This window comes from Serratia sp. OLAL2 (genome assembly GCF_002752475.1).
GTDB lineage: Bacteria > Pseudomonadota > Gammaproteobacteria > Enterobacterales > Enterobacteriaceae > Serratia > Serratia bockelmannii.
Map to the genome: position 1 here is coordinate 56,102 of NZ_MSTL01000016.1, position 229,265 is coordinate 285,366.

Annotated in this window: 202 protein-coding genes, 3 tRNA genes, 1 riboswitch and 1 other annotated feature (1 of these 207 cut by a window edge); of the genes, 71 read left to right on the forward strand and 134 right to left on the reverse strand. The window is 60.8% G+C overall.

Annotation, left to right across the window (positions count from 1 at the left end):
- A protein-coding gene (gene cysG, locus BVU99_RS09170; protein ID WP_043135853.1) for a siroheme synthase CysG crosses the window boundary here: on the reverse strand, positions 1 to 1,003 show its 5' portion. The gene continues 428 nt to the left of window position 1, outside the view; only the first 1,003 of its 1,431 coding nucleotides appear in the window; it begins with the start codon at positions 1,001 to 1,003; the stop codon falls past the left edge of the window.
- A 261-nt stretch (positions 1,004 to 1,264) separates the two neighbouring features.
- On the opposite strand from cysG, the gene BVU99_RS09175 reads away from it, so the two are divergent.
- Positions 1,265 to 2,335, forward strand: a complete 1,071-nt coding sequence (locus tag BVU99_RS09175; protein ID WP_025301612.1) for an aminopeptidase — start codon at positions 1,265 to 1,267, stop codon at positions 2,333 to 2,335.
- A gap of 55 nt (positions 2,336 to 2,390) precedes the next feature.
- Here BVU99_RS09175 and BVU99_RS09180 read toward each other — a convergent pair whose 3' ends face one another.
- The 3 genes from BVU99_RS09180 to cysJ form a co-directional block, all read right to left on the reverse strand.
- Positions 2,391 to 3,125 (reverse strand): phosphoadenylyl-sulfate reductase, encoded by a 735-nt coding sequence (locus tag BVU99_RS09180; protein ID WP_016929052.1) that lies wholly within the window; start codon positions 3,123 to 3,125, stop codon positions 2,391 to 2,393.
- 61 nt (positions 3,126 to 3,186) lie between these two features.
- On the reverse strand, positions 3,187 to 4,902 hold the full coding sequence (cysI, locus tag BVU99_RS09185) for an assimilatory sulfite reductase (NADPH) hemoprotein subunit (protein ID WP_099816572.1): 1,716 nt from the start codon (positions 4,900 to 4,902) through the stop codon (positions 3,187 to 3,189).
- Entirely contained in the window at positions 4,902 to 6,704 is a 1,803-nt protein-coding gene (gene cysJ, locus BVU99_RS09190; protein ID WP_099816573.1) for an NADPH-dependent assimilatory sulfite reductase flavoprotein subunit, read from the reverse strand. Before cysJ ends, cysI begins: the two co-directional genes overlap by 1 nt.
- 436 nt (positions 6,705 to 7,140) lie before the next feature.
- Between cysJ and queD the strand changes: the two genes are divergently transcribed.
- Entirely contained in the window at positions 7,141 to 7,500 is a 360-nt protein-coding gene (gene queD, locus BVU99_RS09195) for a 6-carboxytetrahydropterin synthase QueD (RefSeq protein ID WP_025301608.1), read from the forward strand.
- A 26-nt stretch (positions 7,501 to 7,526) separates the two neighbouring features.
- Here queD and BVU99_RS09200 read toward each other — a convergent pair whose 3' ends face one another.
- Together BVU99_RS09200 and queE are read right to left on the reverse strand one after the other, a co-directional pair.
- Entirely contained in the window at positions 7,527 to 8,036 is a 510-nt protein-coding gene (locus BVU99_RS09200; protein WP_168186780.1) for a GNAT family N-acetyltransferase, read from the reverse strand.
- A 43-nt stretch (positions 8,037 to 8,079) separates the two neighbouring features.
- A complete protein-coding gene (gene queE / locus BVU99_RS09205; RefSeq protein WP_004932641.1) occupies positions 8,080 to 8,751 on the reverse strand; it encodes a 7-carboxy-7-deazaguanine synthase QueE in 672 nt (223 codons plus the stop codon).
- A 323-nt stretch (positions 8,752 to 9,074) separates the two neighbouring features.
- On the opposite strand from queE, the gene BVU99_RS09210 reads away from it, so the two are divergent.
- The 4 genes from BVU99_RS09210 to BVU99_RS09225 all read left to right on the forward strand — a co-directional run bounded on the left by BVU99_RS09210 (position 9,075) and on the right by BVU99_RS09225 (position 15,511).
- Complete coding sequence (locus BVU99_RS09210) at positions 9,075 to 10,415, forward strand: aromatic acid/H+ symport family MFS transporter (RefSeq protein ID WP_025301605.1); 1,341 nt, start codon at positions 9,075 to 9,077, stop codon at positions 10,413 to 10,415.
- Between the two features lie 375 nt (positions 10,416 to 10,790).
- Entirely contained in the window at positions 10,791 to 12,482 is a 1,692-nt protein-coding gene (hutU, locus tag BVU99_RS09215; RefSeq protein WP_025159649.1) for a urocanate hydratase, read from the forward strand.
- Positions 12,479 to 14,014, forward strand: a complete 1,536-nt coding sequence (gene hutH, locus BVU99_RS09220; protein WP_049204764.1) for a histidine ammonia-lyase — start codon at positions 12,479 to 12,481, stop codon at positions 14,012 to 14,014. The genes hutU and hutH overlap by 4 nt, the downstream gene beginning before the upstream one ends.
- A 102-nt stretch (positions 14,015 to 14,116) precedes the next feature.
- Entirely contained in the window at positions 14,117 to 15,511 is a 1,395-nt protein-coding gene (locus tag BVU99_RS09225) for an amino acid permease (protein WP_025301603.1), read from the forward strand.
- A 37-nt stretch (positions 15,512 to 15,548) separates the two neighbouring features.
- On the opposite strand, the gene BVU99_RS09230 is transcribed toward BVU99_RS09225, so the two are convergent.
- From BVU99_RS09230 to rlmD, 8 genes are all read right to left on the reverse strand, one after another.
- Positions 15,549 to 16,745, reverse strand: coding sequence for a methionine gamma-lyase (locus tag BVU99_RS09230; protein WP_099816575.1), 1,197 nt, complete (start codon positions 16,743 to 16,745; stop codon positions 15,549 to 15,551).
- 30 nt (positions 16,746 to 16,775) lie between these two features.
- Positions 16,776 to 17,180: a hypothetical protein gene (locus BVU99_RS09235; protein ID WP_080271238.1), complete on the reverse strand. Its 405-nt coding sequence runs from the start codon at positions 17,178 to 17,180 to the stop codon at positions 16,776 to 16,778.
- A complete protein-coding gene (locus BVU99_RS09240) occupies positions 17,177 to 18,367 on the reverse strand; it encodes an FAD/NAD(P)-binding oxidoreductase (protein ID WP_099816576.1) in 1,191 nt (396 codons plus the stop codon). Before BVU99_RS09240 ends, BVU99_RS09235 begins: the two co-directional genes overlap by 4 nt.
- A gap of 286 nt (positions 18,368 to 18,653) precedes the next feature.
- Positions 18,654 to 19,949, reverse strand: a complete 1,296-nt coding sequence (gene eno / locus BVU99_RS09245) for a phosphopyruvate hydratase (RefSeq protein ID WP_025301599.1) — start codon at positions 19,947 to 19,949, stop codon at positions 18,654 to 18,656.
- Positions 19,950 to 20,030: 81 nt separating this feature from the next.
- On the reverse strand, positions 20,031 to 21,668 hold the full coding sequence (gene pyrG, locus BVU99_RS09250) for a CTP synthase (glutamine hydrolyzing) (RefSeq protein WP_004932674.1): 1,638 nt from the start codon (positions 21,666 to 21,668) through the stop codon (positions 20,031 to 20,033).
- 351 nt (positions 21,669 to 22,019) lie between these two features.
- Positions 22,020 to 22,814, reverse strand: coding sequence for a nucleoside triphosphate pyrophosphohydrolase (mazG, locus tag BVU99_RS09255; protein ID WP_089180568.1), 795 nt, complete (start codon positions 22,812 to 22,814; stop codon positions 22,020 to 22,022).
- A 102-nt stretch (positions 22,815 to 22,916) separates the two neighbouring features.
- Positions 22,917 to 25,148 carry a GTP diphosphokinase gene (relA, locus tag BVU99_RS09260; RefSeq protein WP_025301597.1) on the reverse strand — a complete coding sequence of 744 codons (2,232 nt, stop codon included), beginning with the start codon at positions 25,146 to 25,148 and terminating at the stop codon, positions 22,917 to 22,919.
- A gap of 9 nt (positions 25,149 to 25,157) precedes the next feature.
- Entirely contained in the window at positions 25,158 to 26,507 is a 1,350-nt protein-coding gene (rlmD, locus tag BVU99_RS09265; protein WP_025301596.1) for a 23S rRNA (uracil(1939)-C(5))-methyltransferase RlmD, read from the reverse strand.
- A gap of 66 nt (positions 26,508 to 26,573) precedes the next feature.
- On the opposite strand from rlmD, the gene barA reads away from it, so the two are divergent.
- Entirely contained in the window at positions 26,574 to 29,300 is a 2,727-nt protein-coding gene (gene barA / locus BVU99_RS09270) for a two-component sensor histidine kinase BarA (protein ID WP_049204768.1), read from the forward strand.
- A gap of 68 nt (positions 29,301 to 29,368) precedes the next feature.
- On the opposite strand, the gene degP is transcribed toward barA, so the two are convergent.
- The gene (gene degP / locus BVU99_RS09275; RefSeq protein WP_049294833.1) at positions 29,369 to 30,808 is read right to left on the reverse strand and encodes a serine endoprotease DegP; all 1,440 of its coding nucleotides are present in this window, start codon (positions 30,806 to 30,808) and stop codon (positions 29,369 to 29,371) included.
- A 180-nt stretch (positions 30,809 to 30,988) separates the two neighbouring features.
- Positions 30,989 to 32,506, reverse strand: a complete 1,518-nt coding sequence (dgt, locus tag BVU99_RS09280) for a dGTPase (RefSeq protein ID WP_049204771.1) — start codon at positions 32,504 to 32,506, stop codon at positions 30,989 to 30,991.
- 129 nt (positions 32,507 to 32,635) lie between these two features.
- On the opposite strand from dgt, the gene mtnN reads away from it, so the two are divergent.
- From mtnN to BVU99_RS09300, 4 genes are all read left to right on the forward strand, one after another.
- Positions 32,636 to 33,337: a 5'-methylthioadenosine/S-adenosylhomocysteine nucleosidase gene (gene mtnN, locus BVU99_RS09285; RefSeq protein ID WP_025301592.1), complete on the forward strand. Its 702-nt coding sequence runs from the start codon at positions 32,636 to 32,638 to the stop codon at positions 33,335 to 33,337.
- 22 nt (positions 33,338 to 33,359) lie between these two features.
- A complete protein-coding gene (gene btuF, locus BVU99_RS09290) occupies positions 33,360 to 34,145 on the forward strand; it encodes a vitamin B12 ABC transporter substrate-binding protein BtuF (RefSeq protein WP_099816622.1) in 786 nt (261 codons plus the stop codon).
- On the forward strand, positions 34,145 to 34,759 hold the full coding sequence (locus BVU99_RS09295) for a TRIC cation channel family protein (RefSeq protein WP_099816577.1): 615 nt from the start codon (positions 34,145 to 34,147) through the stop codon (positions 34,757 to 34,759). The genes btuF and BVU99_RS09295 overlap by 1 nt, the downstream gene beginning before the upstream one ends.
- Positions 34,760 to 34,959: 200 nt before the next feature.
- A complete protein-coding gene (locus BVU99_RS09300) occupies positions 34,960 to 35,208 on the forward strand; it encodes a hypothetical protein (protein WP_065424607.1) in 249 nt (82 codons plus the stop codon).
- 61 nt (positions 35,209 to 35,269) lie between these two features.
- Here the strand turns inward: BVU99_RS09300 and erpA are convergent, their stop codons facing one another.
- Together erpA and clcA are read right to left on the reverse strand one after the other, a co-directional pair.
- Positions 35,270 to 35,614 (reverse strand): iron-sulfur cluster insertion protein ErpA, encoded by a 345-nt coding sequence (gene erpA / locus BVU99_RS09305; protein ID WP_004932708.1) that lies wholly within the window; start codon positions 35,612 to 35,614, stop codon positions 35,270 to 35,272.
- 89 nt (positions 35,615 to 35,703) lie between these two features.
- Positions 35,704 to 37,143, reverse strand: a complete 1,440-nt coding sequence (clcA, locus tag BVU99_RS09310; RefSeq protein ID WP_099816578.1) for a H(+)/Cl(-) exchange transporter ClcA — start codon at positions 37,141 to 37,143, stop codon at positions 35,704 to 35,706.
- Positions 37,144 to 37,317: 174 nt separating this feature from the next.
- On the opposite strand from clcA, the gene hemL reads away from it, so the two are divergent.
- The gene (hemL, locus tag BVU99_RS09315) at positions 37,318 to 38,607 is read left to right on the forward strand and encodes a glutamate-1-semialdehyde 2,1-aminomutase (RefSeq protein ID WP_025301587.1); all 1,290 of its coding nucleotides are present in this window, start codon (positions 37,318 to 37,320) and stop codon (positions 38,605 to 38,607) included.
- 60 nt (positions 38,608 to 38,667) lie between these two features.
- Here hemL and ampE read toward each other — a convergent pair whose 3' ends face one another.
- Together ampE and ampD are read right to left on the reverse strand one after the other, a co-directional pair.
- Positions 38,668 to 39,522: a beta-lactamase regulator AmpE gene (gene ampE, locus BVU99_RS09320; protein WP_025301586.1), complete on the reverse strand. Its 855-nt coding sequence runs from the start codon at positions 39,520 to 39,522 to the stop codon at positions 38,668 to 38,670.
- The gene (gene ampD, locus BVU99_RS09325) at positions 39,522 to 40,118 is read right to left on the reverse strand and encodes a 1,6-anhydro-N-acetylmuramyl-L-alanine amidase AmpD (protein ID WP_025301585.1); all 597 of its coding nucleotides are present in this window, start codon (positions 40,116 to 40,118) and stop codon (positions 39,522 to 39,524) included. The genes ampE and ampD overlap by 1 nt, the downstream gene beginning before the upstream one ends.
- 84 nt (positions 40,119 to 40,202) lie before the next feature.
- On the opposite strand from ampD, the gene nadC reads away from it, so the two are divergent.
- The 4 genes from nadC to hofC all read left to right on the forward strand — a co-directional run bounded on the left by nadC (position 40,203) and on the right by hofC (position 44,364).
- Entirely contained in the window at positions 40,203 to 41,093 is an 891-nt protein-coding gene (gene nadC, locus BVU99_RS09330; RefSeq protein ID WP_025301584.1) for a carboxylating nicotinate-nucleotide diphosphorylase, read from the forward strand.
- Positions 41,094 to 41,282: 189 nt separating this feature from the next.
- On the forward strand, positions 41,283 to 41,720 hold the full coding sequence (gene ppdD / locus BVU99_RS09335; RefSeq protein WP_099816579.1) for a prepilin peptidase-dependent pilin: 438 nt from the start codon (positions 41,283 to 41,285) through the stop codon (positions 41,718 to 41,720).
- A gap of 5 nt (positions 41,721 to 41,725) precedes the next feature.
- Complete coding sequence (gene gspE, locus BVU99_RS09340) at positions 41,726 to 43,168, forward strand: type II secretion system protein GspE (protein ID WP_025301582.1); 1,443 nt, start codon at positions 41,726 to 41,728, stop codon at positions 43,166 to 43,168.
- Positions 43,165 to 44,364, forward strand: a complete 1,200-nt coding sequence (gene hofC, locus BVU99_RS09345) for a protein transport protein HofC (RefSeq protein WP_043135909.1) — start codon at positions 43,165 to 43,167, stop codon at positions 44,362 to 44,364. Before gspE ends, hofC begins: the two co-directional genes overlap by 4 nt.
- Before the next feature lie 54 nt (positions 44,365 to 44,418).
- On the opposite strand, the gene BVU99_RS09350 is transcribed toward hofC, so the two are convergent.
- Positions 44,419 to 45,462, reverse strand: coding sequence for a GMP reductase (locus BVU99_RS09350; protein WP_043135912.1), 1,044 nt, complete (start codon positions 45,460 to 45,462; stop codon positions 44,419 to 44,421).
- A 362-nt stretch (positions 45,463 to 45,824) separates the two neighbouring features.
- Here BVU99_RS09350 and coaE point away from each other — a divergent pair, with 362 nt between their 5' ends.
- The 3 genes from coaE to yacG are packed head-to-tail and all read left to right on the forward strand — an operon-like array spanning position 45,825 to position 47,440.
- Positions 45,825 to 46,439, forward strand: a complete 615-nt coding sequence (gene coaE / locus BVU99_RS09355; protein WP_043135914.1) for a dephospho-CoA kinase — start codon at positions 45,825 to 45,827, stop codon at positions 46,437 to 46,439.
- Between the two features lie 5 nt (positions 46,440 to 46,444).
- Positions 46,445 to 47,197: a cell division protein ZapD gene (gene zapD / locus BVU99_RS09360; RefSeq protein WP_099816580.1), complete on the forward strand. Its 753-nt coding sequence runs from the start codon at positions 46,445 to 46,447 to the stop codon at positions 47,195 to 47,197.
- A gap of 51 nt (positions 47,198 to 47,248) precedes the next feature.
- Positions 47,249 to 47,440 carry a DNA gyrase inhibitor YacG gene (gene yacG / locus BVU99_RS09365; protein WP_025301578.1) on the forward strand — a complete coding sequence of 64 codons (192 nt, stop codon included), beginning with the start codon at positions 47,249 to 47,251 and terminating at the stop codon, positions 47,438 to 47,440.
- A 39-nt stretch (positions 47,441 to 47,479) separates the two neighbouring features.
- Here the strand turns inward: yacG and mutT are convergent, their stop codons facing one another.
- The 3 genes from mutT to secM all read right to left on the reverse strand — a co-directional run bounded on the left by mutT (position 47,480) and on the right by secM (position 51,286).
- Positions 47,480 to 47,884, reverse strand: a complete 405-nt coding sequence (gene mutT / locus BVU99_RS09370; RefSeq protein WP_025301577.1) for an 8-oxo-dGTP diphosphatase MutT — start codon at positions 47,882 to 47,884, stop codon at positions 47,480 to 47,482.
- Between the two features lie 80 nt (positions 47,885 to 47,964).
- Positions 47,965 to 50,673, reverse strand: coding sequence for a preprotein translocase subunit SecA (secA, locus tag BVU99_RS09375; RefSeq protein WP_025301576.1), 2,709 nt, complete (start codon positions 50,671 to 50,673; stop codon positions 47,965 to 47,967).
- Positions 50,674 to 50,755: 82 nt separating this feature from the next.
- Entirely contained in the window at positions 50,756 to 51,286 is a 531-nt protein-coding gene (gene secM, locus BVU99_RS09380) for a secA translation cis-regulator SecM (protein WP_049204789.1), read from the reverse strand.
- A gap of 26 nt (positions 51,287 to 51,312) precedes the next feature.
- On the opposite strand from secM, the gene BVU99_RS09385 reads away from it, so the two are divergent.
- Positions 51,313 to 51,828, forward strand: a complete 516-nt coding sequence (locus BVU99_RS09385; protein WP_025301574.1) for a DUF721 domain-containing protein — start codon at positions 51,313 to 51,315, stop codon at positions 51,826 to 51,828.
- Positions 51,829 to 51,942: 114 nt separating this feature from the next.
- On the opposite strand, the gene lpxC is transcribed toward BVU99_RS09385, so the two are convergent.
- From lpxC to mraZ, 16 genes are all read right to left on the reverse strand, one after another.
- Positions 51,943 to 52,860: a UDP-3-O-acyl-N-acetylglucosamine deacetylase gene (gene lpxC, locus BVU99_RS09390; RefSeq protein ID WP_004932754.1), complete on the reverse strand. Its 918-nt coding sequence runs from the start codon at positions 52,858 to 52,860 to the stop codon at positions 51,943 to 51,945.
- A 103-nt stretch (positions 52,861 to 52,963) separates the two neighbouring features.
- Complete coding sequence (gene ftsZ / locus BVU99_RS09395; RefSeq protein WP_004932757.1) at positions 52,964 to 54,118, reverse strand: cell division protein FtsZ; 1,155 nt, start codon at positions 54,116 to 54,118, stop codon at positions 52,964 to 52,966.
- Positions 54,119 to 54,192: 74 nt separating this feature from the next.
- The gene (gene ftsA, locus BVU99_RS09400; protein WP_004932758.1) at positions 54,193 to 55,449 is read right to left on the reverse strand and encodes a cell division protein FtsA; all 1,257 of its coding nucleotides are present in this window, start codon (positions 55,447 to 55,449) and stop codon (positions 54,193 to 54,195) included.
- Entirely contained in the window at positions 55,446 to 56,297 is an 852-nt protein-coding gene (gene ftsQ, locus BVU99_RS09405; RefSeq protein ID WP_004932761.1) for a cell division protein FtsQ, read from the reverse strand. The genes ftsA and ftsQ overlap by 4 nt, the downstream gene beginning before the upstream one ends.
- A gap of 1 nt (position 56,298) precedes the next feature.
- Positions 56,299 to 57,219, reverse strand: coding sequence for a D-alanine--D-alanine ligase (locus BVU99_RS09410; RefSeq protein WP_025301572.1), 921 nt, complete (start codon positions 57,217 to 57,219; stop codon positions 56,299 to 56,301).
- Positions 57,212 to 58,687, reverse strand: coding sequence for a UDP-N-acetylmuramate--L-alanine ligase (gene murC / locus BVU99_RS09415; RefSeq protein WP_025301571.1), 1,476 nt, complete (start codon positions 58,685 to 58,687; stop codon positions 57,212 to 57,214). Before murC ends, BVU99_RS09410 begins: the two co-directional genes overlap by 8 nt.
- An 84-nt stretch (positions 58,688 to 58,771) precedes the next feature.
- Positions 58,772 to 59,836 (reverse strand): undecaprenyldiphospho-muramoylpentapeptide beta-N-acetylglucosaminyltransferase, encoded by a 1,065-nt coding sequence (gene murG / locus BVU99_RS09420; RefSeq protein WP_004932773.1) that lies wholly within the window; start codon positions 59,834 to 59,836, stop codon positions 58,772 to 58,774.
- 3 nt (positions 59,837 to 59,839) lie between these two features.
- The gene (gene ftsW / locus BVU99_RS09425; RefSeq protein WP_025301570.1) at positions 59,840 to 61,042 is read right to left on the reverse strand and encodes a cell division protein FtsW; all 1,203 of its coding nucleotides are present in this window, start codon (positions 61,040 to 61,042) and stop codon (positions 59,840 to 59,842) included.
- Complete coding sequence (murD, locus tag BVU99_RS09430; protein ID WP_025301569.1) at positions 61,039 to 62,358, reverse strand: UDP-N-acetylmuramoyl-L-alanine--D-glutamate ligase; 1,320 nt, start codon at positions 62,356 to 62,358, stop codon at positions 61,039 to 61,041. Before murD ends, ftsW begins: the two co-directional genes overlap by 4 nt.
- Before the next feature lie 2 nt (positions 62,359 to 62,360).
- Positions 62,361 to 63,443 carry a phospho-N-acetylmuramoyl-pentapeptide-transferase gene (gene mraY, locus BVU99_RS09435; RefSeq protein WP_004932782.1) on the reverse strand — a complete coding sequence of 361 codons (1,083 nt, stop codon included), beginning with the start codon at positions 63,441 to 63,443 and terminating at the stop codon, positions 62,361 to 62,363.
- Entirely contained in the window at positions 63,437 to 64,798 is a 1,362-nt protein-coding gene (gene murF, locus BVU99_RS09440; RefSeq protein WP_025301568.1) for a UDP-N-acetylmuramoyl-tripeptide--D-alanyl-D-alanine ligase, read from the reverse strand. Before murF ends, mraY begins: the two co-directional genes overlap by 7 nt.
- Positions 64,795 to 66,282, reverse strand: coding sequence for a UDP-N-acetylmuramoyl-L-alanyl-D-glutamate--2,6-diaminopimelate ligase (gene murE, locus BVU99_RS09445; RefSeq protein ID WP_099816581.1), 1,488 nt, complete (start codon positions 66,280 to 66,282; stop codon positions 64,795 to 64,797). Before murE ends, murF begins: the two co-directional genes overlap by 4 nt.
- Entirely contained in the window at positions 66,269 to 68,032 is a 1,764-nt protein-coding gene (locus tag BVU99_RS09450) for a peptidoglycan glycosyltransferase FtsI (RefSeq protein WP_004932790.1), read from the reverse strand. Before BVU99_RS09450 ends, murE begins: the two co-directional genes overlap by 14 nt.
- 42 nt (positions 68,033 to 68,074) lie before the next feature.
- Positions 68,075 to 68,395, reverse strand: a complete 321-nt coding sequence (gene ftsL / locus BVU99_RS09455) for a cell division protein FtsL (RefSeq protein ID WP_025301566.1) — start codon at positions 68,393 to 68,395, stop codon at positions 68,075 to 68,077.
- Positions 68,392 to 69,333, reverse strand: coding sequence for a 16S rRNA (cytosine(1402)-N(4))-methyltransferase RsmH (rsmH, locus tag BVU99_RS09460; protein WP_025301565.1), 942 nt, complete (start codon positions 69,331 to 69,333; stop codon positions 68,392 to 68,394). Before rsmH ends, ftsL begins: the two co-directional genes overlap by 4 nt.
- A gap of 2 nt (positions 69,334 to 69,335) precedes the next feature.
- Complete coding sequence (gene mraZ, locus BVU99_RS09465; RefSeq protein ID WP_025159638.1) at positions 69,336 to 69,794, reverse strand: division/cell wall cluster transcriptional repressor MraZ; 459 nt, start codon at positions 69,792 to 69,794, stop codon at positions 69,336 to 69,338.
- 865 nt (positions 69,795 to 70,659) lie between these two features.
- Between mraZ and BVU99_RS09470 the strand changes: the two genes are divergently transcribed.
- A complete protein-coding gene (locus BVU99_RS09470; RefSeq protein WP_025301564.1) occupies positions 70,660 to 71,100 on the forward strand; it encodes an L-alanine exporter AlaE in 441 nt (146 codons plus the stop codon).
- A gap of 37 nt (positions 71,101 to 71,137) precedes the next feature.
- On the opposite strand, the gene cra is transcribed toward BVU99_RS09470, so the two are convergent.
- The 5 genes from cra to leuO all read right to left on the reverse strand — a co-directional run bounded on the left by cra (position 71,138) and on the right by leuO (position 78,111).
- Complete coding sequence (gene cra / locus BVU99_RS09475; protein ID WP_025301563.1) at positions 71,138 to 72,142, reverse strand: catabolite repressor/activator; 1,005 nt, start codon at positions 72,140 to 72,142, stop codon at positions 71,138 to 71,140.
- 218 nt (positions 72,143 to 72,360) lie between these two features.
- Complete coding sequence (ilvN, locus tag BVU99_RS09480; RefSeq protein WP_004932806.1) at positions 72,361 to 72,852, reverse strand: acetolactate synthase small subunit; 492 nt, start codon at positions 72,850 to 72,852, stop codon at positions 72,361 to 72,363.
- Positions 72,853 to 72,854: 2 nt separating this feature from the next.
- A complete protein-coding gene (ilvI, locus tag BVU99_RS09485) occupies positions 72,855 to 74,573 on the reverse strand; it encodes an acetolactate synthase 3 large subunit (protein ID WP_043135936.1) in 1,719 nt (572 codons plus the stop codon).
- 316 nt (positions 74,574 to 74,889) lie between these two features.
- Positions 74,890 to 76,698, reverse strand: a complete 1,809-nt coding sequence (locus BVU99_RS09490) for a long-chain fatty acid--CoA ligase (RefSeq protein ID WP_025301561.1) — start codon at positions 76,696 to 76,698, stop codon at positions 74,890 to 74,892.
- A 465-nt stretch (positions 76,699 to 77,163) separates the two neighbouring features.
- The gene (leuO, locus tag BVU99_RS09495; RefSeq protein ID WP_025301560.1) at positions 77,164 to 78,111 is read right to left on the reverse strand and encodes a transcriptional regulator LeuO; all 948 of its coding nucleotides are present in this window, start codon (positions 78,109 to 78,111) and stop codon (positions 77,164 to 77,166) included.
- Between the two features lie 872 nt (positions 78,112 to 78,983).
- On the opposite strand from leuO, the gene leuA reads away from it, so the two are divergent.
- From leuA to leuD, 4 genes are read left to right on the forward strand one after another with little or no spacing between them, the layout of a single operon-like run.
- On the forward strand, positions 78,984 to 80,558 hold the full coding sequence (gene leuA / locus BVU99_RS09500) for a 2-isopropylmalate synthase (RefSeq protein ID WP_033641848.1): 1,575 nt from the start codon (positions 78,984 to 78,986) through the stop codon (positions 80,556 to 80,558).
- Between the two features lie 2 nt (positions 80,559 to 80,560).
- A complete protein-coding gene (gene leuB, locus BVU99_RS09505) occupies positions 80,561 to 81,652 on the forward strand; it encodes a 3-isopropylmalate dehydrogenase (protein WP_025159635.1) in 1,092 nt (363 codons plus the stop codon).
- Position 81,653: 1 nt separating this feature from the next.
- Positions 81,654 to 83,054: a 3-isopropylmalate dehydratase large subunit gene (gene leuC / locus BVU99_RS09510; RefSeq protein WP_025301558.1), complete on the forward strand. Its 1,401-nt coding sequence runs from the start codon at positions 81,654 to 81,656 to the stop codon at positions 83,052 to 83,054.
- A 9-nt stretch (positions 83,055 to 83,063) separates the two neighbouring features.
- Positions 83,064 to 83,666 carry a 3-isopropylmalate dehydratase small subunit gene (gene leuD / locus BVU99_RS09515; protein WP_043135950.1) on the forward strand — a complete coding sequence of 201 codons (603 nt, stop codon included), beginning with the start codon at positions 83,064 to 83,066 and terminating at the stop codon, positions 83,664 to 83,666.
- A gap of 37 nt (positions 83,667 to 83,703) precedes the next feature.
- Here leuD and BVU99_RS09520 read toward each other — a convergent pair whose 3' ends face one another.
- The 3 genes from BVU99_RS09520 to sgrT all read right to left on the reverse strand — a co-directional run bounded on the left by BVU99_RS09520 (position 83,704) and on the right by sgrT (position 86,845).
- Entirely contained in the window at positions 83,704 to 85,176 is a 1,473-nt protein-coding gene (locus tag BVU99_RS09520; protein WP_099816582.1) for a DASS family sodium-coupled anion symporter, read from the reverse strand.
- 144 nt (positions 85,177 to 85,320) lie between these two features.
- Positions 85,321 to 86,517 carry a sugar efflux transporter gene (locus BVU99_RS09525; protein ID WP_060434222.1) on the reverse strand — a complete coding sequence of 399 codons (1,197 nt, stop codon included), beginning with the start codon at positions 86,515 to 86,517 and terminating at the stop codon, positions 85,321 to 85,323.
- 154 nt (positions 86,518 to 86,671) lie between these two features.
- Complete coding sequence (sgrT, locus tag BVU99_RS09530) at positions 86,672 to 86,845, reverse strand: glucose uptake inhibitor SgrT (protein ID WP_071826098.1); 174 nt, start codon at positions 86,843 to 86,845, stop codon at positions 86,672 to 86,674.
- A gap of 90 nt (positions 86,846 to 86,935) precedes the next feature.
- Between sgrT and sgrR the strand changes: the two genes are divergently transcribed.
- The 7 genes from sgrR (at position 86,936) to ilvN (BVU99_RS09565) (ending at position 94,377) form a co-directional block, all read left to right on the forward strand.
- Positions 86,936 to 88,597, forward strand: coding sequence for an HTH-type transcriptional regulator SgrR (sgrR, locus tag BVU99_RS09535; RefSeq protein ID WP_099816583.1), 1,662 nt, complete (start codon positions 86,936 to 86,938; stop codon positions 88,595 to 88,597).
- A gap of 37 nt (positions 88,598 to 88,634) precedes the next feature.
- Positions 88,635 to 88,754: riboswitch (TPP riboswitch) on the forward strand.
- A 57-nt stretch (positions 88,755 to 88,811) separates the two neighbouring features.
- Positions 88,812 to 89,798: a thiamine ABC transporter substrate binding subunit gene (gene thiB, locus BVU99_RS09540; protein ID WP_025301554.1), complete on the forward strand. Its 987-nt coding sequence runs from the start codon at positions 88,812 to 88,814 to the stop codon at positions 89,796 to 89,798.
- Complete coding sequence (gene thiP, locus BVU99_RS09545; RefSeq protein WP_099816585.1) at positions 89,774 to 91,381, forward strand: thiamine/thiamine pyrophosphate ABC transporter permease ThiP; 1,608 nt, start codon at positions 89,774 to 89,776, stop codon at positions 91,379 to 91,381. The genes thiB and thiP overlap by 25 nt, the downstream gene beginning before the upstream one ends.
- Positions 91,368 to 92,072: a thiamine ABC transporter ATP-binding protein ThiQ gene (thiQ, locus tag BVU99_RS09550; protein ID WP_025301552.1), complete on the forward strand. Its 705-nt coding sequence runs from the start codon at positions 91,368 to 91,370 to the stop codon at positions 92,070 to 92,072. The genes thiP and thiQ overlap by 14 nt, the downstream gene beginning before the upstream one ends.
- Positions 92,073 to 92,175: 103 nt before the next feature.
- Positions 92,176 to 92,274: an ilvB operon leader peptide IvbL gene (ivbL, locus tag BVU99_RS09555; protein ID WP_099785722.1), complete on the forward strand. Its 99-nt coding sequence runs from the start codon at positions 92,176 to 92,178 to the stop codon at positions 92,272 to 92,274.
- Positions 92,275 to 92,385: 111 nt separating this feature from the next.
- The gene (gene ilvB / locus BVU99_RS09560; protein ID WP_033651682.1) at positions 92,386 to 94,080 is read left to right on the forward strand and encodes an acetolactate synthase large subunit; all 1,695 of its coding nucleotides are present in this window, start codon (positions 92,386 to 92,388) and stop codon (positions 94,078 to 94,080) included.
- Positions 94,081 to 94,083: 3 nt separating this feature from the next.
- Positions 94,084 to 94,377, forward strand: a complete 294-nt coding sequence (ilvN, locus tag BVU99_RS09565; protein ID WP_016929110.1) for an acetolactate synthase small subunit — start codon at positions 94,084 to 94,086, stop codon at positions 94,375 to 94,377.
- Positions 94,378 to 94,403: 26 nt separating this feature from the next.
- On the opposite strand, the gene BVU99_RS09570 is transcribed toward ilvN (BVU99_RS09565), so the two are convergent.
- Positions 94,404 to 95,174 (reverse strand): DedA family protein, encoded by a 771-nt coding sequence (locus tag BVU99_RS09570; RefSeq protein WP_043135969.1) that lies wholly within the window; start codon positions 95,172 to 95,174, stop codon positions 94,404 to 94,406.
- Positions 95,175 to 95,388: 214 nt separating this feature from the next.
- Between BVU99_RS09570 and BVU99_RS09575 the strand changes: the two genes are divergently transcribed.
- The 3 genes from BVU99_RS09575 to rluA all read left to right on the forward strand — a co-directional run bounded on the left by BVU99_RS09575 (position 95,389) and on the right by rluA (position 101,617).
- Positions 95,389 to 97,755 carry a DNA polymerase II gene (locus BVU99_RS09575; protein WP_099816586.1) on the forward strand — a complete coding sequence of 789 codons (2,367 nt, stop codon included), beginning with the start codon at positions 95,389 to 95,391 and terminating at the stop codon, positions 97,753 to 97,755.
- Positions 97,756 to 98,002: 247 nt separating this feature from the next.
- Positions 98,003 to 100,909: an RNA polymerase-associated protein RapA gene (gene rapA, locus BVU99_RS09580; RefSeq protein WP_099816587.1), complete on the forward strand. Its 2,907-nt coding sequence runs from the start codon at positions 98,003 to 98,005 to the stop codon at positions 100,907 to 100,909.
- A gap of 57 nt (positions 100,910 to 100,966) precedes the next feature.
- Complete coding sequence (rluA, locus tag BVU99_RS09585) at positions 100,967 to 101,617, forward strand: bifunctional tRNA pseudouridine(32) synthase/23S rRNA pseudouridine(746) synthase RluA (RefSeq protein WP_043135978.1); 651 nt, start codon at positions 100,967 to 100,969, stop codon at positions 101,615 to 101,617.
- 45 nt (positions 101,618 to 101,662) lie between these two features.
- On the opposite strand, the gene djlA is transcribed toward rluA, so the two are convergent.
- Positions 101,663 to 102,484 carry a co-chaperone DjlA gene (gene djlA / locus BVU99_RS09590; protein WP_025301546.1) on the reverse strand — a complete coding sequence of 274 codons (822 nt, stop codon included), beginning with the start codon at positions 102,482 to 102,484 and terminating at the stop codon, positions 101,663 to 101,665.
- A gap of 228 nt (positions 102,485 to 102,712) precedes the next feature.
- Here djlA and lptD point away from each other — a divergent pair, with 228 nt between their 5' ends.
- The 6 genes from lptD to apaH all read left to right on the forward strand — a co-directional run bounded on the left by lptD (position 102,713) and on the right by apaH (position 109,474).
- On the forward strand, positions 102,713 to 105,073 hold the full coding sequence (gene lptD, locus BVU99_RS09595; RefSeq protein ID WP_043135981.1) for an LPS assembly protein LptD: 2,361 nt from the start codon (positions 102,713 to 102,715) through the stop codon (positions 105,071 to 105,073).
- A 65-nt stretch (positions 105,074 to 105,138) separates the two neighbouring features.
- Positions 105,139 to 106,440, forward strand: coding sequence for a peptidylprolyl isomerase SurA (gene surA / locus BVU99_RS09600; protein ID WP_025301544.1), 1,302 nt, complete (start codon positions 105,139 to 105,141; stop codon positions 106,438 to 106,440).
- The gene (pdxA, locus tag BVU99_RS09605) at positions 106,427 to 107,419 is read left to right on the forward strand and encodes a 4-hydroxythreonine-4-phosphate dehydrogenase PdxA (protein WP_060448277.1); all 993 of its coding nucleotides are present in this window, start codon (positions 106,427 to 106,429) and stop codon (positions 107,417 to 107,419) included. The genes surA and pdxA overlap by 14 nt, the downstream gene beginning before the upstream one ends.
- Complete coding sequence (gene rsmA / locus BVU99_RS09610; RefSeq protein ID WP_025301542.1) at positions 107,412 to 108,230, forward strand: 16S rRNA (adenine(1518)-N(6)/adenine(1519)-N(6))-dimethyltransferase RsmA; 819 nt, start codon at positions 107,412 to 107,414, stop codon at positions 108,228 to 108,230. The genes pdxA and rsmA overlap by 8 nt, the downstream gene beginning before the upstream one ends.
- A 12-nt stretch (positions 108,231 to 108,242) precedes the next feature.
- Entirely contained in the window at positions 108,243 to 108,620 is a 378-nt protein-coding gene (gene apaG, locus BVU99_RS09615; RefSeq protein WP_016929119.1) for a Co2+/Mg2+ efflux protein ApaG, read from the forward strand.
- Positions 108,621 to 108,622: 2 nt separating this feature from the next.
- Positions 108,623 to 109,474 carry a bis(5'-nucleosyl)-tetraphosphatase (symmetrical) ApaH gene (gene apaH / locus BVU99_RS09620; protein WP_043135986.1) on the forward strand — a complete coding sequence of 284 codons (852 nt, stop codon included), beginning with the start codon at positions 108,623 to 108,625 and terminating at the stop codon, positions 109,472 to 109,474.
- Between the two features lie 50 nt (positions 109,475 to 109,524).
- On the opposite strand, the gene BVU99_RS09625 is transcribed toward apaH, so the two are convergent.
- The 4 genes from BVU99_RS09625 to BVU99_RS09640 form a co-directional block, all read right to left on the reverse strand.
- A complete protein-coding gene (locus BVU99_RS09625; RefSeq protein ID WP_043135988.1) occupies positions 109,525 to 111,414 on the reverse strand; it encodes a PhoX family phosphatase in 1,890 nt (629 codons plus the stop codon).
- 180 nt (positions 111,415 to 111,594) lie between these two features.
- Positions 111,595 to 112,077 carry a type 3 dihydrofolate reductase gene (gene folA, locus BVU99_RS09630; protein WP_025301539.1) on the reverse strand — a complete coding sequence of 161 codons (483 nt, stop codon included), beginning with the start codon at positions 112,075 to 112,077 and terminating at the stop codon, positions 111,595 to 111,597.
- A 143-nt stretch (positions 112,078 to 112,220) separates the two neighbouring features.
- Positions 112,221 to 112,685: a threonine/serine exporter gene (locus BVU99_RS09635; RefSeq protein WP_015376621.1), complete on the reverse strand. Its 465-nt coding sequence runs from the start codon at positions 112,683 to 112,685 to the stop codon at positions 112,221 to 112,223.
- The gene (locus BVU99_RS09640) at positions 112,682 to 113,482 is read right to left on the reverse strand and encodes a threonine/serine exporter ThrE family protein (RefSeq protein ID WP_025301537.1); all 801 of its coding nucleotides are present in this window, start codon (positions 113,480 to 113,482) and stop codon (positions 112,682 to 112,684) included. The genes BVU99_RS09635 and BVU99_RS09640 overlap by 4 nt, the downstream gene beginning before the upstream one ends.
- A 127-nt stretch (positions 113,483 to 113,609) precedes the next feature.
- On the opposite strand from BVU99_RS09640, the gene BVU99_RS09645 reads away from it, so the two are divergent.
- Positions 113,610 to 114,224: a LysE family translocator gene (locus BVU99_RS09645; protein WP_025301536.1), complete on the forward strand. Its 615-nt coding sequence runs from the start codon at positions 113,610 to 113,612 to the stop codon at positions 114,222 to 114,224.
- 36 nt (positions 114,225 to 114,260) lie between these two features.
- Here BVU99_RS09645 and kefC read toward each other — a convergent pair whose 3' ends face one another.
- From kefC to pvcA, 8 genes are all read right to left on the reverse strand, one after another.
- Complete coding sequence (kefC, locus tag BVU99_RS09650; protein WP_025301535.1) at positions 114,261 to 116,114, reverse strand: glutathione-regulated potassium-efflux system protein KefC; 1,854 nt, start codon at positions 116,112 to 116,114, stop codon at positions 114,261 to 114,263.
- Positions 116,107 to 116,664, reverse strand: a complete 558-nt coding sequence (gene kefF, locus BVU99_RS09655) for a glutathione-regulated potassium-efflux system oxidoreductase KefF (RefSeq protein WP_025301534.1) — start codon at positions 116,662 to 116,664, stop codon at positions 116,107 to 116,109. The genes kefC and kefF overlap by 8 nt, the downstream gene beginning before the upstream one ends.
- Before the next feature lie 171 nt (positions 116,665 to 116,835).
- Positions 116,836 to 120,060 carry a carbamoyl-phosphate synthase large subunit gene (carB, locus tag BVU99_RS09660; RefSeq protein ID WP_025301533.1) on the reverse strand — a complete coding sequence of 1,075 codons (3,225 nt, stop codon included), beginning with the start codon at positions 120,058 to 120,060 and terminating at the stop codon, positions 116,836 to 116,838.
- Positions 120,061 to 120,076: 16 nt separating this feature from the next.
- Positions 120,077 to 121,225, reverse strand: coding sequence for a glutamine-hydrolyzing carbamoyl-phosphate synthase small subunit (carA, locus tag BVU99_RS09665; protein ID WP_071826157.1), 1,149 nt, complete (start codon positions 121,223 to 121,225; stop codon positions 120,077 to 120,079).
- Positions 121,226 to 121,695: 470 nt separating this feature from the next.
- Positions 121,696 to 122,517: a 4-hydroxy-tetrahydrodipicolinate reductase gene (dapB, locus tag BVU99_RS09670; RefSeq protein WP_099816588.1), complete on the reverse strand. Its 822-nt coding sequence runs from the start codon at positions 122,515 to 122,517 to the stop codon at positions 121,696 to 121,698.
- A gap of 263 nt (positions 122,518 to 122,780) precedes the next feature.
- Complete coding sequence (locus BVU99_RS09675) at positions 122,781 to 124,040, reverse strand: nucleotide disphospho-sugar-binding domain-containing protein (RefSeq protein ID WP_099816589.1); 1,260 nt, start codon at positions 124,038 to 124,040, stop codon at positions 122,781 to 122,783.
- Positions 124,041 to 124,064: 24 nt separating this feature from the next.
- Positions 124,065 to 124,928 carry a TauD/TfdA family dioxygenase gene (locus BVU99_RS09680; protein ID WP_049207249.1) on the reverse strand — a complete coding sequence of 288 codons (864 nt, stop codon included), beginning with the start codon at positions 124,926 to 124,928 and terminating at the stop codon, positions 124,065 to 124,067.
- A 95-nt stretch (positions 124,929 to 125,023) separates the two neighbouring features.
- Complete coding sequence (pvcA, locus tag BVU99_RS09685; protein WP_025301528.1) at positions 125,024 to 125,989, reverse strand: L-tyrosine isonitrile synthase; 966 nt, start codon at positions 125,987 to 125,989, stop codon at positions 125,024 to 125,026.
- A 212-nt stretch (positions 125,990 to 126,201) separates the two neighbouring features.
- On the opposite strand from pvcA, the gene BVU99_RS09690 reads away from it, so the two are divergent.
- On the forward strand, positions 126,202 to 127,107 hold the full coding sequence (locus BVU99_RS09690) for a LysR family transcriptional regulator (RefSeq protein ID WP_225735560.1): 906 nt from the start codon (positions 126,202 to 126,204) through the stop codon (positions 127,105 to 127,107).
- Between the two features lie 272 nt (positions 127,108 to 127,379).
- Here BVU99_RS09690 and ispH read toward each other — a convergent pair whose 3' ends face one another.
- Genes ispH through ribF form a run of 5 tightly spaced genes read right to left on the reverse strand, consistent with a single transcriptional unit; the run spans position 127,380 to position 133,096 of the window.
- Positions 127,380 to 128,333 (reverse strand): 4-hydroxy-3-methylbut-2-enyl diphosphate reductase, encoded by a 954-nt coding sequence (gene ispH / locus BVU99_RS09695; RefSeq protein WP_025301526.1) that lies wholly within the window; start codon positions 128,331 to 128,333, stop codon positions 127,380 to 127,382.
- Complete coding sequence (fkpB, locus tag BVU99_RS09700; protein ID WP_049272801.1) at positions 128,314 to 128,784, reverse strand: FKBP-type peptidyl-prolyl cis-trans isomerase; 471 nt, start codon at positions 128,782 to 128,784, stop codon at positions 128,314 to 128,316. The genes ispH and fkpB overlap by 20 nt, the downstream gene beginning before the upstream one ends.
- A 1-nt stretch (position 128,785) precedes the next feature.
- Positions 128,786 to 129,295, reverse strand: coding sequence for a signal peptidase II (gene lspA, locus BVU99_RS09705; protein ID WP_025301524.1), 510 nt, complete (start codon positions 129,293 to 129,295; stop codon positions 128,786 to 128,788).
- A gap of 13 nt (positions 129,296 to 129,308) precedes the next feature.
- Complete coding sequence (gene ileS / locus BVU99_RS09710; protein ID WP_099816590.1) at positions 129,309 to 132,125, reverse strand: isoleucine--tRNA ligase; 2,817 nt, start codon at positions 132,123 to 132,125, stop codon at positions 129,309 to 129,311.
- Between the two features lie 32 nt (positions 132,126 to 132,157).
- Positions 132,158 to 133,096: a bifunctional riboflavin kinase/FAD synthetase gene (gene ribF / locus BVU99_RS09715; protein ID WP_025301522.1), complete on the reverse strand. Its 939-nt coding sequence runs from the start codon at positions 133,094 to 133,096 to the stop codon at positions 132,158 to 132,160.
- A gap of 390 nt (positions 133,097 to 133,486) precedes the next feature.
- Here ribF and rpsT point away from each other — a divergent pair, with 390 nt between their 5' ends.
- Entirely contained in the window at positions 133,487 to 133,750 is a 264-nt protein-coding gene (gene rpsT, locus BVU99_RS09720; protein WP_004932960.1) for a 30S ribosomal protein S20, read from the forward strand.
- A 71-nt stretch (positions 133,751 to 133,821) separates the two neighbouring features.
- Here the strand turns inward: rpsT and nhaR are convergent, their stop codons facing one another.
- The 4 genes from nhaR to dnaK form a co-directional block, all read right to left on the reverse strand.
- The gene (gene nhaR / locus BVU99_RS09725) at positions 133,822 to 134,721 is read right to left on the reverse strand and encodes a transcriptional activator NhaR (protein WP_004932962.1); all 900 of its coding nucleotides are present in this window, start codon (positions 134,719 to 134,721) and stop codon (positions 133,822 to 133,824) included.
- Between the two features lie 192 nt (positions 134,722 to 134,913).
- Complete coding sequence (gene nhaA / locus BVU99_RS09730) at positions 134,914 to 136,080, reverse strand: Na+/H+ antiporter NhaA (protein WP_025301521.1); 1,167 nt, start codon at positions 136,078 to 136,080, stop codon at positions 134,914 to 134,916.
- A gap of 235 nt (positions 136,081 to 136,315) precedes the next feature.
- The gene (dnaJ, locus tag BVU99_RS09735; protein ID WP_004932969.1) at positions 136,316 to 137,440 is read right to left on the reverse strand and encodes a molecular chaperone DnaJ; all 1,125 of its coding nucleotides are present in this window, start codon (positions 137,438 to 137,440) and stop codon (positions 136,316 to 136,318) included.
- A gap of 106 nt (positions 137,441 to 137,546) precedes the next feature.
- On the reverse strand, positions 137,547 to 139,460 hold the full coding sequence (gene dnaK / locus BVU99_RS09740; protein ID WP_004932972.1) for a molecular chaperone DnaK: 1,914 nt from the start codon (positions 139,458 to 139,460) through the stop codon (positions 137,547 to 137,549).
- Positions 139,461 to 139,784: 324 nt separating this feature from the next.
- Here dnaK and satP point away from each other — a divergent pair, with 324 nt between their 5' ends.
- Positions 139,785 to 140,384, forward strand: coding sequence for an acetate uptake transporter (satP, locus tag BVU99_RS09745; RefSeq protein WP_143557846.1), 600 nt, complete (start codon positions 139,785 to 139,787; stop codon positions 140,382 to 140,384).
- A 44-nt stretch (positions 140,385 to 140,428) separates the two neighbouring features.
- Here the strand turns inward: satP and BVU99_RS09750 are convergent, their stop codons facing one another.
- The 3 genes from BVU99_RS09750 to tal form a co-directional block, all read right to left on the reverse strand.
- Positions 140,429 to 141,736 carry an MFS transporter gene (locus BVU99_RS09750; protein ID WP_049205425.1) on the reverse strand — a complete coding sequence of 436 codons (1,308 nt, stop codon included), beginning with the start codon at positions 141,734 to 141,736 and terminating at the stop codon, positions 140,429 to 140,431.
- Between the two features lie 124 nt (positions 141,737 to 141,860).
- Positions 141,861 to 142,448 (reverse strand): molybdopterin adenylyltransferase, encoded by a 588-nt coding sequence (mog, locus tag BVU99_RS09755; protein WP_015376607.1) that lies wholly within the window; start codon positions 142,446 to 142,448, stop codon positions 141,861 to 141,863.
- Positions 142,449 to 142,599: 151 nt separating this feature from the next.
- Positions 142,600 to 143,553, reverse strand: a complete 954-nt coding sequence (tal, locus tag BVU99_RS09760) for a transaldolase (protein ID WP_004932982.1) — start codon at positions 143,551 to 143,553, stop codon at positions 142,600 to 142,602.
- Positions 143,554 to 143,936: 383 nt separating this feature from the next.
- Between tal and BVU99_RS09765 the strand changes: the two genes are divergently transcribed.
- Together BVU99_RS09765 and yaaA are read left to right on the forward strand one after the other, a co-directional pair.
- Positions 143,937 to 145,373 carry a sodium:alanine symporter family protein gene (locus BVU99_RS09765; protein ID WP_025301518.1) on the forward strand — a complete coding sequence of 479 codons (1,437 nt, stop codon included), beginning with the start codon at positions 143,937 to 143,939 and terminating at the stop codon, positions 145,371 to 145,373.
- A 106-nt stretch (positions 145,374 to 145,479) separates the two neighbouring features.
- Positions 145,480 to 146,256 (forward strand): peroxide stress protein YaaA, encoded by a 777-nt coding sequence (gene yaaA, locus BVU99_RS09770; protein ID WP_099816592.1) that lies wholly within the window; start codon positions 145,480 to 145,482, stop codon positions 146,254 to 146,256.
- Between the two features lie 46 nt (positions 146,257 to 146,302).
- Here yaaA and thrC read toward each other — a convergent pair whose 3' ends face one another.
- The 5 genes from thrC to BVU99_RS09795 form a co-directional block, all read right to left on the reverse strand.
- On the reverse strand, positions 146,303 to 147,592 hold the full coding sequence (gene thrC / locus BVU99_RS09775) for a threonine synthase (protein ID WP_043136010.1): 1,290 nt from the start codon (positions 147,590 to 147,592) through the stop codon (positions 146,303 to 146,305).
- A gap of 3 nt (positions 147,593 to 147,595) precedes the next feature.
- Positions 147,596 to 148,525: a homoserine kinase gene (thrB, locus tag BVU99_RS09780; RefSeq protein WP_016929148.1), complete on the reverse strand. Its 930-nt coding sequence runs from the start codon at positions 148,523 to 148,525 to the stop codon at positions 147,596 to 147,598.
- A 1-nt stretch (position 148,526) separates the two neighbouring features.
- Positions 148,527 to 150,986: a bifunctional aspartate kinase/homoserine dehydrogenase I gene (gene thrA, locus BVU99_RS09785; RefSeq protein WP_049205431.1), complete on the reverse strand. Its 2,460-nt coding sequence runs from the start codon at positions 150,984 to 150,986 to the stop codon at positions 148,527 to 148,529.
- A gap of 24 nt (positions 150,987 to 151,010) precedes the next feature.
- Positions 151,011 to 151,128: a sequence feature (Thr leader region), on the reverse strand.
- Positions 151,067 to 151,153 (reverse strand): thr operon leader peptide, encoded by an 87-nt coding sequence (gene thrL, locus BVU99_RS09790; RefSeq protein WP_071525951.1) that lies wholly within the window; start codon positions 151,151 to 151,153, stop codon positions 151,067 to 151,069. It overlaps the preceding feature by 62 nt.
- A gap of 194 nt (positions 151,154 to 151,347) precedes the next feature.
- A complete protein-coding gene (locus BVU99_RS09795) occupies positions 151,348 to 152,034 on the reverse strand; it encodes a tRNA/rRNA methyltransferase (RefSeq protein ID WP_025305230.1) in 687 nt (228 codons plus the stop codon).
- A gap of 629 nt (positions 152,035 to 152,663) precedes the next feature.
- On the opposite strand from BVU99_RS09795, the gene arcA reads away from it, so the two are divergent.
- Positions 152,664 to 153,380: a two-component system response regulator ArcA gene (gene arcA, locus BVU99_RS09800; RefSeq protein ID WP_025305229.1), complete on the forward strand. Its 717-nt coding sequence runs from the start codon at positions 152,664 to 152,666 to the stop codon at positions 153,378 to 153,380.
- 51 nt (positions 153,381 to 153,431) lie between these two features.
- On the opposite strand, the gene creA is transcribed toward arcA, so the two are convergent.
- Entirely contained in the window at positions 153,432 to 153,911 is a 480-nt protein-coding gene (creA, locus tag BVU99_RS09805; protein ID WP_004933005.1) for a protein CreA, read from the reverse strand.
- Positions 153,912 to 154,253: 342 nt separating this feature from the next.
- Between creA and robA the strand changes: the two genes are divergently transcribed.
- The gene (gene robA, locus BVU99_RS09810) at positions 154,254 to 155,123 is read left to right on the forward strand and encodes an MDR efflux pump AcrAB transcriptional activator RobA (protein WP_025305228.1); all 870 of its coding nucleotides are present in this window, start codon (positions 154,254 to 154,256) and stop codon (positions 155,121 to 155,123) included.
- On the opposite strand, the gene gpmB is transcribed toward robA, so the two are convergent.
- A complete protein-coding gene (gene gpmB / locus BVU99_RS09815; protein ID WP_025305227.1) occupies positions 155,120 to 155,767 on the reverse strand; it encodes a 2,3-diphosphoglycerate-dependent phosphoglycerate mutase GpmB in 648 nt (215 codons plus the stop codon). The two genes, robA and gpmB, sit on opposite strands and share 4 nt — an antisense overlap.
- A 101-nt stretch (positions 155,768 to 155,868) precedes the next feature.
- Between gpmB and yjjX the strand changes: the two genes are divergently transcribed.
- Entirely contained in the window at positions 155,869 to 156,387 is a 519-nt protein-coding gene (gene yjjX, locus BVU99_RS09820) for an inosine/xanthosine triphosphatase (protein WP_004933015.1), read from the forward strand.
- An 11-nt stretch (positions 156,388 to 156,398) separates the two neighbouring features.
- On the opposite strand, the gene trpR is transcribed toward yjjX, so the two are convergent.
- Together trpR and sltY are read right to left on the reverse strand one after the other, a co-directional pair.
- Positions 156,399 to 156,728: a trp operon repressor gene (trpR, locus tag BVU99_RS09825; RefSeq protein WP_016929152.1), complete on the reverse strand. Its 330-nt coding sequence runs from the start codon at positions 156,726 to 156,728 to the stop codon at positions 156,399 to 156,401.
- A gap of 54 nt (positions 156,729 to 156,782) precedes the next feature.
- Complete coding sequence (sltY, locus tag BVU99_RS09830) at positions 156,783 to 158,711, reverse strand: murein transglycosylase (protein ID WP_168189562.1); 1,929 nt, start codon at positions 158,709 to 158,711, stop codon at positions 156,783 to 156,785.
- Positions 158,712 to 159,350: 639 nt separating this feature from the next.
- On the opposite strand from sltY, the gene BVU99_RS09835 reads away from it, so the two are divergent.
- The 4 genes from BVU99_RS09835 to ettA all read left to right on the forward strand — a co-directional run bounded on the left by BVU99_RS09835 (position 159,351) and on the right by ettA (position 163,546).
- On the forward strand, positions 159,351 to 159,956 hold the full coding sequence (locus BVU99_RS09835; RefSeq protein WP_038630191.1) for a YfiR family protein: 606 nt from the start codon (positions 159,351 to 159,353) through the stop codon (positions 159,954 to 159,956).
- Positions 159,953 to 161,200, forward strand: coding sequence for a diguanylate cyclase (locus BVU99_RS09840; RefSeq protein WP_025305223.1), 1,248 nt, complete (start codon positions 159,953 to 159,955; stop codon positions 161,198 to 161,200). Before BVU99_RS09835 ends, BVU99_RS09840 begins: the two co-directional genes overlap by 4 nt.
- 38 nt (positions 161,201 to 161,238) lie before the next feature.
- Positions 161,239 to 161,736 carry an OmpA family protein gene (locus BVU99_RS09845; protein WP_016929155.1) on the forward strand — a complete coding sequence of 166 codons (498 nt, stop codon included), beginning with the start codon at positions 161,239 to 161,241 and terminating at the stop codon, positions 161,734 to 161,736.
- A 142-nt stretch (positions 161,737 to 161,878) separates the two neighbouring features.
- A complete protein-coding gene (gene ettA / locus BVU99_RS09850; RefSeq protein ID WP_099816593.1) occupies positions 161,879 to 163,546 on the forward strand; it encodes an energy-dependent translational throttle protein EttA in 1,668 nt (555 codons plus the stop codon).
- A gap of 31 nt (positions 163,547 to 163,577) precedes the next feature.
- Here the strand turns inward: ettA and BVU99_RS09855 are convergent, their stop codons facing one another.
- On the reverse strand, positions 163,578 to 164,489 hold the full coding sequence (locus BVU99_RS09855; protein WP_025305222.1) for a LysR family transcriptional regulator: 912 nt from the start codon (positions 164,487 to 164,489) through the stop codon (positions 163,578 to 163,580).
- A 97-nt stretch (positions 164,490 to 164,586) separates the two neighbouring features.
- Here BVU99_RS09855 and BVU99_RS09860 point away from each other — a divergent pair, with 97 nt between their 5' ends.
- Positions 164,587 to 165,588 (forward strand): zinc-binding alcohol dehydrogenase family protein, encoded by a 1,002-nt coding sequence (locus BVU99_RS09860; RefSeq protein ID WP_049205434.1) that lies wholly within the window; start codon positions 164,587 to 164,589, stop codon positions 165,586 to 165,588.
- 31 nt (positions 165,589 to 165,619) lie between these two features.
- On the opposite strand, the gene BVU99_RS09865 is transcribed toward BVU99_RS09860, so the two are convergent.
- The 4 genes from BVU99_RS09865 to serB all read right to left on the reverse strand — a co-directional run bounded on the left by BVU99_RS09865 (position 165,620) and on the right by serB (position 170,903).
- Positions 165,620 to 167,053: a glycosyltransferase family 39 protein gene (locus tag BVU99_RS09865; protein WP_025305220.1), complete on the reverse strand. Its 1,434-nt coding sequence runs from the start codon at positions 167,051 to 167,053 to the stop codon at positions 165,620 to 165,622.
- Between the two features lie 134 nt (positions 167,054 to 167,187).
- Positions 167,188 to 168,462, reverse strand: coding sequence for a multifunctional transcriptional regulator/nicotinamide-nucleotide adenylyltransferase/ribosylnicotinamide kinase NadR (gene nadR / locus BVU99_RS09870; protein ID WP_025305219.1), 1,275 nt, complete (start codon positions 168,460 to 168,462; stop codon positions 167,188 to 167,190).
- A 58-nt stretch (positions 168,463 to 168,520) separates the two neighbouring features.
- Positions 168,521 to 169,906: a DNA repair protein RadA gene (radA, locus tag BVU99_RS09875; RefSeq protein WP_025159617.1), complete on the reverse strand. Its 1,386-nt coding sequence runs from the start codon at positions 169,904 to 169,906 to the stop codon at positions 168,521 to 168,523.
- A gap of 19 nt (positions 169,907 to 169,925) precedes the next feature.
- Positions 169,926 to 170,903 (reverse strand): phosphoserine phosphatase, encoded by a 978-nt coding sequence (serB, locus tag BVU99_RS09880; RefSeq protein WP_016929162.1) that lies wholly within the window; start codon positions 170,901 to 170,903, stop codon positions 169,926 to 169,928.
- A gap of 110 nt (positions 170,904 to 171,013) precedes the next feature.
- Here serB and BVU99_RS09885 point away from each other — a divergent pair, with 110 nt between their 5' ends.
- Entirely contained in the window at positions 171,014 to 171,697 is a 684-nt protein-coding gene (locus BVU99_RS09885; protein WP_025305217.1) for a YtjB family periplasmic protein, read from the forward strand.
- A gap of 169 nt (positions 171,698 to 171,866) precedes the next feature.
- Here BVU99_RS09885 and deoD read toward each other — a convergent pair whose 3' ends face one another.
- The 15 genes from deoD to BVU99_RS09960 all read right to left on the reverse strand — a co-directional run bounded on the left by deoD (position 171,867) and on the right by BVU99_RS09960 (position 185,966).
- Positions 171,867 to 172,598 (reverse strand): purine-nucleoside phosphorylase, encoded by a 732-nt coding sequence (gene deoD, locus BVU99_RS09890; protein ID WP_004933059.1) that lies wholly within the window; start codon positions 172,596 to 172,598, stop codon positions 171,867 to 171,869.
- A gap of 166 nt (positions 172,599 to 172,764) precedes the next feature.
- Entirely contained in the window at positions 172,765 to 173,988 is a 1,224-nt protein-coding gene (gene deoB, locus BVU99_RS09895) for a phosphopentomutase (RefSeq protein ID WP_043136044.1), read from the reverse strand.
- Positions 173,989 to 174,058: 70 nt separating this feature from the next.
- Positions 174,059 to 175,381: a thymidine phosphorylase gene (gene deoA, locus BVU99_RS09900; RefSeq protein WP_043136047.1), complete on the reverse strand. Its 1,323-nt coding sequence runs from the start codon at positions 175,379 to 175,381 to the stop codon at positions 174,059 to 174,061.
- 66 nt (positions 175,382 to 175,447) lie between these two features.
- Entirely contained in the window at positions 175,448 to 176,227 is a 780-nt protein-coding gene (gene deoC, locus BVU99_RS09905; protein ID WP_025305214.1) for a deoxyribose-phosphate aldolase, read from the reverse strand.
- Between the two features lie 370 nt (positions 176,228 to 176,597).
- Positions 176,598 to 177,875, reverse strand: a complete 1,278-nt coding sequence (locus tag BVU99_RS09910; protein WP_038630188.1) for a NupC/NupG family nucleoside CNT transporter — start codon at positions 177,873 to 177,875, stop codon at positions 176,598 to 176,600.
- 183 nt (positions 177,876 to 178,058) lie between these two features.
- Positions 178,059 to 178,841 (reverse strand): TatD family hydrolase, encoded by a 783-nt coding sequence (locus BVU99_RS09915; RefSeq protein ID WP_099816594.1) that lies wholly within the window; start codon positions 178,839 to 178,841, stop codon positions 178,059 to 178,061.
- The gene (locus tag BVU99_RS09920) at positions 178,838 to 179,956 is read right to left on the reverse strand and encodes a patatin family protein (protein ID WP_025305211.1); all 1,119 of its coding nucleotides are present in this window, start codon (positions 179,954 to 179,956) and stop codon (positions 178,838 to 178,840) included. Before BVU99_RS09920 ends, BVU99_RS09915 begins: the two co-directional genes overlap by 4 nt.
- 10 nt (positions 179,957 to 179,966) lie before the next feature.
- Positions 179,967 to 180,152, reverse strand: coding sequence for a stress response protein (locus BVU99_RS09925; RefSeq protein ID WP_025305210.1), 186 nt, complete (start codon positions 180,150 to 180,152; stop codon positions 179,967 to 179,969).
- A 68-nt stretch (positions 180,153 to 180,220) separates the two neighbouring features.
- On the reverse strand, positions 180,221 to 180,382 hold the full coding sequence (locus BVU99_RS09930; protein WP_004857650.1) for a DUF1328 domain-containing protein: 162 nt from the start codon (positions 180,380 to 180,382) through the stop codon (positions 180,221 to 180,223).
- A gap of 161 nt (positions 180,383 to 180,543) precedes the next feature.
- Positions 180,544 to 181,158 carry a molecular chaperone OsmY gene (gene osmY / locus BVU99_RS09935; RefSeq protein ID WP_060448185.1) on the reverse strand — a complete coding sequence of 205 codons (615 nt, stop codon included), beginning with the start codon at positions 181,156 to 181,158 and terminating at the stop codon, positions 180,544 to 180,546.
- Positions 181,159 to 181,675: 517 nt separating this feature from the next.
- A complete protein-coding gene (gene prfC, locus BVU99_RS09940) occupies positions 181,676 to 183,265 on the reverse strand; it encodes a peptide chain release factor 3 (protein WP_025305208.1) in 1,590 nt (529 codons plus the stop codon).
- A 146-nt stretch (positions 183,266 to 183,411) separates the two neighbouring features.
- Complete coding sequence (locus BVU99_RS09945; RefSeq protein WP_099816595.1) at positions 183,412 to 184,677, reverse strand: type II toxin-antitoxin system HipA family toxin; 1,266 nt, start codon at positions 184,675 to 184,677, stop codon at positions 183,412 to 183,414.
- Positions 184,678 to 184,680: 3 nt separating this feature from the next.
- Entirely contained in the window at positions 184,681 to 184,986 is a 306-nt protein-coding gene (locus BVU99_RS09950; protein ID WP_043136062.1) for a helix-turn-helix transcriptional regulator, read from the reverse strand.
- 154 nt (positions 184,987 to 185,140) lie between these two features.
- On the reverse strand, positions 185,141 to 185,584 hold the full coding sequence (gene rimI, locus BVU99_RS09955; RefSeq protein WP_049294806.1) for a ribosomal protein S18-alanine N-acetyltransferase: 444 nt from the start codon (positions 185,582 to 185,584) through the stop codon (positions 185,141 to 185,143).
- The gene (locus tag BVU99_RS09960; RefSeq protein WP_060434175.1) at positions 185,529 to 185,966 is read right to left on the reverse strand and encodes a DNA polymerase III subunit psi; all 438 of its coding nucleotides are present in this window, start codon (positions 185,964 to 185,966) and stop codon (positions 185,529 to 185,531) included. Before BVU99_RS09960 ends, rimI begins: the two co-directional genes overlap by 56 nt.
- Before the next feature lie 146 nt (positions 185,967 to 186,112).
- Between BVU99_RS09960 and rsmC the strand changes: the two genes are divergently transcribed.
- The gene (rsmC, locus tag BVU99_RS09965) at positions 186,113 to 187,153 is read left to right on the forward strand and encodes a 16S rRNA (guanine(1207)-N(2))-methyltransferase RsmC (protein WP_099816596.1); all 1,041 of its coding nucleotides are present in this window, start codon (positions 186,113 to 186,115) and stop codon (positions 187,151 to 187,153) included.
- Between the two features lie 50 nt (positions 187,154 to 187,203).
- Here rsmC and BVU99_RS09970 read toward each other — a convergent pair whose 3' ends face one another.
- On the reverse strand, positions 187,204 to 188,196 hold the full coding sequence (locus BVU99_RS09970; protein ID WP_099816597.1) for an aldo/keto reductase: 993 nt from the start codon (positions 188,194 to 188,196) through the stop codon (positions 187,204 to 187,206).
- A gap of 118 nt (positions 188,197 to 188,314) precedes the next feature.
- On the opposite strand from BVU99_RS09970, the gene BVU99_RS09975 reads away from it, so the two are divergent.
- The 4 genes from BVU99_RS09975 (at position 188,315) to BVU99_RS09990 (ending at position 189,670) form a co-directional block, all read left to right on the forward strand.
- Positions 188,315 to 189,259, forward strand: coding sequence for a LysR family transcriptional regulator (locus tag BVU99_RS09975; RefSeq protein ID WP_043136071.1), 945 nt, complete (start codon positions 188,315 to 188,317; stop codon positions 189,257 to 189,259).
- A gap of 72 nt (positions 189,260 to 189,331) precedes the next feature.
- Positions 189,332 to 189,418, forward strand: a tRNA-Leu gene (locus BVU99_RS09980).
- 36 nt (positions 189,419 to 189,454) lie between these two features.
- Positions 189,455 to 189,541, forward strand: a tRNA-Leu gene (locus BVU99_RS09985).
- A gap of 42 nt (positions 189,542 to 189,583) precedes the next feature.
- Positions 189,584 to 189,670, forward strand: a tRNA-Leu gene (locus BVU99_RS09990).
- An 89-nt stretch (positions 189,671 to 189,759) separates the two neighbouring features.
- On the opposite strand, the gene BVU99_RS09995 is transcribed toward BVU99_RS09990, so the two are convergent.
- On the reverse strand, positions 189,760 to 190,044 hold the full coding sequence (locus BVU99_RS09995) for a DUF1435 domain-containing protein (RefSeq protein WP_004933115.1): 285 nt from the start codon (positions 190,042 to 190,044) through the stop codon (positions 189,760 to 189,762).
- A 259-nt stretch (positions 190,045 to 190,303) separates the two neighbouring features.
- Here BVU99_RS09995 and BVU99_RS10000 point away from each other — a divergent pair, with 259 nt between their 5' ends.
- Positions 190,304 to 191,383 carry a GGDEF domain-containing protein gene (locus BVU99_RS10000; protein ID WP_025305202.1) on the forward strand — a complete coding sequence of 360 codons (1,080 nt, stop codon included), beginning with the start codon at positions 190,304 to 190,306 and terminating at the stop codon, positions 191,381 to 191,383.
- A 45-nt stretch (positions 191,384 to 191,428) separates the two neighbouring features.
- Here BVU99_RS10000 and BVU99_RS10005 read toward each other — a convergent pair whose 3' ends face one another.
- A complete protein-coding gene (locus BVU99_RS10005) occupies positions 191,429 to 192,025 on the reverse strand; it encodes a TetR/AcrR family transcriptional regulator (protein ID WP_025305201.1) in 597 nt (198 codons plus the stop codon).
- 136 nt (positions 192,026 to 192,161) lie between these two features.
- Between BVU99_RS10005 and BVU99_RS10010 the strand changes: the two genes are divergently transcribed.
- Entirely contained in the window at positions 192,162 to 193,358 is a 1,197-nt protein-coding gene (locus BVU99_RS10010) for an MFS transporter (protein ID WP_099816598.1), read from the forward strand.
- 10 nt (positions 193,359 to 193,368) lie between these two features.
- Here the strand turns inward: BVU99_RS10010 and BVU99_RS10015 are convergent, their stop codons facing one another.
- Complete coding sequence (locus tag BVU99_RS10015) at positions 193,369 to 194,280, reverse strand: LysR family transcriptional regulator (RefSeq protein ID WP_025305199.1); 912 nt, start codon at positions 194,278 to 194,280, stop codon at positions 193,369 to 193,371.
- 108 nt (positions 194,281 to 194,388) lie between these two features.
- Between BVU99_RS10015 and BVU99_RS10020 the strand changes: the two genes are divergently transcribed.
- The gene (locus BVU99_RS10020) at positions 194,389 to 195,591 is read left to right on the forward strand and encodes an MFS transporter (RefSeq protein ID WP_089196495.1); all 1,203 of its coding nucleotides are present in this window, start codon (positions 194,389 to 194,391) and stop codon (positions 195,589 to 195,591) included.
- A 1-nt stretch (position 195,592) separates the two neighbouring features.
- Here BVU99_RS10020 and fucP read toward each other — a convergent pair whose 3' ends face one another.
- Genes fucP through BVU99_RS10055 form a run of 7 tightly spaced genes read right to left on the reverse strand, consistent with a single transcriptional unit; the run spans position 195,593 to position 201,754 of the window.
- Entirely contained in the window at positions 195,593 to 196,822 is a 1,230-nt protein-coding gene (gene fucP / locus BVU99_RS10025) for an L-fucose:H+ symporter permease (protein ID WP_049207862.1), read from the reverse strand.
- Between the two features lie 40 nt (positions 196,823 to 196,862).
- A complete protein-coding gene (locus BVU99_RS10030) occupies positions 196,863 to 197,222 on the reverse strand; it encodes an L-rhamnose mutarotase (RefSeq protein WP_043136092.1) in 360 nt (119 codons plus the stop codon).
- On the reverse strand, positions 197,219 to 197,995 hold the full coding sequence (locus BVU99_RS10035; RefSeq protein WP_043136096.1) for an SDR family oxidoreductase: 777 nt from the start codon (positions 197,993 to 197,995) through the stop codon (positions 197,219 to 197,221). The genes BVU99_RS10030 and BVU99_RS10035 overlap by 4 nt, the downstream gene beginning before the upstream one ends.
- Positions 197,973 to 198,836, reverse strand: a complete 864-nt coding sequence (locus BVU99_RS10040; RefSeq protein ID WP_089196494.1) for an amidohydrolase family protein — start codon at positions 198,834 to 198,836, stop codon at positions 197,973 to 197,975. Before BVU99_RS10040 ends, BVU99_RS10035 begins: the two co-directional genes overlap by 23 nt.
- A 14-nt stretch (positions 198,837 to 198,850) precedes the next feature.
- Positions 198,851 to 200,128: an L-fuconate dehydratase gene (locus BVU99_RS10045; protein ID WP_099816599.1), complete on the reverse strand. Its 1,278-nt coding sequence runs from the start codon at positions 200,126 to 200,128 to the stop codon at positions 198,851 to 198,853.
- Between the two features lie 14 nt (positions 200,129 to 200,142).
- Complete coding sequence (locus BVU99_RS10050; protein ID WP_043136103.1) at positions 200,143 to 200,988, reverse strand: fumarylacetoacetate hydrolase family protein; 846 nt, start codon at positions 200,986 to 200,988, stop codon at positions 200,143 to 200,145.
- A gap of 25 nt (positions 200,989 to 201,013) precedes the next feature.
- Positions 201,014 to 201,754, reverse strand: coding sequence for an SDR family oxidoreductase (locus BVU99_RS10055; protein ID WP_043136107.1), 741 nt, complete (start codon positions 201,752 to 201,754; stop codon positions 201,014 to 201,016).
- Between the two features lie 236 nt (positions 201,755 to 201,990).
- Here BVU99_RS10055 and BVU99_RS10060 point away from each other — a divergent pair, with 236 nt between their 5' ends.
- Both BVU99_RS10060 and ampH read left to right on the forward strand, forming a co-directional pair.
- Positions 201,991 to 202,749 (forward strand): FadR/GntR family transcriptional regulator, encoded by a 759-nt coding sequence (locus BVU99_RS10060; protein WP_025305190.1) that lies wholly within the window; start codon positions 201,991 to 201,993, stop codon positions 202,747 to 202,749.
- Positions 202,750 to 202,875: 126 nt separating this feature from the next.
- On the forward strand, positions 202,876 to 204,018 hold the full coding sequence (gene ampH / locus BVU99_RS10065) for a D-alanyl-D-alanine-carboxypeptidase/endopeptidase AmpH (RefSeq protein WP_025305189.1): 1,143 nt from the start codon (positions 202,876 to 202,878) through the stop codon (positions 204,016 to 204,018).
- 33 nt (positions 204,019 to 204,051) lie between these two features.
- On the opposite strand, the gene hpaC is transcribed toward ampH, so the two are convergent.
- From hpaC to BVU99_RS10120, 11 genes are all read right to left on the reverse strand, one after another.
- Entirely contained in the window at positions 204,052 to 204,567 is a 516-nt protein-coding gene (gene hpaC, locus BVU99_RS10070) for a 4-hydroxyphenylacetate 3-monooxygenase, reductase component (protein ID WP_025305188.1), read from the reverse strand.
- A 16-nt stretch (positions 204,568 to 204,583) separates the two neighbouring features.
- Positions 204,584 to 206,146 carry a 4-hydroxyphenylacetate 3-monooxygenase, oxygenase component gene (gene hpaB, locus BVU99_RS10075; protein ID WP_043136111.1) on the reverse strand — a complete coding sequence of 521 codons (1,563 nt, stop codon included), beginning with the start codon at positions 206,144 to 206,146 and terminating at the stop codon, positions 204,584 to 204,586.
- Positions 206,147 to 206,324: 178 nt separating this feature from the next.
- Positions 206,325 to 207,221, reverse strand: coding sequence for a 4-hydroxyphenylacetate catabolism regulatory protein HpaA (hpaA, locus tag BVU99_RS10080; RefSeq protein WP_004933161.1), 897 nt, complete (start codon positions 207,219 to 207,221; stop codon positions 206,325 to 206,327).
- Between the two features lie 34 nt (positions 207,222 to 207,255).
- Positions 207,256 to 208,626, reverse strand: a complete 1,371-nt coding sequence (gene hpaX / locus BVU99_RS10085) for a 4-hydroxyphenylacetate permease (protein ID WP_089181649.1) — start codon at positions 208,624 to 208,626, stop codon at positions 207,256 to 207,258.
- A 3-nt stretch (positions 208,627 to 208,629) separates the two neighbouring features.
- Positions 208,630 to 209,424: a 4-hydroxy-2-oxoheptanedioate aldolase gene (gene hpaI / locus BVU99_RS10090; RefSeq protein ID WP_099816600.1), complete on the reverse strand. Its 795-nt coding sequence runs from the start codon at positions 209,422 to 209,424 to the stop codon at positions 208,630 to 208,632.
- 76 nt (positions 209,425 to 209,500) lie between these two features.
- Positions 209,501 to 210,304: a 2-oxo-hept-4-ene-1,7-dioate hydratase gene (gene hpaH, locus BVU99_RS10095; protein WP_033641768.1), complete on the reverse strand. Its 804-nt coding sequence runs from the start codon at positions 210,302 to 210,304 to the stop codon at positions 209,501 to 209,503.
- Between the two features lie 14 nt (positions 210,305 to 210,318).
- Entirely contained in the window at positions 210,319 to 210,705 is a 387-nt protein-coding gene (locus BVU99_RS10100) for a 5-carboxymethyl-2-hydroxymuconate Delta-isomerase (protein WP_004933172.1), read from the reverse strand.
- Between the two features lie 50 nt (positions 210,706 to 210,755).
- Entirely contained in the window at positions 210,756 to 211,829 is a 1,074-nt protein-coding gene (gene hpaD, locus BVU99_RS10105; RefSeq protein ID WP_089180517.1) for a 3,4-dihydroxyphenylacetate 2,3-dioxygenase, read from the reverse strand.
- A gap of 37 nt (positions 211,830 to 211,866) precedes the next feature.
- The gene (gene hpaE / locus BVU99_RS10110) at positions 211,867 to 213,321 is read right to left on the reverse strand and encodes a 5-carboxymethyl-2-hydroxymuconate semialdehyde dehydrogenase (protein WP_033636981.1); all 1,455 of its coding nucleotides are present in this window, start codon (positions 213,319 to 213,321) and stop codon (positions 211,867 to 211,869) included.
- Positions 213,318 to 214,082 (reverse strand): fumarylacetoacetate hydrolase family protein, encoded by a 765-nt coding sequence (locus BVU99_RS10115; RefSeq protein ID WP_043136132.1) that lies wholly within the window; start codon positions 214,080 to 214,082, stop codon positions 213,318 to 213,320. Before BVU99_RS10115 ends, hpaE begins: the two co-directional genes overlap by 4 nt.
- Positions 214,079 to 214,711, reverse strand: coding sequence for a fumarylacetoacetate hydrolase family protein (locus tag BVU99_RS10120; RefSeq protein ID WP_049207851.1), 633 nt, complete (start codon positions 214,709 to 214,711; stop codon positions 214,079 to 214,081). Before BVU99_RS10120 ends, BVU99_RS10115 begins: the two co-directional genes overlap by 4 nt.
- Before the next feature lie 326 nt (positions 214,712 to 215,037).
- On the opposite strand from BVU99_RS10120, the gene hpaR reads away from it, so the two are divergent.
- On the forward strand, positions 215,038 to 215,490 hold the full coding sequence (gene hpaR / locus BVU99_RS10125; protein ID WP_004933183.1) for a homoprotocatechuate degradation operon regulator HpaR: 453 nt from the start codon (positions 215,038 to 215,040) through the stop codon (positions 215,488 to 215,490).
- A 56-nt stretch (positions 215,491 to 215,546) separates the two neighbouring features.
- Here the strand turns inward: hpaR and BVU99_RS10130 are convergent, their stop codons facing one another.
- From BVU99_RS10130 to BVU99_RS10160, 7 genes are all read right to left on the reverse strand, one after another.
- Positions 215,547 to 216,338, reverse strand: a complete 792-nt coding sequence (locus BVU99_RS10130; RefSeq protein WP_099816601.1) for an SDR family oxidoreductase — start codon at positions 216,336 to 216,338, stop codon at positions 215,547 to 215,549.
- Between the two features lie 4 nt (positions 216,339 to 216,342).
- Positions 216,343 to 217,140: a molybdenum cofactor biosynthesis F family protein gene (locus BVU99_RS10135; RefSeq protein WP_099816602.1), complete on the reverse strand. Its 798-nt coding sequence runs from the start codon at positions 217,138 to 217,140 to the stop codon at positions 216,343 to 216,345.
- A gap of 11 nt (positions 217,141 to 217,151) precedes the next feature.
- A complete protein-coding gene (locus BVU99_RS10140) occupies positions 217,152 to 217,934 on the reverse strand; it encodes an SDR family oxidoreductase (protein ID WP_099817746.1) in 783 nt (260 codons plus the stop codon).
- A complete protein-coding gene (locus BVU99_RS10145; protein WP_043136151.1) occupies positions 217,927 to 218,517 on the reverse strand; it encodes a DUF3156 family protein in 591 nt (196 codons plus the stop codon). The genes BVU99_RS10140 and BVU99_RS10145 overlap by 8 nt, the downstream gene beginning before the upstream one ends.
- Positions 218,492 to 219,985: an APC family permease gene (locus tag BVU99_RS10150; protein WP_049207838.1), complete on the reverse strand. Its 1,494-nt coding sequence runs from the start codon at positions 219,983 to 219,985 to the stop codon at positions 218,492 to 218,494. Before BVU99_RS10150 ends, BVU99_RS10145 begins: the two co-directional genes overlap by 26 nt.
- Positions 219,986 to 220,114: 129 nt before the next feature.
- Positions 220,115 to 221,299 carry an anaerobic sulfatase maturase gene (locus BVU99_RS10155; RefSeq protein WP_049294796.1) on the reverse strand — a complete coding sequence of 395 codons (1,185 nt, stop codon included), beginning with the start codon at positions 221,297 to 221,299 and terminating at the stop codon, positions 220,115 to 220,117.
- Positions 221,296 to 223,008, reverse strand: coding sequence for an arylsulfatase (locus BVU99_RS10160; protein ID WP_049204609.1), 1,713 nt, complete (start codon positions 223,006 to 223,008; stop codon positions 221,296 to 221,298). The genes BVU99_RS10155 and BVU99_RS10160 overlap by 4 nt, the downstream gene beginning before the upstream one ends.
- A gap of 481 nt (positions 223,009 to 223,489) precedes the next feature.
- Between BVU99_RS10160 and BVU99_RS10165 the strand changes: the two genes are divergently transcribed.
- The 4 genes from BVU99_RS10165 to BVU99_RS10180 all read left to right on the forward strand — a co-directional run bounded on the left by BVU99_RS10165 (position 223,490) and on the right by BVU99_RS10180 (position 227,474).
- Positions 223,490 to 224,137, forward strand: a complete 648-nt coding sequence (locus BVU99_RS10165) for a LuxR family transcriptional regulator (RefSeq protein WP_043136164.1) — start codon at positions 223,490 to 223,492, stop codon at positions 224,135 to 224,137.
- Between the two features lie 139 nt (positions 224,138 to 224,276).
- Complete coding sequence (locus BVU99_RS10170; RefSeq protein ID WP_043136167.1) at positions 224,277 to 225,464, forward strand: MFS transporter; 1,188 nt, start codon at positions 224,277 to 224,279, stop codon at positions 225,462 to 225,464.
- Positions 225,461 to 226,573 (forward strand): class II histone deacetylase, encoded by a 1,113-nt coding sequence (locus BVU99_RS10175; protein WP_099816603.1) that lies wholly within the window; start codon positions 225,461 to 225,463, stop codon positions 226,571 to 226,573. The genes BVU99_RS10170 and BVU99_RS10175 overlap by 4 nt, the downstream gene beginning before the upstream one ends.
- A gap of 94 nt (positions 226,574 to 226,667) precedes the next feature.
- The gene (locus BVU99_RS10180) at positions 226,668 to 227,474 is read left to right on the forward strand and encodes an alpha/beta hydrolase (protein ID WP_043136174.1); all 807 of its coding nucleotides are present in this window, start codon (positions 226,668 to 226,670) and stop codon (positions 227,472 to 227,474) included.
- A 46-nt stretch (positions 227,475 to 227,520) separates the two neighbouring features.
- Here BVU99_RS10180 and BVU99_RS10185 read toward each other — a convergent pair whose 3' ends face one another.
- Positions 227,521 to 227,886: a cupin domain-containing protein gene (locus BVU99_RS10185; RefSeq protein WP_015376517.1), complete on the reverse strand. Its 366-nt coding sequence runs from the start codon at positions 227,884 to 227,886 to the stop codon at positions 227,521 to 227,523.
- An 18-nt stretch (positions 227,887 to 227,904) separates the two neighbouring features.
- Positions 227,905 to 229,206: an FAD-binding oxidoreductase gene (locus BVU99_RS10190; protein ID WP_033636959.1), complete on the reverse strand. Its 1,302-nt coding sequence runs from the start codon at positions 229,204 to 229,206 to the stop codon at positions 227,905 to 227,907.
- Between the last annotated feature and the right edge of the window lie 59 nt (positions 229,207 to 229,265).

Genomic DNA, 229,265 nt, shown 5'->3' on the forward strand with positions numbered 1-229,265 from the left:
CCGTGACGCCCGGCACCACCTGGAAAGGAATGCCGGCGGCGGCGGCCACCTGCAGCTCTTCGCCGCCGCGGCCAAAGATGAACGGATCGCCACCCTTGAGGCGCACCACGCGTTTGCCCTGCTGCGCCAGTTCCACCAGCAGCCGATTGGTCTCCTCCTGGATCACCGAGTGCGCGCCGGCGCGCTTGCCCACGCAGATGCGTTCGGCGTCACGGCGCACCAGATCGAGGATTTCGCCGCTGACCAGATGGTCATACAGCACCACGTCCGCCTGCTGCATCACCTGCAGCCCACGCAGGGTCAACAGCCCCACGTCGCCCGGCCCGGCGCCCACCAGAGCGATCTCGCCCTGGGCGCCCTCATCGCCTGCGGCGAAGCGGTGCAAATCCTGCTCCAGCTGCCGTTCCGCCTGCGCCGTCTGGCCGTTGGCCACCAGCGTGGCGAAACGACCGCCAAAGGTTTTCTCCCAGAAACGGCGGCGTTCGCCGATCGAAGCCAACCGCTGTTTGACCTGGCCGCGCCAGCGGCCCGCCACCTGCGCCATCTGCCCCAAACTGGCGGGTAGCAACGCCTCCAGCTTTTCGCGCAGCAACCGCGCCAGCACCGGCGCCTGGCCGCTGGACGATACGGCCACCACCAGCGGCGAGCGATCGATGATCGACGGGAAGATGAACGAACAACGCGGCTGATCGTCCACCACGTTGGCCAGCACCCGGCGTTTATCCGCCTCGGCGAACACCGCGGCGTTCAGCGCGTTGTCGTCCGTGGCGGCGATCGCCAGAAACACGTCGTCCAGCTGCTGCGGATCAAAGCTTTTCCCCAGCCAGAGCACCTGCCCTTGCTGACGTTGTTGTTCCAGTTCCGGTGAGAGCGACTGCGCAACTATCCGTATTTCAGCCCCGGCGCGCTGAAGCAGATCGACTTTGCGCGCCGCCACGTCACCGCCGCCAACGACCAGCACCGGACGTTGTTTCAGGTCGGCGAATATTGGTAGATAGTCCACAACAGCCTTTTCATATAACAGAAAGATAGTGTGACTATACGGGCTGAGATTTAGCCTCTGAAATGACGAAAAGGAATGATTAGTTCCTTTATGGAATATAGGCCGCAACGCCGATGGCAAACGGTGATACTCACGACAGCAGTTTGCGCGTTGGCGCGAAAATTAAGAGACAGGGAAATTGTGTAATGCCGCCCGGCGTCTCATACTGGGTGCCGAAGAAAAATGATCGGCAGCGCCGATAGCAAAGAAGGATTTTTCGGTATGTTTTCCCGTTTTTACCTGAAGACCAGCCTGCTGGCCCTCGCACTCGGCGGCGTCTTCAGCGTGTGTGCCGCACAGCCCGTAAAAGACGCGCCAATGGGCCGTTTCGCCGCCGAACAGACCCGCCACATCGCCACTTACTTCCCCGGCCGCATGGCGGGCAGCCCGGCCGAATTGCTCACCGCCGACTACCTGAAGCAGCAGTTCAGCAAGATGGGTTACCAAAGCGATATTCGCAGCGTCAATACGCGCTATCTCTACACCAGCAAAGATGGCAAGAAGAACTGGAACAACGTCACCGCCAGCTCGGTGATCGCCGCCCGCAACGGCGACAGCCCGAAACAAATCGTGGTCGTCGCCCACTTCGACACCTATACGCCGCAGAGCGACGAGGATCTGGATAACAACCTCGGTGGCTTGACGCTGCAGGGCGTCGACGACAACGCCTCCGGCATCGGCGTAATGCTGGAACTGGCGGAACGCCTGAAGAACATCCCCACCGCCTACGGCCTGCGCTTCGTCGCCACCAGCGCCGAAGAGCTCGGTTCGCTGGGGGCGCAGAACTACCTGCAGCGAATGAGTGCGGAAGAGAAAAGCAACACCGTGCTGGTGATCAATCTCGACAGCCTGATCACTGGCGATCGGCTGTACTTCAACGCCGGGCGCAACACGCCGCCGCAGATGGCGAAGCGCTCCCGCGATCGCGCGCTGGATATCGCCCATCGCTACGGCATCGCCGCCGCCACCAATCCAGGCAGCGCACAGCATCCGCAGGGCACCGGCTGCTGCTCCGATCAAGAGGTGTTCGATGCCGCAGGCATCCCGGTATTGTCGGTAGAGGCCACCAACTGGTCGTTGGGGGAGAAGGACGGCTATCAGCAGCGCGCCGTCAGCCCGCACTTCCCGCAGGGCATCACCTGGCACCGCCCGCAATACGACAACCTGCAGTATCTGGATCGCTATCTGCCGGGGCGGATCGACAAACGCAGCCGCGACAGCGTGCAGATCCTGCTGCCGCTGATCAAAGAGTTGGCGCAGGCACACCCGCCGAAAGCACAAAAGAAAAAGTAGCCTACAAAAAAGCAGGGCCCAGCATTGCTGAGCCCTGTCGGGTGATTCGCCTCTTTTAGCCTTCGTGCAGACCGCACTCGCGCTTCAGGCCGAAGAAACGCGTCTCTTCCTCACTCATGCCCGGCTCCCATTTCTGGGTGGTGTGGGTATCGCCTACCGACAGGTAGCCCTGTTCCCACAGCGGGTGATAACTCAGCCCGTGTTCGGTCAGATACTGGTAAATCTTGCGGTTGTCCCAGTCGATGATCGGCAGGATCTTGAACACCCCACGCTGCACCGCCAGCACCGGCAGATTGGCGCGGCTACCGGACTGCTCGCGCCGCAGACCGGCGAACCAGCTCTGCGCCCCCAGCGTCTCCAGCGCGCGGTTCATCGGCTCAACCTTGTTGATCTGGTTGTACTTTTCAATCCCTTCCACGCCCTGTTCCCACAGCTTGCCATAGCGCGCCTCTTGCCAGGCGGGAGACTGTTCGGCGCGGAACACCTGCAGATTCAGCTTCAGCTGGTCGGTCAGTTGATCGATAAAGCGATAGGTTTCCGGGAACAGGTAACCGGTGTCGGTCAGGATCACCGGGATATCCGGCCGGATGCGCGTCACCAGGTGCAGACATACCGCCGCCTGAATGCCGAAACTGGACGAGAGTACGAACTCGCCGGGCAGATGCTCCAGCGCCCATGCAACGCGCTGTTCGGCGCTGAGGGTCTCCAGTTGGCCGTTGACTACCGCCAATGCCAGCGCCTGCCCGGATTTGGGCAACGCGTTCAGCGCCGCCAGATCGAATTCAGCCATGTTGTCTCTCCTGATGCTTGAAATTACCTGCGCGGCCCCTCTGCCCAGAGGCCGCCCGGCCTCACTCCCAGAAATCTCGCGCCGGATCCAGCACCGGTTTGACGATCCCCGCACGCACGGTGAAGTCGCCGAAGCCTTCGCCGCCGTTGCGCTCCTCCGCCCAGCGCCCCACCAACAGGTCGATCTCGTTCAGGATCTCGTCTTCGTTGATGTTCTCGCGGTACATGCGCGGAATGCGCGTGCCTTCGCGGTTGCCGCCCAAATGCAGGTTATAACGGCCGACCGCCTTGCCCACCAGCCCCAGCTCCGCCAGCAGCGCGCGGCCGCAGCCGTTCGGGCAGCCGGTAATGCGCAGCACGATATGCTCGTCGCCCACCCCGTGCCGATGCATGATCCCCTCCACCTTGGTGACGAACTGCGGCAGGAAGCGCTCGGCCTCCGCCATCGCCAGCGGACAGGTCGGGAACGACACGCAGGCCATCGAATTCTTGCGTTGCTCGCTGATCTCGTCGTCGATCAGGCCATGATCGCGCGCTAGGGCTTCGATCTTCGCCTTCTCGCTTTCCGGCACGCCGGCGATGATCACGTTTTGGTTCGCCGTCAGACGGAAGTCACCTTTATGGATCTTGGCGATCTCCGCCATGCCGGTCTTCAGCGGGCGCCCCGGATAGTCCAGCAGGCGGCCGTTCTCGATAAACAGCGTCAGGTGCCATTGATCGTCGATGCCCTTCACCCAACCGATGCGATCGCCGCGGCCGGTGAATTCATACGGCCGGATCGGCGCGAAAGTAATGCCGGCGCGCTTTTCCACTTCGGCGCGGAAAGCATCTACCCCGACGCGCTCCAGCGTGTATTTGGTCTTGGCGTTCTTGCGATCGGTGCGGTTGCCCCAGTCGCGCTGCGTGGTCACCACCGCTTCCGCTACCGCCAGCGTATGTTCAAGCGGAATGTAGCCGAACTCGCTGGCCTGGCGCGCGTAGGTTTTCTTGTTGCCGTGTTCGATGGACAGCCCGCCGCCCACCAGCAGGTTGAAGCCTACCAGCTTGCCGTTTTCGGCGATCGCCACAAAGTTCATGTCGTTGGCGTGCAGATCGACGTCGTTCTGTGGCGGGATCACCACCGTGGTTTTAAATTTGCGCGGCAGGTAGGTCGGCCCCAGAATCGGTTCTTCGTCGGTGGTGGCCACCTTTTCCTGATCCAGCCACACCTCGGCGTAGGCGCGGGTGCGCGGCAGCAGGTGTTCGGAGATCTTCTTCGCCCACTCGTAGGCTTCCTGATGCAGCTCGGACTCCACCGGGTTGGAGGTGCACAGCACGTTGCGGTTCACGTCGTTGGCGGTCGCCAGCGCGTCCAACCCCAGGCGATTCAGCAACTGGTGCACCGGTTTGACGTTGCCTTTCAGAATGCCGTGAAACTGGAACGTTTGGCGGTTGGTGATGCGAATGCTGCCGTACAGCGTGCTCTCCTGCGCGAACTTGTCGATGCCCAGCCACTGCTGCGGGCTGATGACGCCGCCCGGCAGGCGACAGCGCAGCATCATGGCGTGGCGCGGCTCCAGCTTCTGCTCGGCGCGTTCGGCACGAATGTCACGGTCATCCTGCTGGTACATGCCGTGAAAACGGATCAGCAGGAAGTTGTCGCCGTTGAAGCCGCCGGTCAGGCCGTCGTTCAAATCTTCGGCGATGGTGCCACGCAGGAAGTTGCTTTCCTTCTTCATGCGCTCCGCATCGGCCAGTTTGCCTTCGACTACCAAAGGCCCGGGGTGTTTATCACTCATCAGTAAACATCTCGCTGATAACGGCGCTCAAGGCGCAGCTCACTTAAAAATTCATCCGCCTGCTCGGTATCCATGCCACCGTGCTCGGCCACCAGTTCCAGTAATGTGTTTTCCACGTCTTTCGCCATGCGATTGGCATCGCCGCAGACGTAAATGTGCGCGCCTTCCTGAATCCAGCGCCACACTTCTGCGCCCTGTTCGCGCAGTTTGTCTTGTACGTATATTTTATGTTGCTGGTCACGGGACCAGGCCAGATCGATGCGGGTCAGCAGGCCGTCTTTCACGTAGCGCTGCCATTCGACCTGGTACAGGAAATCTTCGGTAAAGTGCGGGTTGCCGAAGAACAGCCAGTTCTTGCCGCCGGCGCCGTCGGCGTCGCGCTGCTGCATAAAGGCGCGGAACGGCGCGATGCCGGTGCCCGGGCCGATCATGATCACCGGCGCTTCCGGATTGGCCGGCAGGCGGAAGTTGTCGTTGTGCTCGATAAACACCCGCACGTCACCGTCTTCCTCCAGGCGATCTGCCAGGAAGCCGGAGGCGCCGCCGCTGCGGGCGCGCCCGTCGATGTCGTAACGCACCACGCCCACGGTGATGTGCACTTCGCTTTCGTTCTCCGCCTGCGAAGAGGCGATGGAGTACAGGCGCGGCGTCAGCGGACGCAGCAGCCCGACCAGCTGTTCGGCGCTCAGATCCGCCGGCGCCTGGCGCACCATGTCGACGATCGGCGTGTTGTGCGCATACTGCTGTAGCGCAGCCTTATCCGCCAACAGACCGATCAGCGTTTCGTCGCGCGACAGCGCGGCGTATTTATCGACGATCGGCGTGGTGTTCTGCGTCAGTTCGAAATGGCTGCGCAGCGCCTGCGCCAGCGGAAGGGTCTGCCCTTCCACCTCGACCGGCTCGTCGCCTTTCAGCCACAACAGCTGCACCAGTTCGTCCACCAGCGCCGGATCGTTGTCGAACCATACGCCGAGCGCATCGCCCGGCTGATAGCGCAGGCCGGAGTCGCCCAGATCGATCTCGATATGGCGCACGTCTTTATCCGACGCGCGGCCGGTAATTTTCTGCTTGACCGCCAGTTGGGCGGTGAGCGGTTGTTCCTTGCTGTACGGACTGCTGTCGATCAGGTTAACCGCGCCGCTGGCCAACACGCCCGGCGCAGCGCTTTCCGCCGGCGCGCGCGCCTTCAGCACCGACACCACCTGTTTGCGCCAGGCGGCGGCCAGCTCCTGGTACTCCACGTCGGCATCTACGCGCTCCACCAGGCGCTCGGCACCCAGCTCGGCCAGCTTGCCGTCGAAATCTTTACCTGACTGGCAGAAATTCTCATAAGAGGTGTCGCCTAACCCGAACACCGCAAACGCGGTGTCATTGAGCTTCGGCGCCTTCTTCGAGAACAGGAATTTATGCAGCGCCACCGCTTCTTCCGCCGGTTCGCCTTCCCCTTGTGTGGAGGCGACGATCACCAACAGGCGCTCTTGCGCTATCTGTTTGAACTTGTAGTCGCCGGCGCTGACCAACGTGGCGCTCAGATTGGCGGCCAACAGATCGTCGCGCAACTGCTCCGCCAGGCGGCGCGCATTGCCGGTCTGCGAAGCGGAAATGATGGTGATGGCGGCCGCAGCCGCAGGGGCGGCAGGCGCAATGGCCACAGCTCCGGGCTGTTGATTGACCATGCCCCAAAAATAACCGGACAGCCACGCCAGCTGCGTCGGCGAATAGTCGCCGATCGTCGCCTGTAAGCGCGCCAGCTGTTCGGGCGTCAGCGGGAGCAAAGATGTTGGAGGAGCCTGAGTCGTCATTGCTGTACTTATTTCCTATACTTAGCGCCTTTCCTGCCAGGCGCGCGCCAGTGCCAGTCGCTGTCTCTTCGCTGCGTCGGGTGTGCGGAAAAGATCAGGAGAGTTTGTAAGGTTACCGAGCAGAATAGCAACGATTAAATAAGGGATAGCAATAAATCATAACCAAAATGACTAAGCTGTTTTTCTGGTAAGGGATAACGCTTAAACCGTTAAACAAAGTTTTTTATCCAGATGAAAATAAAGCACTTTTTTTCATCATTTTTTCACCGTTCAACATTTCGGCTCATAACCCCAGCCGATAGGTGCCGCAGACACCAAACAAAAAAAGTGTTAACCGGGTGCGTTTGCCGTGGCGGTAGACCATAACGGTATAAATGGCAAGCAGGCGCGCTTTCCGGTACTATGCGGCGGTTTTTGAGTCAATGAGGCCGTAATAATGGCAACCACGCTGTTTAAAGATTTTCAGTTTGAAGCCGCACACCGTTTGCCGCATGTACCGGAGGGCCACAAATGCGGCCGTCTGCATGGGCATTCGTTTATGGTGCGTCTGGAAGTGACCGGTGACGTGGATCCCCACACCGGTTGGGTGATGGATTTCGCCGAGCTCAAGGCTGTGTTTTCCCCGATCTGGGAGCGGCTGGATCACCATTATCTGAACGATATTCCAGGATTGGAAAATCCCACCAGCGAAGTGCTCGCCGCCTGGATTTGGCAGCAGCTCAAGCCTCAGTTACCGGAACTGACTGCGGTGATGGTGAAAGAGACCTGTACGGCGGGATGCGTATATAAAGGTTGATGCCGTGAGGGTATGTGCAGATACCCTCACACTACCTCGCCTTGCAGATCCAGGCGCCGCGCCACCCAGGGCCTTTCCGACAGGCTCAGCACCATTCCCCCGCGATAGACAAACGTTTTGCTCTCGCCATCCTCAATGAACGCCGTCTCGTTTTCCATCGCCCGATAGCCGGCGCCGGTATAGTACTTTTCGCTTACCGCAAACAGTATGGAATACGCGATCCCTTTACTGCGCAAATAGTCATGCGCCTTCACCAGCATGTTTGCGGCCACGCCGCGGCGCCGATGCGTGTGTGCCACGGCCACCAGCCCGATGATGCCGATCACCTCGGTCTCACCGTCAATCAACACCGGCCGCTTATGCACCGCCAATTGGCCGACGATCACCTCGCCTTCCGCGGCGGTCACCAGGCAAACCGGCACCTGCCGCCGATAAAATCCGTCGGTTATCTCGGGGAAAGCTTCGGACAACAGCGAGCGAATCGACCGCAATTCCGCTTCCGTCACCGCCTCGAATGCACGCGATACAATTTTCACCGTAACTCCCGTCCCGTTCGAAGGCCTGCGGCCAATAAAAAACTCAGGCGATATTCAGATATTTGTGGGTCTGCATCGACAGCCGCCAATTGCGCGCAATGCAGGTTTCGATGCACAGGCGGGTCGCCTCTTCTTTCTGGCTGATCGGTTGCAGCGCGATAATCCGCGCCTTGTCATCCTGCAACGTCGCCAGCAGCGCATCCAGCGCCTCGATGTCGCGCTCGCGCGCCACCGGATGCTTCACCTCGTCAGCGCGCCGCAGCGCCTGATCCAGCACCTTCATGCCGCCGCGCATATTCACCTTGGGCGAAACCGTCACCCAGGTGTTGGCGGAGCAGCGAATTTCGTGGGTGCCGCTGGTCTCAATCTGGCAACGGTAGCCGTGCTGTTCGAACAGCTCGGTCAGCGGCGCCAGATCGTAAATGCAGGGTTCGCCGCCGGTGATCACCACATGACGCGCGGTGTAGCCTTGTTGGCGCATCACCGCCAACAGCTGCTCGGCGCTGGCATTGCCCCAGGCGTCGCTCTCTTCTGTTTTGACCAGGATCCGTTGCAGGTCGACTTCCCGATGGGCTTCCTTTTCCCAGGTATGTTTGGTATCGCACCAACTGCACCCTACCGGGCAGCCCTGCAGGCGGATGAAAATGGCCGGCACGCCGGTGAAAAAGCCTTCGCCCTGCAAGGTTTGGAACATCTCGTTGATCGGGTACTGCATCGGTTTCTCAATCTGGAAAAGTAAAAAGCGATTATCGCAGATTCCGGCCCGGCGACCAAACGGCCAAAATTGTATTAAATTTTATCCTCCGCGCCGCCATCAGCATATCTCACCGCCAATGGCGTTCATTTAATTTGTTAACCGGTCTTTGGCCTTTCATCGGCGGTGCAACCTGCTCCACAGAAAACAACACGCAGTTAACAAATAAGATAATTATATTTGACATAAAGCGCTGACGCGCAGATGTATATACAAGCAAACACAAGCCGAGCGCCAGTTTCGGCCACGTTCCATCACGACTACATCTGCGTTTAGAGGGTGCCATGACTCATTCCACCAGCGAGTTAAACATTCAACAGGCCATCGACGACAGCAAGTTTTCGCTGTTTCACTGGACCCTGATCATTCTCGGATTCCTGATCCTCGCCATCGACGGTTTCGATACCGCCGCCATGGGCTATATCGCCCCCTCGGTCGCCAAAGACTGGGGCATCGTCAAACAGGATCTGGGGCCGGTGCTGAGCGCCGCGCTACTGGGGCTGTCGCTCGGCGCGCTGATCGCCGGGCCGATCTCCGACCGCATCGGCCGCAAGCGCGTGCTGGTGTTTTCCTGCCTGTTCTTCGGCCTGTCGAGTTTGGCCACCGCCTACGCCGGTTCGCTCAACAGCCTGACGCTGTGGCGCTTCCTCACCGGCCTCGGGCTGGGGGCGGCGATGCCCAACGCCATTACCTTGATCTCCGAATACGCGCCGCAGCGCTGCCGTTCGCTGGCGATCAACACCATGTACTGCGGCTTTCCGCTGGGCGCGGCCGGCGGCGGCGCCATTTCATCGTGGCTGATCCCGAGCTACGGCTGGCACAGTGTGCTGCTGCTCGGCGCCATTGCGCCGCTGGTATTGACGGTTCTGCTGATCCTGCTGCTGCCGGAGTCGGTTAAATATATGGTTAACCGCGGCCAGGATGCGGCGAAGATCAAGCGCATCGCGCAGCGCTTCGTTAGCCGGAGCCTCGACGGCGTGACGCGTTTTTATCTGTACGAAGAGAAGCTGGCGCAGACCAAGACCAGCGTCGGCCTGCTGTTCAGCCGCCCTTACCTGCTCGGCACGCTGATGCTGTGGCTGACCTACTTTATGGGGCTGGTGATCTACTACGTGTTGCTGAGCTGGATGCCAATCCTGATGCAGGGATTGGGCTATCAGTTGGAGCAATCGGCGATGCTCACCTCGCTGTTCACCTTCGGCGGCACGCTGGGCATCCTGGTGGCCGGCTGGTTGATGGACCGCTGGAATGCGCACAAAGTGGTCTCGAGCGGCTTTGTCGTCACCGCCCTGCTGATCGTGGCGATGGCCACCGAGGATAAACAGATCGTGCTGCTAGGCGCCTTCATCTTCCTGATGGGCGTCACCATGAACGGCGCGCAGTCCGGGCTGCAAACGCTGGCGGCGACATTCTACCCGACCCACAGCCGCGCCACCGGCATCGCCTGGATGCAGGGCATCGGCCGCTTCGGCGGCGTCGCCGGCACCATGATGGGCGCCCAACTGCTGGCCATGCAGTGGGAAGTGCAGAGCATCCTGATGTTCCTGTGCGTGCCGGCGCTGATCGCCGCCATCGCCACGGTGTGCAAGATGAGCCGCAAACCGACGCTGCAGCCGGCCGCCTGACCCTTGCAAGCCCGCCCACGGCGGGCTTTCTTCCTGCGGTGATAGGGCTTTTTTATTCTCCGCCGTCAACTGTAATCAGACTGTAAAAATATTGTGACTAGCCGCCCAAAAATGAGTCAATTTTAATTCATTTTTGCCGAACAGCTCACTTTTCTCCGGCTTTCCGTACCTGAGACCGGCGATAAAAAATCGCATATCAACCTGATATAAAAAGAAAATAACTTTTTCTTATGCCACTTTTCAGCGGCAACTGGTCAGTGTTGCATATGCTTGTACATACAAGTATATGTTAATAAGCCCTATGCATTGTTATGCCGTGGTACTCATCCCCACCGCGGCATGGAATCTGCACCGATACTGTTTGAGGAAACTGCTGTGACTACAAATAACAAAGTTCGCAATGTCGATGTACGCGCGCCACGCGGCACACAATTAAACGCAAAAAGCTGGCTGACCGAAGCGCCGTTACGCATGCTGATGAACAACCTCGATCCTGAAGTTGCGGAGAACCCACACGAGCTGGTGGTGTACGGCGGCATCGGCCGCGCCGCGCGCGACTGGGATTGCTACGACAAGATCGTCGAAACCCTGAAAACGCTGGAAGAAGACGAAACCCTGCTGGTGCAGTCCGGCAAACCGGTCGGCGTCTTCAAAACCCACAGCAACGCGCCGCGCGTGCTGATCGCCAACTCCAACCTGGTGCCGCACTGGGCAACCTGGGAACACTTCAACGAGCTGGACGCCAAAGGCCTGGCGATGTACGGCCAGATGACCGCCGGCAGCTGGATCTACATCGGCAGCCAGGGCATCGTTCAGGGCACCTATGAAACCTTCGTTGAAGCGGGCCGCCAGCACTACGACGGCAGCCTGCAGGGGCGCTGGGTGCTGACCGCCGGTCTGGGCGGCATGGGCGGCGCGCAGCCGCTGGCCGCGACGCTGGCGGGCGCCTGCTCGCTGAACATCGAATGTCAGCAGAGCCGCATCGATTTCCGTCTGAAAACCCGCTACGTCGATGAGCAGGCCAAAGATCTGGACGACGCGCTGGCCCGCATCAAGAAATACACCTCAGAAGGCAAAGCCATCTCCATCGCTCTGTGCGGCAACGCGGCGGAAATCCTGCCTGAGCTGGTGCGCCGCGGCGTGCGCCCGGACATGGTCACCGACCAGACCAGCGCCCACGATCCGCTGAACGGCTACCTGCCGAAGGGCTGGAGCTGGGAAGAGTATCGCCAGCGCGCGCAAACCGAGCCGGCCAAAGTGGTCGCCGCCGCCAAGCAGTCGATGGCCGATCACGTCAAAGCCATGCTGGCGTTCCAGCAGATGGGCGTGCCAACCTTCGACTACGGCAACAACATTCGCCAGATGGCGAAAGAAACCGGCGTCGACAACGCCTTCGACTTCCCGGGCTTCGTGCCGGCCTACATCCGTCCGCTGTTCTGCCGCGGTATCGGGCCGTTCCGCTGGGCGGCGCTGTCCGGCGATCCGCAGGACATCTACAAAACCGACGCCATGGTGAAAGAGCTGATCCCGGATGACGAACACCTGCACCGCTGGCTGGACATGGCGCGCGAGCGCATCAGCTTCCAGGGCCTGCCGGCGCGCATCTGCTGGGTTGGCCTCGGCCAGCGCGCCAAGCTGGGCCTGGCGTTCAACGAGATGGTGCGCCGCGGCGAACTGTCCGCCCCGATCGTCATCGGCCGCGACCACCTGGATTCCGGCTCCGTTTCCAGCCCGAACCGTGAAACCGAAGCGATGAAAGACGGTTCCGATGCGGTTTCCGACTGGCCGCTGCTGAACGCCCTGCTGAACACCGCCAGCGGCGCCACCTGGGTTTCCCTGCACCACGGCGGCGGCGTCGGCATGGGCTTCTCCCAACACTCCGGCATGGTGATCGTCTGCGACGGCACCGACGAGGCCGCCGAGCGCATCGCCCGCGTCTTGCACAATGACCCGGCTACCGGGGTCATGCGTCACGCCGACGCCGGTTACGATATCGCTATCGACTGCGCCCGCGAGCAAGGCCTGAACCTGCCGATGGTTGCCGCGACCCAAGGAGAAAAAGCATGAAAGCGCTGACTATTCGCCCAGGCAAACTGACGCTGGCCCAGCTACGCGACGTGTATCAACATCCGGTGACGCTGACGCTGGACGACAACGCTTACGGCCCTATCCAACAGAGCGTGGCCTGCGTGGAACGCATCGTTGAAGAAAACCGCACCACTTACGGCATCAACACCGGGTTTGGCCTACTGGCTTCGACGCGCATCGCCCGCAACGATCTGGAAAACCTGCAGCGTTCGATCGTGCTGTCACACGCCGCTGGCGTGGGCGAGCCGACCGACGACAACCTGGTGCGCCTGATCATGGTGCTGAAGATCAACAGCCTGTCGCGCGGCTTCTCCGGCATTCGTCTGGAAGTCATTCAGGCGCTGATCGCGCTGGTCAACGCCGAAGTTTATCCGCATATTCCGCTGAAAGGCTCAGTCGGCGCCTCCGGCGACCTGGCGCCGCTGGCGCACATGAGCCTGGTGTTGCTGGGCGAAGGCCAGGCGCGCCATCAGGGCCAATGGCTGCCGGCGACCGAAGCGCTGGCCAAAGCCGGCCTGAAACCGCTGACGCTGGCGGCGAAAGAGGGCCTGGCGCTGCTGAACGGCACCCAAGTCTCCGCCGCCTTCGCGCTGCGCGGTCTGTTCGATGCCGAAGATCTGTTCGCCGCCGCGACCGTGGCGGGCAGCCTGACGGTGGAAGCGGCGCTGGGCTCTCGCAGCCCGTTCGATGCGCGTATCCACGAGGTGCGCGGCCAGCGCGGCCAGATCGACGCCGCCCTCGCCTATCGCCACCTGCTCGGCGCGCGCAGCGAAGTCTCCGACTCGCACCGCAACTGTGAAAAAGTGCAGGATCCTTACTCCCTGCGCTGCCAGCCACAGGTGATGGGCGCCTGCCTGACGCAGATCCGCCAGGCCGCCGAGGTGCTGGAAATCGAAGCCAACGCCGTCTCCGATAACCCGCTGGTGTTCGCCGAACAGGGCGACGTGCTGTCCGGCGGCAACTTCCACGCCGAACCGGTAGCGATGGCCGCCGATAACCTGGCGCTGGCGTTTGCCGAAATCGGTTCGCTGTCCGAACGCCGCATCTCGCTGATGATGGACAAACACATGTCGCAACTGCCGCCGTTCCTGGTGGAAAACGGCGGCGTGAACTCCGGCTTCATGATCGCCCAGGTCACCGCCGCGGCGCTGGCCAGCGAAAACAAAGCGCTGGCGCATCCGTCGAGCGTCGACAGCATCCCGACCTCCGCCAACCAGGAAGACCACGTCTCCATGGCGCCGGCCGCCGGTCGCCGCCTGTGGAGCATGGCGGACAACGTGCGCGGCATTCTGGCGGTCGAATGGCTGGCCGCCTGCCAGGGCCTGGATTTCCGCAACGGCCTGAAGACCTCGGAAGGTCTGGAGCAGGCGCGCCGTCTGCTGCGCGAGCATGTCAGTTTCTACGACAAGGATCGTTTCTTCGCCCCCGACATTGAAGCCGCCAGCCAACTTTTGGCGGCCGGTCACCTGACATCGCTGCTGCCTGCGGCGCTGCTGCCTAGCCAGGCATAATCATCACACACTGAATCACGCAGTTTGTTCTGCCCCGCCGGGTGCATTCCACCCGGCGCGGGCAGCGCGTGCCTGTTCGGCAAACACTTAACGGGAAACAACATGCGTAACGAAACGACACAACTCAGACGCGGACTAAACGCGCGGCATATCCGTTTCATGGCTCTCGGCTCGGCGATCGGCACCGGCCTGTTCTATGGCTCCGCCGGCGCCATCCAGCTGGCCGGCCCGGCCGTGCTGCTGGCCTACCTGGTGGGCGGCGCGGCGGTGTTCATGGTGATGCGCGCGCTGGGTGAAATGGCGGTACACCAGCCGGTTTCCGGCTCGTTCGGCCACTACGCCAGCCACTACCTCGGCCCGCTGGCCGGGTTCCTCACCGGCTGGACCTACACCTTTGAAATGGTGATCGTCGCCCTGGCGGACGTCACCGCCTTCGGCATCTATATGGGGCTGTGGTTCCCGGACGTCGCTCAGTGGGTTTGGGTGCTCAGCATCATCCTGTTTATTGGCGCGCTCAACCTGTGCAGCGTCAAGGTCTTCGGCGAGCTGGAGTTCTGGCTGTCGCTGGTCAAGGTCGCCGCCATCGTGGCGATGATCGTCGGCGGTGCGGCGGTGATGCTGTTCGGTTTCGGGCAAACCCAACACGCCACCGGTATCAGCAACCTGTGGCAACACGGCGGCTTTATGCCTAACGGCTTCGGCGGCGTGGTCGCGTCATTAGCGGTGGTGATGTTCGCCTTCGGCGGCATCGAGATCATCGGCATTACCGCCAGCGAGGCGAAAGACCCCGCCAAAGTGCTGCCGAAGGCGATCAACGCCGTACCGGTGCGCATCCTGCTGTTTTACGTGCTGACGCTGACGGTGCTGATGGCGATCTATCCGTGGAACAGTATCGGCCAGAACGGCAGCCCGTTCGTCGAGATTTTCAGCAACCTTGGCATCAGTTCCGCCGCCAACGTGCTGAACGTGGTGGTGATCACCGCGGCCATTTCGGCCATCAACAGCGACATCTTCGGCGCCGGCCGCATGATGTACGGCATGGCGCAGGACGGCCAGGCGCCGCGCAGCTTCACCAAACTGACCGCCAGCGGCGTGCCGTGGATGACGGTGCTGGTGATGTCAGTCGCCCTGCTGCTGGCGGTGGTGCTCAACTACCTGATCCCGGAGAAGGTCTTCATGATCATCGCCTCGATCGCCACCTTCGCCACCGTCTGGGTGTGGCTGATGATCCTGCTGTCGCAGATCGTCATGCGCCGCACGCTGTCGCCGGAAGAAACTCGTCAGTTAAGCTTCCCGGTGCCGTGGTGGCCGGTGGCGCCGGCATTGGCGACCGCCTTTATGGCGTTCGTCATCGGCCTGCTCGGCTACTTCGAAGAGAGCCGCATCGCGCTGTACGTCGGGCTGGTGTGGATCGCTTTACTCACCGTGGCTTACTGGCTGTGGGTGCGCAAAAAAGGCGGCGGCTCGCCGGTGACCGCGGCGACGCAACAGATGTAACGCCCGCTGTTGATAAAACCCGCTGCGGCGGGTTTTTTTATTGCGCTTGCGCCAGCGCCTGCAGGATATCGGCCTGCAGATCGTCAAACGCCTCCAGCCCGGCGGACAGCCGCACCAGCCCCTCGCTGATGTGGTGCCGTTTCCGCTCTTCCGGCGTGTAGGCCGAGTGCGTCATGCTGGCCGGGTGTTGCGCCAGGCTTTCGCAATCGCCCAGGCTGACCGCGCGCAAAATGAGCTGCAGCGCATTGAGGAAGCGAATGCCTGCACACATGCCGCCCCGCAGTTCAAACGCCAGCATGCCGCCGGGGCGCGCCATTTGCCGCTGCGCCAACGCATGCTGCGGGAAGTTCGCCAGGCCGGGGTAATACACCCGCTCGACCGCCGGATGCTCCGCCAACATCTCTGCCAGGCGCTGCGCGTTATCGCAATGACGATCCATGCGCAGCGGCAAGGTTTTGATCCCACGCAGCACCAGCGCGGCATCCTGCGCCGACAGTACCGCCCCGTTCATGTCCTTTAACCCCTCCAGACGGATCGCCTCGGCCAACGCCTGACGCGTCACCGCTATCCCGGCCAAGAGATCGCCGTGCCCGCCGAGGTACTTGGTCGCCGAGTGCACCACGATATCGGCACCTAACGCCAAGGGCCGCTGTAGATAGGGCGTGCAGTAGGTATTGTCCACCAGCAGCAGCGCCTGATGCCGATGGGCGATCTCCGCTACGGCGGCGATATCGACCAAACGCATATTGGGATTGGCCGGGGTTTCGCAATACACCAGTCGGGTATGCGGACCCATGGCCGACGCCAGCCGCTCCGGCCGGGTCAGGTCAACGTGGGTTATCTTGACGCCGAAGCGTGCCAAGCCATGATGAAAGTAGCTGAAGGTACAGCCATAGACGGTTTCATCGACAATCAGCTCATCGCCCGGTCTGAGCAGCGTCCAGCAACACGCGGTGATCGCCCCCATACCGGAAGCGAACGCCACCGCCGCCTCCCCCTCCTCCAGGTTGGCGATGCGTTGCTCGAGCAGGGTTAACGTCGGATTGGCGATGCGCGAATAAAAGTACCCCGGCTCGGTGCCGGCAAAGCAGGCACCGCCGTATTCCGCGGTGGGAAAAGCAAACGTAGAGCTCATAAACACCGGCGGAGACAGTGCCCCCTGATACCGCTGCGGATCGTAGCCGTAATGAATAGCCCGGGTGGCAAAGTCGTGGCCAACTGCTGTAGCGGACATAACACAACTCCTTACCTGAGTGGGTGAAGCTTAATTCGTTGATTCATCCGAAAGGGCCGGCGGCAATGCGCTGTCTCGCGTGCGCTGGCCGATGATTTGTAAAGTACGCAGCAGCAGCGTCAACCCCAGCAGGGTATCCGGCTGCTTCAGCAAGGCGTACAGCGCGCGAAAACTGGCCGGCGGAGGATTCAATTGCAGCTCGCTGTGCGCCATCTGCAACGCAGTCCCCCCCTCCCAACCGACCGTAACCAGCCCTTCAAACACGCCGGCCAGTTTCTCCACCAGCGCGTTGTCGGCGATATCCACCACGTCCGACAACAGCGACAACAGATCGACCACGTTATCCAACCGCCCGCCCGCCAGCAGCGGCTGCAATTTCTCGAGCAACGCCGCCAATGATTGCAGGTCCGCCGCATGCACCGTGCTTTCCGTCATATCAGCCCCCTTACCGTGGCCCAGTAAAGGCCACGGTTAAACCCATTGCGCAGCATGCCGCCTACCTTGGTGGCGGGCGTCGGCAGTACGTCATGCCGGTAGTCGTAGACCAGCGGCATGCCGGCATTCAGCCCCATTTGCGCGACCGCCTGCACCTTGCCATCGTAATGGCTCACGGGCTGGCCCAGCCGCATTTCCGCCACGATGTTGTCGGCAATGACCGGCGCCTGATTATGGCAAGAGCCGCCGGCCTTGCTGACCGGCAAATCCACGGTATCGCCGATCACATATACGCCCTGCTGGCCGTAGACCTGCAGCGTTTGATGATCGGTTGGCAGCCAGCCTTCGCCGTTTTGACTCTCGCTCAACCCGGTATTGCGCACCGCCTCGACTGCGCGAATCGGCGGCGTTGCCATCAGAATGTCGAACGGCTGTTCTTCCCCTTCGGCGGAATAGGCGATGTTACGCTGGGCGTCTACCCGGCTGAGGGTAAACCCACGCTGGTGGCGAATGTCGCGCGCGGCAAAAATGGCGGGCAGCGCTTCGCCGGTCGGCCGCTGCAAAAACAGGCAGTTGCGCAGCAGTTGGGAAATGGTCGGGTAGGTGTACACAATCTCTACCGCCTTGCGCACGCCGCGCCGCCGCAGGTAGTCGTCCAGCATCAAGGTGGTTTCGATCGGCGCAATGCCGCACTGATGGGGCACGTTGGGCGTTTCGGGGAAGGACACGGTGATGAAAATTCGGCCTTTTTCGATCGTCGCCAGCTTATGCGCCAGCCGCCTGGCGGCCTGATACTGATAAAAATGATCGCCCACCTGCGCCAATCCTTCGATGCGTTCTGGCCAAGGGACACAGCCGGTAGCAAAGACCAGAAAGTCATAGGAATAAATTTTACCGCTTTGCGTAGCTATACTTCGCTGTTTTAAATCGAAAGATTGCGCTTTATCAACAATAAACTGTATTTCAGGCCGCAATAAACTCCGCTGTGAACGCGTGAGCTCTTGCTTGAAAAAAGCATTGAACGCCACATACATAAACGCCGGCTTGTAATAATGCAGCGGCGAATCCGATATCATTAATAACTCGACTTTATTATTAATAATCTCTTGGTGTAATTTTGCGGCCAATAAATTGGCCAGGATGGTGCCGCCGGTTCCACCGCCGATAATGATGATTCGCTGTCGCATCAAGCCCCCGCTCAACCGGCCAGCAAGCCGGCAGTATTAAGGTATGGTGATGATGAAGTTCTACGGCAGAACGGCGAGAAATAAACTGCCTTATTGGCAGTCTAGTAACGAATAGTTATAAAGCAAATAAAATGGGAATATAAAAACAGGAAAGAGAGATATCGGAATAAATTTACCCCGTTAAAAACTACCGTTTTTAATAAATAACTACTGGTTAATATATCGGTTATAGCTATAAAAAAACCCGCCGCAGCGGGTTTTTATTTAACAACCGAATCGGTCGAACTTACTGGCCTTTAACTTCTTTCAGGCCGTTGAATGGCGCACGGTCACCCAGCGCTTCTTCGATACGGATCAGTTGGTTGTATTTAGCAACGCGGTCAGAACGGCTCATGGAGCCGGTTTTGATCTGGCCAGCCGCAGTCCCTACCGCCAGGTCGGCGATGGTCGCGTCTTCGGTTTCACCGGAACGGTGAGAGATCACCGCAGTGTAACCAGCGTCTTTCGCCATCTTGATTGCAGCCAGCGTTTCAGTCAGAGAACCGATCTGGTTGAATTTGATCAGGATGGAGTTAGCGATGCCTTTCTCGATGCCTTCTTTCAGGATCTTGGTGTTGGTCACGAACAGGTCGTCGCCCACCAGCTGAATTTTGTCGCCCAGCACTTTGGTCTGGTAAGCGAAGCCCGCCCAGTCAGATTCATCCAGGCCGTCTTCGATAGACACGATTGGGTACTGTTTGGTCAGCTCTTCCAGGAAGTGAGTGAACTCTTCGGAAGTGAAGGCTTTATTGCCTTCGCCGGCCAGCACGTATTTACCGTCTTTGTAGAATTCGGAAGCCGCGCAGTCCATCGCCAGAGTAACGTCTTTGCCCAGCTCGTAGCCCGCCGCTTTTACCGCTTCAGCGATAACGGCCAGCGCTTCGGCGTTGGAGCCCAGGTTTGGCGCATAGCCGCCTTCGTCGCCTACTGCGGTGTTCATGCCTTTGGCTTTCAGAACTTTCGCCAGGTGGTGGAACACTTCGGAACCGATGCGCACCGCTTCTTTCAGGGTCTTCGCGCCAACCGGCTGAATCATGAATTCCTGAATGTCGACGTTGTTGTCAGCGTGCTCGCCGCCGTTGATGATGTTCATCATCGGCAGTGGCATGGAGAATTTGCCTGGGGTGCCGTTCAGTTCAGCGATGTGCTCATACAGCGGCATGCCTTTAGAGGCTGCGGCCGCTTTCGCTGCTGCCAGGGAAACCGCCAGAATGGCGTTGGCGCCGAAGTTGGATTTGTTTTCGGTGCCGTCCAGATCGATCATGATCTTGTCGATGTTCGCCTGGTCTTTGGCATCTTTACCCAGTACTGCCTGAGCAATCGGACCGTTTACTGCAGCAACGGCTTTCAGTACGCCTTTACCCAGGAAACGAGACTTGTCACCGTCACGCAGTTCCAGCGCTTCGCGGGAACCGGTAGAAGCACCTGACGGCGCAGCAGCCAAGCCGACGAAACCGCCTTCCAGATGAACTTCGGCTTCAACAGTCGGGTTACCGCGGGAGTCGATGATTTCACGACCGATGACTTTAACGATTTTGGACATTAGGTTTTCCTCAGTACAAGTTAAACTAAAACTCCAGACAAACAGCGCGCGGTTCTCACCGCGCGCCGCCCACCAAATATTTTATTTCACCTGGCGCTTCTGATGCTCGCCTGCGGCTTTCACGAAGCCGGCGAACAGCGGATGCCCATCACGCGGCGTAGACGTAAATTCCGGGTGGAACTGACAGGCTACAAACCACGGGTGATTCGGCAGTTCAATGATCTCGACCAGCTTGTTGTCGGCGGAACGACCGGCGACACGCAGCCCTGCGGCTTCGATCTGCTTCAACAGCATGTTGTTAACTTCGTAACGGTGACGATGACGCTCGACAATGGTCGGTTCGCCGTACAGCTGACGCACCAGGCTGTTGTCGCTCAGGTTGCACTGTTGGCCACCTACGCGCATCGTGCCGCCCAAATCGCTTTCTTCGCTGCGCACTTCGACGTTGCCGTCTTCGTCGCGCCATTCGGTGATCAACGCCACCACCGGGTACTTACAGTCTGGCATAAACTCGGTGGAGTTGGCGTTTTCCATGCCGGCCACGTTGCGAGCGAACTCCATCAACGCCACCTGCATGCCCAGGCAAATGCCCAGGTAAGGAATGTTGTTCTCGCGCGCATAGCGTGCGGTCATCACTTTGCCTTCCACGCCGCGGTAGCCGAAGCCGCCCGGGATCAGGATCGCATCCAGCCCTTTCAGCACTTCCACGCCGCGGGTTTCTACGTCCTGCGAGTCGATCAGCTTGATGTTCACGGTCAGACGGTTTTTCAGCCCGCCGTGTTTCAGCGCTTCGATCACCGACTTGTAGGCATCCGGCAGCTCAACGTATTTGCCGACCATACCGATGGTCACTTCGCCGCCCGGATTGGCTTCTTCGTAGATCACCTGTTCCCATTCGGCCAGGTTGGCTTCCGGTGCGTTCAAGCTGAATCGTTTACAAATATAATCGTCCAGCCCCTGAGATTTCAATAGGCCTGGGATTTTATAAATAGAATCAACGTCTTTCAGAGAGATAACCGCTTTTTCCGGCACGTTACAGAAAAGCGCGATTTTCGCGCGTTCGTTAGCAGGAACCGCGCGATCGGAACGGCAAATCAGCACATCAGGCTGAATACCGATGGAAAGCAGCTCTTTTACGGAATGCTGGGTCGGCTTGGTTTTCACTTCGCCCGCCGCCGCCATGTAAGGCACCAGCGTCAGGTGCATGTACAGGGTGTGCTCGCGGCCCACTTCCACCGCCATCTGACGGATGGCTTCGAGGAACGGCAGCGATTCGATATCGCCGACGGTGCCGCCGATTTCCACCAGCACCACATCGTGGCCTTCGCCGCCTTCGATGATGCGTTCTTTGATCGCGTTGGTGATGTGCGGAATGACCTGCACGGTCGCGCCCAGATAGTCGCCGCGACGTTCTTTACGCAGCACGTCGGAGTAGATGCGGCCGGTGGTGAAGTTGTTGCGACGCGACATTTTGGTGCGGATGAAGCGCTCGTAGTGACCCAAATCCAGATCGGTTTCTGCGCCGTCTTCGGTGACGAAAACTTCCCCATGCTGAATCGGGCTCATGGTGCCCGGATCCACGTTGATGTACGGGTCCAGTTTCATGATGGTAACGTTGAGGCCACGGGCTTCAAGAATAGCCGCCAGAGAGGCTGCGGCAATGCCTTTACCCAGAGAGGATACGACCCCGCCGGTCACAAAAATATAATTAGTTGTCATGCTGAACCTGAGAGTTTAGGTTTAAAGACGATGGAAGAACCAGGACGGGAAAGTAGTATACCCGAACCTCTCCTGACCTACAAACGATCGTTTTGCTGTCCATCATCTCGGCCGCCCTCCCGTGTTCATCAGGGTTTACTCCGCCGGCGCCGCCTAAACCCTCTAGGAAATACAAAGAGTTAGCGGAGAAAATTTCTTTTTACCGCCCCTATCGAGCGATAAAACGCCTTAGATTTCAGTTTGTTGGCCTTTTGCTGCCGACGGCAGCCCTGCGCCTGTGACCTGACTGCAAGCTTAACCGTTTCAGCCTGAGTGAACCTTGTTTGCGATCAACATTGTCGTTGCAGCGATTCAACTTTCCTTGCGCTTCACCTGCTGCCAGGCGTCTTCCATCTGCTCCAGCGTGGCGTCTTCAAGCCGCAGCCCGCGTTGCTGGACGATCGCCTCCACCTCCCGGAAGCGGCGTTCGAACTTGCGGTTCGCCGCCTGCAGCGCGTTCTCGGCCTTGTGGCCCAAATGGCGCGACAGGTTCACGGTGGCGAACAGCAGATCGCCGATCTCCTCTTCCAGCTTGCTCTCATCGACCACCGCCTGGCGGGCTTCGTGCATCACTTCGTCGATCTCTTCGTACACTTTGTCCAGCACCGGCCCCAAAGTGTTCCAGTCGAAGCCGACCGAGGCGCAGCGTTTTTGGATCTTGTGCGCTTTCATCAACGCCGGCAACGCCTGCGGAATATCGTCCAGCACCGAGTGCAGCGCTTTTTCGGCGCGCTCGCCGGCCTTCAACTGTTCCCAGCGCGCCGCCACGGCTTCGCTGTCTCCGCCCTCGGCGTCACCGAAGATGTGCGGGTGACGGCGCTCCAGCTTGTCGCTGATGGCGGTGCACACCTCATCAAAATCGAACAGCCCCTGCTCCTGCCCCATCTGGGCGTAGAACACCACCTGAAACAGCAAGTCGCCCAGCTCGTCGCGCAGATCGGCGTAGTCCTGCCGTTCGATGGCGTCCAGCACTTCGTAGGTCTCTTCCAACGTATAAGGCGCAATGGTGGCGAAGGTTTGCTTGCGGTCCCACGAGCAGCCGAGCTGCGGGTCGCGCAGCGTTTTCATGATGTTCAGCAGACGCTGCAGCGGAGTGGATTGGGTCATAAAAAATCTCTGAGAAAGAATGGGGGCGCAGGGGAGCGCCCGCAGAATTCATGGATTTCGGGCCGCATCCGCTATCGATACGGCCCGAAAGGCGATATGGGCTTAGTTGCCGTGCAAACGCTTGGCGTCTATCACGTCCGGCAGTTGGTTCAGCTTCGCCAGCACCCGGCTCAGCACCTGCTGGTTGTAGATTTCGATATCCATGTCGATAGTGGCCAACTGCTTCTTGGTATCGCTGCGGCTGGCGACGCCCAGCACGTTGACCTTTTCGTTGGCCAGAATGGTGGTGATATCGCGCAGCAGCCCGCTGCGATCGTTGGCCATCACGCGCACCACCAGCGAATAACCGCTGGAGTAGCTTTCGCCCCACACCGCATCGACGATGCGCTCCGGCGCATGCGATTGCAGATCGACCAGCTGATCGCAGTCCGCACGGTGGATCGAAATACCGCGCCCCTGGGTAATAAAACCGACGATGTCGTCGCCCGGGATCGGCTGGCAGCAGCGGGCGATGTGGTGCATCAGGTTGCCCACGCCCTCCACCACCACGCGGCCGTTATCCTTGTTGCGGGTCGGCGGCGGCGCTTTCTGCTGCACCAGCTGGCGCAGCGCCTCGCGATCCTGCTCTTCGGCGCTCGGCTTGTTGAACTTGCCCTGCAGGTAATTCACCATCTGGTTCAGGCGAATGTCCCCGCCGCCGATCGCCGCCAACACCTCGTCCAGCGAGTTCATGTTGTAGCGCGGGATCAACAGCTTCTCAGCCTCTTTCAGGCTGATGCCGAGATGCTCCAGTTCGTTGTCCAGCATCTGGCGGCCGGCGAGAATGTTCTTGTCGCGATCCTGCTTGCGGAACCAGTTGTGGATCTTCGAGCGCCCGCGGCTGGTGGTCACGTAGCCCAGGTTCGGGTTCAGCCAGTCGCGGCTCGGGTTTGGCTGTTTCTGGGTGATGATCTCAATCTGATCGCCCATCTTCAGCTGATAGGTAAACGGCACGATGCGGCCGCCGATCTTGGCGCCGATACAGCGGTGACCGACGTCGCTGTGAATGTGGTAAGCGAAATCGAGCGGCGTGGAGCCGGCCGGCAGATCCACCACGTCGCCTTTCGGAGTAAAGACATAGACCCGATCGTCGAACACCTGGCTGCGCACTTCGTCGAGCATTTCGCCGGAGTCCGCCATCTCTTCCTGCCAGGCGATGAGCTTACGCAGCCAGGCGATGCGCTCTTCGTAGCCGGAGCGCACGGTCACGCCCGCGCCCTCTTTGTACTTCCAGTGTGCGGCCACGCCCAGCTCGGCGTCTTCATGCATTTGCCGGGTGCGGATCTGAATCTCGACGGTTTTGCCGCGCGGCCCCAGCACCACAGTGTGGATCGACTGGTAGCCGTTGGGTTTCGGGTTGGCGACGTAGTCGTCGAACTCGTCCGGCAGGTGGCGGAAGTGGGTATGTACGATGCCCAACGCCGCGTAGCAATCCTGTAGACGCTCCGCCACGATGCGCACCGCGCGCACGTCGAACAGTTCGTCAAACGCCAGGTGCTTTTTCTGCATCTTGCGCCAGATGCTGTAGATGTGTTTCGGCCGGCCGTAAATCTCCACCCGAATGCCTTCTTTGGCCATCTCGGCGCGCAGCCCGGCGACGAAGTCGTCGATGAACTGTTCGCGATCGATGCGGCGCTCATGCAACAGCTTGGCGATGCGCTTGTATTCTTCCGGGTGCAGGTAGCGGAAGCAGAAATCTTCCAGCTCCCACTTCAGTTGGCCGATGCCGAGCCGGTTAGCCAGCGGGGCGTAGATGTTGGAACACTCTTTCGCCGCCAACACGCGTTCGTCTTCCGGCGCGTCTTTCACCTCGCGCAGGTGGGCGATACGTTCCGCCAGCTTGATGACCACGCAGCGGAAATCCTCCACCATCGCCAACAGCATGCGGCGCACGTTGTCGACCTGTTCGGAGGCCATCGAGTCGTTTTGGGTGGCTTTCAGTTGACGAATGGCGTCCATGTCGCGCACGCCGTGCACCAGCGCGACGATGCCATTGCCGAACGCTTCGGTCAGGGTCTCTTCCTGCACGATGCCGGCGTCCACCAGCGGGAACAGCAGCGCGGCGCGCATACTGTCGTTGTCCATGCTCAGCGTCGAGAGGATTTCCACCATCTCCAGGCCGCGCCACAGCAGCAGCGAGGCGTCGGGATGGTTTTGGGTCTGCTGCTCACAATAACGCCAGGTTGCGGCCAATCGCTCACATGACTGCGGGTTAGGTAGCCCCAAGCCGGCGATCCACTCATCGAGAGCGAACTCACCCGCCGTATTCAGATGTGCACTTCTTACCGCAACCATAACTTCTCCCTACTTTGCAGCGACCTCTGGCGCGCGCTCGTTGATAAACAGCGCCATTGATTCAAGATGCCCCGTGTGCGGAAACATATCCAACATCCGCACGCGCGCAAGACGATAACCGGCGTTCAACAGCACTTTGCTGTCGCGAGCCAGCGTGGTGGGGTTACAGGAAACATACACCACCCGCGCCGGCGCCAGTTTTACAATGTGTGACATCACCCCGGCCGCACCGGCGCGGGCGGGATCCAGCATCACCTTATCAAACCCTTGTGCTGCCCAAGGTTGCCGCTCAACGTCGTCCTCCAGATTCTCATGGAAGAACGACGCATTATTCAGCTTATTCTTATGTGCATTATATTGCCCATTCGCTACCAGCGTGGCAACACCTTCGATGCCCACCACCGCAGCGGCGCGGCGCGCCAGCGGCAGGGTAAAATTCCCCATGCCGCAGAACAGGTCCAGCACCCGATCATTGGGTTGAATGTCGAGCCATTCAAGGGCCTGCGCCACCATTTGTTGGTTTACGGCGTCATTGACCTGAATAAAGTCGCGCGGACTGAAGTCTAAGCGTAGCCCGTCAACCTGATAATACGGCGTTTCACCGCACAGTTTTTCCACGCGGTCGCTGTCCGGCGCCAGATAAACAGCGACGTTTTCCCGCTCGCCAAACGCCAACAGCGCCTGGCGATCCGCCTCTTTCAGGGCATCGAGATGGCGCAGCACCAGCAGCGGGCCGTTATCCGCCAGCACCAGCTCCACATGCCCCAGCCGCCGCACCGCCTGCAGCCCGCTCAGGCAGGCGCGCACCGGCGCCAGCAGCTGTTCCAGCTCCGGGCGCAGCACCGGGCAGTGCTCCACCGCTACCAGCTCGCTGGAGGCCGCCTGTCGAAACCCCATCATCAGGCGCTGCAGCTTCGGCTGCCACGCCAGGCTCAGGCGGGCGCGGCGGCGATAGCCGTATTCCGGGCCGGCGATCACCGGTTCCTGCTGCGGGGTCACCCCGGTTTCGCGGGCGATCATGCGCACCAGCGCCGCCGCCTTGCTCTGCTGCTGCAGCGCCTCATCCGCATGCTGCTGCTGGCAGCCGCCGCACACGCCGAAATGCGGGCAGCGCGGTGCCACCCGCTGCGGGCTGCGGCTCAGCAGGCGCTTGAGCTTGCCTTTGGCGAACTGGCGCTTGTCTTCGGTCAGCTGGATTTCCGCCTGCTCGCCCGGCAATACGCCCGGCACGAACACCGCTTTGCCGTCGTGGCGCGCCACGCCCTGGCCGAAAGGATCGAGATCGCTCACCGTCACGGTGAAGATTTGTGAGCTCTGCCGGGTCGTCACGCGGCGTTTGGGAGAGTAGAATTGCGCCATATTTGTCGATTGTGTGCTGGTTCATTAAGCTAGTGTCAGCTGTCAATTCTCCCACATTGGAATCCCATGACCAAATACAGCCTGCGTGCGCGCATGATGATCCTGATTCTGGCCCCGACCTTGCTGATTGGTTTGCTGCTCAGCACCTTCTTCGTGGTGCACCGCTATAACGAGCTGCAGGAGCAATTGGTCGACGCCGGCGCCAGCATCATCGAGCCGCTGGCGGTGGCCAGCGAGTACGGCATGACGTTCCGCAGCCGCGAATCGGTCAGGCAGTTGGTCAGTCTGTTGCACCGCCGCCATTCGGACATCGTGCGTTCGATCACCGTGTTCGATGCGCAGAACAATTTGTTCGTTACCTCTAATTATCACCACAACTTCGCTCAGCTGCAGCTGCCGAAAGGCGTGCCGTTGCCCACCGAGCTGATGCTCACCCGGCGCGGCGATTCGCTGATCCTGCGCACGCCGATCCTGTCGGAAAATCAGTATCCGGATGAAACCGCCGACGGCGGCAGCCACCCCGACAACAACCTGGGCTATGTGGCGATCGAGCTGGATCTGCAGTCGGTGCGGCTGCAGCAGTATAAAGAGGTGTTCGTCTCCACCCTGCTGCTGCTGCTGTGCATGTGCATCGCCATCCTGTTCGCTTACCGCCTGATGCGCGACGTGACCGGCCCGATCCGCAACATGGTGAACACCGTCGACCGCATCCGCCGCGGCCAGCTCGACAGCCGCGTGGAGGGCTACATGCTCGGCGAGCTGCACATGCTGAAGAACGGCATCAACTCGATGGCGATGTCGCTCACCGCCTATCACGAAGAGATGCAGCAGAACATCGATCAGGCCACGTCTGACCTGCGTGAAACGCTGGAGCAGATGGAGATCCAGAACGTCGAGCTGGATCTGGCGAAAAAACGCGCGCAGGAGGCGGCGCGCATCAAGTCCGAATTCCTGGCCAACATGTCGCACGAGCTGCGTACCCCGCTCAACGGCGTGATCGGTTTTACCCGCCAGATGCTGAAAACCGATCTGAGCGCAACCCAAACCGATTATTTGCAGACCATCGAACGCTCGGCCAACAACCTGCTGACCATCATCAACGATGTGCTGGACTTCTCCAAGCTGGAGGCCGGCAAGCTGGTGCTGGAGCATATTCCGTTCGCCCTGCGCGAAACGCTGGACGAAGTGGTGGTGCTGCTGGCCCCCAGCGCCCACGACAAAGGGCTGGAGCTGACGCTGGATGTGCACAACGACGTGCCGGAGCAGGTGATCGGCGACTCGCTGCGCCTGCAGCAAATCATCACCAACCTGCTGGGGAACGCCATCAAGTTCACCGAAACCGGCAATATCGATATCCGCGTCGAGCTGCGCAAACAGCTGGATCGCCGGGTGGAAGTGGAAGTGCAGATCCACGACACCGGCATCGGCATCTCCGAACGCCAGCAGTCGCAGCTGTTCCAGGCATTCCGTCAGGCAGACGCCAGCATCTCCCGCCGCCACGGCGGCACCGGGCTAGGGTTGGTGATCACGCAAAAGCTGGTGAAGGAGATGGGCGGCGACATCTGCTTCCACAGCCAGCTGAATCGCGGCTCGACCTTCTGGTTCCACATCACGCTGGATCTGAACGAGGGCATGCTGTCGCTGGCGCCGAGCCTGCCGGATCTGAACGGCAAAACGCTGGCCTATATCGAGTCCAACCCGACGGCGGCACAGGCGACGCTCAACATGCTCAGCGTCACGCAGCTGGTGATCACCCACTCGCCGACGCTGGGCCAGCTGCCGTCAGGCCATTACGATTTCCTGCTGGCCGGCGTGCCGATCCCGTTCCGCGACAACATGGCGCAGCATCAGGACAAATTGTTGGCCTCGCTGAAGCTGGCCGATCGGGTGATTCTGGCGCTGCCGTGCCAGGCGCAGATCGACGCCGAACTGCTCAAGCAACAAGGTGCGCTTGGCTGCCTGATCAAGCCTATCACCAGCACGCGTCTGTTCCCGCTGCTGAGAATGGAGACGCCCGATCGGCTCGCCGCCCCACCTGAGCGTAAACGTCTGCCGCTGACGGTGATGGCGGTGGACGACAACCCGGCCAACCTGAAGCTGATCGGCACGCTGCTGGGCGAACAGGTGGAAAAAACGCTGCTGTGCGAGAGCGGTGAGGAAGCGCTGGCGCTGGCGCGCAACAACGTGCTGGATCTGATCCTGATGGACATTCAAATGCCGAAGATGGACGGCATTCACGCCAGCGAACTGATCCGCCAACTGCCGCACCACAACTCTACGCCGATCGTCGCCGTCACTGCCCATGCCGCCAGCGGCGAACGCGAGCATCTGCTGCAGGCCGGGATGGACGACTACCTGGCCAAGCCGATCGACGAGAAAATGCTGACCCGCGTGCTGTCGCGCTACCACAGCGGCGACGTGGAAAGCGCCGTCGCCGACGATGCCCCGCTGTCGCTCGACTGGCCGCTGGCGCTGCGCCAGGCGGCCAATAAACCGGATCTGGCGCGCGATCTGCTGCAAATGCTGCTCGATTTCCTGCCGCAGGTGCGCGAACGGGTGCAGGCGCTGCTCGAGGGGCAACACGACGACGAGATCCTCGACCTGGTCCATAAGCTGCACGGCAGCTGCAGCTACAGCGGCGTGCCGCGCCTCAAGCAGCTGTGTTTCTACCTCGAGCGGCAGCTGCGCCAGGGCATCACCAACGACGAACTGGAGCCGGAGTGGCTGGAGCTGTTGGATGAGATTGAACTGGTGATCCACGCGGCGCGCGCGCATCTGGCGCAACCGGCCTGAATCCTCAGGCCATAATGCAAAAAGGCACGCCGTAGCGTGCCTTTGTTGCTTTTAGCGCCTGACGTTTATCACTGCGCCAGCAGGTACAGTTGGCTATCGCCACGCTGAATATTCAACGCCAGCACCGACGGTTTGCTGTCGAGGATTTTACGCAGCTCGCCCAGGTTCTGGATCGGCTGTTGGTTCACGCCCAGGATCACGTCGCCCTTTTTCAAGCCGATGCGCGCGGCGGCGCTGCCGGCTTTCACGCTGTCGACCTTGACGCCTTTCACGTTGCCAACCTGAGTATTGCTCAGCTCGGCGCCTTCAATGCCGGTGTAGATATTGCCCGAGGCCACCTGGGTCTGCGCGCTTTGCTCCAGCGTGACGTCAATCGTTACCGGCTTGCCGTCGCGAATAATGCCCAGCGACATCTTGCTGCCGACCGGCAGCGTGCCGATCTCCGCCCGGAACGAGGCGAAGCTGGAGATGGCCTTGCCGTTCATGGTGACGATCACGTCGCCGGCCTTGATGCCCGCCTTCGCGGCGGAAGATTTCGGCATTACCTGGCTGACGAAGGCCCCGCGCTGCGCATCGACCTTCATCGCCTTGGCCAGCTCAGAGTTCAGCTCGGTGCCCATGATACCCAGCTCGCCGCGTTTCACCTGGCCATACTCGACCATTTGCGCCGTCAGGTTTTTCACCATGTTGCTCGGAATAGCGAAGCCGATACCGATATTGCCGCCGTCCGGCGCCAGGATCGCGGTGTTGATGCCGATCAGCTCGCCGTTCAGGTTAACCAGCGCGCCGCCGGAGTTACCGCGGTTGATCGCCGCATCGGTCTGGATAAAGTTTTCGTAGTTTTCGATGTTCAGGCCGCTGCGCCCCAGGGCGGACACGATGCCCGAGGTGGCGGTTTCACCCAACCCGTACGGGTTGCCGATCGCCACGGTGTAATCGCCGACGCGCAGCTGATCGGAGTCCGCCATCTTGATCGCCGTCAGGTTCTTGAAGTCTTTCAGCTGGATCAACGCGATATCGGAACGCGGATCCTTGCCGATCACTTTGGCGTCGAAGCGGCGTCCGTCGCTCAGCTGCACCTGGATCTTGTTGGCGTTGTCCACCACGTGGTTATTGGTCACCACATAGCCCTTGGTGGCATCGATGACCACCCCGGCGCCCAGCGCCTGGAATTTCTGCTGCGTGCCCTGCGGCTGGCCATCCGGCCCTGGCTGTTCACCGCCCTGACACATCGGCGAGCCCTGGAACGGCGAACCGTCCTGGCAGAACGGCGAATCCTCACCGAAGAACTGTTGGAACTGCTGCGGCATGCGCGGCGTATTGACCGTGGTGCTGCCCTCAACGTTAATGCTCACGACGGAAGGCATCACCTTCTCCAGCATCGGTGCCAGGCTCGGCAGCTGTTGGGTGCTGGAAGAGGCGGTTTCAGCGGCGCTGGCCGTCGCCGGGCCCATCGCCATACCGATACTGAATGCCAGTGCGCTCAGAACTAATGCGGTTTTTTTCATCTGTGTGTCTCTTATAAAGTCGTTCAAAAAGAATGGCCGTCTTGCGTGCTTATTCAGAGTTAATTAATAGCCCGAAGTTCCGGCACAGATGATTGGCAATAGTAAACAAATATTGTCCGTCTTTACAAAACTCGAGACAGCCAACCGGTTGGAATTGCTGGAAATTATTCTTCAGCTCAATTATTCCGCCGCCATCAATCGACGATATTCATCATAGGCGTACAGGTCGGTCATTCCGCTGATATAGTCCTGCAATAAACGCGCGCGGAAATAATATTCCCGAATGGCTTGCTGCTCCGGCGATAAATGCTGCAGCCCTTCTACCGCCTCCGCATACGCCAGCCGATGCTTGGTGGACAGCTTGTGGAACAGGCGTGTTTCAATCGGATAAGCGCGATGGCTGTCCTCGCGCACCAGCTGGCTGAAGTCCGCCAGCGACATCGCCAACAGCGGGCTGTAAATGTCCAGCAGGCCGCTGATCACCCGGTAGCCTTGCAGCTCGAGCTGCTCGACCTCAGGGTGGTTGAACACGTGCTTGAACGCCACATTTTTAAATATCTTCAGTAGCCGATAGGCCGGGCTGGAATCCTCCAGCAGCGCCTGATTGAAACTGCCCTGATAGACCGCGTCCAGATTGTCGATAAAGCGCTGCGCCGCATGCGGCACCAGCCGCGCCACGGTAAACACCCGCAGATACATGAAGAACTGATCTTCCGCGCTGCGCCGCGCGCCGCCGCGATCGATCTTGCGAAACGCGCTGGCGACGGTCTTGTCGAACAGATCGCCCGGCACCACCTCGCCCCACTCCTGAATCAGGTGCTGATACAGCTGCTCGACGGTGAAAATGCTCTTCTCCACCGCGTCTTCCAGATCGGCCACGCAGTACGAGATATCGTCGGCGGCCTCCATAATATAGGTCAGCGGGAAACGATCGAACTCGCCCATGTGCAGCTCGCGCCGCAACCGATCGACGAAGGCCTCTTCCGCCAGATAGTAGCCGGGCTTTTTCATCAGGTAACTGTGGCTGGCAGGGATGTCGCTCGCCCAGTAGGCCGGGCGGGTGTATTTCAAAATGCAGCCGACCTGCGCGTAGGTCAGGTTGAGCTTGAGCAGGCTGTACACCATGCGGATCGCCTGGGCGTTGCCCTCGAAGTGGCTGAGATCCTGACGGATCCGGCTGCGCAGCCGGTTCAGATCGCCCTCCCCTTCATGCAGGCGCAGCGTCGCCACCTGGCAGCGATCGTGGCTGCCCGGCTCGCTGCCGCAGCTGGCGGGATCGAGCCGCTGGGCGAACCAGTCGTTGATCGCCGACTCGCCGAAGTGTCCGAACGGCGGATTACCGATGTCGTGCATCAGGCAGGCCATTTCCACGATGCTTTCAAACGGATCGAGCAGCCGGGTCAAGCCGAGCTCATCAATTCTCCCCGCCTGTTTGAAGCGATTGAGGATCTCTTTGGCGATGTGGCGCCCAACCTGCTGCACCTCCATCGAGTGCGTCAGGCGGCTGCGCACCGCCGCGTTGCGTTCCAGCGGAAACACCTGGGTTTTTTGCTGCAGACGGCGAATGGCGGCCGAGTTGACGATGCGCCCGCGATCGCTCTCGAACTGCCGCACGATGTCGTACTCTTCCTCGGCCTCGATCGGTTTGCTGAAAGGCCGTTGGAAGCTGATTTTTTGCTTGAAGTCGATCCCGGACATCTGTTTCTCCGCCGTTGCGCCCTGCCCCCGTGATAACAATTCCCGGCAGCGGATGCAACGCATTATCTCTGATACACAGCCATGATAGACTATGCCGCAATTCTCACGGCCAATCAGCGAGTGTTATTTATGAAAGTAGGCATCATCGGCGCAATGGAGCAGGAAGTCACCCTGCTGCGCGATCAAATCGAAAACCGTCAAACCATCCAGCGCGCGGGCTGCGAAATCTACACCGGCCAGATCGGCGGCGTTGACGTGGCCTTGCTGAAATCCGGCATCGGCAAAGTCTCTGCGGCCATGGGCACCACCCTGCTACTGGAACACTGCAGCCCGGATCTGGTGATCAACACCGGTTCCGCCGGCGGCCTGGCCAGCACCCTGCGCGTGGGCGATATCGTGGTGTCGGAAGAAGTGCGCTACCACGACGCCGACGTCACCGCCTTCGGCTACGAGCCGGGCCAGATGGCCGGCTGCCCGGCGGCGTTCGTCGCCGACGACGCGCTGATCGCGCTGGCGGAAAGCTGCATCAAACAGCTGGAGCTGCACGCGGTGCGCGGCCTGATCTGCAGCGGTGACGCCTTCATCAACGGCGCCGAGCCGCTGGCGCGCATCCGCGCCACTTTCCCGCGCGTCGCCGCCGTGGAAATGGAAGCCGCGGCGATCGCCCACGTCTGCCATCTGTTCGGCACGCCGTTCGTGGTGGTGCGCGCCATTTCCGACGTCGCCGACAGCGAGTCGCACATGAGCTTCGACGAGTTCCTGGTGGTAGCGGCCAAGCAGTCTACGCTGATGGTCAATGCCATGCTGCAAACCCTGGCCAAGCGCGGTTGATGTGAGGCTGCGCTTCACCTCGATGCTCTGTCTGTTGGCGCTCTGGCTGGCCCTGCCGGTCGACGCCGCCCAGCGGGTGATTAGCCTGGCGCCCAACGCCACCGAGCTCGCCTATGCCGCCGGCATGGGCGAGGTGCTGGTGGCGGCGAGCGCCTATTCCGATTACCCGCCGCAGGCCGCCAAGCTGGAGCAGGTGGCCTCCTGGCAGGGCATCAACCTGGAGCGGGTGCTGGCGCTCAAGCCGGACCTGATCCTCGCCTGGCGCGGCGGCAATCCGCAGCGCGTGCTGGATCAGCTCGCCGCGTTCGGCATCCCGATCTTCTATGCGGACGCCGACAACCTCGGGGGGATCGCCGGCTTGCTGGATAAGCTGGCGCAATACAGCCCGCACCCGGATCAGGCGCATCAGGCGGCAGACGACCTTCGCCGCCAGTTCGCCGCTCTCAAGCAACAATACGCCGCTAACTCACCACGGCGCGTGCTGCTGCAGTTCGGCACCCAGCCGCTGTTCACCAGCTCCGGCGCCACATTGCAAAGCCAGGTGCTGGCGCTGTGCGGCGGGCAGAACGTCTTCGCCGATAGCCGCACCCCTTGGCCGCAGATCAGCCGCGAGCAGGTGCTGGCGCGTCAACCCCAGGCCATCGTCATCACCGGCGGCGCGAAAGAGGCCGCCAATGTGAAAGCCTTCTGGGCGCCGCAGCTGCAGGTGCCGGTGATCGCGCTGAACGAAGGCTGGTTCAATCGCGGCGGGCCGCGCCTGCTGTTGGCGGCGCAGCAGCTGTGCCGCCAGCTGGCGGAGATCCGCTGATGCTGGTGTTCTGGTTGGATATTCTCGGCACGGCGGTGTTCGCCGTCTCCGGCGTACTGTTAGCCGGCAAGCTGCGCATGGATCCGTTCGGCGTACTGGTATTGGCCGTGGTCACCGCGGTCGGCGGCGGCACCATCCGCGATATGGCGCTGGCCAACGGCCCGGTGTTCTGGGTCAAGGATCCCACCGATCTGGTGGTGGCGATGATCACCTGCGTCTTGACGCTGCTGCTGGTGCGCCAGCCGCGCCGCCTGCCGAAATGGGTGCTGCCGGTGCTCGACGCCGTCGGGCTGGCGGTGTTCGTCGGCATCGGCGTCAACAAGGCTTTCGCGGCCGGCACCGGCCCGCTGGTGGCGATCTGCATGGGAGTGATCACCGGCGTCGGCGGCGGCATTATCCGCGACGTGCTGGCGCGCGAGATCCCGATGATCCTGCGCACCGAAATTTACGCCACCGCCTGCATCATCGGCGGCATCGTGCACGCTACGGCGTTTTACACCTTCCACATGCCGCTGCAACAGGCCATGATGCTGGGCATGATCATCACGCTGGCCATTCGGCTGGCGGCCATCCGCTGGCACCTCAAGCTGCCCGCCTTTATTCTCGAACGCTGAGCCGTCGCCCTGCGGGGCGACGCGTGGCAACGCCGCACCGGGTGATTTATTAGACTAAAAACGGGTCCAGTGGTATTATTTTCGTCCAAAAAATAGCGTAGTGTCGATGTAAAATTCTGTTACCCGCAGGTTAATCCCTTCCCCACACTGTTAAAACTTTTTAACTTTTTGCCGATAAGTCATCACAAGATGGCTTACGGATGACTATTCCCGCAATGATGAAAAAAATTCTGCTTGCCTGCTGTGGCGCCCTGCTGAGTGGCGCCGCGTATGCCGATGCCGTCAGCGGCCAGATCGGCGTTACCCTGACCATTGAACCGCAATGCGCCGTGCGCCTCGAAGCCGCCGTCCCCCAGGCCGAATGCAGCCACGCGACGGCGCAGCCGAAGATCATCCGCAACCCACCGACGCAGCAGAACGGTGCGGAAGTGATCCTCGTGGAATGGTAATGGTAGGCATAAAAAAACCCGCCGGCCTAAGGCGAGCGGGTTGATGTTCTGACGGGCAAACTCAGATGCTGAACGACGAACCGCAACCGCAGGTGGTTTTGGCATTCGGGTTGGTCACCACGAAGCGCGACCCTTCCAGCCCTTCGGTGTAATCCACCGAACCGCCGACCAGATACTGCAGGCTCATCGGATCGACCACCAGCGCCACGCCCTGCTTCTCGATGGTCATGTCGCCATCGTTGACCTTGTCGTCAAAAGTGAAGCCGTACTGGAATCCGCTGCAGCCGCCGCCGGTAATGTAAACCCGCAACTTCAGGTTCGGGTTTTCTTCGTCAGCAATCAGGAACTTAACCTTGTTTGCTGCTGCCTCGGTAAATTGCAGGGGCAGTGCCGTTTGATCACTCATACTCTTTACTCCCAACATTGTTCAGCATCAGATCGCGACTATGGCTGCCTGATTAATATTAACGATTATCCGATACCTGAGTGTTGCGTTCAAGTATTCACCGCATTTGTTGTATTTTCTTTACCTGTTTTCTCCGCCGCTTCCCGTGCCAGCTGCGCCTCCTGCCTTTGCAGGGTGCGAGCCAAGATCGATGAATACAGCGGCTTGCCGCCGAGCAGCTGCGCCACTACCGTGGCGCCGAGGCAGGTGATGATCATCGGTAAAATCAGCTGGTAGTTGTCGGTCATTTCCAGCACCAGCACGATACCGGTCAACGGGGCCCGCACCGTGGCGGCGAACAGCGCCCCCATACCGGCGATGGCGAAGGTGCCCGCTTCGATGCCGTATTGCGGGAACAGATGCGCCCCCGCCAGCCCGAAGGCGGTGCCGAACAGCGTGCCCAGCGCCAGCATCGGCGCAAAGATGCCACCCGGCGCGCCGGAACCGAAGCACAGCAGCGTGGTGAAGATGCGGGTAATGAAGATAAACATCAACATGCCGACGCTGTAATTGCCCGCCGCGGCGATCGGGATCAGCCCAAAGCCGCCGCCCGCCGCCTCTGGCTGAATCAACCCCAGAATGCCACACACGCCGCCGAGCAACCCACCCATCAACAAGATATTGCGCATTCTGCCGCCGTGCAGGCGCGCGAACATGTCTTGGGTGCGGAAGATCAGCGCGTTGAACCCCACGCCCACCGCGCCGAATATCGCCCCCAGCACCAGATAGAGCCACAGGGTGTTGATGGGCGTCGAAGAAAGTTTGTCGACCGCGATCACCGAGCCCTGGCCGTTAAACAGCTGGTACACCACGCTCGACATGATAACGCCGATAAACACCGCTTTAATCGAGATCAGGTTGTAGCGAAACTGCGGCCGCATCTCTTCGATGATAAACAGAATGCCGGCCAGCGGCGCGTTGAACGCGGCGGACAGCCCGGCGGCGGCCCCGGTCGCCAGCAGCGAATGACGCGCCTCGGCGCCGCGAATGCGCAGCACGTCCAATACCATGCGCCCGACGTTGCCGCCCATTTGTACCGTGGGCCCTTCGCGCCCCAGCACCATACCCGCCCCCAGCGTGCCCATGCCGCCGATGAATTTCACCGGTATCACGCGCCACCAGCGCACCGGCCGCAGCTCCTCCAGCGCGCCTTCGATCTCCGGAATGCCCGAGCCGCCCGCCTCAGGCGCAAAGCGCCGCACCAGGTAATAGCCCAGCGCCGCCAGCGCGGCGGACAGGATAAACGCCAGCGGCCACACCAGGATCCAGGAGTCGGCGACCTGCGCCAGCGAAGCCAGCCGCTGCTGCTGCACCCACTCCACCGCTTTATCGAAGGCCACGCCAAGCAAACCAGCCAGCGTCCCCACCAGCGCGGCCATCAACAAGATCGCCACCGGCGTTTTATCGCGGCGGATAAACTGGCGCACTGCATCGCTGCGGCTAAGGCGCGGGCTCAACGTCCCGACGGGCTGTGAGTATGATTCTGTCATCGCGAATAATTCGTCAGGTAATTTGTAATACAAATAGGCAGGGCGATAATTCTACCCCAACCCGGCGGCGGGCGCTGCCGTTAATGGTATCTGACTGTGATCGTTTCATAACGCGGCGCTCTCCTCTAGAATAGCGCGGTCAAATCATTCAAAAGAGAATCCAGGAGCCGATTTATGAGCCTACACAGCAAGTCCGAAAGTCTGTACGCCCAGGCGCAACAGTTGATCCCCGGCGGGGTAAACTCTCCGGTGCGTGCATTCACCGGCGTAGGCGGTGTGCCGCTGTTTATCGAGCGCGCAGACGGGGCTTACCTGTTCGATGCCGACGGCAAGGCCTATATCGACTATGTCGGTTCCTGGGGGCCGATGGTGCTGGGGCATAACCACCCGGCGATCCGCGACGCGGTGATCGAAGCGGCGCAGCGCGGCCTGAGCTTCGGCGCGCCGACCGAGATGGAAGTCAAAATGGCGCAGCTGGTCACCGAGCTGGTGCCGACGATGGATATGGTGCGCATGGTGAACTCGGGCACCGAAGCCACCATGAGCGCCATCCGCCTGGCGCGCGGCTACACCAACCGCGATAAAATCATCAAGTTCGAAGGCTGCTACCACGGCCACGCCGACTGCCTGCTGGTGAAAGCCGGCTCCGGCGCGCTGACCCTCGGCCAGCCGAACTCACCGGGCGTGCCGGCCGACTTCGCCAAACACACTCTGACCTGCACCTATAACGATCTGGATTCGGTGCGCGCCGCCTTCGAACAGTACCCGTCAGAGATCGCCTGTATCATCGTCGAGCCGGTCGCCGGCAACATGAACTGCGTGCCGCCGCTGCCGGAATTCCTGCCGGGCCTGCGCGCCCTGTGCGACAAGTACGGCGCGCTCTTGATCATCGACGAAGTGATGACCGGCTTCCGCGTGGCGCTGGCCGGCGCGCAGTCCTATTACGGCGTTGAGCCGGATCTGACCTGCCTCGGCAAAATCATCGGCGGGGGTATGCCGGTGGGCGCCTTCGGCGGCCGTCGCGATGTGATGGAGGCGCTGGCGCCGACCGGTCCGGTCTACCAGGCGGGCACCCTGTCCGGCAACCCGATCGCCATGGCGGCGGGCTACGCTTGCCTGACCGAAGTGTCGCAGGTTGGCGTGCACCAGACGCTGACCGAACTGACCGAGATGCTGGCCGCAGGCCTGCTGCATGCGGCGCAGGAAGAGAATATCCCGTTGGTGGTCAACAACGTCGGCGGCATGTTCGGCCTGTTCTTCACCGACGCGCCGGCGGTCACCTGCTACCAGGACGTGATGCAGTGCGACGTGGAACGCTTCAAGCGCTTCTTCCACCTGATGTTGGAAGAAGGGGTGTATCTGGCACCGTCCGCCTTCGAAGCGGGCTTCATGTCCGTGGCGCACAGCAAAGAAGACATCCAGCGCACCATCGACGCCGCGCGTCGCTGCTTCGCCAAGCTGTAATCCCGGCCGGATGGCCAAAAAAATGGGCGCCTCGGCGCCCGTTTTGTTTTTCGCTGCGGTTTACAGCAGCGTGCCGTAAATGGTCAACAGCGCCACCACCACCACGATGATCATCGTCACCTTGCGCGCCAGCGTCACCGCCGCGCGCGGCGTTTGCACCGGATCCATATGCGGATCGCGCGCCAGCGAGAACTGCGCCAGCCGCGTCAACACCTGATACGACGACGAATGCCGATCCCCCAGCGAGGCGAACCAGGCCGGCAGCGCCCGCTCGCCGTGGCCAAATAGCGCATAGGCCACCCCGGCCAAACGCACCGGGATCCAGTCCAGCCAGTTCAGCAGGTGATCGATGCCCGACTGCGAACGCTCCAGCGGCGTATTGTGGCGCGCCAGCCAGGTTTGATAGGCGCGCAGGAAGGCATATCCCGCCAGCGCGATCGGCCCGTACGGCCCAAAGACCACGAACCAGAACAGCGGCGCCAGGTAATAGCGGAAGTTGATCCACAGCAGCGCGTTTTGCAGCTCGCGCAGACGCAGCTCTTCACTGCAGTCCACCGGCAAACCGTGGATCAACGCCAGCTCTTCCGCCATCTGATCGCTGGCATGGGTATCCCCCTGCCGCGCCGCTTTCAGGTAGGCGCGGTAGTGTTTGCGCTTGATGCCGGCGCCGACGCACAGCAGATCGATGACGATCCACAGCAGCAGCGTCACCACGCCAAAGAATAACCCGTGCGACAACCACAGAACGCCCCAGACGACAACCATCCAGGCGGCGGTCATCGCCAGCGTCTGCGCCAGCGAAACCCGATGCAGCCGCTGAAATACCACTTCGAGGCGATGATCCAGCTGCCAGTGTTCCCCCAGCTTGAACAGGCGCTCCCAGGCCAAAACCAGCAACAGCGTAAACAGCGTCATTAGCGATTCCTCTCCCTTTTTCTTGTCTCAAGCATAGCGTCGGCAGGCGCGCCGCGTTGTTCCAGAGATGCCAGATAGCGATCCCAATCGAACGCCGGCCCGGGATCGGTTTTGCGGCCGGGGGCGATATCGCAATGCCCGGCGATATGCGCCGCCAACGGCGGATAATGTTCGGCCAGCAGCGCGGTGACCGCCTGCAGCGTGCGGTATTGCGCCTCGGTGTAGGCTAACTGGTCGGTGCCTTCCAGCTCGATGCCGATGGAGAAATCGTTGCACCGTTCGCGCCCCTGATACAGAGAAACGCCCGCGTGCCACGCGCGCTGGTCGAAGGGCACATACTGCACGATCTCCCCATCGCGGCGGATCAGGCAGTGCGCAGACACTCGCAGCTGATGGATCTCGGCGAAATAAGGGTGCTGCGCGGGATCGAGCGTGCCGGTGAACAGCTGGTCGATATAGGGGCCACCGAATTCGCCGGGCGGCAGGCTGATGTTATGGATGACCAGCAGCGAGGGCGGCTCGTCATCCGGGCGACGATCGCAGTGCGGCGAAACCACTCGCGTCACCCCGACAATCCAGCCATTTTCCAACTGCATCAGACACCTCTCTGCGGTGGTACTTATTCCTGCAACAGAGTAGCATGTTCCCCTACGATCTAACCGTCCATTTCGGAGTTTTCCATGCCGACACGCCGCTACAGTGCCGACCGTCGCCGTACCGAGCTTCTTGAACGTATTGAAAGTGATATTCCCTATTCCGTCGCCCAGGCGCTGCGCGAAGACCTGGGAGGTGAAGTTGACGCCGGGCGCGATATTACCGCGCAATTGTTACCGGCGGACAAGCAGGCCGAAGCCACCGTCATTACCCGCGAAGCCGGCGTGTTCTGTGGCCGCCGCTGGCTGAACGAAGTCTTTATTCAGTTGGGCAACCAGGTGCAGGTGGAGTGGCTGGTGGCAGACGGCGACCGTCTGATACCGAACCAACCGCTTTGCCGGCTGCGCGGCCCTGCGCGGGTGCTGTTGACCGGCGAGCGCACCGCGCTGAACTTCGTGCAGATGCTCTCCGGCGTGGCGACCGAGGTCAGCCGCTATGTGGCTCTGCTGGAAGGCACCCAGACTCGCCTGCTCGATACCCGCAAGACCTTGCCCGGCCTGCGCACCGCGTTGAAATATGCCGTACTGTGCGGGGGCGGCAGCAACCACCGGCTGGGGCTGTCCGATGCCTTCCTGATCAAGGAAAACCACATCATCGCCTCCGGCTCGATCAAAAACGCGGTGGAAAAAGCCTTCTGGCTGCACGCCGACGTGCCGGTGGAAGTGGAAGTCGAATCGCTTGATGAACTGCAGCAGGCGCTGGACGCCGGCGCCGACATCATCATGCTGGACAACTTCAGCGTCGAGATGATGCGTCAGGCGGTCGCCCAAACCCAGGGCCGCGCCCAGTTGGAGGTATCCGGCAACGTCACCAGCGAGACGCTGCGCACCTTCGCCGAGACCGGCGTGGATTACATTTCGGTCGGCGCGCTGACCAAACATGTGACCGCGCTCGATCTGTCGATGCGCTTCAAATGATCCCCTCGCCCCCGGCCGCCGCCGGGGGCGTTACCGCAGATTTGCGAAGCCCCTCGCACCGTTTTTCCCTCCGCTGCAAACGGCATCATTACTGATGGAAGCACGCCGAGAAACGCGTAAAACCCGCTCGCCGTTCCCCCGCGCAAACCGCTACCGTTGTTTTCCACACCCTTATGGAGGAAACAACGCATGGAAACGCAACGCGGCTTTAGCCTGATCGAACTGATGGTGGTGATCGCCATCATCGCCATCCTCAGCGCCATCGGCATTCCCGCCTACCAGCGCTACATCCAGAAAGCGGCGATGACCGACATGCTGCAAACCATGGCGCCGTATAAACTGGCGGTCGAACTGTGCGTGCTGGATGAAGGCGCGCCCGCCGGCTGTGACGCTGGCAGCAAAGGCATTCCCACCGGCGGCGCGTCGCGTTACGTCAGCGAGGTGAAAGTCGTTAAAGGCGTCATCACGCTGACTGGCGCCCAAACGCTGCAGGGGCTGGCGGTGGCGTTAACCCCCAAATCGAACGCCGATGGGCTGACCCACTGGACCCGGCTGTGCAGCAGCGAAAACGCGACGCTGGTTGAGGTGTGCCGGGAAGTCTTCCGCTTCGACGACGCAGCGGAGTAGCAGCGATGAACGCGCAAATCAGCGAAGAGGTTCACACCCTGTGTCGGCGCTATCAGGCGCTGGCGCTGAGCGAAGACCCGACCACCCTGACGGTCGCGCTCAGCGAAGAAGCGCCGCAGGGGCTGCTGGCGGCGCTGCGTTTCGCCACCGGCAAACGCATCCATCTGGAACAATGGCCGGCGGCCAGGTTGGAGCTGGCGCTGAATCAGCACCACGAGCCGCTCTCGGCACCGCTGGCGGCCGAAGAGGACACAACCGATATCGCCTACCCCGACGACGGCGATGCGCCGGTGGTACAGTTCATCAACCAGACGCTGCGCCTGGCCATTCAGCGCCGCGCCTCGGACATCCACTTCGAGCCCTTTCGGCAGCATTTTCGCATTCGTCTGCGCATCGACGGCGTGCTGCAAACCCTCGCCTCACCGCCGCCGCAGCTGACCGCGCGCCTCATCGCCCGGCTGAAGATCCTCGGCCAGTTGGATATCGCCGAGCGCCGTCAGCCTCAGGACGGGCAGCTCAGCCTGACGCTGGACAGCGCGCGCTATGCCATGCGTATCGCCACCCTGCCGACGCTGCACGGCGAAAAGGTGGTGCTGCGCGTCCAGCAGGGTGAGCAGCAGGAGCTGCCGCTGGATAAACTGGGCATGAGCCGGGCGGATCTGGCGCGCTACGCGACGGCGCTGGCCTGCCCGCAAGGGTTAATCCTGGTGACCGGCCCGACCGGCAGCGGCAAGACGGTGACGCTGTACAGCGGTCTGCGCCAGTTGAACGATGCGCAAAGCAACCTATGCAGCGTCGAGGATCCGGTCGAGATCCCGCTGTTCGGCATTAATCAGACCCAGATCAACGCCAAAACCGAGCTGAGCTTCGCCCGGGTGCTGCGCGCCCTGCTGCGTCAGGATCCGGACGTCATCATGATCGGCGAGATCCGCGATACGGAAACCGCCGAGATCGCGGTCAAGGCCGCGCAAACTGGCCACCTGGTGCTGTCAACGCTGCATACCAACTCCACTGGCGAAACCCTGACGCGGCTGATGCACATGGGGATCCCCGGCTACCTGCTCGCCGGCTGCCTGAAGCTGATCGTCGCGCAGCGGTTGGTGCGCAGGCTGTGCCGCCACTGCCGCTACCCGCAAAGCCAGCCGACGCATTTTCCCACCGCTATCTGGCCAGAACCGCTGACCGCCTGGCGCGCCGACGGCTGCGAGCATTGCTTCGGCGGCTACTATGGGCGCATCGGCGTGTATGAGCTGTTGGCCATTACGCCGGAAATACAGGCGGCGCTGCTGGCGAACGCTGCTCCTAGCCTGCTGGCGAATATCGCCCGTGAGCAGGGGCAGCTTTCGCTGCTGCAGGCCGGGCTGACTCTGGCCGCCGAAGGCACGACCTCGCTGGAAGAACTGTATCGCGTGATCGACGTCGTCCAGCTCGGCGCAACCACGTCATGAAAGCACGCCGCCTGTTTCTGTGGCAGGCTTTCGACGCTCAGGGCGCCTTACGCCGCGGCGAACTGATGAGCGAAGAAAAACGGCAGGTGAGCCGATTACTGATTGAGCAAGGCATGCAACCGTGCCGAATCGGGCACGGCAAACGCGTTACGCCCGGTCAATGGCGTGGAGAACCCTTAATCCACTTCACCCGCCAGCTCGCCACTCTGCTGCAGGCGGGGTTGCCGCTGGTCGATGCGCTGCAGTTGCTGGCAGCAGAGCATCCTTCGGCAGCCTGGCGCTGCCTGCTGCGCCAGCTGGCCGACCAGGTGCGCGAAGGGCAACCGCTTTCCGAAACCCTCGCCGAACAACCGGGGATTTTTCCCCTAATCTACCGCCAGCTGATCGCCATCGGCGAACTGACCGGTAACCTCGATCGCTGCTGCCTGCAGCTGGCACAACAGCAAGAAGCCCAGCTGCTGCTGCGCCGCAAGGTGACCAAGGCGCTGCGGTATCCCCTCTTCATCTGTGCGGTGGCGCTGCTGGTCAGCGTGCTGATGCTGGTGATGGTGCTGCCAGAATTCGCCAAGGTTTATCAATCGTTCGATGCGCCACTGCCCTGGTTTACCCAAGGGCTATTGAAGTTGTCCGCGCTGCTGATCGCCGTTGGCCCCTATTTGGCGCTGCTGCTCGGCGCATCGCTGTTCGGCTACTGCCGCTGGCTGCATCCGCGCCCGCCGTGGCGCAGACGTGAACAGGCACTCTTGCTTCGCCTGCCGCTGATCGCCCGGCTGGTGAGCGGCGGCGCGCTGAGCCAAACATTTCGCATCCTGACCATGACCCAACGCGCCGGGCTGACGCTGGTGGAAGGCTTGAGCGCGGCGGCGCTGGCGGCTGACCATCTGCTGTACCGACAGGCGCTGGAGCAGGTGCGACGGCAGATCGCCGAAGGAGAAGCCTTTCATCATGCCATGGGCCTGCAACCGCTGTTTCCGCCGCTGTGCCGGCAGTTGGTGCGGGTGGGCGAAGAGTCCGGTTCGCTGGACGCCTTGCTGGATAAATTGGCGCAGTGGTATGAACGGCAGACGCACGAGCTGGCCGATACGCTGGCGCAAACGCTGGAGCCGCTGCTGATGCTGGTGGTGGGCGGGATTGTCGGCGCTTTGGTGATCGCCATGTACCTGCCTATCTTTCAACTGGGCAGCGTGTTGGGATAAAGGGAAGAGGATAGCGGGCGCCGCGGTGTGCTGCGCCCGAATGCAAGGTGCGGCTTATTTGCTGCCGAAGACGCGGTTTTCCTGCTCTGCCACGCGGATAAAGGTGGTGCGCTTGGTCAGCTCTTTCAAACGCTCGGCGCCGACGTAGGTGCAGGCGGAACGCAGACCACCGAGGATATCGCGCACGGTAAACTCCACCTCGCCCCTCAGCGGCAGCTTGACGGTTTTCCCTTCGGCGGCGCGATACTCCGCTACGCCGCCGACATGGCGCTTCATCGCTGACTCGGAGCTCATGCCGTAGAACAGCATGAACTTCTCGCCTTTCTCTTCCACCACGGTGCCTTCGCACTCGTCGTGGCCGGCCAGCATGCCGCCCAGCATCACGAAGTCCGCGCCGCCGCCGAAGGCTTTGGCGACATCGCCCGGCACCGAGCAGCCGCCGTCGCTGACGATTTGGCCGCCCAGCCCGTGGGCCGCATCGGCGCATTCGATTACCGCCGACAGCTGCGGATAGCCCACGCCGGTTTTCACGCGGGTGGTGCATACCGACCCCGGGCCAATGCCGACTTTAACGATGTCGGCGCCGGAGAGGATCAACTCTTCCACCATCTCGCCGGTCACTACGTTGCCGGCGCAGATCACGTGATTCGGGCAGGCTTCGCGCGCTTTCTGCAGGAAGGCGACGAAGTGTTCAGAGTAGCCGTTGGCCACGTCGATACAGATGAATTTCAGCGCCGGAGACAGGGCCAGGATCTGCTGCATTTTGGTGAAGTCGGCTTCGGAAGTGCCGGTGGACACCATCACGTGGCGCAGCACCGATTCCGGCATGCGCTGCACGAAATCAGCCCATTGCTCGACGCTGTAATGTTTGTGTACGGCGGTGAGAACATCGAAAGAAGCCAGGGCCTCGGCCATGCGGAAGGTACCCACTGTGTCCATGTTGGCGGCGATAATCGGCACGCCGGACCAGCTGCAACCTGAATGCTTGAAGGTAAACTGACGTTCCAGTTCAACCTCGGAACGGCTTTTCAGCGTGGAGCGCTTAGGGCGGATCAACACGTCTTTAAAGCCCAACTTCAAATCTTCTTCAATACGCATGACTTATGATTTCCTGGTTAATGGCGACGGATCGCAAGGTGGATGTTCGAACCTCAGCCCGACGGCTTTCCAGTGGCGCAAAAAGACGGCGGCGAGATTAATGCCAGTTCCAGTGACGTTATAATACGCGCTAATAATCGCCGAACAAGACTGCGAATTCGCCTTTATTTACGCTACAATCCGACAAATTTACCTGCATAATCGCAGTGTGATTGCCCGCTCATTTCTGCCGTGCCGCTGCGCTTTTTCTCGCCGTCCAAACGGGGCCGAGGCGCAAGCGCCGCCTGCCGACTTGCACTTCTGCGCGATCGCTTTATGATTCGTCTATTATTTTTTTATGAACATCGGATGCACCTAACACCATGGCCTACATTGTTGCGTTGACCGGGGGCATAGGCAGCGGCAAAACGACCGTTGCGAACGCCTTTGCGCGCCACGGCGCAGCCATTGTCGATGCCGACGTGATCGCCCGTCAGGTCGTTGAGCCGGGCACCCCTGCTCTGGCCGCGATCGCCGAGCGATTTGGTAATGAAATGTTGCTGCCGGACGGCGCGCTCAACCGCGCTGCTCTGCGTCAGCGCATCTTCAGCCACCCCGATGATAAAACCTGGCTGAACCAACTGCTGCACCCGCTGATACACCGCGAGACCCAACGCCAACTGGCGCAGGCTGCCAGCCCGTACGCACTGTGGGTGGTGCCGCTGCTGGTGGAAAACCGCCTGCAGGATCGCGCCGATCGGGTGCTGGTGATCGATGTCGACGCTGAGACCCAGTTGGCTCGCACCATCGCGCGCGACGGCGTCAGCCGCGAGCAAGCGCAGAGCATTCTCGCCGCCCAGGCCACGCGCCAGCAGCGCCTCGCCGTGGCGGATGACATTATTGACAACAGCGGCGCCGCTCAGGGGATAGAGCCACAGGTCGCCGCACTGCATCGTCGCTACCTTGAACTGGCGGCAACAGCGCCCCAACAGGATTAAACTGCATGAGTGATGTTTCCCCAACCGTTCTCTTTGAACACCCGCTTAACGAAAAAATGCGCACCTGGCTGCGCATCGAATTTCTGCTGCAACAGCTACACGGCCAGCGCGCCCTGAGCGAAACCGCCATCGCCCTTACCTTCTTTCGCACCGTCTCCGACCTGCTGGACGTGCTGGAGCGCGGCGAAGTGCGCACCGAACTGCTCAAAGAGCTGGAGCGCCAGCAGCAAAAACTGTTGGCCTGGGCCGATGTGCCGGGCGTGGATATGGCGCTGATCGATCAGCTGCGCGGCCAGTTGAAGTCGCGCTCATCGGAGCTGATGGCGGCGCCGCGCCTCGGCCAGGCGCTGCGTGAAGACCGGCTGATCGGTCTGGTCCGTCAGCGGCTGAACATTCCCGGCGGCTGCTGCAGCTTCGATCTGCCAACCCTGCACATGTGGATGCACGCGCCGCAGCAGGATCGCGATGCCGACGTCGCCGCCTGGCTACAGTCGCTGGATCCGCTGAACCAGGCGCTGATCATGGTGTTGGATCTGATCCGCCAATCCGGGCCATTCCGCAATCAAATCAGCCTGAACGGCTTTTTCCAGGACAACGCCGAAGGGGCGGATCTCCTGCGCCTGCGCCTCCATCTGGCGCCGCAGCTTTATCCGCAGATTTCCGGCCACAAGACGCGTTATGCCATTCGTTTCCTGCCGCTGGACAGTGAAAATGGCGTGGTGCCTGAACGCCTGACGTTCGAACTGGCCTGTTGTTGAACTTGTGAAAGAAAGCCTTCTCAGCACTGACAGAAGGCGTAAGGAACCGTTATGACGACCGTAGTAAAATGCCCAACCTGTGGCACCGGCGTGGTTTGGGGTGAAGTCAGCCCGTTCCGGCCGTTTTGCAGCAAGCGCTGCCAGCTGATTGATCTTGGCGAGTGGGCCGATGAAGAGAAGCGCATTCCGAGCAACAGCGATCTGTCGGAAAGCGAAGACTGGAGCGAACTCGACGACCGCTAGTCGCCGGTTGAAGGCCTGGCGGACGCCAGGCCAATCTTGTTATTGCGCGGCGTTAGCCTGCGCCACCAGCAGTTGAATAATGCCGACGTTGGCTTCCGGGAACTCGTCTTCACGCAGATCGGCCTGTTTTACCCAGCGCATCGGCTGCCCTTCACGGCCAAACGGCTCGCCCGCCCAACGCTCCACCAGATAAAAATTCAGTGTCACGATGCGATCGCTGAAACGATGCTCCACCACCTCCAACAGTTCGGCACGTTCGGCTTCGATACCGGTCTCTTCACGCAACTCGCGGCTCAGGGCCTGTTCCGGCGTCTCACCCGGTTCGATCTTGCCGCCGGGAAACTCCCAAAATCCGGCCATGTGCGTGTCAGCGGCGCGGCGGGTAATAAAGATCTCCCGTTGAGCATTGCGGATGATGCCCACGGCGATATTCAGATGTTTCATCTCACCCTCCTGATGGGTGCCAAAAAACAGGGGCTCAGCAAGCTGAACCCCTGGGTGTTATCGGTTAACCGCAGCCGGCATTACTGCAGGCGGCCGTGGCACTGCTTGTATTTCTTGCCGGAACCGCATGGGCAAGGATCGTTGCGGCCCACTTTGCGCTCGGCGGTCGCCGGCGCGTTCGGATCTTCGGTCACCAGCGCGTTCTCGTCGTGGTGGCTCAGCTGTTGCTGCTGCGCCAGGCGCTCAGCCTCTTCACGGCGCTGCTGTTCCAGCGCTTCCACTTCTTCCGGCATCCGCACCTGTACCTTGCTCAGCACGCTGATCACTTCATATTTCAGCGATTCCAGCATGGTGGCGAACATGTTGAAGGATTCGCGCTTGTACTCCTGCTTCGGATCCTTCTGCGCATAGCCGCGCAGGTGGATGCCCTGACGCAGGTAGTCCATCGCCGCCAGGTGCTCTTTCCACAGGGAATCCAGCGTCTGCAGCATCACGCCCTTCTCGAAGTTGCGCATCATTTCGCTGCCGACCACGTCTTCCTTACGCAGGTACTGCTCTTTGGCGTTCTCCAGAATACGTTCGCGCAGCGTCTCTTCGTGCAGCTCCGGCTCTTTGTCCAGCCACTGGGCAATTGGCATCTCCAGATCGAAGTCGTTCTTCAGGCGCTCTTCCAGCCCCTGAATGTCCCACTCTTCTTCCAGCGACTGCGGCGTGATGTAGTTGTCGATGGTGCTCTTGAACACGTCCTCGCGGATGCTGGCGATGGTTTCGCTCACGTCGGACACGTCCAGCAATTCGTTACGCTGGCTGTAGATAGCGCGGCGCTGATCGTTGGCGACATCGTCGTATTCCAGCAGTTGCTTACGGATATCGAAGTTACGGCTCTCCACCTTGCGCTGAGCGTTGGCAATCGCCTTGGTCACCCACGGGTGCTCAATCGCCTCACCTTCTTTCATACCCAGTTTACGCATCATGCCAGACACGCGATCCGAGGCGAAGATACGCATCAGGGCATCTTCCATCGACAGGTAGAAGCGGGATGAACCGGCGTCGCCCTGACGACCGGAACGGCCGCGCAGCTGGTTATCGATACGGCGCGATTCATGGCGCTCGGTGCCGATGATATGCAGGCCGCCCGCCGCCAGCACCGCATCGTGGCGCACTTTCCAGGCGGCTTTGATGGCTTCAATTTGCTCTTCGGTCGGTTCTTCCAGCAGCGCCACTTCGGCCTGCCAGCTGCCGCCCAGCACGATATCGGTACCACGGCCCGCCATGTTGGTGGCGATGGTCACCGCACCGCTCTGACCCGCCTGGGCGACGATGTCCGCCTCCATGGCGTGGAATTTGGCGTTCAGCACCTTGTGCTCGATACCCGCTTTGGTCAGCTCATGGGAAACCACTTCGGATTTCTCGATTGAGATGGTACCCACCAGCACCGGCTGGCCTTTGGCGGTACGCTCGCGGATGTCTTCAATGATGGCGCCGATCTTCTCTTTCTCGGTCATGTACACCAGATCCGGCATATCCTTACGGATCATCGGACGGTTGGTTGGCACCACGATGGTGTCCAGTTTGTAGATCGAGCTGAATTCGAAGGCTTCGGTATCGGCGGTACCGGTCATCCCGGCCAGCTTCTCGTACAGACGGAAGTAGTTCTGGAAGGTAATCGAAGCCAGCGTCTGGTTCTCGTTCTGGATCTCCACGCCTTCTTTGGCTTCCACCGCCTGGTGCAAACCGTCGGACCAGCGGCGGCCCTGCATGGTACGGCCGGTGTGCTCATCGACGATGATCACTTCGCCGTCTTTCACGATGTAGTCCACGTCGCGGGTAAACAGCACGTGGGCACGCAGCGCGGCGGTAACGTGGTGCATCAGCATGATGTTGGTCGGCGAGTACAGCGATTCGCCTTCATCCATGATGCCAGCTTCCACCAGCATCTCTTCGATCAGGATCAGGCCGCGTTCGGTCAGGTGGACCTGACGCGCCTTCTCATCCACCGAGAAGTGCCCTTCACCCTTGAAGGTGTCGGAGTCTTCTTTTTCCTGGCGGATCAGTTTAGGGATCAGCTTGTTGACCTTGATGTACATCTCGGAGCTGTCTTCTGCCGGGCCGGAGATGATCAGCGGCGTACGCGCTTCATCGATCAGGATGGAGTCCACCTCATCCACCAGCGCATAGTGCAGTTTGCGCTGCACGCGCTCTTCCGGGCTGAACGCCATGTTGTCGCGCAGGTAGTCGAAGCCGTATTCGTTGTTGGTGCCGTAGGTGATGTCGGCGGCGTAAGCTTCACGCTTGGCCGGCGCCGGCATGCCCGGCAGGTTAATACCGATGCTCAGGCCGAGGAACTCGAACAACGGACGGTTGTTTTCGGCGTCACGCTGCGCCAGATAGTCGTTGACGGTCACGACGTGCACGCCGCGGCCGCTCAGGGCGTTCAGATAAGCCGGCAGCGTCGCGGTCAGGGTTTTACCTTCACCGGTGCGCATCTCGGCGATGCAGCGATCGTTCAGCACCATGCCGCCCAGCAGCTGCACGTCGAAGTGACGCATGCCGAACACGCGCTTGCTCGCCTCACGCACCACGGCGAAGGCTTCAGGGATCAGGCTGTCCAACGACTCGCCTTTCTCCAGGCGCGCGCGGAACTCGTTGGTTTTCGCTTTCAGCTCGTCATCGGACAGTTTTTCCATGTCCGGTTCCATGCGGTTGATCTGCTCAACCACTTTGCGCATGCGGCGCAGGGTACGATCGTTACGGCTGCCAAAAACTTTGGTTAATAATTTCACTAACATGATGTTTGATATCTCTGTCATGACGGCCGAGCACGGCAGTCAACTTGCTATTATTTATGGTTTTTGTGCCCGAAGGGCGAAGTCAGACGAGTGCGGCGGGCCCGGCACGAATGCCTTGCACCTGCGCCACCCACAGGCCGGTCTGATGCCGTGCCAGCGTTGGCAACACCTCAAGGTGGGTGTGACGAATGATGGTCGGCGGCTTCGGCTCGTGCGTCAGCAGCGCGTTGAGAGTAGAAAGCAGCGCCAGTTGCGCCACTTGCAAAGGGGGTTCCGCTTCGGCTTCGCTCTCCTGCACCCGCGCATAAACCGCCTGCGGCGCCAGCGCGAAAGAGAGGTGACGAATGACGGTGCGCAGCGCATGTTGCTGCCAATAATCTACGCTGAAGGTAGGACGGCGATGTGCGTCCTGCAGCAGGGCCAGGCTGTTGAAGGTGCCGTTGGCCGAATTTTGCCGGTTAAGGCTGGACGATGTGCTCGGCAGTGCGGCCTGATCGGGGGCGCCGGACAAATTGGAAGGTGCGCCAAGCGTGGCCGCAACCATCCCTAACAGGAGATGGGGCCAGAAATAACGTCTGCCAAATTGTCGCCAACGATTTAGAATACCGATCACGAGTTTATAATCCGCCGGAGCCCATTATGCGCGATAGCCGTCCACAATTATTAGATGTCCTGTTCGACGACGCGTCTGCCGGCAGCAAAGGGACGCTGCAAAACGTCCAGCAACGCGCGGTGGCGCTGCTCAAGCTTAACCGTGCAGTGAAGGGCCTGTTGCCCGCTCCCCTGCATCCCTGGTGCCGCGTCGCGAATTTCCGACAGGGTATTTTAGTGCTCGAAACGGCAAATGCCAGTTGGATGATGCGCTTGCGCTACGAACAACCCGCTTTGCTGTCTGCACTACGAGCGCAAATTCTACCATCATTGTCGTCGATCGACATCAGGATTAATCCGGCCTTGATGGCGAAAGGCAGCAACCAGGTGCAAAACGCCGAAAAAGCGCCTGAAAAACCCGTGCCAATGCGGCATTTGAGTCTGGAAAGTGCGGAGGAACTGAGAGGATTGGCAAGCCGTAGCCCGGAGAAGCTGCGCAAAATATTGGAACGGCTGGCTGCATTGGCCGGAGAGGGTACCAACACAACCAGTCGTGATAAGTAATCAGCGACACGAACTGCAAAACACCTGACAGCCGGCATCACACCATCGCGAGCCTGAATTCTCAGGCTCTCAGGGGATGCGCCTGCCGTTATTCGCAGGCGAGGAATTCAGACCTTACGCCAATACGGTAGACGGTGCCTTGAATGCCAATGGCATTTCGGCTTCGTCCTGGAAGGTCACGTATTCCCACGCTTCCTGCTTGGCCAACACGGCCTGCAGCAGTTTGTTGTTCAGCGCGTGGCCAGACTTGAACGCGGTGAACGCGCCAATGATGTTGTGGCCGCACATGAACAGGTCGCCGATGGCGTCCAGCATTTTGTGACGTACGAATTCGTCTTCGAAACGCAGACCGTCTTCGTTCAGCACGCGGTAGTCGTCTACCACGATGGCGCAATCGAAGCTGCCGCCCAAGGCCAGGCCACGGGACTGCAGGTATTCGATGTCACGCATAAACCCGAAGGTGCGCGCGCGGCTGATTTGACGCACGAACGACTCAGCCGAGAAATCAAGGCGATAGCGCTGAGAGCTGGCGTCGATAGCCGGGTGGTTGAAATCGATGGTGAAGTCCAAGCGGAACCCGTTATGCGGGGACAGCTCGGCCCATTTGTCGCCGTCTTCAACACGCACAGTCTCTTTCAGACGCAGGAATTTCTTCGCCGAGTTCAGTTCTTCGATGCCGGCATCCAGCAGCAAGAACACGAACGGACTGGCGCTGCCGTCCATGATTGGGATTTCAGCGGCGTCGACTTCAATGACGATGTTGTCGATGCCCAGCCCAGCCAGCGCGGCGTTGAGGTGCTCAACGGTCGAAATACGCACGTCATGCTCATTCACCAGGCAAGTACAGAGCATGGTATCACGCACGGATTTTGCATCAGCCGGAAAATCAACCGGTGGATTCAAGTCAGTGCGACGATAGATGACCCCGGTATTAGCCGGCGCTGGGCGCATTGTCAGCGTGACTTTCTTGCCGGTATGCAAACCGACGCCAGTCGCCTGAACAATACGTTTTAATGTCCTTTGTTTGATCATCGTTTTATCTCGCAATGTTATCCATCCTACCAGCCAAGCATACAGCATGGCTGGCGGGATAGTTTAGCACAAAGAGCGGAGATTCCAAATTCTCAGGATATTCTTAGTCTGCCTGCTTACGCAGGAAGGCTGGAATATCAAGATAGTCGGGCTCTTTATTCGGCTGCGCAGCTTGGTCGTTGACCACCTTCGCGGCAGGTTTCACTTCCTGCGGCAGAGGCGACATGCCGTGCTGCTGATAACGGTGATCCATCACCGGCTGGCTGGCCTGCTTATTGGTCACCAGGGTGATTTCAGGACGCTTGTCCATACCGATACCGGTTGCAACCACGGTTACGCGCAGTTCGTCGTTCATTTCTGGATCCAGCGAGGTACCGATAACCACGGTAGCGTTGTCGGAAGCGAACGCGCGGATGGTGTTACCCACGGTTTCGAACTCATCCAGACGCAGGTCGAAGCCAGCGGTAATGTTGACCAACACGCCGCGCGCGCCGGACAGGTCGATGTCTTCCAGCAGTGGGCTGGAGATCGCCATTTCGGCCGCTTCTTCGGCGCGGTCTTCACCGCAAGCCACGCCGGAACCCATCATCGCGTAGCCCATTTCGGACATCACGGTGCGCACGTCGGCGAAGTCGACGTTCATCAGGCCCGGACGGGTGATCAGCTCGGCGATACCCTGCACGGCGCCTTTCAGCACGTCGTTGGCCGCGCCGAACGCGTCCAGCAGGGAAATGCCGCGACCCAGAACTTTCAACAGCTTGTCGTTCGGGATAGTGATCAGCGAGTCCACGTGTTTGGACAGCTCAGCGATACCCTGCTCCGCGAATGCCATGCGCTTCTTGCCTTCGAAGTTGAAAGGCTTGGTCACCACGGCCACGGTCAGAATACCCAAATCTTTAGCCACTTCAGCCACCACTGGCGCTGCACCGGTACCGGTACCGCCGCCCATGCCGGCTGCGATGAAGACCATGTCTGCGCCGTCCAGCGCTGCGCGCAGGGCTTCGCGGTCTTCTTCCGCTGAATTGCGACCCACTTCAGGGTTCGCGCCCGCACCCAGACCTTTGGTAATACCGCTACCAATCTGGATGGTTTGGCCAACCGCCGTTTTACGGAGCGCCTGGGCGTCCGTGTTCACAGCGAAGAATTCAACACCTTCGATGCGCTCGCGCACCATGTGTTCAACGGCGTTGCCACCGCCGCCGCCGACGCCGATGACTTTAATCACCGCGTCATTGGTTAGTTCCATTGGTTCAAACATAGTTTCTCTCCGTTTTGTGCCTGTCGCTGCGAGATCATAAAAAGATTACTCAGCATGATCTCTTTGTTGAAACATTAAAACTCTTTTCTCAGCCAGCTATTGATGCGTTTAAACCAATTGCCCACCGAGGCGCGTTTTTCTACTTCTGTCTCACCGCTCAGGTGAGACTCTTTTCCATAGTGCAGCAGACCTACCGCCGTCGAGTAGTAAGGCTCCTGCGCATAATCCGTCAGACCCGTGATGTTCAAGGGTTGGCCGATGCGTACCTGGGTATGGAACACCCGTTGCGCACAGGCTGCCAGGCCATCAATCTGGGCGGCGCCACCGGTCAGCACGATACCGGCCGCCAGATGATGCTTCACCCCTTGCTGACGCAGTTGCTCCTGCAATTGCAAAATTTCATCGTTAACCAGATTCAACAGTTCGGTGTAGCGTGGCTCAATGACTTCAGCCAGCGTCTGTCTTTGCAGACTGCGCGGAGGACGTCCCCCGACGCTAGGCACCTCTACATTCTCATCCTTGCTAACAATCGACCCAAGCGCACAGCCATGTCGAACTTTAATCGCTTCCGCGTCGGTCGGCGGCGTGCCGAAGGCGTAAGCGATATCGCTGGTGACCACGTTCCCGGCGTAAGGGATCACTTTGGTGTGGCGCAGCGCACCGCCGGTGTACACCGCCATATCCATGGTGCCGCCGCCGATATCCACCACGCAAACGCCGAGTTCGCGTTCATCTTCGGTCAGCACCGCGTAGCTCGCGGCCAGACCGGCGAAAATAAGTTGGTCAACTTTCAAGCCGCAACGTTCCACGGCCTTGACGATGTTCTTCGCCATATCGTTATGGCAGGTAATCAGATGCACCTTGGCCTGCATGCGCACGCCGGACAGCCCAACCGGGTTTTTGATGCCTTCCTGATAATCGATGGCGTATTCCTGAGGAATCACGTGCAGAATGCGGTGTTCGTCGCGCACGCGCACCGATTTGGCGGTGTGCACCACGTTCTCCACGTCGTCCTGCGTCACTTCCTCTTCCGAGATCGGCACCATGCCGATTTCGTTCTGGCAGCTGATGTGCTTGCCCGACAGCGCCAGATACACCGACGAGATCTGGCAGTCCGCCATCAGCTCGGCCTGATCGATGGCGCGTTGTACGCACTTCACCACCGACTCCAGGTCGTTTACGCCACCCTTATCCATGCCGCGAGACGGGCAGCTGCCCACCCCGATAATGTTGACCATGCCATCGGGCAGAACTTCCCCTACCAACGCGGAGACTTTTGCAGTACCGATCTCCAGTCCAACTACCAGTTTTCTGTCCGTCGACTTGATCATTGTTGTTTTGCCTGTGCCTGATTCTGTTGCTGATTACTGTTTTGCTGACCGCCAAGCGCCTGCGGATCGACCAACACCGGAGCCCACCCTACCGAAGCGCCGGACTCGTAGCGCAGATCGACATAGCTGACACGCTTGCTCTCCGCCTGGCCCTGCTGCTGCAATACCGGGTAAAGCTCGATAAACCGCTGCAAACGCCCATTGCGGTCATCGCGCCCCAGCTCAAGCCGGACATCGTTGTCCAGCGCCAGCTGCCAGGAATGGCGCGCGGTCATCGCCGCCATTTTCAGCGTATATTTGCTGGCCGCCAACGTGGCGCTCATCGCCCGATAGCCCTCCAGCACATCCTGCTCGCTCCCTTCCGGCCCGTAGAGCAGCGGCAACTTCTGCTTACCCGCCCGCTCCGCCGGCACGCTGAACGCTTTGCCCTCGGCGTCCACCATGTGCAAATCGTTCCAGCGCGCCACCGGGACGTACTCCACCAGATGGATCTTCAGCTCATCCGGCCATTGTTTGCGCACGCTGGCCTGCTTGATCCACGGCAGACGTTCGATCTGCTGCTGGATGACGTCCACATCCTGCGTCATAAAGGTGCCGGGGGCGCCCAGCGCCAGGATCGCCTGACGAATATCATCGTTGGTGGTGTAGTGGCGTTCGCCGGTCACCACCAGCCTTGAGAGCGGCAGGCGGCTGGCGTCTTTCATCCAGCCAAGCACCGCCCAACCGCTCCACACGACCGTTCCCAACACCATCAGCAGGAAAATCATTCCCGCCAACTGGGTTCCATTGCTGCGGCGCGGGCCGTTATCCACCTCGCGATCGCGCGCATTCAGGGCAGCTTGCGACATATCAGTCGGCCAACTCCAAAATTCTCGCCACTAGCTGCGAGAAGCTTAATCCAAACTGGCGCGCTGCCATCGGCACCAGGCTATGACTGGTCATGCCCGGAGAGGTGTTCACCTCAAGCAGATAGAAGCTGCCATCGCTGTCTTGCATCACGTCGACGCGGCCCCAGCCGCTGCAGTCCAGACCGCGGTAGGCGCGCAGCGCCAATGCCGCCATCTCGGCTTCCTGCTCGGCGCTCAAACCGCTCGGGCAGAAGTACTGCGTATCGTCCGAAATGTACTTGGCCTGGTAGTCGTAAAACACGCCGGCCGGCTGGATACGGATAGACGGCAGCACCTGGTCGCCCAGCATTGCCACGGTGTATTCCGGCCCGCTCAACCACTTCTCCACCAGCACATCGTCGTCATGGCGGAAGGCTTCTTCCAGCGCGGCTTCCAACGCAGCGCTTTCGGTGACCTTGCTCATACCGACGCTGGAGCCTTCGCGGCTCGGCTTGACGATCACCGGCAGGCCGAGATCCGCCACGCGCGCCAGCAGCGCCGCTTTTTCGGCGCCGAGATACAGCTGGCGATTCAGCGCCACGTAAGGCGCCACCGGCAAGCCCATCGACTGCCACACCATCTTGGTGCGCCATTTGTCCATGGTCAGCGCCGAGGCCATCACGCCGCTGCCGGTATAAGGCAGCTCGAGGAACTCCAGCAGCCCCTGCAGGGTGCCATCCTCGCCGCCGCGGCCGTGCAGCGCGATAAACACTTTGGTGAACCCTTGATCTTTCAGCTGGGTCACCGGGAAATCGCGGGTATCGACGCCGTGCGCATCGATGCCGGCTTCGCGCAACCCGGCCAGCACCGCAGCGCCGGACTGCAGGGAAACGTCACGTTCGGCGGAGGTGCCGCCCAGCAGAACTGCAACTTTATCAGCCATGGTGCTCCTCCTCTTTCTTCGGCGGCTGCAGCTTCAGCTCGGCCAGTTTACGGGCGATTTTGCCCACGTTGCCGGCGCCCTGCACCAGCACCAGGTCTTCATCCTGCAGCAGCTGCGCCAGCGTTTCCGGCACGGTATCGGCATCGGAAACCAGGATCGGATCCAGCTTGCCGCGGCTGCGGATGGTGCGGCACAGCGAGCGGCTGTCCGCGCCCGGGATCGGCGCTTCACCGGCGGCGTACACGTCGAGCATCAGCAGCACATCCACCTGCGACAGCACGTTGGCGAAATCGTCGTACAGATCGCGAGTACGCGTGTAGCGGTGCGGCTGGAAGATCATCACCAGACGCTTGTCCGGCCAGCCGGCGCGCGCCGCTTTCAGCGTGGCGTCCACTTCGGTCGGATGGTGGCCATAATCGTCCACCAGCATCGCGCTGCCCGCTTTGCCGTTGACCGGCTCCAGCGGAAACTCGCCGAGGAAATCGAAGCGGCGCCCAGTGCCCTGGAAGCCCGCCAGCGCGCGCAGGATATCTTCGTCGTCGATGCCTTCTTCGGTCGCTACCGCCACCGCCGCCGCTGCGTTCAACGCATTGTGGCGGCCCGGCGCGTTCAGCGTCACCGTCAGCAACGGTTTGTCCTGACGGCTCAGGGTAAAGTGCCCCTGCGGCCCAATCTGCCGGTAGTCTTCGATGCGCACGTCGGCATCTTCACTGAAGCCGTAGGTGGTGATGTGGCGACCCACGCGCGGCAACAGCTCGCGCACCACCGGATCGTCGATGCACATCACTGCGCGGCCATAGAACGGCAGGTTGTGCAAGAAATTGATAAACGTCTGTTTCAGGTTCTCGAAGTCGCCCTGGTAGGTGTCCATGTGGTCGGCTTCGATGTTGGTGACCACGGCCACCATCGGCTGCAGATGCAGGAACGACGCATCGCTCTCATCCGCTTCCGCGATCAGATAACGGCTGGACCCCAGTCGTGCGTGGGTCCCCGCCGCCTTCACCAGCCCGCCGTTGACGAAGGTCGGGTCCAGGCGGGCTTCGGCGTAAATGCTCGAGACCATCGCCGTGGTGGTGGTTTTGCCGTGCGTGCCGGCGATAGCGATACCGTGGCGAAAACGCATCAGCTCCGCCAGCATTTCAGCGCGGCGGATCACCGGGATGCGCGCTTCACGAGCGGCGACGATCTCCGGGTTGTCGGCGGAGATGGCGGTAGACACCACCACCACGCTCGCATCCAGCACGTTTTCCGGACGGTGATTGAAATAAATCGTCGCCCCGAGCGCGCTCAACTGTTGGGTGACCGGATTCGGCGCCAGGTCGGAGCCGCTGATCTGATACCCTTCGTTTGCCAACACTTCGGCGATACCACCCATGCCGGCACCACCGATGCCGACAAAGTGAATGTGCCGGACGCGACGCATCTCGGGCACGATAGTACGTAGTTTCGCCAGTTGTTGTGTATTCATCACTCTCTCTAATCCGGATCCGGTACCCCGGCCCTACATCACATTGCTTTTATTCAGGTTCGGCGCACCGAACCCCTGCACTCGTTACTTGGCGAGCCGCACCAGCTCCGCCGCCACGCGCTCGGTGGCATCCGGAATGGCGACCGCACGCGCTTTCTCGGCCATGGCCAGCAGCGTCTTGCGATCCCAACTCGCCAGCAGTTCGGCCACCACATCGGCGTTAAACTGCGGCTGTTCGATAATCTTCGCCGCGCCGGCTTCTTCCAGCGGACGCGCGTTCCAGTACTGCTGACGATCCTTGTGCATAAACGGCACGAAGATCGCCGGCAGCCCTGCCGCCGCGATTTCACTGACGGTCAACGCGCCGGAGCGGCAGACCACCACGTCGGCCCAGGCATAGGCGGCGGCCATGTCGTCGATGAACTCGGTCACTTTGTGCTGCGTCTGCCCTACCCTTTCGTAGTCGCGCAGCACCGTTTCCAGCGCGCCCTTGCCAACCTGATGCCAGAGCGTAATTCTATCGCCCAAACGCGCCGCGACTTCAGGAACTGTCTGATTCAGCACGCGGGCGCCCTGACTTCCGCCAATCACCAGCACGCGGATCGGGCCTTCGCGCCCTTGCAACCGCTCTGCCGGCAACGGCAGCGCCAACACGTCGGTACGCACCGGGTTGCCCACCACCTCGGCGTTCGGGAACGCGCCGGGGAAGGCCTGCATCACTTTGGCGGCGATGCGCGCCAGCCAGCGGTTGGTCAAACCGGCGATGCCGTTCTGCTCGTGCAGCACCACCGGGATGCCGCACTGCCAGGCTGCCAGGCCGCCGGGACCGGAGACGTAGCCGCCCATTCCCAGCACCACATCCGGCTGATAGCTGCGCATAATGGCTTTCGCCTGGCGCACCGCCTGCCAGATCCGCAGCGGTGCGGTCAATTGAGCCTTCAGGCCCTTGCCGCGCAGGCCGGAGATGCGGATAAAATCGATCTCGATCCCGTGCTTCGGCACCAGATCGGCTTCCATTCGGTCTGCGGTTCCGAGCCAGCGCACCTGCCAGCCCTGCGCCATCAGATGATGCGCGACCGCCAGCCCCGGGAACACGTGCCCGCCGGTACCGCCTGCCATCACCATTAAACGCTTAGGTTTCCCGCTCATCCCTTACCTCTTCACAAACGCCTGAGCCTTGGTCAGGCGCGTTTCATAATCAATTCGCAGCAACAGCACGATCGCCGTCGACATAATCAGCAAGCTCGAACCGCCGTAACTGATCAGCGGCAGCGTCAGACCTTTGGTCGGCAGCATGCCCGCGGCGGCGCCGACGTTAACCAGCGCCTGGAAGCTGAACCACACGCCGATCGCGCAGGCCAGGAAGCCGGAGAAGCGTTGGTCGATCTCCAGCGCGCGGCGCCCGATGGACATCGCGCGAAAAGCGACGAAGAATACCATTAACAGGGCTAAAACCACACCGATATAGCCCAGTTCTTCCCCCAAAATGGAGAAGATGAAGTCGGTGTGCGCTTCCGGCAAATACTCCAGTTTCTGCACCGAGTTGCCGAGCCCCTGCCCCCAGAACTCGCCGCGGCCGAACGCCATCAGCGACTGGGTCAGCTGGTAGCCGCTGCCGAACGGGTCGGCCCACGGGTTCCAGAACGACGTCACGCGGCGCATACGGTACGGTTCCGCGATGATCAGCAGCACCACGGCGAACACGCCGGAGCCGATGATCGCCAGGAACTGCCACATTTTCGCGCCGGCCAGGAACAGCATCGCCAGCGTGGTGATGAACAGCACCACCACGGTGCCGAGATCCGGCTGCGCCAGCAGCAGCACCGCCAGCACCACCATCACGCCCATCGGCTTGCAGAAGCCCCAGAAGTTGCTGCGCACCTCTTCCACCTTGCGTACCAGATAGCTCGCCAGGTAGCAGAACAGCGACAGCTTGGACAGCTCCGCGGGCTGAATACGCAGCGGGCCGAGTGCGATCCAACGCGAGGCCCCGTTTACCGAGCTCCCCACCACCAGGACGATCAGCAGCATCACGATCGACATCAGCAGCATCACGTTGCTGTAGCGCTGCCAAATTTCCATCGGGATGCGCAGCGTCACCAGCGACAGGCCGAACGCCAGGCCGAGGTACAGCGCGTCACGTTTGGCGAACAGGAACGGATCGTCCGCCAGGCGTTGGCCGATCGGCATCGAGGCCGAGGTCACCATCACGAAGCCGATGATCGCCAACCCGAAGGTCAACCACAGCAGGGTGCGATCGTACAGCACCATGTTGACCGCGTCGTTGTCGCGCGCGCCGGTCACCCAGTCTTTCAGCCGTTCTGTCAGCCCGAAGTTCGGCAAGCGTAGTTTCATCCGCCAAGCTCCTGCGCCAGGCGGGCGAACTCATCGCCGCGCACTTCAAAATTACGGAACTGATCGAGGCTGGCGCAGGCCGGCGACAACAGCACCATATCGCCGGGCTGTACGCGGCCGGCGATGGTGCGCATCGCCTGCTCCATGGTCTCGGTCAACGTCGCCACTTCCGGCCGCAGCTGTGCCAGCTGAGCGCCGTCACGGCCAAAACAATACAGACGCACGTTGTCGCCCTGCAGATAGCGCGCCAGCGGCGAGAAATCGGCGGACTTGCCGTCGCCGCCCAGCAGCAGATGCAGCGTGCCGTCCACCTGCAGGCCGTTCAGCGCCGCTTCGGTGCTGCCGACGTTGGTGGCTTTGGAATCGTTGATCCAACGCACGCCGTTGTGCTCCCAGGCCAGCTGGAAGCGGTGTGCCAGGCCGGTGAAGGTGGTCAGCGCCTTCAGGCTGGACGCACGCGGGATATTGACCGCATCCGCCAACGCCAGCGCCGCCAGGGCGTTGGTGTAATTGTGGCGGCCGGTCAGCTTCATTTCGCGCGTATTCAGCACCTTCTCACCGCGCACCCGCAGCCAGGTTTCCCCCTGCTGGCGGTTCAAGTGATAGTCGCCTACGTCCGCGCCGAAGCTGACACAGCGTTCGTCGGCGCCGCGCACCGGCATGGTCAGCGCGTCGTCCGCGTTCACCACGCACACCGCGGCGTTTTCATACACGCGCAGCTTGGCACCGCGATACTGCTGCAGACCGAACGGATAGCGATCCATATGATCTTCGGTCACGTTCAGGATGGTCGCCGCCGCCGCCCGCAGGCTATACGTCGTTTCCAGCTGGAAGCTGGACAGCTCCAGCACGTAAAGCTGACATTCCTGACGCAACAGGCTCAGCGCCGGCAGGCCGATATTGCCGCCCACGCCCACCGCCCAACCGGCGGCTTTCGCCATCTCGCCCACCAGGGTGGTGACGGTGCTCTTGCCGTTGGAGCCGGTAATCGCCACGATCGGCGCCTGCGCCTCGCGGCAGAACAGTTCGACGTCGCCGACGATTTCCACGCCGGCGTCAGCCGCGGCGCTCAATGCCGGGGTCGCCAGCGCGACGCCCGGGCTGGCGACGATCAGATCCGCCGCCAGCAGCCAGTCTTGATTCAGATCGCCCAGATGGCGCTCCACGCTTTCAGGCAGTTTGTCCAACCCTGGCGGCGCGATACGGGTATCCATCACGCGCGGCGTCACGCCGCGCGCCATGAAGAAATCGACACAGGACAGGCCGGTGAGGCCCAACCCGATGATGACGACTTTTCTACCCTGATAGTCTGCCATGATTAACGCACCTTCAGCGTTGCCAGGCCAATCAGCACCAGCATCAGCGAAATGATCCAGAAGCGCACGATCACGCGCGGTTCCGGCCAGCCTTTCAATTCATAGTGGTGGTGAATCGGCGCCATGCGGAAAATGCGTTGTCCGCGCAGCTTGAACGATCCCACCTGCAGGATCACCGACAGCGTCTCTACCACGAACACGCCGCCCATGATCACCAGCAAGAACTCCTGGCGCAGCAGCACCGCGATGGTGCCCAGCGCGCCGCCCAGCGCCAGCGAACCGACGTCGCCCATAAACACCTGAGCCGGGTAGGTATTGAACCACAGGAACCCGAGGCCGGCGCCGACGATGGCGGTGCAGACGATCACCAACTCACCGGCATGACGCAGATACGGAATATGCAGGTAGTTGGCGAAGTTCATGTTACCGGTCGCCCAGGCCACCAGCGCGAAACCGGCCGCCACGAATACCGTTGGCATAATCGCCAGGCCATCCAGGCCGTCGGTCAGGTTGACCGCGTTGCTGGTGCCGACGATGACGAAATAGGCCAGCAGGATGTACAGCAGGCCCAGCTGCGGCATCACGTCCTTAAAGAACGGCACAACCAGCTCGGTGGCTGGCGTGTCTTTTCCTACGGCGTACATGGCGAATGCGACAATCAGCGCAATCACCGATTGCCAGAAATACTTCCAGCGGGCGATCAGCCCTTTGGTGTCCTTACGCACCACCTTGCGGTAGTCGTCGACGAAGCCGACGATGCCGTAACCCACCAGCACAAACAGCACGCACCAGACATACGGGTTGGACGGGTAGGCCCACATCAGCACCGAAATGGTGATGGAGGTCAGGATCATGATGCCGCCCATGGTCGGCGTGCCGCGCTTGCTGAAGTGCGACTCGGGGCCGTCGTTGCGCACCACCTGACCGAAGGACATTTCTTGCAGACGCTTGATCACCCGCGGGCCCATCCACAGCGACAGGAACAGCGCGGTCAGCAGGCTGACAATGGCTCGGAACGTCAGATAAGAAAAGACGTTGAAGCCTGAGTAATACTTGACCAAATGTTCGGCCAGCCAAACTAACATGGTGCTTTCTCCTGTAACGCGCGTACTACCTGCTCCATTGCGGCACTACGTGAACCTTTGATTAACACGGTGATGACCGCATGTTCCGACAGTAATTCCGCCACGCGCGCGATCACTGCTGTCTTGTCCTGATAATGTTCGCCGTTGCCGGACGCTTCGCTCAGCACGCGGCTCAACCCGCCGACGCTGATCACTTTATCGACCCCGGCCAGGCGGGCGGCTTCACCCACCTGACGGTGGCACTCTTCCGCTTCTGCGCCCAGCTCGGCCATATCGCCGACCACCATCACGCGGTAGCCCGGCATTTCCGCCAGCACCTGCGCCGCCGCGGTCATCGACCCGACGTTGGCGTTATAGCTGTCGTCCAGCAGCAGCTTGCCTTCGGCCAGCGCCACCGGGAACAAGCGCCCCGGCACCGCCTGCAATTGTTTCAACCCCTGACGCACCGCTTCGAGCGTCGCGCCCACCGACATCGCCAGCGCCGTGGCCGCCAGCGCGTTGGCCACGTTGTGGCGCCCCGGCAGCGGCAGTGCGATCTCGGCGGTGCCGAACGGGCTGTGCAGCGTGAACTGCGTACCTGCGCCATTCACCCGCACGTTGTCCGCGAAGAAGTCCACACCTTCGGCGGCCTGCGGCGAGAAGCGCCAGACGGTTTTGCCGACCAGCATGCTCTGCCAGTGCGGCCAATCGTTGTTATCGGCGTTGATGATCGCCACGCCGTCGGCCGGCAGGCCGGTAAAGATTTCACCTTTCGCCTGAGCGACGCCGGCCAGCGAGCCGAAGCCTTCCAGGTGCGCCGCCGCCAGGTTATTCACCAAAGCGGTCTGCGGACGCGTCAATGCGGTGGTGTAAGCGATTTCGCCAATGTGGTTAGCGCCCAGCTCTATCACGGCAAAATCATGCTGCGGCTCCAGACGCAACAGCGTCAGCGGCACGCCGATGTCGTTATTGAAGTTACCGGCGGTATACAGCACTTCGCCGCATTCACGCAGAATGGCGGCGGTCATTTCTTTCACCGATGTCTTGCCCGAGGAGCCGGTCAGCGCCACCACGCGCGCCGGCACCTGCTGACGCACCCAGGCGCCAAGCTGCCCCAGCGCCAAACGGGTGTCTTCCACCACCAGCTGCGGCACGTCCACCAATAAGCGCTTACTGACCAGCAATGCCCCGGCGCCTGCGGCTACGGCATCCGCCGCGAAGTCGTGAGCGTCGAAACGCTCACCTTTCAGCGCCACAAACAGGCAACCGGCGGTCACCTTGCGGGTGTCTGTCGTCACCTCGACAATTTGGCAATCGGCGCCGATCGGTTCAGCGCTCAATACCTCAGCCAGTGTCTGAAGAGAGACAGGGATCATGCCAGCACCCCCAGCAGTCGGGCGACCGTCGTGCGGTCGGAGTAATCCAGGCGGCGGTTGCCCACCAGCTGATAATCTTCATGGCCCTTGCCCGCCACCAACACCACATCCTGCGCCTGCGCTTGCATGATGGCGCTGGTTACCGCTTCGGCGCGGCCGTGGATCACCAGCGCCTGCCCGGCGTCCAGCAATCCGGTCAGGATGTCGTTGATAATTGCGCGCGGCTCTTCGGTACGCGGGTTGTCATCGGTGATCACCACGCGATCGGCGAATTGCTCGGCAATACCGCCCATCAGCGGACGCTTGCCCTTGTCGCGATCGCCGCCGCAGCCGAAGACGCACCACAGCTGCCCCTGGCAGTGCAGGCGCGCGGCTTCCAGCGCTTTCTCCAGCGCATCCGGCGTGTGGGCGTAATCCACCACCACCGTCGGTTTGCCCGGCGCGTTAAACACTTCCATGCGGCCGCAGACCGGCTGCAGACGGCTGCCGGTTTCCACCAGCGCCTCCAGCGGGTAGCCCAGCGACAGCAGCGTGGCCAAGGCCAACAGCAGGTTGCTGACGTTGAACGCGCCCATCAGGCGGCTTTCGATCTCGCCGTCGCCCCAGCAGGAGCTGAAACGAACCGTGGCGCCGTTGTCGTGATAATCGACCGCCGTGGTTTTCAGCCAGCGGCCGTGGCCGCCCGGCTGCAGGTTGTCCTGCATCGTCACCGCTATCGCATCCGGCAGCTTGCTCAGCCAGCGCTGACCGACTTCATCGTCGGCGTTGATGATTGCCTGCCCTACGCTATGGGCGGCGAACAGCGACCATTTGGCCGCTTCGTAATTGGCCATGTCACCGTGGTAATCCAGGTGATCGCGGCTCAGGTTGGTGAAAACCGCCGCAGCGAACGGCAGCGCCGCCACCCGGTGTTGCACCAGACCGTGGGATGAGACTTCCATCGCGGCGAAGGTCGCGCCCTGTTCCGCCAACTCGTTTAATACGTGTTGAACATCCACCGCAGAACCGGTGGTATTCTCGGTCGGACACACCTGGCCCAGCAGGCCGTTGCCGACGGTGCCCATCACCGCGCTGGTTTCGCCCAGCAGTTGGCTCCACTGCGCCAACAGCTGCGTAGTGGTGGTTTTGCCGTTGGTGCCGGTCACGCCGACCAGACGCAGACGCTCGCCCGGCTGATGGTAAAAACGCCCTGCCAGCGCGGAAAGGCGCTGGTTCAGTTGGCTCAGGTAGATCACCGGCACGCCGTGCATCTCAACGATGGCGCCGTCTTCGGCCTGACCGTCAGCTTCGGCGATCACGGCGGCGACGCCCTGCGCAATGGCCTGCGGAATATAGCGGCGTCCATCCGTTTGATGGCCGACAACGGCGATAAACAGATCCCCGGCAGCCGCCACACGGCTGTCTAATGTCATTTCCCGCAGCGCGCGCCCGGGTGCCGTCGGCACCCACGGGGCGAGTAAGTCGCGCAAATTACGATCTGCCACCTGAACCCTCTTTCTTGTTAATCACTAATTCGCTTTTGTCACCGGTAGGCAACGCGTCAGGCTCGACGTTCATGGTGCGTAATACGCCGCCCATGATGGCGCCGAACACCGGCGCGGAGATTGCGCCACCATAGTATTTCCCACCCTGTGGGTCGTTGATGACGACCACCAGGGCAAAACGGGGGTTACTTGCCGGCGCGACGCCGGCGGTATAAGCGATATATCGGTTGACGTATTTGCCGTCCGGGCCCACTTTTTTCGCGGTGCCGGTTTTGATGGCGATACGGTACCCCTTGATGGCGGCTTTCACGCCGCCGCCGCCCGGCAAGGCCACGCTTTCCATCATGTGCACCACAGTGCGCACCAGAGGTTCAGGGAAAACGCGTTCGCCGGCGACCGGAGGGTCAACCTTGGTGATCGACAATGGGCGATACACGCCCAGGCTGCCGATCGTTGCATAGACTCGCGCCAACTGTAACGGAGTTACCATCAGCCCGTAGCCGAAAGAGAAGGTGGCCCTCTCTATGTCAGACCACCGTTGTTTTTTTGGGTATATGCCACTGCTTTCTCCGACCAGCCCCAAATTGGTCGCTTTTCCCAGCCCAAAACGAGAGTAAGTATCTACTAACGCTGAGGACGGCATCGCTAACGCCAGCTTTGAAACACCGACGTTACTCGACTTCTGCAAGATCCCGGTCAATGACAGCTCCGAGTACCGCGCCACGTCTTTGATCTCGTGGCCCTGAATGCGGTACGGGATGGTGTTCAGCACGCTGTTTTCTCTCACCACGCCGTTTTGCAGCGCGGTCATCACCACCATCGGCTTCACGGTTGAACCGGGTTCAAAAATATCGGTGATAGCACGGTTACGCATGGTTTCTTTCGGCGTACCGGCCATATTGTTCGGGTTGTAAGACGGGCTGTTGGCCATCGCCAGCACTTCGCCGGTGTTCACGTCGATCAGCACCGCGGTGCCTGACTCGGCCTTGTTGAACGCCACCGCGTTGTTCAGCTCGCGATACACCAGCGCCTGCAGGCGCTCATCGACGCTCAACACCAGGTTATGCGCCGCCTGGCTGTCGACGGAGGAGATATCTTCGATCACCCGGCCGAAGCGGTCCTTACGCACCGTTCTTTCGCCCGGTTGCCCGGTCAGCCAGCGGTCGAAGCTCTTCTCGACGCCTTCGATGCCTTGCCCGTCGATGTTGGTCACGCCAATGATGTGCGACGTCACCTGCCCAGCCGGGTAGTAACGGCGCGATTCCTGCCGCAGATAGATCCCCGGCAGCTTGAGTTTGTGGATGTAGTCGCCAATCGCCGGGTTCACCTGGCGAGCCAGATAAACGAAGCGCCCTTTCGGGTTGGCGTTGATGCGGTTGGAAAGCTGGTCCAGCGGGATGTTGAGCGCATCGGAAAGCGCTTTCCAACGGCTGTCCAGCGTGATGCCGCCGCGCTCGTTCAGCTCTTTCGGATCCGCCCACACCGCATTGACCGGCACGCTGACCGCCAACGGACGGCCGGCGCGATCGCTGATCATGCCGCGCGCGGTCGGCACTTCCTGCACGCGCAGCGAACGCATGTCGCCTTCTTTCACCAGACGATCGGGGTTGATGACCTGCAGGTACGCGACGCGCAGCATCAGGCCAACCATCGCCAGCAAAATGCAGCCGCACAGCAACGCAAAACGCCAGCTGACAAAGCTGGCCTGATCTTCCTGGCGTCTCAACTTACCGGGGCGCGCTGCTTTCATGCGTTTCCTTTCTACTCCGTGTCATTATTCCGGTTAAACCATTCATTGTTTAACGATGATATTTTCCTGCGATGGATCAACATGTTGCATCTGCAGTTTTTCTGTCGCGATACGTTCAACCCGGCTGTGATCGCCGAGGGCGTTCTCTTCTAAAATCAGGTTGCGCCACTCGATATCCAGCGCATCACGCTCCAGAACCAGCTGTTCGCGCTCGGCGGTCAGCAGGCGGGTGCGGTGCGCGGTGGTCACCACGAAAACCGCGGAGACCAGTGACGCAATCAGTAAAATCATGGGGATCTTGGCGTTGCGCAGCAGATCGCCGCCAATCACCCCGACCAGGCCGTGACGTTCGTTGCCGATCACGCGGGCATCCTCTCAGCAATACGCAGCACCGAGCTGCGCGCACGCGGGTTGTCCGCCACTTCCGCTTCCGATGGCATCATTTTGCCCAGCGCTTTTAGCGTTCGTCCGCCCATGCTGCGCAGTTGCTCTTCGGTCAACGGAATGCCCGCCGGCACCTGAGCGCCGCGGCTGTGGTGACGCATAAAGCGTTTGACGATGCGGTCTTCCAGCGAGTGGAAACTTATGATCGACAAACGGCCCTGTGGGGCCAGCACTTCCAGCGCGCCGTCGAGCGCACGCTCGATCTCTTCCAGCTCGCTGTTGATATAGATGCGGATCGCCTGGAAGCTGCGCGTCGCCGGATGCTTGTGCTTTTCACGGAACGGGCTGGCATCGGCAATCAGATCCGCCAACTCTTTGGTGCGCGTCATCGGCTCCACGCGATTTCTTTCGACGATGGCGCGTGCGATGCGCTTGGCGAAACGCTCTTCGCCAAAGGTTTTCAGCACCCAGGCGATATCGTCCGCCTCGGCCTTCATCAGCCAATCCGCGGCGGACAGGCCGGTGGACGGATCCATGCGCATGTCCAGCGGACCGTCGCGCATGAAGGAGAACCCGCGCTCTGCGTCGTCAAGCTGCGGCGAGGAAACGCCCAGATCGAGCAGAACGCCGTCGATCTTGCCGACCAGTTCGCGCTCCCGCACATAGTGCGACAACTCGGAAAATGGGCCGTGTACGATGGTGAAACGAGGATCTTCAATAGATTTGGCGGCTGCAATCGCCTGAGGGTCACGGTCAATTGCCAGCAAGCGCCCTTCCGGCCCCAGCTGGGACAGAATCAGACGAGAATGGCCACCGCGACCAAAAGTACCGTCGATATATATGCCGTTGCTGCGGATGTTGAGGCCGTTGACGGCTTCGTCCAGCAGGACGGTGGTGTGTTTATAGTTTTCCAACATGCTTATAGCGACAAGTCCTGTAGCCGCTCAGACAACGGTTCCTGAGTCGACTGTTCAGCGTCAATATCATCCTTGACTTGTTGATACCAGGTCTGTTCATCCCACAGTTCAAACTTGTTGAACTGACCGACCAGCATCACTTCTTTTGTGAGCCCGGCGTGTTGCCGCAGCGTATTGGCAAGCAGCAAACGACCGGCACTATCCATCTGACACTCACTGGCATGCCCCAACAGCAGGCGCTGAACGCGGCGCTCGGCGGGATTCATGCTCGACAGACGTGATAATTTTTGTTCAATAATTTCCCATTCGGGCAAAGGATAAAGCAGCAGGCAGGGCTGATGGAGGTCAATGGTACAGACCATTTGGCCTTGCGATTCCTCGTTGAGCAATTCCCGATATCGGGTAGGTACGGCGAGCCGCCCTTTGCTGTCGAGGTTGACCATCGTCGCTCCACGGAACATTCCTGAGCTACCCCTTAGTGACCGTTTTCACCACTTTACCCCACAAATTCCCACACAATGGAGTTTACGGAGGGTATGAAAACCTTGTCAAGCCAGAGCGCCAGCGCTTTGGCAATATTTCTCTGGTCATTTTGGGAGCTGACTCGCGAAAGAAACTCTGATTATTCGACGATTAAAAATTAACACCATGATAAACGGAGAGAATTTTCTAAGCGGAAAGAATCTGATTAAAAACCTGACGAACTGGCGATTAATTAACTCATTACTTCCTTCTGCAAGCCATGTCTCATTTTTCAGCTCGGCAATCTCAGGGCTGTAACCGCTGCCGCCCCGCGCCCGCCAAGGCTCAGCGCCTGGCGAATCGACCGAAGAATAAGGCCATAACCCCTTGAGTTAATAACGCTCAATCGTTATTCACCGTGAAACTGCGCGCTATTTTACTTCAATTTGTCCCGCCATGATGAGAGCACGATAAAAATAAATGGCTCGGATATTACGAGCAGAAGTAATTTCGATTTAAATCAATTTGGTAAGATTATTCCCAAAATACCTGTTTACAATTATGGTTTCATTTTCTTACACCTTTATTTCCACAATTTTTGCCGGAAAAAAACCTCTTCAAACACCAAAAATCGCAACTGCATGTTTTTAATGAATTTATTTAAATTCACCGATTTTAATCTCCCTGTCCCATCCTGTGCCCCTGTTCTGCGGGACAAAAACCGAACAAATGTTAAAAATAAAAATTTAAATCCAGTTAAAAAACACAATACAGATTAGTACACTATATGAAGCGCAAAAAACCAGAACTAACAACTACAAATAAATAATTTAACAGAACATTAACCAAAAAAGGAGAGAGTGCATGCTTTCGCCCGCCCCTCACTGGCGTAGCGCCGCTGCCGATACGTTCGCACTGGTGGTGTACTGCTTTATCGCCGGCATGGCGATAGAAGTGTTGATCTCCGGCATGAGCTTCCAGCAATCCCTCTCTTCGCGCCTGCTGTCGATCCCGGTCAACATCCTGATCGCCTGGCCTTACGGCCGCTATCGCGATCTGTTTATCCGCACGGCACGCCGCTGCCCACGCGGCCAATTCCTACTGCGCAACCTCGCCGATCTGCTGGCTTACGTCAGTTTCCAGTCGCCGGTTTATGCCGCCATTCTGTGGAGCGTGGGCGCCGACGGCCAACAAATGCTGGCGGCGGTGACCAGCAATGCGCTAGTCTCCATGGCGATGGGCGTGGTGTATGGCTATTTCCTGGAATATTGCCGACGGCTGTTTCGGGTCGCGGGTTACGTCTAAACCAGGAGCCCGACAACGCGGGCTCCTGTAGAGCGGCCTATTTGCGGCTCAGGCTACCGCGGCGGAACAGATTACGGCGGATCCGCGTCAGTCCCGGTTTGGGTTTACGCGGTTCGTCCAGGCTGGCCAACACCAGCTCCAGCACGCGTTCGGCCACGTCGCGATGGCGCTGCGCTACCGCGAGCACCGGGCACTCCAGAAAATCCAACAGCTCATGGTCGCCGAAGGTGGCAATCGCCAGATCGGTCGGCAAACGGCCGCGTTGCTTCAGCGTCACGTCCATCACGCCCTGCAATAAAGAGAACGACGTGGTGAACAGCGCCTGCGGCATCGGGTGCGTTTTCAGCCATTCGGCAAACAGCGCGCCGGCGGCCTCACGCTCATAGCTGTTGGCGTACAGATAATCGACATGGCGAGGATCCTCTTGCCAGGCCTGACGGAAGCCCTGCTCACGCAGGAAGCTGACCGAAAGCTCCGGCAAGGCGCCCAGGTACAGTACCGACTCCGCCGGGAAGGTGCGCAGCTCCTGCGCCAGCGCAAAGGCATCTTCCTCGTCGGCCCCGACGACGCTGATGAAATGCTCGCGATCCAACGCGCGGTCCAGTGCGATGATCGGCAGCGGGTCGTTGGCCCAGCGTTGATAGAAGGGGTGCTCCGGCGGCAAGGCGGTGGAAACGATGATGGCGTCCACCTGACGCTGCAGCAAGTGCTCGATACAGCGCATTTCGTTGTCCGGCTGATCTTCGGAGCAGGCGATCAGCAATTGATAACCACGCTGGCGCGCCTGACGCTCCAGGTAGTTGGCGATACGGGTATAGCTGGTATTTTCCAGATCCGGGATCACCAGACCGATAGAACGGGTGCGCCCAGCGCGCAGCCCTGCCGCGACGGCATTCGGGTGGTAGTTATGCTCCCTGACCACGGCCATCACTTTCTCGACGGTTTTATCGCTGACACGATACTGCTTCGCCTTGCCGTTGATGACATAACTGGCCGTCGTGCGCGAAACGCCCGCGAGACGCGCGATTTCATCCAGTTTCACATTAACCCCTTAATGACGCTGAAAATAGAAGTGAAGGCTGTGCTCGGATTAACCATGACATCCCGTGCGGTTATTCAATCCAGCCTCTGCGATCTAACAGCAGAAAACACTACCTAGCAACCGCTTTTGCCGAAAGGTGCCAGCAATTGGGCAAAAAAATGCCGAAAAACAAAGGGCGCAGCCATGCCGCGCCCCGATTATTCGCCACTAAACCGCGCTCAGCGCATGATTTTGTCGCCGCGCGACACGCCGACCACGCCGGAACGCGCCACTTCCACAATCTCCGCCACTTCACGCACCGCGCTCAGGAAGGCGTCGAGCTTGTCGCTGGTGCCGGCCAGCTGTACCGTGTACAGCGTCGCCGTCACATCGACGATCTGGCCGCGGAAAATGTCGGCGCAGCGTTTCACCTCTTCACGGCCATAACCGCTGGCCTGCAGCTTCACCAGCATGATCTCGCGCTCGACGTGAGCGCCTTGCACCAGCTCGCTGACGCGCAGCACGTCCACCAGCTTGTGCAGCTGTTTCTCAATCTGCTCCAGCACTTTCTCGTCGCCGACGGTCTGGATAGTCATGCGCGACAGCGTCGGATCGTCGGTCGGCGCCACCGTCAGGCTTTCAATGTTATAACCGCGCTGGGAGAACAGCCCGACCACGCGCGACAAGGCGCCGGATTCGTTTTCCAGCAAGACAGATAAAATACGGCGCATGATCAGGTCCTCTCCGTTTTGCTAAGCCACATTTCGTCCATGCTTCCGCCGCGGATCTGCATCGGGTAAACATGTTCGGTTTCATCGACGGTCACGTCGACGAACACCAGCCGCTCTTTTTCCGCCAGCGCCTGCGCCAGCTTGCTTTCCAGCTCATCCGGCGTGCGGATGGCGATGCCGACATGGCCGTAAGCCTCGGCCAGCTTGACGAAGTCCGGCAGCGAATCCATGTAAGACTGCGAATGGCGGCCGGAATAAATCATGTCCTGCCACTGCTTCACCATGCCCAGATAACGGTTATTGAGGTTCACCACCACCACCGGCAGGTTATATTGCAGCGCAGTGGACAGCTCCTGAATATTCATCTGAATGCTGCCGTCGCCGGTCACGCACACCACGGTTTCTTCCGGCAGCGCCAGCTTGACGCCCAATGCCGCCGGCAGGCCGAAGCCCATGGTGCCGAGGCCGCCGGAGTTGATCCAGCGGCGCGGTTTGTCGAACGGATAATAGAGCGCGGCGAACATCTGGTGCTGGCCCACGTCCGAGGTGACGTAGGCGTCGCCTTTGGTCAGGCGGTGCAGGGTTTCGATCACCGCCTGCGGCTTGATGGTGCCGCTGTGCTTGTCGTAACCCAGGCAGTCGCGGGCACGCCACTGCTCGATAGACTGCCACCAGTCGCGCAGCGCATCGTGATCCTGCGCTTTCTCATCCTGCGCCAGCAGCTCCAGCATTTGAACCAACACCTGCTTGGCATCGCCGACGATCGGAATATCGGCGTCCACCGTTTTGGAGATCGAAGTCGGATCGATATCAATGTGCAGCACGGTGGCGTCCGGGCAGTATTTAGCCAGATTGTTGGTGGTGCGATCGTCGAAGCGCACGCCTACGGCGAAGATCACGTCGGCATGGTGCATGGTTTTGTTGGCTTCATAGGTTCCGTGCATGCCGAGCATACCGACGCTCTGACGATGGGTGCCGGGGAAAGCGCCCAATCCCATCAGGCTGCTGGTTACCGGCAGGTTCAGCTGCTCCGCCAACGACAGTAATTCAGCTTCACAACCGGCGTTGATCGCGCCGCCGCCGACGTACATCACCGGCTTTTTGGCCGCCAGAATGGTTTGTAACGCGCGTTTGATCTGCCCGCGGTGGCCCTGCACCGTCGGGTTATAAGAACGCATGCTCACGTCCTGCGGGTAGGCATAAGGCATCCGCACCGCCGGACCGACAATATCTTTCGGCAGATCGATCACTACCGGGCCGGGGCGGCCGCTGGAGGCCAGGTAGAACGCCTTCTTCAAAACCGCCGGGATGTCTTCGGTGCGTTTTACCAGGAAGCTGTGCTTCACCACCGGACGCGAAATCCCCACCATATCGCACTCCTGGAAGGCGTCGTAGCCGATCAGCGAGCTGGGCACCTGTCCCGACAGCACCACCATCGGGATCGAATCCATATAGGCGGTGGCAATACCGGTAATGGCATTGGTGGCGCCGGGGCCTGAGGTCACCAACACCACGCCCACTTCACCGGTGGCGCGCGCGTAACCGTCGGCCATGTGCACCGCACCTTGCTCGTGGCGCACCAGAATATGATCGATCCCTCCGACCGTATGCAGGGCGTCGTAGATATCGAGCACCGCCCCGCCGGGATAGCCGAATACATGCTTAACGCCCTGATCGATCAACGATCGGACGACCATCTCGGCTCCTGACAACATCTCCATGGGTTTGCCTCCAGGCTTGCTTATTCTTCTCTGGCGCCGGAACGTAGCGCCTGCTGCGGGGCAATGCCCCTAAATTTTTATGGGTTGTCGCTATCGAATTAACATAACGTCAGAAGATGGGGCAGGCAAACGGCAAAATGGCTTAACAGTGGCGGGGTTATTGCCAAGCGGCTGGAGATCGCGGCTTTATAAAAACAATGCGCTAGCCCCAGAGGCGTCAGGCTAGGCATTGTTTCGAACAGAGGGAAAATTACAGAACTAAATCAGGCGAGGTATATGCCGTTTTTTTCGCCGGACGCGCGATCCGGCGGCGGCGTCAAGCCTGTTCCTGGTACATTGAGTCGATTTCACGCTGATAGCGCTGCAGGATCACTTTGCGGCGCAGCTTCAGCGTTGGCGTCAGCTCTCCCAGCTCCATGGAAAAGGCCGCCGGCAGCAGAGTGAACTTCTTCACCTGTTCGAAGCGCGCCAGCTCCTTTTGCATCTCGCGCAGACGCTTTTCGAACATCTCGAGAATTTCACCGTTGCGCAGCAGTTCCAGACGATCTTGGTACTTCAGGTTGACTGACTTCGCGTACTCTTCCAGCGACTCAAAGCACGGCACGATCAGCGCGGAAACGAACTTGCGCGCATCGGCGATGATCGCCACCTGTTCGATAAAACGGTCCTGCGCCAGCGTACCTTCCAGCATCTGCGGCGCGATGTATTTGCCGCCGGAGGTTTTCATCAAATCCTTCAGGCGCTCGGTGATGAACAGATTGCCCTCTTCATCGATCGCCCCGGCATCGCCGGTTTTCAGCCAGCCGTCTGCGGTAAAGGTCGCGGCGGTTTCCAATGGCTTGTTGAAATAGCCGCGCATCACGATCGGCCCTCGCACCTGGATTTCATTTTCTTCACCGATGCGCACCTCGACCTCCGGCAGCGGTTTGCCGATGGAGCCGAAACGGAAATGCCCTTCTTCCCAGCAGGACACGGTCGCACAGGTTTCGGTCATGCCGTAGCCGTACTTGATGTTGACGCCCATCGCCTGGAAGAACAGGATCACATTGTCATCCAGCTTGGCACCCGCCGCCGGTAGAAAGCGCACCCGGCCGCCGAGGATACCGCGCAGCTTGCTCAATACCAGCTTGTCGGCCCAGCGATGGGAGAGTTCGAACAGTTTGCCCAACGGTTTGCCGGCCCGCTCCTGCAGGAACTTGCGCTCCCCGCAGACGATCGCCCAGTGGAACAGCGCGCGGCGCAGCCAAGGGGCCCGCGCCACTTTTTCATGCACCGCGCTGAAAATCTTCTCGTAGAAACGCGGTACCGCGCACATCAGCGTCGGGCGGACCTGCCCCATCGCTTCCCGCACCCAGTCGGTGTTCGGCAGGAAGACGTTCTGCGCGCCGGAATGCATCACAAAGAAGCTCCAGGCACGCTCGAACACGTGCGACAGCGGCAGGAAACTGAGCGACACATCTTCTTCGCCGACCGTCAGCCTTTCATCATGCAGGTAGAGCTGCGCCGCCAGATTGCGGTAGTCCAGCATCACCCCCTTAGGCTCACCGGTGGTGCCCGAGGTATAGATCAGGGTGAAGAGATCCTGCAGGTCGCACTCTTCAATGCGCTGCCGACGTTGAACGATAAAAGCCGCCGGATCGGCGGCACGCTCGAAGGCGCTCAGATGCTGTGCGATCTCGCAGCCGCGCAGATCGGCATCCTCGTCAAACACGATAATATGGCGCAGCTGTGGGCAAACGCCGCGCAGCGCGATGGCGGCGTCAAGCTGCGCCTGCTCGCCGACGAACAGTATACGGATGTCGGCGTCGTTGATGACAAATGCCGCCTGCGCCGGCGTATTGGTGGAATACAGCGGCACGCTGACGCCGCGCAGATGCAGGATAGCGAGATCGGCCAACGACCAGGCTATGCCGTTATTGGCGAATATACCTATGCGCTCTTGCACTTCGGCCCCAAGGGCCAACAGCCCGGCGGCAATGCGATCGATGCGGGTGGCAGCCTCTCCCCAGGTCAGTTGAAACTCGCCGTTGGGCGACCATTGGCGAAAAGCTGTGCGATCGGCTCGATGGGTGATTTGATGCTGTATACGATGGATAAGATGGTATTGCAGCAGATTAGTGATCATAGTGCTCTAAGCCTGAAATGAATCATACAGTTAAGCCTGAACGACGCCTTGCGGCCCTCATCTCAGCTTACACGTGTTTACTTTTTTCCGCGCAGTCTACCTACTCTCAGGCAGAGGGAAAAGTGATTTCAGCGTAGAAGTGTGAGCCAAAACTCAGGCCGGCTTTCGTGCTTTCATGGGTTGGACAGAACGGGAAGGAAAAGGTTGGGTGGCGGCAATAAAACGCGGCCCATCCGGGCCGCCGCATCGAATTAGTTTAAAATACCAGCCGAAAAGTAAAAATCAGAATATTAATTTATATTAATTATTTTTGGTAAACGAACCAACCCACCCTGAAAATAAGTTATTTTATCGCCGCAAAACCAAGAAACATCTTAATAAAAACCCAGATAGTTCTTAGCTTTTATCATGAGAAAAAAACGCTCAGTTGAATATTATTTTTGTATGACCCCATTTTTTATCGCGTTACTTTGGGTTACCGGCCTCAATCAGAACGGATTTCATCCACTGGTGGCCTTTATCCCGCTCGGAGGATTCATGCCAGGAGAGATAGCAAGTAGCTTTATTATCGTTGCCACATAAAGGAACCGACTTTATTTTCAACGCTTCCGTCTGTTGCCGCACCAGCCAGGCGGGCGCAATCGCCACCATGTCCGTTTGCGACACCATATTCAACACGCTGTAGAGATCCGTGCACTGTTGTGTCACGGTGCGCAGCATCGGTTCCTCTAAATAAAAAGGTTTACTGAAAGAACCAAAACTTTCCAGGGAAACTGCCGCGTGCTGTTCGGCCAACATTTTCTCCGGCGTCACCTCCTCCCCTATTCGCGGGTGCGCCTGCGCGACCGCCAGCACTAATTCGTCGTCGAACATTGCCAGGCTGCGAAACTCCGCCGACTCGAAACGGCTGTAGCCGATGACAAACTCGACGTCCTGATAACGCAATTGATGTTCGATATTATTGTTAATGTATGACTTTATTTGCAGGTTAAGCTGCGGCGCGATCTGTTTGACGTGATTGATTATTCCAGCGCCCAGACGTAAATCGAGCGGGCTGCACAGCGACAAGGAGAACGCTCGCGTGCTGGTCAGCGGCTCAAACTCAGATCCCGGCAACTCATTTTGCACCAGCTGCAGCGCTTGCCGCACCGGCCCGAATAACTGCCTGGCGCGCATGGTGGGCTGGATCCCGCGCCCGCAGCGCACGAACAGTTCATCGTTGAACATCACCTTCAGGCGCGCCACCGCGTTACTCACCGCCGGCTGCGACATCCCCAAAGAATTAGCGGCTCGCGTAATATTTTGCATTTGCATCACGGCGTCAAACACCGTCAGCAAATTAAGATCGACGCTGCGCAAATGAATGTCCGCCGGCTCTTTGACCATGGCGATTTCTGAATCATATTCAGCCATATTTCACTCCACTAAATCCTGTGTAGATAATCTAATCCTTATGCTCGAAAAACAATGAAACGCCGCATTGTCTTATCTTTGCACGACAAATCCTGCTATTACCGTCATGAGCCGATAAAAAACCTCGTGTTATCGACACGATATAAGTCGTATATGGAATGCATGTCAGTCACTTATCCCGTCAGCAGGAAGAATGCTACCTGGGTGGTACCAACAATTAGGTATTAACAATGATTAATACAATTAAACAACGTAACCGCACTGTATGAGACAAACTATAAAAACACATCATAAGCAATCAAACCATCTAAAAACACCGCTCACTTTGTGTAAAATCGCATTATTTTGTTATATTATGACTAAAACAATCAATTAATCATATGAATCCAATTTCAATCATTTGAATTAAAAATGTTATTTTGTTGCCTCCCGTGATTAATCTCTCTTAATTTTCATCACAAATCTTAACCCAACAAAATCCAGAAGCAATTAGCGCAGTCTCTATTCGATTCGTTTATGCTAAGCAACGCGCAAACTGCGCCCCACTTTTTCTCTAGAGCACCGCATTTTTACCGAATGTTCCTCTGTTTGGCCACTTAGCCGGTGCATTGTCCCCGCATTCAATCAGGTGTTGACATCGCCAGGCCAATCACGTATCAAATTAGGCAGACACCCAATTTAAGAGAAGCTGAACCCTTATGATCCGTACCCACCGTCTACTAGGCCTACTACTCAACGCATCTTGTTTGCGCGGTATGCCTGTGGATGAAGTTCGGAGCTGACTCAGCCGATCACCCATAAGAAACCCGCGCTACTGCGCGGGTTTTTTTTTGCCCGCTTAGCGTGAAATCAACACGATAAGGAATGCACCGATGAGCCAACAAGTCATTATTTTCGATACCACGCTGCGTGACGGCGAACAGGCATTGCAGGCCAGCCTGAGCGTAAAAGAGAAGATTCAGATTGCGCTGGCGCTGGAAAGAATGGGCGTTGACGTGATGGAAGTCGGCTTCCCGGTCTCTTCGCCGGGCGACTTCGAATCGGTGCAAACCATCGCGCGCCAGATCAAGAACAGTCGCGTCTGCGGCCTGGCCCGCTGCGTGGACAAAGACATCGACGTGGCCGCCGAAGCGCTGCGCGTCGCTGAAGCGTTCCGCATCCACGTGTTCCTGGCCACCTCCACCCTGCATATCGAATCGAAGCTGAAGCGCTCGTTCGACGAAGTGTTGGAGATGGCGGTGCGCTCGGTCAAACGCGCCCGCAACTACACCGACGACGTAGAGTTCTCCTGTGAAGACGCCGGCCGCACGCCGATCGACAATCTGTGCCGCGTGGTCGAAGCCGCCATCAACGCCGGCGCCACCACCATCAATATTCCGGACACCGTCGGCTACACCACGCCGAACCAGTTCGGCGGCATCATCACCACCTTGTATGACCGCGTGCCGAACATCGACAAAGCCATCATCTCCGTACACTGCCACGACGATTTGGGCATGGCGGTCGGCAACTCCATTGCCGCGGTCCAGGCCGGCGCCCGTCAGGTGGAAGGCACCCTGAACGGCATCGGTGAGCGCGCCGGCAACTGTTCACTGGAAGAGGTGATCATGGCGATTAAAGTGCGCCAGGACATCATGAACGTGCACACCAACATCAATCATCAGGAAATCTTCCGCACCAGCCAGATCGTCAGCCAGCTGTGCAACATGCCGATTCCGGCCAACAAGGCGATCGTCGGCGCCAACGCCTTCGCCCACTCCTCCGGCATTCACCAGGATGGCGTGCTGAAGAACCGCGAAAACTACGAAATCATGACCCCGCAGTCGATCGGCCTGAAGGACGTGCAGTTGAACCTGACCTCCCGCTCCGGCCGCGCGGCGGTGAAACACCGCATGGAAGAGATGGGCTACCAGGAGCAGGACTACAACCTGGATACCCTGTATGCCGCCTTCCTGAAGTTGGCCGACAAAAAAGGCCAGGTGTTCGACTATGACCTGGAGGCGCTGGCCTTCATCAATAAACAGCAGGAAGAGCCGGAGCACTTCAGCCTGGGCTACTTCAGCGTGCAGTCCGGCAGCAGCATCATGGCCACCGCCTCGGTGAAACTGATCTGCGGCGGCGAAGAGAAAGCCGAAGCCGCCACCGGCAACGGCCCGGTCGATGCGGTCTATCAGGCGATCAATCGCATCACCGATTACCCGATCGAGCTGGTGAAGTACCAGTTGACCGCCAAGGGCCATGGCCGCGACGCGCTGGGCCAGGTGGATATCGTCGTCTCTTACAACGGCCGCCGCTTCCACGGCGTAGGCCTGGCGACCGACATCGTCGAATCCTCTGCCAAGGCAATGGTGCACGTGTTGAACAATATTTGGCGCTCACAGCAGGTAGAAAAAGAAAAGCAGCGCCTGCAGCAAAACAAACATCAAAATAATCAGGAAACGGTGTGAACATGACGAAGACTTATCACATTGCCGTCTTGCCCGGAGACGGCATCGGCCCGGAAGTAATGGCTCAGGCGCGCAAAGTATTGGACGCGGTACGTCAACGCTTTGATATTCGCATTACCACCGCCGAGTACGACGTCGGCGGCATCGCCATCGATCGCCACGGCAGCCCGTTGCCGGCGGCGACCGTCGCCGGCTGCGAGCAGGCCGACGCCATCCTGTTCGGCTCGGTGGGCGGCCCGAAATGGGAACACCTGCCGCCGGCCGAGCAGCCGGAACGCGGCGCGCTGTTGCCGCTGCGCAAGCACTTCAAACTGTTCAGCAACCTGCGCCCGGCCCGCCTGTATCAAGGGCTGGAGGCATTCTGCCCGCTGCGCGCCGACATCGCCGCCCGCGGCTTCGACATTCTGTGCGTGCGCGAACTGACCGGTGGCATCTACTTTGGCCAACCGAAGGGCCGCGAAGGCCAGGGCATGCAGGAGCGCGCTTTCGATACCGAGGTGTATCACCGTTTCGAGATTGAACGCATCGCACGCATCGCCTTCGAATCCGCCCGCAAGCGCCGCCACAAGGTGACGTCGATCGACAAGGCCAACGTACTGCAAAGCTCCATCCTGTGGCGTGAAGTGGTCAATCAGGTTGCCAAGGATTACCCGGACGTGTCGCTGTCGCACATGTATATCGACAACGCCACCATGCAGCTGATCAAGGATCCGTCCCAATTCGACGTGCTGCTGTGCTCCAACCTGTTCGGCGACATCCTGTCCGACGAATGCGCGATGATCACCGGCTCGATGGGCATGTTGCCATCCGCCAGCCTGAACGAGCAAGGCTTCGGCCTGTACGAGCCGGCGGGCGGTTCCGCGCCGGATATTGCAGGCAAAGGCATCGCCAACCCAATTGCGCAGATCCTGTCCGCCACCCTGCTGCTGCGTTACAGCCTGGGCGCCGATGAAGCGGCCGACGCCGTGGAGCGCGCCATCAACCAGGCGTTGGAACAGGGCTACCGCACCGCCGATCTGGCCGGTGACGGCAAAGCCGTCAGCACCGATGAAATGGGCGACATCATCGCTCGCTTTGTAGCTCAGGGGGCATAACATGGCCAAGACCTTATATCAGAAGCTGTACGACGCCCACGTGGTATACGAAGCGCCGAACGAAACGCCGTTGCTGTATATCGACCGTCACCTGGTGCACGAAGTCACCTCGCCGCAGGCGTTCGACGGCCTGCGCGCCATGGGCCGCAAGGTACGCCAGCCCGGCAAAACCTTCGCCACCATGGATCACAACGTGTCGACCCAGACCAAAGACATCAACGCCAGCGGCGAGATGGCACGTATCCAGATGCAGGAGTTGATCAAGAACTGCGCGGAATTCGGCGTTTCGTTGTATGACCTGAATCACCCCTTCCAGGGCATCGTGCACGTGATCGGGCCTGAGCAAGGCATGACGCTGCCGGGCATGACCATCGTCTGCGGCGACTCGCACACCGCCACCCACGGCGCTTTCGGCTCGCTGGCGTTCGGCATCGGCACCTCCGAAGTGGAACACGTGCTGGCGACCCAAACCCTGAAGCAGGGCCGGGCCAAAACCATGAAGATTGAAGTCACCGGCGACGCCGCCGAGGGCATCACCGCCAAAGACATCGTGCTGGCGGTGATCGGCAAAACCGGCAGCGCCGGCGGCACCGGCCACGTGGTGGAGTTCTGCGGCAAAGCGATCGAAGCGTTGAGCATGGAAGGCCGCATGACCCTGTGCAACATGGCGATCGAAATGGGCGCCAAAGCCGGCTTAGTGGCGCCGGACGACACCACCTTCGCCTACCTGAAAGGGCGCCAGTTCGCGCCAACCGGCGAAAACTGGGAGCAGGCGGTCGCTTACTGGCGCACGTTGAAGTCCGACGCCGACGCCCAGTTCGATACCGTGGTGACGCTGCGCGCCGAAGAGATCGCACCGCAGGTCACCTGGGGCACCAACCCCGGCCAGGTGATCGCCGTCAATCAGGCGATCCCGGCGCCGGAATCGTTCAACGATCCGGTCGAGCGCGCCTCCGCCGAGAAAGCGCTGGCCTACATGGATTTGAAACCGGGCATCAAATTGACCGACGTGCCGATCGACAAAGTGTTCATCGGCTCCTGCACCAACTCACGCATCGAAGATCTGCGCGCGGCGGCGGCGATCGCCAAGGGGCGCAAGGTCGCCAGCGGCGTGCAGGCCATCGTGGTGCCGGGATCCGGCCCGGTGAAGGCCCAGGCGGAAGCCGAAGGGTTGGACAAAATCTTTATCGAAGCCGGTTTCGAATGGCGTTTGCCGGGTTGCTCAATGTGTCTGGCAATGAACAACGACCGTCTGAATCCGGGCGAGCGCTGCGCATCCACCAGCAACCGTAATTTCGAAGGGCGTCAGGGCCGCGGTGGGCGCACCCACCTGGTCAGCCCGGCGATGGCGGCCGCGGCCGCCGTCGCCGGTCACTTCGCCGACATCCGTGATATTCACTAAGGGGCTAACGTGGCTAAATTTACTCAACATACCGGCTTAGTGGTGCCTTTGGATGCGGCCAACGTCGACACCGACGCCATTATTCCCAAGCAGTTCTTACAGAAGGTCACCCGCACCGGTTTCGGCCAGCATCTGTTCAACGACTGGCGCTTCCTCGACGATGCCGGCCAGCAACCGAACCCGGCGTTCGTGCTGAACAAACCGCGCTATAAAGGCGCCAGCATCCTGTTGGCGCGGGAGAACTTCGGCTGCGGCTCCTCGCGCGAACACGCCCCTTGGGCGCTGACCGACTACGGGTTCAAAGTGGTGATCGCGCCGAGCTTCGCCGATATCTTCTACGGCAACTCATTTAACAACCAGCTGTTGCCGGTAACGCTGAGCGAGCAGCAGGTGGATGAACTGTTCAAACTGGTAGACGCCAACGAAGGGACGGAGTTCGTGGTGGATCTGGAGAACCAGACGGTCAACGCCGGCGGCAAAAGCTATCCGTTCGAAATCGACAGCTTCCGCCGCCACTGCATGATCAACGGGCTGGACAGCATCGGCCTGACGCTGCAGCACGAAGTGGACATCTCCCGCTACGAAGCGCAGCAGCCGGCGTTTCTGAATTAATCCCCTTCACCCGCCGCCCGGCGGGTGAATTTTTTCCTCACCAGTAGCCCAGCAGCTTCCACCACGCCCCGCCGATCAGCATCCAGATCAGCAGGTTAACCACACTCATCACCCATCCCGCTTTCCACCATTCTCCCAGCGTCACATAGCCGGAGCCAAAGATGATCGGCGCGGTGCCGGTGCCGTAATGCGTCAGCGACATCATCAGCGAAGAAGAAAACGCCAGGATCAGGCCCAGCAGCGCCGGTGGCGCGCCAAGCGCGATGCCGGCGGCGAAGAAGGCGGCGAACATCGCCGTCACGTGTGCGGTGGTGCTGGCGAAGAAATAGTGCGAATACAAGTAGATGAGAGTCAGCAAGATCGTACCGCCCACCCAGCTCATGCCCATATGGTCAATGCCGTTGCCCACGGTCTGCGACAGCCAGCCGATCAGCCCCAGCTTGCCGAGGAAACTGGCCATCATCACCAGCGCCGAGAACCACACCACGGTGTCCCAGGCCCCTTTATGCTTCAGCACATCCTCCCAGCTCAGCACGCCAGTGGCCAGCAACACCGCCAGGCCGATCAGCGACGCGGTGGTGGGATTGACCGCCAGCGCCGGGCCGAAGATCATCGCCGGAATGCCGGCCCACAGTATCAGCAACAGCGCGAACACCCCGAGGGTAATTTTTTCCGGCAGCGTCACCGGCCCCAACGCCTGCAGTTTTTCGCGCGCGAAGCGCGGCGCGTCCGGGGTGCTTTTCACCTCCGGCGGATACAGCAGGTAGATGACCAGCGGCATCACGAGCAGCGAACACAGCCCAGGTACCAGGGCGGCAATCGCCCACATCGACCAGGACAGCTCGAAGCTGCCATGGGTGCCTTTGGCGATCAGGCTGACGATCAACGGGTTAGGCGCAGTGGCGGTGATAAACATCGCCGAGGTGACCGGGTTGATGTTGTAGTTCACCAGCGACAGGTAGCGGCCGATCTTGCCGGAGGTATTGAGCTCCGGTTTTGAACCGAAACTGTCGGCGATCGATTTCATGATCGGGTGAATGATGCCGCCGCCGCGCGCGGTGTTGCTCGGCGTCACCGGCGCCAGCGTGGTTTCCGCCAGCGTCAGCGCATAGGCGATGCCCAGCGTTTTTTTGCCGAACAGCGAAATAAAATAGTAGCCGATGCGCGCGCCCAGCCCGGTTTTGTTCAGGCTGAGGGAGATCATGATCGAAAAGCCGATCAGCCAGATCAGTTGGTTGGAAAAACCGCTGAGCGCATCGTCCAGCGCGGCCCCCGGCTTGCCGGGATTGGTGACGCCGGTCACCGCCACCAGGGCGATGGCGATCACCGAGACCGCGCCAATCGGCATCGCTTTGCCGATAATGGCGATGATGGTGCCGATAAACAGCGCCAGCAGCTGCCAGGCGTTGGGCGCAACGCCCTCCGGCACGGGAATGAGGAACCAGATAATCAGCGTGGCGGCCAGGGCGCACAAGGAAGGAAGCGGTTTGAGCGGTGTGAGTTTATCCATAACGTTCCCACTGTTCTAAACAACAAGGCGGCATCTCAATAGCGAGACGGGCGTGGGCGCAACGATCGCGCTCCATATGCCTTCAGCTTGGGCGTCCGCATCAGCCTTCTCAATGACTTGCATCAAGAATGCCGTCGTTTAACCTCACACTTCACGCACTTTGGCGCTCATCCCGAGCGCCGCCAGCGCCAACAGCGCCGCCATCCAATACACCGAGCCATGACCGAGGTTCTCCACCAGTGCGCCCTGCAGCACCCCGGCCAGGATCACCCCGGTCGAGATACTGTTGGTGAACAGCGTGGTGGCGGCGCCCGGTCGGCCCGGCATCAAATCCTGAAAATAGAGCATGCCGATACCGGCGACGATACCGATAAACACCGCGTTGAGCAGCTGCAGCGCGATCAGGGCCGGCTTGCTCTCCAGTACCGTCAGCCCGAGGTAAAACAGCACGCCTGCCACCACCGCCAGCAGCATCATGTTGCGCTTGCCGAAACGTTTGACGTAGTAACCGGCCAGCAGCATCGCCGGGATCTCCAGCCCGGCGGCGGTACCCATCAACACCCCGGCCAACCCTTCCGGCAGGCCGAGATCGGCGGTGATATACAGCGGCATATCGATGATATACAAGGTGTTGCAGGTCCACATCAGCATTGAGGCGATGAACAGCAGCCGCACGTCGCGATTGCGCCAGGCACTGGCGGGCGCGATCGGCGCAGACACCCCACCCTGCAGCCCCTCATTTTCCGCCGCGCGCGGCACCGAAGGCAGCATAAACCCCACCAGCAGCACGCAAACCGCGAAGGTGGCGGCGGCGATCAGGAACATCACGGTGAATCCGTAGTTCAGCGCCAACGCAAACGACAGCGGCGGGCCGATCACCCACGCCAGCGAAAGCTGGGCGCGCATCACCGAGCTGAACATCACCACTTCACGCGCCTCGCTATCGGCATATTCCCGCGCCAGCGCGAAGATCTGCGGCATGGCGGTGTTGGCAACGGCGGACATCAGCACCCCGGCGGTGATCAGCGTCAGGTAGTCGCGGTTAAAGGCGAACAACAGGCAGTTACCGACCGCCATCAGGCAGCACAGCAGGATCAGCCTGCGGCGATCGCCGCGGGTGTCGGAACGTTTGGCCAGCAGGAAGCTGACGACGATGCCGGCCACCGCGTTGGCGGTGTAAAACAGCCCGACCCACAGCGGCCGCACCTTAACTTCGGTGGTCAGAAACAGGCTGAGCGTCGGCGTCAGCAATGCGCCGGCGATGCCGGAGAGAAAAGCGATCAGTAGGAATGCGGCAAAGATGGGGTTAATGCGCAGTGACAACCGGCTCAGGCGTTGCATATCGTCTTCCCTGACCTCAAAGCAGAAGAAAGAACCTTAGGCCACGGCAAGAAAAATGCAAGCGCATCGCCATGTCCATGCATAAAAAAACCAGTGGGTTGCCCCACTGGCTGGTGAAACAGCACCATTACTCAGAAACTTGTTGCCGCAGCCCCTACAGGTGCTCGCGATATTGCTTATCGGTCATCTCTTTGATGTCCCATTGCGTCAGGTGTGCCAGCATCGCCAGCCGCGCCTGTTCGGGCACCACGCTCAGCCAGTCGGCGCGTTGACGGCGCACCGCGCTGAAATAGCGCTGATAGAACTGTTTGGATAAGAAAGCTTTCATGATTACGCCCTCCCCTTTCATTGATGAAAATTATCGGCGTAATATAGGGAAAGAAAAATTGACGAGTTGAGGCGGGAGCGTTCCTCTTTTATGTCCACGTCCAGATTGCAGCAACAGTTCATCCGCCTGTGGCAGCGCTGCCACGGTGAAACCACCGACACCACCCTGCAGGATCTGGCGGAGGTGCTCAGCTGCTCGCGGCGCCACGTGCGCTCCCTGCTGAGCGCCATGCAGCGGGAAGGCTGGCTCACCTGGCAGGCGGAGTCGGGGCGCGGCAAGCGTTCACGGTTAACCTTCCACTACACCGGCCTGGCGCTGCAGCAACAGCGGGCCGAGGAGCTGTTGGAACAGGATCGCATCGATCAGTTGGTGCAGCTGGTGGGCGACAAAAACGTGGTGCGCCAAATGCTGCTGTCGCAGCTGGGGCGCAGCTTCCGCCAGGGTAAACACATCCTGCGGGTGCTCTACTACCGGCAGTTGTACAACCTGCTGCCCGGCTCGGCGCTGCGGCGTTCGGAAACCCATTTGGCGCGCCAGATCTTCAACGGCCTGACGCGCATAAATGAGGAAAACGGGGAACTGGAGTCCGATCTGTCCCACCATTGGCAGCCGCTGACGCCCTTGCACTGGCGGTTTTACCTGCGCCCGGCGATCCATTTTCATCACGGCCGCGAGCTGGAGATGGCAGACGTCATCACTTCCCTCTCGCGTCTGACCTCGCAACCGCTGTTCTCACATATCGAAAGCGTCACCTCGCCGACGCCGTTCGTTATCGACGTGCATCTGCGCAGCCCCGACCACTGGCTACCCTGGCTGCTGGGCAGCGTGCAGGCCATGATCCTGCCGCGCGAATGGCGCGAACTGCCGGACTTCGCCCGCCATCCGGTCGGCACCGGCCCCTACCGCGTGGTGCGCAATCTTCCCAGCCAGATGAAGATCCACGCCTTCGACGACTATTTCGGCTACCGGGCGCTGATCGACGAGGTGAACATCTGGGTGCTGCCGGAGTTCTCCGAAGAGCTGGTGCACTCCGGCGTGCAGCTGCAGGGCGATGAAACCGGCAAAAACGAACTGGAAAGCCGACTGGAAGAGGGCTGTTATTTCTTGCTGTTCGATCAGCGTTCCACGTTGGCCGCCGACCCCGCCATTCGCAGCTGGCTGTGCGAATTGATCAACCCCATTTCATTGCTGAGCCACGCCGGGCCGCTCTACCAGCGCTATTGGTCGCCGGCATACGGCCTGCTGCCGCGCTGGCACCACAACCGCACGCTGGCGCAGCAACCCAAACCGGCGGGGCTGACTGAACTGACGATGACCCACTTCAATGAGCATTCGGAGTTTCACGCCATTCGCCAGGCGATCGAACCGCTGTTGGCGCAGCACGGCATCCGCCTGATCGTACAAAGCGTGGATTACGCCACCTGGCACCAGGGCGACGCGCGCAGCGATCTGTGGCTCGGCAGCGCCAACTTCTATCTGCCGCTGGAGTTTTCGCTGTTCGCCACGCTGTACGAACTGCCGCTGATGCAGCACTGCATGAACGAGGATCTGGCGCAGGACGCGGAGTTATGGCGCGCCAACCGCTTGCCGCTGGCGGAGTTTTGCCAGCGGCTAGTCAGCAACCACCAGCTACATCCGCTGTTCCACCACTGGCTGCAGCTGCACGGCCAGCGCAGCATGCGCGGCGTGCGAATGAACACCCTCGGCTGGTTCGACTTCAAATCCGCCTGGTTTGCCCCGCCGGAGGCATAAGCGCCTTTCGCCCGGGTCGGTTAATCTTTACAATAGCGCCGTCTCAACGGGGTGCGGTGAGTCGGGCCGTGTGCATAAGCCCGATTTTCCGCTGAGAGCACACCCGTCGAACCTGATCCGGTCAATACCGGCGGAGGGATTTGAGCCCAGCGAACCGGCGACGCCGCCTCGCCCCCTCAGATACCCTTGCCCCCTTATTTTTCAGGAGTGCAACGTGGTCAAAAAATATCTGCCCTGCTTATTGCTGCTATGCGCCGCGCCGGTGTTCGCCAAGCCGACGCTGACGGTTTACACCTACGATTCCTTTGCCGCCGACTGGGGCCCTGGCCCGGCGGTAAAAAAAGCCTTCGAAGCCGAGTGCGACTGTGAGCTGAAGTTCGTGGCGCTGGAAGACGGCGTCTCACTGCTCAACCGCCTGCGCATGGAAGGCAAGAACAGCGCCGCCGACGTGGTGCTGGGGCTGGACAACAACCTGTTGCAGGCGGCGCAGCAAACCGGCCTGTTCGCGCCGAGCGGCGTCGACACCGCCAAACTGACGGTGCCGGGCGGCTGGCAGGATACGACCTTCGTGCCTTACGACTACGGGTACTTCGCCTTCGTCTACAACAAAGAAAAACTGAAGAATCCACCGAAAAGCCTGCAGGAGCTGATCAGCAGCGATCGCGACTGGAAGGTGATTTACGAAGATCCGCGCACCAGCACGCCGGGCCTCGGCCTGCTGCTGTGGATGCAAAAAGTGTATGGCGACAAGGCGCCGGCCGCCTGGCAGCAGTTGGCGAAGAAGACCGTCACCGTCACCAAAGGTTGGAGCGAGGCCTATGGCCTGTTCCTGAAAGGCGAAGGCGATCTGGTGCTCAGCTACACCACCTCTCCCGCCTACCACCTGATCGCCGAGAAAAAAGACCTCTACGCCGCCGCCACGTTCAGCGAAGGCCACTACCTGCAGGTGGAAGTGGCGGGCAAGCTGAAGGCCGCCAAACAGCCTGAACTGGCGGAGCGCTTCATGCAGTTCATGGTGACGCCGGCGTTCCAGAACACCATCCCGACCGGCAACTGGATGTACCCGGTGATCAACACCCCGCTGCCCGTCGGTTTTGAGCAGATGAACGTGCCGCAGACCGCGCTGCAATACAGCGCCGAAGAGGTGGCCACACAACGCGGCGGTTGGATCCGGGCATGGCAAACCGCCGTCAGCCGCTGATCCCCCGCTGGCTCTGGCCGGGGCTGCTGGCCGCCGGCGTGATCCTGCTGGTCGCCGCACTGGCGATGGGCTCGCTGTGGCGCCATGCGCCGGACAGCGACTGGCGCGGCCTGTGGCAGGACAGCTACCTGTGGCACGTGGTGCGCTTCACCTTCTGGCAGGCGCTGCTGTCAGCGCTGATTTCGGTGCTGCCCGCCGTTCTGCTGGCGCGCGCGCTCTATCGCCGCCGTTTCCCCGGCCGGCAGCTGTTGCTGCGGCTGTGCGCCATGACGCTGGTGCTGCCGGTGCTGGTGGCGGTGTTCGGCCTGCTCAGCGTCTATGGGCGCCAGGGCTGGCTGGCGACGCTGTGCGGCTGGCTGGGCGTCGAATATGGCTTCTCGCCCTACGGGCTGCAGGGCATTCTGCTGGCACACCTGTTCTTTAACCTGCCACTGGCCGCCCGCCTGTTGCTGCAGGCGCTGGAGAACATTCCGGTGGAGCAGCGCCAACTGGCCGCCCAACTGGGTATGAGCGGCTGGCAGCAGTTCCGCTTCGTCGAATGGCCGGCGCTGCGCCGCCAGATCCTGCCGAGCGGCGCGTTGATCTTCATGCTGTGTTTCGCCAGCTTCGCCACCGTGCTGTCGCTGGGCGGTGGACCGCAGGCCACCACCATCGAACTGGCGATCTACCAGGCGCTGAGTTACGACTACGATCTGGGCCGCGCCGCCCTGCTGGCGCTGATCCAGTTAAGCTGTTGTCTGGGGCTGGTGTTGATCAGCCAGCGCCTGAGCCAGGTGCTGCCGGTGGGCCATACCCACGCCCAGCGCTGGCGCAACCCGGAAGACAGCCGGTGGCGGCGCATCAGCGATTTTCTGCTGATCGCCGCCGCGCTGCTGCTGCTGCTGCCGCCCCTGCTGGCGGTGATCGCCGACGGCGCCAATCAGGCCGTCGTCAGCGTGCTGCGCCAGCCGGTGCTGTGGCAGGCGCTGTTCACGTCGCTGCGCATCGCCCTCGGCGCCGGGCTATTGTGCGTGGCGCTCACGATGATGCTGCTGTGGAGCAGCCGCGAGCTGAAGCTGCGACAGCAACTGCGCGGCGGCCAGGCGCTGGAGCTGAGCGGCATGGTGATCCTGGCGATGCCGGGCATCGTGCTGGCCACCGGGTTCTTCCTGCTGCTGAACGATACGATCGGGTTGCCGCAGTCGCCCTATGCGCTGGTGATCCTCACCAATGCGCTGATGGCGGTGCCCTATGCGCTGAAGGTGTTGGAGAACCCGATGCGCGACCTCGCCGAACGTTACAACCCGCTGTGCCTGTCGCTAGATATCCGCGGCTGGCAGCGGCTGCGGCTGATCGAACTACGCGCCCTGCGCCGCCCGCTGGCGCAGGCGCTGGCCTTCGCCTGCGTGCTGTCGATCGGCGATTTCGGCGTGGTCGCCTTGTTTGGCAATGAGCATTTCCGTACCCTGCCTTTTTACCTGTATCAGCAGATTGGCGCCTACCGCAGCAACGACGGGGCGGTGACCGCGCTGCTGCTGCTGCTGCTGTGCTTCCTGCTGTTTACCCTGATCGAACGCTTACCGGGGCGCCATGCTGACGCTTGAAAAACTGACCTACCTGTATGAACACCTGCCGATGCGCTTTGATCTGCGCATCCAGCCGGGCGAGCGCGTCGCGGTGCTCGGCCCCAGCGGCGCCGGTAAAAGCACCCTGCTGAGCCTGATCGCCGGTTTTCTGCCGGCGGCCAGCGGCCGGCTGCTGCTGAACGGCGAAGATCATACCGCCACGCCGCCGGCCAAACGGCCGGTGTCGATGCTGTTTCAGGAGAACAACCTGTTCGCGCACCTGACGGTGGCGCAGAACATCGGGCTGGGATTGGATCCCGGCCTGCGCCTGACTGAACAACAGCGCCAACAGCGGGCGCATATCGCCCGTCAGGTCGGCCTGGAGGAGCACCTGGAGCGCCTGCCGTCGCAGCTTTCCGGCGGCCAGCGTCAGCGCGCCGCGCTGGCGCGCTGTTTGATTCGCCAACGGCCGATCCTGCTGCTCGACGAGCCCTTCTCGGCGCTCGATCCGGCGCTGCGCAACGAGATGTTGCAGCTGCTGCAGACGGTGTGCGAACAGCGTAATCTGACGCTGCTGATGGTGTCGCACAATCTCGACGACGCCGCACGCATCGCACCGCGCACGCTGCTGGTGGTCGACGGCCGCATCTACTACGACGGCCCGACGCAGGCCCTGCTGGACGGCAGCGCACCGGAAGCGCGCGTGTTGGGCATTTCGGGTAAAGCGTGATCTGACGCGCGTTTTTTATGCTGCGCCAATAAACCTGTTGTGCGAATTTTGCGCCTGTGTTTTTATAAAAACCTGACTTTTTTTACTGATGATAAGGTTCCCTGTGATCGCATCCTCGCTGACTTCGACCCTACTAGTTACCGCGCTACCAGCCGCGGTGGTCGTCGTGCGTGTGGTGGTGGTCGTCGGCAATGCGCCGTAGGGTCCGAATCAACGCATCGATTCCCAAACCCCGCCGGCGCAAACCGGGCGGGGTTTCTTGTTTTAGCACCCTGCCCAGCAAAGCTCACCGGCCTTGAGAAAGGACAGGAACATGGCAACTTCGGGCACGCCTCAACCGAGTACCCGCTTTACCGGCGCACAATTGATCGTTCATTTGCTGGAGCGTCAGGGCATCACCACCGTCGCCGGCATCCCCGGCGGTGCGGCGCTGCCGCTGTATGACGCGCTGAGCCAAAGCACCCGCATTCACCACGTGCTGGCGCGCCACGAACAGGGCGCGGGCTTTATGGCGCAAGGCATGGCGCGCGCCAACGGCAAGGCGGCGGTGTGCATCGCCTCTAGCGGGCCGGGCGCCACCAACCTGGTCACCGCTATCGCCGACGCCAAGCTCGACTCCATTCCGCTGGTGTGCATCACCGGTCAGGTGCCCTCCTCGATGATCGGCACTGACGCCTTCCAGGAAGTCGATACGTACGGCATTTCCATCCCGATCACCAAGCACAACCATCTGGTGCGCGATATCCGCGAACTGCCGCAGGTGATTGGCGACGCCTTCCGCATCGCCGAGTCCGGCCGCCCCGGCCCGGTCTGGATCGATGTGCCGAAAGACGTGCAAACCGCCACCATTACCCTGGAAGAACTGCCGCCGATCGCCGTGCCGGACGCCGCTCCGAGCTTCGATCCGGCGCTGGTTTCTCAGGCCGCCACGATGATCAACCAGGCGAAACGCCCGATCCTCTACCTGGGCGGCGGCATCATCTGCGCCGACGCTCACCGCCAGGCGGTGGAACTGGCCGAGCGCGCCGGTCTGCCTACCACCATGACGCTGATGGCGCTGGGCGCGATGCCGGTGGAACACCCGCTGTCGCTGGGCATGCTGGGCATGCACGCGGCGCGCAGCACCAACTTCATTCTGCAGGAGGCCGATCTGCTGATCGTGCTGGGCGCACGCTTCGACGATCGGGCAATCGGCAAAACCGAGCAGTTCTGCCCTAACGCCGCCATCATTCACGTGGATATCGACCGCGCCGAGCTGGGCAAGGTCAAACAGGCCAACGTGGCAATCCATGCCGACGTCGGCCAGGTGCTGGAACAGCTGCTGCCGCAGATCGACACGCAGCCACGCAGCGCATGGCTGAACACCGTCAACGACCTGAAACGCGAATTCCCGTTCAACATGCCGAACGCCGACGATCCGCTGAGCCATTACGGCCTGGTGCTGGCCGCCGCGCGCTGCGTGGACGACAGCGCCATCATCACCACCGACGTGGGCCAGCATCAGATGTGGGTAGCGCAGGCCTATCCGCTGAGCCGGCCGCGCCAGTGGCTGACGTCGGGCGGCCTGGGCACCATGGGCTTCGGTCTGCCGGCGGCGATCGGCGCGGCGTTGGCAGAGCCCGAGCGCAAAGTACTGTGCTTCTCCGGCGACGGCAGCCTGATGATGAACATTCAGGAAATGGCCACCGCGGTCGAGCACGATTTGGACGTGAAAATCATTTTGATGAACAACCAGGCATTGGGGCTGGTGCACCAGCAGCAAACCCTGTTCTACCAGCAGCGCATCTTCGCCGCCGCCTATCCGAAGCGTACCGACTTTCTGAAAATCGCCGCCGGATTCGGGCTGGATACCTGCGACCTGAATGCTGCGGAAGATCCGCAGGCGGCGCTGGCGGAGGCGATCCAGCGCCCAGGCCCTTGCCTGATCCATGCGCTGATCGATATCAACGAAAAAGTATTCCCGATGGTGCCGCCGGGCGCCGCCAACATCGACATGATTGGAGAATAAGCCATGCTGCAACCACAAGATAAACCCCAGGTGATCCTGGAGCTGGCCGTGCGCAACCATCCCGGCGTCATGTCGCACGTTTGTGGGTTGTTCGCCCGCCGCGCGTTCAACGTCGAAGGCATTCTGTGTCTACCGCTGAAGGACGGCCAGCAGAGCCGCATTTGGCTATTGGTCGCCGACGATCAGCGGCTGGAGCAAATGATAAGCCAGGTAGAAAAGCTGGAAGACGTGCTGCAGGTGAAGCGCCACAGCGAAGACGTGCGGGTATTTGAACAGCTGGAAGCCTTCTTCCAGTGATACGAAGGGGGCTTACGCCCCCGCAATCATTGCCCGGCCAGCACTTTCCACAGCAGGTGCCGGTACACCGGCATCAGCGGCTGTTGGCTCAGCAGATAGCCGACCGCCAACGCCGCCAGCCAACTCAATCCGCACACCACGCGCAGCCGCAGCGGCGTCAGCCAACGGCTCAGCCGATCGGCGTTGCGCTTGCCCTCACGCCACCAGCGCCAGCTCAGCCACACCGCCAGCCAGAGGGTAAGCGCCGCAGCGAGCAGCAACCACTTGAACATCGCGCTGTTGGCGCCGGCGGGAATGTCGATCGCCACGCCCGCCAGGATGCCGGGGAAGAAATAGACCGGCGGCCAGGTCAGGCAACCAATGATGTTCGGCAACGCGAACTTGTACGGCGGCAAATCGAGCATGCCGGCCACCATCGGCACCAGCGGGCGCGTCGGGCCAACGAAGCGGCCGATCAGAATGGTCGCCATGCTGTGCTGGTGCAAGGCATGTTCGGTTTTGTCGAGCAATGCTTTGTTCTTTTTCAGGAACGACCAGCGGTGCAAGGGCCCCTTAAAAGCGCGGCCGACGAAATAGGAGATCCAGTCGCCGAGCAGGCAGCCGATGATGCCCGCCGCCCAGGCGTAGTAAAAATCCACCTTGCCGCTGCCGATCAGCGCGCCGATGCTGGCCATCATCACCGTGCCGGGCAGCAGCAGCCCCACCAGCGCTAGCGACTCGAGAAAAGCGACCAGCAGAACGACCATCAGGGTGAAAGCCAGTGACTGGGTGATCAAATCTTGTAAATAGGCTTCCATTACACCTCTGCGGATTATTCGGGCCAAACGGGGCGGAGGATTTTCCAGCGCCGCCGCTGGCGAGTCAATCGATGAATTGTATGCGTATTTGGCAACGCGCGCGGCGATGGACAATCACTGTATAAAAACCCATACTATAATATATCTATATTAGCGCCAAAACCGACATCACGCTGAACGTCGCACACGCCGCCCGGTGGAAAACGAAGGGGTTATGACAGCACTGCAACAGGGGTTCCTGCTCACTCGCCACTGGCGCGACACGCCCGCCGGCACCGAGGTCGAATTTTGGCTGGCGACCGACGCAGGCCCGCGCCAACTGCGCTTGCCGCCGCAGACCTCGGTGGCGTTTATCCCCGCCGAACAAAGGCAGCGCGCGGAACTGCTGCTGCGTGAAGAGCGGCAGGTGGAACTGAAACCGCTGGCGCTGACGGATTTTCATCACCGCCCGATGCTGGGGCTGTACTGCCGCCAGCACCGTCAGCTCATCAAGCTGGAAAAGCTGCTGCGGGAAGGCGGCGTTGCGGTCTACGAGGCCGACATTCGCCCGCCCGAGCGCTACCTGATGGAACGCTTCATTACCGCGCCGGTGTGGTTCAACGGCCAGGGCAACGGCGATGGGCCGTTGCTCAGCGGCCAGATGAAGCCGGCACCGGACTACCGCCCGACGCTCAGGCTGGTGTCGCTGGATATCGAAACCACCGCCCACGGCGAGCTTTACTCCATCGCGCTGGAAGGCTGTGGCCAGCGGCAGGTCTACATGCTGGGGCCGGCCAACGGCGGCGATGAGCCGCTGGATTTCGATCTGGAATACTGCGCCAGCCGCCCTCAACTGCTGGAACGGCTGAACGCGTGGCTGGAGCGTCACGATCCCGACGCCATCATCGGCTGGAACCTGGTGCAGTTCGATCTGCGGGTGCTGCAAAAGCACGCCGAGCGCTACCAAATCCCGCTGCGGCTAGGGCGCGGCGGCAACCTGCTGGAATGGCGCGAGCATGGCTTCAAGCAGAATCACTTTTTCGCCGCCGCCGCCGGCCGCCTGATCATCGACGGCATCGAGGCGCTGAAATCCGCCACCTGGAATTTTCCCTCCTTCAGCCTGGAATACGTTTCGCAGGAACTGCTGGGCGAAGGCAAGGCTATCGACAACCCTTATCAGCGCATGGCGGAGATCGACCGACGCTTCGCCGAAGACAAGCCGGCGCTGGCCCGTTACAACCTGAAGGACTGCGAGCTGGTGACGCGCATCTTCGCCAAGGCCGATCTGCTCAACTTCCTGCTGGAGCGCGCCACCGTCACCGGGTTGGCGGCCGATCGCAGCGGCGGATCGGTGGCGGCCTTCAGCCACCTCTATATGCCGCGCATGCATCGCCTGGGCTTTGTTGCCCCCAACCTCGGCGAACAGCCGGAGGAGCACAGCCCCGGCGGCTTTGTGATGGACTCCCAGCCCGGCCTGTACGATTCGGTGCTGGTACTGGACTATAAAAGCCTGTACCCGTCGATCATCCGCACCTTCCTGATCGATCCGGTCGGATTGGTGGAAGGCATGCGCCACCCCAGCGACGCCGATTCGGTGCCCGGCTTTCGCAACGCCCGCTTCTCGCGCAACAAACACTGCCTGCCGGCGATCGTCGAACAGATCTGGCAGGGGCGCGAGGCCGCCAAGCGCCAACACAACAAGCCCCTGTCGCAGGCGTTGAAGATCATCATGAACGCGCTGTACGGCGTGCTGGGATCGAGCGGCTGCCGCTTCTTCGATCCGCGGCTGGCGTCGTCGATCACCCTGCGCGGCCACGAGATCATGCGCCAAACCCGCGAGCTGATCGAAGCCGAAGGCTATCAGGTGATCTACGGCGACACCGACTCCACCTTCGTCTGGCTGAAACAGCCGCATGACGAGCAACAGGCGGCGCAGATCGGCCGGGCGCTGGTGCAACGGGTCAACGCCTGGTGGCAGCAGCATCTGCAGCAGCAGTTCGGGCTGGAGAACGCGCTGGAGCTGGAGTTCGAAACCCACTATTCCCGCTTCCTGATGCCGACCATTCGCGGCGCCGAGCAGGGCAGCAAGAAACGCTACGCCGGCCTGATCGCGCGTGCCGACGGCCAGGAAGAAATGGTGTACAAAGGCCTGGAAACGGTGCGCACCGACTGGACGCCGCTGGCGCAGCAGTTCCAGCAGCAGCTCTATCAGCGCATCTTCAAACGGCAACCCTACCAGGACTATGTGCGCGACTACGTCGGCAAAACCCTGAACGGCGACTTCGACGATCAATTGGTGTACCGCAAACGGCTGCGCAGAAAGCTCGAGGACTATCAGCGCAACGTGCCGCCGCACGCCCGCGCCGCGCGCATCGCCGACGACTACAACCGCAGCCAGGGGCGGCCGCTGCAGTATCAAAACGGCGGCTGGATCAGCTACGTGATGACCGTCGCCGGGCCGGAACCGCTGGAAACCCGTCATTCGCCCATCGACTATCAGCATTACCTCGAACGCCAGCTGCAACCGGTGGCAGACGCTATACTCCCTTTCTTGCACGACGATTTCACTACGCTGGTCACCGGGCAGATGGGGCTGTTTTGAGATTGCGCCAGGTTAAGAAAAATCATCCGGTTTTGCAGGTGACGAACGCGCCGCCTTCCATTACCATAGCGCCCTTCCCAAAACTGAACCACGCTTAGCCCTGCCGTCTCGCGACGTCTGCATGGCGTGAACGGCTATTGCCCGTCAAATTTAAAACAAACCGGGATTAACCGAAGTTCAGTACAGGTGCCGCGGCCCTTCCCGCCCGGTAACAAGACTTACTTACAAAGAATCGAGCCGACAATATATGCCTTTTACTCTTGGTCAACGCTGGATCAGCGACACGGAAAGCGAATTAGGACTGGGCACCGTCGTGGCGCTGAACGCGCGCATGATTACCCTGCTTTTCCCCGCCACCGGTGAAAACCGCCTCTATGCCAGAAATGATTCGCCGATCACCCGCGTGATGTTCAACCCGGGCGATACCGTCAGCAGCCACGAGGGATGGCAGCTGCAGGTGGAAGAGGTGAAAGAGGAAAACGGTCTGTTGACCTATATCGGCACCCGCCTGGACACCCAGGAAAGCGGCGTGGCGATGCGCGAAGTGCTGCTGGACAGCAAACTGACCTTCAGCAAGCCGCAGGATCGCCTGTTCGCCGGCCAAATCGACCGCATGGATCGTTTCGCGCTGCGTTTTCGCGCCCGCAAATACCAGAGCGAGCAGTATCGCCTGCCGTTCGCCGGCCTGCGCGGCATGCGCGCCAGCCTGATCCCGCACCAGCTGCACATCGCTCATGAAGTCGGCCAGCGCCATGCGCCGCGCGTTCTGCTGGCGGACGAAGTCGGCCTCGGCAAAACCATCGAAGCCGGCATGATCATCCACCAGCAACTGCTGGCGGGCCGCGCCGAGCGCGTGCTGATCGTGGTGCCGGAAACGCTGCAGCACCAGTGGCTGGTGGAGATGATGCGCCGCTTCAACCTCTACTTCTCGCTGTTCGACGACAGCCGCTACGCCGAAGCCAAGCTCGACAGCAGCAACCCGTTCGAGACCGAACAGCTGGTGATCTGCTCGCTGGACTTCGTGCGCCGCAACAAGCAGCGCCTGGAAGAGCTGGCGGACGCCCAGTGGGATCTGCTGGTGGTCGATGAAGCGCACCACCTGGCCTGGAGTGAAGAAGCGCCGAGCCGCGAATATCAGGTGATCGAACAGCTGGCCGAGCATATCCCCGGCGTGCTGCTGCTGACCGCCACCCCGGAACAGCTGGGCCAACAGAGCCACTTTGCGCGCCTGCGCCTGCTCGATCCGAACCGTTTCCACGACTACGGCGAGTTCGTCGCCGAACAGCAGAAATACCGTCCGGTGGCCGACGCCGTCACCCTGCTGCTGAGCGGTGAACGCCTGGCCGACGACAAGCTGAACCTGCTGGGCGAGCTGATCGACGAGCAGGACATCGAACCGCTGCTCAAAGCGGCCAACAGCGAAGGCGACAACGCCGAGCAGGCGCGCCAGGAGCTGGTGGCCATGCTGATGGATCGCCACGGCACCAGCCGCGTGCTGTTCCGCAACACCCGCAACGGCGTGAAGGGCTTCCCGCACCGCAACCTGCACCAGATCAAGCTGCCGTTGCCAACCCAGTATCAGACCGCGATCAAAGTCTCCGGCATCATGGGTGCCAAGAAGTCCGTCGAAGCGCGCGCGCGCGACATGCTGTACCCGGAGCAGATCTACCAGGAATTCGAAGGCGAAAACGCCACCTGGTGGAACTTCGACCCGCGCGTCGAGTGGTTGCTGGACTACCTGCTGGCCAACCGTAACGAAAAAGTGCTGGTGATCTGCGCCAAAGCCGACACCGCGCTGCAGCTGGAGCAGGTGCTGCGCGAGCGTGAAGCGATCCGCGCCGCGGTGTTCCACGAAGGGCTGTCGATCATCGAGCGCGACCGCGCCGCCGCCTACTTCGCCTCCGAAGAGGAGGGCGCGCAGGTGCTGCTGTGTTCCGAGATCGGCTCCGAAGGCCGCAACTTCCAGTTCGCCAGCCAGCTGGTGATGTTCGATCTGCCGTTCAACCCGGATCTGCTGGAACAGCGTATCGGCCGTCTGGACCGTATCGGCCAGATGCACGATATCCAAATCATGGTGCCTTACCTGGAGCACACCGCACAGGCGGTGCTGGGCCGCTGGTTCCACGAAGGGCTCGACGCCTTCGAACACACCTGCCCGACCGGCCGCACCATCTACGACAGCTGCTACGAGCAGTTGATCGGCTATCTGGCCGCGCCGACCGAGCAGGAAGGCCTGGACGAATTCATCCACGCCTGCCGCCAGCAGCACGATCAGTTGAAAGCGCAGCTGGAACAAGGCCGCGACCGTCTGCTGGAGATGCACTCCAACGGCGGCGACAAAGCCCAGGCGCTGGCCGCCGCCATCGCCGAGCAGGATAACGACGTCAACCTGGTAGGCTTCGCGCTCAACCTGTTCGACATTGTCGGCATCAATCAGGAAGACCGCAGCGACAGCCTGATCGTGCTGACGCCGTCCGACCATATGCTGGTGCCGGACTTCCCGGGCCTGCCGCAGGACGGCTGCACCGTGACCTTCGACCGCGATCAGGCGCTGTCGCGCGAAGACGCGCAGTTCGTCAGCTGGGAGCACCCGATCATCCGCAATGGCCTGGATCTGATCCTGTCCGGCGATACCGGCAGCTGCGCGGTGTCCCTGTTGAAAAACAAAGCGCTGCCGGTTGGCACCCTGCTGGTTGAACTGGTCTATGTGGTGGAGGCCCAGGCGCCGAAACACCTGCAGCTGACCCGCTTCCTGCCACCGACGCCGATCCGCATGCTGATGGATCGCAAGGGCACCAACCTGGCGGCGCAGGTAGAGTTCGAAAGCTTCAACCGTCAGTTGAACGCGGTCAACCGCCACACCTCCAGCAAGCTGGTCAATGCCGTGCAACAAGACGTGCACGCCATGCTGCAGCAGGCGGAAAGCCTGGTGGAAGCGCAGGCGCGCCAGCTTATCGAACAGGCGAAGCAAGAGGCGGACGACAAGCTGAGCGCCGAGCTGGCGCGTCTGGAAGCGCTGAAGGCGGTCAACCCGAACATCCGCGACGACGAAGTCGAGACGCTGGAGTTCAACCGCCGTCAGGTGCTGGCCAACCTCAATGAAGCCGGCTGGCGTCTCGACGCCATTCGACTGGTGGTGGTCACCCACCAATAACCGGCGCGATGCGGGGAGGCCACCGTCTCCCCGTTCGGCCCTTTTCGCGGAGCCAAGATGGAACCCTACAATCCCCCGCAGGACCCGCTGCACATCCTGTATCAGGATGAACACATCATGGTGGTCAACAAGCCCAGCGGCTTGCTGTCGGTACCCGGCCGCGCCCCGGAAAACAAAGACAGCCTGATGACCCGCATTCAGGCCGATCATCCGGCCGCCGAATCGGTGCACCGGCTGGATATGGCCACGAGCGGGGTGATCGTGGTGGCGCTCAACAAGGCCGCCGAGCGTGAGCTAAAGCGTCAATTTCGCGAACGCGAACCGAAGAAATCCTATATCGCCCGCGTTTGGGGACATATGGCGCATGATGAAGGGTTAGTGGATTTGCCGCTGATCTGCGACTGGCCGAACCGGCCGCTGCAAAAAGTGTGTTTTGATACCGGCAAAGCGGCGCAGACGGAATATCGGGTGCTGTCGCGCGACGCCGACGGCAGCACCCGCGTGAAGCTGACGCCGATCACCGGCCGCTCGCACCAGCTGCGGGTGCACATGCTGGCGCTGGGACACCCGATCCTCGGCGACGGTTTCTATGCCCCGCCGGAAGCCAAAGCGATGGCGCCGCGGCTGCAGCTGCACGCACAGGAGTTGCGCATCACCCACCCCGCCTTCCAGACGCCGATGCACTTTCGCGCCGAGCCGGATTTCTGAACCCCATGTTAAACGGGCCCGGCATGCCGGGCCCGCTTTCATCGCTTATTTAAAACCTTTCTCGCGTTTGATCAGGTCGTACGCCGCCTGGATCTCCTGCGCTTTCTGCTTGGCCATTTCCATCATCTCCGGCGGCAAGCCTTTCGCCACCAGCTTATCCGGATGGTGTTCGCTCATCAGCTTGCGGTAGGCGCGTTTGATGGTGGCGGCATCGTCGCTGCTGCGCACGCCAAGCACCTTGCACGCATCGTCGAGCGTCGGGCCGCGCTGAGCCTGCTGATAGCCGCCCTGCGAATACCCGCCCTGCTGACCGCCGCCGAACTGACGCCCGCCCTCCATCATGCTGAGGAACTGATCGAACTGCGCGCGCGAAATGCCCAGCTCTTCGGCGATGACATACAGCACCTGACGTTCGTTCGGGTGCAGCGAGCCGTCGGCGAACGCCGCCTGTATCTGAATTTCCAGAAACATCCGAATCAGATCGAAGCGGCCGAAACAGATACTGCGGAACTGCTGCAGCGTCTCACGCAGCGGGAACTGGCTCTGTTTGCCCTCGCGGAACGCCTGCTGCGCCGCGGTGCGCGCTTCGCCGTGCAGCTGAAGGCGATCCATAAACAGGCTGGCGATCTGAATATCCGCCTCGGTGACGCGTCCTTTGGATTTGGTCAGGTGGCCCATCACCTGAAAAGTGGTGCGGAAAAACAGCGTTTGCCGCGTTTGCTGGTCGGTGAAAAACCCCCGACTGCGCTTGTTGCTGCGCGCCGTATCGATCATATGACCGATAATCAGCCCCAGAACTACACCCCAGAATCCCGCGCCAGACCAGATGGCGACGATGACGCCGAGCAGTTTTCCCCAATACTGCATATACTCCTCAATTATCATGCCGAAAGCCGCCCGCTCTCCTCCGTTTCAGGAAAGGGCGCAGGCGATTTTTCCTAGAATTTGGATTATCATACCTGTCATTTATCTTTGCGCCTAACGACGACGCAAGTAAACGGCTGGATTTAGCACTAGCGCAACGCAGATGAGTAATATAGTCTCTGACCGTTTGCCGGACACGACGCCTCTGATGACGGAACACCAAAACCGCGTATGAAAAAAAGTTTCCCAACACTGCTGGCCACGATGATTTGGACGGCACTCTACAGTCAGCATGCGCTGGCTGATCTGGCCGAGCAATGCATGCTTGGCGTTCCCGTTTACGACAAGCCTTTGGTCAGCGGCGATCCGAACAGCCAGCCGGTGACCATCAATGCCGATGACTCGCGCGCCGACTACCCGAAAAGCGCCCTGTTCAGCGGCAACGTGCATATCGAGCAGGGTAACAGCACCCTGACCGCCAAAGAAGTTGAGCTGAACCAGACGGAAAACCCCGGCCAGACGGATCCGGTGCGCACCGTCACCGCTACCGGCGACGTGCACTACAGCGACAATCAGATCAAACTGAAAGGCCCGAAGGCCTGGTCGAACCTGAATACCAAAGATACCGACGTCTATGAAGGCGACTACCAGATGGTCGGACGTCAGGGTCGCGGCGACGCCGACAAGATGAAAATGCGCGGCGCCAACCGTTACACCATCCTGGAAAACGGCACCTTTACCTCCTGCCTGCCGGGCGACGACAGCTGGAGCGTGGTCGGTTCCGAAGTGATCCACGATCGCGAAGAGCAGGTGGCGGAAATCTGGAACGCCCGCTTCCGCATCGGCGGCGTGCCGGTGTTCTACAGCCCGTACCTGCAATTGCCGGTCGGCGACAAGCGCCGTTCCGGCTTCCTGATCCCGAACGCCAAGTACGGCAGCAACAATGGCTTCGAGTTCATGTTGCCGTACTATTGGAACATCGCGCCGAACTACGACGCCACCATCACACCGCACTATATGTCCAAGCGCGGCCTGCAGTGGCAGACCGAGTTCCGTTATCTGGTGCAGCCGGGCCTCGGCCTGATGGAGTTCGACTGGCTGCCGGACGACAAAGAATACGGCAAAGATCATGACGACAACAAACGCTGGCTGTTCTACTGGAACCATAACGGCGTCATGGATCAGGTATGGCGCTTCAACGTCGACTACACCAAGGTCAGCGATTCCAAATACTTCACCGATCTGGACTCCAAATACGGTTCCACCACCGACGGCTACGCCACGCAGAAATTCAGCCTCGGCTACGCCAACGAAAACTGGAACGCCACGCTGAGCTCCAAGCAGTTCCAGATCTACGACGACACCGATCGTTCACAGTCGGACTCGTATAAAGTTCAGCCGCAGCTGGACCTGAACTACTACAAGAACGACCTCGGCCCGTTCGACTTCCATATTTACGGCCAGGCGGCCAAGTTCACCAGCGTCAACCCATATAGCCCTGACGCCACCCGTCTGCATATGGAGCCGACGCTGAGTCTGCCGCTCACCAACGGCTGGGCCAGCCTGAACACCGAAGCCAAGGTGATGGCGACCCACTACCAGCAGGATATTCCTGACGGTTTCGCGGCCAACTACCAGAGCCGCAAAAACGCTGCCGCGCCGGAGCTCGATGATTCGGTCAACCGCGTACTGCCGCAGTTCAAAGTCGACGGCAAGCTGGTGTTCGAGAGGCCGATGATCTGGGCCGAGGGCGCTACCCAGACGCTGGAGCCGCGCGTGCAGTACCTGTATGTGCCGTACCGCGACCAGAGCAACATCTACACCTACGACACCACGCTGCTGCAGACCGACTACTCCGGCCTGTTCCGCGATCGCACCTACAGCGGCCTGGATCGCATCGCTTCGCAGAACCGCGTCTCTACCGGTTTGACCACCCGCATTTATGATGACGCCCTGGTTGAACGTTTTAACGCTTCCGTGGGTCAAATCTACTACTTCAGCCGTTCGCGTACCGGTGACCAGATGACCGGTTACGACAACAACGACGATACCGGCAGCGTAGCCTGGGCCGGCGATACCTATTGGAAAATCGACGATCGTTGGGGCCTGCGCGGCGGCCTGCAGTACGACACCCGCCTGAACAGCGTCTCGCTGGGCAACGGCGTGGTGGAATACCGCCAGGACGCCGAGCGCGTGGTGCAGTTGAACTACCGTTACGCCACGCCGGAATATATCCAGACGGCGTTGAACACCAAAACGGTTCCGGCCTTCCAGGACGGCATCTCGCAGGTGGGTATCACCGGCAGTTGGCCGATCGCCGATCGTTGGGCGGTGGTCGGGGCGTACTACTACGACACCCGCGCCAAACAATCCGCCGATCAGTTGGTGGGGCTGAAGTACAACACCTGCTGCTGGGCGGTGACGCTGGGCTATGAGCGCAAGATCACCGACTGGAACAACAGCAACAATACCAGCGTTTACGACAACAGAGTTTCGTTCAACGTCGAACTGCGCGGCCTGAGCAGCGATCATAGTCTCGGCTCCGCAGAAATGCTGCGCTCCGGCATTCTGCCGTATCAGCGCGCATTCTGACGCTTTGCAACACTTTGAAAACGAGAACTTTCACCCGCATTTGCGGATTACATAATGGGAAATGTATGAAGAACTGGAGAACGCTTATTCTCGGATTGGTGGTTTGCGCCAATGCCGCGTTCGCAGCACCCCAAGAAGTGGATAAAGTCGCCGCCGTCGTGGATAACGGCGTGGTACTCGAAAGCGACGTCAACGGTCTGTTGCAGTCAGTCAAGCTCAACGCCCAGCAGGCCGGCCAGCAACTGCCGGACGACAAGACGCTGCGCCATCAGATCATCGAACGCCTGATCATGGATAACATCCAGCTGCAGATGGCCAAGAAAATGGGCATCACCGTGTCCGATGCCGATCTGGACAAGGCGATCGCCAACATCGCCGCGCAAAACAAGATGAGCGTCGATCAGCTGCGCAGCCGCCTGTCGTACGAAGGGTTGAACTACAACACCTACCGCGCGCAGATCCGCAAAGAGATGCTGATCTCCGAAGTGCGTAACAACGAAGTGCGCCGCCGCGTCACCATCCTGCCACAGGAAGTGGACGCACTGGCCAAACAGGTGGGCGCACAGAACGGCAGCGACACCGAAATGAACATCAGCCACATCCTGATCCCGCTGCCGGAAAACCCGTCGCAGCAGCAGGTCGACAAAGCCGAAGAGCTGGCCAAACGTCTGGTGGGTGAGATCAACAGCGGCGCCGACTTCGGCAAGCTGGCGATCACCTACTCCGCCGACTCTCAGGCGCTGAAAGGTGGCAACATGGGCTGGGGCAAACTGCAAGAAATCCCGACCCTGTTCGCGGAACGTCTGGTGAGCGCCAAGAAAGGCGACGTCGTCGGCCCAATCCGTTCCGGCGTCGGCTTCCACATCCTGAAAGTGAACGACATTCGCGGCGCCAGCCAGTCGGTGTCGGTCACCGAAGTGCACGCCCGTCACATCCTGCTGAAACCTTCAGTGGTGCTGACCGACGACCAGGCTCGCGCCAAACTGCAATCCGTGGCGGAAGCGATCAAGAGCGGCCGCGCCAAGTTTGCCGACGAAGCCAAACAGCTGTCGCAAGATCCGGGTTCTGCGATGCAAGGCGGCGATCTGGGCTGGGCTTCCCCGGACATCTACGATCCGGCCTTCCGCGATGCGTTGCTAAAGCTGAGCAAGGGTGAAATCAGCGCGCCGGTCCACTCCTCCTTCGGTTGGCACCTGATCCAGCTGCTGGATACCCGTCAGGTGGATAAGACCGACGCTGCGCAAAAAGACCGTGCTTACCGTATGCTGTTCAACCGTAAGTTCGCTGAAGAAGCGCAGACCTGGATGCAGGAACAGCGCGCCCAGGCTTACGTGAAGATCCTCGATGGCAGCGATGCACAGCAATAAACGCGTCGTCATTACCCCCGGCGAACCCGCCGGGGTGGGGCCGGATTTGGTAGCCGCGCTGGCGCAACAGGATTGGCCTGTTGAGCTGGTGGTGTGCGCCGATCCGGCCCTGCTGCTTGAACGCGCCAAGCGTATGGGCCTGCCGCTGACGCTGCGCGACTACCAGCCGCAGCAACCGGCCGAAGCGCAACGCGCCGGCACGCTGACCGTGCTACCGGTCCCGCTCGCTCACCCGGTTACCGCCGGTGAGTTGAACGTCGGCAACAGCGCCTACGTGGTGGAAACCCTGGCGCGCGCCTGCGACGGCTGCCTGAACGGCGAGTTCGCGGCGCTGATCACCGGCCCGGTGAACAAGGGCGTGATCAACGACGCCGGCGTGCCGTTTATCGGCCATACCGAATTCTTTGCCGATCGCAGCCGCTGCGATCGCGTGGTGATGATGCTCGCGACCGAAGAGCTGCGCGTGGCGCTGGCGACCACCCACCTGCCGCTGCTGGCGGTGCCGGGCGCCATCACGCAGCAGAGCCTGTTCGAAGTCATCCGCATCCTCGACCACGATCTGAAAACCAAATTTGGCATCGCCCAGCCGCACATTTACGTTTGCGGTCTGAATCCCCACGCCGGGGAAGGCGGCCATATGGGGCACGAAGAGATAGATACCATCATCCCGGCGCTCGACGCGCTGCGCGCTGACGGCATCCATCTTGTCGGCCCGCTGCCGGCGGACACCCTGTTCCAGCCCAAATATCTGCAAGATGCCGATGCGGTGCTGGCGATGTATCACGATCAGGGGCTGCCGGTGCTAAAATACCAAGGGTTCGGCCGCGCGGTGAATATCACCCTCGGTTTGCCTTTCATACGCACCTCGGTCGACCACGGTACCGCTCTGGAACTGGCCGGCACCGGCACCGCCGATGTCGGCAGTTTCCAAACGGCCCTGAATCTCGCCATTAAAATGATAATTAATTGTAATGAATAACAGAGTCCACCAAGGGCACTTTGCCCGCAAACGCTTTGGACAAAACTTTTTAACCGATCAGTTTGTCATCGATAGCATTGTCTCCGCCATTCACCCACAGCCGGGCGAAGCGGTGGTTGAGATCGGCCCCGGCCTCGGCGCGTTGACCGAGCCGGTCGGCGCACGCATGGACCGCATGACGGTGATCGAACTGGACCGCGATCTGGCCACCCGGCTGGAGAACCACCCGCGCCTGAAAGACAAGCTGACCATCCACCAGCAGGACGCCATGACGGTGAATTTCGCCGAACTGGCCGAGGAAGCTGGCCAACCGCTGCGCGTATTTGGTAACCTGCCGTACAATATTTCGACGCCGCTGATGTTCCACCTTTTCAGCTATACTCAGGCAATCCGCGACATGCACTTTATGTTGCAAAAAGAGGTGGTCAACCGTCTGGTGGCCGGTCCGAACAGCAAGGCCTACGGGCGTTTGACCGTGATGGCGCAGTACTACTGCAACGTCATTCCGGTGCTGGAAGTGCCGCCGACCGCGTTCGCGCCGCCGCCGAAGGTCGATTCCGCCGTGGTGCGTCTGGTGCCGCACACCGAGCTGCCGAACCCGGTGGGCGACGTGCGCATGCTGAGCCGCATCACCACGCAGGCATTCAACCAGCGGCGGAAAACCATCCGCAATAGCCTGGGCGACCTGTTCACGCCGGAGCAGCTGACGGAGCTGGGCGTCGATCCTTCGCTCAGAGCAGAAAATATTTCTGTGGCGCAGTACTGCAAGCTGGCGAACTGGCTGTCAGCCAATCCGGCGCCGCAGCAATAAGGAGTTGTTGTCATGATTGATTCGCCCCGCGTGTGTATTCAGGTTCAGAGCATCTATGTGGAATCACAGTCGATCCCTGAAGAAGAGCGTTACGTCTTCGCCTATACCATCACCATCCGCAATCTGGGGCGGACCGACGTGCAACTGTTGGGCCGTTACTGGCTGATCACCAACAGCAACGGCCGTCAGACCGAAGTCCAGGGCGAAGGCGTGATCGGCGAACAGCCCGTCATTCCGCCCGGTGGCGAGTTTCAGTACACCAGCGGCGCCATTCTGGAAACGCCGCTGGGCACCATGGAAGGCCATTACGAAATGGTGGACCATCAGGGTCAGCCGTTCCGCACCGCTATTCCCGTGTTCCGCTTAGCCATTCCAACGCTGATCCATTAACTATGTCGACATACCTTATCGGCGACGTTCACGGCTGTTTCGATGAACTGAAGTCGCTGCTGGCTCAGGCTGCTTTCGATCCCGAGCGCGATCAACTGTGGCTGACCGGCGATCTGGTGGCGCGCGGCCCCGCCTCGCTGGACGTGCTGCGCTATGTGCGCTCGCTCGGCCCGGCGGTGCGCATGGTGCTGGGCAACCACGATCTGCACCTGCTGGCGGTTTACGCCGGCATTAGCCGCAACAAACCCAAAGATCGCATCACGCCGCTGCTGGAAGCGCCGGACGCCGACGAGCTGATCAATTGGCTGCGCCGCCAACCGGTGCTGCAGGTGGATGATGAGCAAAAGCTGGTGATGGCCCACGCCGGCATCACCCCGCAGTGGGACATCGACACCGCGAAAATGTGTGCTCGCGAAGTGGAGGCGGTATTGAGCAGCGACAGCTATCCGCTGTTCCTCGACGCCATGTACGGCGACATGCCGAACAACTGGGCGCCGGAGCTGAGCGGCCTGGCGCGCCTTCGTTTCAGCACCAATGCGCTGACGCGCATGCGCTACTGCTTCCCCAACGGCCAGCTCGACATGATCTGCAAAGATGCGCCGGGCAGCGCGCCGGCGCCGCTGAAACCGTGGTTCGAGCTGCCGCGCCTGGTGGATCCGGAATACACCATCATCTTCGGCCACTGGGCCTCGCTGGAAGGCAAGGGTACGCCGGAGGGCGTGATCGGGCTGGATACCGGCTGCTGCTGGGGCGGCGATCTGACGATGCTGCGCTGGGAAGACCGCCGTTACTTCACGCAACCCGCCAATCGCGGCGAAGCGCCTGACCACGCCGGCAGATTAGCCGCATCCTGAAACGATAAAGGCGGCCCGGTGGCCGCCTTTGTTCTGTATTGATTGCCGCCTTACGCTCCAATCACTCCGCCATCTTCACGCGTGATCATCAACACCGATGAACGCGGGCGCGGGCTGTTGTTCGGGAAGTGCGAATCGCCCTCTTCTCCCGGATGCTGTACGTTGACGAACATCGTCTTGTAGTCCGGGGTGAAGGTGATGCCGGTCAGTTCGCAGGACTTTGGCCCCACCATGAAACGGCGGATCTCGCCGCTGACCGGATCGCCCACCAGCATCTGGTTGTTGCCCTGCCCGACGTAATCGCCCTTGTTGCTGTACTTGCCATCGGTGAGGATCCACAGGCGGCCGGTGCGATCGAAGCCCAGCCCGTCCGGGCTGTTGAAGGTATTTTCCGCCGTGATATTCGGCGTGCCGCGGTTGACGCCTTCGGGGTGGGCGATCGGGTTGCCGCACAACGCATAGATGTCCCAGGCGAAGACGTCGGCGGTGGCGTCGCCGCCCTCGTCCCAGCGAATGATTTGCCCGTAGATATTGTTCGGTCGCGGGTTGGCGGCGTTCAACGGCATCCCTTCCTCGCCGCGCTTGCTGTTGTTGGTCAGCGTGCAGTACGCGCGCCCGTCATGCGGGTTGACCGCGATCCACTCAGGGCGATCCATCTTGGTGGCGCCGACCTGTTGCGCCGCCTTGCGGGCGAAGATCAGCACTTCGGCCTCGTCGCGGAAGCCGTTCTCCGGCGTCAGGCCGTTCTTGCCGAACTCGAGCGCAATCCAGCGCCCTTTGCCCTTCAGCGGCGTGCCGGCTTCGTCGCCGTCGAACTGCGCCACGTACAGCGTTCCCTCGTCCAGCAGCGTGCGATTGTTGGCCGGATTGGCGGCGTCGACCACGCCTTTGGAAACGTACTTATAGATATGTTCACCGCGCTCGTCGTCGCCCATATACACCACCAGACGGCCGTCTTTGGCCACGGTCACCGCCGCGTTTTCATGTTTGAAGCGGCCGAGCGCGGTGTGCTTGATGGGCGTCGAGGTCGGATTCAACGGATCGATCTCGACGATCCAGCCGTGGCGGTTGAATTCGTTGGGATTCTTCGCCACATCGAAGCGCTCGTCATAGTCCGGCCAGTTGCGCTCCGGTTCGTTGACCTTCAGCGTGTAGCGCTTCTGTTCCGGCGTGGTTCGATAATCGGCCTGACGGGTGCCGAAATAGGTGTCGAAGTTTTCCTCGCAGGTCAGGTAGGTGCCCCACGGCGTCTTGCCGTTGGCGCAGTTGCCGAAGGTGCCCAGCACCTTGCGGCCGCTCGGATCGGCGGCGGTCTGCAACAGCGGATGTCCGGCGGCCGGGCCGCTGAATTGCATCTCGCTGTTGGCGGTGATGCGGCGGTTATAGCGCGACGGGCGCTCCACCGCCCAGCGCTGGCCGTCGCCGACCCGCTTGACCGCGACAATGGAGACGCCGTGCGCCGCCTGCGATTTGCGCACCTCTTCCAGGCTGGTGGCCTTGGCGCCGCCGTGGGCGAACAGGTACTGCTCGTTAACGTATTCGTTATTGATGGCCATCACGCCGTGATTGTCATCGATAGGGAAGAAGCTCATGCCATCGTTGTTGTCGCCAAACTGTTTTTCCTGATCGGCGGCGCTGTTGTTGCCCTGCGGATCGAAGGCCGGCGCGCCGTCCACCAGCGGCTCGCCCCAGGAGATCAGCACCTCGGCGCGGTAGCCTGGCGCTATCGTCACTTCATCGGCGGTAGACGCGGCGATGCCCCGGAAACCCAGCAGCGTGTTCGGCGGCAGATCCTCGGCTAACGCCTCGGCGGAGACCGACCAGATGCCGCCGCCGAGAAAACCGGCCAGGCCGACGGCGCCGGCGCTGCCGAGCAGCAGCTTGCGGCGAGTGGGATCGATCAGGCGGTCGGCGTCTAATTGCTCAATTTGCTTGGTCATAACGTGGTTACCTTTTTAGTTATGGCGCCGCGGTCAAGATTCACCAGAGTTGCCGTGGCGCTCGGAGTTGGGCTTCATACTAATCAGGTAATGTGACGGAAAGGTTACGAATGACCGGCGCAAAAAGACCGGGGGCGCAATTGCTTGCGCCCCCGGGGATAGCTGGCTAACGCGCTGAAATCAGCGGCGCTGCAGGATTTCGAAGCAGTAGCTGTGCGAGTTCAGCTCGTCGGCGTCGTGGAATTCGCTGAACGTGGTTTCCCACTCGTCCGGCTCGTAATCCGGGAAGTGAGTATCGCCGCCGACTTCGGCGTCGATGTGCGTCAGGTACAGGCGATCGGCGCGCGGCAGCAGCTGGGTATAGATGCGCCCACCGCCGATCACCATCACTTCTTCCACCTCACCCGCGGCGGCCAGCGCCTCATCCAGCGAGGTCACCCAGGTCACCCCGGCGGCATTGCCTGGGCGGCTGCTCAAAACGATATTGTGGCGGCCCGGCAGCGGGCGGCCGATGGACTCGAAGGTCTTGCGGCCCATAATAACCGGCTTATTCAACGTGTTGCGTTTAAACCACGCCAGGTCCGCCGGCAGGTGCCACGGCATGGCGTTTTCCATGCCAATAACGCGATCCGCCGCCAAGGCAGCGATCAGGCTGATAATCATTGTTTAACCCTGTGTAGGCAGCAAAATTGGTGACACTATACGTAAAGGCCTGAGTGCCGTCGATAGGCTAATCAAGCAAGATGAATATATAAGATAGCTCTTATCAGCATATCTAATAACCAACGATCGCCCACCGGGAAATTTCACACGCCGGGGCGTTTGCGATACAGCCACAGGCCCGGTAACGACAGGCCGATCGACAACGCGCCGACGATGAAACTGGCCTTGAGGAAGTTGGTGATCATGGTCTCCATCAAGGCTTCGCTGTAGCCAAGATGCGAGATCTCTACCACAGTTATCATCGCGGTATAGGCGGAAATGCCGGGGAACATCGGGATCACCGCCGCCACGGTGAATACCTTCGGATGCGCCAACAGCCAGCGCGACCAGTAGATGCCGATGATACCGATCAGGATCGCCGCCAGCAGCGACGCCCACTCGATATTCATGCCAGCGTGCATCATCAACATGCGCGAGCCGCGCCCGATTGCCCCGAGCAACGCGCAATAGCGCAGCGCACGCAGCGGTACGTTGAACACCATAGCGAAGCCCAGCGCCGGTACCGCCGCCAACAGCATCTCCTGCAACAATGCCCACAGCAGATTCATGACCACCCCCGCAGATCCCACAGCGACATCGCCATCACCACCCCGATGCAGGTCGCCAGCGTCAGCAGGCTGGCCATCGCCCAGCGCGCCAGCCCGGTGTTGACGTGCCCCTTAAACATATCGGCCACTGCGTTGATCAGCGGGAAGCCCGGCACCAGCAACAGCACGCTGGCGGCCATCGCCACGCTCGAGGTCTCTTTAAACGCCGGTAGGCGCAGCAGCAGCCCAGATATCGACGTAGCGACAAACGCCGTCAGGCAAAAATTGATCAGCGGATTCATCTGGCGGGCGGTGAGGATCTGGCGCACCAGCATCGCCGCGCCGCTGGCGATAAAGGTCACCAAAAAGGCGTCGCCGCCGCCGCCGTTGAGCATGCTGAAACATCCACAGGACAGGCCCACCATCAGCACCACCAGCCAGCGCGGGTAGCGCAGCGGCCGGATCCTTTCAAAGCGACGCGCCACGTCGTGCGCATCCGCCAGGCGATGCTCGGCGAGGATCACGATATGCTGCACTTCGGTCACCACCTGCATATTGATGCCGCGATCGACATTCTTGCGGGTGGTGGTCAGGCAGGCGCCGTGGCTGAGGGTGGTCAACACCACCGCATTGGCGGAGATTGAACTTTCCACGCTGTCCATCCCCAGCGCCAACCCCAGGCGGGTCGACAGCTGTTCCACCACCGTGCTCTCGGCGCCGTGCTGCAACAGCAGCAGCGCGCATTGAATGCACAAGCGGGTAATTTCACGCTGTTGCCGGTGCGGCTCCGGCCTCTCTGTGGCGGTAGTCTGCTGCATGGTGCTCCGTCGCTGGCGGTAGATGAATTATTATCATAGAGCCTAACAATACCTCATTGGGTTGATGCGCATCAGAGGAAGCGGCGTTATTATCGCCAGAACTCTGTCTTTTGCGCGAGACGCTCCCATGCTTGAAACTTCGCTGTTCGTCGCCGGCATTGCCGCCCTCGGCATGCTCTCCCCCGGCCCGGATTTTTTCCTGGTGATCAAAAACGCCGCCCGCTATCCTCGGCTAGCCGCCATGATGACCGCATTCGGCGTGATATGCGGTGTCGCCACCCACATGTCCTACTGCGTCGCCGGGCTGGCGGTGGTGATCACCACCACGCCGTGGCTGTTTAACCTGCTGAAATACGCCGGGGCGGTCTATCTGGTGTGGATCGGCATCCAGGCGCTGCTGTCGCGCGGCGGCGGCAAAATGAACGTCAGCAATCTGCCGCAGCAGCAGGTCAGCCTGAAGAGCGCCTTTGCGCAAGGCTACCTGTGCAACCTGCTGAACCCGAAAGCCACCCTGTTCTTCCTGGCGGTATTTACCCAGGTGCTGCAGATCGATTCCGGCCTGGGCGACAAGCTGTGGTACGCGGGGATTATTCTCGGCCTGTCGGTCATCTGGTGGCCGCTGCTGGTGTTCCTGATCCAAAGCGGGCCGGTGCGCCGCGGGCTGGAAAAGACGCAGAAGGTCGTCGACAAATTGCTGGGTGGCATGCTGATCGCCTTAGGGATCAAGGTCGCGTTGAGCTAAGCAAAAAAACGGGGCGCCATTACGGCGCCCCTGCTGTTATCCTTTGGCTTCCACCACCTCATCTTCCGGCGCCTTGCCGTCGATACTGCCGCGCCAGCCGGTCTGCTGCACCCGCGACAGCCGATTCTGATCCTGCTCGATGGCCGCACTGAGCATCTCCTTGGCTCGCTGCAGGCTGGCGATACGGAATTCAGTATCCTGATAATTCTCCAGCGTGTCTTCCAACATCTTCAGGTTATAGCGGCGGAACGTGTCCGCCTTCTCGCGCGCCTCATAGGCGTCCAGCCCCAGCAGTTCCAGCGTTTCACGGCCGATGCGCAGCGAGCTTTCGAAAGTTTCGCGCTCCGGTTTTTCCACCCCTAGCTGCCGCAGCTGATACCAATGATCGACGTCGCGCGCCCGCGCCACCACCTTCAGATGCGGGAAGTGCTGCCTGGCCAGCTCGGTTAACGCCAGGCTGTCTTCCACATCGTCGATGGCGTTGATCAGCACCTTGGCGTGAGCGGCGCCGGCGGCCTCCAGCAGATCGGCCCGCGTGGCGTCGCCGTAAAACACCTTGGTGTCGAATTTGCGCAGCGTTTCAATATGGTCCGGATCGTGATCCAGTACCACGGTGTGCACGCCGTTGGCCAACAGCAAGCGGCCGGCGATCTGGCCGAAACGGCCGAAGCCGGCAATGATCACGCTGGCATTCTCGTCGTCGATGACGTCAGCCGGGCGCTCCTCTTTCGGCGCATTTTTTTCCAGCTGCGCGGCGATTACCAACAACAGCGGCGTGGCCGCCATCGACAGCGCTACCGCCAGCGTCAGCGACTTGGCCCATTCGACCGGCAATACGCCGGCCAGCTGCGCGGCGCTGAAAATCACAAAGGCAAACTCACTGCCCTGGCCCAGCAGAATGGCGAACAGGCCGCGCTGGCGCTTCGGCACCCCGAGCAGCGGCCCAATCAGCCACAGCAGCGCCGCCTTGATCAACATAAAGCCCAGCAGCAGCGAGGCGATCAGCAGCGGGTGATGGAACAGGGTGCCGAAGTCAATCGACATGCCAACGCCGATAAAGAACAGCCCCAGCAGCAACCCCTTGAACGGCTGAATATCGCTCTCCAGCGCGTGACGGTATTCCGAGCTCGCCAGCAGTACCCCGGCGAGGAACGCCCCCATCGCCATCGACAGTCCGGCCATCTCCAGCAGGATGCCAAAACCGAACACCAGGAACAGCGCCACGGCGCTGAACACCTCGCGCATGCCCGAACGGGCGACAAAGTGCAGCAGCGGGCGGGTGACGTAGCGGCCGAGCAGCACCACCATCGTCAACGCGCCCACCACCTTGGCCGCCGACAGTACGAAAGCGCCCAGCGTGGTGGTGGCGCCGCTGCTGGCGAGCAGCGGGATCATCGCCACCAGCGGGATCGCCGCGATATCCTGGAACAGCAGCACCGCAAACGCACTGCGGCCGATTGGCGACGGCGTCAAATTACGTTCGCTCATCGCCTGCATGGCGATGGCGGTAGATGAAAGCGCCAGCGTCAAACCGATCAGCAGCGCCACCTTCCAGTTGAGGCCGAGGAAGTAACAGAAGGCGCTCAGCGCCAGGCCACAGCCCACCATTTGGATGCTGCCGCCGCCGAACACCGAGGCGCGCAGCGTCCACAGCCGCTTGGGATCCAGCTCCAGGCCGATGATAAACAGCATCAGCACCACGCCGATCTCGGCGAAGGTCAGGATCGACTCGGCATCCGACACCAGCTTTAGCCCCCAGGGGCCGATAATACAGCCGGCGATCAGGTAGCCAAGCACCGAGCCCAGCCCCAGGCGCACCGCGATCGGCACGAACAGCGCCGCGGAGCCGAGGTAGATCAGTCCCTCGATCATCATGTGATGGTTATCCATGGCTGGCCTCCCGGGTTTCCGCTTCGGCATGTTCCATCAGGTAGTCAACCAACCGCTGGCGGTAGGCTTCGCCGGCGGCGAGCAGCGCCGGCTCGTTGCAGGTAAAGGTGTTGTGCACGGCGAAATAAGGTTGCCAGTTCATGCCGCAATAGATCGCCGTAGCCTGCAGCGGCTGCGCCAGCGTAGCGAAGTTAGGAAAGTCGCCCAGCTCGAAGTGGTGCTCGTCGCCGCCGCTGGTCACTGCCCACAGGCAGTCTTTACCCACCAGCGCATTGCCGTCGTGGCCGTAGGCCCAGCCGTGCTCCAGCACTTTGTCGATCCACAGCTTCAACAGCGGCGGGAAGCTGTACCACTGCATCGGATGCTGCAGCACCACCAGGTCGGCGCGCTCCAGCGCCTGTTGCTCGGCGTTGATATCGATATTGAAATCGGGGTACAGCTCATACAGCGAGCGCACCTCTACCTCGGGGAGATCCCTCACCGCCTGCAGCAGGCGCTGATTGGCATGCGAATGCCGGGGATACGGGTGAGCATAAATTATCAGAATCATTGTTATCGTCGTTCCTTCGTTTCTTGCCAATACACCAAGCATATACCAATCGCACAGAGTGACAGTTTGCCCACTGATTGATAGCGGAAATTTTTAACGCCAGCCGACAAATTCGCTGAATAAAAAAAAGGCGCTGCATCTGCAGCGCCCTGGCATAACGTTCTCGCGCGGTTACTTGCCGATACGCGCGTGCATTTCCTGCACCGAAGTCACCTGCTCGGTCGGATCCGCTTTCAGCGCCATCGCGGTGGCAAAGCCGCCGTTCAGCGTGGTGTCGTAGTGCACCTTGTACTGCAGGGCGCTGCGGCGAATCAGCTTGGAGTCCTCAATCGCCTGGCGGCCTGCCGTGGTGTTGACGATGTAGGTGTACTCGCCGTTCTTGATACGGTCTTGAATGTGCGGACGCCCTTCGTGCACCTTGTTGACCAGGCGCGGGTTGATGCCCGCTTCGCCCAGCACCACCGCGGTGCCGTGGGTGGCATCCAACTCGAAGCCCTGCTTCAGCAGGCTGGCGGCCAAATCGACCACGCGGGCTTTATCGCCTTCGCGCACCGACAGCAGCGCGCGGCCCTGCTTCTTCATGCCCGAGTTGCTGCCCAGCATCGCTTTGGAGAAGGCTTCCGCGAAGGTGCGGCCTACGCCCATCACTTCCCCGGTAGAGCGCATTTCCGGCCCCAGAATCGGGTCGACGCCCGGGAATTTGTTGAACGGCAGCACCACTTCTTTCACCGAGTAGTACGGCGGGATAATTTCTTCGGTCACGCCCTGCTCAACCAGCGTTTTGCCCGCCATCACGCGCGCGGCCACTTTGGCCAGCGGCACGCCGGTCGCTTTGGACACGAACGGCACGGTACGCGCGGCGCGCGGGTTGACTTCAATCAGGTAGACTTCGTTGTCTTTCACCGCGAACTGCACGTTCATCAGACCGCGCACCTGCAGCTCGAACGCCAGTTTTTCCACCTGGCGACGCATCACGTCCTGAATTTCCTGGCTCAGGGTGTACGCCGGCAGTGAGCACGCGGAGTCGCCGGAGTGCACGCCCGCCTGCTCGATGTGCTCCATGATGCCGCCAATCAGCACGCGCTCGCCGTCGCAGATAGCATCGACGTCCACTTCCACCGCGTCGTCCAGGAAGCGGTCCAGCAACACCGGCGCATCGTTGGACACGCTGACCGCGGTCTGGAAATAACGGCGCAGGTCGGTTTCGTCATAGACGATTTCCATCGCCCGGCCGCCCAGCACGTAGGAAGGACGCACTACCAGCGGATAGCCGATGCCCGCCGCCTTCTCGACCGCCTGCTCGATGGCGGTAACGGTGGCGTTGGCCGGCTGCTTCAGGCCCAGGCGGTTGACCGCCTGCTGGAAGCGTTCGCGGTCTTCGGCACGGTCGATGGCGTCCGGGCTGGTGCCGATGATCGGCACGCCTGCGGCTTCCAGCTCACGCGCCAGCTTCAGCGGGGTCTGGCCGCCGTACTGTACGATAACGCCTTTCGGTTTCTCGATGCGCACGATTTCCAGCACGTCTTCCAGGGTCACCGGCTCAAAGTACAGGCGGTCCGAGGTGTCGTAGTCGGTGGAGACGGTTTCCGGGTTACAGTTGACCATGATGGTCTCGTAACCGTCTTCGCGCAGCGCCAGAGAGGCGTGCACGCAGCAGTAGTCAAACTCGATGCCTTGGCCGATACGGTTCGGCCCGCCGCCTAACACCATCACTTTCGGCCGGTCGTTGGTCGGGTTGGACTCGCACTCTTCTTCATAGGTGGAGTACATGTAGGCGGTGTCGGTGGCGAATTCCGCCGCGCAGGTATCCACGCGCTTGTACACCGGATGCAGACCGTGGCTGTGACGCAGCTTGCGAATTTCGCTCTCGGCGACACCGGCTAGCTTGGCCAGACGCGCATCGGCGAAGCCCTTGCGCTTCAACGTGCGCAGGAAGTCTTTGTCCAGGCCGTTGATGCCCGCTTCGGCTACCTGCTCTTCCAGGCGCACCAGCTCTTCAATCTGCACCAGGAACCAGCGATCGACGTTGGTCAGGTTGAAGACGCCGTCGACCGACAGACCGGCGCGGAAGGCGTCGGCGATGTACCAGATGCGGTCGGAACCGGCGTCTTTCAGCTCGCGGCGGATTTTGGTCAGCGCTTCCGGATCGTCCAGGCTCACTTTCGGATCGAAGCCGGTGGCGCCCACTTCCAGACCGCGCAGCGCTTTCTGCAGCGACTCCTGCTGGGTGCGGCCGATGGCCATCACTTCGCCGACCGACTTCATCTGGGTAGTCAGACGATCGTTGGCGCCGGCGAACTTCTCGAAGTTGAAGCGCGGGATCTTGGTCACGACGTAGTCGATGGACGGCTCGAACGACGCCGGAGTGCGGCCGCCGGTGATGTCGTTCATCAGCTCATCGAGGGTATAGCCCACCGCCAGTTTGGCGGCGATCTTGGCGATCGGGAAACCGGTGGCTTTCGACGCCAGCGCCGAAGAGCGCGACACGCGCGGGTTCATCTCGATGACGATCAGGCGGCCGGTTTTCGGGTTAACCGAGAACTGCACGTTGGAGCCGCCGGTTTCAACGCCGATCTCACGCAGCACCGCCATCGAGGCGTTGCGCATGATTTGGTATTCCTTGTCGGTCAGGGTCTGGGCCGGCGCAACGGTGATCGAGTCGCCGGTGTGGATGCCCATGGCGTCGAAGTTTTCGATGGAGCAAACGATGATGCAGTTGTCGTTCTTATCACGCACCACTTCCATCTCATACTCTTTCCAACCGATCAGCGATTCGTCGATCAGCAGCTCGTTGGTCGGCGACAGGTCCAGACCGCGTTCGCAGATCTCTTCGAACTCTTCGCGGTTGTAGGCGATGCCGCCGCCGGTGCCGCCCATGGTAAAGGAAGGACGGATAATGCACGGGAAGCCGACGTCAGCGGCTACCGCCAGCGCTTCTTCCATGGTGTGCGCGATGCCGGAACGCGCGGTATCCAAACCGATTTTCTTCATCGCCACGTCGAAACGGCGGCGGTCTTCGGCCTTGTCGATGGCATCGGCGGTCGCGCCGATCATGGTGACGCCGAACTCGGCCAGCACGCCTTGACGCTCCAGCTCCAGCGCGCAGTTCAGCGCCGTCTGGCCGCCCATGGTCGGCAGCACCGCATCCGGGCGCTCTTTTTCGATGATCTTGCGCACCACTTCCCAGTGGATCGGCTCAATGTAGGTCGCGTCGGCCATCTCCGGGTCGGTCATGATGGTCGCCGGGTTGGAGTTGACCAGAATGACGCGGTAGCCCTCTTCGCGCAGCGCTTTACACGCCTGGGCGCCCGAGTAGTCGAACTCACACGCCTGGCCGATAACGATCGGACCCGCGCCGAGGATCAGGATGCTTTTTATGTCTGTACGTTTTGGCATTTTTTACTGCTCCTGATTATTTGGCGTTAGAACGGTAAGTCTCAATCAGTTCGATAAAGTGATCGAACAGCGGCGCGGCGTCGTGCGGGCCTGGGCTGGCTTCCGGGTGCCCCTGGAAGCTGAACGCCGCCTTGTCGGTGCGGTGAATGCCCTGCACCGTGTGGTCGAACAGCGATTTGTGCGTCACGCGCAGATTCGCCGGCAGGTTGTTTTCATCTACCGCAAAGCCGTGGTTCTGCGCGGTGATCATCACGGTGTTGTTGTCCAGATCCTTCACCGGGTGGTTGCCGCCGTGGTGGCCGAGCTTCATCTTCATGGTTTTCGCCCCGCTGGCCAGCGCCAGCAGCTGGTGACCCAGACAGATGCCGAACACCGGAATGTCGGTTTCCAGGAACTGTTTGATGGCGGCGATGGCGTAGTCGCACGGCTCCGGGTCGCCCGGGCCGTTGGACAGGAAGATGCCGTCCGGATTCATTTTCAGCACTTCGTCGGCTGGGGTCTGCGCCGGCACCACGGTCAGGCGGCAGCCGCGATCCACCAGCATGCGCAAGATGTTGCGCTTGGCGCCGTAGTCGTAAGCCACCACGTGGAACGGCAGTTCCGCGGCGGTTTTGGCTTCCGGCAGATCGCCTTCAAGCGTCCAGCTGCCTTGCTGCCAGCTGTAGGCCTCTTGAGTGGTGACCTCTTTCGCCAAATCCATGCCCTTCAACCCCGGGAAGCCTTGCGCCTTGGCCAGGGCCAGCGCGGCGTCCGGCGAATCGGCGGCAACGATGCAGCCGTTCTGGGCGCCTTTTTCGCGCAGCAGGCGGGTCAATTTACGGGTATCGATATCGGCGATCGCCACGATGTTGTGACGCTTGAGGTAGTCGGACAGGCTTTCTTCACTGCGGTAGTTGCTGGCGATCAGCGGGAGGTCACGAATGACGAGGCCTTGGGCGTGTACTGCGGAGGATTCTTCGTCGGAAGCATTGGTGCCGACATTGCCGATATGAGGATAAGTAAGAGTAACGATCTGGCGGGAATAGGAAGGATCAGTGAGGATTTCTTGATAACCGGTCATCGACGTATTGAAGACCACTTCCCCCACTGCCGTTCCCTCTGCCCCGATGGCCCGACCGTGGAATTGGGTTCCGTCTTCCAGAACCAATAGCGCTGACTTTATCAAAACATCCTCCGAGGAATAATCAATCACAATATTTGCATATTAATTCAGATATCGCGATCTAAATCAATGCAAAAACCGTCCGCGAGGCCAATTTTTGGCAAATTGGGCGCATTTTAATGATGAGTGCCTGGCTTGTCTACCCAAACTGCCAATTTTTGTTTTATTTTTGCAGTTCTCGGCGCTCATGTGCCGTGAGCGGCGATAAAAACACAGAAAACCGGGGCTAGGAAACGGTTGCGGGGAAGAATGACGGAAAACGCGGCCAGAATGGGACGAAAAAGACGCTAAAAAAGCTGTAAGCGGAAAAAACGGAGGTAATCAGCAGGATAAACACACAAAAACAACCACTTCAATGACAAAGTAAACAAAACATAATATTTATCATGTTAAAAAAAAGGACAATAAAATTATTGCCCTATTATCATAGCATTATGATCAACACAACCACATCACGATGGTATTCAATTTAGTTATATCTGGTCCAAACTTAGCACATCGCGCATATCAAACAGGCCTTTATCCCGGTTATGCAACCAGGAAGCCGCGCGCACCGCGCCGCTGGCAAAAGTCATACGGCTTGAGGCCTTATGGGTGATTTCCACCCGTTCACCGATGTCGGCGAACATCGCGGTGTGCTCGCCGACGATGTCGCCGGCGCGAATGGTGGCAAAGCCGATGCTTTTCGGATCGCGTTCGCCGGTATGGCCTTCGCGCGCATAGACCGCACAGCTTTTCAGATCGCGCCCCAGCGCGCCGGCGATCGCTTCGCCCATGGCCAACGCCGTGCCCGACGGCGCATCCACTTTGTGGCGATGGTGCGCCTCAACGATTTCGATATCGGTATAGTCGCCCATCACCTGCGCGGCCTTCTCAAGCAGTTTCAGCACCAGGTTGACGCCGACGCTGAAGTTGGCGGCGAACACGATGCCGATATGCTGCGCCGCATCGCGGATCGCCTGCTTGCCGGCGTCATCAAAGCCGGTGGTACCAATCACCATCGCCTTATGGTGCGCCACGCAAAATTCCAGGTAGCCCAGGGTGCTTTCAGGGCGGGTGAAGTCGATCAGAATGTCGAACTCGCTCGCCACGTTATCCAGACTGTCGCTCACCTTGACGCCCAGCACGCCGATGCCCGCCAGCTCGCCGGCGTCGACGCCGATCAGGCTTGAACCCGGGCGCGACAGCGCCGCTCCCAACACCACGCCTTCCGCCTGCTGCACCGCCTGGATCAACTGACGGCCCATCCGGCCGCCGGCGCCCGCAATCGCAATGCGGATTTGTGAATCACTCATGCTTGCTCTCTTCTTGTTTTGACGCCTATCCCATTAGGCTATCGATTCAGGGTAACCGTCCCACTTCAGCGTCGCCAGAGGATTCATTTCATAATTAGAAAATTATGATATTCCCCCGCTTTCATCAGCGGCGCTGTCGTGAGATTAACATTCAACCGATTTGGCGGCCTGCGACGATTGTACATAATCATGCAGTTTCCATGGCAAGAAAATGCAGAAAAAAGGCGCCGAAAACGGCGCCTGGGGAAAGGAACACTGCGAGGTCAGGCGGTAATGGCGGCCACTTCGTTGGCGATCGCCGTGAGCGCATCGTGGCGGGCATAGTCCTCACGCACCAGCGCTGCGCGTTGCCGATAGATCGGCTGCTGCAGAATACGCGACGCCGCCGCCAGGATCTGTTCTGCGCTCGGCGTGCTGGTGTGCAGACTGATGCCGCAGCCGGCGGCCACCACGCGCGCGGCCGCCTCCAGCTTGTCCTCGCCGGTGCCGGCGACAATCAGCGGCACGCCGCTGTCCAGCGCATAGTTGATCGAGCCGTAACCGCCGTTGGTGATCAGCAGCGCCGCCTGCGGTAACCAGTGTTCGAAGGAGATGAACGCCCGCACTCGGGCGTTGTCCGGCAACGCGTCCATCAGCCCTTCGGTCGCTCGCCCGCCGGTGGTGGCCAACACCCGCACCGGCAGATGCGCCAGCGCCTGCAGCGTCGGCACGATCAGCTGATGCAGATCGACATTGGCCAGCGTGCCCTGAGACACGATCACCAGCGGCCGACGATCGTCCTCCTCCCACAGCGCCTCTTCCGCGGCCGGTTGACCACCGCTGCGCAGCGGCCCGACGAAGCGCACACCGCTCGGCAGGTCGTCGCGCTCATATTCCAGCGCCGTGGTGGCCAACTGCAGGAAACGCTCGCAGCCGCCGATCAGCGCATCGGTAAACGGGCGATTCAGCGGCCGCCCGCCCGCTTGCACCAGCGCGGCATCAAAGCTTTGCTGCACCTCATCAAGCAACACCCGCGTCGCTTCATCCACCAATTGCTCGCGGGTCAGCGCCCGCGGCAGCAGCGCCGGCGGGATGCGCGGGCCATAGAAAATGGCGTCGCGCGAAGAATACGACAGCGGCGTGACGCCGATCCCGAAGACCGGCGGCCGTTCGGCGGACTGCAGCAGCGGCAGCACGCCGTAGAAGCAGTTCTCCACCATCAGCAGATCGGTCTTTTCGGCGGCGATGGCCGCACGCAGCTGACGATCCAACAGTGGGATCGGCGCGGCGAAGAAATCTTTCAGCGCCAGCGCCATCTGCGCATTGCCCGGCGGCAGCGCGGCGCGCTCGGGGAAATGCGCCTCCAGGTGGCGATAGTCGAAATCCACCTGCGCGTCGAACGGCACGAAGCTCGCCCCAGCCGCTTCGGCGCGTTCGCGGAACAGCGCGCCGGTCATCACCCGCACCTGATGCCCTTGGGCAACCAGGTGGCGAGCGATGGCCAACATCGGGTAGACGTGCCCCGGAGTGGCGACCGCCGCCATCAGTATCCTTGCCATAATGCTCCTTTACGCTTCTGCGTTGGCCGGCTTAAGCGCCAGATTGGCGCACACCGGGTTGCTCTGAATATGCACGCGCTGCAAATGACGCGCGGAACGGGCAGTAAAGCCCTCACGGCCGTGCAGCAGCGAGAAATTGTCCGCCACCACCACGTCGCCCTGTTGCCACTGATGGGCATAATAGTGCCGCGGATCGTACAGGTGCTGCTGCAGAGTGTGATGGAACTGTTCCTGCTGTTGTTCCGGCACGCCGTGATATTCCAGCGCATGCTGGTTGAGGAATTTTTTCCCCTCCGTCGGCGGTTCATTGTAGCGCATGATCAAGCCCCTGCCGTTCGGGTGCTGCACCACCAACGGCGAACAGACTTCTCCGCCGTAATGCACCACCTGCTTGATGCGGTAGGTGATCGACACCGACAGCCACTGATCCAGCAACGCTTCGTCCGCATTGGCCAGCAGCCGCGTGGTATCGACGAAGGTAGTGCACCCGCCTTCGTCCTGCGACGGCGCCGCCACGCAGTGGAACAGCTGGAACTCGGGGATGGTCGGCTTATACATGCCATCCCAATGCAGCGGGACGTAGCTGCTGTCGAAAATATGATCCTTGGCGTCAGGATGTTCCTTCACGTCCAGCACCGCGCCGAACGGCCACATCATGATCTCGCCCCACTGCTCGGCGTAGCGCGTCAGAACCTCCCCATCGCTGAAACCGGAGTCGAATCCGCGCAGCACCAGCAAGTGGTGCTCCTGCGCCAGCGCTCGCAGCGCCGCCACCGGTAGCTCGCCGATCTTTTGCCCCGGATGCTGCGGCGTCAGGATCGCGCCGAACGGGGTATTCGGTTGGATATGGCAATTAAGCGGTTGGTTGTTCATCAGTATTCTCCTTGCATCGAATGTGCTGCTCACACGGCAACGTGCCGTCAAAAACGCGCCCGTCAGGATTTCGGGCGCAAAAGCATGCAGCGGCCTCAGGCCATCTGCGGTTGTTCGATCAGGTAATGGCTCGGCGTGCCGCGGATCTCTACCAGCTCGCCGTCCAGGCTCTGCGCGTCTTTACGTTTCATCAGCACGAACTGGCCGTTCACGTTGGCTGCCACGCCGTGCCACGGCGTCAGCCAGTCGTCTTTGGTCGGCATCATGTGGATACCCATTTTCAGACTGTCGACCGGCTGCGGGTGAATCGACAGACGGATCGCCGCCGGGAAGTGCTGCGCCAGCAGATTGCCCCAGGCCCAGCTGCGCTGGATCACGCCGCAAGCGCGCTGTTTGGCGTCTTTCTGCAGCGCGGCGTTGGAACCGCTGTAGCCCGGCAGTTGGCTGTCTTCATACAGGAAGCGCGTGATGGCGCGGTACAGCAAGAGGCCCTGTTCGTCCTGCATCAGTTGCTGTTTGATCGCCTCTTCCGATTCGGCATAGCCCTCCACCAACAATCGGCGCAGCAGATCATAATCATCGGTATGCTCCGCCAGGCCTTTGACATCGCCGAGGTTGAACACGCTCAGGTATGTCGCGCCCACTTCATGCAGCAGGCTTTCAATCTCGCGCTGATAGTGGTTGATCGCGTCGTCGCTGACGCGGATCAGATCGCCGAACACGTGACCGTCGGAGCAGATAACGATATGCGCCCCCGGCGGGTAATAGAGCTGAATGCGCTGGCACAGCGAGTTGAGGAAGATCAGCGACAGCCGCTCCGCCATGTCCGGCACCGCACCGATCACCTTGTTGGTGTTGGGCGACTTGGTCGGGAAGGCCGGCAGCACGAATTCGATACGTTGCTCGTTTTCGATGAATGCCCGAATACGCGGCAATTGCACCTGAGTGACCCGCCGTTCTTCTTCGGCGATCGAGGTGTCGTCGCCGGGGAAACGGCGGCGGTATTGCAATAATTCACGTAGGATCTTTAACGATATTTCTTCTTTCTGAGCGCTGTCCACAATGAGCTCCTGTTGCGATGTGGCGCGGGTGTATTATTGATAAGCGCAATAAGATTTATCAAAAAGAGAAAAAATCTCTGCAAAATAATAATCAGCCCGGCGTTTATATGCTTCAGGCAATATAGAAGAGATGGTGCTATATTATTAGCCCGTATAATTCACAATCTTGGTTAAGTTGTGCTTAACAAACTATGAGCAATATTTTAAAACGCATGGCCATTTTCTCAAAAGTGGTCGATTGCGGCGCATTCAGCATGGCGGCAAAAGAATTGGGCATGACGACCTCCGCCGTCAGCCAACATATTCGCCAGCTGGAGGAACATCTGGGCATTCAATTACTGTTGCGATCGACGCGTTCATTGAGTCTGACCGAAGCAGGATTGTGTTTTTATGAAGATTGCCTGCTGATGATCCACGCAGCCGAACGTGGCCAACAACGGATCGCCGCGCTGCGTGGCGAGCTGGTCGGCGAACTGCGTGTCGCCACCTCCACTGAATTCGCCACCCACTATCTGGTGCCGGCGCTGCAAAGCTTCCTCGATGAACACCCGCAGCTTACGCTGCGACTGGAAATCCACGATGAGAAGATAGACCTCATCACGCAACGCATCGATCTGGCGATACGTGGCGGCGTGCTGGCCGACTCCAGCTACGTTTCCACGCGGCTGGCGCGCTGCCGTGAAGTGTTATGCGCCTCACCGGCCTACCTGGCACACCACGGCGTGCCGGATTCACCGCAGGCGCTGAGCCATCACCACTGGGTCACCTTTACACCGCTCGGCAACCCGCAGTTTGTCCGTCTTATCCATCGCGACGGCGGCGAACACCGCATGCGTATGACGGGGCGTTTGTTCACCAACAGCGGTATGGCGATGAAAGAGTTGGCGCTGACCGGCAAGGGGATCATTCGCAATTTCTTCGCCAACGTTGAACGTGAATTGCGCAGCGGTGAGCTGATTGAAATATTGCCTGATTGGCGGTTACCGGAAATTAATTGCTATGCCATTATGCCGCGCAGGGAGATCCAGCCATTAAAAGTCAGACGGTTGCTGGAACATATGAAACTCTATTTGCAGGAGAAGGGATTAACGGCCGTAGAACATATTCGACAGGAATAAAATAAGAAACATCTGCAACATCCATTATTGTAATTATTGTAATCACTTTGCCAACACCGGGCCTCATTTAGATTGCAGCCTAATGATATTCTGATTAATGACTTTTCGCCAGCCTTTATAATTAAATACACCGCCGTTATTTCAAATACTCAGAATAAATTTGACTTTAGTTAGCAGAAAATTTGAATATGCATGGCATGTTATTTTTAACGCGGCACGATTCCAAAAAAAACGGGAAGCCTAAGCTCCCCGCAGTCATCCGCCGGCGCATGTCAGTCAATCTGACGAACGTCCACCCGCAGCTCTTTAGGCACTTCAAACACGATGTTCTCTTCACGCCCGCTGATTTCATGCACGTCCAGGCCGCCCAGCGCTTTCAGGCGAGAAATCACCTCCTGCACCAGCACGTCCGGTGCCGAGGCGCCGGCGGTAACGCCGATATTGCGCGCTTCGCTCAGCCAGCTCTCCTGAATATCCGCCGCCGAATCGATCAGATAAGCCGGTTTGCCCACGCGCTGCGCCAGTTCAGCCAGACGGTTAGAGTTGGAAGAGTTCTTTGACCCCACCACCAGCACCACATCCGCATCGCCTGCCAGGTTACGCACCGCTTCCTGACGGTTGGTGGTGGCGTAGCAAATGTCATCCTTACGCGGACCGATAATGCTCGGGAAGCGCTGACGCAGCGCGTCAATCACGTCCGAGGTATCATCAACCGACAGCGTGGTCTGCGTCATGAAGCACAGATTGCTTTCGTCTTTCACCTGCAGCTTCCACACGTCTTCCGGCGATTCGACCAGGTACATGCCGCCCTTCGGGTTGCTGTACTGGCCCATGGTGCCTTCCACCTCCGGATGACCGGCATGGCCAATCAGAATCGCTTCGGTGCCGCGGCGGCTGGCGCGCGCCACTTCCATATGCACCTTGGTCACCAATGGGCAAGTGGCGTCGAACAACATGGTCAGATCGCGCGCCTTGGCTTCGGCGCGTACCGCCTGAGACACGCCGTGCGCCGAGAAGATCAGGATAGAACCGTCCGGCACTTCGGCGATCTCTTCGATAAACACGGCGCCCCGCTCACGCAGGCTGTCAACCACGTAGCGGTTGTGCACCACTTCATGCCGTACGTAGATCGGCGCGCCATACAGCTCCAGCGCACGTTCCACGATGCTGATCGCACGATCAACCCCGGCGCAGAAGCCACGCGGGTTAGCCAGCAATATTTGCATGCGTCTCCTCCTGCTGCGGATCGATCTCCAGCACTTCAATGTCGAAGGTCACCGGATGGCCCGCCAGCGGATGGTTGAAATCGACGGTGATTGAATCCTCCGCCACCGCGCGCACCACGCCCGGCATTTCGCTGCCGTCGATGGCGGTAAACAGCATGATGGTACCCACGTCCGGCACGCCGGTTTCCGCGAAGTCGCGGCGCGAGAAGAACTGGACCAGATCCGGGTTCTCCGCGCCGAACGCCGCTTCCGGCTGCAGGGTAAAGGCACACTTGTCGCCCGCTCGCAGGCCGAGCAGTTGCGCTTCCAGCGGCGCCGACAGGCTGCCGTCACCCAGACGGAACAGCGCCGGTTTGCCGCTGCTGCGGGTAGATTCGGCGGTAGAACCGTCTTCCAGTTTCAGCGTAAAGTGAACCAGCACTGCGCTGTCACTGATAACCTGAGCCGTCATATTACTCACCTTTACTCTTTGCGCCTTTGTTCGCCGGCGACAGGAAACCTTCCAGCACGATCATCGCCGCACCCACGCAGATAAAGCTGTCCGCCAGATTGAAGGTCGGGTAGTGCCAGTCACCGACGTAGAAGTCGATGAAATCGACCACAAAACCGTGCCACAGGCGATCGAACAGGTTGCCCAACGCCCCACCGATGATGAAGGCGTAGGCGATGTTGTTCAGCTTCTGCTGCGCCGCGCTGCGGTACATCATCACCAGCAGCACCGCGACGATGGCGATGGCGATGCCGGCGAAGAACCAGCGCTGCCAACCGCCGTGATCGGCCAGGAAGCTGAACGCAGCGCCGTAGTTGCGCGCGTAAAACAGGTTGAACGACGGGATCAACGGCTGGGACTGGCCCAGCGTAAAGTTAGCGAGGATCCACTGCTTGCTGCCGAAATCCAGCGCCAGCACCGCCACTACAACCCACAGCCAACGCAGGCCGGTCGAACAAATTGGTTTACTCATCAGGCGCGAGTTCTCAGGCAAAGTTACGCTTCTCGCCGTCACCGGCGACGTTGCTCACACAGCGGCCGCAGATGTCTGCGTGCTCCGCCACCAGACCGATATCGGTGGTGTAATGCCAGCAGCGCGGGCACTTCTCACCTGGCGCCGTGCTGAAGGCGATCTTCAGCCCTTTCAGCAGCTCGGAGGCCTGCGCGTCGGCCGGCGCATCCGCCAATGGCGCAACGCTTGCCGCGGAGGTCAGCAGCACAAAGCGTAGCTCATCCTGCAGGCTGTTCAGGCGAGCCGCTAGCTCGCTGTCGGCATACAGCGTCACCGCCGCTTCCAGCGAACCACCGAGGCGTTTGTCGGCACGCGCCTGCTCCAGCACCTTGTTCACTTCGCCGCGCACTTTCAGCAGCTCAGCCCAGAAAGCGTCGTTCATCGGCTCGCCTTCCGCCAGCCCGAACAGGCCGTCGTACCACTCTTCGGTGAACACGTACTGCGCGCGTTTGCCCGGCATGAAGCCCCAGATCTCGTCTGCGGTGAACGACATGATCGGCGCCATCCAGCGCACCAGCGCTTCCACGATGTGATACAGCGCGGTCTGGCAGCTGCGGCGGGCGACGCTGTCGCTCTTGGCGGTGTACTGGCGATCCTTGATGATATCCAGGTAGAAGGAGCCCATCTCGACCGAACAGAACTGCATCAGACGCTGCACCACTTCATGGAAATCGTAGTTGGCGTAAGCCTGTTCGATATCCTGCTGCGCCGCCAGCGCGCGGCCGACCGCCCAGCGATCCAGCACCACCATGTCTTCAGGCGCCACGCAGTCGGTGCTCGGCTCGAACCCGTTCAGGTTGGCCAGCAGGAAGCGCGCGGTGTTGCGGATGCGGCGGTAAGAGTCGGCGGAACGCTTGAGGATCTCGTCGGATACCGCGATCTCGCCGGTGTAATCGGTCGACGCCACCCACAGACGCAGAATGTCGCCGCCGAGCTTGTTCATCACGTCCTGCGGGCTGACGGTGTTGCCGATCGACTTGGACATCTTGCGGCCCTGGCCGTCGACGGTGAAGCCGTGAGTCAGCACTTCCTTGTAAGGCGCCTTGCCCTTCATCGCGGTGGAGATCATCAGCGATGACATGAACCAGCCGCGGTGTTGGTCGGAGCCCTCCAGATACATGTCGGCGCCGTGGCCGATGAATTCAGGGCGCACATCGACAACAGAGGCGTGGGTAGAACCGGAATCGAACCACACGTCCAGCGTATCCGGCACTTTCACGTAGTCGGCGGCTTCCGCGCCGAGGATGTCGGCCGCGTCCAGATCCCACCAGGCCTGAATGCCGTCTTGCTCGACGCGCTTGGCCACTTCTTCCATCAGCTCAACGGTGCGCGGGTGCAGCTGCTCGGTCTCTTTGTGCACGAACAGCGACATCGGTACGCCCCAGGTGCGCTGACGCGAGATGCACCAGTCCGGGCGGTTGGCCACCATCATTTCGATGCGCGCCTGGCCCCAATCCGGGATCCACTGCACGCCCTTGATCTCTTCCAGCGACTGCTGACGCAGGCCTTTCTGATCCATGCTGATGAACCATTGCGGCGTGGCGCGGAAGATGATTGGCGTCTTGTGGCGCCAACAGCACGGATAGCTGTGCAGGAACTTCTCGACGTGCAGCAACGCGCCTTTGTCACGCAGCAGATCGACGATCAGATCGTTAGCCTTGAAAACAAACTTGCCGTCCAGTAGCGGGTAAGTGCCGGTCAGGTAGCAGCCGTTCGGCCCTACCGGGTTGGCCACTTCCAGGCCGTATTTCTGGCCGATCACGAAGTCGTCCGGGCCGTGGCCTGGCGCGGTGTGCACCGCACCGGTACCGGCGTCCAGCGTCACGTGCTCGCCGAGGATCGCTGGCACGTCGAAGTCCATGAACGGATGTTTGAAGCGCAACAGCTCCAGATCGGCGCCTTTGCAGCTGCCCAGCACCGTCCACTCGGTGATGCCGGCGCGTTTCATCACGCTTTCCACCAGTTCGGCCACCAGGATCAGGCACTGGCCGTCAACCTGCACCAGTTGATAGGTGAAGTCCGGGTGCAGCGAGATCGCCCGGTTGGCCGGCAGGGTCCACGGGGTGGTGGTCCAGATAACCAGCGAGATGGCGCCGTTGAAGTGGCTCACGCCAAACTTGGCCGCCACGGCAGCCGCGTCGGCCGCATGGAAGGTCACGTCGATCGACGGCGAAGTCTTGTCGTAGTACTCCACTTCCGCTTCCGCCAGCGATGAGCCGCAGTCGGTGCACCAGTGAACCGGCTTGGCGCCTTTCAGCAGGTGGCCGTTGCTGATGATCTTGCCCAGCGCGCGGATAATGTTAGCTTCGGTTTTGAAATCCATGGTCAGGTAGGGACGATCCCAGTCGCCCAGCACGCCCAGGCGGATGAAGTCCTTCTTCTGACCTTCAACCTGCTCGGCCGCGTACTCGCGGCACTTCTGGCGGAACTCGGCCGCCGTCAGCTTCTCGCCCGGTTTGCCGTACAGCTGTTCCACCTTCAGTTCGATCGGCAGGCCGTGGCAATCCCAACCCGGCACATAAGGCGAGTCGAAGCCGGCCATCCCTTTCGACTTGATGATAATGTCTTTGAGAATCTTGTTAACCGAGTGACCAATGTGAATGCTGCCGTTCGCATACGGAGGGCCGTCATGCAAAATGAAGGTTTTTTTGCCCTTTTTGGCAGTACGAATAATCCCGTACAGATCCTGTTCATACCAACGTTGCAGCATGCCAGGTTCGCGCTTGGCGAGATCGCCGCGCATCGGGAACCCTGTTTCCGGCAAGTTCAGGGTATTCTTGTAGTCACTCATTAGATTCTCGGTTCCGTTTTCGGCTATAGAGATTAAACCGGTGTCTGTAGCCCGAAGAACTTCCGGGCCGTCACCACATCATTGGCGATTTGCTGCTTCAGGGCATCGAGCGAAGCAAACCGTTGTTCATTGCGCAATTTTGCGCGGAGCACCACCTCAATATGGCGCCCGTAAAGATCCATTGTGACATCCAGCAGATGCACTTCCAGCTGCTGGCGCACGCCGGCGACGGTCGGACGCGTGCCGATGTTGGCCACGCCCGGCAGCGGCTGCGGCCCCAGGCCGTACACCTCCACCGCATACACCCCTTTCACCGGCGCCACCAGGCGCTTGAGCGGCAGGTTGGCGGTCGGGAAGCCGATGGTGCGGCCCAGCTCATCGCCGTGCACCACGCGCCCGGAGATGCTGTACGGGTGGCCCAGCAGGGTCTCTGCCAGCGGCAGATCGTCCTCGCTCAGCGCGGTGCGGATCGCGGTGCTGCTGATGCGCCGCTCGCCTTCGCGGAAGGTCGGGGTACTGACCACGTCGAAGCCGTACTCTTTTCCGGCCTGCTGCAATAGCGGAAAATCGCCCTGACGCCCGGCGCCAAAGCGAAAATCATCCCCCACCATCAGGAATTTGACGCCCAGTTTTTCCACCAGCAGCTCGGCGACGAACGCCTGCGCGGTGTTGGCGGCGAAACGCGGATCGAACTTGACGCACAGCAGGTAATCGACGCCCGCCTGCGCCAGGTAGTTGGCCTTGTCGCGCAGGCGCGTCAAACGGGCCGGCGCCTTGTCTGCGGCGAACATCTCCAGCGGCTGCGGCTCAAAGATCATGACCATCACCGGCAGCCCGAGGCGTTGCCCTTGTTGCTTCAACTGCTCCAGCAACGCCTGATGACCGCGATGTACGCCGTCGAAGTTGCCGATGGTGAGCACGCAACCATGGTGGCGCGCCCGGATATTGTGAATGCCGCGAATTAGCTCCATAGCTGGCTCAAAACAGTGGAAATCGGCGGATTATACCTTGTACAGCCGGTAAGGTTAACCCGCGATTGGTGCCTTTATGTAATAGACATACCATACCGGAGATAATCTGCGCGTGAAACGGCTTCGCCGCAGTTTATCCGGCGCCACCGGGCCGATTCTCGACCGCGGCCAACGGCTTGCGTCCGCCGCGGCAAAACATTGGCGAATTTTCTCGCGAAACACTGTATTCCCAAGAGCGAAGCTGGTAAAATCCTGCGCCATCACAACGTAGCGAGTGCCGCCTGTACAAACGGCGCTTATTTGCACAAATCCATTGACAAACGAAGGCTAAAAGGGCATATTCCTCGGCCTTTGAATTGTCCTCAATAGAATATATTTGGGAGTTGGACCTTGGCTAATATCAAATCAGCTAAGAAACGCGCCGTACAGTCTGAGAAACGCCGCAAGCATAACGCAAGCCGTCGCTCAATGGTGCGTACCTTCATCAAGAAGGTAGACGCAGCTATCGCAGCTGGCGACAAAGAAGCAGCACAAAATGCATTCCTGGTAATGCAGCCACTGGTGGACCGTCAGGCAGCTAAAGGCCTGATCCACAAAAACAAAGCAGCGCGTCATAAGTCAAACCTGACTGCACGCATCAACGCAATGCAGTAAGCATTTCGTTATCTGCTTGATAAAAAAACCGGCTCAGGCCGGTTTTTTTACGCCCTGCGTTCAGTGAACCGCTAGCAGGAAAACAGCGCCGAGAAGTCTTTGTTGCAGACGCGCTGCACCGCCGGATGCTGGATCATGCGCTCGGCGAAGATGATGTAATACTCTTCCTGCACGCTGTCTATACGTCCAATCTCCACCACGTTATCATCGTTGTAGGTATCCTGCGCATACAGCGTCGGCGCTACGAAGATCGCGTTGTGGTACATGCCGAAAGCCTTCATCAGCGCCGCATCGTCGAACTCGCCCAGAATCTCCACCTGGATGCCCTGCGTATTGAACCAGTTGAGCAGTTTGCGCCCCAGCATCGAACGGCGGCCGGGGATCAGCAACTTGCGCTGCTCCAGGCAGGCCGGGAACGGCAACTCCGGCGCCGGCTGGCGACAGAAGAAGCTGATGCCGCACTCGCCCAGCTTCAGCGAGAACAGCCCTTCCTGCTGGCTGGAGTCCACCGGGCAATCCGACAGGATCATATCCAGCTTGTGCTGGCTGAGCTGCTCCAGCAGCATCTCGTGCGTCGATTCAAAACAACGCAGGTGGATCTGTTCGTTGTCCACCACCACCGCCGTTTCCAACACCTGGCTGACCAGGCGCTTCGACAGCGCGTCCGCCACGCCGACGTCGAACAGCAGATTCGACTCTTTGCGATAGTTGACGATATCCAGCATTTCCTGGCTGAGCATAAACATCTTGTCAGCATAGCGGAACACCAACTGCCCCAGCTCCGAAGGCACCAACCCGCGCCCCTGGCGTTTGAACAGCTTGCCGTCCAACCGCTCTTCCAGCGCCTTGATCTGGCCGGTGATGGTCTGCGGCGTCAGAAACAACGCTTCAGCGGCGCCGACCACGGAACCGGCCTTGCAGACCTGCCAGAAATAGTAAAGGTGATTAAAGTTGATATGCGACATCCTCACGAGCGGCTCTCCTTAACAACGTTTCGCAGCGGCAAACGGTGTGCCGTGACGAGCGACAAACTTCCTTTCCCTGCTTCAGACAACGTATAGCCCCATTAGTCCCAACGAAGAACGGCCGAAGCTGCACATATTTTATACCGTACAGCTCCGACCAGCCATTTTATTATGTGCCCTTACCGGGCACATTCAGGATTAACGTACGCGCGGCAACGCCAGACGCAGCAATCCATACCCTACCACCGCCGCAGCCGTCGAGCCCAACAGGATCCCCAGACGGGAATAGGTGCTGAGCGCCATATCCGCCTCGCCGAACGCCAGCGAGGCGATAAAAATCGACATGGTGAAACCAATACCGCAAAGCACCGAAACGGCAAATACCTGTTTGAAGCCGATGCCTTCAGGCAAACGGGCGATGCCCATTTTCACCGCCAGCAGGCTGAAGAGGAAAATCCCCAGCGGCTTACCGATAAACAAGCCAGCCGCAATCCCGACCGGCAGCAGCGACGTCAATCCTTCCAGCGATACGCCCTGCAAAGAGACCCCGGCGTTAGCGAAAGCGAACAGCGGCAGGATCATAAACGCGACCCACGGGTGCAGCTCATGCTCCAGCGTTTCCGATGGCGATGGCCCCTTCTTGACGTTCAGCGGGATCATAAAGCCGACGATCACCCCGGCCAACGTCGCGTGCACCCCGGACTTGAGGATCGCCACCCACAACACCAGGCCAACCATCATATACAGCGAGGTTTTTCCCACGCCACGCCAGTTCATCACCGCCAGCAGCACCGTCGCCGCCGCTGCCACGCCCAGCGCCACCATCGACACTTCGTGGGTGTAGAACAGCGCGATGATGATAATCACGCCCAGGTCATCGATGATCGCCAACGCCAGCAGGAATACTTTCAGGCTGGTCGGCACGCGGTTGCCCAGCAGCGCCATTACGCCCAGCGCGAAGGCGATATCGGTCGCGGCCGGGATTGCCCACCCCTGGCGAGTGACTTCATCCGCGCCGTTGAATAACAGGTAAATCAGCGCCGGCGCCAGCATGCCGCCCAGTGCGGCGATCGCCGGAAACACCGCCTTGTCACGCCCGGACAGCGAGCCTTGCATCAGCTCGCGCTTGACCTCGAGCCCCACCACCAGGAAGAAGATGGCCATCAGGCCGTCGTTGATCCACAGCAGCAGCGGCTTGGCGATCTCCAGCGAAGCAATTTTCACCATCACCGGCAGGTTAAGAAATGCCTGATAGATCCCCTGCGCCGGGCTGTTGGCCATGATCAGGGCGACGATCGCCGCCGCGATCAGAATGATGCCGCCCGCGGCTTCCTGACGTAAAAATTGACGAATGATGTTGGTCACAGTACGTCTCTCCAAATCTGTGCAGGACGTAGCGCCCTGCGAACCACAGTCATGAAGTGAGTATAGAGGGCGTTTTAGTTCGAAAAAATAAGTTTATAAATGCTAAATAACTCGAAAAAACCGATCAAAAGCACGAGTAAATCACATTATTCTTAGGGAATGAGCGTTGTAGCACGCAAATAAAAACCCCGGGCAAATGCCCGGGGTTCTAACATAAACCAACAGAAACAGAAGGTTAGCGAGTCAGATCGTCAAAGAACTTTTTCACCCCGTCGAAGAAGCTCTTCGAGCGCGGGCTGTTCTTGTCGCCGGATGGGCCGCCCAGGCTCTCTTCCAGCTCACGCAGCAGTTGCTTCTGCTTGTCGTTCAGATTGACCGGTGTTTCCACCACTACGCGGCACAGCAGGTCGCCCTGGCTGCCGCCACGCACCGATTTCACACCCTTGCCGCGCATGCGGAACAGCTTGCCGGTTTGGGTCTCCGAAGGCACCTTCAGTTTCACCCGGCCATCCAGCGTCGGCACTTCAATCTCGCCGCCCAGCGCCGCCATGGCGAAGTTGATCGGCACTTCACAGTACAGGTTGTTGCCTTCACGCTCGAAGATCGGGTGCGCCTTCACCTGCACCTGAACGTACAGATCGCCCGCCGGTGCGCCGTGCTCGCCGGCTTCGCCTTCACCCGCCAGGCGGATGCGGTCGCCAGTATCGACGCCGGCCGGAATTTTCACCGACAGCGTTTTGGATTTCTCAACCCGGCCGTGGCCGTGGCACTTGTTGCACGGATCTTTGATGATCTGGCCGCGGCCATGGCAGTGTGGACACGCCTGCTGCACGGTGAAGAAGCCCTGACGCATTTGCACCTGGCCTTGACCGTGACAGGTTGGGCAGGTGACCGGTGAACTGCCCGGCTTGGCGCCGCTGCCGTGGCAGACGTCGCACTCTTCCAGCGTCGGGATGCGGATCTCTTTGGTGACGCCACGTACCGCTTCCTCGAGGGTCAGCTCCATGTTATAGCGCAGATCAGAACCGCGGCTGGCGCGCTGACGGCGGCCTCCGCCGAAGATATCGCCAAACACGTCGCCAAAGATATCGCTGAAGTCGGCACCGCCGCCAAAGCCGCCGCCGCCCATGCCGCCCTGTTCAAAGGCCGCGTGGCCATACTGGTCGTAGGCCGCGCGTTTCTGGTCGTCGGTCAGGACTTCGTAAGCTTCTTTAACTTCTTTAAACTTGGTTTCGGCGTCTTGTTCCTGGTTGCGGTCAGGATGGTATTTCATCGCCAGGCGTTTATACGCCTTTTTGATCTCACGTTCATCCGCCGTCTTGCTGACGCCGAGAATCTCGTAATAGTCTTTCTTCGCCATTCTTTCGCTTACCCTTAACATGCGTGCACGGGCGCAGAGTTGCCTCGACGCCCGTGCTGGTTTCCGGTAGCGGCATCTCGGCCGCCCCGTGCCCGCTTAAGGGCGATTATTTTTTGTCTTTAACTTCTTCGAACTCAGCGTCAACCACGTCGTCGTCTTTCTGCGCCGCGTTGTCCGCGCCGGCGTCAGCACCCTGCTGAGCCTGCTGCGCCTGAGCCATTTCCAGCAGCTTGCCGGAAACCTGCACCAGCGCCTGAGTCTTCGCTTCGATCTCGGCTTTATCTTCGCCTTTCACCGCCGCTTCCAGATCTTTCAGCGCCGCTTCGATCGCCGTTTTATCTTCCGCCGGCAGTTTGTCACCCGCTTCTTCCAGCTGCTTGCGAGTACCGTGGATCAGGTGATCCGCCTGGTTACGCGTCTGTACCAGCTCTTCGAACTTGCGGTCAGCTTCAGCGTTCAGCTCGGCATCGCGCACCATTTTCTGGATTTCGTCTTCGTTCAGGCCAGAAGATGCCTTGATGGTGATCTTCTGCTCACGACCGGTGTTCTTGTCTTTGGCAGACACGTGCAGGATGCCGTCGGCATCGATATCGAAGGTCACTTCGATCTGCGCCATGCCGCGCGGTGCCGCCTGGATGCCGTCCAGGTTGAACTGGCCCAGAGATTTGTTATCGCTGGCGCGCTTACGCTCACCCTGCAGCACGTGGATGGTTACTGCAGACTGGTTGTCTTCCGCAGTAGAGAACACCTGGCTGTGCTTGGTCGGGATCGTGGTGTTTTTGGTGATCAGCGGCGTCATCACGCTGCCCATGGTTTCGATACCCAGCGACAGCGGGGTCACGTCCAGCAGCAGAACGTCCTTCACATCACCGGCCAACACGCCGCCCTGTACCGCAGCGCCTACGGCAACCGCTTCGTCCGGGTTCACGTCTTTACGCGGTTCTTTGCCGAAGAAGTCTGCGACTTTCTTCTGCACCATTGGCATACGGGTCTGGCCGCCCACCAGGATCACGTCCTGGATGTCGGAAACCGACAGGCCTGCGTCTTTCAGCGCCACTTTCAGCGGCTCGATAGAACGCGCAACCAGATCTTCAACCAGAGACTCGAGTTTGGCGCGAGTCACTTTGATGTTCATGTGTTTTGGACCGGTCGCGTCTGCAGTGATGTACGGCAGGTTAACGTCGGTCTGCTGAGCGGAAGACAGTTCAATCTTCGCTTTCTCAGCGGCTTCTTTCAGGCGCTGCATCGCCAGCGGATCGTTGCGCAGATCGATACCCTGATCTTTCTTGAACTCTTCCACCAGGTAGTTGATCAGACGGCTGTCGAAGTCTTCGCCACCCAGGTGGGTGTCACCGTTGGTCGCCAGCACTTCAAAGGTTTTTTCGCCGTCAACGTCGTCGATTTCGATGATAGAGATATCGAAAGTACCGCCGCCCAGGTCATAAACCGCGATGGTGCGGTTGCCGACTTCTTTGTCCAGGCCGTAGGCCAGGGCCGCAGCGGTCGGTTCGTTGATGATACGTTTGACTTCCAGACCCGCGATGCGGCCGGCGTCTTTGGTCGCCTGACGCTGGGCGTCGTTGAAGTAAGCCGGCACGGTGATAACCGCTTCAGTTACCGGTTCGCCCAGGTAATCTTCCGCCGTTTTCTTCATTTTTTTCAGCACTTCCGCAGAGATCTGCGGCGGAGCCATTTTCTGGCCTTTCACTTCCAGCCAGGCGTCGCCATTGTCGGCTTCGACGATTTTGTACGGCATGATCGCTTTGTCGCGCTGCGCTTCTTCATCCTGGAAGCGGCGACCGATCAGGCGCTTGATGGCGAACAGGGTGTTTTCAGGGTTGGTCACTGCCTGACGCTTAGCCGGCTGGCCAACCAGAGTTTCACCGTCCTGGGTATATGCGATAATAGAAGGAGTGGTGCGGTCGCCCTCGGCGTTTTCCAGCACGCGTGCCTTGGCACCATCCATAATTGCTACGCAAGAGTTGGTAGTACCCAGGTCGATACCAATAATTTTGCCCATCTAAACGTCTCCACTAAAAAATTCATAATCAGTCAGGTTGCTAACCTATATGCGGGCGATTTTTTGCTTTTCAACTGCCCGATATCTCAGTGCGACCCGCGGTTAGCAGCTGCGGTTGCAAATAAGATGGGGCCATCCAGCTCGGCATCAAGGGGCAAGGCAAAAAAAATTTCTTTTTTTATCGTCATTCAGATCATTGTTTCCGGCTGCGGGGATCATTATGATGCGCGCGCTCTGATGGAAAACTTCGATTTTTTGGCCATTCAGACCATTTATGATTTTACTTCGCTGTTTCCGTTAATTTTCTGTTATCGCAGAGGACTTATGCACACCAACAAGTTGGCGAATCCCGGCCCTCTCGGCCTGATGGGCTTCGGGATGACCACCGTCTTGCTGAACCTGCACAACGCGGGCTTTTTCCCACTGAACTCCGCCATCATCAGCATGGGGATTTTCTTCGGTGGCCTGGCCCAGATCCTGGCCGGCCTGCTGGAGTACAAGAAGGGCAACACCTTCGGCATGACCGCATTCACCGCCTACGGCAGCTTCTGGCTGAGCCTGGTCGGCCTGCTGCTGCTGCCGCGTCTGGGCCTGGCTGAAGCCACCGAGGCGCACGTGCTGGGCATCTACCTGGCGCTGTGGGGCGTCTTCACCCTGTTCATGTTCTTCGGCACCCTGGCCGCCAACCGCGTGCTGCAGTTCGTGTTCGCCAGCCTCACGCTGCTGTTCGCCTTGCTGGCCGTCGGCAATATCACCGGCAACCACGCACTGCTGACCTTCGCCGGTTATGAGGGCATCATCTGCGGCGCCAGCGCCATTTACCTGGCGATGGCCGAAGTGCTCAACGAGCAATACGACCGCACCGTGCTGCCGATTGGCGAACCGGCCCCGGCCCGCGTCGCGGCCTCGCCGGTCACGGCGTAATCGCCCTTCCCTGACGAAAAAGCCCTGCAGTGCAGGGCTTTTTTTTAGCTGTAGGAATCGGCTCGCCGCTCGCCGGCTTCGCTGTTCAGGTCGCGATGCAGGTAGACGCCGAGCAGCAGCCCGATGAGCGACAGCGCCAGCACATAGTAAGCGGGCGCTAACGGGGTCAATTTCATGATCAGCGTCACAAAAATAGGGGTTAAACCGCCAAAAATAGCGTACGAGACGTTATATGAGAACGAGATGCCGGTAAACCGCACTTCCGCCGGGAAGGCCCGCACCATCACATACGGCACGGCCCCCACCACGCCTACGCTGAAGCCCACCAGCGCATAGCAGGCGAACAACATTTCCGGGCGCACGCCCACCGTTTGATAGAACAGCCAGCTGCAGCCGGCCAGCAGCACACTGCCGACCACCAGCGTTTTGCTGGCGCCGAAGCGATCGGCCGACAAACCGGCGACAATGCAGCCGGCGATCAGCATGATGGTGGCGATACTGTTGGCCTGCAGCGTCAAAGCCGGCGCAATTGCGAACTGTTTTTGCAGATAGGTTGGGGTCATCAGGATCACCACCACGATACCCGCAGAGAGCAGCCAGGTCAGCAGCATCGACACCACCACTTCCCGTTTGTGATTGAGCACCACCGATTTCAGCGGCAGCTCTTCGGCCAGCGCTTTACGCGCCTGCATCTCGATAAAGATTGGCGTTTCCTGCAGCCAGCGGCGCAGGTACATCGCCACCAAGCCGAACATGCCACCCAACAGGAAAGGAATACGCCAGCCGCCGCCGGCGATGCTCTGCGGGCTAAGCGTGGTATTGATCACCGTCGCCACCACCGAACCCAGCAAGATGCCTACCGTCAACCCGGCGGTCAGCGTGCCGCAGGCGAAGCCGATGCGCCGGCGCGGCACGTGTTCGGCGACGAAGACCCAGGCGCCCGGCACCTCACCGCCGATCGCCGCGCCTTGCAGCACGCGCATCAACAGCAGCAGCAGCGGCGCGGCGATGCCGATGCTGGCGTAGGTCGGCAGCAGACCCATCGCCAGCGTCGGCAACGCCATCAGCAGAATGCTCAGGGTAAACATCTTTTTGCGGCCGACCAGATCGCCGAAGTGCGCCATCACGATGCCGCCCAGCGGGCGGGCAAGATAGCCGGCGGCGAAGATGCCGAAGGTTTGCACCAGCCGCAGCCACTCCGGCATGTCCGCCGGGAAGAACAGATCGCCGACCACGGCGGCGAAGAACACGAAGATGATGAAGTCGTAAAACTCCAGCGCGCCGCCCAACGCGGCCAACGTCAGCGTTTTGTAGTCTTGCCGGTTCAGCCGGCGATTATTGTCGTGAGGCATAGGGCACCGTCGGTAAAGGCTGTAAAAATAAAAGCCGCAGGCTTTCTGTAAAAGAATCCTTACTATAACGGCAAATTATTTTCACACCAGACGGGCTGAAGCCGATCTCGCAGAACGCTGAAATTTAGAGGTTTATCTCGCGACGCGCGCTCTTTGGGCGAAATGCTGCTACCACCGCGGCGTGCGTTTCGACGTAAGGCCCGTCGAGCAGTTGAATGCAATAAGGCACGCTGGCGAAGATGCCGTGCACCACCGCATTGCCCTGCTCATCCTTTACCCCTTCCAGCGTTTCTTTGATCGACTTCGGTTGGCCGGGCAAGTTGATGATCAGCGCCTGCTTGCGGATCGCTCCCACCTGGCGAGAAAGAATTGCCGTTGGCACATAGTGTAGGCTGATCTGACGCATTTGCTCGCCGAAGCCGGGCATCACGCGATCGGCGATCGCCAGCGTGGCGTCGGGGGTGACGTCGCGACGCGCCGGCCCGGTGCCGCCGGTGGTCAGCACCAGATGGCAGCCCATTTCGTCCACCAGCTCACACAGCGTTTGTTCAATTTGCGTCTGCTCATCGGGGATCAGCCGGGTTTCCAGCTTGAACGGCGTCGCCAGCGCGCCGGCCAGCCACTCCTCCAGCGCCGGAATGCCTTTATCCTGGTAAACGCCGCCGGAAGCGCGGTCAGAAACGGAAACCAAACCAATACGTAAAATATCCATGCGTAACCTCTACAGCCTGATGGGGTCCGAACGGGTTCGTCTCCCGTTCTGTTGTCATTGCCGAGAGTATAAGGGCTTCCCCCGCCGGCGGGAGCGTCGGGCATAAAAAAAGGTGGCCTGAGCCACCTTTTTGCTGCGCGATCTGCAGGAATTACAGCAGGTCGGCGATCATTTTTTCCAGTTTACCCTGGTCTACGGCGAACTTGCGGATGCCGTCGGTCAGTTTCTCAACCGCCATCGGATCCTGGTTGTGCTGCCAGTAGAACTCAGGTTCGGTCAGTGCGGCAGGACGCGCCTTCACTTCACCGGTGTAAGACAGTTTGCGCTCCAGCGCGCCTTCGCTCTCCGCCAGCTCTTTCAGCAGCGCAGGCGCGATGGTCAGGCGGTCGCAGCCGGCCAGTTCGATGATTTCGCCGACGTTACGGAAGCTGGCGCCCATCACCACAGTGTTGTAACCGTGCTGTTTGTAGTACTGGTAAATTTCGGTCACGGAGATCACGCCCGGATCTTCATGCGGGGCGAACTCTTTCTTGTCGCCGTTGGCTTTGTACCAGTCGAGGATACGGCCAACGAACGGCGAGATCAGGTAAACGCCGGCTTCGGCACAGGCGCGAGCCTGAGCGAAGGAGAACAGCAGCGTCAGGTTACAGTTGATGCCTTCTTTCTCCAACTGCTCCGCCGCGCGGATGCCCTGCCAGGTCGAGGCCAGTTTGATCAGAATGCGATCGTTGCTGATGCCGGCTTCGTTGTACAGCTTGATCAGGCGCTTGGCCTTGGCCACGCTGGCAACGGTGTCGTAAGACAGACGCGCGTCAACCTCGGTGGAGATGCGGCCCGGAACCAGTTTGAGGATCTCCAGACCGATGTTGACTGCCAGCTTGTCGGCGGCGTCGGCGATCTGCTGCTCGCGATCGCTGCTCTGGCCGCGCGCCCAGGCGATGGCTTCGTCAATCAGTTTGCGGTATTCAGGAATTTGGGCTGCATTGAGGATCAGCGAAGGGTTGGTTGTGGCGTCCTGCGGTTGATACAGCTTCATTGCCGCGATATCACCCGTATCTGCAACCACTGTAGTCAGCTGGCGCAGGGAAGTTAATTTGTCGGTCATGTTGGCATTATCTCATCGTTTGTGCATGAACTTTTGGCATTGTTCAACCATGCCCTGCCCTGATAATAACATGCGCCAAGCCCGGCGCAAGGCTGGAAAACCGCGGCGCGCAAGCATCTGTTTTATCCTTGGGCGAGCAACCGTTTACGCCGATATCTTTCGCCATAACCGAGCGGATGGAAAGGCAATAACGTGCTATCGCCCGAATAAATTATGTTAAATTCGAAAAAATTGATGCAATTCGTCCGCTAATCTGCGAAAAATCTTAATCGACTGACGCCGGACCGATTCCAGCTAAGCTCTTGTAAAAAATAGGCCAATGTTTTTCACCTGCGGTGGATGCTGCCAGGTGCGCATGACATTTCGATAAGAGGAGGGATCCCTTGACGGACCTGATGAATTTTATAAACAACATTTTGTGGGGGTCAGTGCTGATTTATCTGTTGCTCGGCACCGGCATCTACTTCACGTTGCGTACCCGCTTTATCCAGCTTCGCCACTTCAGCCACATGTTCTCGGTGTTGAAAAACAGCAATAAAAGCGACAGCGCCGGCATCTCCTCTTTTCAGGCGCTCTGCACCACGCTGGCGGCGCGCGTCGGCACCGGTAACCTGACCGGCGTCGCCATTGCCCTGACCGCCGGCGGCCCCGGTGCCATCTTCTGGATGTGGGTGGTGGCGTTTATCGGCATGGCCACGTCATTTGTGGAAAGCTCGCTGGCTCAGCTCTACAAAACCAAAGACGATAACGGCAACTACCGCGGTGGCCCGGCCTATTACATGGAAAAAGGCCTCGGCATGCGCTGGATGGGCGTGCTGTTCTCCATCTTCCTGATCATCGCGTTCGGTCTGGTGTTCAACGCCGTACAGGCCAACTCCATCGCCCAGGCCTCCGCCGTCGCCTTCCATTTGCAGCCGCTGCACGTCGGCATCGGCCTGGTATTGTTGAGCGGCGTGGTGATCTTCGGCGGCATCCGTTCCATCGCCAAAGTGGCCGAACTGGTGGTGCCGCTGATGGCCGGCGCCTACCTGCTGTTGGCTCTCTGGGTGATTGGCCATAACATCGAACACATGCCGGCGATCTTGGCGCTGATCTTCAAAAGCGCCTTCGGCCTGCAGGAAGCCGCGGCCGGCGCCGTCGGTTACGGTATTTCCCAGGCGATGACCCAGGGCGTGCAGCGTGGCCTGTTCTCCAACGAAGCCGGCATGGGCTCGGCGCCCAACGCGGCGGCGTCCGCCTCGCCTTATCCGCCGCATCCGGCTTCGCAAGGCTATGTGCAAATGCTCGGGGTGTTTATCGATACCATCGTCATCTGCAGCGCCACTGCGGCGATCATCCTCTCTTCCGGCATACTCGATCAGCCGACCGACAGCATCAGCGGCATCGATCTGACGCAGCGCGCGCTGTCGACCGCCGTCGGCAGCTGGGGGGCACCGTTCGTCGCCATCGCCATCTTCTTCTTCGCCTTCACCTCGATCATCGCCAACTATGCCTATGCCGAGAGCAACCTGGTGTTCCTCGAGCACAACCACCCGGGCGGCCTGCTGATTTTCCGCTGCGTGGCGCTGGGCATGGTGATGTTCGGCGCGCTGGCGGAGCTGCCGCTGGTGTGGAAAATGGCAGATACCTCCATGGCCCTGATGGCGATCACCAACCTGACGGCGATCCTGCTGCTGTCGCGGGTGGCGCTGAAACTGGCCGACGACTACCATCGCCAACGCCGCCTGGGCAAGCTGCCAACCTTCGACGCCACCCGTTATCCGGAGCTGAAGTCGCAGCTGGAGCCGGGCGTGTGGGACGACCAAAAGCCGCCGCGCTGAGTTTTCCGGGGCGCCTGCGATACGCGCCCCGGCCTATTGGACCGATTGCCCCTTTTTCCCGCGCTTTTTGCTACAGTATCCGCACTTGGATAAACAGGATCTGGCCATGCTCGTTATTATTTCCCCTGCAAAAACGCTCGATTACGAAAGCCCGCTGGCGACAGAACGCTTCACGCAGCCCGAACTGCTGGACAAGTCGAAACAGCTGATCAAAATTTGCCGCGAGCTGACGCCGGCGCAAATCGCCAGCCTGATGAGCATCAGCGACAAGCTGGCCGGGCTGAACGCCGCGCGCTTTAGCGAGTGGCAACCGACATTTACCCCGGACAATGCCCGTCAGGCGCTGCTGGCGTTCAAGGGAGACGTTTACACCGGCCTGCAGGCGCAGGATTTCAACGAAGCCGATTTCGACTTCGCCCAGCAGCATCTGCGCATGCTGTCCGGCCTGTATGGCGTGCTGCGCCCGCTCGATCTGATGATGCCGTACCGGCTGGAGATGGGCATCAAGCTGGAAAACCCGAAAGGCAAAGACCTGTACAGTTTCTGGGGCGATAAAATCACCCAGAAACTCAACGAAGCGCTGGAGCAGCAGGGCGACGACGTGGTAGTCAACCTGGCGTCCGACGAGTATTTCAAGGCGGTGAAGCCGGCCAAACTGCACGGCGTACTGATCAAACCGGTGTTCCTCGACGAGAAGAACGGCAAGTACAAGGTCATCAGCTTCTACGCCAAGAAAGCGCGCGGGTTAATGAGCCGCTTTATCATCAAAAATCGCCTGACGCGTAGCGAACAGCTGGTGGACTTCAACCTGGAAGGCTACGCCTTCGACGAAGCCGCCTCGCAGGGTAATGAACTGGTGTTCAAACGCCCGGAGCAGGCATAAAAAAAGCCGTCGCAAGACGGCTTTTCGCATTTTAGCCTGCTGAACTTCAGGCCGGCAGTCCCATCAGGAACTTGCGCAGCTCGCCGAAATTGGCCGGCAGCGAGTGCGACAGCAGCGGCAGATCGGCCCGCAGCGCCAGCGCTTTCGGCAACGGCAGTTCCTGGCCGAGGATCGCTTCTACGCTCTCTTTAAACTTGGCCGGATGCGCGGTACCGAGGAACAGGCCAAACTCTCCTTCCTGCAGCTGGTCACGCAGCGCGCGATAGGCAATGGCCGCGTGTGGTTCTGAGATATAGCCCAGCTCGGCCAGTTCACGCATCGTTTCCCTGGTGGTCTCATCGCTGACCGCCGCGTGACCTAGCTCTTTCAGCTGCCAGACCTTACGACGGAACAGCTCTTCCACGCGCGGCCAGTTGTTTGGCTGGCTGACGTCCATGGCGTTGGACAGCGTCGCGACCGTAGCGTGCGGCTGCCACTGGCCGCTGGTCAGGAAGCGCGGCACGGTGTCGTTGGCGTTGGTGGCGGCGATGAAGCGCTTCACCGGCAGACCCAGCGACTTGGCCAGCAGCCCGGCGGTCAGATCGCCGAAGTTGCCGCTCGGCACCGAAATGACCAGCTGATTGCGCGCTTCCTGCGGCAGCTGCGCCACCGCTTCGAAGTAGTAACAGATCTGCGCCAGCAAGCGGCTGATGTTGATCGAGTTGGCCGAGTTCAGGTGCAGCGCATCTTTCAACTCCTGATCGTCGAACGCCTGCTTCACCAGCGCCTGACAGGCGTCGAAGTCGCCGTCGATCGCCACGGTATGAATGTTGCCGCCCAGGGTGCAGAACAGCTTTTCCTGCAGCGGGCTGATTTTGCCCTGCGGATAGAGGATCACCACCCGGACGTTTTTCAGGCCGTAGAAGGCGTGTGCCACGGCGGCGCCGGTGTCGCCGGAGGTGGCGGTCAAAATGGTCACCGGCTGATCGCCGGCCACTTCCGCCAGCATCTGCGCCATAAAGCGGCCGCCAAAGTCTTTGAACGCCAGCGTCGGGCCGTGGAACAGCTCCAGGCAGGAGACGTCTTCCGTCACTTTCGCCACCGGCGCCGGGAACTCAAAGGCGGCCTGTACGCGTTTCTTCAGCGCCGCTTCCGGCACCTCTTCGCCGATAAAGGCCGACAGAATGCGGCTGCTGCGGGTGACAAAATCCTGCTCCAGCAGCTGGTCAATCTCGGTCAGTTCGAACGCCGGCAGCTCCAGCGGGAAGAACAGCCCCTGCTGCTTGCCCAGACCTTGTTTGATCGCCTGCGCGAAGCTGACCTGCTCGTTGTGATCCTTAAGGTTGTACAGTTTCATGCGTTATCCCAGTAGTCGAGCGCCTGCGGTATCCAGACGGCAAATATGAACAAAACCTTCGTCGTTTTGCAGATAGTGTTGTTGCAGCCAGGCGGCCATGCGCTGCGCGGTAGCGCCGTCGTTGCAGACGGCGAACAGCGTCGGGCCGGAGCCGGAGATGCCGCAGGCCAGCGCGCCGATGTCCTGCGCCGCCTTGCGCGCTTCGGCGAAGCCCGGCAACAGCCGGGTGCGGTACGGTTCAGCGATCACGTCCTGCATCAATTTGGCGGCCAGCTGCGGCTGCCGGGTGTGGCAGGCGTGAATAAAGCCGGCCAGGTAGCGGCCGTGGCTGATGCAATCCTGACGACGGTATTGCGCGGGTAAAATGGCGCGCGCTTCGGCGGTGGACACCTTGATGCCGGGATAGGCCATGACCCACAGCCAATCGTCGAAGCACGGCACCTCCTGGCTGATGATGCCTTCTTCTTCCAGCATCAGCTGCAGGCCGCCCAAATAGCATGGCGCCACGTTGTCGTAATGCACGCTGCCGGAAATGCGGCCTTCCAGCTCGCCCATCAGGCCAAGCAGCGTCGTCTTATCCAGCGGCCGATCGCAGAATTCGTTCATCGCCATCAGCCCAGCCACCACCGAACAGGCGCTGGAACCCAGCCCCGATCCGATCGGCATGTTCTTTTCCAAGCGCATCGCCACCGGCACTTCGCGGCCGATCTCCTGGCAGAAACGCTCCCAGCATTGATAAACGATGTTCTCTTTCGGCTCGGCCGGCAGCTTGCTGACGAAGCGCCCGGCATTCTGCAAACTGAACGTTTCGGCGGCTTCGACGCTGACGCAGTCGCCCAGCAGCGTGCCGTCGATCGGCGAAACCGCCGCGCCCAGCACATCGAAACCGACGCTGACGTTACCGATCGAGGCCGGTGCATACACCTTAACCATATTAAACTCCCAACTTCCATGACAGTGTGCGCAGCAGATCGGCAAACACGCCCGCTGCGGTCACATCGTTACCGGCGCCGTAGCCGCGCAGCACCAGCGGCAGCGGCTGATAATAGCGGCTGTAGAAGGCCAGCGCGTTCTCGCCGTTCTTCACTTTATACAACGGATCGTTGCCGTCCACCGCCTCGATGCACACCTTGCAGCGCCCTTCGTCGATCAGGCCGACATAGCGCAGCACCTTGCCTTGCTCGGCGGCGTTGGCCACGTTGCGCGCGAATTCTTTATCCAGCTCCGGCAGCCGCGCCAGGAACTGATCCACATCGCCCGACGCGTCGAAGGACGGCGGCAGCACCGCCTCAACCTCGATATCGCTCAGTTCCAGTTTGTAACCGGCCTCGCGCGCCAGGATCAGCAGCTTGCGCGCCACGTCCATACCGGACAGATCGTCGCGCGGATCCGGCTCGGTGTAGCCGTTGGCCCTGGCCTGCAGGGTCGCGGCCGACAGCGACATCCCTTCGTCCAGCTTGCCGAAGATAAAGGACAGCGACCCGGACAGAATGCCGGAGAAGCGCACCAGCTCATCGCCGGCGTTCAGCAGGTTTTGCAGGTTCTCAATCACCGGCAGACCGGCGCCGACGTTGGTGTCATAGAGGAACTTGCGGTGCGAACCGGCAGCGGCCGCGCGCAGTTGCTGATAATAGTTCATCGACGAGGTGTTGGCCTTTTTGTTCGGCGTCACCACGTGGAAACCGTCCGCCAGGAAGTCCACGTATTGATCGGCCACCGCCTGGCTGGAGGTACAGTCGACGATCACCGGGTTCAGCAGATGATACTCCTTCACCAGCCGGATCAGGCGGCCGAGATTGAACGGCTCCTGCGCGCCGGCCAGCTCGTCGCGCCAGCTGTCCAGCGCGATGCCGTGCACGTTGGTCAGCATCACGCGCGAGTTGGCGATGCCGCACACCCGCAGATCGATATGTTTTTGCTTCAGCCACGGCTGCTGGCGGTAGACTTGCTCGATCAGCGCCCCGCCGACGCCGCCGACGCCGATGACGAACACTTCGATCACCTGATCGGTGTTGAACAGCATCTGGTGGCTGACGCGCACGCCGGTGGTGGCGGAATCATTGCTGACCACCACCGAAATTGAACGCTCGGAAGAGCCCTGGGCGATAGCGACGATATTGATGTTGGCGCGCGCCAGCGCGGAGAAGAAGCGCGCGGAGATGCCACGCAGGGTGCGCATGCCGTCACCGACCACCGAGATGATCGCCAGGCGTTCCATGACGTCCAGCGGATCCAGCACGCCGTCTTTCAACTCCAGATAGAACTCCTCTTCCAGCGCCCGGCGGGCGCGCTGCAGTTCACCCTGCGGCACGCAGAAGCTGATGCTGTATTCGGAAGAGGATTGGGTGATCAGCACCACCGAAATGCCGGCGCGCGACATCACGGCGAACACCCGTGCGGCCATGCCGACCATGCCTTTCATGCCCGGGCCGGAGACGTTGATCATCGCCATGTTGTTCAGGTTGGTGATGCCTTTGACCGGCATCGCGTCATCGGTGCTGTCTTTACCGATCAGCGTGCCGGGGGCTTGCGGGTTAGAGGTGTTTTTAATCAGGCAAGGGATTTGGAACTGGGCAATCGGCGTGATGGTGCGAGGATGCAGCACTTTGGCGCCGAAGTAGGAGAGCTCCATCGCCTCCTGGTACGACATCGATTTCAGCAGCCTGGCGTCCGGTACGGTGCGCGGATCGCAGGTATACACGCCGTCGACGTCGGTCCAGATTTCGCAACAGTCGGCGCGCAGGCAGGCGGCCAGCACCGCGGCGGAATAATCGGAGCCGTTGCGGCCCAACACCACTAGCTCGCCCTTGTCGTTACCGGCGGTGAAACCGGCCATCAGCACGATGTGGTCGGCCGGGATCGCCGCTGCGGCGATGCGCAGCGTGGACTCGGCGATGTCCACGGTAGACTCCAGGTAGTGGCCCTGCGCCAGCAGCTTCTCCACCGGGTTGATCACCGTGACCGGATAGCCCTTGGCGCGGAACACCCCTTCCATGATGGCGATGGAGAGTTTTTCGCCGCGGCAGATGATCGCCGCGTTCACGCTGTCCGGGCACTGCCCCAACAGCGAGACGCCGTGCAGCACCTGCTTGAGTTGCGCGAACTCCTGATCGACCACGCCTTTCAGGCGATCGTATTCAAAGCCCGGCAGCGCCTGCGCCAGGCCGCTCAGCAGATCGGCAAAGATCCGCTCGGCGTCGCTGATATTCGGCAGAATGTCCTGACCCGCCACCGTCTTGTCGATCATCGCCACCAGATGGTTGGTGATCTTTGCGGGGGCGGACAAGACCGTGGCTACCTGTCCCTGACGCGCGTTACTCTCCATGATGTCGGCGACGCGCAGAAAACGTTCCGCATTCGCTACCGAGGTTCCGCCAAATTTCAGCACTCGCATGTGTCATCTCTCCGAATTTAAGCCGAAAAAAAAGCCCGCACTGATTAGGTGCGGGCTTTTTTCTGTGTTTCCTGTGCGCGTCAGCCCGCCCCGTTACCTGTGGTATCGGTGGTGGTAATAATTGTGGTTTTCAGGCTGATGTTGCGCATGTTGTCTGTCTGTCTCATGAAATACTCTGTCCCCTCTATTGGTTAAAGCAATCGCTATCCCAAGTCAAACTATTTCTTTTTTTTGCTTATTTTCCGTTCAGCGGCGACATTGCGCGATATCGGAGGTGAAAAGCAAAACGACAGAACAAAAAAACAACTTAAAGCCGATTTACTAGTGGATCACGCTGGGTAACCGTCTGATGGAGCCGCTATCACTTGGCGAGTTTTTTTTCGATGTCGTGCAGCAGCGTATGCAACATCGCCGTGTCTCGCTGTTGCAACGCCCCGAGGCGCTGATGCAGCCAATCGCGCAATTTTTGGTCATCGCCGACATCCAAAGCGTTCAACAAGGCATCGGCGCGGTGGCGCAGCGCTTTGAGTTGCCCTTCCGACGCCACCTTTTCCTGCGGCGTGCTGACGCCCATCAGGCTCGCCAACTGGTAGCAGTACACCATCACCGCCTGGCCCAGGTTAAGCGACGGGTAGTCCGCCTGCATCGGCACGCCGGTCAGCAAATCTGCCAGCGCCAGCTCTTCGTTGGTCAGGCCGGAATCTTCGCGGCCGAACACCAGCGCGGCCTGGCCGACCCACTGCTTACGCTCACTCAGCTGTTCCAGCAGCTCAGGCGGCGTGCAGTAGTAGTGAAAACGCGCGCGGCTGCGGGCGGTGGTGGCGACCGTGAAGTCTACATCCGCCAGCGCCTGTTCCAACGTGGCGAACGTTTGCACGCCGTCGAGGATCTCGCCGGCCCCATGTGCCACCCAGCGTGCAGCCGGCTGCAGGTGCGCCTCGCTGTCGACGATGCGCAACGAAGCGAAGCCCATGGTTTTCATCGCGCGCGCCGCCGCGCCGACGTTTTCCGGCCGCGCCGGAGCCACTAAAACAATATGAAGCTGCATCACTCTTCCACCGAAGGCGGGCCTGCGCTTTTGACGGTATCGCAGCGCCCGCTTATATTTACAATTGCGTAACAATAAACGCGTTAATAGCAACAAACAAGATTAAACGGCTCGTTGAGCTAATAAATCCGCCGTAATAGTCATTATTCATGCTTATGTTTTACTGTATTTATTTATCAATGAGTTAAAACAAGACGATGATCAATAAGCGAATAATTGTATCCTATCGGGCCCGATAATGCTGAATCGTTCACAGAATTTGAGGTTCTGTGACTTAAACTGGCATTTCTGTAAGTGTTTTTCACAAATCTGTTAACGTGCTACAATTGAATTTGATATATGTCAACAAAGCGTAGTTTTGTTGGGTGATGAATTCGGCACGCGCTGTTATATTGCTGTTAATGGGGTTAGGATATGCGCCGATTTGGCACCCCAGGGGTTGTAGGGAACAGCATCCCCACCAGGCTAGCGATCTTGTTGACATGAGATGGAAAGTGCATCAAGAACGAGTTTACGTACTTTAGTCATTTGCTGAGAGGGAACGTGGCGCTATCTCTGCCCTCCTCTAAGAAAACAGAGACTTCTGTACTTCCTATTTTCTATTTTGTTGGCAATTTTAGGTAGCAAATATGCAGACCCCGCACATTCTGATTGTCGAAGACGAGTTAGTCACTCGTAACACCCTGAAGAGCATTTTCGAGGCGGAAGGCTACATTGTTCATGAAGCCAATGATGGTGCAGAGATGCACAATATCCTGTCTGAAAATGATATCAATCTGGTCATCATGGACATCAACCTGCCAGGCAAAAACGGCCTGCTGTTGGCGCGCGAACTGCGTGAACAGGCCAGCGTCGCCTTGATGTTCCTGACCGGCCGCGATAACGAAGTGGATAAGATCCTCGGCCTGGAAATCGGCGCCGACGATTACATCACCAAGCCGTTCAACCCGCGTGAGCTGACTATCCGCGCACGTAACCTGCTGTCGCGCACCATGAATCTGGGCAGCCTGGGCGAAGAGCGCCGCCTGGTCGAGAGCTACAAGTTCAACGGGTGGGAACTGGACATCAACAGCCGCTCGCTGATCAGCCCGGCCGGCGAACAGTACAAACTGCCGCGCAGCGAATTCCGCGCCATGCTGCACTTCTGCGAAAACCCGGGCAAGATCCAATCCCGTGGCGAACTGCTGAAGAAGATGACCGGTCGCGAACTGAAGCCACATGACCGCACCGTGGACGTCACCATCCGTCGCATTCGCAAACACTTCGAATCGACGCCGGACACGCCGGAAATCATCGCCACCATTCACGGCGAAGGCTACCGCTTCTGCGGCGAGCTGGAAGAGTAACTCCCGCCTGCCGTCATGAAAACGGGGTTCAGCATGCTGAACCCCGTTTTTTTATTTCGTCTCAGCCCACGGCATGATCGGCACCGCGCTCAGCGCATTTTTCGGCGAGCCATCGATCACCTTGTCGGAATAGCTCAGGTAGATCAGTGAATTGCGCTTGGCGTCGTAGAAGCGCACCACCTGCAGCTTCTTGAACACCAGCGAAGTGCGTTTCTGGAACACCACATCGCCTTCCGCCTTGCCGTTTTTGATCTTGTCGCTCAGCTCTATAGGCCCGACCTGCTGGCAGGAAATGGCCGCGTCGGCGGTGTCTTCCGCCAGCCCCAGGCCGCCTTTGATGCCGCCGGTTTTGGCGCGGCTGATATAACAAGTTACATTTTTAACATCCGGATCGTCGAACGCTTCGACCACGATTTTGTGGTCCGGCCCCAACAATTTAAACACCGTATCAACGGAACCCACTTGCTCCGCCTGTGCGCTTCCCACGGTTGCGCAAACCAAACCGAATAAAAATATCCAGCTTTTTTTCATTTACTTAACTCCGATATAACCTTGCCGCAAAAATAGGTTCGGCGATCGCCATTATTTATGTCTAAGCTCACGGAATCGGTTTTATACGGGTCCGCACCGTCCGTTTTAGCACAGAGCGTGACAAAAATCTTTGAGAGTCGCGGAGTAAAAAAGTTGCTATGATGCGGCGTCGTTATTTCTTTGCGCCCACTACGGTGTACCCCAATCCAACTCTGGCGCGGCATGCGCAGCAGAGGCAAAGAGTGCAACGCATAATGGCTCATGGATCGGTCTGATAGCGCAGCACCAGCGTGACGAATCAACAGTTCGGGTTCCTACCCCCAAGCTTTACGAGGAAGATCTATGGATCAAGCCGGTATCATTCGTGATCTGCTTAGCTGGCTGGAAAGCCATTTGGACCAACCCTTGTCGCTGGATAACGTGGCGGCCAAGGCCGGCTACTCCAAATGGCATCTGCAACGGATGTTCAAAGATATTACCGGTAATGCCATCGGTGCTTACATCCGGGCAAGGAGACTGTCCAAAGCCGCCGTCGCGCTGCGTCTGACCAGCCGGCCGATTTTGGATATCGCCCTGCAATATCGTTTCGACTCGCAGCAGACCTTCACCCGCGCCTTCAAAAAACAGTTTGCGCAAACGCCGGCGCTGTACCGCCGCGCCGAGGACTGGAATGCGTTCGGCATCTGTCCGCCGATCCGTCTGGGGGCCTTCACTCTGCCGCAGCCGGAATTCGTCTCGCTGCCAGATAAACACCTGGTCGGCCTGACCCAAAGCTACTCCTGTACGCTGGAACAGATCACCACCGTGCGCACTGAACTGCGCTCGCAGTTCTGGCGTCAGTTCCTCGGTGACGTCGAAACCCTGCCGCCGGTGCTGTACGGGCTGCACCACTCGCGCCCAAGCCAGGAGAAGGACGACGAACAGGAAGTGCTGTATACCACGGCGCTGGAGCCGGATCAGGTGCCTGACAAGGTACAGGAAGGCCAGCCGCTGGTGTTGCCGGGCGGTGAGTTTGCGATGTTCAGCTACGAAGGGCCAACCGAGAACCTGCAAGACTTTATTCTGACGGTGTACGGCACCTGCCTGCCGGCGCTCCAGCTGACGCGCCGCAAAGGGCACGACATCGAACGCTTCTACCCGAAAGGCGAGCGCCGTCCGCATCAGGCGCCTATCGAGATCAAGTGCGATTACCTGATCCCGATTCGGCGTTAACGCTGCAGTTCGTCCAACGCGGGCATGTCCAGGTGCGTGACATCGCCCGCCGTTTCCACGATCCAGCCGGAAGCCAGCCACGGGCTCTGCTGATGATCGACGCGCGACAGTGAGCAGTTGCGCAAGCGCAAGCGGCGTTCCGCATAGGCCGGCAGCCCCAGCACCGTACTGATCAAACACCCCAAAGCGATGCCATGACTGACGAGCAGCGGCTTGCTGCCTTCCGGCAGCATCAGGCAGCTCTCCAGCGCGGCGCGCATGCGCTCGCCGAGTTCCTCCATGGATTCGCCTTGAGGGATACGGCCGTCAGGAGTACCATCGACCATCTGTTTGCGCCACTGCTCTTCCTGCGGCGTCAAACTGTCGATCAGGCGTTCTTCCAGAACCCCCATGTGCAGCTCACGCAAACGCGGATCGCCAATCACTTCGCAGCCACAGGCTTCGGCGATGATTTGCGCGGTGCGGCGCGTGCGCCCCAGATCGCTGGTAATGATGTGCGTAATGCCTTCTTTGCTGACCCGCCTGGCGACCAGACGGGCCTGGTGTTCACCCATGGCGGTTAACGGGCTGTCGGACTGACCCTGGATGCGGCGAGCCGCGTTCCATTCCGTTTCGCCATGGCGAACGAGGTATACCTGTAACATTTTTGTTTTCCGTTATACTGCGTGAAATTTGCGTTTATCCCCGGCCCGGCGGCGCTTTTGCCGCTGCCCGGCGTATCGGCCAGAAGGATATCAAACCCGTTATGTACCATGTTGTCGCTGCAACTACCAACCCGGCAAAGATCAAGGCTATTCAACTCGCCTTCGATGACGTCTTTGGCGCGGGCCAATACCGCATTGAATCCGTTGACGTCGCCAGCGGCGTCTCGCTGCAGCCGATAGGCAACCACGAAACCCGCACCGGTTCGCGTCAACGCGTGATGGAAGCGCGCCAGGTCAGGCCCGAGGCCGATTTTTGGGTCGGCGTGGAAGCCGGGATTGAAGAGAATATGACCTTCGCCTGGATGACCATCGAGAACCCGCACATCCGTGGCGAATCCCGCTCGGCGAGCCTGATGCTGCCGGAAGTCATCTTACAAGGTATTCGCGCCGGTCGCGAATTGGGCAGCGAAATGGCGGCGATCACCGGCAACGCCGAGGTGAAACGTCAGGGCGGCGCCATCGGCGTCTTCACCGACGGCCGGCTGAGCCGCACCAGCGTTTACCACCAGGCGCTGCTGCTGGCGCTGGTGCCGTTCCACAACGCCATCTATCAGCAATAACGCTGAGTCTGCTAGGGCGCGTCGTGCAGCAACTGCTGCTCAAGCCACTGTTTCAGCGCGGGTGAAGCCGCTTTCAGGCTGTTAGAACCGCGGGTGATGGTGGCGATCCCCGCGCCCAGTTCATTTTTCAGCTCGCGCTGGCTCATCTCGCCGCGCATCAATTCCTGAATGATCCGCACCCGGGTGCCCAGCGCGGTGCGCTCGTCCGGCGTCAACATCAGCTGCAACAGCGGTTGATGAAGTTCTTGCGCAAACGAATTCTGCAGCAGCGCGACGAAGCGCAGCCAATCCTCATTGCCTTGTTCTGAAAGAGCGGGGTCGTTTAACGATAATTGCGTCATGGCAGCCACCATACTATTTAACTAGTACAGCAGCATACCATAGGGCCGTCAAAATCAATAACGTCTCTGCCACTCGGCGTCGGTCAGCACCTTGGCCGGCCGGTGCGTCAGATAACGGTAAAACGCATCATAAGCCAGCACGTTCTTGACGTAGCCGCGGGTTTCAGAGAACGGAATGCTTTCGATGAACGCCACCGGATCGATCCGCCCCGCGCTGTTGCCCAGCCAGGTATTCACCCGCGACGGGCCGGCATTATAGGCGGCGCTCGACAGAATGCGGTTGCGGCCGAACTGCTGATAGACCGACTCCAGATAGCTGGTGCCGATGGTGATATTGGTCTGCGGATCGAACAGTTGGCTCGGGCCGACATAGCCGGGAATATTGAACATCTGCACCGTATGCTGCGCGGTGCGCGGCATCACCTGCATCAGGCCGGCGGCACCGACCGGCGACTGCGCCTTCGGATTCCAGGCGCTCTCCTGGCGCGCGATCGCCATCGCATAGCTGCTGGTGATCCCCTTGTCATCGGTGGCGCGGCGGAACTCCTGTGGCCAAGCGACCGGGAAGCGTTCCTCCAGATGATCCCACAGCTTGCCGACGATGGTCGCCTGCACGCTCAGATCGGCCCATTTTTGCTCAAAGGCGTAGCGCGCCAGTGCCTCTTGTTCCGGCCGGCTGCGGCTAGCGACGTAGGAGCCCCATTCGCTGCGGGCCAGGTTGTCCATATTCCAGTACATCAGCTCGCGTACCCGGGCGACCTCCGGCCCGTCGACCAGCGACGTGCGCGGCTTGGCCGCCACCGCCACCATCACTGGATAAGTGGCGTTCAGCTTCTGCGCCGCCACCATCGGATAGAAACCGCGTTCGGTCATCAGGTTGCGCAACATCTCCTCGCCTTCGGCGCGTTTGCCTTCGTCCATCAGCTGACTGGCGCGCCAGTAGCGCCACTCATCCTTGTTGCGCGACGCTTCCGGCAGACGGGCCAGCCAGGTCGCGACGCCCTGCCGATCGCCGTTACCCAGCGCCATGCGCACCCGGCGCTCCAGCAGCGAAGGCGAACGGCTGCGCAGAATCACCTGATCGCGCCACTGCGCCTGTTCATAGGTAGCGTCGCTGCCCATCAGGCGCCAGGCCACCGACTCTTCCAGCCCCAGCCGCTCGTCGTCGCTCATTTTCTGCAGCCGCGCGAGCGTCGGGATCATCGCCCGCGCGTTTTCCACATCCTGCCGCGCCAGGCGTTCAAAGGCGATGCCGGTGGCGGCACGGGTAAAGTCGGTCGGCCCTACGCTGCGGGCGAAGGCTTCCACGGTGGTCGGATCGTTTTGCAAGCGCACCAGGGCGTTGCCCATGGTTTGATAGTCGGCCGGCAGTTGGCTGTAAAGGTTGCTGACCAGCGAGCTGTTGCCCTCTTTCAGCGCCAGCTTCATACGCGCCAGAATATCCAGCGGCGTTTGCTTGCCTGCGCCGCGCCAGACGCTGAACAGCCGATCGCAGGCGCTCGGCAACGTTTTGCCGTTCAACCACAGTTCATCGGCGCCGCTCCAGGCCGCCTGCTGGTCGCCGGTAGCCCATTTGGCGTAGTAATAGTTGCAGCGCGCCGCCACCGGTCTGGGCGGCTGTGGGCTGAAGGCCAGCAGGGTGCGCCAGTCTTCGCGCCGCGCCAGCTCATTGACGAAGCGCGGCGCCAGCGATTTCGCCGGCGGCAGCGTCGGGTTGCGCTTGATAAAGTCGTTCACCTCGGAGAACCCCGCCTGGCTAAGATCCTGTGTCAGCTCGCGGTATTCCAGGTAAGGATAAAGCGGATAATCACGCAGCGTCGGCATCAGCTGCGCCACCACGTCCATCTGATTGCCGTCCCACGCCTGTTTGATCTGCTGGTAGCGCTGACGTTGCGCATCCAGAGAATCCGCCAGCGCCGCGCCTGAAAACGCCGTCAGGCACAGCCCCATTGCCAACAGCCGTCGCTTGTCCACCTTGACCATCCTCGCTCTTTCCTCACTGGTTGTACCGAGGGAGCCGCCCAGCCCCCCCGGTGACCGCCGCGCACGGCGCCGCGGGACAAAATAAAGCCGGGCGCACGGCCCGGACGCAGATATCTACCATAGACAGCGCAATCGCTTATCCATTCAATACTGTAGAAGAAGAAGTGTATCGCCATGACGGGAGCCAGGTAAAAAACGTTTACTTTGACTGACAAATCAGGTCGCCGGGATATTTCCAGTTACCGGATTTTTATTAACCGGCCCGGTGTTTATGAAAGAAGTAAAATGCTTTTTAATTATTAGCTATCACATTATTTCATTTGAGATATGAGCCCGCCGTTGCGCAAATCGCCTGACAGCTGGCCAAACGCGCCAACTTTGCAGAAAAGCGGTGGCAAACCCGGGTAGGCATTTTTATACTATCAAAAATAAGTAGGATAATTCCGAGAAAACAGCACATAAAGCGCCCAACGAAGACATCTTATAATACAATCCGCGCCAATTATGGGTTAGATAGTGTTCATTAGGCAGTGCGACTGACAGCTTTCAGCAAAACGATAGTCCCTTCAAGCGGGCCGGATTTTTCCTTGTCAGGCCACGGCCTGCGGGCGGTGGATCAGGCCGGAATGGCGGGTGAAGATGGCGAATAAGACCGCGATAGCAATGCGTTGCGCAAAAAGCCCCGAGCCGGGCTTCCTTGGCGCACGCCTGAATATCGGTCGCCTGCTGCTGATCGTTTTGTTAGCGCTGCTGACGTTGTCCGGGCCTGCGCACGCCGCCGATGATCCCTATCAAAAGCGCACGCACGCCGTGACGACCGTGGTGGTAGGCATCATCAGCTACGCCCGCTGGTCGCGTGAACCCAATCCGATCCGCTTGTGCGTGACCGCGCCCACCCAGTATGCCGAAGGGCTGTTCGATCCGATCCTGCTGAGCGCGCCGCGCCCGATTAAAGCCGAGCGCGTGCCGTTCGACAGCCCAACGCTGAGTACCGGCTGCGATGTCATCTACTTAGGGAACATCACCGCCGCGCAGAGACAAAATTTCATGCAGCGCATTTCCGGCAACTCCATTCTCAGCATCAGCGAAAACGATAGCGAATGCTCCGCCGGCAGCGCTTTTTGCCTGCAGATCGATGGGGACCAGGCCAGTTTCAAGGTCAACCTGGACGCTCTGGCGCGCAGCGGCGTGCGCGTTCACCCCAACGTGCTGCAGCTGGCACGCAAACAGGCGCCGCCGCTATGAGGCTGTTGCGTAGAAACCGCTCTGGCAATGCGCGCCCGACGCTGGGCCGAGTGCTGCAGCGGGTGCATCTTGGGCTGGCGCTGATCGCCGTCGGCACCGCCGGCATCTTTTTGACGCTGGTGGCGCTGTTTGCGCTGCGCGCCTATGCCAATCACAACCTGCACCTGATCGCGCGCTCCATCAGCTATACCGTCGAAGCCGCCGTAGTGTTTGAAGATCGCACTGCCGCGCGCGAGGCTCTGATGCTGATCGCCTCCAACGAAGAGGTATCGGACGTGCGGATCCTCGACAACAACGGCAAGATGCTAGCCAACTGGCGCCATCCCACCGATGGGCCGCTGCATGGCCTTGAGCAGATCGTCGCGCACTGGGCGCTGCCCGAGCCGGTCATTCTGCCTATCACCCACGAGGGCAAGCAGGTCGGTCAGGTCTGGCTGAGCGGTAACGGCGGCAGCCTGCTGCGTTTCCTGTTGCGCGGCATGGTCGGTATGATCGCCTGCCTGGTGCTCAGCACCCTGTGCGCCCTGGTGTTGTCGCGCCGTATGCTGGTCGGCATCGTCAGTTCGCTGGACGACATCGCCAATGTGGCGCATGCGGTGCGCCGCGATCGCACCTTCGGCCTGCGGGTGCCGTCGGCGCCTATCGCCGAGTTGCATGAGCTCAGCAACGATTTCAACGGCTTGCTCGACGAGCTGGAGGCCTGGCAGGCCCATCTGAAGCAGGAGAACGACTCGCTGGCGCACCGGGCAACGCACGACAGCCTGACCGGTTTGCCGAACCGCGCCTTCTTCGAAGGGCGACTGAGCCGGGCGCTGGGCGATATCGAATCGCCGGCGAAATTGGCGGTGCTGTTTATCGACGGCGATCGTTTCAAGGAGGTGAACGACAGTTACGGCCACGCCGCAGGCGATGCGGTGCTGACCACCATTGCCGGGCGCATTCGCGCGCAGCTGCGCGAAACCGATCTGGTCGCACGCCTGGGAGGGGATGAATTCGCCGTGCTGCTGGCGCCGGTACACGGCACGGAAGATGTCTTGCAGATCGCTGACAACATCATCGACTGCATGACGCAACCGGTCATTTTGCCGAACGACGAGACGGTCATTACCTCTCTGAGTATCGGTATTGCGCTGTACCCTGATCACGCGTCAACGCCTCAGGGTCTTTTGCACGAAGCTGACGATGCGATGTATCAGGCAAAGCATCGTTATAACGGAGGCTGGCGGCTGGCTATACATAAATAAGAGCCCCGGCTATAACACTTGAACTAGGGATTTTGACTATGATACAGCAACTGTTTAAAGGTCGTTTTTCACTGCTGGCGATGGCGTTCGTCGCCCTGCTGGCGCTCGCCGGCTGCCAGAGCAAACCGCAGGGCCTGACGCCCGAGCAGGTTGCACTGCTGCAATCGCAGGGCTTCAAACTGACCGATAACGGCTGGGAGTTCGGCCTGTCGGATAAAGTACTGTTCGGCAACAATATCGGCAAGCTGAACCCGGAAAGCACCGAGACGGTGCAGAAGATGGGCCGTGCGCTGCTGAGCGTCGGCATCACCAAGTTCCGCCTGGACGGCCATACCGACAACTACGGTGAAGACAGCTACAACGACCAGCTATCCCTGCGCCGCGCCGATGCGGTGGCCGATCTGCTGGCCAGCGTCGGCATTCCGCGCGCCAATATCGAAACTCGCGGCATGGGCAAACGCGACCCCGTTGCCGATAACCGCACCTCCAGCGGCCGCGCGGAAAACCGCCGCGTCGCGATCGTCGTCACGCCATAAGCCACCAATATGCGCCTTTATCGGCGCATAAACGGTTATACTTAGCGATCGCTGAGCGATGTCTGGGATCCGAGATCGAAACGGGCTACACTCATGCCGCCAGACATCCTATAAATACTGATATAGAGAGGCTTAGAGCAACGTGGCTCAATACGTCTATACCATGCACCGCGTCGGCAAGGTAGTACCGCCGAAGCGTCATATTTTGAAAAACATCTCCCTGAGCTTCTTCCCTGGGGCAAAAATCGGCGTACTGGGCCTGAACGGCGCCGGTAAGTCCACCCTGCTGCGCATCATGGCCGGCATCGATACCGATATCGAAGGGGAAGCGCGCCCGCAACCGGGCATCAAGATCGGTTATCTGCCGCAGGAGCCGCAGCTTAACCTCGAACACACCGTGCGTGAATCGGTGGAAGAAGCGCTGGCGGAAGTGGTCGGCGCGCTGAAACGCCTGGACGAAGTGTACGCGCTGTACGCGGAAGAAGGCGCAGACTTCGACAAGCTGGCCGCCGAACAGGGCCGCCTGGAAGAGATCATTCAGGCGCACGACGGTCACAACCTCAACGCCCAACTGGAACGCGCCGCCGATGCGCTGCGCCTGCCGGACTGGAACGCCAAAATCGCCCACCTGTCCGGAGGTGAACGCCGCCGCGTCGCGCTGTGCCGCCTGCTGCTGGAAAAACCGGACATGCTGCTGCTGGACGAACCGACCAACCACCTGGACGCCGAGTCCGTGGCCTGGCTGGAACGCTTCCTGCACGACTTCGAAGGCACCGTGGTGGCGATCACCCACGACCGTTACTTCCTGGATAACGTGGCCGGCTGGATCCTCGAACTCGACCGCGGCGAAGGCATCCCGTGGGAAGGCAACTACTCGTCCTGGCTGGAGCAGAAAGACGCGCGTCTGGCGCAGGAAGCGTCCGCCGAAGCCGCTCGTCGCAAGTCGATCGAGAAAGAGCTGGAGTGGGTGCGTCAGGGTGCCAAAGGCCGTCAGTCCAAAGGCAAGGCCCGTTTGGCCCGCTTCGAAGAGCTGAACAACACCGAATACCAGAAACGTAACGAAACCAACGAACTGTTCATCCCACCTGGCGCGCGCCTGGGCGATAAAGTGGTCGAAGTCAGCAACCTGCGCAAGTCCTACGGCGACCGCCTGCTGATCGATGACCTGTCGTTCTCGGTGCCGAAAGGGGCAATCGTCGGCATCATCGGCCCGAACGGCGCGGGTAAATCCACGCTGTTCCGCATGATGTCCGGTCAGGAACAACCTGACTCCGGCAGCATCGTGTTGGGCGATACCGTCAAGCTGGCGTCCGTCGATCAGTTCCGCGACAGCATGGACGGTTCGAAAACCGTGTGGGAAGAAGTCTCCGGCGGGCAGGACATCATGCGCATCGGCAACACCGAGATGCCGAGCCGTGCCTATGTCGGCCGCTTCAACTTCAAGGGCGTCGATCAGGGCAAACGCGTGGGCGAGCTGTCCGGCGGTGAGCGTGGCCGTCTGCACCTGGCCAAGCTGCTGCAGGTTGGCGGCAACGTGCTGCTGCTCGATGAACCGACCAACGACCTGGATATCGAAACCTTGCGCGCACTGGAAAACGCCCTGCTGGAATTCCCTGGCTGCGCCATGGTGATCTCGCACGACCGTTGGTTCCTCGACCGTATCGCCACCCACATCCTGGACTACCAGGACGAGGGCAAGGTGGAATTCTTCGAAGGCAACTTCACCGAGTACGAAGAGTACAAGAAGCGTACGCTGGGCGCCGACGCGCTCGAGCCGCACCGCATCAAGTACAAGAAGATCGCCAAGTAATCCCCAAGGCGCCGCATGCGGCGCCTTTTTTTTACTCCCGCGCCAGCTCGCGCGCGTAGTCGTCGAACGCCGGATGCTGCAGCACCACATCGATGAAACAGGCCAGCGCCGGGGAATTCAGCTTGCGGCTCGGGTAGACCAGATACAGCTCGTTCCCTTCCGCACGCCACGCCGGCAACACCTCCACCAACAGCTTCTGCGCCACCACCTCGCGGCTGAGAAACGCCGGCAGCAGCGTGATGCCGGCACCGGCAATGGCACATTCGCGTGCATACAGCAGGTTGTCGGTGGTGTGCGCCAGCGGCAGCTGCCAGCGGTAATAATCGTCGCCGCAGCGCAGGTTCCAGGCCGTCCAAGCCCGATGGGCGATGCAACGATGCTGCTGCAGTTGCTGTGGGTGTTCGATCGGCGGATGCTGCGCCAGATAGGATGGCGCAGCCAACAGATAGCGCGGCGCGTACCCGAGGCGGCGGCCGATCAGTGAAGAATCCTGCGGCTTGCCGGTACGCAGTGCGGCGTCGTAACCTTCCTGCACCAGATCCACCATGGCGTCGGACACCGACACCTCCAGCGAAACGTCCGGGTACTGGCGCTGAAAATCCGCCGCCAGCCGCGCCACCAGGGTTGCCCCTAGCCCGGCAGGCGTCGAGATGCGCAGGCGGCCGCTCGGGTTATCGCGCAGCCGCTGCAGCGCCAGATCGGCGCGTTCGGCGGCGGACATCATCGCCTGACAATGCTCCAGATAACGCTCACCGGCGAAGGTCAGGTTCAGCTGGCGCGTGGTGCGATTGAGCAATCGCAGCCCCAGCGTTTGTTCGAGCTGGCTGATACGCTGGCTGACGCTGGACTTCGGCAGCCCGACGCGCTGCGCGGCGGCGGTAAAACTGCCGCACTCCGCCACCAGCGCGAACAGCGCCATGTCCTGCAGCTGTTTGAATTCCATTGTTCACCTTAAACGAACACTCCGTTAGATATTGTCCATCTTATCACCCCACTGCTGCGGGTCTACACTGGAGGCATCATTTGAAAGGAGTACAATCATGTCGATAAAAGCCATTGCCGTAGACCCGCAGAACCCCGCCGGTTTCATCGAAATCTCACCGGAGATGCCGGTACCCGGTCAGTACGATCTGTTGGTGGAAGTGAAAGCGGCGTCGGTCAATCCGGTGGACACCAAAGTGCACGCCGGTCTGCAGAAAAGCGGCCTGCAGCAGCCACGCGTCCTTGGCTGGGACGCCAGCGGCATCGTGGTGGGCGTGGGCAGCAGCGTCAGCGGCTTCAAGCCCGGCGATGAAGTGTGGTACGCCGGCGACATCACCCGGCCCGGCAGCAACAGCAGCCACCAGCTGATCGACTCACGCATCGCCGCTCACAAACCGCGCAGCCTGAACTGGGCCGAGTCCGCCGCCATGCCGCTCACCGCCCTCACCGCCTGGGAAGCGCTGTTCGAACACCTGAACATTCAGGACGCGCCGGAGCACAAGACGCTGCTGATCATCGGCGGCGCCGGCGGTGTCGGCTCGCTGGCCATTCCGCTGGCCGCATTGCGCAGCAAGGTGAAAGTAATCGCTACCGCATCAAGACCGGAATCCGCCGCCTGGTGCCGTGAGCGCGGCGCCGATCTGGTGGTGGATTACCGCGATCTGAAGGGCAACCTGGCGCAGCAGGGCATCGAGCAGGTGGATTACATCCTGTGTCTGAACGACACCGACGGCCACTGGCCGGCGATGGCCGAGCTGGTCGCGCCGCTCGGCCATATCTGCACCATCGTCGAGAACGCGCAGCCGTTGGATCAAAACGCGCTGAAGCTGAAAAGCGCCGCGCTGCACTGGGAGTTCATGTTCACCCGCAGCATGTTCACCACCCCGGACATCGCGCAACAGGGCAAGATCCTGCAGCAAGTGGCGCAGCTGCTGGACGAGGGCAAGCTGAGCACCACGCTGAGCGAAACCCTGCACGGGCTGTCGGTAGACACGCTGACCGCCGCACATCAACAGCTACTCGGCGGCCACATGCAAGGCAAGCTGGTTATCGCTTACTAAGTTCGCATCGCGGCGGCGTTCTGCGCCGCCGTTATTGCGGACGAACGAAACCGACGCACAGCGTTTGCTCATCGGCCTGCGGATCGGCGCGGAAGGTCAGCGTCTGCTGCCAGTCGAGGCGCAGTTTCGGCCAGTGGGCCAGCTCCCCGCCGAAATCGCTATGCGCGCAGTCTTCACCCAACCGCCCGAACAGGGCGACGCCGTGCTGCGCAATCTGCGGATAGCTGATGTTGACGTTGTAGATATTCGGCCGCGTATGATTGGACCAGCGCGTAATGGTCTGCGGCCGGGAACCGGCGTACACCGTCATCCACTGCGACAGGTATTCGCCGCCGACGTAGCGTAGGTCGACGCCATACCGCTCCTGCCACAGCCGCTCCACCCCGGCGCTGAACGCCTTGATACCCACCATTTTCTGGCCGGCGTTGCGCACGTTGCCCAGCATCACCGCGGCATACCCCAGATAGACCGCCAGCGCTGCGCACATCAGCCCGAGGGTCGCCGCGCGCAGCGAACGCACCGGCGGCTGACGCACGCAGCCAACCAGCAGCGCGGGCGCCAGCATGAAGAACGGCTGCAGCCATTCGGTCAGCCGGCCGCCGACGTTGAAAGAGAACCAGAAGGTAATGATGCCGAGCGGCAACAGGTAGACCCACAGCAACACCCGCATCGGCAAGGCTGATGGCCAGGCCAGCACCGCCCCGCTGCGCCGCAGGATCCCCCACAGCACCAGCGACGGATAAAACACCAGCAGCAGCGACTGCAGCATGTCGAGATTGAGCTGCATCTTGATCTGCGAATCCACCCACTTAAAGGCGGCAAAGTCGTGGTTCCACAACCAGAACACGTTCGGCAGCACCAGCGCCAACCAGATCGCCACCGCTAGATAGAACTGCGGCTGGCGGTAGCAGCGGCGGATCTGCGGTACGAACAGCGTCGACAGCGCCGCGAAATAGACGAAGGCGAAGGTCGAGTACTTCGCCATCATCGCCAGCCCGGCGGCCAATGCGAAGGCCGGCCACCAGTTGGCCGAACGCGAGATCGCCAGGTGGAAGAACAGCGCCATCCACGGCCACAGCATCACCAACAGGTAGTTGTCGTTGTAGGGAATGATGTCGAAATTGATGATGCCGGACAGGTTGAGCGTCAGCAGCGCCATCCAGGCCAGCGAGGTGCTGCCGCTCAGGCGGCGCGCCAATAGCCAGACGCCCAACATGCCGATGGCGATGGCGATGAAGTGGCCGCCGTACCAGTAAACGTTCAGCGGCAGCCACGAGAGCCCGATCGCCGGCTGCATCGCCGCACCGACCAACCAAGGATTTTTCGGTGAGCCCCACTCGCCGTTGAGGCCCCAGTTGAGCGCCTCAACGGCGTCGTAAGGCAGGGTAGGATCGAGATGAACGGTCAGCAGCGTCCAGGCTGCGGCATAGCAGACCAACCAGAGAGCGAGTAAGCGATAAGACATGACTTCTTCTGAGCGTTATTGTAAAGAAAATCTTAACTTAGTCGCTGTCGAATGAACCATGTTTAAACAAGCCGTTAAATGTGCGCCCGGGCGGCCGTTTCTGCCGCCGCGATCGCACATTACGCTAATTTCCCTCAGCCTGCGGCGTGGCGATGGGCGGGCGCATTCGCCAGCCGGCCGGCATCCGCCGCCAGCAGTTGTTGCACCAGCTCGACGCAGCGCAGGAAGCGCTCTTCGTAATCGCTGGACTCAACGTGCACGTACTCGATGTTGTTGGCGCGCAGCATCTCCTCCAGCAGGCGCTGGAACGCCAGGCGATCGGCGCTGCTGCCGAGGCTGCGCAGCCCGTCCGCCACCCACGGCGTGTTGTTTTCCAGCAGGATCACCAGATCGAAACGGTATTCGTCGATCAGCGCCTGCACGAAGGGGTGTTCACGCCCTTCGTACTTTTTGCAAAACGCCTGCGTAGTCACGAAATCGGTATCGATAAACGCCACCTTGTTGGCATATTTGACTGCGAAGTCCACGTATTGCGCCTGCCCGAGGGCAATTTTGTCGTAGTCGGAGTACTGCAGCGCCATCTCGTCGCCGCCCAGGTGCGAAAACACGTAATCGCGGCCATATTCCCAGGCGCTGGTGGTGTTGAAGATGTTGGCCAGCTTGTTGACCAGCGTCGACTTGCCGCTCGACTCACCGCCGAGGATCGCCACGGTGCGCACGAAGAACGGCTTCACCTCGGTCGGGATGTAATCCCAATAGCGGAACGGATCCTGGCGGATCTGATTGCCGCTGATGTTCATGAACGACCGTTCGGGATCGACCAAAATGGTTTCGATGCCCAGATGCTCGCGGTAGCGCGGCGCATCCTGCGCTTCGCTGGAATAGATGAAGCTCGGCACGATGCCCTTCTGTTCCATAAAGGCCTTCATGCCGTCGCTCCACACGTTCCAGCCGTGCGGGTACGGTTCGATGCCCTGCTCGTCGAACGAGTGGATATGGATGTTTTTCTGGTACTTGAAGGTCTGCAGCAGCCAGCGCAGGCGATCGCTGACCGTCGGCTGTTGCGACATCGAACTGTTCTCGAACAGCTCGCGGTCGCGCGGTTCGTCGTGGCACAAAATAACGTGCAACTCGTCCACCTGGCTGCAGGCGCGCTGGATCAGATAGATGTGGCCGGTGTGCAGCGGGTAAAATTTACCAAACACTACGCCGACTTTAACCTCTTTGCGCGGGAACTCCAGCCCGAGAAAACGGTGCAGCGCCTCGAGCTTTTGCGCGCTCGGGCTTTTGATTTTGTCGTTCAACAGCTGGCTCAGATAGCCCTTGGTCATGCCGCTGGCATCCGCCACCTGCTGCAGAGTACAACCCTTTTGCTTGATGGACGTCTTCAGGTAATCAAATTGCGGCATGGCCACCTCCGTTTAATATGCTAAACAAAATAGCATATCTTGCTCGCCGTCGGCGACATTAATAAAACTCTTCCAGCACGTCCAGCGCGTCCGCCAGCTTCTTGACCCCGAACACCTGCATGTTGGCCGGCGGCTTCTTCGGCATATTGCCGTGCGGCACGATGGCGCGCTTGAAGCCGTGCTTGGCCGCTTCGGAGATGCGCTCCTGGCCGCTCGGCACCGGGCGAATCTCCCCCGCCAACCCCACTTCGCCGAACACCACCAGATCGTTCGGCAGCGGCCGATCGCGCAGGCTCGAGACCAGCGACATCAGCAGCGCCAGATCGGCGCTGGTCTCGCTGACCTTCACCCCGCCGACCACGTTGACGAACACGTCCTGATCCGACATCTGCAGCCCGCCGTGCCGGTGCAGCACCGCCAGCAGGATCGCCAACCGGTTCTGCTCCAGGCCCACCGCCACGCGGCGCGGGTTGGACATCATCGAGTGATCCACCAGCGCCTGGATCTCCACCAGCAGCGGCCGGGTGCCTTCCCACACCACCATCACCGAGCTGCCGGAAGTGACTTCATCGCCGCGGCTAAGGAAGATCGCCGAAGGGTTGCTGACTTCGCGCAGCCCCTGTTCGGTCATGGCGAACACGCCCAGCTCGTTGACCGCGCCGAAGCGGTTCTTGTGGCTGCGCAGGGTACGGAAGCGGGAATCGGCGTCGCCGTCCAGCAGCACCGAACAGTCAATGCAGTGTTCCAGCACTTTTGGCCCGGCCAGCGAGCCATCTTTGGTGACGTGCCCGACCATCACGATCGCCACGCCGCGCGTCTTGGCGAAGCGCGTCAGATAGGCGGCGGTTTCCCGCACCTGCGCCACGCTGCCCGGCGAAGACTGAATGTCCGCCATGTGCATCACCTGAATCGAGTCGATCACCATCAGCTTCGGCTGCTCCTGCTCGGCGATCAGGCAGATCTGCTCGATGCTGGTTTCCGACAGCATGTTCAGGCCGCCGGTCGGCAGCCCCAAACGGTGAGCGCGCATCGCCACCTGCTGCAGCGACTCCTCGCCGGTGACGTACAGGGTTTTCATCTGTTCAGACAGTTTGCACAGCACCTGCAGCAACAGGGTGCTCTTGCCGGCGCCGGGGTTGCCGCCGATCAGAATGGCGCTGCCGGGCACCACGCCACCGCCCAACACGCGGTCGAACTCGAGAAAGCCGGTGGTAAAGCGCGGCAGCGCCTCAAGGCTGATTTCCGACAGCTTCTGTACTTTGCTGACGCCGGCGTCGCCGGCATAGCCGCTGAGGCGATCGTTGCGCGCCGCGGCCGGCGACGCGGCCAAACGCACTTCCGTGATGGTGTTCCAGGCATGACAGGCGCTGCACTGCCCCTGCCAACGCGGATAGTCCGCCCCGCACTCATTGCACACAAATGCCCGTTTTGCCGCTTTTGCCACGTCTTACCTCAATCTTTCGTTATCGCACTTCGTGTTTCAGGCTGCCGGTGAGAATACACAGCACGCCCATCAGATCCGCATGCCGGATCGCCACCTGCGCTTTTTCATACACTTTCGGCTTGGCGTGGTAGGCGATGCCCAACCCCGCCGCCTGCATCATTTTCAAATCGTTGGCGCCGTCGCCGATGGCCACGGTCTGCGCCAGCGGGATCTCCAGCTTCTCCGCCAGCCGCAGCAGCGTATCGGCTTTGAACTGCGCGTCCACCACCGGCCCCAGCACTTCGCCGGTCAGCTTGCCGTCGCGGATCTCCAGCTCGTTGGCCGCCGCCGCCACCAGCCGCAGCCGGTTGCGCAGGTATTCGGCGTAGTAGGTGAAACCGCCGGAGGCGATCGCCACATGCCAGCCCATCGCCTGCAGCTTGCCCACCAGGCTGGTCAGCCCCGGCATCAACGGCAGTTCGTCGCGCACCTGCTTGAGGATATTGGCGTCAGCCCCTTTCAGCGTGCCGACGCGCTGGCGCAGGCTGGCGGTAAAATCCAGTTCGCCGCGCATCGCGCGTTCGGTGACTTCCGCCACCTGCTCGCCGACGCCCGCCAGCTTGGCGATCTCATCGATGCACTCGATCTCGATCGCCGTCGAATCCATATCCATCACCAGCAGCCCCGGCGTGCGCAGGTGCGGGATTTTGCCGAGCGGCGCCACATCCAGCCCGCTCTCCGCCGCCAGCAGCTTGGCGCGCGGCGTCAAGGTTCCCGCCAGCCGCACCACCTGATAATCGTCCACGCCCCAGGCGGTGACGATCACCATCGCCGCGCCCAGCTTGCGTTGGAATTGGGTAATGCGCGCCTTGTCCAGCTTTCTGCCATATAACAGCCACCCGGTATTACCCGCCCGGTAGTCCAGCGGCATCACTTCGTCGCCGCTGAGCGAAAGGGGAAGACCCGGCCATTGAGAGATCTCCGCCGGAAGATCGCAATAGGTCAGACTGTTTGACATCATTGACTCCTGAATGGACAAAAACGCTGCATGATAAAACGACGCATCAAGCTATCCTATCGCCAGCGGTTCTGGCAACATAAAGTGTCCCCGATGCCCAAGGAACCTGCATGGCTCGCGCTAAACTGAAATTTCGCCTGCACCGCACCGCTATTATCCTGATTTGCCTGGCTTTGCTGGTGCTGCTGATGCAGGGCGCCTCTTATTTTAGCCTGAGTCACCAAATGGCGCGATCCGAGCAGGTGGAAGAGCTGGCGCAGACGCTGACCAAACAGGTCGCCTACAGCCTGGCGCCGCTGCTGGACGACGACGGCAACACCCCGCGCATCGACGCCATCCTCAAGCAGCTCACCGATCACAGCCGCATTCTCGACGTCAGCGTGTATCAGCAGGATGGCACGCTGGTCTCCCACGCCGGGGAACAGATAAGTATACGCGATCGCCTGTCGCTCGACGGCAAGCGCGCCGGCAGCTATTTCAACCACCAGTTGGTCGAATCCATTCAGGGCAAAGACGGCCCGATCGGCTTTATCCGCATCACCCTCGACACCCACGTGCTGGCGACCGAATCCAAGCAGGTGGACAACACCACCAACCTGCTGCGCCTGATGATCCTGCTGGCGCTGGCGATCGGCATCATTCTGGCGCGCACCCTGCTGCAACACCGCCGCAGCCGCTGGCAGCAGTCGCCGTACCTGTTGACCGCCAACACGCCGTTGGCAGAAGGCAATACGGTGGAAGACGACGAAGAGGATGCGCCGGAGACAAAGCAGGAAGCGCCGAAGAAGGAATAACTCAGGCCAGGCGTTGAATGCGCTCGTGCCGTTTTCTTGTCCTTTCGGTGAATAGATTGTCCGTAACAACGGGATCCACAACCAATTGAAAGGTAAAGCGTTAGCCAAAAATGGCCGTGCGGAATGAATAGATTGACAGGCGGGCGCCATGACGACGCCCGCCGCGGTATTACGCTTTGTCGCCCAGCAGCACGGATTCCAGCGCGATAACGATCATTTCGTTAAAGGTGGTCTGGCGTTCCGCCGCCGTGGTCGCTTCGTGACGCAGGATGTGGTCGGACACGGTGCAGATGGTCAGTGCCTTACAGCCGAACTCTTCGTACAGCTCCGCCGCCACGCCGTAGATGCCGGCCGCTTCCATTTCCACGCCCAGGATGCCGTACTTCTTCATCACCTGGAACATGTCCGGATCCGGGGTGTAGAACAGATCGGCGGAGAAGATGTTGCCCACGCGCGCCGGGATGCCCTGCGCCGCCGCCGCGTCGACCGCGTTGCGCACCATGTCGAAGTCGGCGATCGCCGCGTAGTCGTTGTCCTTGAAGCGCAGACGGTTCACCTTGGAGTCGGTGCACGCGCCCATGCCGATCACCACGTCGCGCAGTTTGATATCGTCACGCACCGCGCCGCAGGAACCGACGCGAATGATCTTCTTCACGCCGAATTCGGCGATCAGCTCGCGCGCATAGATGGAGCAGGACGGGATGCCCATACCGTGGCCCATCACGGAGATGCGGCGGCCTTTGTAGGTGCCGGTGAAGCCCAACATGCCGCGCACGTTGTTCACTTCCACCGCGCCTTCCAGGAAGGTTTCGGCGATGTATTTTGCGCGCAGCGGGTCGCCCGGCATCAGTACTACGTCAGCGAAATCACCCATCTCTGCATTAATGTGCGGCGTAGCCATAATTTTCTTCCTTTAGAAATCTTATTTAATAAAAACGTCAAACATCTAAGCCTTGAATGTCGAGTTGCAGCCAGGCAGCTAGCGGGTGAATCCCCAGGAGCTTACTTGAGTAAGCGACTGGGGTTCACGCGTGAAGCTAACAACGCTACGGCTTGAAAGACAGGGCTTAGAACAGGGTCTTACCGTAATCCATCGGCGACAGGCCAAAGTAATTGGCGACGGTCTGGCCGATGTCGGCGAAGGTCTCGCGGTGGCCCAGCGAGCCCGGTTTCACTTTCGGGCCGTAAACCAGCACCGGGATGTGCTCGCGGGTGTGGTCGGTGCCCGGCCAGGTTGGGTCGCAGCCGTGGTCGGCGGTGAAGATGATGATGTCTTCGTCTTTCACCAGCTTCAGCAGCTCCGGCAGGCGGCGGTCGAACAGCTCCAGCGCGGCGGCGTAGCCCGCCACGTCGCGGCGGTGGCCGTAAGAGGAGTCGAAGTCCACGAAGTTGGTGAACACAATGGTGTTATCGCCGGCCTTTTCCATTTCAATCAGGGTCGCGTCAAACAGCGCATCGATGCCGGTCGCCTTCACCTTCTTGGTGATGCCAACGTTGGCGTAGATGTCGGCGATTTTACCGATCGACACCACTTCGCCGCCCTTCTCGTCCACCAGCTTTTTCAGCACGGTCGGCGCCGGCGGCTCTACCGCCAGATCGTGACGGTTGCCGGTGCGCTGGAAGTGGCCCGGCTTATCGCCGACGAACGGACGCGCGATCACGCGACCGATGTTGTAACCGCCTTCGGTCAGCTCTTCACGCGCAATTTCGCACAGCTCATACAGACGATCCAGGCCGAAGGTTTCTTCATGGCAGGCGATCTGGAACACCGAGTCAGCGGAGGTGTAGAAAATCGGCTTGCCGGTTTTCATGTGCTCTTCGCCCAGCTGATCGAGGATCACGGTGCCGGATGAGTGGCAGTTGCCCAGGTAGCCCGGCAGCTTGGCGCGTTCGACCAGTTTGTCCAGCAGCGCCTGCGGGAAGCTATTGTGCTCGTCCTTGAAGTAACCCCAGTCGAACAGCACCGGTACGCCGGCGATTTCCCAGTGGCCCGACGGCGTGTCTTTACCGGAAGAGAGTTCGCTGGCGTAAGCGTAAGCACCGATGATATCGGCGTTGCGATCCAGCCCCTGCGGGAAGTTGCCGGTGGACTCTTCCGCCGCTTTGCCAAGGCCCAGACGGCTCAGGTTAGGCAGCGTCAGCGGGCCCTGGCGGCCCACGTTGGCCTCACCACGCGCGCAAACTTCGGCAATATGGCCCAGGGTGTCGGAACCCCGATCGCCAAAACGTTCGGCGTCTTCGCTGGCACCGATACCGAAGGAGTCCAATACCATAATAAATGTACGTTTCATCTGTGCTCTCCTGCGTGTTTTCACGCTTTGGACGGCCGCGAAAAAGCCGCGGCCGTTCCTGATTCTTGGGTTATTCCGTGATGCGCTTATACACCACCGGCGTCGCTTCCGGCGCCTTGTCGCTCAGCGTCATTGCGCTGCGCACCGCATCGGCCGCCAGCTGCCAGCTCTCTTCATCGTTGGCGTGGATCATCGCCAGCGGTTGCTGGGTATCCACCTTATCGCCCAGGCGCGCCACCTCGGTCAGGCCAACGCTGTAGTCGATGGCGTCGCTTGCCCGGCGACGGCCGCCGCCCAGCGACACCACCGCCATACCCAACGCACGGGTATCCATGGCGCTGATGATGCCCGGCTTTTCAGCATACACCGGCTTGCTCAGCGTTGCCGCCGGCAGATAGCTATCATAACGTTCGACGAAGTCTATCGGCCCTTGCTGCGCCGCCACCATGCGGCCAAACACCTCAGCCGCTTTGCCGTTGTCCAGCACCGCCTGCAGTTTGGCGCGCGCATCGGCCTCGTCTTGCGCCAGGCCGCCGGACAGCAGCATCTCCACGCACAGCGCCAGCGTCACTTCCAGCAGGCGCGGGTTGCGGTATTCGCCGGTCAGGAAGCGCACCGCTTCGCGCACTTCCACCGCGTTGCCGGCGCTGGAAGCCAGCACCTGGTTCATGTCGGTCAGCAGCGCGGTGGTCTTGCAGCCCGCGCCGTTGGCCACGCCGACGATCGCCTGCGCCAAATCTTGCGACAGGGCATAGGTCGGCATAAAGGCGCCCGAGCCCACCTTCACGTCCATCACCAGCGCATCCAGCCCTTCCGCCAGCTTCTTGGCCAGAATGGAGGCGGTGATCAGCGGGATCGAATCCACGGTGGCGGTGATATCGCGGGTGGCGTAGAAACGTTTGTCCGCCGGCGCCAGCGAGCTAGTCTGGCCGATGATCGCCACGCCGACGTCCTGAATAATTTTGCGAAAGGCGTTATCGTCCGGGAAAATATTGAAGCCCGGAATGGCTTCCAGCTTGTCCAGCGTGCCGCCGGTATGCCCCAGGCCGCGGCCGGAGATCATCGGCACATAGCCGCCGCAGGCCGCCACCATCGGGCCGAGCATCAGCGAGGTCACGTCGCCCACGCCGCCGGTCGAATGCTTGTCGACGATAGGGCCGTTCAGCGCCAGGCTCTTCCAGTCCAGCACGGTGCCGGAATCGCGCATCGCCATGGTGAGCGCCACGCGCTCCGGCATGCTCATGTCATGGAAATAAATGGTCATCGCCAGCGCGGCGATCTGCCCTTCCGACACCACGTTGTCGCGAATGCCGTTGATGAAGAAGCGGATTTCCGCTTCGCTTAACGGCTGGCCGTCGCGTTTCTTACGAATAATTTCTTGAGCCAGGAACAAGGCATCCCCCTGTGTCGCCGAGAGTCGGTGCAGACGGGCGCGCCTGGCGCCCGCCAACGAAATCGATCAGTAACCGCCGCCGGCGGTCTGGGTCTGGTGGCCCAGCGCAGTCAGCAAGCTGGCCAGCAGGCTGGAAGCGCCAAAGCGGAAATGCCGCGCGTCGGCCCACCCCTCGCCCAGAATACGATCGGCAAGTTGCAGATAATGCAGCGCGTCTTCCGCGGTGCGCACGCCGCCGGCCGGCTTGAAGCCCACGGTCTTCGCCACGCCCATATCGCGGATCACCGACATCATCAGCTCGGCGCTCTCCAGGGTGGCGTTGACCGGCACCTTGCCGGTGGAGGTCTTGATAAAGTCAGCCCCGGCCTTGATGGCGATCTCGGACGCTTTGCGGATCAGATCGGCCTGCTTCAGCTCACCGGTTTCGACGATCACTTTCAGCAGCACGTTGGCCGCCTGGCATGCCTGCTTGCACTGTTTCACCAGCTCGAAGCCGACCTGTTCGTTGCCGGCGATCAGCGCGCGGTAAGGGAACACCACGTCCACTTCATCCGCGCCATAGGCGATGGCCGCGCGGGTTTCCGCCAGCGCGATGTCGATATCGTCGTTGCCATGCGGGAAGTTGGTCACGGTGGCGATACGGATGTCCGGCGTGCCTTGCTCGCGCAGCGCCTTACGCGCCACCGGGATAAAACGCGGGTAGATGCAGATGGCCGCCGTGTGGCCGGCCGGGCTGTTGGCCTGACGACAGAGGGCGATCACTTTCTCGTCGGTGTCATCATCGTTCAGCGTGGTTAAATCCATCAAGTTCAGCGCACGTTGCGCTGCTGCGGTTAATTCGGTCATAAAACTCTCCAACTGAGTACCTGGGTGTTGGCGAGCGGACTTGGTTCCATGAAGATAGCGCAGGGGAACGGCGTTCCCGCGGCGGCAACTGAGATCCTTCTCACCGCACATGGCCACCCGCCTTGCGGCCGGCCAGTAATAGCTATTTGAACACGAATGCCGAGGGCGATTCGCGTTCATCGTCACACTATATGAAATAGCACTGTAACAGACCGGAATTATATGTGAAGAACATCACAAAATAACGCGATATCGTTCACAAATTCGCTAAAGAAGCGGCTGAAGATCGCGGGTGCGACAAACACCCACGTTGCTTAGAGTATAGGCGGAGTCCCGCGATCGGTCGCGCCGTCGCGGGCTCCGTGAAGGCTTACAGCGCCAGGAAGAAACCGGCGATGGTGGCGCTCATCAGGTTGGACAGCGTGCCCGCCGCCACGGCTTTCAGACCGAAGCGCGCGATGTCATGGCGACGGTTGGGCGCCATGCTGCCCAAACCGCCCAGCAGGATCGCCACCGAGGAGAGGTTGGCGAAACCGCACAGCGCAAAGGAGATGATCGCCTTGGTGTGCGTTGACAGCACCTGCAGGCCTTCTGCCGCCACCACATCGTCCGGGCGCAGATAGGCGCCGAAGTTCATGTAGGCGACAAACTCGTTGACGATGATCTTCTGGCCGATAAACGAACCGGCGGTCATCGCTTCACTCCACGGCACGCCGATCAGGAAGGCGATCGGTGAGAACACCCAACCGAGGATCAGTTCGAGCGACAGCTGCGGGTAATCGAACCAGCCGCCGATGCCGCCGAGAATGCCGTTGAGCAAGGCGATCAGCGCGATAAACGCCAGCAGCATCGCACCGACGTTCAGCGCCAGCTGCATGCCGGAGGCCGCGCCGGAAGCCGCCGCGTCGATCACGTTGGCCGGACGCTCTTCTTCGGCGATCAGCTTCATCGCATCGTCTTTATCGTGGGTCTGCTCGGTTTCCGGCACCATCAGCTTGGCGAACAGCAGCCCGCCCGGCGCGGCCATGAAGGACGCGGCGATCAGGTATTCCAACGGTACGCCCATCTGCGCGTACCCCGCCAACACCGAACCGGCCACCGAGGCCAGGCCGCCGCACATCACGGCGAACAGTTCTGACTGGCTCATGGTGGCGATATACGGGCGCACCACCAGCGGCGCTTCGGTCTGGCCAACGAAAATGTTGGCGGTCGCCGACAGCGATTCGGTGCGCGAGGTGCCCAGCAGCTTGTGCAGGCCGCCGCCCAGCACGCGGATCACCAACTGCATGATGCCGAGGTAGTACAGCACCGCAATCAGCGAGGAGAAGAACACGATCACCGGCAGAACGCGCAGCGCGAACACGAAGCCGCCGCCGCCGAACACTTCGAACATCTTGTCGGACACCAGCCCGCCGAAGATGAACGAAATGCCCTGATTGCCGTAGGCGATAACGTTTGCCACGCCGTTAGACATACTGCCGAGGATGCTGCGGCCCAGCGGCACGTACAGCACCAGCGCGCCGATGCCGATCTGAATGATGAACGCCCACACGACGGTGCGCAGTTTGATGGCTCGGCGGTTGCTGGAGAGCAGCACCGCAATGGCGATCAGCACCGCCATGCCAACCAGACTCATGATGAGTTGCATGCAAAGTTTCCCTGTTGCAAAAAATAAAATACATCCCTGCTCATGAAGAGAGGTCTGCTATTGGAGAGTTTCGGGGGGATTATACTGAGCGAGGTCACCCTCGCACCGATTTATGTCACAAATGTATACAACGAGACGCAAATGAAAATCTTATAACGTGACTCAGGTCACGTTATGCAGACCTCAATTCGGCATGGCGAACAGCGCTTGGGTATTGTGTTGCAGGTGGGCGGCGATCTCGTCGGCCGACTCCGGGCGCAGTTCGCACAGCGTCTCAAACACCTCGACGGCGCGTTCGGGGCGATTCGGTTGCCCCTGATAGCCGGCCAGCGGCATGTCCGGCGCATCGGTCTCCAGCAGCAGCGCCTCTAGCGGCAGCTGCGCCATCACGCCGCGCGTTTTCTGCGCCCGCTCATAGGTGATGGTGCCGCCCACGCCAATGTAATAGCCGAGACGGATAAACGCCTGCGCCTGCGACAGGCTACCGGCGAAGCCGTGCACCACGCCGCGACGCGGCAGCTGCATGCGCCGCAGCGCGGCGGCCAGCTGATCGTGGGTGCGACGCGAATGCAGGATCACCGGCAGGTCATGCTGTTTCGCCAGCCTCAGCTGGGCCAGCAGCACGCTTTGCTGCCGCTCGAACTGTGGGTTGTCCATATACAGATCGAGCCCGATCTCCCCCACCGCCACCAGCTTGTGCGGCCGCTCGGCCAACAGCATCGCCAGCTGTTCCAGCTGCGGCTCATGATGCTGCGCGATATACAGCGGGTGCAGACCCAGCGCGGCGAACAGCGGCGTGTGATCCTGCGCCAGCCGCAGCACCCGCGCGAAGCGATCGGCAGTGACCGTCGGGATGATGATGCGCTGTACGCCGGCGCTTGCCGCCCGCGCCAGGCTCTCGACTTCATGCCCGGTAAAGGGCGGGAAATCGAAATGGCAGTGGGTATCGGTAAAGGCGTAACTCACAGCGCCCCCCCTTCACCCGGCGGCAGATCGCCCGGCAGGATGATTTTCGGCGCCGCTACCGCCGCCTCCGGCTGCGCCGCCCGCTCGGTGGGCATGGCGATGTCGGTCACGATCGGCGAAGGCATTCTGACGTTCTCCGGCTGGATCAGGCGGCGCGACAACGCTTTTCGCACCTTGATGCCGTCGGGCTCCGGCTGTGCCATCCACTGGCCGACGGTGGCCAGAAAGTAGCGGCCACAGCGGCGCCCCAGGTGATAATCCTGATTGAGCGCTCCCAATCGGCTGCCCAGCGCATTGCTGGCCAACGGCTTCGGCGGGAAGATCTCGAAGATGCGCAGCTTGCCCGGCGGCTTTTCGATAAAGCGCTGGATGCGGTGATAGCTTTGCTCGTGATGCTGCAGGATGCGCACCATCTGCTGCAGGCTGCTGTCGCTCAGCCAATGCTCCATGCGCTTCATCCACTGCGGGGTGTAGTACATCTGCGAAGGCACGGTGCGGATCACCACGATAGTGTCGGCGCCGCGGCGATAGGCCTCTTCCACCGGGATCGCATCACTGATGCCGCCGTCCTGATAGCTGACGCCGTCCAGCTCCACGCCCTGGCGATAGAAGCCGGGAATGGCGCTGGATGCCTTGATGGCCGGCAGCCAGCGTTCGCGCTGCGCAGGCAGATAGGTCGGCTCGAAATCGTCGCTGCGGCAGGCGCACAGTAAGAATTCGCGCCCGTCGGTAAAATGCTGTTCCGCCACGTCCATCGCCAGCGGCATCTGCGCCGCCGCCGTATCAACCAGCCAATCGAGATCGATCAGATGCCCGCCACGCACGAAGCGCAGCGGATTGAAGAACTGTGCCGAAGTGGTGTAACGGGTGATCACCCGGCGCGCGTAGCCCATCTGCCCGCAGATATAGGCAGACAGATTCTGGGCGCCGGCCGACGTGCCGATCAACAGATCGAAAGGGTTAAAGCCCGCGCGCTGAAACTCGTCCAGCACGCCGGCGGTGAAAATGCCGCGCTGGCCGCCGCCTTCGCAGACCAGCGCCATTTTGCCTGGCCGAAAGGGTTTAGACGCCAGCGGTTCTATATTGCCGAGCGTGATGGGTATTCTGTATCCCAACTTGGCATCCTCAGTGAGACGTTTTCTCCGAGGATACCGCGTCTCGCTCTCTTCCGTAATCCTCTTGCAGTACGCCGGCGAGGAAATCGTTGCTGCCGGCCAGCCAGGCGCAATCGCTGCCGGACCATTCGGCCCACGCCTGCCATACCTGGCCTTTCAGCTGTTTCCAGCGCCCGACGATGATGTCACTGTTCATGTCCGGCCCTCCCCGACGTGAGAAAAGGAGTTAAGCTTTGTTACAGTTTACGGGAAAATGCCGGCCGGCTAAGGGCGCCGACGGCCGGTGAACAGGCTGACCAGGAACAGGATGATGCCGACGACGAACACGATTTTAGCCGCCCAGGCGGCGGTGCCCGCCAGCGAACCGAACCCCAGTGCCGCAGCGATAAGCGCGATAACTAAAAAGATAATGCCCCAACGAAACATAAGCTTCTCCTTACCATTGTGAAAAAATTCGCTGCCGTCTACCGCCCCGACAACGGGACATCGACGGCAAATCAGTTTCTTTTTTTGGTGGTACACGTCGGGCCGCCTTGACGGCCCGACAGATGCGGCTTGTTGTTACTTGTTACGGGCGCCTGGCGGGATTACTGCTTAACCACCAGGTCGTTTTTCACGCTTTTCACGCCATCGATAGCCTTGGCGATGCTTTCGGCACGCTCAGACTGCGCCTGCGTTTTCACTTCACCGGAAAGCTGCACCACGCCATCGGTGGTTTCCACTTTCACATTGCGCGACGGCACGATGTCATCGGCCAGCAGCTTGGCTTTCAGCTCACTGGTGGTGGCGGTGTCGCCGGCATACGATTTGATCGATTGATTGGCTTCATCTTTCACGTGCAGCTTGTCGCTAACGGTTTTGACGCCTTCCACCTTGCCGGCAACCGCAACTGCATGCTCCGCCTGCGCCTGGCTGCCGACAAACCCGCTCAGGATCACGGTGCCTTTTTCGGTTTTCACCGAAATGTCAGTGCTTTTGATGGTCTTATCGTCCACCAACGCACTTTTAACTTTAGCCGTTATCGCGCTGTCATCCATGTAACCGTCAACTTTTTTCATGGAGCTATCGATTTTGGCACCGGCACTGTCCGCGGCGTTAGACGCCTTGTTGAGCAGACTGTCTTCGGCTAGCGCAGTGCCGCTCACCAAAACAGAACCCAAAACAACAGCCATCAGCGAGTGTGCAAATTTGGTCTTTTTCATCGATCTCTTCCTTTTGTTGGGGGCCCGCAGCGCCAGAGTGCCGGAACCCTTCAGCCACCTTCACGCGGCCTCTCGGTAAATACTTCATCATCGCTATATGATTAAGCGTTCACGATAGGAATATTGCAACAGCCGTGCCAACTCAACAAACACCTTTAAAATCAAGCAAAAGAAGCGTTGAGTCGGATTTTTAATCAAAAAACTGTCGCCTATTGACGACAGACTAAGTGACACGAAACGGTAAAATAGTCATCTCATTGATATTTAAGGAAACAGACTGTCTCCTATCGGCAACACATCAGAATAACTCACCAAACAATCAGCGTATTGCAGTGATTTACTCTCAAGCAATGTGCGGACATCTCGTTAAAGATAGACCATGCGGCGGAAAACGCAGGCCAATCGCGTCTCGCCTTGGCGATGTCGATTCGCAGGATAAAATATGAGGAAGTTTTATTAATTAGCGGAGTGAGAATACGGGGAGCTGGCAGGGCGCACCGGGCGCCCTGCAGAGTTATCAGTGTTCGCGGGTTTTGCGGAAGGTCACGTCAGGATAGCGTTCCTGCGTCAGGTTGAGGTTCACCATGGTCGGCGCGATGTAGGACAGGTTGTCCCCACCGTCCAGCGCCAGGTTGATCTCGTTCTTGCGCTTGAACTCTTCGAACTTCTTCACGTCGTCGCACTCGACCCAGCGTGCCGTCGACACGTTGACCGACTCATACAGCGCTTCCACGTTGTACTCGCTCTTCAAACGCGCCACGACCACGTCGAACTGCAGCACGCCGACCGCACCGACGATCAGATCGTTGTTGGCGATCGGGCGGAACACCTGCACCGCGCCCTCTTCGGACAGCTGCACCAACCCCTTCAACAGCTGTTTCTGCTTCAGCGGATCGCGCAGGCGAATGCGGCGGAACAGTTCCGGCGCGAAGTTCGGGATGCCGGTGAACTTCATGTCTTCGCCCTGGGTGAAGGTATCGCCGATCTGAATGGTGCCGTGGTTGTGCAGACCGATGATGTCGCCCGGGTAGGCTTCTTCCACGTGCGAACGGTCACCGGCCATAAAGGTCAGCGCGTCGGAGATCACCACGTCTTTGCCGGTGCGCACCTGGCGCAGCTTCATGCCTTTCTCGTAACGGCCGGACACCACGCGCATAAAGGCCACGCGGTCGCGGTGCTTCGGATCCATGTTGGCCTGGATCTTGAACACGAAACCGGTGAATTTCTCTTCCGCCGCCGTTACTTCACGGGTGTCGGTTTTACGCGGCATCGGCGCCGGCGCCCAGGCCACCAGGCCGTCCAGCATATGATCCACGCCGAAGTTGCCGAGTGCGGTACCGAAGAACACCGGCGTCAGCTCGCCGCTCAGGAAGGCCTCCTGATCGAACTCGTGGGAAGCGCCCTGCACCAGTTCCAACTCATCGCGCAGCTGCGCCGCCAGATCTTCGCCCACGGCGATATCCAGTTCCGGGTTGTTCAGGCCTTTGACGATGCGCACTTCCTGAATGGTGTGGCCTTTACCGGTCTGGTACAGGTAGGTTTCATCCTTGTACAGGTGGTAAACGCCTTTGAACAGCTTGCCGCAGCCGATCGGCCAGGTGATAGGCGAACAGGCGATCTTCAGTTCGCGCTCGACTTCATCCATCACCTCCATCGGATCGCGGATGTCGCGGTCCAGCTTGTTCATGAAGGTCAGGATCGGCGTGTCGCGCAGACGGGTGACTTCCATCAGCTTGCGGGTACGATCCTCAACGCCCTTGGCGGCGTCGATCACCATCAGACAGCAGTCGACGGCGGTCAGGGTGCGATACGTATCTTCGGAGAAGTCTTCGTGCCCCGGGGTATCCAGCAGGTTGACCAGGCTGTCGCGATACGGGAACTGCATCACCGAGGTGGTGATCGAGATCCCACGCTGCTTTTCCATTTCCATCCAGTCGGATTTGGCGTGCTGGCTGGAGCCGCGGCCTTTTACCGTACCGGCGGTCTGGATCGCCTGTCCGAACAGCAGCACTTTTTCGGTAATGGTGGTTTTACCGGCATCGGGGTGCGAGATGATGGCGAAAGTTCTTCTTTTGGAGACTTCGCGGGCAAATTCACTAGGAGACATGGTTTTCAGGTTCTACGGTTAGTCCGCCCTGCGACATCATCAGAACGCGCCGATCGCGGCGCCAGGCAAAGCGGTGAATAAAAGATAACAGCCGGGTATTTTCGCCGATTTGCCAACCGGTGACAATCAATGGATCCGATTTCCCGCTAACGCAGGTGGAAATCGGGAGACAAAGCGGCCCAATGCCGGCGCAATACCGATTTGTGATCGTCCGCCATCGGCAGCTCTTCCAATAAGGCCGGCCACAAATTTCGCGCCTTGTCGATGGCATCCACCAGGTGCACCCGTATCGCAGACCAGGGAATATCGACCCGCTCAGCCCAGCGTTCGAAGGTTTGCATTGAGATCCTATCCCAGCGCTTTTCCTTCGCCATATTGAGCGCAGCCTCAGACTCACCAGGAATATAAGCCAACGTAGTGACGATGTCATAAGCGGGAGAAAGCCGAATATCAGTCTGGTTTGGATAGAACATGGACCAATTTTTTACGTGCGCATCGCCATTGGCGAGCAAAATATTCGCCAACAGACGGCGCGCCATTTGCTGCACATCCGCTAAAGATTCACTGCCATACTCATAGAGATAAGCCGCTATTTGATCGTAATTTTTGCCGCGGTATTTATCGTGCGCGTAAATCTCGAATATCTGGGCAAAATCTTCTGCATGCACTCGCCCGCTTTCGCTGCGGTCAAAACGACGGGTGGCATAAGCATAGGGTTCATCCGCCAAGCGAATATCAGGCAAGTGTTCAAGTCGTGTCAATTCAACCAGCTCAATATCAGGAATATCCACGCCGATGGCTTGCGCCAAACGCATTGCCGTATATTCATTTTCAGGGAGATGACGATGAACCGTTGAAGGCGTTTTAATGATCCAGCTATCAGCGCCCACCTGAGAAGAAATGTTGAAGCGGCCCTCTTTGCGCACAGAGGAAAATTTCATTTGTACCCCTGCCAGAGAAAACTTTTGCGCCTCCATCCCAACATCAATTTGCACGGCTTCCAACTCGCCGCGCGACCTTAACGCCCAGGCGGGTATGTCACTGGCAGCCAACGGCCGTGCTTCAAGCGCTCCCGGCAAGTTTCCACCGGCCCAGGCAATTAAAGGAAACTCCTCATTCACATGGGCTTTCAACGACTGTGCCACCCAAGTGCGCAGTGCGCCTTCGGGTAACAAGTTGGATAAAACGGGCGGCAGACGCTGCGATGACTGTAAAACTTGCTCAAGATACCCCGCGTGAGCCTTCTGCCTGAGCGTAAACAAAGGACGAACACGCTCCGGCAAAGCGAGGTAGTGTGGATCAAACGTCAGGATGTTTCTGCCGCCGCTGTAATGCGCCAGCACGCCAACACGCACGCCATGCAATATCAAGGCTAATGCCTGTACCGATTCAACCTGTCGCAGCCCTTTCATCAGCTAGTCCTCGAGATCTTTCAGTTTTTTTTCAAAATCCTGCGGCTTACCGACTTCCGGTGCGCTACTCACTTCCTGTTGCAGCAGGCACTCCACATCACGGGCAGACTTTTTTGGCACGATGACATATTCCAAATTCATCGCCGCCAATATTCGTAGCAACGTGCTTACCCGCATATCGCTCCCCGCTTCAATACGCTGATATTGCTGTTGGGTCATGCCAATCTTCATTAAAAAGTCTTTTTGACTCCAACCCAACTCACTGCGTTTTTCTTTCAGCAACGCTGATATTTCGGATAGTTTTCTCATCCGCGCCTCCAAACAACGCATTGATTGTCTCACCAGCAATAAACAACAAATTAGTTGTCGAGACAGTGAAAAACAACTTTTTTGATGTAAATTAATGAATAAACAACTTTTTAGTTGTAAAAGGGAATGCAAACAATAAACAGGATGTTTTAGATTACCCCAGCGGCAGCGCCATCACGATCGCGTCTTCGCGGCCGTGGGCGCTCGGGTAATAATTGCGGCGCACGGTGACCTCGTTGAAACCGAGATCTTCATACAGCGCGATCGCCGCCTGGTTGGAAGCACGCACCTCCAGCCACAGCGTAACCACGCCGCGGCTCTCCAGCTGTTCGATCACCGCGTTGAGCAGCAGGCGGCCAAAGCCCCGGCGCTGGTACTGCGGATGGATGGCGATGTTGAACAGCGTGGCTTCGTCCAGCACGATCTGCGTGATGGCGAACCCCGCCATCGCCCCGTCGGCGCTCAGCTTCAGGTTAAGGTAGCGATCGCCCTGATTGCTGGCGAAGGTGGTTTCCGTCCAAGGAAAAGCGTGGCTGGCTTGCTCAATGGTGAAGGCCGTGGCCAGATCGGCCGCCGTCAGGGTAGAAATCGTGTTCATGATGACAAATCTGCTGCCAGAGGGCGCGTTTGGCCCCCGCGTCTTGGGAAAGCTCGGCCAGCGCCGGGCTGTGTAGCTGCGCGCCGGCGACCGCGAGCGGTTCCGCCACGCCCAGCCGCCAACTGTTGCATGCGGTCTCTTCAGGCAGCATCGCCGCCTGTTCCGGCGTCAGGCTGTAAGTTTGCGCCGGCGTCAGCCCCAGGCTGTGCAGCACGTCGCAAAACAGCGGATCGTCGGGTGCGGGCAGCGTCTGCGCCACCACCAGCAGGCGTGCCTCGGGCGGCAGACTGACCGCCACTTCGCCCTGCAACACGCTCGGGCGGCGCAATGTCCACTGCGTAATACCCAGTTGTTGTAACAGCCAGTCGCGTTTTGATGCCATGCCGATTCCTACCCGTTGTGGTGCGCCATGCCTGCCATGCGCCGCGCTATGCTAACAAACCCGCGCAGCCCGCGCCAACAAACCCGTCGAACATATCGCCACAAAGCTCTATAATCCCCGGTCTCATTTCCAGGAGCCAATATCTGATGTCTGCATTAACCCCCGCCAGTGAAGTCATGCTGCGCCACAGTGATGAATTTATCGAACGCCGCGTGCTGTTTGCCGGCGACCTGCAGGACAGCCTGCCGGCCCAATTCGAGGCCGCGGACGTGCGCGTCCACACTCAGCAATACCATCACTGGCAGTTACTGAACCGGACGATGGGCGATAACGTGCAGTTCGGTTTGACCGTCGATCCCGCTTTCGTCGCCGACTGCGACACGCTGGTTTACTACTGGCCGAAGAGCAAGCAGGAAGCGCAATTCCAGCTGTGCAACCTCCTGGCGCTGCTGCCGGTGGGCGCGGACGTGTTCGTGGTCGGTGAAAACCGCAGCGGCGTGCGCAGCGCCGAGCCAACGCTGGAAGGCCACGTCACGCTGGTGAAAATCGACAGTGCGCGCCGCTGCGGCCTGTATCATGGCCGCCTGGACGCGCAGACCGAGTTCGACCTGAACGACTGGTGGGACAGCTATCAGCTGCACGATCTGGAAGTGAAAACGCTGCCGGGCGTGTTCAGCCGCGACGGTCTGGACGTCGGCAGCTCGCTGCTGCTGTCGACGCTGGAAAAACACATGAAAGGCAAGGTGCTGGACATCGGCTGCGGCGCCGGCGTCATGGCCTCGGTAATGTCCAAGCTGTCGCCGAAGGTGAAACTGACCCTCAGCGACGTCAACGCCGCCGCGGTGGAATCCAGCCGCGCAACGCTGGCCGCCAACGGCATCGAAGGCGAAGTGATCGTCAGCAACGTTTACTCCGACATCACCGGCCGTTTCGACATGATCATCTCCAACCCGCCGTTCCACGACGGGCTGCAGACCAGCCTGACCGCTGCTGAAACCCTGATCCGCGGCGCGGTGAAGCACCTGCCGATCGGCGGCAGGCTGCGCATCGTCGCCAACGCCTTCCTGCCGTACCCGGACATTCTGGACGCCACCTTCGGCAGCCATGAAGTGCTGGCGCAGAACGGCCGCTTCAAGGTGTATCAGGCCACCGTCGGCCGCCCGCCGCGCGCGCCGAACAAGAAATAATTCGCCGTTGGCGGAAAACGACAGAGCGCGGCCTGAGGCCGCGCTTTTTTTTAGCCGTTGATATAGGTCATCGACTCGGCGCCGTAGCGTTCGCCGGCCGCCGCACTCAGTGGGAACACCGCGTCGATCGCCGCCAGCTCAGCCGCGCTCAGCGTTATCTCCGCCGCCGCGACGTTCTCTTCCAGGTAGCGACGGCGTTTGGTGCCGGGGATCGGCACGATGTGCTCGCCCTGCGCCAACACCCAGGCCAGCGCCAGCTGCGAAGGTTTGACGCCCTTCTGCGCCGCCAGCTCGCTCACCTTCTCCACCAGCGCCAGATTGCGGCTGAAGTTTTCCCCCTGGAAGCGCGGGTTGCTGCGGCGGAAGTCGTCCTCGGCAAGATCCTCCGGCCGCTGGATAGCGCCGGTGAGGAAACCGCGCCCTAACGGGCTGTAGGGCACAAAGCCGATGCCCAGGCGCTCGCAGACCGCCAGCACGCCCTGCTCGGCGTCGCGCGTCCACAGCGAATATTCGGTCTGCAGCGCGGTGATCGGATGCACCTTGTGCGCCCGCTCCAGCGTGGCCACCGACGCCTCGCTCAGGCCGATGTGGCGGATCTTGCCTTCGCGGATCAGATCCGCCATCGTGCCCACGACGTCCTCGATCGGCACCTGCGGATCGACCCGGTGCTGATAATAAAGATCGATCTCCTCCACGCCCAAGCGCCGCAGGCTGCCCTCGACGGAACGCCGGATATACTCGGGCCGGCTGCTGACGCCGCGCGCCGAAGGATCCGCCGGATCGCGCAGGATGCCGAACTTGGTGGCCAGGAACACCTGTTGCCGCTTGCCTTTGATCGCTTCCCCCACCAGCGCTTCGTTGGTGTGCGGGCCATACATGTCGGCGGTGTCGAGCAGCGTGACGCCCAGCTCCAGCGCCCGGTGCAGCGTGGCGATGGCTTCCTGCCGATCGGCGCCGGTGGAGTAGAAGTCGCTCATGCCCATGCATCCCAGCCCCAGGGCGGAGACGACGGGACCGTGGGAACCCAGTTTACGTTGTTGCATTGTGCTGCCCTCATGCGGTGAATGGATAACGCAGCAAAGTCTGGTTGTTTACACTACAAAGATAAATAATGCAGATTGCACATCACTGTTCAAAAATCACCAACAATCCGGAGTGGACATGGATCAGGTTCAAGCCATGCGCATTTTTACCCGCATCGTCGAACTGGGCAGCTTCAGCCGGGCGGCCGAACGCCTGCAGCTGCCGCGCGCCACGGTCAGCAACGCGTTAAAACGGCTGGAGCAGCGGCTGGGCGTTCGCCTGCTGATCCGCACCACCCGCCAGGTACAGGTGACCAGCGAAGGCAGCCTCTACTATCAACGCTGCGTGCAGTTGCTGGGGGCACTGGAGGAGGCGGACACGCTGTTCAGTCACCATAAGCTGCAGCCGTCCGGCAAGGTGCGCATCGATATGCCCCATTCGCTGGCGCGCCAGATCGTCATTCCGGCGTTGGACGACTTTTACCAGCGTTATCCCGACATCACCCTGGCGCTGGGTGCCAACGACACCCACGTCGATCTGCTGCGAGAAGGCGTTGACTGCGTGCTGCGCGCCTGGGAAACCGAAGACGACAGCCTGGTGGCGCGGCGCATCGCCCAGTTGCCACAGATCACCTGCGCTTCCCCCGCTTACCTGCAGGCCTGCGGCACGCCGCTCGACATCGATAGCCTGGCGCCGCACCGCGCGGTGGGGTATTTTTCGCTGGCCAGCAACCGCGATTACCCGCTGGAGTTCTGCCGCGGCGGCAAGCTGGAACTACGCGAACTCCCCGCCCGGCTGAGCGTCAGCGGCGCAGACGCCTATATAGCCGGCGCGCGAGCCGGCATGGGATTGATACAGGCGGCGCGCTATTCGCTTGCCCCCTGGCTGGAACAGGGCGAACTGGTGGAAGTATTGACGGACACGCCGCCCCCGCCGATGCCGATTTACATCATGTATCCGCCTGGCCGTTTCCTGGCGCCACGGGTCAGGGTGTTGATTGATTGGCTGATTTGGCTGTTTGACCAGCAGAAAAGCGGCGATATGGCTGTTTTTCCAGCAAACGCCCGCAAAGCGGGGAAATAACTGTTGACGTGCCCGCCAAAATCTCTAGAATTCGCCTCCGTGGTAACGTTACTCCGGTAATGTTTCTGGTACGCGAAGGTGGCGGAATTGGTAGACGCGCTAGCTTCAGGTGTTAGTGTCCTTACGGACGTGAGGGTTCAAGTCCCTCTCTTCGCACCAAATAACCACATGATTTATATTGCACTCAGCATCGATGCGAAGGTGGCGGAATTGGTAGACGCGCTAGCTTCAGGTGTTAGTGTTCTTACGGACGTGAGGGTTCAAGTCCCTCTCTTCGCACCACGCTGGCGACGTAATATAAATCAAAGCAACAACATCGACTGTGCGAAGGTGGCGGAATTGGTAGACGCGCTAGCTTCAGGTGTTAGTGTCCTTACGGACGTGAGGGTTCAAGTCCCTCTCTTCGCACCAATTGATGATCTCTCCGGTAGTCTCCCCGAAAAAATCCCAACGCATTGATGAATCACACGCTTAAGCGTGGTTTTGCCGTTTCGGGCGTTTCACCCGAAGCTGAAGTTTAGGCTGACCGCCGCCAGGCCGCCCGCCAGCGCCATACAGGAAGGCAGCAGCAGATAGTGGCGCAGCCGGCTGTTGAACAGCATCACCAGCGTGGCCAACATCGCTATCACGATCAGGGTGCGCAACTGCAGCATATCCAGGTTGATCAGGGCCAACAGCGGCATCAACGCACAAGGCAGCAAAACGCCCCAGGCGCTGGCCAGGCGATCGCCGAGGCACCAACTGACGCCCCACAGCCCGCACGCGGCAATCATGGCAGTGAGCATGACAACCCTCCTCAAGTGATAATGATAACCAATATCATATAACACTTTTTTGGCCGCCGCATCATTTTCACTGCGCTGACCAAACTCAGATGACACCAGCAGGAAAAAATGATAATTTGACATAAGAAAATTCCTAGTCCTGTTTGCATGATAATAATCACAATCCTCAACCATGCAATTCAAGTGGATATTCGCGCCAAGGGAATGCTTCTCAACCTTAATTATTCGACAGAACGACTTTGCAAAGAGTGACCTCCGTATGAACGCCCGTTCTTATCAGGAATTACTGAACAGCAAGCAGCGCCTGGCATTATTTCTTTTTCTGATAATGAATGCCGCCTCTTCCGTATTTACATTATTGTTCCCTTTTAGGGATACGCCCGCATTTACCCTACCTTTATTATGTATACCGCTATTTTGTCTGGTAGCAGCGCTATTTTCTCTGCAAACGCCACGTAAATATTTGTGCAAACTCAACCTGTTCTCCAGCGTGCTTGGCCTGCTGTGGGCCGCACATATTTACGTTAAAAGTCAATATTGCTTGCCGAATAACCAAGATTTTTTATTAATTAGTTTGTTCAGCATCTTTTTTATCAGCGCTATTTCTCTGACGGATAACTTTACCGCCTTTTGTTTACACGCCGTGCCTTCCGCAATGGTGATCCTGGCTTTAGACGGCATGCATAATACCCTGCGGATATTATTCACCACGCTATTACCTATTATCGCTTTCTCCATTCATCACCTGATGTTGAAACGCAGTGAAATCTTTACCCACGCGCTGGTGGCCAACCTGTATAACGAGCGGGACAAATTCAATAATTTGAGCATGCTCGATCCCCTGACCGGCCTTTATAACCGGCGTGGCCTGGAAAATAAGATCACTATGCTGCTGGAACCGCAAACCGGCCGCCACTACGTGCTGCTGCTGGATATCGACCACTTCAAGGTCTACAACGACAGCTACGGCCACGCCATGGGCGACCGGGCGCTGGTGCAGGTAGCGGTCGCCATTCGCGATGCGGTGCGTTCGCGCGACATCGTGGTGCGTTACGGCGGGGAAGAGTTTTTGGTGCTGCTGACCAACGTGCACGAAGGCTACGCGGCGCAACTGGCCGAACGGGTGCGCCAGCGGGTGGCGGAGCTGAACATCCCGCACGGCGCCAGTCCGCAGCACAGCGGCACGCTGACGCTCAGCGCCGGCATCTCCGCGCTGGAAAAACTGGACATCGAATCGGCGATAGGCGCAGCCGACGCCGCGCTCTATCTGGCGAAGCACAGCGGCCGCAACAATATTCAGCTGGCGCAAAACGTCGAGCCCGCCGCCGTTCACCCTTAAGCCGCCGCCGTAACGGCGCGGCGGCTGACATCAACACTTATACGGCTATACGGCGGTGGAACGCAGCCCGTTCAGCAACAGATTCAAACTGACCAAGGCTTGTTCCAGCCCCACGTCTTTTTCCGGATGATGGGCGACCCACAGCGCGGCATCCATCAGGCCGCCGTTGATTAAATGCGCCAGCGATTCCGGCTCGGCGACGGCGATGCGCCGCTGCGCCATCAAGGCCTGCAATGCGCCCGTCATCCAGCTGATGCACGCCAGCTTGCTGGCCCGCAGATATTCAGCTCCCAGCACCGAAGGTGAATCACGCAACAGAATGCGTTGCGCTTGCGGCTCCGTCATCATGATCAGATAACCGCGGCAACGCGCCGCAAAAGCCTCCCAGTCATCCGCAGTACTCGCGGTTATGTCAGCCAGATGCGCATCCATCTCCGAGTCTATCGCCTGCACCACCGCCAGGAACAGCCCCTTTTTATCGCCAAAATGGTGATAGAGCGCGCCGCGCGTCAGGCCGGCCTGGGCGGTGAGATCATCCATCACCGTCTCGGCATACCCCACGCTGCCAAACTGCCGGCGGGCCGCCGCCACCAGCTTTTGTCGGGTTTCTTCAATCATTTCGGTGCGCGCTTTACGTGCCATGGGTCCACTCCGCCTCATTATTGATGACGTTATAATTGACATACGCCATGTATGTCAATTAACGTAACATACGTGGCGTATGTCAATGATGGACATTGAGCGAATACCGAGCCGCCAACATTCCGGAGCCCTTTCCATGGCAAATCCTTATTTCAAACTGTTCAACGCCCCGGGCAGCAAGGCGTTTTCCTCTGCCGGGCTAATCGCGCGCCTGCCGGTCTCGATGACCGGTATCGGCATCATCACCATGCTCTCGCAGGTACGCGGTTCCTATTGGTTGGCGGGCGCGGTGGCAGCGACGTTCGCCTTTTCCATGGCGCTGCTTGCGCCGCAAATCGCGCGCGCGGCGGATCGTCACGGCCAAAGCCGCGTGTTGCCGTATGCCACCGGGATCAGCGCGATCGCCCTGCTGCTGCTGTTGTTCTGCACCCACTATCGGGCACCGGACTGGACTCTGTTTGTCTTCGCCGCGCTCGCGGGCGGCATGCCCAGCATCTCCGCGATGGTCAGGGCCCGCTGGAGCGAAATTTATCGCGGCACGCCACAGCTGCACACGGCATTTTCATTCGAGTCCGTATTGGACGAGGTGGCCTTTATCGTCGGCCCACCGATCGCCGTGGGGCTTAGCGTTTCACTCTTCCCAGAGGCCGGCCCTCTGGTGGCCGCGCTGCTTCTGGTGGCGGGCGTTGCGGCATTCGCCGCGCAAAAAAGCACCCAGCCCCCGGTTTACGCCCACAATAACCAGCGGCAGCGCGCCATCCTGACCATGCCGTCGATGCAGATCCTGGTGCTGGCGCTGATCGCCCTCGGCACCATCGTCGGCACCGTGGACGTCATCAGCGTGGCCTTCGCCGAGCAGCAAGGGCAGCCGGCCGCCGCCAGCATCGTACTGTCGGTTTACGCGTTCGGCTCCTGCCTGGCCGGGCTGATTTTCGGCGCAATGAAGATCCCCGTCCCCTTGCCTCGTCTGTTCTTATACGCGGCGTTCGCCACCGCTTTCACCACCTTGCCGCTGCTGTGGGTGCACAATGTCTTAACGCTGGCGGCGGCGATGTTTGTCGCCGGATTGTTTTTTGCGCCGACCATGATCGTTGCCATGGGGCTGGTTGAAAACATCGTGCCGCCCTCCCGGCTGACGGAAGGATTGACCTGGATGGTCACCGGCCTGGGGATAGGCGTAGCGTTCGGCGCAGCCCTGGCGGGCCTGGCGATCGACGCTGCGGGGATAACGGCCGGCTTTGGCGTCACGCTCACGGCCGGCCTGGTCGTACTGCTGGTGGCGGCCGGCGGCTACCGCTTAATGCAGCGAACGCTGGCCTTGAAAGCGGCGTGAATCGCCCGCGCTAAGCGGTTTCCCAAATCGCCTTGCCCTGCCAGCGCCGTTCGATCGCCGTCAGAAACAGTTTCACCTTGGGGGAGAGATGGCGCCGGCTGGGATAGACGGCGCAGATCGGCGGCCCCGGGCGACAATAGCGCTCCAGCACCGGCACCAGCGTGCCGGCCGCAATCTGCTCGCCGACCAGAAACGCCCCCACTTGGCACAGACCCGCCCCGGCGACGGCCGCATCCCGCAAGGCCTCGACGTTGTTGAAACGCATCCGGCCGCGCACCGGCTGTTCGTGCAGTTGGCCGTTGACCAAATAGCGCCAGGGCGCCGGCAGCCCCTGATGGCTGAAAACCAGCGTCTCGTGATCGCCCAACGCCTCCGGTTTTGCAGGCGTACCGTGCCGCGCCAGATAGTCCGGCGCCGCGCAGGTGATCAGGCGATGCGGCGCGAGCACTCGCCGCACCAGCCGGCTGTCGTCGCTGCCGCCGACCCGGATAGCTACGTCGATGCCGTCGCGCACCAGATCGCTGTACTCATCGGAGAAGCTGACGTCGGCGTCCACCTCCGGCCACTGTGCCAAAAACTCCCGTAAAATCGGCAGGATATGCAACCGCCCCAGCGAGACCGGCAGATCCAACCGCAGCCGCCCGCGCGGGGTTTGCCGCCGCGTATTGAGCGCCGTTTCCGCCTCTTCGGCCTGCGACAGGATACGCTGCGCATACTCGTAAAACACCGCGCCGTCTTCGGTCAGGCTGACGCTGCGCGTGGTGCGCTGCAGCAGCCGGGTCGCCAATCGCTCCTCCAATCGGTTCACGCATTTGCCCGCCGCCGATCGGGAGATGCCCAGCCTCTCGGCCGCCAGCGTGAAGCTGCAAGCGTCGGCGACGCGGATGAACACCAGCAGGTCTGTCAGGTTATCCAACGGCATAGACGGTAAATTAGCCACGACTTGTCCCCAATGTTGCGCAATCAGGCCAGTTTATCAGCCATTTTGGCGCGGATACACTGAGGTTATTCATCTGTTGGGAGGATCCTTATGAATGCCTTACACGCCGACGGCGGCGCAAAACCCTGGCTGGCGACCTTCGCGGTCGGCCTGTCCACCTTTACCGTCGTCACCGCAGAAATGCTGCCCGTCGGGCTGCTGACTCCGATCGTCAGCACCTTGAACGCATCGATAGGCCGTGCCGGGCTGCTGATTTCCCTGCCGGCCCTGTTCGCCGCGCTGTTCGCCCCGCTGGTGGTGCTGGGCGCCCGGCGCACGGATCGCCGCAGCCTGTTGGTGGGCTTTCTGCTGCTGCTGATCGCCGCTAACCTGCTGGCCGCCGCTGCCACCTCCCTGGCCCTGCTGTTCGCCGCGCGCATCCTGCTGGGCTTTTGCATCGGCGGTATCTGGGCCATCGCCGGCGGGTTGGCGGAACGCCTGGTGCCGCCGGCCTCCGTCGGATTGGCGCTGTCCGTCATCTTCGGCGGCGTAGCGGCGGCCTCGGTGTTCGGCGTGCCACTCGGGGTGTTCCTCGGCGAAGCGCTGGGTTGGCGCATGGCGTTTCTGGCCGTCACCGTCCTGGCGGCGCTGACCCTGCTGTTGCTGCTGTGCGTGCTGCCGTCGCTGCCGGTCACGCAGGCGATAAGCTGGCGGTCGTTCACCGCGCAGCGCGCGAATCGCCGACTGCTCCTTGGGCTGCTGCTGACGTTTCTGCTGGTCGCCGGCCACTTTATGGCTTACACCTTTGTTCGCCCGCTGTTGCAGACGGTCGCCGGCATCGAGGGCCGCTGGGTGGGGCCGCTGCTGTTCGCCTACGGCGTCGCCGGTATCGCCGGGAATTTCATCGCCGGCCAGGCCGCCGCCAAACGGCTGCGCCGCACTCTGGCGCTGATCGCCCTCGGGCTGGCGCTCGCCGTCCTGCTGCTGCCGCTGCTGGGCCACGCGCCGCTGAGCGGCAGTGCCTTCCTCCTGCTGTGGGGCATCGCCTACGGCGGCGTTTCCGTTTCACTGATGGCATGGATGCTCAAGGCGGCCCCCGACACGGTAGAGGTCGCCTCTTCTCTGTATATCGCGCTGTTTAATCTGGCGATTTCCTGCGGTTCGCTGGCGGGTGGGCTGGTGGTGGACACCGGAGGCCTGACGATAAACGGCGTGCTGTCCGGCATGGTGCTGCTATTGGCGTTGGCGATCCTGATACGAACCCGCCCGCAGGCGCTGGCAACGGCGGCGAAGGCCGATTCGCCGCCGGGTTGAATCAGGCGCGGCGCTGCCGCAGGCCGTAAACCAGCACCACCGCGAAGCACAGCAGCGGCAGCAGATAAGAGAGCGCGGTGCTGTAACGATCGGCCAGCGCCCCCATAAAGTACGGCATGATGGCGCCGCCGACGATCGCCATGATCATAAAGGAGCTGGCGCGCTTGGTGTGTTTACCCAAATTTTTCACCCCCAGGGCGAAAATGGTCGGGAACATGATCGACATAAAGAAGAACACCGCGATCAGCGCCACCACCGATACGCCGTCGACGCTCAGCATCACCACGCCGCACAGCGCGATGTTGATCAGCGCATAGGCCGCCAGCAGCGTCGCCGGTTTGACTCGCCCCATCAGCCAGGTGCTGAAGAAGCGCCCGACCATAAAGCAGATCATGGCGATCGACAGCAGGTAAGAGGCGCTCTGGTTAGACACCTCGCGCCAGTGCTCGGTGGCGTAGTTGATGAAGAACGCCCCGACGCCCACCTGCGCCGCCACGTAGAAGAACTGTGTGATAACCCCGCCGACGAAATGCGGATGCTGCCACAATCCCTGCGCTATCACGCCGTGCACCGGTTTTTCCTCTTCGCGGATCGCCGGCAGCCGTGTGCGGCTGAACAACAGCGCGATCAGCAGCACCAGCGCGGCGATCGCCACATAGGTCATCTTCACCGCGCTCTGATCGCCGCCGCCGGTGGACTGGCTGGCGGAGAAGAACAGCGTGCCGCCGATCAGCGGGCCGATAAACTGCCCGAGGCCGTTGAACGACTGGGCCAGGTTGAGCCGCCGTTCGGCGCCCTGCGCATCGCCCAGCACCGTGGCGTACGGGTTGGCCGCCGTTTCCAGGCAGCCCAGGCCGCTGGCGATAACGAACAGCGCGAACAGGAATACGCCGAAGCTGTTGGCCGACGCCGCCGGCACGAACAGCAGCGCCCCCAGCGCATACAGGCACAGCCCGACCAGAATGCCCGCCTTATAGCCCTTGCGATCCATAAAGTACCCGGCGGGCAGCGCCACCAGGAAATAGGCGCCGAAATAGGCCGCCTGCAGCAGCCCCGACTGCGCCTTGGTGACGTGCAACGTCTCCTGAAAATGTTTGTTTAATACGTCCAGCAGGCCATAGGACAGCCCCCACATGAAGAACAGGCTGGTGACCAGGATAAAGGCCCAGCGCAGATTGGCGGTCACGGGGACGCCCGGCTGCGCGGAGGCCGCACTTTTTTCAGCAAGCATGGTGATACCCTCGTATCGTCTGGCGATGATGATGTTGGCGTTATTGCTGTTGCAGAGAGAAAATCCGCGCCATTTCCACCCATTTTTCGCCCTGCGGCGTCCAGGGGGTGGCGGCCTGGTAGTGCCACATCAGCGCTTCCCATCGCTGTACTTCGGGGTTGTTCAGGCTGGCGGCGTCAAAACGCGCGGCGTCAAAATCGGCGCTGACCTCCACGATCATGAACAGCCGGGTGCCCAACCGGTAAATCTCCATGTCCAGAATGCCGTGCTTGCGCAAATGCGCGGCGATGCCCGGCCAGATGCGCTGATGATGCTGCTGGTACTCCGCAATCAGCGCCGGTGAGTCAATCAGATCGAGCGCCTGGCAGAAACGGCGCCGCCCTGCCGCCGCGCCGCTCACGTCAGCGCCCGATCGAGATGCAGGTAGCCGCCGTCCACCGATAGCCACTGCCCGGTGGTATGCGATGACCGCGACGACAGCAGAAACGCCACGGTATCGGCGATCTCCTGCGGCGTAGTCATGCGCTGCCCGAGCGGAATGCGCGCGGTGATTTTCTCCATCTGCCGCTGCGGCTCGGCGAAGGTGTTGAGCCAGCGCTGGTACTGCGGGGTGATCACCTCCGCCGGCACCACCGCGTTCACCCGCACCCCGTCATGGCGCAGCGACACCGCCCATTCGCGCGTCAGCGCCAGCACCGCGCCCTTGGCGGCGGTGTAGCCGCTGGTGCCCCCCTGCCCGCTGAGCGCGGTCTTGGAGGCGATGTTGACGATGGCGCCCCGGCTTTCCTGCAGCGCCGCCTGGCACAGGTGCGCCATCAGGTAGTAGTGCACCAAGTTCTTCTCCAGCGAGCCGACGAACGCTTCACGCCCCGCCTCCAGCCCGACGCCGTCATTGACCCCGGCGTTGTTCACCAGTCCGTCGATGCGGCCGAAGGTCGCCAGCGTCTGGCTGACCGCCCGGCGGCAGGCCGCCTCGTCGCACAATTCGGTGAGGATCACCTCGGTGCGCGGCTGCAGCCGCTGCAAATCGGCCAGCAGCGCCGCCTCCGGCGCGGCGTTGGTGACCAGCACCGGGATCGCCCCCTCCTCGGCCAGCACATGAGCAATCGCCGCGCCGATGCCGGCACCGCCGCCGGTGACCAGCACCACCTTATCTTGCAGATACAGATCCATAACCAGACTCCGTTAAACCGTAAATTCGCCAGGCGGTGCCGCCCCAAATCGCCGCCTGCTCGGCGGCCCCCAGCGTCGACAGCGCCCGTTCGCACAGTTGCACCACCTGGCGGTAGTCGCCGGCCAGCAGGCACACCGGCCAGTCGGAGCCGAACATCAGCCGCTCCGGGCCGAACGCCTCCAGCGCGGCGTCGAAGAACGGCAGCAGTTCTTCCGCCCGCCACCGGCCGCCCGGCGCCTCGGTGATCAGCCCCGATAGCTTGCAGGCCACGTGCGGCAGCGCCGCCAGCGGCCGGATTTGCTGCGCCCAGTGCCGCACGCCGCGCGCGATGTCCGGCTTGCCGAGGTGATCCAGCACCAGCCAGTGTTCGTCATGGCGGGCGGCGAACGCCGCCGCGGCCGCCAGATGCCGATGCGTCACCAGGATCTCGTACACATACCCGGCGCGCTGCAGCGTTTGCATGCCGCGTTCCACCTCCGGCCGCGCCAACCAGGCCGCCGGATCCGCTTCGTCCTGCACCTGATGGCGCACCCCGCGCAGCGCGCTGTAAGGCCGCAAGGCCTCCAGGCGCTGCGCCAGCTGCGGCGCGGCGATATCCAGCCAGCCCACCACGCCGCATACGCCCTCGCTCTGCTCAGCCAGCGCCAGCAGGGTCAGCGTCTCGTCCTCGCTGGGGCGCGCCTGCACCGCCAGCGCGCCGTCGAAACCGTGTTCCTGCAACAGCGGCCGCAGCCGGGGCGGATCGAAATCCTGCCGCAGCACCCGCATCCGCTCGTCGATCCACGGGTAGTGCCGTGGGTGATAGCGCCAGTAGTGCTGATGCGCGTCGATGCGCGGCATGCGATCCTCCCGCCTCACCCGCGGAACCGATACTGCTCGATCGACGACGGATGCATCTCGATCGAATAGCCGGGACGGCTCGGCGGCATGTAGGCCGCGCCGTTGATCACGCAGGGATCGACAAAGTGTTCATGCAAATGATCGACGTACTCGATCACCCGGCCTTCGTGGGTGCCGGCGATGCACAGGTAGTCGATCATCGACAGGTGCTGCACGTACTCGCACAGCCCGACGCCGCCAGCGTGCGGGCAGACCGGCAGCTGGTATTTGGCCGCCATCAGCATCACCGCCAGCACTTCGTTGACGCCGCCGAGACGGCAGGCGTCGATCTGCACCACGTCTACCGCGCCGCGCATGATGAACTGCTTGAACATGATGCGGTTCTGACACATCTCACCGGTGGCCACCTTGACCGGCGCCACCCCTTCGCGGATGCGGCGATGCCCTTCCACGTCGTCCGGGCTGGTCGGCTCTTCGATAAACCAGGGTTTGGCGAACGCCAGATGCTTCACCCACGGAATGGCTTCGTCCACTTCCCACACCTGGTTGGCGTCGATCATCAGCCGGCGATCTGGGCCGATCACCTCGCGGGCGATGCGCACCCGGCGGATGTCGTCTTCCAGATCGCGCCCGACCTTCAGCTTCAGGTAGGAGAAACCGGCGTCGACCGCTTCCTGGCACAGGCGGCGCAGCTTGTCGTCCGGGTAGCCCAGCCAGCCGGCGGAGGTGGTGTAACAGGGATACCCCTCCTGCAGCAGCCGCTCCAGGCGCCGTTCTTTGCCCTCGGCCCGCTGTTTCAGCAGCGCCAGCGCTTCCTGCGGCGTGATGCAGTCGGTGAAGTAACGGAAGTCGATGCAGCGCACCAGCTCCTCCGGCGTCATCTCCGCCACCAGCCGCCACACCGGCTTGCCGACCGATTTGGCCCACAGATCCCACACCGCGTTGACCACCGCGCCGGTCGCCAGGTGAATGGCGCCTTTGTCCGGCCCGATCCAGCGCAGCTGGCTGTCGCTGGTGAAGCGCCGCCAGAAGGCGCCCATATCGGCGGCGATCGTCTCCAGCCGCTCACCGACGATCTGATGCTCCAGCGCGCGGATCGCCGCGCAGCAGATCTCGTTGCCGCGGCCGATGGTGAACGTCAGTCCGTGGCCGCTGAGATCCGCGCGATCGGTCTCCAGGATCACGTAGGCGGCGGAATAGTCGGGATCCGGATTCATGGCGTCGGATCCGTCCAGCCCCAGCGACGTGGGGAAACGAATGTCTTCAACCCGCAGTGCGGTAATGGTGGTCATGGCGGCGCTCCCGGTTAAGCCTGTACGGTTTGCTGGCGCTGTTCGCCCAGCCCTTCAATGCCCAGACGCATCGTCTGGCCCGCCCGCAGGTAGATGGGCTGCGGTTTCTGCCCCATGCCGACGCCCGGCGGCGTGCCGGTGGAGATCACGTCGCCCGGCTGCAGGCTCATAAAGCGGCTGAGGTAGCTGACGATCTGCGGAATGCGGAAGATCATGGTGCTGGTGTTGCCGTCCTGATAGCGCTTGCCGTCCACCTCCAGCCACAGGTTCAGGCTGTGCGGATCGGCGATTTCGTCGGCGGTCACCAGCCAGGGGCCGATCGGCCCAAAGGTGTCGCAGCCTTTGCCCTTGTCCCAGGTGCCGCCGCGCTCAATTTGATATTCGCGTTCTGAGACGTCGTTGATCACGCAATAACCGGCGACGTGGCGCATCGCATCCGCTTCGCTGATGTAGCGCCCGCCCAGGCCGATCACCACGCCCAGCTCCACTTCCCAGTCGGTTTTCTGCGATCCGCGCGGGATCTCCACCCGGTCGTAGGGGCCGACCACCGCGCTGGTCCATTTGTTGAACACCACCGGTTCCTCAGGAATGGCCGCACCGGTCTCCGCCGCGTGATCGGCGTAATTCAGGCCGATGCAGATGAACTTGCCGATGCCGCCGACGCAGGCGCCGAGACGCGGCTGCCCCTCGACCAGCGGCAATGCGGCGCTGTCCAGCGTGCGCAGTTTGGCGAGCGACGCCGGCGATAACGCGGCGCCGCCCACGTCGGCGATATGCTGCGACAGATCGCGCAGGCGGCCCTGCTCATCCAACATGCCGGGGCGCTCTTGCCCGGGTTCCCCATAACGTAAAAGTTTCATGCGTTCCTCTCTCAAAACTGGCGGCTCAGTTGCTCCAGCCACCGTCGATGATCTGCACCGTTCCTGTGGTGTACGAGCTGGCGTCGGAGGCCAGATACAGCGCCAATTGGGCGATTTCCTCGGTGGTGCCGATGCGCCCGATCGGCTGACGGGCGACGAACGCCTGATACACCTCTTGCTCGCTGCGCCCCTGTTCGCGCGCCTGCTCGGCGATGCGCTGGCGCAGCGACGGCGATTCCACCGTGCCGGGGCAAATGGCGTTGCAGCGGATGCCCTGGGTGACGTAATCCGCCGCCACCGAGCGCGTTAGGCCGATCACCGCCGCCTTGCTGGCGCTGTAGGCGAAGCGGTTCGGCACCCCTTTCACGCTCGAGGCCACCGAAGACATGTTGATGATCGAGCCTTTGCCGCGCGCCAACATGCCCGGCAGGAAGGCGCGGATCATGCGGAACATCGCGGTGACGTTGAGATCGAGCGCGAACGCCCACTGATCTTCGCTGCAGTCGAGGATCGATCCGCTGTGCACCACGCCAGCGCAGTTGAACAGCACGTCGATCGGGCCGATCGCTTCCGCCGCCGCCGCGATGGCGGCCGGATCGGTGACGTTCAGCGTCAGCGCGCGGATCCCGGCGGAGCCCTGCAGGCGCTCGAGGTTGATGTCGCTGGCGATCACTTCAGCGCCGGCGGCGGCGAACAGCCTGGCGGTGGTGAATCCGATCCCTTGCCCGGCGGCGGTGATCAGTACGCGTTTCCCGGTTAAATCCATCTTGACTCCTCGGCCTAAAGGTCTAATGGTCAGGCCACTAAAGGCGGTTAAAGGTCAGGCCTCTAACATGACAAAAGACGCTTTACGCGTTATCGTTGGGGGAAGAAGTTAATAAAAACAGCCTTGAAACCGCATTTCAATTAACCATTTTTTTACACTTGAATAACGATTACTCAAGCGCCTTATCGCATAATTGTGCGCCAAATCACTGAACGCCGAATCGTCAAAGGTCAAAAATGCCGATTACCCGACTGGAAAACCCAAGAATTTACAGACAGATAGCTGACCAACTCAAACGTCTTATCGAAAATAACGAATTTCCGCCGGGCAGCCGTCTGCCCTCGGAGCGCGATCTCGCCCAGCAATTGCAGGTCAGCCGCGCGTCGGTGCGCGAGGCGCTGATCGCGCTGGAAGTGATCGGCCTGGTAGACGTCAAGGTCGGCAACGGGGTGATCGTGCGCTCGCCAACGCCGCTGGCGCCGTCGCAGGAGCCGGTGATGGCCCAAGCCGGCCGCAACCAGTGGGCGGAGATCGACGACGAACTGAACATCGAGCTGGATTTCAACGCCGAGTTGCCGCCGTTTTCTCTGCTGCAAACCCGCCTGCTGATCGAACCGGAGACCGCCGCGCTGGCCGCGCGCCACGCCACCGACGAAGAGCTGGCGGGTATCCGCGCCGCCTATGAACAGAACTGCCGCGATAACCGCGCCGGTTCCGCCACCCACCCCGGCGATCGGCTGTTCCACATCCGCATCGCCCAGGCCAGCGGCAACCCGGCCTATGCGTTCATCATCGGCCACCTGCTCGGCCACCGTTACGGCAGCATGTTCCGCGTGCTGCAGCGCCACTATACGCCGGACGACATGCCGCACCGCTCCGAGCTGGAACACCGGGCGATCCTGGCGGCGATCGAAGCGCGCGACGTGCGCGGCGCCCGCAAGGCGATGAAGGCGCACCTGGACGAAGTGATCGCCATTTTCGCCCGCGCGCAGTAGGCCGCCGGCGGTGAAAAAATTTTATCGCCACCGCTCTTTTTTCTACATGCAGCCGGGGCCTGGGGGCATTACACTGGGCGACGAATAAGCCCTTTCCCCGCTGCATTGTTAAATGGATAACGACCGTTGAAGAACTCTGTCTCCGCTTTATTGCTGGCGCTGGGCCTGTGCGCCGCGCCGCTGGCCGTGCAGGCCGCGCCCCCGCAGCTGGCTTCGCAAATCGTCGACCAGTATGCCGAACATATTTTCTACAACAGCGGCGCCACCGGCATGGCGCTGGTGGTGATCGACGGCAATCAGGTGGTTAACCGCAGCTTCGGCGACACCAAGCCCGGCAACAACCTGCGCCCGCGCCCGGATTCGCTGATCCGCATCGCGTCGATCACCAAGCTGATGACCAGCGAAGTGATGGTAAAAATGGCGGCGGCAGGCCAGGTCAAACTGACCGATCCGCTGCGCAAGTACGCCCCCAAAGGCGCCTATGTGCCGGCTTACAACGCCGGCCAGCCGATCACCTTATTGAACCTGGCCACTCACACCAGCGCGCTGCCGCGCGAGCAGCCGGGCAAGAAGCCGCCGAAAACGCCGGTGTTCACCTGGCCGACCAAGGCCCAGCGCTGGCAGTGGCTGGCGCATGCCAACATCACGACGCCGCCGGGCGTGCACGCCGCGTATTCCAACCTGGCGTACGATCTGCTGGCCGATGCGCTGTCGCGCGCCGCGGGCAAGCCTTATAACGCGCTGCTGAAAGAGAAAATCACCGCGCCGCTCGGCATGGTGGATACCACGCTGACGCCGAGCCCTGAACAGTGTTCGCGCCTGATGGTGGCGGCGGCCGGCCCGAGCGCCTGCCGCGACACCACCGCCGCGGCCGGCAGCGGCGGCGTCTACTCCACCCCGCGCGACATGCAGCGCTGGATGCAGCAGTTCCTCTCCTCCAGCGCCAGCGGCCCGCGCAAAGCCACCGCTGCCAGCGAACAAACCATGTACTTCCAGCGCCACGATCTGGTGTCGCTGAAGGGCATGGACGTGCCGGGGCAAGCGGATGCATTAGGATTGGGCTGGGTGTATATGGCGCCGAAGGACGGGCTGCCGGGCATCATTCAGAAGACCGGCGGCGGCGGCGGATTCATTACCTACATGGCGATGATCCCGGCGAAAAATGTCGGGGTGTTCGTGGTGGTGACCCGCTCGGAGCTGAGCAAGTTCACCAACATGAGCGATCCGGTCAACCGCCTGGTGAGCGATCTGGCAGCCAACAAGAGTTGATATGTGGGGCGCAGCTGGCTGCGCCCCCACGTCTCAGGCCAGCACCGCCATCTGATGGATCACCGGATGGAAGTTGCGCTTGAAGTAGATCAGGCCGTTACCGGCTTCGCTCAGCGCGATCTGCTTGATCTGCACCAGGTACATCTGGTGGGTACCGATGCTCTGGATCTGCTCGATTTCCCCTTCCAGGCTGGCCAGGGTATTGCGCAGCACCGGCTGCCCCAGTGCGCCGAGCTGCCACTCTTCCAGCCGGAAACGATCTTCCATGCTGACGCCGGTCATGCCGGCGAAGTGGCGCGCCATCAGCTCCTGCTCGTGGTTGAGCACGTTGACGCACAGCCTGCGGTTTTCCTGAAACACCGGGTTCATCGCGCTGTTGCGGTTGATGCACACCAGCAGCGTCGGCGGCGTATCGGTTACCGAGCACACCGCCGTGGCGGTGATGCCGCAGCGCCCCGCCGGGCCGTCGGTGGTGACGATATTCACCGCCGCCGACAGGCTGGCCATGGCGTCGCGAAAGCGCAGGCGCTGTTCATTTTCCTGAGACATACAACCTCCTCCTGAATTACTTCAGCAGATTATCCAACTGATTAATATCGTCATTGTTCCGCAGGTGCGGCACCTTCCAGCCGTGCTGATCGTAATCGGCCAGGCACTTGTCGACCATCTGCATCATGCGATCCATATTGCCGGATCCCTGCGCATGGCGCAGGCACTGCAGGCGGATCTCATCCTGGCTGCCGGCGTAGTTGATCTCATACAGCTCGTGGCGCCCGCCGAACTCACTGCCGATCGCGTCCCACATCAGCTTGAGGATCTTGATGCGCTCGACGTGATCCATGCCGTCCGATCCGCGCACGTAGCGCGCCAGGTACTTGTCGATCTCCGGGTTGTTCATGTCGCGCACGCTGGACGGCAGGTAGATCAGGCCGCTGGTGACGTTCTTTTCGATGATGTGTTTCACCTTGGTGTAGGCCATCGGCGCCATCACGCGGTAGGTTTGCAGCGCGGCGGAATCCGGCAGGTAGGCGCCGTTTTCCCATTGCGTGGCTTCGGCGCACATCGCGTCGCTCAGCGACCAGAACAGGTTGCGCCAGGCCACCACTTCGCCCAGATCGGCCTGCACGCCGCGGAACTCCAGCACGCCGGTGCACGAGAGGCTCTTTTGCAACAGCGCGGTGATGAAATCCATCTTCACCGCCAGGCGCACGCAGGCCTGCAGCGGGAACAGCCGGGCGAAACCGCCCTGGGTGCTCCAGCGGCGGCAGCGGTCGAAATCGCGGTAGATCAGCACGTTTTCCCACGGGATCAGCACATGATCCATGATCAGGATCGCGTCGTTCTCGTCGAAGCGGCTGGTGAGCGGATAGTCAAACGGCGATCCGGTGGCGCCGGCCACCAGCTCGTAGGAGGCGCGCGAAATCAGCTTCACTCCTTCGGCGTCCATCGGCGCCACGAACATCAGCGCGAAGTCCGGATTATCGCCCATCACCTGCGCCGAACCGAAGCCGATGAAGTTGTAGTGGGTCAACGCCGAGTTGGTAGCCACCACTTTGGCGCCGCTGACCACGATGCCGGCGTCAGTTTCTTTCTCCACCTGAATGTAGACGTCCTTCACCTCATTGACCGGCTTATGACGATCGATCGGCGGGTTGACGATAGCGTGGTTGAAATAGAGCCCGGTTTCCTGAATGCGTTTGTACCAGTGGCGCGCGTTGTCGGCGAACTGGCCGTAGAACTCCGGATAAGCGCCCAGCGCGCAGCCGAAGGCCGCCTTATAATCCGGCGTGCGCCCCATCCAGCCGTAGCTTTGGCGTGACCAGTCGGCGATGGCGTCACGCTGCTGGCGCATCTCTTCCGGGCTGCGGGCGTAGCGGAAGAATTTGTGGGTATAGCCGCCGTTGCCGGTGTCGGTATTCCAGCACAGGCGATCCTGGCTGGCCGGATCGTGCAGCGCGTCGTACAGCTGGCCGACCGACGCCGCCGCGTTGCGGAACGCCGGGTGGGTGGTGACGTCTTTTACGCGTTCGCCGTAAATGTAGATTTCGCGGCTATCCTGCAAACTTTTCAGGTATTCGGCGCCGGTGAACGGGCGTTTGCTGTCGGCACGAAAGTCTTCTGGTTTCATCGGGTCTTCCTCGTCATCGGCATTTTTCAGGCCGTGGAGTCGGCCATTTGTTAAAATAATGTTTTCTTTTGGTTGCTTAATTGAAGCTGCCAAAGCCGGTTTCGAGAAGAGACTTTTGCGGCAATCGCCGGTACTTTTCAGGTCAGTTTGCCGCTTTCGCGGCAAACTGTGATCGCGGTTACGAAAGGGCGTGTTGCGCCGCGCGGTAGGTCGAGGGGGAACAGCCTTCCAGCCGATTGAAAAAACGGGCGAAATAGGCCGGATCCTTGAAGCCGAGGCTGTAAGCGGTTTCATGCACCGTGCAGGCGCTGAACAGCAGCATGCGCTTGGCCTCGCGCAGCAGCCGATCGAAAATCAGCCGTTTGGGCGGCCGGTTGGCGAAGCGCCGACACAGGTCGTTGAGCCGCGATTCAGTCACCCCCAACGCCTGCGCATACTCCGGCACCGGCAGATGCTCGCGAAAACGCTCGTCCACCATCTTGTTAAACCGTTGAAACAGCTGCAGTTCGCCGCGCACGCCGCTGTTGGCGCTGTCTTCCAGCGCGGTGTTGCGCAGCAGCAGCGTGAACACCGCCTGCGCCAACAGCGCCAGCGTCTGTTCGCGCCCGGCCAGGTTCTGCGCGAACTCGCGGCGGATCAGCGCCCAGTAGTGGCTGAGCGCCGTCAGCTCCTGCGGCGCATCGGCCAGCGACAGGCAGATGCCCGGCATGTCCAGCGCCAGGTTGCTGCCGGGGTACAGGCGCTCCAGCAGCGGCCAAATCAGCTCCTGGCGCACCGTCAGCACGTGGCCGTCGCTGTCCGGTTCGGTGAAGAACGCATGCGGCACCGACGGCGGCGTGAGGATGAACAGCGGCGCCTGCACCGAATAGTGCTGATCGTCGAGCTGCAGCTCTATCTTGCCGGTCTCCAGGAAATGCACCTGGAAGAAGCAGTCGTGCCAGTGCACCTGCATGTCGCGGCCGAAGAATGCCGCCAGCCCGGCGAAGGTTTCGTAGTGCACCTCGTCGGCGGCGTAGCGCGCGTCATACTCTTTGCAAATATCGATGTTGGCGATAAAGCCGGTACTTTTCCGCACCTCATGACCTCCTGCAATCATGCCCACTTGCGCATCAAGGCGTCGCTCTCGGGCGCGAATCCTTCATCGGAATGCGCCACACCAGCACGGCGCCGACGATCAACAGCGCCGAAACGAAATACAGCCCGGAGTTGAAGCTGCCGGTCATGTCCTTGAACCAGCCGATCAGCAGCGGGCTGAGCGCCGATCCGATGTTGCCGGTGGCGTTGATCACCGCGATCCCCACCGCCCGCGCTTCCAGGCTGATCGACTGATCCGGCGTGGTCCAGAAGATCGCCATGGCGGTAAAGGAGCCGACCGAGGCCATCACGATCCCGAGCAGCTGGATCAGGCTGTGATCGGTGGCGGACGCCAATAGCCAGCCGGCGGCGGCGAACAGGTACGGCAGCGCGGTGTGATGCTTGCGCTCCTGCAGCCTGTCGGATCGTTTGCTCCACCACACCATGCCGGCGATGGTGCAGATCTGCGGGATCGCCGCCAGAATGCCGATCGTCACGTTGCTGCTGCCCTGGTTGAAGCTCTGCAGGATCTGCGGCGTCCAGATGTTGATCGCGCTCAGGGTGTTGGTCAGGCAGAAATAGGCCAGCGTGTACATCAGCACAATCGGCGTGCAGATCTCACGCCACAGGCTGCGCTGCTGCAGCGCGCGGTGGCTGCTCGGCCCGTTGGGCTGCACCAGCTGCAGCTTGTCGGCCTCCATCATCGCCTGCAGGCTGGCTTTTTCCTCGTCGGTCAGCCACTTGGCCTTGGCCGGGGTGTCGTCGAGATAGAACCACACCACCACGCCCAGCAGCACCGATGGAATGCCTTCCAGCAGGAACAGCCACTGCCAGCCCTTCAGGTTCATCACCCCGTCCAGCGCCAGGATATAGCCGGAGACCAGCGAGCCGATCGCCATGGTCACCGGCATGGCGATCATGAACAGCGCGTTGGCGCGGGCGCGGTAAAACGCCGGGAACCAGTAGGTGAGGTACACCAGAATGCCCGGCAGGAAGCCGGCCTCGGTGATGCCGACAATCATGCGCAGCACGTACAGACTGGTCGGCCCGGTAGCGAACATGGTGCAGGTGGAGGCGATGCCCCACAGCACCATGATGGTGGCGATCCAGCGCCGCGCACCGACCCGGCTCAGCATCATGTTGCTCGGTATGCCAAAGATCACGTAGGTGACATAGAACAACGTCGCCGCCAGCCCGAACATGGTCGAGCTGAGGCCGAGATCTTTGCCCATCGTCAGCCCGGCGAAGCCGATGTTGATACGATCGAGGAAAGAGAAAACAAACAACACGAACAGGAAAATGATCAGGCGCCGAAACAACTTTTTAATCACCGATTGCTCGGCGGCGGTTAACGCTTTATGTTGCTGCGCCGGGTTGGCCGGCGGCAGCGAATCGACGTGGTTCATGGTTCAGTAGACTCCCGATGAAGGCGCTTGCGCCCCGCCCTGTTTGAACTCGTCCGCCAGGGCTTCCGCCGCCCGCGCCAGCAGGGTGGTATCCACCCCCACCGCAACGAACAGCGCGCCGGCCTCCAGATAGCGCTGCGCCAGTACCTTGTTGGCCATCAAAATGCCCGGCGCCTTGCCGGCGGCGCGGATACGCGCGATGGCGTCGTCGATGGTGCGCTGCACCTCCGGGTGCTGCGGATTGCCGGCAAAGCCCATGTCGGCGCTGAGATCCGCTGGGCCGATAAACACGCCGTCCACCCCTTCCACCTGCAAAATGGCGTCGAGGTTTTTCACCGCTTCGCGGGTTTCAATTTGCACCAGCACGCACATCTGCTCATCGGCCTGCTGCAGGTAATCGGGCACCCGGTTCCAGCGCGAAGCACGCGCCAGGGCGCTGCCGACGCCGCGCACGCCGTGCGGCGGATAGCGCGTGGCGCGCACCGCGTCGCGCGCCTGTTCGGCATTCTGAATCATCGGGATCAATAAGGTTTGCGCGCCGACGTCCAGCAGTTGCTTGATGATCACCGCGTCGTTCCACGGCGGGCGAACCACCGGCTGGCTCGGGTAAGGCGCGACCGCCTGCAGCTGCCCCAGCACCGTCTGCACGTTGTTGGGCGCATGTTCGCCGTCGATCAGCAGCCAGTCGAAACCGGCGCCGGCCAACAGCTCGGCGCTGTAGCTGCTGCACAGCCCGAGCCACAGCCCGATCTGCGGGCGTTTTTCCTGCAGCGCTCGCTTGAAGTGGTTGGTTAACATCGCATTCTCCCTGACAAGCGGGCGCGGCGCGTGGCCCCCGCCCGGTTATTGCGGCCCGGTTCGCCGGACCTGCTTATTAGACGAAGCGGCAGCTGATGCAGCCCATCGGGCCGTAATCGACGTGGAAAGTATCGCCGCGCCGCGCCGGCACCGGCCGGGTGAAGGAACCACCGAGGATCACCTGCCCCGCTTCCAGCTCCACCTCATACGGCGCCAGCTTGTTGGCCAGCCAGGCCACGCCGTTGGCCGGATGATTGAGCACCGCCGCCGCCACGCCGGACTCTTCAATCACGCCGTTGCGGTACAGCAGCGCAGAGATCCAACGCAGATCCAGCGCATCCGGCTTGATCGGCCGCCCACCCATCACCACCCCGGCGTTGGCGGCGTTGTCGGAGATGGTGTCGAACACCTTGCGCGGCCGCTGCGTCTCGGGATCGACGTTGTGGCTGCGCGCGTCGATGATCTCCAGCGCCGGAATGACGTAGTCGGTGGCGTTGTAGACGTCGAACAGCGTGCAGTTCGGCCCGCGCAGCGGCTTGGCCAGCACGAACGCCAGCTCCACCTCCACCCGCGGCACGATGAAGCGATCGATCGGAATATCGCTGCCGTCGTTGAAGAACATGTCGTCCAGCAGTGCGCCGTAGTCCGGTTCGGTGATCTGCGAGCTGACCTGCATGGCGCGCGACGTCAGGCCGATCTTGTGGCCTTTGAGCGCACGCCCCTCGGCGATCTTCAGCGCCACCCACTGCCGCTGAATGGCGTAGGCATCTTCGATGGTGATCTCGGGATGATCGAGCGACAGCGCGCGGATCTGCTCACGACTCTTTTCCGCCTGATGCAGGCGCTGCACGGCGCGGTTAACCTGCTCTTTATCCAGCATTTACGACCCCTTATTCACGCCTTGTTGAACAGCGCGTGGACATTGTTCTGTTTGTAATTCAGCACCGGATCCAGCTCTTCCATGGTGAAAGAGAGCGCCAGGTAACGCTGCGCCATCAGCGCGGCAAAGTGTTCCTTGATCAGCGCAAACAGCATCTCGCCCACCTGCTGCCGGCTTTCCAGACTGCGGCCGTGGCCGATCTTCAGCGTCATGTGCACGAAGGCGTAATCCTGCTTGCCGTCGGCCATCTGCCAGGTGTCGAGCCAGATGGCGCGGCTGCGCACGCCGGCCAGCGGGAAGATGCCGGTCGCCGCCAGCGCCTCGTTGACCTTGGCGAACAGGGTGGGCAAATCCGCCTCGCGGCGGATGTTGTCGGTACATTCAGCGTAAAAATGGGGCATAGCGTTCTCCAGACGGCGCATAGGCGCGGGCAAGGCCCGCGCAGCGGCATTTACAGCGTATTGCCAAGTTTGAAACCTTTTTCCGTATCGCCCTCGCGGGTATAGGAAAAACCGTCTGCGCCGATGGTGACGGCCATTTCGCTGGGCGCACTGCGCTCGATGACCGGCTGCGGCTGCCCATCGAGATCCAGCACCAGCGATCCTTCGGTGTACCAGCTCGGCACCACCGGATTGCCCCACCAGTCGCGGCGCTGGTTGTCATGCACGTCCCAGGTCACGGTCGGGTTGTCCGGATCGCCGGTGTAGTAATCCTGCGTGTAGATTTCCACGCGGTGGCCATCGGGATCGCGCAGGTAGAGATAGAACGCGTTGGAGACACCGTGGCGGCCAGGGCCGCGTTCGATCAAATCGGATTTGCGCAACGCGCCGAGCTTGTCGCAGATGGCCAAAATGTTGTGCTTTTCATGGGTGGCGAAGGCGATGTGGTGCATGCGCGGCCCGGCGCCGCCGGTCATCGCGGTATCGTGCACCGTCGCCTTGCGGCGCATCCAGGCCGCGTAAACCACGCCGTCTTCATCGCGGATGTCTTCCGTCACGCGGAAGCCCAGCCCCTGGATGTATTCCACGGCGCGCGGCACGTCAGGGGTGATTTGGTTAAAGTGGTCGAGGCGCACCAGCGCGCCCGGCGTATACAGATCGTAGCGCCAGGCCAGACGCTCGACGTGCTGCACATCGTAGAAAAACTCATACGGAAAACCGAGCGGATCCTCTACCCGCACCGCATCGCCGATGCCTTTGGCGAACCCGTTCACCCGACGCTCGGTACGGCAGCCAAGCGCCTTGAAATACGCTTCGGCGCGATCGACGTCTTCCGGCGTGCGCACGCGGAAAGCAAACGCCGCCACGGCGGCGACCGGGCCTTCGCGCAGCACCAGGTTATGATGAATAAACTCCTCCATCGAACGCAGGTAGAGGGTTTTATCCTCTTCGGCGGTCACGACCAGGCCGAGGATATCGACGTAAAATTCGCGTGCGGCTTTAAGGTTCGTGACCTGAATTTCCATGTAGGCACAGCGCACGACGTCGGGAGCAGGGACAGCATCAGTGGTAAGTTTTGTCGTCATTGTTCTCATCTCTTTCGTTATTATTGTGGCCTGAGGCTCAAACGCCCCATTTCGGGATCGGGTGGTCGCCCATGGAAATGCACACGTTCTTCATTTCGGCGAACACTTCGAAGCTGTATTCGCCGCCTTCGCGGCCGGTGCCGGAGGCTTTCACGCCGCCGAACGGTTGGCGCAGATCGCGTACGTTTTGGGTGTTGACGAAAACCATGCCCGCTTCAATGCCGCGGGCCAGGCGCAGAACCTTGCTCACATCCTGCGTCCAGATGTACGACGCCAGGCCGTACTCCACGTCGTTGGCCATGCGCAGGCCGTCTTCTTCTGATTTGAACGGCAGCAGGCAGGCCACCGGCCCGAAGATCTCCTCCTGCGCCACGCGCATCCGGTTGTCGACATCCGCCAGCACCGTCGGGCGCAGGAAGTTGCCGTGGCTCAAGCCGGCCGGTTTATCCGGGCCGCCGGCCAACAGGGTCGCCCCTTCCTCCACCCCGAGGCGGATATAGCCGGAGACTTTTTCCCAGTGCTGCGGGCTGATCAACGCGCCCACCTGGGTGTTGGGATCTTGCGGATCGCCGACGCGCAGACGGTTGGCGCGCTCGGCGAAACGTTTGACGAATTCCGGGTAGATGCTCTCCTGAATGAAGATGCGTGAACCGGCGGTGCAGCGTTCGCCGTTGATCGAGAAGATGGTGAACAGCGCGGCGTCGAGCGCCCGCTCGATGTCGGCGTCTTCAAAGATCAGCACCGGCGACTTGCCGCCGAGCTCCATGGAGAATTTCTTCAGCCCGGCGCTTTCGATGATGCGCCGGCCGGTGGCGGTGCCGCCGGTGAAGGAAACCGCGCGCACGTCTTTATGGCGCACCAATGCGTCGCCGGCGGTGGCGCCGTAGCCCTGCACCACGTTCAGCACCCCGGCCGGAATGCCGGCTTCCAGCGCCAGCTCGCCCAGGCGATCGGCGGTCAGCGGCGACAGTTCGGACATCTTCAGCACCGCCGTGTTGCCCAGCGCCAGGCAAGGCGCGGTTTTCCAGGTGGCGGTCATGAACGGCACGTTCCACGGCGACACCAGCGCGCATACCCCCACCGGCTGCACCAGCGTGTAGTTGAGCATCTTGTCGTCCACCGGGTAGGTCTTGCCGTTCATCTGCTGGCACACCTCGGCGAAGAATTCGAAGTTGTGCGAGGCGCGCGGGATCAGCACGTTTTTGGTCTGATGGATAGGCAGACCGGTATCGGCGGTTTCCAGTTCGGCGATCTGCGGCACGTTCTGGTCGATCAGTTCACCCAAACGGCGCATCAGGCGCGCGCGCTCTTTCATCGGCGTATTCGCCCACTTGGGGAACGCCTCTTTCGCCGCGGCCACCGCCTGGTCTATCTCCAGCTGACCGCCGGAAGCCACCTCCGCCAGCACCTCGCCGTTCGCCGGGTTGGTGGTGGTGAAGTACTCTTTGCTGGCGACGTTCTTGCCGTTGATCCAGTGGTTGATGGTTTTCATCGCAGGCTCTCCTCGTAATCTTTTTCACTGATAATGTGGTTAACCAGACGGCCGATGCCCTCGATCTCCACCACCACTTCATCGCCCGGCTGCACGTCGGCCAGCCCTTTCGGCGTGCCGGTGGCGATCATGTCGCCCGGCTGCAGCGTCATGAATTCGCTCAGGTAGGCGATCAGGAACGGAATGTCGAAAATCATGTCGGCGGTGCTGCCGCGCTGGCGCAGCTCACCGTTGACGTAGGTGCTGAGCGCCAGACGGTGCGGATCGGCGACGTCGTCGCGATCGACGATGTACGGCCCGATCGGCGTTAGGGTATCGCGGCTCTTCACCCGCAGATTCGGCCGGTAGTAGTTCTCCAGGTAATCGCGGATGGCGTAGTCGTTGCACAAGGTGTAACCCGCCACGTACTCCATGGCGTGCTCACGGCTGACGTTGCGCGCGGTCTTGCCGATCACCGCCACCAGCTCGGCTTCGTAATGCATATACTCCACGCCGGCTGGGCGTACCGACACCTGACGGTGCCCGGTCAGGGTGTTCGGCGCCTTGAGGAACACCAGCGGCTCTTCCGGCGCCTTGAATTCCAGCTCGCTGGCGTGGTCGGCATAGTTCAGCCCCAGGGCGAACACCGTGCCCTGCGCCGGCGGCAGCCATTCCACTTCGCGCTCCTGCAGCACCTCGCCGTTCGGCAGCGTGACGCGCAGCTGGTCGTCCACCTGAACGTTGACGATCTGGCCATGATGGCGAATACGGGCATGTTTCATGATGCGGCTCCTGCCTGGGTGACGCGGTTGGTGAGAGTGGGCAGGCCGGCGGCGCGCACCGTCACCTCATCCCCCGGTTTGATCTCCACCCGCTGGTGCGGGGTGCCGATTAACACCGCATCGCCCGGCTGCAGGGTGATGAAATCGCTGATGGCGGCGATCAGTTCCGGCACCGAGCGCACCAGATCGGCGGTGGACCAGCGGTCCTGCTCCACGCCGTTGATCTCGGTGACGATCTCCAGCCGATCGGCATTCTCCAGCAGACCAATCTCCCCCAGCGGGCAGAACCCGTCGCGGCATTTGGCCTTGATCGCCGGGCGGTAGAAGCTGCTTTCCGGCAGGCTGACGTCGTTGGCCAGCGCGTAACCGGCCAGATAACGGCTCACCTGCGCCGCCGGCACCTTGCGCACGGTATCGCCGATGATCACCGCCAGCGTGCCGCCGCTTTGCACGGTTTCACCGGCCGGAAACGGGATCGCCCCGCCGTTGGCGAGGTGGGTGTTGCGCGGTTTGATAAACCACACCGGGGTTTTGGGCGGGGTTTGATACGGTGGCTGGTGAAACGCCTGATCCCAGGCGTCCAGTTGGCTGCGGTGGTTCAGCGCAACGGAAAATACGGTGCCTTTCATGCGAACTCCTCCAATGGCAAAACATGACAACCGGCATTCATTAATATATTAATGATTACTTTTATACGCTGTGCAGCTTTTACGCAACGCGCTTGGAGTGATTTGTGATCGTGATAACAAAATATTCACAAACAACGAACATTAGCGTGATTATTCAGCGTATTAATCATTTTTATCGCCATTTTTCGCTGCCCCGCGCATTTTTGCTTTATCCCTGCGGGTAACTTTGGCTACTATTAAGTTATTAACAAAATCGGGCCTGGCGGGGTAACAGCCCTGCGGTAAGCGCCGTGACAACGAACACCTTGATAGCTAAGGCCAAACTTATGCATGAATCGTTAACCATCGCCCTGCTGCAGGCGCGCGAAACCGCCATGGGGTTCTTTCGCCCGATCCTGAAAAGCCACAACCTGACCGAGCAGCAGTGGCGCATCATCCGCGTGCTGGCCAACAGCCGTTCGATCGAATTCCACGAACTGGCGGCGGAAACCTGCATCCTGCGTCCCAGCCTGACCGGCATTCTGTCGCGCATGGAGCGTGATAAGCTGATCTTCCGCCTCAAGCCGGTTAACGATCAGCGCAAGCTGTACGTGTCGCTGACCCAGCAGGGCCAGGATCTGTATGAAGTGGCGCGCCACCAGGTGGAACAGGGCTACGCCGAGATTGAAGCCGCTTTCTCGCGGCAGAAAATGGACCAGCTGATGACGTTGCTGGACGAGCTGATCACCCTGGGTGACAGCCTGCCTGCCAACGTCACCGCGCATCCCGCCAAGCAGTGATTTAACCAACCGGAATGCTCAAATTAATTGGCGTTGCAGCCAACAACGCTGCAGCGTCAAGTAAGCAGAGAATTCGTTTCCGGCAACAGCGCGCCGCCGTCCACCACCAGCGTCTGGCCGGTGATGTAGGCCGCCGCCGGCGAGGCGAGAAACACCATCGCCGCGGCGATGTCTGCCGGTTCCCCCAGCCGCCCGAGCGGCACTGAGGCGGCGATCGCCTGATTCACTTGCGCGTCGCCCAGGTTGGCCATCGCCGGCGTGCGGATCATCCCCGGCTCCACGCCGTTGACGCGAATGTTCTCCGCCGCCAGCTCCAGCGCCGCCGCGCGAATAAACCCGTTCACCCCGGCCTTGGAGGCGGCATAGTGCGCCAGCCCCGGGTAGGCTACCCGCGGGCCGGTCACCGACGAGGTCACCAGAATGCAGCCCCCGCCCCGGTGGCGCATCCACGGCAGCGCCGCCTGCGCCAGAAAGAACGGCGCCATCAGATTGACGCTCAGCGTGCGTTGCAACAGGGCCGCGTCGATGGCGGCGAACGGCGTCAGCGGAAAATAGGCGGCGTTGTGGATCACCACGTCCAACCGTTGGTGCCGCTCGCCCACCGCCGCCACCAACTCGGCAATCTGCCCCGGCTCGGCCAGATCGCAGACCAGCGCCTGTACGCTCAGCCCTTCGTCCCGCAGCGTTTGCGCCGCCGCCTGCGCCTGCGGCAGCTGCACGTCCGCGATCGTCACCTCGGCGCCCAGCCGGGCAAAGGCGCTGACGATCGCCAGCCCAATGCCCTGCGCGCCGCCGGTCACCAGCACCACCTGCCCCGCAAAAGCATCGGCCGCATAGGTTGCGCTCATCGCCCTATCCTCGCGGGTGGCGCGTGGTGTTCAGCACCTGCGCATGGGCGCCCACCGCAAAGTTGCTCAGCGCGCTGAAATCGCTGCCCTGATAACCGAGGATCTTGCCGTCGGTGCGCATGCCCTGCAGATCGATCATCACCACCCCCAGCGTCGGAATGATCTTCTCGCGCCAGACGAACAGATAAAGCTGCTCCGCCACCTTCACATAGTGGCAGCGATCGACATCCGCCAGCCCTTTCTCCACCCCGTCCAGACACTGCCAGGCGTAGAAGTTGTCGTTCAGGTAGATGTGCTCGTACCGTTCGGTCGGGCTGTAGGTGTACATATTGCGCATGCCGATCAGCTCATCGGTAAAGCCCGGCGGCGCCACGTCGGCGTCATCCAGCGTGCCGAAGCGGAATTCGGCCTCGACCGCGGTCAGCGGCAGCCCCTGCTCCACCCGGCTGAAGGCATCGAGCCGCGTCTGCGCTTCGTCCGGCAGTTGGCCGTATACCGCAGTGAAGTTGCCTTGATTACGGTCGCATACCAGCGTAATGCTGGCGTTAGCGCGGGCAGGATCGAGAAAATCGATGAACAACACGCCAGGGCGAATGCTGGTAGCGCGATAGGCGACGCCGCGCCGCTCCCCCCACTCCAGCGTCTGCTCGTCGGTAAACCGACAGCGCTGCGTCGCGCCGTCGCTAAAGCGCAGCGTCAGCGTGGTGCCCGCCAGGCCGTGCTGGCGTTCCAGCGTATTGCTGTGCGGCGCAAAGCCTTCCGCCAGCGCGCCAACCTGAATAAATACCGCTTCTGAACTCATGGAAATGCTCCTTACAGGGAAGTGAAAGCCAGGGTCGGCACATCGACGATGGTGGAGCCGCCGTCGGCCACCAGCGCCGCGCCGGTTATGATTGACGCTTCGCTGGAACAGAGGAAACGGCAGACGCGGGCGATCTCCTCGGCGCTGGCCGGCCGGCGCAGCGGTACGTCGCGACAGACCATTTGGTAGGCCTGCTCCAGCGAAATCTGATGGGCGTCCATCAGCAGTTGCATCTCTTCGTCCGCCATCGGCGTGGTCACCCAGCCCGGGCACACCGCGTTGGCGCGCACGCCCAGCGGGCCATAGTCGCGGGCGATGGAGCGCATCAGCCCGATCAGCGCATGTTTGGCGGTAACGTAGCCGCAGACCTCCGGCCCGGCGGCCAGCGAAGCGATCGAGGCCACGAACAGCAGGTTGCCGCCGCTTTTAATCAGCTCCGGCAGGCAGGCGCGCGCACTGGCGAAAGCGCTGTTGAGGTTGCTGTCCATCGCCCCTTGCCACTGCGCGTCGGTCATCTCGGTGATGCGCTTGAAGCCCATGCCGCCGGCGCTGCCGATCAGGCAGTCGATGCGCCCGGCGTCGCGCAGAATCGCCGGCAGCAGCGTGTGGTTCCAGCTCTCGCCGCTGGCGGCATCGCCCACCAGCGCCTGCGCGCCGATCTCTTGCGCCAGCGCCGCCAGCGGTTCCGGGCGGCGGCCGATGATGAACACCCGATCGCCCTGCGCCGCCAGCAGACGGGCGCAGGCGGCGCCGCCGCCGGTGCCGCCGCCGGTAATCACAACCACTCTATTCATGATTCAGCTTCTCCATCAGTTGGCCGATCATCAGCAGGCTGCTCAACAGCAGCCGCCGCTGTTCGGCATCCAGCCGCAGATAGCGGCGGCCGGCCGGCAAACGGCTGACCACCTCCGACGCGGCGAAATGCTCGATATCCACCTGCCAGCGCCCGTCGTTCACCGTCAGCCGCACGCGGCGAAAATCCAGCTGCGCCAGCGTCTCGCCGATCTGCGGGTAGCGCTGCAGCCCTTCCAGCACTCGCTGCGCGGCTGCATGGCGCTGGCGCAACAGATAGCGCACCCCGCGCCGCCGCAGCCAGCCGCCGGTCACCACGTCCAGCGTCAGCGGAGGCTGCGCTGCGCATGCGCCCTGCAACCGAAAACGGTGGCTGACGATATGCGCCATAAACAGCCCCTGCACCTGTTCGCCGATCTCGATCTGCGGCCCCTGCGGCAGCGTCAGCCGCAGCAGGCCCGGCGCCAGGCGTTCGCACGCGTAGGGTTCCAGATTGCGCGCCAGACGATCCAGCGCGGCGCCCGGCCGATAGCCCGACGGCGCGCGCCGCCAGGCGCGATTAAGTGAGGGAAGTAAGCCGATCAAACTGCGCCTCCTCGTTTTCACCCTTGGCAAATGCGTTCTCCAGCACCTGCTCGACCGGCACCGGCTTGAACGGGTTCACTTTCTGCACGCACAGCGTCCAGAACAGCGCATAGGCGGCGGTCAGGCCGATCATCCAGCCGAAGGGAATGTAGATATCGCTCGGGTTCATCCCCGGCGGCGTGATGTAGACGATGGCCAGCACGATGCCGACGCTGGAAACGATTTGCGGCAGTGGGAACCACGGCGATTTATAGGCGCGCGGCAGGTCGGGGCGGCGCACGCGCAGGATCACCACCGAACAGGTCACCAGCAGGTAGGCCACGCCCCAGGCGCACACCGCCGCCAGCACCAGCGGAATGATCCTGTCGAGGTTGCCCTGAATGGCGAAGGCGTGTACGCAGGGGATCAGGACCGCCACCAAAATGCCGACCACCGGCGTTTTAAAGCGCGGGTGCAGATAAGCGAACATGCGCGGCAGCGCGCCGTCCAGCGCCATGCCGTACAGAATGCGCGGCACCGCCGCCATCAGCGTGTTGATGGTCGCCGCGCCCGCCAACAGCAGGCCGACGCCCAGCCAGTATTTGCCGAACTGGCCCATCACCTGGCCGGCGAACGCCGGGATGGCCATCGGCGTTTCCAGCAGGCGCGTGCCGCTGGCGGCGTCGATCACCACGTTTTCCACCTGATGGCTGAGTGCCGCGCCATACAGCGCCATGCACACCGCCACGCCGCACAGCCCGAGCGCCATCGCGCGCGGGATCACCCGATCGCAGCGTTTGATCTCCGGCGCCATCGGTGTCACCAGCTCACAGCCGACGAACATGAACATCGCCATGCCGATCAGGCTGAACACCGCGAACGGATCGTTCAGGCTCAGCGTGCTGCCGAACCAGCCCTCAAGCGGCACCGCATGCGGCGACAGCAGCCCGACGATGCCGAAAATCACCAGCGTGCTCCACATGGCGAAGGTCAGCACGATCTCCGCCTTGCCGAAGGCCTCGATGCCAAACGCGTTGAGCAGGCCGAACACGACAACCAGCCCGACGCCGACCATCCAGGAGGCATTGTGGCTTTCCATCAGGGTGTTGAGGTGCTCGAAGTTCACCAGCGCCATGATGCCGGAAAGAATGGTCTCGGCGGTGCCGGCGAAGATATGCACGATCAGGTAGGCCGACAGCGCGCCGGTGATGGCGAAAAAGCGCCCCATGCCGCAGGAGATGTAGTCGTAAACCGAACCGGAGGTCGGCAGCAGCGACGCCGCTTCGGAGAAGGTGGTGAGCTGCGCCTGCATCATGATGAAGGCGATCAGCATCGCCAGCGCGAAGGTGTCGCCGCCGATGCCGAAGCCGCTGGTGACCGTCAGGATCACCGGGCTGGCCATGATCACCCCGACCGAACTGGCCAGGGTGGTGGGAAAGCCGACCTTGCCTCTAGCCAGGTGGGCGTGCAACCGCGACGACAGGTTCATGGTTATTTCCTCTTATAGTTTTGGCCTGATGCATGCAGGTGCTTGCAGGTTTTTCACCGCCAGCGGCGGTAATCTCACTATAGAGAGGAAAGGAAAATGCTGACTATCGTCCTTAAGGACGAGACGGTTTCAACCTGCGGCGGCGCTCACGGCGGCGCGCCATTGCATCGCCCCCTGCGGGCTGCGCGGGTAGGCGCGCAACGGCGCCAGCAGCGCGGAAAAGAAGGCGTAATAACCGGCACACAGCCGGTTATAGCGATCTTCGCCCACATGCGCCGGGCAGCCGCCCTGGCAGACGCTTTTCACGCTGCAGCGTTGGCACTCGCGGCGCAGGCTCTTGTTTTTACCGAACGGCATCTCCGCCGCCCTTGCCGCCAGGGTGGCGAGCGGCGTGTGGCGATCGGCATGGCCGAGCAGATGCTGCGCATTGATCAGATGATCGCAGGCGTAAAGCCGCCCGTCCGGCTCCATCACCAGATTGCCGCCGCAGCGTTCGGCGTGCACGCAGCTGGGGCTGACGTGGGTGAAATACTGCGCGTAGACCTGTTCGATGTTCATCACGAAGACCTGGCCAACGTGCCCGCGGCTGCGCCAGCGGCGATATACCGCCAGCATAAAGCGCCCCCAGTTGGCGGCGCTCAGTCCGTAACCGGCGGTGGGCGCATCCCCTTCCAGCATCAGCGGCTGAAACTGCAGATAACGCGCCCCGATCGCCACCGCATGATCGTAGATCGCCTCGGCGCGATCCGCGACGCCGTCGTGCACCACCATCAGCAGGTTGAAGTCGATCTGATGGCGCTGCAACAACGCAATGCCGCGCAGCGCGGCGTCATAGCTGGCGCCGCCGCGCTTGTCCGGCCGGTGGGCGTCCTGCACCTCGCGATCGCCGTCCAGGCTGACGCCGAGGATAAAGTGATGTTGCCGGAACAGCCGGCACCAGGCGTCGTTCAGCAGAGTGCCGTTGGTCTGCAGGCTGTTGCTGATCCGCACGCCCGGCGGCGCATAGCGGCGCTGCAACGCCAGCGCCCGCTTGTAAAAACCGATCCCCGCCAGCAGCGGCTCACCGCCCTGCCAGACGAAGTTGATCTCGCGGCTGTAACGCGGCTGGGCGGCGATGTAGCTGCGGATAAATTCCGCCAGCAGGTCGTCGTCCATCTTGCGCGTCCGTTCTTCCTGGCGCTGCGGATAGTAGCAGTAGCGGCAACCCAGGTTGCAGCCGGCGCCGATCGGCTTCACCAGCAAATGAAAAGGCGCCGCCGCGCGCGGTTCGCTCTCCACCGGGATCTGCTGCGCACGCAGCTGGGCCAGGTTCATGGTGCCGCCTGCGGCAACGGTTTGTGGGTCTGCGGATCCAGGCCGATGTAGTCACCGGTGCTGGCGTCAACGCCGAGATAGTCGATCGCTGCGCCTTTGGCTTCAATAATCATGCTCTGCTGCGCAAAGCGGCGATACGCTTCGCTCAGCCGTTTGACCCGTTCCGGGTTGGCGGCGGCCAGATCGCGCGTTTCCAGCGGATCGTCATGCAGGTTGAACAGCCCCCACGGTGCCATCTGCGCCGTCGGCCCGGCCTTCACCAACCGCCGCAGCTTCCAGATGCCGTCTACATAGGCGGCCTGGTTATGCAACTCCACGCCGTAGGTCGCGCGCGGCACACCGTCGGCCTCGCCGCTGAAATAGCGCTTGAAGCTGACGCCGACCATCGGCAGCGTCGGTTTGGCCTTCAGCGGTTTGTTGGCGTCGATGCCGGCATAGTCATACAACGTCGGGGCGATGTCATACACCGCCATCGGCGTGCGGTCGATGCCGCCGCGCCCCTTCAGCCGCGGCGCGGAGATGATGAAATCGGTATTGATGCCGCCCTGTGCGCTGGTGGTTTTGTGGTAGTTGGCGTACGGCGCATTGCTGACGTTGGCCCAGTGCGGCCCGTAAGAGATGAACGATCCCTTGCGGCCGAGGTTGGCGTAACTGTTGTCGAACTGCCGCCAATACTCCGGCTTCGAGCCGTAGTAGAAGCCGCTGGCCGGGTTAGCGCCGTTGTCGGTGGCGAACACGATCACCGTATTTTGGTCACGGCCGGTCTGCTTCAGGGTGTTCAGCACCGCGCCGACCTGATCGTCCATATAGGCAATCATCGCCGCGTATACCTGCATGGTCTTGGCTTCATATTTTTGCTGCTCGGGCGTCAGCGCGTTCCAGGCCTTATCCAACGCCAGCGTCGGCATCGGCGTGCGATCGGAAATCAACCCCAGCGCCTTCAGGCGCTGAATGCGCTGCTGATAGGCCTGCTGATAGCCGGCGTCGTATTTGCCGTCGAATTTAGCGATCCAGTCATCCGGCGCCTGCAATGGATCGTGCGGCGCGGTGAACGCCAGATAGGCGAAGACGGGCTGATTCTGCGGTGTATCGCGGATCCACTGTTCCAGCTGATCGGCATAGGCCTTGCTGGAGTAGAAATCTTTGGGCAACGACACGCGTTTGCCGTTCAGGGTGTAGAAGGTGTGGAACGCCTCCACGGTGCCCAGCGGTTTCGCATCGTCGAAATGGCTGGTGCCGCCGCCCATGAAGGCGAAGGCGCGCTCGAAGCCGCGATCGGTCGGTTTGGCGCCGTCGACATAGCCCAGGTGCCATTTGCCCGCCATCATGGTGGCGTACCCCGCATCGCGAAAGCGCTCCGGCAATGTGGTCACGCGGTCGGTCAGCCGCATTTCATAGCCCGGCTGCGCCGCGGTGCTCTCATACCACCACATGCCGCCCATGCCGGCCTGCTGGTTGGTGTTGCCGGTCATCAACATCGACCGCGCCGGCGCCGACATCGGCGAGGTGTAGTACTGGCTCATGCGCACGCCCCGTTCGGCCAGCGCCTGCAGGTTGGGGGTCGGTATCTCGCCGCCGAACGGGCTGATGTCGGAGTAGCCCATGTCGTCCACCAGAATGATCAGCACATTGGGGCGATCGGCGTCCGCCCCCTGTGCCAGGCCCGATAAGGCACCGCTCAACGCCACCGCCAACGTTTTTTTCTGCATCGTTCGTTCCCCGTATGGTCATGCGGACTGAACAACCCGACGCCTCAGCCCGAGAAAGGTCATCATTTTTTCGTCTTATACGTTTGGCGCCGCCTGGCGCTATCTTCAATTCGCAGTGTAGGAAGCGGTGGAAAAGCCTGGCTATCGTTCTTAAGAACGAGGGACGGCGACGGTCGCGCCGGTTGTAGCACGCGCAGAGCGGCGAGGGCCTCGCCCAGGCAAGCATTCAAAAGCGCTGTAAATTCAGCGAGAAAAGCGGCGGACTATTTCATTAACCTATTAATGAAAATCGCGAAAAATCCGCCCTAAAAAGCCCTGATAAACGCAGTGTCATCTTGTTATTTATGTGTTTTATTGCAATCGGCCTCACGTTGTTAATATGTTTTTATTGTGTTGCCAAATTGCTACAACTATGCTTGTATCGTTCATATATTGACCGCCAACATTCTCCAGTTGAACGATAAAGGGAGGAATACGAATCATGCACAGCACCGCATCCGATGCCTTTATCAACAGTTGTTTGGCGACCATTACGCACCTGATCCCGGTGTCCGCCGGGGTGTTTTATCTGGTCGATCGCGACCTGCGGCCGGATCACTACATCCTGCACGGCATGCCCGATAAAACGCATCAGCAGTACCTGAACCACTTCCAGCAGATAGACCCGCTGCAGCCGGCCAATTTCCATCGCCAGGACATCACCATGGTCGGCATGAGCCCGGCGGCGATCGCCGGCAACCGCCGCTATTACCACGACTTTATGCTGCCGAACGACATGCGCGACATGACGGAGATCTTCATCCGCCAGCGCAAGCGCATCGTCGCCGGGGTATCGCTGATCCGCGATACGCCGTTTACTGACGTGGAGCGCGGCCGCCTGCGCGCGGTGCTGCCGCTGATCGAGCTGGCGACGCGCGATCTGCTGCCCGACGGCGAGGCGCAGCTGTTGACCGCCAAAGAGCAAGAGATCGTCAACCTGGTTCGCGAAGGCGCCAGCAATAAGCGCATCGCCCTGAAGCTGGGCATTTCGCTGTCCACGGTGAAAACCCATATGCGCAATATTTTCGCCAAAACCGACGTGGTGAACCGCACCGAACTGGTCGCCGGCGGCTTTCTCGCCCACGGTTAACGCCCGATAACGGCCGCCGCTGCCGACGGCCGGAAAATAACGCCAAAACGTATTCGCCATTTATGGCGCGGCCTCCCCCTGCCCGCAATCGGGCCAGGCGGGATATTTCATCGTCACTCAACGCTTGGGGAAAAGGTTTATGTCCAGTGATTCGGTTTCCGCGCCCGCCGTCGGCGCGGCGCTCCCCTGCCCGCCGCGGCTGTTGACCGCCATTATCGTCTTCGCCGCCATCGCGCCGGGCATTCTGATGACCGCCCCCGCCGTGGCCGCCCAGCTCGCTACTCAGTGGCAGCTCGGCCCGGCGCAGATCGGCCACCTGTTCTCCACCGAACTCGGCGCCATGAGCCTGGCCACGCTGCCGGCGTGGTGGTGGATCGGGCGCATCAACTGGCGGCGGGTCGCTACGCTGTCGGCGCTGGTGTTTATCGCCGGCAACCTGGCTTCGGCGCTGGTGCAAGATTTTACCTTGCTGCTACCGCTGCGCTTTATCGCCTCGCTGGCGGGCGGCACCCTGATGATCCTGTGCATCACCTGCGCTGCCGGCACCGCCAATCCCAGCCGCGTCTATGCCTTCTGGGTGCTCGGCCAGCTGGTGCTGGGCGCGGTCGGGCTGCTGGTGCTGCCACCGCTGTTTGCGCACTTCGGCCTGATGGCGGTTTACCTGATTCTGGCGGCCATCATGCTGTGCTGCCTGCCGCTCATCCCGGCGTTCCCCAACGGTTTCACCGCCGCCCGCACCGCCCGCAGCGGCCCCGCCGCCTCGCTGGCGCGCAAGCTGTGCGCCGTGCTGGCGGTGCTGACCTTTTACATCAGCCTGAGCGCGGTCTGGACCTTTATCGGCGGCATCGCCGCCGGCGCCGGGCTGTCGCCGGCCCACAGCGGCCAGGTGCTGGCCGTCGCCACCTTGCTCGGCATCGTCGGCGCGGGGGCCGCGGCGCTGATCGGCGCGCGCTTCGGCGGCGGACGCCTGATCGTGCTGGGGTACGCCCTGCTGCTGGCCAGCGTGGCGCTGCTGACGGGCCAGCCCCTGCTCCTGCGCTTCGCCCTGGCCGCCCTGCTGTTCAAATTCACCTGGACCTTCGTGCTGCCGTTCATTCTGGCGCGGGTCGCCGGGCTGGATAACGACGGCAAGCTGATGAACGGCATCAACCTGGTGATCGGCGGCGGCATGGCCATCGGCCCGACGCTGGCCGGCTCTCTGATCGAATCTTCCGGCGGTTTCAACGCCTTGCTGTTCGGCGCGCTGGGCTGCGCGCTGCTGTCGCTGCTGTTGATTTCGCTGGCTTCACCGCGCGCACCGCGCCGTATAACAGGAGGAGAAAGGTGAAAAGAACAACCGGTTTCTTGTTTGATGAACGCTGTTTCTGGCACAGCACCGGCCTGCACGCCACCACCCTGCCGGTCGGCGGCTGGGTGCAACCGCCCTCGGGCGCCGGCCATGCCGAATCGCCGGAAACCAAACGGCGTATGAAGAACCTGATGGACGTATCCGGCCTGTCGCGCCAGCTCACCCTGCTGAGCGCCGAACCGGCGACGGAAGAAGACCTGCTGCGCATCCACCCCGCCCACTACCTGCAGCGCTTCAAACAGGTGAGCGACAGCGGCGGCGGCCTGCTGGGGGAGGAAGCGCCGCTGGGGCCGGGCAGCTATGAAATCGCCAAACTCTCCGCCGGGCTGGCCTGCGCGGCGGTGGAGGCGGTGCTGCAGGGCGAGCTGGATAATGCCTATGCGCTGTCGCGCCCGCCGGGCCACCACTGCCTGCCGGATCAATCGATGGGCTTCTGCTTCCTGGCCAATATTCCCATCGCCATCGAGCGCGCCAAGGCCCGCTACGGCCTCGGCAAAGTCGCGGTACTCGACTGGGACGTGCACCACGGCAACGGCACCCAGCACATCTATTGGCAGCGCGGCGACGTGCTGACGCTGTCGCTGCATCAGGACGGCTGCTTCCCGGCGGGCTATTCCGGCGAGCAGGATCGCGGCGAAGGCGACGGGGCGGGCTGCAACGTTAACGTGCCGATGCTGGCCGGCGCCGGCGACGACGGCTACCTGCACGCTATGCGGCGCATCATCATCCCGGCGCTGGAAAAATTCGAGCCGGAGCTGATCATCATCGCCTGCGGCTACGACGCCAACGCGCTCGATCCGCTGGCGCGCATGCAGCTGCACAGCGACAGCTTCCGCGCCATGACCGCGCTGGTGCAGGACGCCGCCGACCGGCTGTGCGGCGGCAAGCTGGTGATGGTGCATGAAGGCGGCTACGCCGAGTCCTACGTGCCGTTCTGCGGGCTGGCGGTGATGGAGCAGCTGAGCGGCGTGCGCACTGAAGTGCAGGATCCGCTGTTGGCGTTCATCCAGCAACAGCAGCCGCGCGACGCCTTCAATCGCTTCCAGCGCGAAGCGCTCGACGAACTGGCGCGCCAGTTCGGTCTGTAATGTCCTCTCTGCGGGCGCCGCATCCGGCGCCCCTGACAACCTCGCCGCCAGCCGCTACGCTGAAGGGCAACCCTACCACCATGAGAACAATAACATGCCCGAACAAACCGTCAGCTTTATCAAAGGCCGCCACGGCGACATCGCCTTGCATGACTGGGGAAACGACAAGCCGCGCTATCTGGCGCTGCTGGTGCACGGCTACGGCGAGCACCTCGGCCGCTATCAATACGTGGCGCGCACGCTGCAGGCGCAGGGCGCGCGGGTGTTCGGCCCCGACCATCTCGGCCACGGCCTGTCGCAGGGCGAGCGCGTGCTGATCGAAGATTATGACGCCGTGGTCGACGACGTGCAGCGCGTGGTCAGCCATTTCCGGCAGCAATACCCCACCTTGCCGCTGGTGGTGATCGGCCACTCGATGGGCGGCATGATCGCCACCCGCTACGTGCAGCGCCATGGCGAGGAGGTACGCGCGCTGGTGCTGTCCGGCCCGCTGCTCGGCGACAGAACGGCGATTTCCGATCTGGCTGAACTGCCGACGATCCCCGACGCGCCGCTGGATACCGCGACCCTGGCGCGCGATCCGGCGGTTGGCGCGGCGTATCAGGAAGATCCGCTGGTGTGGCACGGGCCGTTCAAGCGTCCCACCCTGCGCGCCATGCAGCGGATCCTCGCCGCCATCAACGCCGGGCCGGGCTTCGGCGCGCTGCCCACGCTGTGGATCCATGGCGACGACGATCGGCTGGTGCTGATGAGCGAAACGCAAACCGCGCTCGATCGTCTGCGCGGCGACGATTTCGAACGGATGATCAATGCGGGCGGGCGGCACGAGAGCTTTAACGAAACCAATAAGGATCAGATCCTCAAGCGGGTGACTGATTTTATTACGCGGACGTTAGGCTAAGGCGCTCCCCCTCAGCATTCAGCCTGCTGAGGGGGGCATGACGGCGTCAGCCTTCGACGATGGCGAGGTAGTGTTTGACGAAGCGATCCGAGGTGATGTCCCAGCGCACCGGGGTGCCTTTCTCGACGAACCAGGAATCGCCGGCCTGATACTGCACCGATTCGCCGGTGCGTTCGTTGGTCAGGGTCGCACTGCCTTCCCACACCGTGGCGTGCTCGGCGAACGGATACTCCATCACGAAGCTGCCGCGGGTGCAGCTGAACACGCCGCAGTTCAGGTTGTCGGTCGGTTCGCCGAAGATGCTGGCCACGCCGACGTTTGGCGTACCGGCGATCACCGTGGCGCCCAGGTTGCTGACGCTTCCGATCTCCAGCAGTTCTGGCAGCGGTTGTTTAAGCAGTAACGGTTTCATGTGATTCTCCTCTGAGGGTTAACGGCGGCCTTTCCAGTAGCCGGATGTCTGGTGCCAAACCTTACCGGCGGTGGTCATCACCCGCCGCAGCTTGTCCTTGCCGAAGATGTTGACGTGCGGGATCGAGCTCATCAGATCGTACCGATCGGATCCTTCGCTCATGCCCTCCGCCAGCACCTTGCACACGATGTGGCTCGGCGTCACGCCGAAGCCGGAGTAGCCCTGCACGTAAAACACGTTGTCGCGATCCGGCAGCGTGCCGATCTGCGGGAACAAGTTGGCGCTGCAGCACAGCGGACCGCCCCAGGCCAGATCGATCTTCACGTCTTTCAGGTACGGGAACACCTTCAGCATCAGGTTGCGGTTCCAGGCCTTGAGATCCGACGGGAAATATTCGATCAGGCGGGTGGCGCTGCCGAACAGCAGCCGGTTCTCGTTGGTCACCCGGTAATAGTCGATCACCGGGCGGATGTCGCTGTAGGCGCCGCGGATCGGGCTGATCTGACGGATCAGATCGTCAGACAGCGGCTCGGTGGCCAGCTGGAAGGCGTAGGTATTGATGGTCTTGCGGTAGATCTGCGGCTCCATGCCGTTGAGGAAGCCGTTGCAGGCCCACAGCATCTTGTTGGCGCGCACAGAGCCCATGGCGGTGCGCACCGTAATGCGCGGGCCATACTCCACGTTGAGCACGCTGCTGTTCTCAAAGATTTTCACCCCGTAGCCGCTCAGCGCCTTGGCCTCGCCCAGCAGCAGGTTGAGCGAATGCACGTGGCCGCCGCCCATGTGCTTCAGCGCGCAGGTGTAGGCGTCTGAGCCCACGACCTGCTTCACCTCCGCCCCGGTGTAGAGCTCAATTTCCTCCTGCGGCGCTACCGCCTTGAACTCCTTCAGCCAGCCGCGCAGGGTCTTCTCCTGGCGCGCGTTGCTGCCGAGATAGCCGTAGCCGAAGCAGAAGTCGGCGTCGATGTCATATTTCTTGATGCGCTCGCGGATAATGCCGGCGCCGAGGTTGCTGATTTTGAAGATGGTTTCCAGCCCGGCCGGGCCAACGTGGCGCTTGATCTTCTCCAGATCGTGGCCGATGCCGGCCATCACCTGGCCGCCGTTGCGCCCGGTGCCGCCGTAACCCAGATAGCGGCCTTCGAGAATGGCGATGTTGGTGATGCCCTTCTCCGCCAGCTCCAGCGCGGTGTTGATGCCGGAGAAGCCGCCGCCGATGATCACCACGTCGACGTCCAGATCCTCTTCCAGCGTCGGGAAGCGCAGATCGTATTTTTTGGTCGCCGCGTAGTAGGTTAAGGACTCGATTTCGTTGTTCACTGCCGCACTCCCGATTGCCTATGCCATGACATCGGATTATCGGGAGCCGTGGGATCGTT

Excerpts from the sequence above, each read along its gene's own strand:
- BVU99_RS09175 (WP_025301612.1), top strand. The coding sequence starts at position 1,265 with ATGTTTTCCCGTTTTTACCTGAAGACCAGCCTGCTGGCCCTCGCACTC.
- BVU99_RS09180 (WP_016929052.1), bottom strand. The coding sequence starts at position 3,125 with ATGGCTGAATTCGATCTGGCGGCGCTGAACGCGTTGCCCAAATCCGGG.
- cysI (WP_099816572.1), bottom strand. The coding sequence starts at position 4,902 with ATGAGTGATAAACACCCCGGGCCTTTGGTAGTCGAAGGCAAACTGGCC.
- cysJ (WP_099816573.1), bottom strand. The coding sequence starts at position 6,704 with ATGACGACTCAGGCTCCTCCAACATCTTTGCTCCCGCTGACGCCCGAA.
- queD (WP_025301608.1), top strand. The coding sequence starts at position 7,141 with ATGGCAACCACGCTGTTTAAAGATTTTCAGTTTGAAGCCGCACACCGT.
- queE (WP_004932641.1), bottom strand. The coding sequence starts at position 8,751 with ATGCAGTACCCGATCAACGAGATGTTCCAAACCTTGCAGGGCGAAGGC.
- BVU99_RS09210 (WP_025301605.1), top strand. The coding sequence starts at position 9,075 with ATGACTCATTCCACCAGCGAGTTAAACATTCAACAGGCCATCGACGAC.
- hutH (WP_049204764.1), top strand. The coding sequence starts at position 12,479 with ATGAAAGCGCTGACTATTCGCCCAGGCAAACTGACGCTGGCCCAGCTA.
- BVU99_RS09225 (WP_025301603.1), top strand. The coding sequence starts at position 14,117 with ATGCGTAACGAAACGACACAACTCAGACGCGGACTAAACGCGCGGCAT.
- BVU99_RS09230 (WP_099816575.1), bottom strand. The coding sequence starts at position 16,745 with ATGTCCGCTACAGCAGTTGGCCACGACTTTGCCACCCGGGCTATTCAT.
- BVU99_RS09235 (WP_080271238.1), bottom strand. The coding sequence starts at position 17,180 with ATGACGGAAAGCACGGTGCATGCGGCGGACCTGCAATCATTGGCGGCG.
- BVU99_RS09240 (WP_099816576.1), bottom strand. The coding sequence starts at position 18,367 with ATGCGACAGCGAATCATCATTATCGGCGGTGGAACCGGCGGCACCATC.
- eno (WP_025301599.1), bottom strand. The coding sequence starts at position 19,949 with ATGTCCAAAATCGTTAAAGTCATCGGTCGTGAAATCATCGACTCCCGC.
- pyrG (WP_004932674.1), bottom strand. The coding sequence starts at position 21,668 with ATGACAACTAATTATATTTTTGTGACCGGCGGGGTCGTATCCTCTCTG.
- mazG (WP_089180568.1), bottom strand. The coding sequence starts at position 22,814 with ATGACCCAATCCACTCCGCTGCAGCGTCTGCTGAACATCATGAAAACG.
- relA (WP_025301597.1), bottom strand. The coding sequence starts at position 25,148 with ATGGTTGCGGTAAGAAGTGCACATCTGAATACGGCGGGTGAGTTCGCT.
- rlmD (WP_025301596.1), bottom strand. The coding sequence starts at position 26,507 with ATGGCGCAATTCTACTCTCCCAAACGCCGCGTGACGACCCGGCAGAGC.
- barA (WP_049204768.1), top strand. The coding sequence starts at position 26,574 with ATGACCAAATACAGCCTGCGTGCGCGCATGATGATCCTGATTCTGGCC.
- degP (WP_049294833.1), bottom strand. The coding sequence starts at position 30,808 with ATGAAAAAAACCGCATTAGTTCTGAGCGCACTGGCATTCAGTATCGGT.
- dgt (WP_049204771.1), bottom strand. The coding sequence starts at position 32,506 with ATGTCCGGGATCGACTTCAAGCAAAAAATCAGCTTCCAACGGCCTTTC.
- mtnN (WP_025301592.1), top strand. The coding sequence starts at position 32,636 with ATGAAAGTAGGCATCATCGGCGCAATGGAGCAGGAAGTCACCCTGCTG.
- btuF (WP_099816622.1), top strand. The coding sequence starts at position 33,360 with ATGCTCTGTCTGTTGGCGCTCTGGCTGGCCCTGCCGGTCGACGCCGCC.
- BVU99_RS09295 (WP_099816577.1), top strand. The coding sequence starts at position 34,145 with ATGCTGGTGTTCTGGTTGGATATTCTCGGCACGGCGGTGTTCGCCGTC.
- BVU99_RS09300 (WP_065424607.1), top strand. The coding sequence starts at position 34,960 with ATGACTATTCCCGCAATGATGAAAAAAATTCTGCTTGCCTGCTGTGGC.
- erpA (WP_004932708.1), bottom strand. The coding sequence starts at position 35,614 with ATGAGTGATCAAACGGCACTGCCCCTGCAATTTACCGAGGCAGCAGCA.
- clcA (WP_099816578.1), bottom strand. The coding sequence starts at position 37,143 with ATGACAGAATCATACTCACAGCCCGTCGGGACGTTGAGCCCGCGCCTT.
- hemL (WP_025301587.1), top strand. The coding sequence starts at position 37,318 with ATGAGCCTACACAGCAAGTCCGAAAGTCTGTACGCCCAGGCGCAACAG.
- ampE (WP_025301586.1), bottom strand. The coding sequence starts at position 39,522 with ATGACGCTGTTTACGCTGTTGCTGGTTTTGGCCTGGGAGCGCCTGTTC.
- ampD (WP_025301585.1), bottom strand. The coding sequence starts at position 40,118 with ATGCAGTTGGAAAATGGCTGGATTGTCGGGGTGACGCGAGTGGTTTCG.
- nadC (WP_025301584.1), top strand. The coding sequence starts at position 40,203 with ATGCCGACACGCCGCTACAGTGCCGACCGTCGCCGTACCGAGCTTCTT.
- ppdD (WP_099816579.1), top strand. The coding sequence starts at position 41,283 with ATGGAAACGCAACGCGGCTTTAGCCTGATCGAACTGATGGTGGTGATC.
- gspE (WP_025301582.1), top strand. The coding sequence starts at position 41,726 with ATGAACGCGCAAATCAGCGAAGAGGTTCACACCCTGTGTCGGCGCTAT.
- hofC (WP_043135909.1), top strand. The coding sequence starts at position 43,165 with ATGAAAGCACGCCGCCTGTTTCTGTGGCAGGCTTTCGACGCTCAGGGC.
- BVU99_RS09350 (WP_043135912.1), bottom strand. The coding sequence starts at position 45,462 with ATGCGTATTGAAGAAGATTTGAAGTTGGGCTTTAAAGACGTGTTGATC.
- coaE (WP_043135914.1), top strand. The coding sequence starts at position 45,825 with ATGGCCTACATTGTTGCGTTGACCGGGGGCATAGGCAGCGGCAAAACG.
- zapD (WP_099816580.1), top strand. The coding sequence starts at position 46,445 with ATGAGTGATGTTTCCCCAACCGTTCTCTTTGAACACCCGCTTAACGAA.
- yacG (WP_025301578.1), top strand. The coding sequence starts at position 47,249 with ATGACGACCGTAGTAAAATGCCCAACCTGTGGCACCGGCGTGGTTTGG.
- mutT (WP_025301577.1), bottom strand. The coding sequence starts at position 47,884 with ATGAAACATCTGAATATCGCCGTGGGCATCATCCGCAATGCTCAACGG.
- secA (WP_025301576.1), bottom strand. The coding sequence starts at position 50,673 with ATGTTAGTGAAATTATTAACCAAAGTTTTTGGCAGCCGTAACGATCGT.
- BVU99_RS09385 (WP_025301574.1), top strand. The coding sequence starts at position 51,313 with ATGCGCGATAGCCGTCCACAATTATTAGATGTCCTGTTCGACGACGCG.
- lpxC (WP_004932754.1), bottom strand. The coding sequence starts at position 52,860 with ATGATCAAACAAAGGACATTAAAACGTATTGTTCAGGCGACTGGCGTC.
- ftsZ (WP_004932757.1), bottom strand. The coding sequence starts at position 54,118 with ATGTTTGAACCAATGGAACTAACCAATGACGCGGTGATTAAAGTCATC.
- ftsA (WP_004932758.1), bottom strand. The coding sequence starts at position 55,449 with ATGATCAAGTCGACGGACAGAAAACTGGTAGTTGGACTGGAGATCGGT.
- ftsQ (WP_004932761.1), bottom strand. The coding sequence starts at position 56,297 with ATGTCGCAAGCTGCCCTGAATGCGCGCGATCGCGAGGTGGATAACGGC.
- BVU99_RS09410 (WP_025301572.1), bottom strand. The coding sequence starts at position 57,219 with ATGGCTGATAAAGTTGCAGTTCTGCTGGGCGGCACCTCCGCCGAACGT.
- murC (WP_025301571.1), bottom strand. The coding sequence starts at position 58,687 with ATGAATACACAACAACTGGCGAAACTACGTACTATCGTGCCCGAGATG.
- murG (WP_004932773.1), bottom strand. The coding sequence starts at position 59,836 with ATGAGCGGGAAACCTAAGCGTTTAATGGTGATGGCAGGCGGTACCGGC.
- ftsW (WP_025301570.1), bottom strand. The coding sequence starts at position 61,042 with ATGAAACTACGCTTGCCGAACTTCGGGCTGACAGAACGGCTGAAAGAC.
- murD (WP_025301569.1), bottom strand. The coding sequence starts at position 62,358 with ATGGCAGACTATCAGGGTAGAAAAGTCGTCATCATCGGGTTGGGCCTC.
- mraY (WP_004932782.1), bottom strand. The coding sequence starts at position 63,443 with ATGTTAGTTTGGCTGGCCGAACATTTGGTCAAGTATTACTCAGGCTTC.
- murF (WP_025301568.1), bottom strand. The coding sequence starts at position 64,798 with ATGATCCCTGTCTCTCTTCAGACACTGGCTGAGGTATTGAGCGCTGAA.
- BVU99_RS09450 (WP_004932790.1), bottom strand. The coding sequence starts at position 68,032 with ATGAAAGCAGCGCGCCCCGGTAAGTTGAGACGCCAGGAAGATCAGGCC.
- rsmH (WP_025301565.1), bottom strand. The coding sequence starts at position 69,333 with ATGTTGGAAAACTATAAACACACCACCGTCCTGCTGGACGAAGCCGTC.
- mraZ (WP_025159638.1), bottom strand. The coding sequence starts at position 69,794 with ATGTTCCGTGGAGCGACGATGGTCAACCTCGACAGCAAAGGGCGGCTC.
- BVU99_RS09470 (WP_025301564.1), top strand. The coding sequence starts at position 70,660 with ATGCTTTCGCCCGCCCCTCACTGGCGTAGCGCCGCTGCCGATACGTTC.
- ilvN (WP_004932806.1), bottom strand. The coding sequence starts at position 72,852 with ATGCGCCGTATTTTATCTGTCTTGCTGGAAAACGAATCCGGCGCCTTG.
- ilvI (WP_043135936.1), bottom strand. The coding sequence starts at position 74,573 with ATGGAGATGTTGTCAGGAGCCGAGATGGTCGTCCGATCGTTGATCGAT.
- BVU99_RS09490 (WP_025301561.1), bottom strand. The coding sequence starts at position 76,698 with ATGATCACTAATCTGCTGCAATACCATCTTATCCATCGTATACAGCAT.
- leuO (WP_025301560.1), bottom strand. The coding sequence starts at position 78,111 with ATGGCTGAATATGATTCAGAAATCGCCATGGTCAAAGAGCCGGCGGAC.
- leuA (WP_033641848.1), top strand. The coding sequence starts at position 78,984 with ATGAGCCAACAAGTCATTATTTTCGATACCACGCTGCGTGACGGCGAA.
- leuB (WP_025159635.1), top strand. The coding sequence starts at position 80,561 with ATGACGAAGACTTATCACATTGCCGTCTTGCCCGGAGACGGCATCGGC.
- leuC (WP_025301558.1), top strand. The coding sequence starts at position 81,654 with ATGGCCAAGACCTTATATCAGAAGCTGTACGACGCCCACGTGGTATAC.
- BVU99_RS09520 (WP_099816582.1), bottom strand. The coding sequence starts at position 85,176 with ATGGATAAACTCACACCGCTCAAACCGCTTCCTTCCTTGTGCGCCCTG.
- BVU99_RS09525 (WP_060434222.1), bottom strand. The coding sequence starts at position 86,517 with ATGCAACGCCTGAGCCGGTTGTCACTGCGCATTAACCCCATCTTTGCC.
- sgrT (WP_071826098.1), bottom strand. The coding sequence starts at position 86,845 with ATGAAAGCTTTCTTATCCAAACAGTTCTATCAGCGCTATTTCAGCGCG.
- sgrR (WP_099816583.1), top strand. The coding sequence starts at position 86,936 with ATGTCCACGTCCAGATTGCAGCAACAGTTCATCCGCCTGTGGCAGCGC.
- thiP (WP_099816585.1), top strand. The coding sequence starts at position 89,774 with ATGGCAAACCGCCGTCAGCCGCTGATCCCCCGCTGGCTCTGGCCGGGG.
- thiQ (WP_025301552.1), top strand. The coding sequence starts at position 91,368 with ATGCTGACGCTTGAAAAACTGACCTACCTGTATGAACACCTGCCGATG.
- ilvB (WP_033651682.1), top strand. The coding sequence starts at position 92,386 with ATGGCAACTTCGGGCACGCCTCAACCGAGTACCCGCTTTACCGGCGCA.
- ilvN (WP_016929110.1), top strand. The coding sequence starts at position 94,084 with ATGCTGCAACCACAAGATAAACCCCAGGTGATCCTGGAGCTGGCCGTG.
- BVU99_RS09570 (WP_043135969.1), bottom strand. The coding sequence starts at position 95,174 with ATGGAAGCCTATTTACAAGATTTGATCACCCAGTCACTGGCTTTCACC.
- BVU99_RS09575 (WP_099816586.1), top strand. The coding sequence starts at position 95,389 with ATGACAGCACTGCAACAGGGGTTCCTGCTCACTCGCCACTGGCGCGAC.
- rapA (WP_099816587.1), top strand. The coding sequence starts at position 98,003 with ATGCCTTTTACTCTTGGTCAACGCTGGATCAGCGACACGGAAAGCGAA.
- rluA (WP_043135978.1), top strand. The coding sequence starts at position 100,967 with ATGGAACCCTACAATCCCCCGCAGGACCCGCTGCACATCCTGTATCAG.
- djlA (WP_025301546.1), bottom strand. The coding sequence starts at position 102,484 with ATGCAGTATTGGGGAAAACTGCTCGGCGTCATCGTCGCCATCTGGTCT.
- lptD (WP_043135981.1), top strand. The coding sequence starts at position 102,713 with ATGAAAAAAAGTTTCCCAACACTGCTGGCCACGATGATTTGGACGGCA.
- surA (WP_025301544.1), top strand. The coding sequence starts at position 105,139 with ATGAAGAACTGGAGAACGCTTATTCTCGGATTGGTGGTTTGCGCCAAT.
- pdxA (WP_060448277.1), top strand. The coding sequence starts at position 106,427 with ATGCACAGCAATAAACGCGTCGTCATTACCCCCGGCGAACCCGCCGGG.
- rsmA (WP_025301542.1), top strand. The coding sequence starts at position 107,412 with ATGAATAACAGAGTCCACCAAGGGCACTTTGCCCGCAAACGCTTTGGA.
- apaG (WP_016929119.1), top strand. The coding sequence starts at position 108,243 with ATGATTGATTCGCCCCGCGTGTGTATTCAGGTTCAGAGCATCTATGTG.
- apaH (WP_043135986.1), top strand. The coding sequence starts at position 108,623 with ATGTCGACATACCTTATCGGCGACGTTCACGGCTGTTTCGATGAACTG.
- BVU99_RS09625 (WP_043135988.1), bottom strand. The coding sequence starts at position 111,414 with ATGACCAAGCAAATTGAGCAATTAGACGCCGACCGCCTGATCGATCCC.
- folA (WP_025301539.1), bottom strand. The coding sequence starts at position 112,077 with ATGATTATCAGCCTGATCGCTGCCTTGGCGGCGGATCGCGTTATTGGC.
- BVU99_RS09635 (WP_015376621.1), bottom strand. The coding sequence starts at position 112,685 with ATGAATCTGCTGTGGGCATTGTTGCAGGAGATGCTGTTGGCGGCGGTA.
- BVU99_RS09640 (WP_025301537.1), bottom strand. The coding sequence starts at position 113,482 with ATGCAGCAGACTACCGCCACAGAGAGGCCGGAGCCGCACCGGCAACAG.
- BVU99_RS09645 (WP_025301536.1), top strand. The coding sequence starts at position 113,610 with ATGCTTGAAACTTCGCTGTTCGTCGCCGGCATTGCCGCCCTCGGCATG.
- kefC (WP_025301535.1), bottom strand. The coding sequence starts at position 116,114 with ATGGATAACCATCACATGATGATCGAGGGACTGATCTACCTCGGCTCC.
- kefF (WP_025301534.1), bottom strand. The coding sequence starts at position 116,664 with ATGATTCTGATAATTTATGCTCACCCGTATCCCCGGCATTCGCATGCC.
- carB (WP_025301533.1), bottom strand. The coding sequence starts at position 120,060 with ATGCCAAAACGTACAGACATAAAAAGCATCCTGATCCTCGGCGCGGGT.
- dapB (WP_099816588.1), bottom strand. The coding sequence starts at position 122,517 with ATGAGTGATTCACAAATCCGCATTGCGATTGCGGGCGCCGGCGGCCGG.
- BVU99_RS09675 (WP_099816589.1), bottom strand. The coding sequence starts at position 124,040 with ATGGCGGCGGTCGCCACTCCGGGGCACGTCTACCCGATGTTGGCCATC.
- BVU99_RS09680 (WP_049207249.1), bottom strand. The coding sequence starts at position 124,928 with ATGAACAACCAACCGCTTAATTGCCATATCCAACCGAATACCCCGTTC.
- BVU99_RS09690 (WP_225735560.1), top strand. The coding sequence starts at position 126,202 with ATGGCCATTTTCTCAAAAGTGGTCGATTGCGGCGCATTCAGCATGGCG.
- ispH (WP_025301526.1), bottom strand. The coding sequence starts at position 128,333 with ATGCAAATATTGCTGGCTAACCCGCGTGGCTTCTGCGCCGGGGTTGAT.
- fkpB (WP_049272801.1), bottom strand. The coding sequence starts at position 128,784 with ATGACGGCTCAGGTTATCAGTGACAGCGCAGTGCTGGTTCACTTTACG.
- lspA (WP_025301524.1), bottom strand. The coding sequence starts at position 129,295 with ATGAGTAAACCAATTTGTTCGACCGGCCTGCGTTGGCTGTGGGTTGTA.
- ileS (WP_099816590.1), bottom strand. The coding sequence starts at position 132,125 with ATGAGTGACTACAAGAATACCCTGAACTTGCCGGAAACAGGGTTCCCG.
- ribF (WP_025301522.1), bottom strand. The coding sequence starts at position 133,096 with ATGGAGCTAATTCGCGGCATTCACAATATCCGGGCGCGCCACCATGGT.
- dnaJ (WP_004932969.1), bottom strand. The coding sequence starts at position 137,440 with ATGGCGAAGAAAGACTATTACGAGATTCTCGGCGTCAGCAAGACGGCG.
- dnaK (WP_004932972.1), bottom strand. The coding sequence starts at position 139,460 with ATGGGCAAAATTATTGGTATCGACCTGGGTACTACCAACTCTTGCGTA.
- satP (WP_143557846.1), top strand. The coding sequence starts at position 139,785 with ATGCACACCAACAAGTTGGCGAATCCCGGCCCTCTCGGCCTGATGGGC.
- BVU99_RS09750 (WP_049205425.1), bottom strand. The coding sequence starts at position 141,736 with ATGCCTCACGACAATAATCGCCGGCTGAACCGGCAAGACTACAAAACG.
- mog (WP_015376607.1), bottom strand. The coding sequence starts at position 142,448 with ATGGATATTTTACGTATTGGTTTGGTTTCCGTTTCTGACCGCGCTTCC.
- tal (WP_004932982.1), bottom strand. The coding sequence starts at position 143,553 with ATGACCGACAAATTAACTTCCCTGCGCCAGCTGACTACAGTGGTTGCA.
- yaaA (WP_099816592.1), top strand. The coding sequence starts at position 145,480 with ATGCTCGTTATTATTTCCCCTGCAAAAACGCTCGATTACGAAAGCCCG.
- thrC (WP_043136010.1), bottom strand. The coding sequence starts at position 147,592 with ATGAAACTGTACAACCTTAAGGATCACAACGAGCAGGTCAGCTTCGCG.
- thrB (WP_016929148.1), bottom strand. The coding sequence starts at position 148,525 with ATGGTTAAGGTGTATGCACCGGCCTCGATCGGTAACGTCAGCGTCGGT.
- thrA (WP_049205431.1), bottom strand. The coding sequence starts at position 150,986 with ATGCGAGTGCTGAAATTTGGCGGAACCTCGGTAGCGAATGCGGAACGT.
- thrL (WP_071525951.1), bottom strand. The coding sequence starts at position 151,153 with ATGAGACAGACAGACAACATGCGCAACATCAGCCTGAAAACCACAATT.
- BVU99_RS09795 (WP_025305230.1), bottom strand. The coding sequence starts at position 152,034 with ATGCAGCTTCATATTGTTTTAGTGGCTCCGGCGCGGCCGGAAAACGTC.
- arcA (WP_025305229.1), top strand. The coding sequence starts at position 152,664 with ATGCAGACCCCGCACATTCTGATTGTCGAAGACGAGTTAGTCACTCGT.
- creA (WP_004933005.1), bottom strand. The coding sequence starts at position 153,911 with ATGAAAAAAAGCTGGATATTTTTATTCGGTTTGGTTTGCGCAACCGTG.
- robA (WP_025305228.1), top strand. The coding sequence starts at position 154,254 with ATGGATCAAGCCGGTATCATTCGTGATCTGCTTAGCTGGCTGGAAAGC.
- gpmB (WP_025305227.1), bottom strand. The coding sequence starts at position 155,767 with ATGTTACAGGTATACCTCGTTCGCCATGGCGAAACGGAATGGAACGCG.
- yjjX (WP_004933015.1), top strand. The coding sequence starts at position 155,869 with ATGTACCATGTTGTCGCTGCAACTACCAACCCGGCAAAGATCAAGGCT.
- trpR (WP_016929152.1), bottom strand. The coding sequence starts at position 156,728 with ATGACGCAATTATCGTTAAACGACCCCGCTCTTTCAGAACAAGGCAAT.
- sltY (WP_168189562.1), bottom strand. The coding sequence starts at position 158,711 with ATGGTCAAGGTGGACAAGCGACGGCTGTTGGCAATGGGGCTGTGCCTG.
- BVU99_RS09835 (WP_038630191.1), top strand. The coding sequence starts at position 159,351 with ATGGCGAATAAGACCGCGATAGCAATGCGTTGCGCAAAAAGCCCCGAG.
- BVU99_RS09840 (WP_025305223.1), top strand. The coding sequence starts at position 159,953 with ATGAGGCTGTTGCGTAGAAACCGCTCTGGCAATGCGCGCCCGACGCTG.
- BVU99_RS09845 (WP_016929155.1), top strand. The coding sequence starts at position 161,239 with ATGATACAGCAACTGTTTAAAGGTCGTTTTTCACTGCTGGCGATGGCG.
- BVU99_RS09855 (WP_025305222.1), bottom strand. The coding sequence starts at position 164,489 with ATGGAATTCAAACAGCTGCAGGACATGGCGCTGTTCGCGCTGGTGGCG.
- BVU99_RS09860 (WP_049205434.1), top strand. The coding sequence starts at position 164,587 with ATGTCGATAAAAGCCATTGCCGTAGACCCGCAGAACCCCGCCGGTTTC.
- BVU99_RS09865 (WP_025305220.1), bottom strand. The coding sequence starts at position 167,053 with ATGTCTTATCGCTTACTCGCTCTCTGGTTGGTCTGCTATGCCGCAGCC.
- nadR (WP_025305219.1), bottom strand. The coding sequence starts at position 168,462 with ATGCCGCAATTTGATTACCTGAAGACGTCCATCAAGCAAAAGGGTTGT.
- serB (WP_016929162.1), bottom strand. The coding sequence starts at position 170,903 with ATGTCAAACAGTCTGACCTATTGCGATCTTCCGGCGGAGATCTCTCAA.
- BVU99_RS09885 (WP_025305217.1), top strand. The coding sequence starts at position 171,014 with ATGGCTCGCGCTAAACTGAAATTTCGCCTGCACCGCACCGCTATTATC.
- deoD (WP_004933059.1), bottom strand. The coding sequence starts at position 172,598 with ATGGCTACGCCGCACATTAATGCAGAGATGGGTGATTTCGCTGACGTA.
- deoB (WP_043136044.1), bottom strand. The coding sequence starts at position 173,988 with ATGAAACGTACATTTATTATGGTATTGGACTCCTTCGGTATCGGTGCC.
- deoC (WP_025305214.1), bottom strand. The coding sequence starts at position 176,227 with ATGACCGAATTAACCGCAGCAGCGCAACGTGCGCTGAACTTGATGGAT.
- BVU99_RS09910 (WP_038630188.1), bottom strand. The coding sequence starts at position 177,875 with ATGCAACTCATCATGAGTCTGGTTGGCATGGCGGTGCTGATCGCCATT.
- BVU99_RS09925 (WP_025305210.1), bottom strand. The coding sequence starts at position 180,152 with ATGAACAGTGACATCATCGTCGGGCGCTGGAAACAGCTGAAAGGCCAG.
- BVU99_RS09930 (WP_004857650.1), bottom strand. The coding sequence starts at position 180,382 with ATGTTTCGTTGGGGCATTATCTTTTTAGTTATCGCGCTTATCGCTGCG.
- osmY (WP_060448185.1), bottom strand. The coding sequence starts at position 181,158 with ATGAAAAAGACCAAATTTGCACACTCGCTGATGGCTGTTGTTTTGGGT.
- prfC (WP_025305208.1), bottom strand. The coding sequence starts at position 183,265 with ATGTCTCCTAGTGAATTTGCCCGCGAAGTCTCCAAAAGAAGAACTTTC.
- BVU99_RS09945 (WP_099816595.1), bottom strand. The coding sequence starts at position 184,677 with ATGAAAGGGCTGCGACAGGTTGAATCGGTACAGGCATTAGCCTTGATA.
- BVU99_RS09950 (WP_043136062.1), bottom strand. The coding sequence starts at position 184,986 with ATGAGAAAACTATCCGAAATATCAGCGTTGCTGAAAGAAAAACGCAGT.
- rimI (WP_049294806.1), bottom strand. The coding sequence starts at position 185,584 with ATGAACACGATTTCTACCCTGACGGCGGCCGATCTGGCCACGGCCTTC.
- BVU99_RS09960 (WP_060434175.1), bottom strand. The coding sequence starts at position 185,966 with ATGGCATCAAAACGCGACTGGCTGTTACAACAACTGGGTATTACGCAG.
- rsmC (WP_099816596.1), top strand. The coding sequence starts at position 186,113 with ATGTCTGCATTAACCCCCGCCAGTGAAGTCATGCTGCGCCACAGTGAT.
- BVU99_RS09970 (WP_099816597.1), bottom strand. The coding sequence starts at position 188,196 with ATGCAACAACGTAAACTGGGTTCCCACGGTCCCGTCGTCTCCGCCCTG.
- BVU99_RS09975 (WP_043136071.1), top strand. The coding sequence starts at position 188,315 with ATGGATCAGGTTCAAGCCATGCGCATTTTTACCCGCATCGTCGAACTG.
- BVU99_RS09995 (WP_004933115.1), bottom strand. The coding sequence starts at position 190,044 with ATGCTCACTGCCATGATTGCCGCGTGCGGGCTGTGGGGCGTCAGTTGG.
- BVU99_RS10000 (WP_025305202.1), top strand. The coding sequence starts at position 190,304 with ATGAACGCCCGTTCTTATCAGGAATTACTGAACAGCAAGCAGCGCCTG.
- BVU99_RS10005 (WP_025305201.1), bottom strand. The coding sequence starts at position 192,025 with ATGGCACGTAAAGCGCGCACCGAAATGATTGAAGAAACCCGACAAAAG.
- BVU99_RS10010 (WP_099816598.1), top strand. The coding sequence starts at position 192,162 with ATGGCAAATCCTTATTTCAAACTGTTCAACGCCCCGGGCAGCAAGGCG.
- BVU99_RS10015 (WP_025305199.1), bottom strand. The coding sequence starts at position 194,280 with ATGCCGTTGGATAACCTGACAGACCTGCTGGTGTTCATCCGCGTCGCC.
- BVU99_RS10020 (WP_089196495.1), top strand. The coding sequence starts at position 194,389 with ATGAATGCCTTACACGCCGACGGCGGCGCAAAACCCTGGCTGGCGACC.
- fucP (WP_049207862.1), bottom strand. The coding sequence starts at position 196,822 with ATGCTTGCTGAAAAAAGTGCGGCCTCCGCGCAGCCGGGCGTCCCCGTG.
- BVU99_RS10035 (WP_043136096.1), bottom strand. The coding sequence starts at position 197,995 with ATGGATCTGTATCTGCAAGATAAGGTGGTGCTGGTCACCGGCGGCGGT.
- BVU99_RS10040 (WP_089196494.1), bottom strand. The coding sequence starts at position 198,836 with ATGCCGCGCATCGACGCGCATCAGCACTACTGGCGCTATCACCCACGG.
- BVU99_RS10045 (WP_099816599.1), bottom strand. The coding sequence starts at position 200,128 with ATGACCACCATTACCGCACTGCGGGTTGAAGACATTCGTTTCCCCACG.
- BVU99_RS10050 (WP_043136103.1), bottom strand. The coding sequence starts at position 200,988 with ATGAAACTTTTACGTTATGGGGAACCCGGGCAAGAGCGCCCCGGCATG.
- BVU99_RS10055 (WP_043136107.1), bottom strand. The coding sequence starts at position 201,754 with ATGGATTTAACCGGGAAACGCGTACTGATCACCGCCGCCGGGCAAGGG.
- BVU99_RS10060 (WP_025305190.1), top strand. The coding sequence starts at position 201,991 with ATGCCGATTACCCGACTGGAAAACCCAAGAATTTACAGACAGATAGCT.
- hpaC (WP_025305188.1), bottom strand. The coding sequence starts at position 204,567 with ATGTCTCAGGAAAATGAACAGCGCCTGCGCTTTCGCGACGCCATGGCC.
- hpaB (WP_043136111.1), bottom strand. The coding sequence starts at position 206,146 with ATGAAACCAGAAGACTTTCGTGCCGACAGCAAACGCCCGTTCACCGGC.
- hpaX (WP_089181649.1), bottom strand. The coding sequence starts at position 208,626 with ATGAACCACGTCGATTCGCTGCCGCCGGCCAACCCGGCGCAGCAACAT.
- hpaI (WP_099816600.1), bottom strand. The coding sequence starts at position 209,424 with ATGTTAACCAACCACTTCAAGCGAGCGCTGCAGGAAAAACGCCCGCAG.
- hpaH (WP_033641768.1), bottom strand. The coding sequence starts at position 210,304 with ATGCTGGATAAAGAGCAGGTTAACCGCGCCGTGCAGCGCCTGCATCAG.
- BVU99_RS10100 (WP_004933172.1), bottom strand. The coding sequence starts at position 210,705 with ATGCCCCATTTTTACGCTGAATGTACCGACAACATCCGCCGCGAGGCG.
- hpaD (WP_089180517.1), bottom strand. The coding sequence starts at position 211,829 with ATGACGACAAAACTTACCACTGATGCTGTCCCTGCTCCCGACGTCGTG.
- hpaE (WP_033636981.1), bottom strand. The coding sequence starts at position 213,321 with ATGAAAACCATCAACCACTGGATCAACGGCAAGAACGTCGCCAGCAAA.
- BVU99_RS10115 (WP_043136132.1), bottom strand. The coding sequence starts at position 214,082 with ATGAAACATGCCCGTATTCGCCATCATGGCCAGATCGTCAACGTTCAG.
- BVU99_RS10120 (WP_049207851.1), bottom strand. The coding sequence starts at position 214,711 with ATGAAAGGCACCGTATTTTCCGTTGCGCTGAACCACCGCAGCCAACTG.
- hpaR (WP_004933183.1), top strand. The coding sequence starts at position 215,038 with ATGCATGAATCGTTAACCATCGCCCTGCTGCAGGCGCGCGAAACCGCC.
- BVU99_RS10130 (WP_099816601.1), bottom strand. The coding sequence starts at position 216,338 with ATGAGCGCAACCTATGCGGCCGATGCTTTTGCGGGGCAGGTGGTGCTG.
- BVU99_RS10135 (WP_099816602.1), bottom strand. The coding sequence starts at position 217,140 with ATGAGTTCAGAAGCGGTATTTATTCAGGTTGGCGCGCTGGCGGAAGGC.
- BVU99_RS10140 (WP_099817746.1), bottom strand. The coding sequence starts at position 217,934 with ATGAATAGAGTGGTTGTGATTACCGGCGGCGGCACCGGCGGCGGCGCC.
- BVU99_RS10150 (WP_049207838.1), bottom strand. The coding sequence starts at position 219,985 with ATGAACCTGTCGTCGCGGTTGCACGCCCACCTGGCTAGAGGCAAGGTC.
- BVU99_RS10155 (WP_049294796.1), bottom strand. The coding sequence starts at position 221,299 with ATGAACCTGGCCCAGCTGCGTGCGCAGCAGATCCCGGTGGAGAGCGAA.
- BVU99_RS10160 (WP_049204609.1), bottom strand. The coding sequence starts at position 223,008 with ATGCAGAAAAAAACGTTGGCGGTGGCGTTGAGCGGTGCCTTATCGGGC.
- BVU99_RS10165 (WP_043136164.1), top strand. The coding sequence starts at position 223,490 with ATGCACAGCACCGCATCCGATGCCTTTATCAACAGTTGTTTGGCGACC.
- BVU99_RS10170 (WP_043136167.1), top strand. The coding sequence starts at position 224,277 with ATGTCCAGTGATTCGGTTTCCGCGCCCGCCGTCGGCGCGGCGCTCCCC.
- BVU99_RS10180 (WP_043136174.1), top strand. The coding sequence starts at position 226,668 with ATGCCCGAACAAACCGTCAGCTTTATCAAAGGCCGCCACGGCGACATC.
- BVU99_RS10185 (WP_015376517.1), bottom strand. The coding sequence starts at position 227,886 with ATGAAACCGTTACTGCTTAAACAACCGCTGCCAGAACTGCTGGAGATC.